General features: G+C 51.3%; 196 protein-coding genes, 1 tRNA gene, 1 other RNA gene, 3 pseudogenes and 1 CRISPR repeat array (2 of these 202 only partly in view). Of the genes and pseudogenes, 93 read left to right on the forward strand and 108 right to left on the reverse strand.

Going from position 1 to position 230,686, the window contains the following annotated elements; all coding sequences use genetic code 11:
• A protein-coding gene (locus IX84_RS16890) for an ABC transporter permease/substrate-binding protein (protein ID WP_044223421.1) crosses the window boundary here: on the reverse strand, positions 1 to 817 show its 5' portion. It extends 734 nt beyond the left edge of the window; the window shows 817 of its 1,551 coding nt (coding positions 1-817); the start codon lies at positions 815 to 817; its stop codon lies off the left edge, out of view.
• Positions 805 to 1,773, reverse strand: coding sequence for an ABC transporter ATP-binding protein (locus IX84_RS16895; RefSeq protein WP_044223424.1), 969 nt, complete (start codon positions 1,771 to 1,773; stop codon positions 805 to 807). The genes IX84_RS16890 and IX84_RS16895 overlap by 13 nt, the downstream gene beginning before the upstream one ends.
• Positions 1,774 to 1,979: 206 nt before the next feature.
• Between IX84_RS16895 and IX84_RS16900 the strand changes: the two genes are divergently transcribed.
• The 3 genes from IX84_RS16900 to IX84_RS16910 all read left to right on the forward strand — a co-directional run bounded on the left by IX84_RS16900 (position 1,980) and on the right by IX84_RS16910 (position 4,632).
• The gene (locus IX84_RS16900) at positions 1,980 to 2,936 is read left to right on the forward strand and encodes a hypothetical protein (RefSeq protein WP_044223427.1); all 957 of its coding nucleotides are present in this window, start codon (positions 1,980 to 1,982) and stop codon (positions 2,934 to 2,936) included.
• The gene (locus IX84_RS16905; protein ID WP_044223429.1) at positions 2,929 to 3,624 is read left to right on the forward strand and encodes an ATP-binding cassette domain-containing protein; all 696 of its coding nucleotides are present in this window, start codon (positions 2,929 to 2,931) and stop codon (positions 3,622 to 3,624) included. Before IX84_RS16900 ends, IX84_RS16905 begins: the two co-directional genes overlap by 8 nt.
• Before the next feature lie 186 nt (positions 3,625 to 3,810).
• A complete protein-coding gene (locus tag IX84_RS16910) occupies positions 3,811 to 4,632 on the forward strand; it encodes a serine O-acetyltransferase (RefSeq protein WP_044223432.1) in 822 nt (273 codons plus the stop codon).
• An 11-nt stretch (positions 4,633 to 4,643) separates the two neighbouring features.
• Here the strand turns inward: IX84_RS16910 and IX84_RS16915 are convergent, their stop codons facing one another.
• From IX84_RS16915 to IX84_RS16925, 3 genes are all read right to left on the reverse strand, one after another.
• Positions 4,644 to 5,003, reverse strand: a complete 360-nt coding sequence (locus tag IX84_RS16915; protein ID WP_052516100.1) for a 2TM domain-containing protein — start codon at positions 5,001 to 5,003, stop codon at positions 4,644 to 4,646.
• Between the two features lie 123 nt (positions 5,004 to 5,126).
• Positions 5,127 to 5,477, reverse strand: a complete 351-nt coding sequence (locus IX84_RS16920; protein WP_052516102.1) for a hypothetical protein — start codon at positions 5,475 to 5,477, stop codon at positions 5,127 to 5,129.
• Positions 5,478 to 5,479: 2 nt separating this feature from the next.
• Positions 5,480 to 7,903: a penicillin acylase family protein gene (locus IX84_RS16925; RefSeq protein ID WP_044223434.1), complete on the reverse strand. Its 2,424-nt coding sequence runs from the start codon at positions 7,901 to 7,903 to the stop codon at positions 5,480 to 5,482.
• 33 nt (positions 7,904 to 7,936) lie between these two features.
• On the opposite strand from IX84_RS16925, the gene IX84_RS16930 reads away from it, so the two are divergent.
• Entirely contained in the window at positions 7,937 to 8,491 is a 555-nt protein-coding gene (locus IX84_RS16930; protein ID WP_044223436.1) for a hypothetical protein, read from the forward strand.
• On the opposite strand, the gene yaaA is transcribed toward IX84_RS16930, so the two are convergent.
• On the reverse strand, positions 8,488 to 9,258 hold the full coding sequence (gene yaaA, locus IX84_RS16935; protein ID WP_044223437.1) for a peroxide stress protein YaaA: 771 nt from the start codon (positions 9,256 to 9,258) through the stop codon (positions 8,488 to 8,490). The two genes, IX84_RS16930 and yaaA, sit on opposite strands and share 4 nt — an antisense overlap.
• A 477-nt stretch (positions 9,259 to 9,735) precedes the next feature.
• Positions 9,736 to 10,209 carry a DUF1573 domain-containing protein gene (locus tag IX84_RS16940; RefSeq protein WP_044223439.1) on the reverse strand — a complete coding sequence of 158 codons (474 nt, stop codon included), beginning with the start codon at positions 10,207 to 10,209 and terminating at the stop codon, positions 9,736 to 9,738.
• A gap of 299 nt (positions 10,210 to 10,508) precedes the next feature.
• On the opposite strand from IX84_RS16940, the gene IX84_RS16945 reads away from it, so the two are divergent.
• Entirely contained in the window at positions 10,509 to 12,914 is a 2,406-nt protein-coding gene (locus IX84_RS16945; RefSeq protein WP_081968807.1) for an alpha-ketoacid dehydrogenase subunit alpha/beta, read from the forward strand.
• Between the two features lie 85 nt (positions 12,915 to 12,999).
• On the opposite strand, the gene ggt is transcribed toward IX84_RS16945, so the two are convergent.
• Positions 13,000 to 14,709 (reverse strand): gamma-glutamyltransferase, encoded by a 1,710-nt coding sequence (ggt, locus tag IX84_RS16950; RefSeq protein WP_044223441.1) that lies wholly within the window; start codon positions 14,707 to 14,709, stop codon positions 13,000 to 13,002.
• A gap of 407 nt (positions 14,710 to 15,116) precedes the next feature.
• On the reverse strand, positions 15,117 to 15,923 hold the full coding sequence (locus tag IX84_RS16955) for a hypothetical protein (RefSeq protein ID WP_052516104.1): 807 nt from the start codon (positions 15,921 to 15,923) through the stop codon (positions 15,117 to 15,119).
• 142 nt (positions 15,924 to 16,065) lie between these two features.
• On the opposite strand from IX84_RS16955, the gene IX84_RS16960 reads away from it, so the two are divergent.
• From IX84_RS16960 to fsa, 6 genes are all read left to right on the forward strand, one after another.
• Positions 16,066 to 18,186 carry a heavy metal translocating P-type ATPase gene (locus tag IX84_RS16960; RefSeq protein WP_044223443.1) on the forward strand — a complete coding sequence of 707 codons (2,121 nt, stop codon included), beginning with the start codon at positions 16,066 to 16,068 and terminating at the stop codon, positions 18,184 to 18,186.
• 52 nt (positions 18,187 to 18,238) lie between these two features.
• Positions 18,239 to 19,171: a DUF4249 domain-containing protein gene (locus tag IX84_RS16965; protein WP_044223445.1), complete on the forward strand. Its 933-nt coding sequence runs from the start codon at positions 18,239 to 18,241 to the stop codon at positions 19,169 to 19,171.
• Positions 19,172 to 19,201: 30 nt separating this feature from the next.
• Complete coding sequence (locus IX84_RS16970; RefSeq protein ID WP_044223447.1) at positions 19,202 to 19,903, forward strand: NAD(P)H-binding protein; 702 nt, start codon at positions 19,202 to 19,204, stop codon at positions 19,901 to 19,903.
• 43 nt (positions 19,904 to 19,946) lie between these two features.
• The gene (locus IX84_RS16975) at positions 19,947 to 20,309 is read left to right on the forward strand and encodes a gliding motility protein GldC (RefSeq protein WP_044145359.1); all 363 of its coding nucleotides are present in this window, start codon (positions 19,947 to 19,949) and stop codon (positions 20,307 to 20,309) included.
• A gap of 59 nt (positions 20,310 to 20,368) precedes the next feature.
• Positions 20,369 to 20,463, forward strand: an RNA gene (ffs, locus tag IX84_RS31875) — signal recognition particle sRNA small type.
• A 99-nt stretch (positions 20,464 to 20,562) separates the two neighbouring features.
• A complete protein-coding gene (fsa, locus tag IX84_RS16980; protein ID WP_044223449.1) occupies positions 20,563 to 21,219 on the forward strand; it encodes a fructose-6-phosphate aldolase in 657 nt (218 codons plus the stop codon).
• Positions 21,220 to 21,221: 2 nt separating this feature from the next.
• Here the strand turns inward: fsa and IX84_RS34630 are convergent, their stop codons facing one another.
• Both IX84_RS34630 and IX84_RS16985 read right to left on the reverse strand, forming a co-directional pair.
• Positions 21,222 to 21,374, reverse strand: a complete 153-nt coding sequence (locus tag IX84_RS34630; RefSeq protein ID WP_394333435.1) for an ATP-binding protein — start codon at positions 21,372 to 21,374, stop codon at positions 21,222 to 21,224.
• A 24-nt stretch (positions 21,375 to 21,398) separates the two neighbouring features.
• On the reverse strand, positions 21,399 to 21,806 hold the full coding sequence (locus tag IX84_RS16985) for a sensor histidine kinase (protein ID WP_044223451.1): 408 nt from the start codon (positions 21,804 to 21,806) through the stop codon (positions 21,399 to 21,401).
• Positions 21,807 to 21,876: 70 nt separating this feature from the next.
• Here IX84_RS16985 and IX84_RS16990 point away from each other — a divergent pair, with 70 nt between their 5' ends.
• Entirely contained in the window at positions 21,877 to 22,749 is an 873-nt protein-coding gene (locus IX84_RS16990) for an IS5 family transposase (RefSeq protein WP_238578221.1), read from the forward strand.
• Positions 22,750 to 22,775: 26 nt separating this feature from the next.
• Here IX84_RS16990 and IX84_RS16995 read toward each other — a convergent pair whose 3' ends face one another.
• Positions 22,776 to 23,645 carry a nucleoside phosphorylase gene (locus IX84_RS16995; protein ID WP_044223453.1) on the reverse strand — a complete coding sequence of 290 codons (870 nt, stop codon included), beginning with the start codon at positions 23,643 to 23,645 and terminating at the stop codon, positions 22,776 to 22,778.
• Between the two features lie 22 nt (positions 23,646 to 23,667).
• On the opposite strand from IX84_RS16995, the gene IX84_RS17000 reads away from it, so the two are divergent.
• Positions 23,668 to 24,024: an arsenate reductase family protein gene (locus IX84_RS17000; protein ID WP_044223455.1), complete on the forward strand. Its 357-nt coding sequence runs from the start codon at positions 23,668 to 23,670 to the stop codon at positions 24,022 to 24,024.
• Here IX84_RS17000 and IX84_RS17005 read toward each other — a convergent pair.
• From IX84_RS17005 to IX84_RS17015, 3 genes are read right to left on the reverse strand one after another with little or no spacing between them, the layout of a single operon-like run.
• On the reverse strand, positions 24,017 to 24,838 hold the full coding sequence (locus IX84_RS17005; RefSeq protein ID WP_052516106.1) for a sensor histidine kinase: 822 nt from the start codon (positions 24,836 to 24,838) through the stop codon (positions 24,017 to 24,019). The two genes, IX84_RS17000 and IX84_RS17005, sit on opposite strands and share 8 nt — an antisense overlap.
• On the reverse strand, positions 24,832 to 25,410 hold the full coding sequence (locus tag IX84_RS17010) for a tetratricopeptide repeat protein (protein WP_044223457.1): 579 nt from the start codon (positions 25,408 to 25,410) through the stop codon (positions 24,832 to 24,834). Before IX84_RS17010 ends, IX84_RS17005 begins: the two co-directional genes overlap by 7 nt.
• Before the next feature lie 29 nt (positions 25,411 to 25,439).
• Complete coding sequence (locus IX84_RS17015) at positions 25,440 to 25,901, reverse strand: tetratricopeptide repeat protein (RefSeq protein ID WP_160213813.1); 462 nt, start codon at positions 25,899 to 25,901, stop codon at positions 25,440 to 25,442.
• A 218-nt stretch (positions 25,902 to 26,119) separates the two neighbouring features.
• Here IX84_RS17015 and hemF point away from each other — a divergent pair, with 218 nt between their 5' ends.
• Positions 26,120 to 27,028: an oxygen-dependent coproporphyrinogen oxidase gene (gene hemF / locus IX84_RS17020; RefSeq protein ID WP_044223462.1), complete on the forward strand. Its 909-nt coding sequence runs from the start codon at positions 26,120 to 26,122 to the stop codon at positions 27,026 to 27,028.
• Here hemF and IX84_RS17025 read toward each other — a convergent pair.
• On the reverse strand, positions 27,014 to 27,517 hold the full coding sequence (locus tag IX84_RS17025) for a hypothetical protein (RefSeq protein ID WP_076650659.1): 504 nt from the start codon (positions 27,515 to 27,517) through the stop codon (positions 27,014 to 27,016). The two genes, hemF and IX84_RS17025, sit on opposite strands and share 15 nt — an antisense overlap.
• Before the next feature lie 201 nt (positions 27,518 to 27,718).
• Positions 27,719 to 28,219, reverse strand: a complete 501-nt coding sequence (locus IX84_RS17030; protein WP_076650656.1) for a hypothetical protein — start codon at positions 28,217 to 28,219, stop codon at positions 27,719 to 27,721.
• Between the two features lie 17 nt (positions 28,220 to 28,236).
• Between IX84_RS17030 and IX84_RS17035 the strand changes: the two genes are divergently transcribed.
• From IX84_RS17035 to IX84_RS17045, 3 genes are read left to right on the forward strand one after another with little or no spacing between them, the layout of a single operon-like run.
• Complete coding sequence (locus tag IX84_RS17035; protein WP_052516108.1) at positions 28,237 to 29,244, forward strand: long-chain-fatty-acid--protein ligase; 1,008 nt, start codon at positions 28,237 to 28,239, stop codon at positions 29,242 to 29,244.
• Positions 29,245 to 29,280: 36 nt separating this feature from the next.
• Positions 29,281 to 30,342: a saccharopine dehydrogenase family protein gene (locus IX84_RS17040; RefSeq protein ID WP_044223467.1), complete on the forward strand. Its 1,062-nt coding sequence runs from the start codon at positions 29,281 to 29,283 to the stop codon at positions 30,340 to 30,342.
• 2 nt (positions 30,343 to 30,344) lie between these two features.
• Positions 30,345 to 30,875 (forward strand): dihydrofolate reductase family protein, encoded by a 531-nt coding sequence (locus tag IX84_RS17045; RefSeq protein WP_044223468.1) that lies wholly within the window; start codon positions 30,345 to 30,347, stop codon positions 30,873 to 30,875.
• Positions 30,876 to 30,889: 14 nt separating this feature from the next.
• Here the strand turns inward: IX84_RS17045 and moeB are convergent, their stop codons facing one another.
• The 3 genes from moeB to IX84_RS17060 form a co-directional block, all read right to left on the reverse strand.
• Entirely contained in the window at positions 30,890 to 32,011 is a 1,122-nt protein-coding gene (gene moeB / locus IX84_RS17050) for a molybdopterin-synthase adenylyltransferase MoeB (RefSeq protein ID WP_044223471.1), read from the reverse strand.
• Positions 32,012 to 32,158: 147 nt separating this feature from the next.
• Positions 32,159 to 33,223: a hypothetical protein gene (locus IX84_RS17055; RefSeq protein ID WP_044223474.1), complete on the reverse strand. Its 1,065-nt coding sequence runs from the start codon at positions 33,221 to 33,223 to the stop codon at positions 32,159 to 32,161.
• Positions 33,220 to 34,392 carry a lactonase family protein gene (locus IX84_RS17060; RefSeq protein WP_052516110.1) on the reverse strand — a complete coding sequence of 391 codons (1,173 nt, stop codon included), beginning with the start codon at positions 34,390 to 34,392 and terminating at the stop codon, positions 33,220 to 33,222. The genes IX84_RS17055 and IX84_RS17060 overlap by 4 nt, the downstream gene beginning before the upstream one ends.
• Before the next feature lie 38 nt (positions 34,393 to 34,430).
• Here IX84_RS17060 and IX84_RS17065 point away from each other — a divergent pair, with 38 nt between their 5' ends.
• The 3 genes from IX84_RS17065 to IX84_RS17075 all read left to right on the forward strand — a co-directional run bounded on the left by IX84_RS17065 (position 34,431) and on the right by IX84_RS17075 (position 37,298).
• Positions 34,431 to 35,378, forward strand: a complete 948-nt coding sequence (locus IX84_RS17065; protein WP_044223475.1) for an NAD(P)-dependent oxidoreductase — start codon at positions 34,431 to 34,433, stop codon at positions 35,376 to 35,378.
• Between the two features lie 85 nt (positions 35,379 to 35,463).
• Positions 35,464 to 36,012, forward strand: a complete 549-nt coding sequence (locus tag IX84_RS17070) for a heme NO-binding domain-containing protein (RefSeq protein ID WP_044223478.1) — start codon at positions 35,464 to 35,466, stop codon at positions 36,010 to 36,012.
• Between the two features lie 143 nt (positions 36,013 to 36,155).
• On the forward strand, positions 36,156 to 37,298 hold the full coding sequence (locus IX84_RS17075; RefSeq protein ID WP_052516112.1) for a sensor histidine kinase: 1,143 nt from the start codon (positions 36,156 to 36,158) through the stop codon (positions 37,296 to 37,298).
• A 9-nt stretch (positions 37,299 to 37,307) separates the two neighbouring features.
• On the opposite strand, the gene IX84_RS17080 is transcribed toward IX84_RS17075, so the two are convergent.
• Positions 37,308 to 37,787 carry a CAP domain-containing protein gene (locus IX84_RS17080; protein ID WP_052516114.1) on the reverse strand — a complete coding sequence of 160 codons (480 nt, stop codon included), beginning with the start codon at positions 37,785 to 37,787 and terminating at the stop codon, positions 37,308 to 37,310.
• Positions 37,788 to 37,936: 149 nt separating this feature from the next.
• Between IX84_RS17080 and IX84_RS17085 the strand changes: the two genes are divergently transcribed.
• Entirely contained in the window at positions 37,937 to 39,937 is a 2,001-nt protein-coding gene (locus IX84_RS17085) for a S8 family serine peptidase (RefSeq protein ID WP_052516116.1), read from the forward strand.
• A 15-nt stretch (positions 39,938 to 39,952) separates the two neighbouring features.
• Here the strand turns inward: IX84_RS17085 and IX84_RS17090 are convergent, their stop codons facing one another.
• The 6 genes from IX84_RS17090 to IX84_RS17115 all read right to left on the reverse strand — a co-directional run bounded on the left by IX84_RS17090 (position 39,953) and on the right by IX84_RS17115 (position 46,313).
• The gene (locus tag IX84_RS17090) at positions 39,953 to 41,320 is read right to left on the reverse strand and encodes a cytochrome-c peroxidase (protein WP_044223480.1); all 1,368 of its coding nucleotides are present in this window, start codon (positions 41,318 to 41,320) and stop codon (positions 39,953 to 39,955) included.
• 202 nt (positions 41,321 to 41,522) lie between these two features.
• Entirely contained in the window at positions 41,523 to 42,104 is a 582-nt protein-coding gene (locus tag IX84_RS17095) for a hypothetical protein (protein ID WP_202965263.1), read from the reverse strand.
• 89 nt (positions 42,105 to 42,193) lie between these two features.
• Entirely contained in the window at positions 42,194 to 42,541 is a 348-nt protein-coding gene (gene rplT / locus IX84_RS17100) for a 50S ribosomal protein L20 (protein WP_044223482.1), read from the reverse strand.
• Positions 42,542 to 42,631: 90 nt separating this feature from the next.
• The gene (rpmI, locus tag IX84_RS17105) at positions 42,632 to 42,826 is read right to left on the reverse strand and encodes a 50S ribosomal protein L35 (protein ID WP_072013667.1); all 195 of its coding nucleotides are present in this window, start codon (positions 42,824 to 42,826) and stop codon (positions 42,632 to 42,634) included.
• A 152-nt stretch (positions 42,827 to 42,978) separates the two neighbouring features.
• Positions 42,979 to 43,578, reverse strand: a complete 600-nt coding sequence (infC, locus tag IX84_RS17110; protein WP_044223486.1) for a translation initiation factor IF-3 — start codon at positions 43,576 to 43,578, stop codon at positions 42,979 to 42,981.
• A 185-nt stretch (positions 43,579 to 43,763) separates the two neighbouring features.
• A complete protein-coding gene (locus IX84_RS17115) occupies positions 43,764 to 46,313 on the reverse strand; it encodes an ATP-dependent Clp protease ATP-binding subunit (protein WP_044223489.1) in 2,550 nt (849 codons plus the stop codon).
• 463 nt (positions 46,314 to 46,776) lie between these two features.
• Here IX84_RS17115 and IX84_RS17120 point away from each other — a divergent pair, with 463 nt between their 5' ends.
• Both IX84_RS17120 and IX84_RS17125 read left to right on the forward strand, forming a co-directional pair.
• On the forward strand, positions 46,777 to 47,157 hold the full coding sequence (locus tag IX84_RS17120) for an STAS domain-containing protein (RefSeq protein WP_044223492.1): 381 nt from the start codon (positions 46,777 to 46,779) through the stop codon (positions 47,155 to 47,157).
• A gap of 71 nt (positions 47,158 to 47,228) precedes the next feature.
• Positions 47,229 to 48,158 (forward strand): ribonuclease Z, encoded by a 930-nt coding sequence (locus IX84_RS17125; protein ID WP_044223494.1) that lies wholly within the window; start codon positions 47,229 to 47,231, stop codon positions 48,156 to 48,158.
• Positions 48,159 to 48,250: 92 nt separating this feature from the next.
• Here the strand turns inward: IX84_RS17125 and IX84_RS17130 are convergent, their stop codons facing one another.
• On the reverse strand, positions 48,251 to 48,940 hold the full coding sequence (locus IX84_RS17130; protein ID WP_044223496.1) for a Crp/Fnr family transcriptional regulator: 690 nt from the start codon (positions 48,938 to 48,940) through the stop codon (positions 48,251 to 48,253).
• 611 nt (positions 48,941 to 49,551) lie between these two features.
• On the opposite strand from IX84_RS17130, the gene IX84_RS17135 reads away from it, so the two are divergent.
• The 5 genes from IX84_RS17135 (at position 49,552) to IX84_RS17155 (ending at position 58,088) form a co-directional block, all read left to right on the forward strand.
• Positions 49,552 to 51,435: a matrixin family metalloprotease gene (locus tag IX84_RS17135; RefSeq protein ID WP_081968810.1), complete on the forward strand. Its 1,884-nt coding sequence runs from the start codon at positions 49,552 to 49,554 to the stop codon at positions 51,433 to 51,435.
• A gap of 322 nt (positions 51,436 to 51,757) precedes the next feature.
• The gene (gene dinB / locus IX84_RS17140) at positions 51,758 to 52,879 is read left to right on the forward strand and encodes a DNA polymerase IV (protein ID WP_072013668.1); all 1,122 of its coding nucleotides are present in this window, start codon (positions 51,758 to 51,760) and stop codon (positions 52,877 to 52,879) included.
• Positions 52,860 to 53,555, forward strand: coding sequence for an HAD family hydrolase (locus tag IX84_RS17145; protein ID WP_044223503.1), 696 nt, complete (start codon positions 52,860 to 52,862; stop codon positions 53,553 to 53,555). The genes dinB and IX84_RS17145 overlap by 20 nt, the downstream gene beginning before the upstream one ends.
• Before the next feature lie 165 nt (positions 53,556 to 53,720).
• Positions 53,721 to 53,794: transfer RNA gene (locus IX84_RS17150), tRNA-Lys, on the forward strand.
• Positions 53,795 to 53,899: 105 nt separating this feature from the next.
• A CRISPR array of direct repeats spans positions 53,900 to 57,084; the repeat unit is 30 nt; unit sequence GTTTCAATTCCAATCTGGTGCGATTAAGCG.
• A 410-nt stretch (positions 57,085 to 57,494) separates the two neighbouring features.
• Entirely contained in the window at positions 57,495 to 58,088 is a 594-nt protein-coding gene (locus IX84_RS17155; protein ID WP_044223505.1) for a Uma2 family endonuclease, read from the forward strand.
• Between the two features lie 64 nt (positions 58,089 to 58,152).
• On the opposite strand, the gene cas2 is transcribed toward IX84_RS17155, so the two are convergent.
• The 8 genes from cas2 to cas6 form a co-directional block, all read right to left on the reverse strand.
• Positions 58,153 to 58,416, reverse strand: coding sequence for a CRISPR-associated endonuclease Cas2 (gene cas2, locus IX84_RS17160; protein ID WP_044223507.1), 264 nt, complete (start codon positions 58,414 to 58,416; stop codon positions 58,153 to 58,155).
• Positions 58,416 to 59,426 carry a type I-B CRISPR-associated endonuclease Cas1b gene (gene cas1b / locus IX84_RS17165; RefSeq protein WP_044223509.1) on the reverse strand — a complete coding sequence of 337 codons (1,011 nt, stop codon included), beginning with the start codon at positions 59,424 to 59,426 and terminating at the stop codon, positions 58,416 to 58,418. The genes cas2 and cas1b overlap by 1 nt, the downstream gene beginning before the upstream one ends.
• A gap of 11 nt (positions 59,427 to 59,437) precedes the next feature.
• On the reverse strand, positions 59,438 to 59,932 hold the full coding sequence (gene cas4 / locus IX84_RS17170; RefSeq protein ID WP_044223511.1) for a CRISPR-associated protein Cas4: 495 nt from the start codon (positions 59,930 to 59,932) through the stop codon (positions 59,438 to 59,440).
• Entirely contained in the window at positions 59,929 to 60,996 is a 1,068-nt protein-coding gene (locus IX84_RS17175) for a hypothetical protein (protein WP_044223513.1), read from the reverse strand. The genes cas4 and IX84_RS17175 overlap by 4 nt, the downstream gene beginning before the upstream one ends.
• A gap of 13 nt (positions 60,997 to 61,009) precedes the next feature.
• Positions 61,010 to 62,338 (reverse strand): hypothetical protein, encoded by a 1,329-nt coding sequence (locus IX84_RS17180; protein ID WP_044223515.1) that lies wholly within the window; start codon positions 62,336 to 62,338, stop codon positions 61,010 to 61,012.
• A gap of 3 nt (positions 62,339 to 62,341) precedes the next feature.
• Positions 62,342 to 64,615, reverse strand: coding sequence for a CRISPR-associated helicase/endonuclease Cas3 (locus IX84_RS17185; protein WP_044223873.1), 2,274 nt, complete (start codon positions 64,613 to 64,615; stop codon positions 62,342 to 62,344).
• The gene (locus tag IX84_RS17190) at positions 64,608 to 65,204 is read right to left on the reverse strand and encodes a hypothetical protein (RefSeq protein WP_044223517.1); all 597 of its coding nucleotides are present in this window, start codon (positions 65,202 to 65,204) and stop codon (positions 64,608 to 64,610) included. The genes IX84_RS17185 and IX84_RS17190 overlap by 8 nt, the downstream gene beginning before the upstream one ends.
• A 138-nt stretch (positions 65,205 to 65,342) precedes the next feature.
• Positions 65,343 to 66,008: a CRISPR-associated endoribonuclease Cas6 gene (cas6, locus tag IX84_RS17195; protein WP_044223519.1), complete on the reverse strand. Its 666-nt coding sequence runs from the start codon at positions 66,006 to 66,008 to the stop codon at positions 65,343 to 65,345.
• Positions 66,009 to 66,290: 282 nt separating this feature from the next.
• Here cas6 and IX84_RS17200 point away from each other — a divergent pair, with 282 nt between their 5' ends.
• Both IX84_RS17200 and IX84_RS17205 read left to right on the forward strand, forming a co-directional pair.
• The gene (locus tag IX84_RS17200; protein ID WP_044223522.1) at positions 66,291 to 66,581 is read left to right on the forward strand and encodes a DUF433 domain-containing protein; all 291 of its coding nucleotides are present in this window, start codon (positions 66,291 to 66,293) and stop codon (positions 66,579 to 66,581) included.
• Between the two features lie 12 nt (positions 66,582 to 66,593).
• Positions 66,594 to 66,923, forward strand: a complete 330-nt coding sequence (locus IX84_RS17205; protein WP_044223524.1) for a DUF5615 family PIN-like protein — start codon at positions 66,594 to 66,596, stop codon at positions 66,921 to 66,923.
• Positions 66,924 to 67,038: 115 nt separating this feature from the next.
• Here IX84_RS17205 and IX84_RS17210 read toward each other — a convergent pair whose 3' ends face one another.
• Together IX84_RS17210 and IX84_RS17215 are read right to left on the reverse strand one after the other, a co-directional pair.
• Positions 67,039 to 67,968: a helix-turn-helix transcriptional regulator gene (locus tag IX84_RS17210; RefSeq protein ID WP_160213815.1), complete on the reverse strand. Its 930-nt coding sequence runs from the start codon at positions 67,966 to 67,968 to the stop codon at positions 67,039 to 67,041.
• A gap of 690 nt (positions 67,969 to 68,658) precedes the next feature.
• Positions 68,659 to 69,708: a Smr/MutS family protein gene (locus IX84_RS17215; RefSeq protein WP_044223527.1), complete on the reverse strand. Its 1,050-nt coding sequence runs from the start codon at positions 69,706 to 69,708 to the stop codon at positions 68,659 to 68,661.
• A gap of 56 nt (positions 69,709 to 69,764) precedes the next feature.
• On the opposite strand from IX84_RS17215, the gene IX84_RS17220 reads away from it, so the two are divergent.
• The 6 genes from IX84_RS17220 to IX84_RS17245 all read left to right on the forward strand — a co-directional run bounded on the left by IX84_RS17220 (position 69,765) and on the right by IX84_RS17245 (position 78,995).
• Positions 69,765 to 70,418 (forward strand): class I SAM-dependent methyltransferase, encoded by a 654-nt coding sequence (locus IX84_RS17220; RefSeq protein WP_044223529.1) that lies wholly within the window; start codon positions 69,765 to 69,767, stop codon positions 70,416 to 70,418.
• 677 nt (positions 70,419 to 71,095) lie between these two features.
• Positions 71,096 to 73,597, forward strand: a complete 2,502-nt coding sequence (locus IX84_RS17225; protein ID WP_044223531.1) for a TonB-dependent receptor — start codon at positions 71,096 to 71,098, stop codon at positions 73,595 to 73,597.
• Positions 73,598 to 73,744: 147 nt separating this feature from the next.
• A complete protein-coding gene (locus tag IX84_RS17230) occupies positions 73,745 to 74,749 on the forward strand; it encodes a 3-oxoacyl-ACP synthase III family protein (RefSeq protein WP_044223533.1) in 1,005 nt (334 codons plus the stop codon).
• Positions 74,750 to 75,040: 291 nt separating this feature from the next.
• Positions 75,041 to 76,555 carry a class I adenylate-forming enzyme family protein gene (locus IX84_RS17235; protein WP_044223535.1) on the forward strand — a complete coding sequence of 505 codons (1,515 nt, stop codon included), beginning with the start codon at positions 75,041 to 75,043 and terminating at the stop codon, positions 76,553 to 76,555.
• A 123-nt stretch (positions 76,556 to 76,678) separates the two neighbouring features.
• Positions 76,679 to 77,797 (forward strand): dethiobiotin synthase, encoded by a 1,119-nt coding sequence (locus IX84_RS17240; RefSeq protein ID WP_044223537.1) that lies wholly within the window; start codon positions 76,679 to 76,681, stop codon positions 77,795 to 77,797.
• Between the two features lie 19 nt (positions 77,798 to 77,816).
• Entirely contained in the window at positions 77,817 to 78,995 is a 1,179-nt protein-coding gene (locus tag IX84_RS17245; RefSeq protein ID WP_044223538.1) for a class I SAM-dependent rRNA methyltransferase, read from the forward strand.
• Here IX84_RS17245 and IX84_RS17250 read toward each other — a convergent pair.
• On the reverse strand, positions 78,983 to 79,882 hold the full coding sequence (locus IX84_RS17250; RefSeq protein ID WP_044223541.1) for a LysR family transcriptional regulator: 900 nt from the start codon (positions 79,880 to 79,882) through the stop codon (positions 78,983 to 78,985). The two genes, IX84_RS17245 and IX84_RS17250, sit on opposite strands and share 13 nt — an antisense overlap.
• Before the next feature lie 139 nt (positions 79,883 to 80,021).
• On the opposite strand from IX84_RS17250, the gene IX84_RS17255 reads away from it, so the two are divergent.
• The 3 genes from IX84_RS17255 to IX84_RS17265 all read left to right on the forward strand — a co-directional run bounded on the left by IX84_RS17255 (position 80,022) and on the right by IX84_RS17265 (position 84,638).
• On the forward strand, positions 80,022 to 81,488 hold the full coding sequence (locus tag IX84_RS17255) for a proton-conducting transporter transmembrane domain-containing protein (protein ID WP_044223543.1): 1,467 nt from the start codon (positions 80,022 to 80,024) through the stop codon (positions 81,486 to 81,488).
• Between the two features lie 27 nt (positions 81,489 to 81,515).
• Complete coding sequence (locus IX84_RS17260; RefSeq protein WP_052516122.1) at positions 81,516 to 84,053, forward strand: DUF2309 domain-containing protein; 2,538 nt, start codon at positions 81,516 to 81,518, stop codon at positions 84,051 to 84,053.
• Positions 84,054 to 84,269: 216 nt separating this feature from the next.
• On the forward strand, positions 84,270 to 84,638 hold the full coding sequence (locus IX84_RS17265; RefSeq protein WP_044223545.1) for a hypothetical protein: 369 nt from the start codon (positions 84,270 to 84,272) through the stop codon (positions 84,636 to 84,638).
• Here the strand turns inward: IX84_RS17265 and IX84_RS17270 are convergent.
• The 3 genes from IX84_RS17270 to IX84_RS17280 all read right to left on the reverse strand — a co-directional run bounded on the left by IX84_RS17270 (position 84,635) and on the right by IX84_RS17280 (position 88,001).
• Complete coding sequence (locus IX84_RS17270) at positions 84,635 to 85,813, reverse strand: MFS transporter (protein ID WP_044223546.1); 1,179 nt, start codon at positions 85,811 to 85,813, stop codon at positions 84,635 to 84,637. The two genes, IX84_RS17265 and IX84_RS17270, sit on opposite strands and share 4 nt — an antisense overlap.
• Before the next feature lie 60 nt (positions 85,814 to 85,873).
• Complete coding sequence (locus IX84_RS17275) at positions 85,874 to 87,340, reverse strand: SLC13 family permease (protein WP_044223548.1); 1,467 nt, start codon at positions 87,338 to 87,340, stop codon at positions 85,874 to 85,876.
• A 184-nt stretch (positions 87,341 to 87,524) separates the two neighbouring features.
• A complete protein-coding gene (locus IX84_RS17280; RefSeq protein WP_044223550.1) occupies positions 87,525 to 88,001 on the reverse strand; it encodes a Dps family protein in 477 nt (158 codons plus the stop codon).
• 210 nt (positions 88,002 to 88,211) lie between these two features.
• Here IX84_RS17280 and IX84_RS17285 point away from each other — a divergent pair, with 210 nt between their 5' ends.
• The 3 genes from IX84_RS17285 (at position 88,212) to IX84_RS17295 (ending at position 90,371) form a co-directional block, all read left to right on the forward strand.
• Complete coding sequence (locus IX84_RS17285; RefSeq protein ID WP_044223552.1) at positions 88,212 to 89,084, forward strand: tetratricopeptide repeat protein; 873 nt, start codon at positions 88,212 to 88,214, stop codon at positions 89,082 to 89,084.
• A 52-nt stretch (positions 89,085 to 89,136) separates the two neighbouring features.
• On the forward strand, positions 89,137 to 89,706 hold the full coding sequence (locus IX84_RS17290) for a Uma2 family endonuclease (protein WP_044223554.1): 570 nt from the start codon (positions 89,137 to 89,139) through the stop codon (positions 89,704 to 89,706).
• Between the two features lie 89 nt (positions 89,707 to 89,795).
• Entirely contained in the window at positions 89,796 to 90,371 is a 576-nt protein-coding gene (locus IX84_RS17295; RefSeq protein ID WP_044223556.1) for a Uma2 family endonuclease, read from the forward strand.
• Positions 90,372 to 90,423: 52 nt separating this feature from the next.
• Here the strand turns inward: IX84_RS17295 and IX84_RS31150 are convergent, their stop codons facing one another.
• The 7 genes from IX84_RS31150 to IX84_RS31155 form a co-directional block, all read right to left on the reverse strand.
• The gene (locus tag IX84_RS31150; RefSeq protein ID WP_052516124.1) at positions 90,424 to 91,701 is read right to left on the reverse strand and encodes an acetolactate decarboxylase; all 1,278 of its coding nucleotides are present in this window, start codon (positions 91,699 to 91,701) and stop codon (positions 90,424 to 90,426) included.
• Between the two features lie 18 nt (positions 91,702 to 91,719).
• Positions 91,720 to 92,694, reverse strand: coding sequence for a permease (locus IX84_RS17305; protein WP_044223558.1), 975 nt, complete (start codon positions 92,692 to 92,694; stop codon positions 91,720 to 91,722).
• 3 nt (positions 92,695 to 92,697) lie between these two features.
• Positions 92,698 to 92,934 carry a thioredoxin family protein gene (locus tag IX84_RS17310; protein ID WP_044223560.1) on the reverse strand — a complete coding sequence of 79 codons (237 nt, stop codon included), beginning with the start codon at positions 92,932 to 92,934 and terminating at the stop codon, positions 92,698 to 92,700.
• A 57-nt stretch (positions 92,935 to 92,991) separates the two neighbouring features.
• Positions 92,992 to 93,300, reverse strand: a complete 309-nt coding sequence (locus tag IX84_RS17315; protein WP_044223563.1) for an ArsR/SmtB family transcription factor — start codon at positions 93,298 to 93,300, stop codon at positions 92,992 to 92,994.
• Between the two features lie 88 nt (positions 93,301 to 93,388).
• A complete protein-coding gene (locus IX84_RS34345) occupies positions 93,389 to 94,831 on the reverse strand; it encodes a monovalent cation:proton antiporter family protein (protein WP_202965264.1) in 1,443 nt (480 codons plus the stop codon).
• Positions 94,831 to 95,373: a cation:proton antiporter domain-containing protein gene (locus IX84_RS34350; protein WP_202965265.1), complete on the reverse strand. Its 543-nt coding sequence runs from the start codon at positions 95,371 to 95,373 to the stop codon at positions 94,831 to 94,833. The genes IX84_RS34345 and IX84_RS34350 overlap by 1 nt, the downstream gene beginning before the upstream one ends.
• A gap of 123 nt (positions 95,374 to 95,496) precedes the next feature.
• A complete protein-coding gene (locus IX84_RS31155) occupies positions 95,497 to 95,967 on the reverse strand; it encodes a Uma2 family endonuclease (protein WP_052516126.1) in 471 nt (156 codons plus the stop codon).
• Between the two features lie 146 nt (positions 95,968 to 96,113).
• On the opposite strand from IX84_RS31155, the gene IX84_RS17330 reads away from it, so the two are divergent.
• Positions 96,114 to 96,683 carry a Uma2 family endonuclease gene (locus IX84_RS17330; RefSeq protein ID WP_044223565.1) on the forward strand — a complete coding sequence of 190 codons (570 nt, stop codon included), beginning with the start codon at positions 96,114 to 96,116 and terminating at the stop codon, positions 96,681 to 96,683.
• Between the two features lie 159 nt (positions 96,684 to 96,842).
• Here the strand turns inward: IX84_RS17330 and arsB are convergent, their stop codons facing one another.
• From arsB to IX84_RS17350, 4 genes are all read right to left on the reverse strand, one after another.
• Positions 96,843 to 97,901: an ACR3 family arsenite efflux transporter gene (gene arsB / locus IX84_RS17335; protein ID WP_044223566.1), complete on the reverse strand. Its 1,059-nt coding sequence runs from the start codon at positions 97,899 to 97,901 to the stop codon at positions 96,843 to 96,845.
• The gene (locus IX84_RS17340) at positions 97,898 to 98,527 is read right to left on the reverse strand and encodes a low molecular weight phosphatase family protein (RefSeq protein ID WP_044223568.1); all 630 of its coding nucleotides are present in this window, start codon (positions 98,525 to 98,527) and stop codon (positions 97,898 to 97,900) included. The genes arsB and IX84_RS17340 overlap by 4 nt, the downstream gene beginning before the upstream one ends.
• A gap of 21 nt (positions 98,528 to 98,548) precedes the next feature.
• Positions 98,549 to 99,004 carry a DUF6428 family protein gene (locus IX84_RS17345; RefSeq protein WP_044223570.1) on the reverse strand — a complete coding sequence of 152 codons (456 nt, stop codon included), beginning with the start codon at positions 99,002 to 99,004 and terminating at the stop codon, positions 98,549 to 98,551.
• A gap of 97 nt (positions 99,005 to 99,101) precedes the next feature.
• Positions 99,102 to 99,428: an ArsR/SmtB family transcription factor gene (locus IX84_RS17350; protein ID WP_044223572.1), complete on the reverse strand. Its 327-nt coding sequence runs from the start codon at positions 99,426 to 99,428 to the stop codon at positions 99,102 to 99,104.
• Between the two features lie 281 nt (positions 99,429 to 99,709).
• Here IX84_RS17350 and IX84_RS17355 point away from each other — a divergent pair, with 281 nt between their 5' ends.
• Genes IX84_RS17355 through IX84_RS17365 form a run of 3 tightly spaced genes read left to right on the forward strand, consistent with a single transcriptional unit; the run spans position 99,710 to position 102,156 of the window.
• Complete coding sequence (locus tag IX84_RS17355) at positions 99,710 to 100,306, forward strand: hypothetical protein (protein WP_152605111.1); 597 nt, start codon at positions 99,710 to 99,712, stop codon at positions 100,304 to 100,306.
• 10 nt (positions 100,307 to 100,316) lie between these two features.
• The gene (locus IX84_RS17360; protein ID WP_044223575.1) at positions 100,317 to 100,868 is read left to right on the forward strand and encodes an RNA polymerase sigma factor; all 552 of its coding nucleotides are present in this window, start codon (positions 100,317 to 100,319) and stop codon (positions 100,866 to 100,868) included.
• A complete protein-coding gene (locus IX84_RS17365) occupies positions 100,855 to 102,156 on the forward strand; it encodes a hypothetical protein (RefSeq protein ID WP_044223578.1) in 1,302 nt (433 codons plus the stop codon). The genes IX84_RS17360 and IX84_RS17365 overlap by 14 nt, the downstream gene beginning before the upstream one ends.
• A gap of 84 nt (positions 102,157 to 102,240) precedes the next feature.
• Here IX84_RS17365 and IX84_RS17370 read toward each other — a convergent pair whose 3' ends face one another.
• The 3 genes from IX84_RS17370 to IX84_RS17380 all read right to left on the reverse strand — a co-directional run bounded on the left by IX84_RS17370 (position 102,241) and on the right by IX84_RS17380 (position 106,270).
• Positions 102,241 to 103,419, reverse strand: coding sequence for a serine hydrolase domain-containing protein (locus IX84_RS17370; protein WP_081968812.1), 1,179 nt, complete (start codon positions 103,417 to 103,419; stop codon positions 102,241 to 102,243).
• A 59-nt stretch (positions 103,420 to 103,478) separates the two neighbouring features.
• On the reverse strand, positions 103,479 to 104,717 hold the full coding sequence (locus IX84_RS17375) for a sterol desaturase family protein (RefSeq protein WP_044223581.1): 1,239 nt from the start codon (positions 104,715 to 104,717) through the stop codon (positions 103,479 to 103,481).
• A gap of 512 nt (positions 104,718 to 105,229) precedes the next feature.
• Complete coding sequence (locus IX84_RS17380; RefSeq protein ID WP_044223583.1) at positions 105,230 to 106,270, reverse strand: LacI family DNA-binding transcriptional regulator; 1,041 nt, start codon at positions 106,268 to 106,270, stop codon at positions 105,230 to 105,232.
• Between the two features lie 227 nt (positions 106,271 to 106,497).
• On the opposite strand from IX84_RS17380, the gene IX84_RS17385 reads away from it, so the two are divergent.
• The 7 genes from IX84_RS17385 (at position 106,498) to IX84_RS17415 (ending at position 118,178) form a co-directional block, all read left to right on the forward strand.
• Complete coding sequence (locus tag IX84_RS17385) at positions 106,498 to 109,332, forward strand: TonB-dependent receptor (protein WP_044223585.1); 2,835 nt, start codon at positions 106,498 to 106,500, stop codon at positions 109,330 to 109,332.
• A 92-nt stretch (positions 109,333 to 109,424) separates the two neighbouring features.
• The gene (locus IX84_RS17390; protein WP_044223587.1) at positions 109,425 to 110,939 is read left to right on the forward strand and encodes a T9SS type A sorting domain-containing protein; all 1,515 of its coding nucleotides are present in this window, start codon (positions 109,425 to 109,427) and stop codon (positions 110,937 to 110,939) included.
• 77 nt (positions 110,940 to 111,016) lie between these two features.
• Complete coding sequence (locus IX84_RS17395; protein WP_052516128.1) at positions 111,017 to 112,903, forward strand: glycoside hydrolase family 2 protein; 1,887 nt, start codon at positions 111,017 to 111,019, stop codon at positions 112,901 to 112,903.
• Positions 112,904 to 112,913: 10 nt separating this feature from the next.
• Entirely contained in the window at positions 112,914 to 114,362 is a 1,449-nt protein-coding gene (locus IX84_RS17400; protein WP_072013669.1) for a glycoside hydrolase family 28 protein, read from the forward strand.
• Positions 114,335 to 115,711: a glycoside hydrolase family 28 protein gene (locus IX84_RS31160; protein WP_081968813.1), complete on the forward strand. Its 1,377-nt coding sequence runs from the start codon at positions 114,335 to 114,337 to the stop codon at positions 115,709 to 115,711. Before IX84_RS17400 ends, IX84_RS31160 begins: the two co-directional genes overlap by 28 nt.
• Positions 115,712 to 115,743: 32 nt before the next feature.
• On the forward strand, positions 115,744 to 116,973 hold the full coding sequence (locus IX84_RS17410; RefSeq protein ID WP_052516133.1) for a beta-L-arabinofuranosidase domain-containing protein: 1,230 nt from the start codon (positions 115,744 to 115,746) through the stop codon (positions 116,971 to 116,973).
• Entirely contained in the window at positions 116,973 to 118,178 is a 1,206-nt protein-coding gene (locus tag IX84_RS17415) for a mandelate racemase/muconate lactonizing enzyme family protein (RefSeq protein ID WP_044223589.1), read from the forward strand. The genes IX84_RS17410 and IX84_RS17415 overlap by 1 nt, the downstream gene beginning before the upstream one ends.
• Positions 118,179 to 118,432: 254 nt before the next feature.
• Here IX84_RS17415 and IX84_RS17420 read toward each other — a convergent pair whose 3' ends face one another.
• Both IX84_RS17420 and IX84_RS17425 read right to left on the reverse strand, forming a co-directional pair.
• On the reverse strand, positions 118,433 to 118,876 hold the full coding sequence (locus IX84_RS17420; protein ID WP_044223591.1) for a hypothetical protein: 444 nt from the start codon (positions 118,874 to 118,876) through the stop codon (positions 118,433 to 118,435).
• A complete protein-coding gene (locus tag IX84_RS17425; protein ID WP_044223593.1) occupies positions 118,873 to 119,316 on the reverse strand; it encodes a hypothetical protein in 444 nt (147 codons plus the stop codon). Before IX84_RS17425 ends, IX84_RS17420 begins: the two co-directional genes overlap by 4 nt.
• Positions 119,317 to 119,404: 88 nt before the next feature.
• Between IX84_RS17425 and IX84_RS31165 the strand changes: the two genes are divergently transcribed.
• The 10 genes from IX84_RS31165 to IX84_RS17475 all read left to right on the forward strand — a co-directional run bounded on the left by IX84_RS31165 (position 119,405) and on the right by IX84_RS17475 (position 128,633).
• Positions 119,405 to 120,040: a DUF1826 domain-containing protein gene (locus tag IX84_RS31165; RefSeq protein ID WP_052516135.1), complete on the forward strand. Its 636-nt coding sequence runs from the start codon at positions 119,405 to 119,407 to the stop codon at positions 120,038 to 120,040.
• A gap of 171 nt (positions 120,041 to 120,211) precedes the next feature.
• On the forward strand, positions 120,212 to 121,405 hold the full coding sequence (locus tag IX84_RS17435; protein WP_044223595.1) for a GTP-binding protein: 1,194 nt from the start codon (positions 120,212 to 120,214) through the stop codon (positions 121,403 to 121,405).
• Between the two features lie 69 nt (positions 121,406 to 121,474).
• On the forward strand, positions 121,475 to 122,209 hold the full coding sequence (locus IX84_RS17440; RefSeq protein WP_044223597.1) for a cupin domain-containing protein: 735 nt from the start codon (positions 121,475 to 121,477) through the stop codon (positions 122,207 to 122,209).
• 4 nt (positions 122,210 to 122,213) lie between these two features.
• Positions 122,214 to 122,636: a MerC domain-containing protein gene (locus tag IX84_RS17445; protein ID WP_044223598.1), complete on the forward strand. Its 423-nt coding sequence runs from the start codon at positions 122,214 to 122,216 to the stop codon at positions 122,634 to 122,636.
• A gap of 7 nt (positions 122,637 to 122,643) precedes the next feature.
• A complete protein-coding gene (locus IX84_RS17450; RefSeq protein ID WP_152605113.1) occupies positions 122,644 to 123,201 on the forward strand; it encodes a hypothetical protein in 558 nt (185 codons plus the stop codon).
• On the forward strand, positions 123,179 to 124,054 hold the full coding sequence (locus tag IX84_RS17455; protein ID WP_044223600.1) for a DUF4625 domain-containing protein: 876 nt from the start codon (positions 123,179 to 123,181) through the stop codon (positions 124,052 to 124,054). The genes IX84_RS17450 and IX84_RS17455 overlap by 23 nt, the downstream gene beginning before the upstream one ends.
• Positions 124,054 to 125,022, forward strand: coding sequence for a CobW family GTP-binding protein (locus IX84_RS17460; protein ID WP_044223602.1), 969 nt, complete (start codon positions 124,054 to 124,056; stop codon positions 125,020 to 125,022). Before IX84_RS17455 ends, IX84_RS17460 begins: the two co-directional genes overlap by 1 nt.
• Positions 125,023 to 125,098: 76 nt before the next feature.
• Positions 125,099 to 125,797 (forward strand): ABC transporter ATP-binding protein, encoded by a 699-nt coding sequence (locus IX84_RS17465; protein WP_044223604.1) that lies wholly within the window; start codon positions 125,099 to 125,101, stop codon positions 125,795 to 125,797.
• A 3-nt stretch (positions 125,798 to 125,800) separates the two neighbouring features.
• Positions 125,801 to 127,210 carry an ABC transporter permease gene (locus IX84_RS17470; protein ID WP_044223606.1) on the forward strand — a complete coding sequence of 470 codons (1,410 nt, stop codon included), beginning with the start codon at positions 125,801 to 125,803 and terminating at the stop codon, positions 127,208 to 127,210.
• A 13-nt stretch (positions 127,211 to 127,223) separates the two neighbouring features.
• Positions 127,224 to 128,633 carry a hypothetical protein gene (locus tag IX84_RS17475; protein WP_044223608.1) on the forward strand — a complete coding sequence of 470 codons (1,410 nt, stop codon included), beginning with the start codon at positions 127,224 to 127,226 and terminating at the stop codon, positions 128,631 to 128,633.
• 446 nt (positions 128,634 to 129,079) lie between these two features.
• Here the strand turns inward: IX84_RS17475 and IX84_RS17480 are convergent, their stop codons facing one another.
• From IX84_RS17480 to IX84_RS17505, 6 genes are all read right to left on the reverse strand, one after another.
• Positions 129,080 to 129,349, reverse strand: a complete 270-nt coding sequence (locus IX84_RS17480; protein ID WP_152605114.1) for a hypothetical protein — start codon at positions 129,347 to 129,349, stop codon at positions 129,080 to 129,082.
• Positions 129,350 to 129,654: 305 nt separating this feature from the next.
• Positions 129,655 to 130,962, reverse strand: coding sequence for an IS1380 family transposase (locus tag IX84_RS17485; RefSeq protein WP_044223612.1), 1,308 nt, complete (start codon positions 130,960 to 130,962; stop codon positions 129,655 to 129,657).
• Positions 130,963 to 131,005: 43 nt separating this feature from the next.
• Positions 131,006 to 131,230 (reverse strand): hypothetical protein, encoded by a 225-nt coding sequence (locus IX84_RS17490; protein ID WP_044223614.1) that lies wholly within the window; start codon positions 131,228 to 131,230, stop codon positions 131,006 to 131,008.
• Between the two features lie 12 nt (positions 131,231 to 131,242).
• Positions 131,243 to 132,262 carry a hypothetical protein gene (locus IX84_RS17495; protein ID WP_044223616.1) on the reverse strand — a complete coding sequence of 340 codons (1,020 nt, stop codon included), beginning with the start codon at positions 132,260 to 132,262 and terminating at the stop codon, positions 131,243 to 131,245.
• Between the two features lie 3 nt (positions 132,263 to 132,265).
• Positions 132,266 to 134,251, reverse strand: a complete 1,986-nt coding sequence (locus IX84_RS17500; protein WP_044223618.1) for a TonB-dependent receptor plug domain-containing protein — start codon at positions 134,249 to 134,251, stop codon at positions 132,266 to 132,268.
• Positions 134,252 to 134,361: 110 nt separating this feature from the next.
• A complete protein-coding gene (locus IX84_RS17505; protein WP_044223620.1) occupies positions 134,362 to 134,700 on the reverse strand; it encodes a winged helix-turn-helix domain-containing protein in 339 nt (112 codons plus the stop codon).
• A gap of 93 nt (positions 134,701 to 134,793) precedes the next feature.
• Here IX84_RS17505 and IX84_RS17510 point away from each other — a divergent pair, with 93 nt between their 5' ends.
• The 7 genes from IX84_RS17510 (at position 134,794) to IX84_RS17540 (ending at position 142,024) form a co-directional block, all read left to right on the forward strand.
• The gene (locus IX84_RS17510; RefSeq protein ID WP_044223622.1) at positions 134,794 to 135,198 is read left to right on the forward strand and encodes a hypothetical protein; all 405 of its coding nucleotides are present in this window, start codon (positions 134,794 to 134,796) and stop codon (positions 135,196 to 135,198) included.
• Between the two features lie 156 nt (positions 135,199 to 135,354).
• Positions 135,355 to 135,708, forward strand: a complete 354-nt coding sequence (locus IX84_RS17515; protein ID WP_044223624.1) for a hypothetical protein — start codon at positions 135,355 to 135,357, stop codon at positions 135,706 to 135,708.
• 35 nt (positions 135,709 to 135,743) lie between these two features.
• A complete protein-coding gene (locus IX84_RS17520) occupies positions 135,744 to 136,151 on the forward strand; it encodes a hypothetical protein (protein ID WP_152605116.1) in 408 nt (135 codons plus the stop codon).
• Positions 136,148 to 136,792 (forward strand): SCO family protein, encoded by a 645-nt coding sequence (locus IX84_RS17525; protein ID WP_044223628.1) that lies wholly within the window; start codon positions 136,148 to 136,150, stop codon positions 136,790 to 136,792. Before IX84_RS17520 ends, IX84_RS17525 begins: the two co-directional genes overlap by 4 nt.
• 14 nt (positions 136,793 to 136,806) lie before the next feature.
• Positions 136,807 to 137,850 (forward strand): superoxide dismutase, encoded by a 1,044-nt coding sequence (locus tag IX84_RS34635; RefSeq protein ID WP_081968830.1) that lies wholly within the window; start codon positions 136,807 to 136,809, stop codon positions 137,848 to 137,850.
• Between the two features lie 194 nt (positions 137,851 to 138,044).
• On the forward strand, positions 138,045 to 140,303 hold the full coding sequence (locus IX84_RS17535) for a TonB-dependent receptor domain-containing protein (protein ID WP_044223630.1): 2,259 nt from the start codon (positions 138,045 to 138,047) through the stop codon (positions 140,301 to 140,303).
• Positions 140,304 to 140,464: 161 nt separating this feature from the next.
• The gene (locus IX84_RS17540) at positions 140,465 to 142,024 is read left to right on the forward strand and encodes an ATP-binding protein (protein WP_044223632.1); all 1,560 of its coding nucleotides are present in this window, start codon (positions 140,465 to 140,467) and stop codon (positions 142,022 to 142,024) included.
• 48 nt (positions 142,025 to 142,072) lie between these two features.
• On the opposite strand, the pseudogene IX84_RS32995 reads toward IX84_RS17540, so the two are convergent.
• From IX84_RS32995 to IX84_RS34640, 7 genes and pseudogenes are all read right to left on the reverse strand, one after another.
• Positions 142,073 to 142,466 (reverse strand): annotated as a pseudogene (locus IX84_RS32995) (ribosomal maturation YjgA family protein).
• A gap of 17 nt (positions 142,467 to 142,483) precedes the next feature.
• The gene (locus IX84_RS17550; RefSeq protein WP_044223634.1) at positions 142,484 to 143,632 is read right to left on the reverse strand and encodes a hypothetical protein; all 1,149 of its coding nucleotides are present in this window, start codon (positions 143,630 to 143,632) and stop codon (positions 142,484 to 142,486) included.
• A 109-nt stretch (positions 143,633 to 143,741) separates the two neighbouring features.
• A complete protein-coding gene (locus IX84_RS31170; RefSeq protein WP_052516139.1) occupies positions 143,742 to 144,428 on the reverse strand; it encodes a DUF4058 family protein in 687 nt (228 codons plus the stop codon).
• A 231-nt stretch (positions 144,429 to 144,659) separates the two neighbouring features.
• Positions 144,660 to 146,159 carry a T9SS type A sorting domain-containing protein gene (locus tag IX84_RS17560; RefSeq protein ID WP_044223636.1) on the reverse strand — a complete coding sequence of 500 codons (1,500 nt, stop codon included), beginning with the start codon at positions 146,157 to 146,159 and terminating at the stop codon, positions 144,660 to 144,662.
• 280 nt (positions 146,160 to 146,439) lie between these two features.
• Complete coding sequence (locus IX84_RS17565; RefSeq protein ID WP_044223637.1) at positions 146,440 to 147,225, reverse strand: nucleotidyl transferase AbiEii/AbiGii toxin family protein; 786 nt, start codon at positions 147,223 to 147,225, stop codon at positions 146,440 to 146,442.
• The gene (locus tag IX84_RS31175) at positions 147,222 to 147,827 is read right to left on the reverse strand and encodes a type IV toxin-antitoxin system AbiEi family antitoxin domain-containing protein (RefSeq protein ID WP_152605117.1); all 606 of its coding nucleotides are present in this window, start codon (positions 147,825 to 147,827) and stop codon (positions 147,222 to 147,224) included. Before IX84_RS31175 ends, IX84_RS17565 begins: the two co-directional genes overlap by 4 nt.
• A 102-nt stretch (positions 147,828 to 147,929) precedes the next feature.
• Positions 147,930 to 148,253: pseudogene (locus IX84_RS34640) on the reverse strand (DUF4143 domain-containing protein); the annotation flags it as partial.
• A gap of 378 nt (positions 148,254 to 148,631) precedes the next feature.
• Between IX84_RS34640 and IX84_RS17580 the strand changes: the two are divergent.
• Complete coding sequence (locus IX84_RS17580) at positions 148,632 to 150,332, forward strand: SEC-C metal-binding domain-containing protein (RefSeq protein WP_044223639.1); 1,701 nt, start codon at positions 148,632 to 148,634, stop codon at positions 150,330 to 150,332.
• 63 nt (positions 150,333 to 150,395) lie between these two features.
• Here the strand turns inward: IX84_RS17580 and IX84_RS33410 are convergent, their stop codons facing one another.
• The 10 genes from IX84_RS33410 to IX84_RS17630 all read right to left on the reverse strand — a co-directional run bounded on the left by IX84_RS33410 (position 150,396) and on the right by IX84_RS17630 (position 164,963).
• A complete protein-coding gene (locus tag IX84_RS33410) occupies positions 150,396 to 151,775 on the reverse strand; it encodes a T9SS type A sorting domain-containing protein (protein ID WP_044223640.1) in 1,380 nt (459 codons plus the stop codon).
• 809 nt (positions 151,776 to 152,584) lie between these two features.
• Positions 152,585 to 155,608 (reverse strand): T9SS type A sorting domain-containing protein, encoded by a 3,024-nt coding sequence (locus IX84_RS17590; protein WP_160213817.1) that lies wholly within the window; start codon positions 155,606 to 155,608, stop codon positions 152,585 to 152,587.
• A gap of 145 nt (positions 155,609 to 155,753) precedes the next feature.
• Positions 155,754 to 156,878 (reverse strand): IS701 family transposase, encoded by a 1,125-nt coding sequence (locus IX84_RS17595; protein WP_044215897.1) that lies wholly within the window; start codon positions 156,876 to 156,878, stop codon positions 155,754 to 155,756.
• A gap of 312 nt (positions 156,879 to 157,190) precedes the next feature.
• Entirely contained in the window at positions 157,191 to 157,517 is a 327-nt protein-coding gene (locus IX84_RS17600) for a DUF6686 family protein (RefSeq protein ID WP_044223642.1), read from the reverse strand.
• 22 nt (positions 157,518 to 157,539) lie between these two features.
• The gene (locus tag IX84_RS17605) at positions 157,540 to 159,630 is read right to left on the reverse strand and encodes a TonB-dependent receptor plug domain-containing protein (protein ID WP_160213819.1); all 2,091 of its coding nucleotides are present in this window, start codon (positions 159,628 to 159,630) and stop codon (positions 157,540 to 157,542) included.
• Between the two features lie 160 nt (positions 159,631 to 159,790).
• Positions 159,791 to 160,897, reverse strand: a complete 1,107-nt coding sequence (locus IX84_RS17610; protein WP_063978283.1) for a hemin-degrading factor — start codon at positions 160,895 to 160,897, stop codon at positions 159,791 to 159,793.
• Positions 160,894 to 161,721 carry a heme ABC transporter ATP-binding protein gene (locus IX84_RS17615; RefSeq protein ID WP_052516142.1) on the reverse strand — a complete coding sequence of 276 codons (828 nt, stop codon included), beginning with the start codon at positions 161,719 to 161,721 and terminating at the stop codon, positions 160,894 to 160,896. Before IX84_RS17615 ends, IX84_RS17610 begins: the two co-directional genes overlap by 4 nt.
• Positions 161,718 to 162,779 (reverse strand): FecCD family ABC transporter permease, encoded by a 1,062-nt coding sequence (locus tag IX84_RS17620; RefSeq protein ID WP_044223644.1) that lies wholly within the window; start codon positions 162,777 to 162,779, stop codon positions 161,718 to 161,720. The genes IX84_RS17615 and IX84_RS17620 overlap by 4 nt, the downstream gene beginning before the upstream one ends.
• A 7-nt stretch (positions 162,780 to 162,786) precedes the next feature.
• Positions 162,787 to 163,692 (reverse strand): heme/hemin ABC transporter substrate-binding protein, encoded by a 906-nt coding sequence (locus tag IX84_RS17625; RefSeq protein WP_044223645.1) that lies wholly within the window; start codon positions 163,690 to 163,692, stop codon positions 162,787 to 162,789.
• Entirely contained in the window at positions 163,689 to 164,963 is a 1,275-nt protein-coding gene (locus IX84_RS17630; RefSeq protein ID WP_044223646.1) for a T9SS type A sorting domain-containing protein, read from the reverse strand. The genes IX84_RS17625 and IX84_RS17630 overlap by 4 nt, the downstream gene beginning before the upstream one ends.
• 258 nt (positions 164,964 to 165,221) lie before the next feature.
• Between IX84_RS17630 and IX84_RS17635 the strand changes: the two genes are divergently transcribed.
• Together IX84_RS17635 and IX84_RS17640 are read left to right on the forward strand one after the other, a co-directional pair.
• On the forward strand, positions 165,222 to 166,550 hold the full coding sequence (locus tag IX84_RS17635) for a purple acid phosphatase family protein (RefSeq protein ID WP_052516144.1): 1,329 nt from the start codon (positions 165,222 to 165,224) through the stop codon (positions 166,548 to 166,550).
• Between the two features lie 104 nt (positions 166,551 to 166,654).
• The gene (locus IX84_RS17640) at positions 166,655 to 167,293 is read left to right on the forward strand and encodes a hypothetical protein (RefSeq protein WP_044223647.1); all 639 of its coding nucleotides are present in this window, start codon (positions 166,655 to 166,657) and stop codon (positions 167,291 to 167,293) included.
• Between the two features lie 77 nt (positions 167,294 to 167,370).
• Here the strand turns inward: IX84_RS17640 and IX84_RS17645 are convergent, their stop codons facing one another.
• The gene (locus IX84_RS17645) at positions 167,371 to 168,780 is read right to left on the reverse strand and encodes a hypothetical protein (protein ID WP_152605119.1); all 1,410 of its coding nucleotides are present in this window, start codon (positions 168,778 to 168,780) and stop codon (positions 167,371 to 167,373) included.
• Between the two features lie 115 nt (positions 168,781 to 168,895).
• On the opposite strand from IX84_RS17645, the gene IX84_RS17650 reads away from it, so the two are divergent.
• The 5 genes from IX84_RS17650 (at position 168,896) to IX84_RS17675 (ending at position 179,219) form a co-directional block, all read left to right on the forward strand.
• A complete protein-coding gene (locus tag IX84_RS17650; protein ID WP_044223650.1) occupies positions 168,896 to 173,170 on the forward strand; it encodes an FG-GAP repeat domain-containing protein in 4,275 nt (1,424 codons plus the stop codon).
• A gap of 85 nt (positions 173,171 to 173,255) precedes the next feature.
• The gene (locus IX84_RS17655) at positions 173,256 to 174,065 is read left to right on the forward strand and encodes an SDR family oxidoreductase (RefSeq protein ID WP_044223651.1); all 810 of its coding nucleotides are present in this window, start codon (positions 173,256 to 173,258) and stop codon (positions 174,063 to 174,065) included.
• A 111-nt stretch (positions 174,066 to 174,176) separates the two neighbouring features.
• Positions 174,177 to 176,912 carry an ATP-binding protein gene (locus IX84_RS31180; RefSeq protein ID WP_052516146.1) on the forward strand — a complete coding sequence of 912 codons (2,736 nt, stop codon included), beginning with the start codon at positions 174,177 to 174,179 and terminating at the stop codon, positions 176,910 to 176,912.
• A gap of 229 nt (positions 176,913 to 177,141) precedes the next feature.
• Positions 177,142 to 178,329 carry a T9SS type A sorting domain-containing protein gene (locus IX84_RS17665; protein ID WP_152605120.1) on the forward strand — a complete coding sequence of 396 codons (1,188 nt, stop codon included), beginning with the start codon at positions 177,142 to 177,144 and terminating at the stop codon, positions 178,327 to 178,329.
• 467 nt (positions 178,330 to 178,796) lie between these two features.
• Positions 178,797 to 179,219, forward strand: coding sequence for a GxxExxY protein (locus IX84_RS17675; RefSeq protein ID WP_044223656.1), 423 nt, complete (start codon positions 178,797 to 178,799; stop codon positions 179,217 to 179,219).
• A 1,254-nt stretch (positions 179,220 to 180,473) separates the two neighbouring features.
• Here the strand turns inward: IX84_RS17675 and IX84_RS17680 are convergent.
• A complete protein-coding gene (locus IX84_RS17680) occupies positions 180,474 to 180,707 on the reverse strand; it encodes a hypothetical protein (protein WP_044223658.1) in 234 nt (77 codons plus the stop codon).
• 76 nt (positions 180,708 to 180,783) lie between these two features.
• On the opposite strand from IX84_RS17680, the gene IX84_RS17685 reads away from it, so the two are divergent.
• Entirely contained in the window at positions 180,784 to 181,551 is a 768-nt protein-coding gene (locus IX84_RS17685; protein WP_052516149.1) for a polysaccharide deacetylase family protein, read from the forward strand.
• 3 nt (positions 181,552 to 181,554) lie between these two features.
• Positions 181,555 to 183,330, forward strand: a complete 1,776-nt coding sequence (locus IX84_RS17690) for a glycoside hydrolase family 9 protein (RefSeq protein ID WP_044223660.1) — start codon at positions 181,555 to 181,557, stop codon at positions 183,328 to 183,330.
• A gap of 6 nt (positions 183,331 to 183,336) precedes the next feature.
• On the opposite strand, the gene IX84_RS34355 is transcribed toward IX84_RS17690, so the two are convergent.
• The gene (locus IX84_RS34355) at positions 183,337 to 183,462 is read right to left on the reverse strand and encodes a hypothetical protein (protein WP_262501654.1); all 126 of its coding nucleotides are present in this window, start codon (positions 183,460 to 183,462) and stop codon (positions 183,337 to 183,339) included.
• A gap of 148 nt (positions 183,463 to 183,610) precedes the next feature.
• Between IX84_RS34355 and IX84_RS17695 the strand changes: the two genes are divergently transcribed.
• On the forward strand, positions 183,611 to 185,158 hold the full coding sequence (locus IX84_RS17695; RefSeq protein ID WP_052516151.1) for an arylsulfatase: 1,548 nt from the start codon (positions 183,611 to 183,613) through the stop codon (positions 185,156 to 185,158).
• 40 nt (positions 185,159 to 185,198) lie between these two features.
• Here IX84_RS17695 and IX84_RS17700 read toward each other — a convergent pair whose 3' ends face one another.
• The 10 genes from IX84_RS17700 to IX84_RS17740 form a co-directional block, all read right to left on the reverse strand.
• Positions 185,199 to 185,600 (reverse strand): type II toxin-antitoxin system VapC family toxin, encoded by a 402-nt coding sequence (locus IX84_RS17700; protein WP_044223662.1) that lies wholly within the window; start codon positions 185,598 to 185,600, stop codon positions 185,199 to 185,201.
• Positions 185,585 to 185,821 (reverse strand): hypothetical protein, encoded by a 237-nt coding sequence (locus IX84_RS17705; protein WP_044223665.1) that lies wholly within the window; start codon positions 185,819 to 185,821, stop codon positions 185,585 to 185,587. Before IX84_RS17705 ends, IX84_RS17700 begins: the two co-directional genes overlap by 16 nt.
• Before the next feature lie 199 nt (positions 185,822 to 186,020).
• Positions 186,021 to 186,197, reverse strand: coding sequence for a hypothetical protein (locus IX84_RS33755; RefSeq protein ID WP_173426312.1), 177 nt, complete (start codon positions 186,195 to 186,197; stop codon positions 186,021 to 186,023).
• Entirely contained in the window at positions 186,194 to 187,600 is a 1,407-nt protein-coding gene (locus IX84_RS17710) for a purine-cytosine permease family protein (RefSeq protein WP_044223667.1), read from the reverse strand. Before IX84_RS17710 ends, IX84_RS33755 begins: the two co-directional genes overlap by 4 nt.
• Before the next feature lie 5 nt (positions 187,601 to 187,605).
• The gene (locus IX84_RS17715) at positions 187,606 to 188,178 is read right to left on the reverse strand and encodes a LutC/YkgG family protein (RefSeq protein ID WP_081968818.1); all 573 of its coding nucleotides are present in this window, start codon (positions 188,176 to 188,178) and stop codon (positions 187,606 to 187,608) included.
• Positions 188,175 to 189,545: a lactate utilization protein B gene (locus IX84_RS17720; protein ID WP_044223669.1), complete on the reverse strand. Its 1,371-nt coding sequence runs from the start codon at positions 189,543 to 189,545 to the stop codon at positions 188,175 to 188,177. Before IX84_RS17720 ends, IX84_RS17715 begins: the two co-directional genes overlap by 4 nt.
• On the reverse strand, positions 189,542 to 190,279 hold the full coding sequence (locus tag IX84_RS17725) for a (Fe-S)-binding protein (RefSeq protein ID WP_044223671.1): 738 nt from the start codon (positions 190,277 to 190,279) through the stop codon (positions 189,542 to 189,544). The genes IX84_RS17720 and IX84_RS17725 overlap by 4 nt, the downstream gene beginning before the upstream one ends.
• Positions 190,276 to 191,655: an FGGY-family carbohydrate kinase gene (locus tag IX84_RS17730; protein WP_044223674.1), complete on the reverse strand. Its 1,380-nt coding sequence runs from the start codon at positions 191,653 to 191,655 to the stop codon at positions 190,276 to 190,278. The genes IX84_RS17725 and IX84_RS17730 overlap by 4 nt, the downstream gene beginning before the upstream one ends.
• A 9-nt stretch (positions 191,656 to 191,664) precedes the next feature.
• Complete coding sequence (locus IX84_RS17735; RefSeq protein ID WP_044223676.1) at positions 191,665 to 192,948, reverse strand: TIM barrel protein; 1,284 nt, start codon at positions 192,946 to 192,948, stop codon at positions 191,665 to 191,667.
• Positions 192,949 to 193,064: 116 nt separating this feature from the next.
• A complete protein-coding gene (locus IX84_RS17740) occupies positions 193,065 to 195,167 on the reverse strand; it encodes a bifunctional rhamnulose-1-phosphate aldolase/short-chain dehydrogenase (RefSeq protein WP_044223678.1) in 2,103 nt (700 codons plus the stop codon).
• Positions 195,168 to 195,891: 724 nt separating this feature from the next.
• Here IX84_RS17740 and IX84_RS17745 point away from each other — a divergent pair.
• The 4 genes from IX84_RS17745 to IX84_RS17760 all read left to right on the forward strand — a co-directional run bounded on the left by IX84_RS17745 (position 195,892) and on the right by IX84_RS17760 (position 200,389).
• A complete protein-coding gene (locus IX84_RS17745; protein WP_044223680.1) occupies positions 195,892 to 197,235 on the forward strand; it encodes a dihydroorotase in 1,344 nt (447 codons plus the stop codon).
• A gap of 184 nt (positions 197,236 to 197,419) precedes the next feature.
• The gene (locus tag IX84_RS17750) at positions 197,420 to 198,688 is read left to right on the forward strand and encodes an MgtC/SapB family protein (protein ID WP_044223682.1); all 1,269 of its coding nucleotides are present in this window, start codon (positions 197,420 to 197,422) and stop codon (positions 198,686 to 198,688) included.
• Between the two features lie 82 nt (positions 198,689 to 198,770).
• Positions 198,771 to 199,163 carry a hypothetical protein gene (locus IX84_RS17755; RefSeq protein ID WP_152605121.1) on the forward strand — a complete coding sequence of 131 codons (393 nt, stop codon included), beginning with the start codon at positions 198,771 to 198,773 and terminating at the stop codon, positions 199,161 to 199,163.
• A gap of 419 nt (positions 199,164 to 199,582) precedes the next feature.
• A complete protein-coding gene (locus IX84_RS17760; protein WP_394333436.1) occupies positions 199,583 to 200,389 on the forward strand; it encodes an HAEPLYID family protein in 807 nt (268 codons plus the stop codon).
• Positions 200,390 to 200,460: 71 nt separating this feature from the next.
• On the opposite strand, the gene IX84_RS17765 is transcribed toward IX84_RS17760, so the two are convergent.
• From IX84_RS17765 to IX84_RS17790, 8 genes and pseudogenes are all read right to left on the reverse strand, one after another.
• Positions 200,461 to 203,859, reverse strand: coding sequence for a DEAD/DEAH box helicase family protein (locus IX84_RS17765; RefSeq protein ID WP_044223687.1), 3,399 nt, complete (start codon positions 203,857 to 203,859; stop codon positions 200,461 to 200,463).
• Between the two features lie 348 nt (positions 203,860 to 204,207).
• A complete protein-coding gene (locus tag IX84_RS17770; protein WP_044223690.1) occupies positions 204,208 to 204,693 on the reverse strand; it encodes a DUF4411 family protein in 486 nt (161 codons plus the stop codon).
• A 6-nt stretch (positions 204,694 to 204,699) separates the two neighbouring features.
• A complete protein-coding gene (locus IX84_RS17775) occupies positions 204,700 to 205,860 on the reverse strand; it encodes an XRE family transcriptional regulator (RefSeq protein ID WP_044223692.1) in 1,161 nt (386 codons plus the stop codon).
• Between the two features lie 168 nt (positions 205,861 to 206,028).
• Complete coding sequence (locus tag IX84_RS32170; RefSeq protein WP_152605122.1) at positions 206,029 to 206,148, reverse strand: DUF433 domain-containing protein; 120 nt, start codon at positions 206,146 to 206,148, stop codon at positions 206,029 to 206,031.
• A 659-nt stretch (positions 206,149 to 206,807) separates the two neighbouring features.
• Positions 206,808 to 207,956: a restriction endonuclease subunit S gene (locus tag IX84_RS17780; RefSeq protein WP_052516153.1), complete on the reverse strand. Its 1,149-nt coding sequence runs from the start codon at positions 207,954 to 207,956 to the stop codon at positions 206,808 to 206,810.
• Positions 207,957 to 208,020: 64 nt separating this feature from the next.
• Positions 208,021 to 209,610 (reverse strand): type I restriction-modification system subunit M, encoded by a 1,590-nt coding sequence (locus IX84_RS17785; RefSeq protein WP_044223694.1) that lies wholly within the window; start codon positions 209,608 to 209,610, stop codon positions 208,021 to 208,023.
• Between the two features lie 127 nt (positions 209,611 to 209,737).
• Positions 209,738 to 209,833 (reverse strand): annotated as a pseudogene (locus IX84_RS34645) (PH domain-containing protein); the annotation flags it as partial.
• Positions 209,834 to 209,943: 110 nt separating this feature from the next.
• Complete coding sequence (locus IX84_RS17790) at positions 209,944 to 210,756, reverse strand: DUF6694 family lipoprotein (RefSeq protein ID WP_044223696.1); 813 nt, start codon at positions 210,754 to 210,756, stop codon at positions 209,944 to 209,946.
• Between the two features lie 106 nt (positions 210,757 to 210,862).
• Here IX84_RS17790 and IX84_RS17795 point away from each other — a divergent pair, with 106 nt between their 5' ends.
• Positions 210,863 to 211,915 (forward strand): helix-turn-helix transcriptional regulator, encoded by a 1,053-nt coding sequence (locus tag IX84_RS17795; RefSeq protein ID WP_044223698.1) that lies wholly within the window; start codon positions 210,863 to 210,865, stop codon positions 211,913 to 211,915.
• Positions 211,916 to 212,100: 185 nt separating this feature from the next.
• Positions 212,101 to 214,347: a hypothetical protein gene (locus tag IX84_RS17800; RefSeq protein WP_044223700.1), complete on the forward strand. Its 2,247-nt coding sequence runs from the start codon at positions 212,101 to 212,103 to the stop codon at positions 214,345 to 214,347.
• A gap of 417 nt (positions 214,348 to 214,764) precedes the next feature.
• On the opposite strand, the gene IX84_RS17805 is transcribed toward IX84_RS17800, so the two are convergent.
• A complete protein-coding gene (locus tag IX84_RS17805) occupies positions 214,765 to 215,175 on the reverse strand; it encodes a hypothetical protein (RefSeq protein ID WP_152605123.1) in 411 nt (136 codons plus the stop codon).
• 150 nt (positions 215,176 to 215,325) lie between these two features.
• Positions 215,326 to 216,582, reverse strand: coding sequence for a sialidase family protein (locus IX84_RS17810; RefSeq protein ID WP_052516155.1), 1,257 nt, complete (start codon positions 216,580 to 216,582; stop codon positions 215,326 to 215,328).
• Positions 216,583 to 217,566: 984 nt separating this feature from the next.
• Here IX84_RS17810 and IX84_RS17815 point away from each other — a divergent pair.
• Both IX84_RS17815 and IX84_RS17820 read left to right on the forward strand, forming a co-directional pair.
• On the forward strand, positions 217,567 to 219,966 hold the full coding sequence (locus tag IX84_RS17815; RefSeq protein ID WP_081968820.1) for an ATP-binding protein: 2,400 nt from the start codon (positions 217,567 to 217,569) through the stop codon (positions 219,964 to 219,966).
• A gap of 3 nt (positions 219,967 to 219,969) precedes the next feature.
• Positions 219,970 to 220,695 (forward strand): LytR/AlgR family response regulator transcription factor, encoded by a 726-nt coding sequence (locus IX84_RS17820; RefSeq protein WP_044223705.1) that lies wholly within the window; start codon positions 219,970 to 219,972, stop codon positions 220,693 to 220,695.
• A gap of 141 nt (positions 220,696 to 220,836) precedes the next feature.
• On the opposite strand, the gene IX84_RS17825 is transcribed toward IX84_RS17820, so the two are convergent.
• On the reverse strand, positions 220,837 to 221,193 hold the full coding sequence (locus tag IX84_RS17825) for a lipocalin-like domain-containing protein (RefSeq protein WP_044223707.1): 357 nt from the start codon (positions 221,191 to 221,193) through the stop codon (positions 220,837 to 220,839).
• Between the two features lie 320 nt (positions 221,194 to 221,513).
• Between IX84_RS17825 and IX84_RS17830 the strand changes: the two genes are divergently transcribed.
• The 4 genes from IX84_RS17830 to IX84_RS17845 all read left to right on the forward strand — a co-directional run bounded on the left by IX84_RS17830 (position 221,514) and on the right by IX84_RS17845 (position 225,249).
• On the forward strand, positions 221,514 to 221,858 hold the full coding sequence (locus tag IX84_RS17830) for a hypothetical protein (protein WP_044223709.1): 345 nt from the start codon (positions 221,514 to 221,516) through the stop codon (positions 221,856 to 221,858).
• Positions 221,859 to 222,038: 180 nt separating this feature from the next.
• On the forward strand, positions 222,039 to 222,278 hold the full coding sequence (locus IX84_RS17835; RefSeq protein WP_044223711.1) for a FeoA family protein: 240 nt from the start codon (positions 222,039 to 222,041) through the stop codon (positions 222,276 to 222,278).
• Positions 222,279 to 222,295: 17 nt separating this feature from the next.
• A complete protein-coding gene (feoB, locus tag IX84_RS17840) occupies positions 222,296 to 224,416 on the forward strand; it encodes a ferrous iron transport protein B (RefSeq protein WP_044223713.1) in 2,121 nt (706 codons plus the stop codon).
• Between the two features lie 83 nt (positions 224,417 to 224,499).
• Complete coding sequence (locus tag IX84_RS17845) at positions 224,500 to 225,249, forward strand: hypothetical protein (protein ID WP_052516157.1); 750 nt, start codon at positions 224,500 to 224,502, stop codon at positions 225,247 to 225,249.
• Between the two features lie 119 nt (positions 225,250 to 225,368).
• Here IX84_RS17845 and IX84_RS17850 read toward each other — a convergent pair whose 3' ends face one another.
• From IX84_RS17850 to IX84_RS17860, 3 genes are all read right to left on the reverse strand, one after another.
• Positions 225,369 to 228,575, reverse strand: a complete 3,207-nt coding sequence (locus tag IX84_RS17850) for an HYR domain-containing protein (protein ID WP_044223715.1) — start codon at positions 228,573 to 228,575, stop codon at positions 225,369 to 225,371.
• Between the two features lie 291 nt (positions 228,576 to 228,866).
• A complete protein-coding gene (locus IX84_RS17855; protein ID WP_152605124.1) occupies positions 228,867 to 229,604 on the reverse strand; it encodes a hypothetical protein in 738 nt (245 codons plus the stop codon).
• A protein-coding gene (locus IX84_RS17860; protein WP_044223718.1) for a porin family protein crosses the window boundary here: on the reverse strand, positions 229,592 to 230,686 show its 3' portion. The gene runs 204 nt beyond the window's last position; the window shows 1,095 of its 1,299 coding nt (coding positions 205-1,299); its start codon lies beyond the right edge, outside the window — the gene reads right to left on this strand; it ends in the stop codon at positions 229,592 to 229,594. Before IX84_RS17860 ends, IX84_RS17855 begins: the two co-directional genes overlap by 13 nt.

Consider the following 230,686-nt stretch of genomic DNA (forward strand, 5'->3'; position numbering starts at 1 on the left):
TTAAAGCATTGTTTAGGATGGTAGTTGTGAAATCCACGCCGTAAGTGTCCACCACCTTCTGATAGCCATCGGGGCGGCCCATGAATTCGGGTGGGAAACCGGCGCTCCAGCCCGGTGCATAAGCCTGCGGCCAGAAGTAGGCGGAAGAGAGCAACGGGATGATTAGCAGCAGGGGCTTGCCTGCTTTGGAAAGCTTGCGTGCGTTGGTGTTTTGCAGCAATGCGAGCAGTTGGTCAAAGATAATGGCGAGCAGGGCAGCGGGCAGTGCTCCGGCGAGGATCATCGTGGCGTTGTTGAGCGCGATGCCTCCAAAGATAAACTCCCCAAGCCCGCCGGCACCGATATAAGCAGCGAGGGTGGCTACCCCTACATTGATCACCGTTGCTGTTCGGAGCCCGGCAAAAATGACCGGAAGGGCAAGGGGCAGCTCCACCTGCCGCAGCAATTGCCCCTTTGAGAGCCCGATGCCCAGCGCCGCTTCCTTAACGGCAGCATCCACTTCGCTAATGCCTGTGTAAGTATTCCGCAAGATGGGCAGCAGGGCATAGAGGAACAAAGCAAAGATGGCGGGCTTGAGCCCAATGCCCAGAATTGGGATCAGAAAACCGAGCAACGCAATGCTTGGAATGGTCTGTAGTATCCCTGTAAAAGCCAGCACGCCACCGGATAGCCTGGGGCGTCGCGTGATGAATATGCCTGCGGGTATTGCAATAACGGCGGCCAGTAAAAGTGAGATAAAGGTAAGCCCGATGTGCTCAAGTACCTGCTCCATCACTTTTTCCTGATTATCGCTGAAGAAGGTAATTAGTTCGCCCATGACTGAAGGTTGTTTTTAAAGGCTTCGATAAGTAAGGGAAGCGTGAAATAGCGTTGCTGCCCCTGGTAGGTGGTCGAGCCAAGCGGATGTTTGCCCCGTGCTTTGGCAAGTCGGTAGATAGCTCTCAGGAGCGGCAGGGTGGGGGATAGGGGCAGTGCATTCCCTGGCAATGGCGGCGCTTCGGGCAGTTCGCTGAAGATATCCCGTAGTTTCGCCGACCGCAACTCGAGCTGTGCGGCTTTTTCCGCCACAAAGTCGGCCACAAACTCATTGGCGGGAGACTGCAACAGGGTTTCCGGTGGGGCGAGTTGCTGCACTTCGCCCCGGTTGAGCAGGCACACGAGGCTGCCCATTTCAAAGGCTTCTTCAATATCGTGGGTTACCATAATGGTGGTCTTGGAGCGCAGCTCCTCCAGCTCCATAAAGTCACGCCGGATTTGCTGCCGGGTCAGCGGGTCGAGGGCACCAAAGGGCTCGTCCATCAGCACGATGGGCGGATTGGCAGCCAGTGCCCGGGCAATACCTACCCGCTGCTGCTGCCCGCCGCTGAGCTCGTTCGGGTATTTTTGGGCAAAAGCGCCGGTATCCAGCCCCAGTTGCTCCAGCAAGGCACCGGTCCGGGCTTTGATTTTGCTGACTTCCCAGCCCAGCAACCTGGGCACTACGGCTATGTTCTCTGCCACGGTGTAGTGCGGGAACAGTCCCATATCCTGAATGACATAACCCATTTGACGCCGCAACTGCACTACCGGCTGCTGGCTGATGTCCTGCCCGTTTACCCAAACGTTGCCGGCACTTGGTGTGATGAGGCGGTTGAGCATTTTAAGGGTGGTGGTTTTGCCGCAGCCACTTGGGCCGATGAGGGCAAGGGTTTGGCCCTCTTGCAACTCAAAGGAAACCTCCCGGACGGCAGTAAAGTCACCAAAGCGGCGGGTCAGGCCCTGGGTTTTGATCATGGTTTTGTTGTTTTTAGGCTTAGCCTGGGGTTTGGATATTCGGGGTAGGCAACTTGAATGGAGGCTAAAATACAGGAACAGATGCAGAATGTTCATTATTTTAGGTGTCGTTCGGGCGTTTTGTCTTCAATCAGGGGGTGTTGGCAGAATGATGAGGAGAGAATACCCCTGATTTGGCTAATTTGAGCCTGGTCATAAATGAGCGCATGAGTTATTCCATTCACAGTTTCAAAGTCTATTTTCGTTTCCGGCTGCGGCAGCTCGGGCGTATACTGTATTCCGCAGGCTGGCCTGGTGTGATTGCCCTGCCGCTGCTGCTGGTCTTTGCGCTGCAGGGGATTGAAGCAATGGACGGGGCACCCGGGTGGTGTATCCCGTTAATTGCGTTGCTCTTGTCCATAAGCTGGCACTACAGGCGTAAAGACCACTTTTTCCTGGAGCGATCCGGGTTTCTGGTGGGCTGGGTCCTGGGGCTCGAATATGCTATGGTGAGTACTGTGGTGGTATTGCCTTTTCTGATTTACATAGGGAATTGGCTGATGTGGCCGGCCGCGGTTTTGTGTAGTCTTTCTTGTGGCTTCCTGCCCGTTCGGGCTTCCCGGGCGGCATTCAATCCAAAGTTGAACGTAAGCTGGTTGCCCGTTGCACTTTTTGAGTGGCGGAGCGCGCTGAAGCGTTACGGTGTTCTGTTTGCTCTGCTTTGGTTGCTAAGCCTGACAGCACCCTACGGTATGGCGGTCTTGCCGATCGTGTTGTTGCTTTGGGCCAGCTTAATCCCATCGGTTTTTGAATATCAGGAACCCCGGGAGGTAACGATAGCGGTCATCGTGAATGGAGTAGGCCTATGGCGGCACGGGCTTCGGCATTTTGCGCTGCAGTTGGTGGTTTTTGGGCCGGGCCTGGCTTTGCACCTGGTTTTTCATCTGCAATACTGGTACCTGGCATTCATTGGTTTAGGCTTTATTGCGCTGATGCTGGCTTTCTCCATTGCTTACAAATACGCCACCTGGCACCCGGGTCGGCAACGGGTCATGCAAAGCCTGCCAGTCACCCTGGCTTATTTTAGCCTGTTCTTTCCCCCCCTCCTGCCAGTGGTAGGCATTTACCTGCTGCGGTTTGTGAAAAGAGCGCGGCATCACTTCAAAATGGCATACGATGCTTAACATCAGCAACCTGACTGCCGGCTATGGCAATACGCTCATCCTGGACACGATCAATCTGAAAGCTGCGGCAGGTGAAGTACACGGTATATTGGGGGTCAACGGAGCCGGGAAAACCACTTTTTTTAAAGCCTTATGCCGTCTGGGCCCTGCATTTTCCGGGGAAGTCAGCTGGCAGGGAGCGCCTTTGTCGCCTGCCGGGATGGGGTACCTGCCCGCAGAGCCCTATTTCTATCCGTATCAGACTGGGCAGGAATACCTGGAGCTGTGCAGCCATCGCAACCCGGGCTTCCGAATCGATAAGTGGAACGGGCTTTTTCAGCTGCCACTGAAAGACCTGACCGAGACCTATTCCACCGGGATGCGAAAAAAGCTGGCATTGCTGGGTATTTTAGCGGGCGGCTATCAGGTTTTGCTGCTGGACGAGCCTTTCAGCGGGCTGGACCTCGAGAGTACGGAAATTCTGTATGAAATCTTGGAAGAGTTGAGGCGCAACGGCCTTTGCCTGCTGCTCAGCTCCCACATTATGGCTACAGTAAGGCAGGTGTGCGACCGGGCAAGCTATCTCAGCGAAGGGCAAATCCAGGAAACATTTGACAAAGACGACTTCCCCGCCCTGGAGCAGTTTGTCAAAACCAAGATACACGACCGTACCAAAGCAGCATGGGCAGAAATACGCAAGCCTTCGTAAAACTTTTCCGGTGTTCAACTTTTATGATTAGACATTAGTAGTGGGGCAAAAATAAAAATGCACAACTTTCAAAAAGCTTTTGCCCCAACATTACACAAAACCCGCCCTATGGTTGATTTTGTGCAATGTTAGAACAAAACTAGTTGTGTATTTTATTTTTCTGGAAGCCCTTATGAATAAATCATCATGAAAGAGCAACAGTTTATTCAGCAATTGTTCCACGCCCATCGCGATTCCCGCAAAATCCCTTCGCCTAGCGAGGTGTGCAGTTGGCTGGATGGGTTGCTTAGCGTTATGTTTCCGGAACTGTCCAACCGGCGCTACCGCAGCGAAAGGGAGGTTGGCCAGCATTATCAGCAACTGAAGCTGGAACTCTTTACCCTGCTTGAAAAGATTGAAGACCTGCTGCCTACGCGGGCGGAGGACCTTGAAGCTGCTTTCCTGGACGAGCTGCCCCGGAATTACGAGCTCCTTCAGATGGATGCGGATGCGATCATGGCAGGGGATCCGGCAGCCGTTAGCCGTACGGAGGTCATCCGGACTTACCCGGGCTTCCGTGCCATTGCGGTATTCCGGTTAGCCAATACTTTTCACCGGCTGGGGGTTCCTTTAATACCACGGATTCTTACCGAGCATGTGCATGGGGTAACAGGGATTGATATACATCCCGGTGCCACCGTTGGCGAGCGGTTCTGCATTGATCACGGCACAGGTATCGTTATCGGAGAGACGGTGGAAATTGGCAACAACGTGAAAATTTATCAGGGCGTAACACTGGGCGCATTGAGTGTCCGCAAAGAATATGCGAAAACCAAGCGCCACCCTACAATAGAAGATAACGTTGTGATTTACTCCGGCGCTACGATTTTAGGAGGGGAGACCATCATTGGCCACGACAGTGTGATTGGTGGTAATGTATGGATTACCCGTAGTGTAGCTCCCGGGTCAAGGGTCTACTACAAAAGCGTCGCTCAGCCGGAGGCAGAGCGCACGCCGGGCGGGATGTAGATTACTGTCATTTAGACCAAGTCTTCATCACGCCACTTTCTTTGAGGTTTTTTATCCAATTCCCGAAGCTCCAGGTGGTCTTCTTCATGGTAGCCACCTTCGAGCCGGCGCATTTCCTTTTCCATTTCCCGCTGTTCCCATTCTGCGGTTTCCCCCCGCATGCCTGGAAAGCCGAATACCTGATAGTAGTGGCTCATTAGCCCCACACCCCATCCCAGGAGTGGATAGATAAACCAAAAGTGGCTTGGTGAAGTGAAGATGTTCAACAAAAACAGGAAAATATTAACAATGAGAAAAGAGCCTAAGTGCTCGTAGAACTTCTTTTTTTCCTTAACCCTTTTGCGGGCCTGTTCGTAACTGCTGTTTTCCATTACGCTGTTTTAGCATTTCGATATTCAAGGTAACGATATGAACGCCACCGGTCAAGGTTATTCGACAGAATTAAGGTTTGGGACGCTATTCGCATGGGCTAAGCCGGTTGAAAAGCATGGCTATCAGGAGCCTGAATCTCCTCTGGCCAGGCTTCCGGTCCAGGCGCCAAGGGCGGCAAATATTGCGCCAAAAAGCCCGGTGATCAGTACGAGTAGTGGCCCGCCGATCCCACCAAAGAGCTCACCAATTCTTGCGCTTAAAATACCATCGTTCTGGGCATTAAGGACCGCAGCATAACCTCCCCACAGCAATAGCCCGCCGAGGAATCCGCCCAACAGGGCAGGGCGGGGGCGCAAACGGAAAATAAGGGCAATCAGGGCAGCAAGCACTGGCAGGCTCCACCAGGCCAGCAGCGCCTGGCCTACAGCGCCTCCTACGAGAATGGCTATTGTGGCTGATAATGTCTTTTGCATAGTTATTCAGCAGTTTTGAAGGTGAGTCGGTAAAGGGGCTTTACAGCGGGGTCATCAGGGCTGTCCAGCAGGTGCAGGCGGTTGTACTGCCCTTCCACCCAGGGCGTCACCATAGGATCATAAAAGGCACTGCCTGGATTGCCGGAAGGGCCGCCGGGGAATACGCCCCACGCATTGGGCTGCTCACCCAACTCTACTACCATACGCCAGGAAGGACCGTGGTCGGGCTTAATGGCATTGGGCGCATCTCCATAGCCTCCTACGTCCAGGTCTAATCTGGAAAAAGCAGGGATCATGGCCATGTGCCCGATGTCAGTTGACTTATGCTCTGCCCAGGAGACCGGTGGCTGTTCCAGTGCTTTTTTCAGTGCCATTAGGACGACCTCCTCGGCGGTTTCCACCTCCGGAGTAGACTGATGGTCAAAAATGGCATGGCCGGGTTGGGTGGCCAGTAGCTCAATGAACCGCCAGTCTTCAGGCTTAAGGACTTCCAGAGAGTCCTCCCATACGGTGAATTCATCAAAAGCTTGTGCGTAAGCGGCTTCAAACCAGTCCTCAAACAGGCTGGGTGCTTCCCCATCCTTCGTAAAATTATAGTCCCAGTTTCTCAACGTTTTGACCCGTTCGTGCGCTCCTAATTCGGAAGCCGTGCTGTCGAGTAATTGCAGCAGTACCGGCAGTGCATCCTCCGGTTTCAGGCTGCGGCTGTCCAGTTGGAGGGCTTTCATATCCTCCACGGTAATATTTTCCATCTCCGCCAGGCGACGGTTGATGTAGCGGCCCCGGTAATCGTCAAAGCCACCGCTGTAGTAGTATGGATAATCAGGTGCGGTTGACCGTTGGTTGGCGGAGGAGACAAAGCCCCGCTCGGGGTTGACTACCCGTGGCAGGTGCTCGTGGGGGATAAAGCCTTTCCAGCCTGAAGCCGAGCGGCTGCCGTCCTGTACGAAACGCCCCTGTTGGTCTTCTTTCAGAGGCAGTTTTCCATTTACGGTAATCGCAATATCATTGGCTTTGCTGGCGAAGACAAAGTTTTGGGCTGGGCTTTCCCACCCACGCAGGGCCATTTGATAGTCTGACAGCCCCTGCCCGCCCATCAGGCGCGTGAAAACACCGAGGGCGTAAAAAGGCTTTTCTGCCGGCTCATCGTGGGCCAGCCAGCGCATCGCCATATCATGATTGGGATGTTCCGGGTCATCGTAGGTGACCGGCCCCCAGACGGTGTAGCGGACGGTATCCCGCAGGGGTTCATCGCGCCCTTTGACCTGAATGACTTCCACGACTTCCCGCACAGGCTTTTCCTCCCCATCAATCCGGTAGGCTGTTTTCTCGGGGTTCGCCCAGTCGATCCGGTACCAGTCGAGCACATCGTGCCCTACATTGGTGACACCCCAAGCCATATTCTTATTAAATCCGATTATGATGCCAGGTACACCCGGGAAGGATACCCCATAGGCATTGTATTCCGGCGTTTGCATTTGTACTTCATACCACACAGCGGGCAGGCGGAGCTGCAGATGGGGGTCATTACATAGGATGGGGGCTCCGTTGGCTGTTTTTTCGGCGCTCACCGCCCAGTTGTTGCTGCCAATAAATGGCGAGGGGAGCTCGAAGGGCGTTCGGGTTGCACCGCTGCTCAGCATGCTGTCGCCGGTTGCGGAAGATGCCAGGGGTAACGGATTGAAATCCCACTGAACAACATCCGGAATAATGGGGGATTGCTTCGGGTTATGCTCAGGGTAAAGCACCTGAAAAAGGCTGTCGCCAAGCAGTAATCGCGCATTAGTAGCAGGAATGTCCTCGTGCCGGCTGCAAAGGGCTTCTGACATGGATTTGTAAAAAGCGGCGATGTGCAGTGGCGTCCATGGCTCCGGCGCATAACCCAGCAACTTGAATTCGATGGGATAGTCTGCCGGGCTAAGGCTATTGATATACGCATTGGCTCCCTCGCAGTAAGCGTTGATGATGGCAGCTTCCTCCGGAGAAGACATCCACTTTTTCAGCGCATTCTCAGCCCCCCACAGCAGCCCTTTGCGCCGCTGTAAACGATCGCGCTCCAGGGTACGCTCGCCCATCACTTCAGACAGGCGCCCGATGGTAGCCCGTACCGAAATATCCATCTGCCAGAGCCGGTCGCGGGCATGGATGTAGCCCTGTATGAAAGCAGCATCATCGTTGCTTTGCGCGAAGATGTGGGGCACGCCCCGCTCATCGAACAGGGCCTCACTTTGAGCGGAAAGCTGTGGGAATACGAGGTTTTCGTCCGGAAATTTATCGGCTCGCTCAGCATTTTGCCAAAACCCGGTAAAAGGGCTCAGGAATTGGCCTATTGCGGGCAGGGGAGACCCCAGGGGCTGGTGCAGGCTGGCCAGTATCGTCAGGCCGGTGGTCAGCAGCAGGGCAAAGAAAAACCTTATCTGTCGCATGTTGTTAGTTAGGGCAATTTAAAAAAGAAAGATATGAAAACTTCCTGGGCTGTCATTGGTCTTTTTTTCATTTGTCTGGCCTGTAGCCCCGATTCCACTGAGCGTCAAAAGGGTACAGGAGACCGCCGGTTTCGCACCACACCGCCATCCCTGCTGTATTTCAAAAATATGAGGAGCACACAGTATACCGTAGATGAACAGCCCAGGAGCCGCATTGAGCTGTACCGGCTCAGTAAATTTGAACCCATCACAAAACGTCCAGCCATCTATCCGGTTATCGCTAACAACTGGCTGGAGGATGAAGCATACCTTTTCCTGCAAACCAACGCCTGGGAAGCGGGCTTTCTGTCGCCTTTGACGATATCGCAGGATACCAGCTGGTCTTTAGAAGTCCTGCAACTGCAACCGCCCACGCCAGTGCAACAATATGAACTGGGACTGCGCCTCTACGAAAGCCTTAAGCGGGGCGAAACCTGGTATGCCGCTGCTGCGGATTCTACCTTCGCCCCGCTTTTTGAGGATGGGGATGAACGGTCGTATTTTCTGACTACAGTACGGGATTATCTTAAGCTGACCGATAACGATTAGCTTTCACGGGTAAACACAAAGTGCTGATCTTTGGACAATCGCGCATTAAAACTATAGCCGTCCATATCGAACGCTTTGAGGCCCTCAGGTGCGGTGATGCGGTTTTTGACGGCGTAGCGCGCCATCATACCACGCGCCTTCTTGGCGTAAAAGGCGATGATTTTATATTTCCCGTCCCGGTGTTCCTTGAAGTCAACCTGATAAAGCTTTCCCGCGAGGTCTTTGGGCTTCACAGCAGAGAAATACTCTTTGGAAGCGAGGTTGATGACGCTTTTGTCCTGCCCGTTGGCGTTCAGGTCAGCGTTGAGCAGTTCGGTAATGCGGTCGCCCCAGTATTCATAAAGGTTTTTGCCGCGTTCGTTTTGGAGCTTAGTGCCCATTTCAAGCCGGTAGGGCTGCATCAGGTCCAGTGGGCGGAGCACTCCGTAAAGCCCGGAGAGGATACGGATTTGTGTCTGAGCGAATTTGAGGTCTTCTTCGGAGAAATCCTCTGCGCCCAGCCCAACGTATACATCGCCCTTGAAAGCCAAAACAGACTGCTTGGCATTATTCAGGTCAAAGGGTGTCTCAAAGTCCTGATAGCGCTCCCGGTTAACAGTAGCCAGGTCTTCGCTGATTTTCATGAGGTCCATGAGCTCGGATTCTGATTTATCCTTTAGGATATCAATCAGAGGTTTACTGTCACTGAGAAGCCGGGGCTGATCGTGCAGTTCTGTTGAAGAATCACTGTAATCAAGGGTCTTAGCTGGTGAAAGTAGTAAAAGCATGTCTGATTTTTTATGTCACAAAGTTGCTGATTATTGTCTTGTCCTTATGTCTTAACTGCTCAATGAGTTAAATGAAAAAAGTGTGACACTATAAATGCTTCTCAATACGATGCAAATTCGTCACGAAAAAATACGATTTATTCCTGTTTCTTTTGTATATTGCATGTCGTAAATCGTATGTAGGATGTCACGAAACCAAATATATTAATTTGGCTATTATTAGAATTCATCCTATGTTTGTGGTACACACCTAAGAAGTAGTTTTTGTGTTTATTTGTTTGGGTTAGAGGCCCTTACTTCATTGCAAGTAAGGGTTTTTTTGTCCCCCTGTTCAAGGGTTGCATCAGAAATAACCCGATCAGGGCAAAAAGGTTTGAGTTAACATGCAGGCGCAAGTTTCACCTGCCATTCCAAAAGAAAAGCCCCGGACTGATTTTCAGTCCGGGGCTTTTTAGTAGACAGTAACGAATAGAACGATTACTGATTGTTGAACATATTGCCTTCATTGGCAGGTAAGCCAGCAGGCTCTTCCGGCTTCTTCACCACTTCGCCCTTAATGGTCAGCATCTGCTTCTCTTCACCGGCGTTGGTAGTCAGGGTTACGCGCTTGGTGAACTTACCGAGGCGGTTAGTATCGTAGCGGACCTTGATCTCATTCGTTTCGCCTGGTGCGATAGGCTCTTTTGGATATGTAGGCACTGTACAGCCACAGCTGCCTTTGGCATGCGTGATGATCAGAGGCTCTGTGCCCGTGTTGGTAAACTTAAATACACGGTAAGGGTCAGATCCCTGCTCAATCGTGCCGTAGTCTACAGTTTCAGTTTCAAAAGACATCTGAGGGCCTTCTGCAGCTTCTTCGGCAGCAACCGGAGTGGCTACAGCATCACTCTGACTAAATCCTACAGTAGCTACCAGGGCCAGCAGCGCTAATACGGAAAATACTTTCTTCATCACGTTATTCTTTTTTTGATAGATCACAAATAAATTGGATGCGACCCAAAAATACAGTTAATGCTGTCAATATAAAAGCTGAGCCGCTTACATTATGGTTAATGAGTTGTTAATCCACCCTTTAACAAACAGGGACGGGCCGCTTAAGTTGCGAACAATTACCGGCTTTCTTTGTCTTTTTAGGTAGTGGTTGTGCCAAATTTTTTGTATATTAGCATAGCTCAAACCAAGCCCTTTGAAATTAAATTTTGCAAAAGCGCAAAATAAACCAAATTATAACCAGTATAACTGATAAAAGTATGCTAGACCATTCCTTCACCCGTGAATCTGCTAACTCAGAAGACGGGCCATCCAGAGCATCAATTATCAAAGATTTTGAAATTTGCTGTATCAGCCGGGAAGCCAGCTTGTTAGCCCGCAAGGAGGTGCTGACCGGAAAAGCTAAGTTCGGCATTACCGGCGATGGCAAAGAGGTGCCTCAGGTGGCCATGGCCAAAGCGTTCCGCAAAGGCGACTGGCGCAGCGGTTATTACCGTGATCAGACCTTTATGTTCGCTCTTGGCCTGGCAACGGTGGAAGACTTTTTCGCCCAGCTCTATGCCGATCCTGAAAACGACCCTTTCTCTGGTGGCCGTCAGATGAACGGCCATTTCGGTACCCCTACCATTGATAATGAAGGCGAATGGCTCGACTTGCTTAATCACTTTAACGTTAGTGCAGATATCTCCAGCACGGCAGGGCAGATGGCCCGTGCCTTGGGGCTCGCCCTGGCTTCCAAACATTATCGGGTAAATGCAGAGATGCTAAGCGGGGGAGACTTTTCTCAGGATGGTAAGGAAATCAGCTTTGTGACTATCGGTGACGCTTCAACTTCTGAGGGCGTTTTCTGGGAAACGGTCAACGCTGCTGCCGTTCAACAGGTGCCGCTTGCGATATCCGTTTGGGATGATGGCTACGGTATTTCTGTTCCTATAGAGTACCAGACTGCTAAAGGGAGTATTTCCAAAGCACTTCAGGGGTTCCAAACTGAAGGCGAAGATACCGGTATGGACATCTACGTGGTCAAAGCCGGCAACTATCCGGAGTTGGTGGAAACCTACATGAAAGGTATCGCCAAAATGAGAGAGACCCACCGCCCGGCCCTGTTCCACATTACAGAAGTTACTCAGCCGCAGGGGCACTCCACTTCCGGTTCTCACGAACGCTACAAATCAAAAGAGCGCCTGCAGTGGGAAAAAGACCACGACCCCATCCTGCTAATGGAGCGATGGATGGTCAAAGAAGGCATCTTCACCGAAGAGGAAGCGAAGAAAATCCGTAAGGATGCCAAAGCTTATGCTAAAGAGAGTCGTGATAAAGCATGGAAAGCAGTAAATGCACCGACCAAAAAACGTATCAAAGACCTGAAATCGGTCTTCGGGCAAATCCCTGAGGATAATGGCCCCTGCGACGAGCTGAAGCAGGAGCTTGAACGGCTCATGCACCCTGTAGACGGAGAGGTCACGCAAGTTGCCCGACGGATGCTCTACCAGATTATGGGTGCCGGGCTGGAGGCGGAAGCTGGGCTTCGCAACTGGATTGAACAATCCTATCAGCTCGCCCATAAGCATTACCATGCCCACCTGTACAGTGACTCGCCTCAGGCTGCCCTGAATGTACCGGTGGTGCATAAAGCTTTCTCAGAAGACTCTGAAGTCAAAAACGGCTATGAAGTCCTTAATGCTTTCTTTGACAAAAAACTGGCGCAGTACCCGGAGCTTTGTGCTTTCGGTGAAGATGTCGGCGATATTGGCGATGTGAATCAGGGCTTCGCAGGCATGCAGCAGAAATATGGCAAAGGCCGGGTCTTCGATACCGGTATCCGGGAGTGGACCATCATGGGGCAGGCGGTTGGCATGGCGATGCGCGGCCTCCGCCCCATCGCAGAGATTCAGTACCTCGATTACCTGATTTACGGGCTGCAGCCACTAACGGATGACCTGGCAACGCTACGCTGGCGCAGCAATGGCCAGCAGAAAGCACCGGCTATCATCCGTACACGCGGGCACCGGCTGGAGGGGATCTGGCATGCTGGTTCGCCTATGGGTATGATTTTGAACGCCCTGCGTGGGATTTATGTCATTGTGCCCCGTGATATGGTACAGGCGGCCGGCTTCTACAACACCATCCTGCAATCTGATGACCCGGCTCTGGTCGTAGAGTGCCTCAACGGTTACCGTCTTAAAGAGCGCGTGCCGGACAATCTCGGTGAGTACACCATTCCGTTGGGTGTGCCGGAAGTGTTGCGTAAGGGCAAAGATGTGACGCTGGTGACTTACGGCTCCTGCGTTCGCGTAGCGCAGGCAGGGGTGCAGTTGTTGGAAGAACAGGGCATCTCTGTGGAATTAATAGATGCGCAGACCCTACTTCCCTTCGACCTCGAGCATATCATCCTGGAATCCCTGAAAAAGACCAACCGCATTATTTTTATGGATGAGGATGTGCCCGGTGGCGCTACGGCATTTATGATGCGGGAGGTGCTGGAAGTGCAGGGCGGCTATCGCTACCTTGATTCCGATCCGGTGACGCTTACCGCGCGTGCCCACCGCCCTCCTTATGGCTCTAATGGCGATTACTATACCAAGCCCAGTCCGGAGGATGTCTTTGAGCAGGTTTATAAAATGATGCACGAGGTGAACCCGGGGCATTTCCCGGGGAAACTGTAATTGGCCTCAATTCGAAACGTACAATGCCCGGGCTCCGGTTAAATTCCGGAGCCCGGGCATTATTTTTGAATCCTCGACACTTTTCTCAATACCCCTTTGCATCATCATCGGGGTTACGGAAATCGCCTACTGCATGGAGCGTACCATCCTTGTCTCTAAGGATAGCCTTGATCACTGCCATGCGCTCAATTTCCCGGAAGGTATGCCCCATGGCTTTGAGCTGTGCCATAGTGCTGTCGGGCAGGGCACCACGCTCCACCAGGATTTCATCAGGCAGGCATTGGTGGTGGAAACGGCCGGCATTAACCGACTCCTCTAAAGACATTCCAAAGTCAGTAACATTCGTGATGACTTGAAATACAGCTGTAATGATGGTGGAGCCGCCCGGTGCGCCCAGGACCATATACAATTGCCCGTCCCGCTCCACAATAGTGGGGGTCATGGAGCTGAGCATCCGCTTTTTGGGGGCAATGGCATTGGCTTCTGCGCCCACTAGCCCAAATTGATTGGGCACGCCGGGTTTGGCACTGAAGTCATCCATCTCATTGTTGAGAAAGAAGCCGCCGCCTCGTACCCACACCTTGGAGCCAAAGTTGGAATTGAGCGTAGTGGTGATGGATACCGCCCGGCCTTCTGCATCTACCACTGAGGTATGGGTGGTTTCAAAACTCTCTTTAAGCAGCTGGAAGTCTCCTGCAATGATATTGTCGCTTGGCGTAGCCTGTGCAGGGTCGAAGTTAGCCATCTGCCGGTCGAGATAAGCCCGGCTCATGAGGGAGTCCACAGGCACATCGTAGAAGTCGGTATCGCCCAGGTGGGCTGCCCGGTCGGCAAAGGCGCGGCGCTCTGCTTCTACCATAAGGTGGACGGCTTCAGCGCTATGGAAGGGCTTTTCGTGTAAATTGAAGGGTTCCACCATGTTTAGCATTTGCGAAAGCGCCACCCCACCGCTCGAAGCAGGAGGCATGCTAATGACGGTATAGCCCCGGTAATTGGCGCGGGTTGGTGTGCGCCAGGCAGGTTCATAGCGCTCCAGGTCCTCCAGGGTGAAGATACCGTTGCGGGACCGGGATTCCTGTACCATGGCTTCTGCTACCGGGCCTTCATAGAACCCCCGGGCGCCCAGTTGTTGAATTTTGCGCAGGGTGCGGGCCAGCACCGGTTGCCGGAGGAGGTACCAGGCTTCAAAGGTGTCGCGGATGAAGGGGTTGGGCCCTTCGTTATAGGTGCGGAAGGCTTCCTGGAAACTATTGAGGCGTTCCGCTTCGGCAGGGGAGATGGGGTAGCCTTCCTCTGCCAGACGGATGGCGGGTTCCAGCAGCGCCTCCCAGTCTTGCAGTGTGCTATACTTTTTAAAGGCCGCTTCCATACCCGCTACCGTACCCGGAATGCCCGCAGCCAGCGCATCATTGCGGCTAAGCCCTTCGATCACCTGCCCGGTGCTGTCAAGATACATATCCCGCTGAGCAGCCAAAGGGGCGCGCTCCCGGTAATCGAGCGCAGCGGTGTTGCCATCAGGCTGCCGGAGCACCATAAAGCCACCTCCGCCTAAGTTCCCTGCCCGCGGATAGGCAACAGCCATGGCAAATTGCACGGCAATGGCTGCATCGACTGCGTTTCCACCTTTTTTGAGAATGTCTATGCCGACTTGCGTGGTCAAGGGGTGGGGAGATACCACCGCGGCTTCATTTGCCAGGGCGGTTTTTTGTGCAGCGTAAGGTGGCGCCTTGGTTTCAGAGCCATTACAGCTCCAAAGCAGCACAAAAGCAAACAGGAGGAAAAGGTGGTTTTTCATTTTTGGCACGGTTGTTGGTATTAGTTAGATGTCATTGAAAAACGAAACTACATCAAAATACTAAAACACCGGAATATGGGTGCAGAATGCTGCGCCTGCGGTGGGAGAGCCAACTTCGAAAGGGATTATACAGGTGTAGCCCGTATCCGTCATCTTTAGAATGGTAAGGAGAGCAGTGTGGGGCAAGATCACCTGCTACACGGGCTGCACTTTTCCCTTTGGAGCGTCAAGAATGTTTGTTTGTTAGTAGCCAAAGGGCTACTGGTTTACTGGCTTTTGGGTGCTGCCGCACAGTGTGCGAGCAGCACTTTTTGTATTGAGGGGGTAACAAGAAAGGCAGCCCGCGGGTGCGGACTGCCTGTATAGTGATTATTTCGCTTTAAATAGGTAAGCGATGCGCTCAATATTTACTCTGCCGGGTCCTCCTGCAGGGTAAAGGTACGGGTAACCGGATTGAGCGGCGTATCTACTTTATTGCCTTCGGCATCAACGAGGGTCAGTGTGATGGTGTTCTCGCCCATTGGAAGACCTTCTACATAGTATGGCTGCCAGGTGTCGATCATATGGTCTTCGCCGTTGATAGTGGCTTTCACCATGTGGTCGGTACCGAAGCCTGGTACATTGACCGGGTAAAAGTCGAGCATGACCTTTTCGGTTTGGGCTTTGCCAGTGTACGTACCTTTAGGGCGGCTGTAGAACAGAATAGGTTCTGTAATATTATCGACCGCCATGAAACCATTGTTCTCAATCGTTACTTTCTTAGCAACATGTGCCTGATCTGTCTTGATACTCTCGTGGTAGGAGCGGGAAAGAAAAGCAAGCATGTAGTGGTCGCCGTCCTCGATTTCGTAGTCAAAGGAAGCCTCGTATTTGGCAGCATAGGGCTGATCATCGATAATCAGGTGGATGTGCTGGCCTTTAGCGCTGTTGGCGCACATTTTAGCGTCTGCGTCGGGTGTTTGTACACCGAGTTCGTACGTTTCTCCACTTATGGTGAAGTTGAATTTCCCGGCATCATAGGTAACACCCTCAATAGCCGCATCAGGATAGGCTTTTGACTCACTGAAAGGCGTAAGGGAATACCTGGTAGCAGGTTCTGAATCCACCGCAGTGGTGTCGGCTGTCGTTTCTTCTGTTTCGTTGGTGCTGCCGCCGCTCTGGCAGCCGGTGAAAAACAAGGCAAGCACAAATAACAGGCTTAGCGTTCTCATCATTAATCTGATTTTGGATTGATGTGTTAATAATACGAAGGTAGCTGTTCCAAATTAAACAACTGCTCCATACCTTTAACAAGTGTGAAAGGGCGGTCAAGGTTTAGCATCCTTTCTATATTCAGACAGAAAAGCAACCATCACTATGGCTAACGATATTGTAGAGTTGAAAGTAGAGGGCATGACGTGCAACAACTGCGCGGCAAGCCTGAATAAATTCCTGGAGCGTAAAGGCCTGGAAGAGGTGTATGTGAATTTCCAGACTAAGGAGGTACGCTACCGGGAGACAGCATCGGGCATCGACCGGGAGAAAGTCCGGCAAGGCATCCACAAACTGGGCTTTTCGGTGGTGGATGAGGACAGCGATGCCAAAGGGCCATGGTGGACGCTGGAGCGTAAATTGCTGGTTAGTGCCATCTTCACTTTCCCTCTGCTGATGTACCACTTCTTTATGATGGCGGGTGTGGAGTTGGTCATCATGGAAAATTACTGGTTTCAAATGGCCCTGTGCCTGCCACCTTTCGTGATCGGGTTCCTGCACTTCGGGCGCTCGGCCCTTAGCTCGCTTAAAGGAGGGGTGCCCAATATGGATGTGCTGATCTTTGTAGGCAGCACAGCCGCCTTCGTTTACAGCCTTGTGGGGACACTGCTCTGGGAAGCCAATTACATTTTTTATGAGACGAGCGCTACGATTGTTACCCTGGTGCTGGTGGGCAACTGGCTTGAAAAGCGAGCGGTGGAGCAGACTACGACTGCGATTGGGGAGCTGACGAAGCTACAGGTAGAGACCGCACGTAAGATCATGCCCTCCGGTGCGGTGGTCACGCTGAAGCGGGAAGAAGTCAAAGTGGGCGATACCCTGCTGGTGAACGAAGGCGATAAAGTGCCTCTGGATGGCCAAATCCTGGAAGGGGAAGCGGCTGTGGACGAGTCTATGCTGACGGGCGAAAGCCTGCCGGTGAACAAGTCGGCTGGTGATCAGGTCATCGGGGCCTCGGTGATCGTTGGCGGTTCTGTAAAAATGGAAGTGACGGCAGCAGGCCGGGACACGGTATTGAGCCAAATGATAGAACTGGTGAAAACCGCTCAACAGGACAAGCCGGATATACAGCGGCTGGCGGATAAAATCAGTGCTATTTTCGTGCCGGTGGTATTGAGCATTGCTCTTCTGACGCTTCTGCTTGGGCACTTCGTCTTTGGGCTGGCTTTCGGGCAGGCGCTGATGAATGCCATCGCTGTACTGGTGATTTCCTGCCCCTGCGCAATGGGACTGGCTACGCCTACAGCTGTAATGGTGGGCGTGGGCCGTTTGGCGAGGAATGGCATCCTGGTGAAAGGCGGGCAAACCCTGGAGGTTTTTTCCCGCGTCAAAAAAGTAGTCTTTGATAAAACCGGTACACTGACCACCGGGGATTTTCGTATCAGGCATATTGAGTACCATCAGCCGGATGAGGCTCAGGCAAACGCCCTGATTTACAAACTGGAACAGCATTCTTCTCACCCCATTGCACAGTCCCTGCTCCGGGAGATGGCGAGCCGGGTGAATGGCGTAGCGGTGGAGTTGCAGGAGGTAGAAGAGCTGAAAGGGCGTGGCCTGCAGGCACGGGACCAACACGGGCATACCATTCGCCTCGGCTCTGACCGGATGCTGCCACCGCAGGTCGCCGGCGAGCCGGGAGCCCTCTATCTGATCGAAAACGATACCCTGCTGGCGACTATTACTTTGGCGGATGATATTAAGGCGGATGCAGCGGAAACAGTGGCTTACCTGAAATCACAGGGCAAATCTGCGGTGCTTCTGAGTGGCGATCAGGAGGCGAAAGTCGCTGAAGTGGCAGGCTATCTTGGCATTGAGGAGTACTACGGTGCCCAGCTGCCGGAGCAAAAACTGGAACGCATTGCGGCTCTTTCTGCTCAGGGGCCTACTGCTATGGTTGGAGATGGCATCAATGATGCGCCGGCTTTGGCTAAGGCAACCGTTGGCGTCTCGCTAAGCAATGCTTCCCAGGTAGCGATCCAATCCGCACAGATCATCCTGCTGAACGGCAAGCTGGAGTACCTTCGCAAAGCCTTTGGTATTTCAGAGCATACGGTGCTGACCATCAAGCAGAATCTGTTTTGGGCTTTTGCCTACAATATTGTGGCCATCCCAATCGCCGCTATGGGCTTTCTCAACCCGATGTGGGGCGCACTGTTTATGGCATTTTCGGATGTGGTGGTAATTGGCAACTCCATCCGTTTGCGGTATAAGCGGATTAAATCTTAACAGCGAAAACTTACCCGGGCTACGGTTGTTCTGCCAGCAGAAACCAAGCTGCATGAATCGTATTTTCTTTTTTGTCCTGATAATGGGATGGCTCACGGTAAGCTGCGAGCAGGAATTCGTGCCTGCTTCTGTTGACCTGCCTCAGGAAATCGTAGTGGAGGGCTACATTGAAGCGGGTGCGGAATCACGCCCACCATTTGTGATTCTTTCGCGGTCCACTAATTTCTTTTCTGAATTTAGCGCCGAAGACTTCAATGATAATTTCGTAAGCGGGGCAGATGTACGCATTACTGATGGCCAGGATACCGTACAACTGGAAGAAATCTGCCTGAATGAGCTATCTCCTCTGGAAAAGCAACTGGCTGCCGATGCCTTTGGGCTTGCGGTGGACAGCCTCGGCTTCAACTTCTGTGTGTACATTGATATGAGTTTCTCCATGATTGGTGAGGAAGGAAAAACCTATACTTTGCTGGTGGATGCAGAGGGGCGGCAACTACGCGCGGTGACGAGCATTCCGGAACGGGTGCCGATCGACTCCCTGCGGTTCCGGCTTCCACCGGGTGAGCCCGTTGATACGCTGGCGCAGCTGTTGGGGTACCTGAAAGACCCTGCAGGCATGCCCAACTTTTACCGCTATCAGGTGGGCACCAATGGCGGCCCCATCATCAGTCCGGGGGCTTCTGTTACAGACGACCGGTTGTTTGATGGGGAAGTAGTGGAATTTCCGCTCTTTCGGCCTATTCCCAGAGGAAGTGTGGATATTGACCTGGAGACTTTTGGCTTCTATACGGTTGGTGATACCATCACTGTGAAGTGGATGACCATAGATAAAGCTCACTTTGATTTTTGGAATACCGTGGAGTTCAATACGGCTAATCAGGGGCCCTTTTCGAGCTATACCCTGATTGAGTCGAATGTAGAGGGTGGGCTCGGTATCTGGGGCGGCATTTCCGCTTCTTACTATACCTTACCTGTGGTATACTAGAACGGAAAAGTTCTTACTTTTACCGGATATATGGAAATCAGCAGACATCAGAAGACCGCATTGGTATTTGGAGGCTCCGGCCTGGTCGGCGGCTTTGTGCTCCGGCAGTTGATTGCGCACCCTGCCTACAAACGGGTGGTCAGCTTTGGCCGGCGCAAGCTCGATATTGAGGGCGAAGGGCTTGTGCAGCATGTCATTGATTTTGACAAAGCCACTGATTACCAGCACCTCATGGAGGGGCAGGATGTTTTCTCCTGCCTGGGGACAACTATGGCTAAGGCAGGCAGCAAAGAGGCATTCTACAAAGTAGACTTTACCTACGCTTACGAAACCGCAAAGGCAGCTGCAGCGGCAGGTGCCAATCAGTTGATGCTGGTTTCTTCCGTTGGGGCAGACCGCGATTCCCTGTTTTTCTATTCCCGCGTGAAAGGAGAGCTGGAAGCCGCCATCCGTGAGCTGCCCCTGTGGAGTATACATATCTTCGAGCCCTCATTACTGCTGGGGCCAAGGCAAGAGCAACGGCTGGCAGAGCAATTGGCGGTGCGCCTGACCCGGGGTGTTGCGCCTTTCATCCGAGGCAAGGTGGTAGGCAAATACCGTCCGGTAGAAGCCGAGGATGTGGCGAAGGCCATGATTGCTGTGGCGCAGGGGCTTCAGCCCGGTCAGATCGTTTATGATTCGGAAAGGATTTATGAAATCGCTAATGCAGGTAGGGGGTTAATCGAAGGCTAGTCGCCCTCAGATATTTAAGAATGAAAAACCAGATAAAAATAACATGGCAGACGAAGTTAAGAAGTGGTCAGAAATAAAAATTAATGTAGGGCTGGATGCTGAAAATATGCCCATCGACATACAATGGGCATCGGTAGACGGGCCTGACGGGCCGGAGCTGCAGTCCGCAAAAGCCTTTCTGTTGTCTATTTTTGACCGGGAGACGAAAGATACCCTTCGGATTGATTTGTGGACCAAGCAGATGCAAGTGATTGAAATGGACCGCTTCATGTTCCAAACCCTGAGGGCACTGGCGGATACCTACTACAAAGCTACACAGAATGCCGAGTTAGCTGCTGATATGCAGCGCTTTGTGCAATACTTCGGTGAGAAGACGGAGATTATTCCAAAAGGAGGGCAAAAATAATTACAACGCCGGGGGCAGAGTTTTGGAATTCCGAAAGGAACCCCTTACCTTTGCCGTCCGGCGAGCGCACACGACCAGCTCCCGCTGAACTCCCCCAGGGCGGAAACGCAGCAAGGGTAGGTAGGTTGAGCGGTGCGATGTGTTGCTCGCCTTATTTTTTTCTCCTTCCAGATGGCTCACCAAACTATTGCGGATACCACAGGTTTTATCTCTGAAACCTATTCTGAAAATACTGTAAAAACCAACCTGAAATATGAAGTTTTTTGTTGATACAGCCAGCCTTGATCAAATTAAGGAAGCCAATGAATTAGGTATACTGGACGGTGTAACCACCAATCCTTCCCTGATGGCCAAAGAGGGCATTACCGGTCAGGACAACATCTACGCCCATTACCAGAAAATCTGTGAAATTGTGGACGGCGATGTGAGTGCTGAGGTGATCTCCACCGATTTCGAGGGCATCATCAAAGAGGGAGAAGCGCTTTCCAAACTGGCACCGAATATCGTGGTGAAAGTACCGATGATTAAGGACGGCGTAAAAGCCCTAAGCTACTTCCGTGACAATGGCATTCGCACCAACTGCACGCTGGTCTTTTCTGCTGGTCAGGCGATCCTGGCTGCCAAAGCAGGCGCGACTTATCTGTCCCCATTCATCGGCCGTATTGATGACATCAGCTGGGACGGTATCGCTCTCATTGAGCAAATTGCTGAAATTTATGCCATTCAGGGCTACGAAACAGAAATCCTGGCAGCTTCCATCCGTAATGCCAAGCATATTGTGGACGCTGCCCGTGCCGGAGCGGATGTCTTTACCTGCCCGCTCGATGCCGCTATGGGCTTGCTGAAGCACCCACTAACGGACATTGGCCTGGAGAAGTTTCTGGCCGATCATAAGAAAGGCAACGGCTAACCTTACTGTACAGGAATACAGAGGGTAAATGTACTACCCATGCCCGGGGCGCTCTTTACACGGAGCGCCCCGTTCATTTGTTGGGCCAGCTTTTGAGATAAGGGCAACCCAATGCCCGGGTTTTGGCTTTCTTGCAGGGGCTTACAGATGTCCAACTGCAGGCTGATCCGGCTCGGTCGTCAGTGATTGATGCCCGACTGTGTTTTCTCTTTCGGCCATCGAATGGTAAACACGCTCCCTTTATTTTCTTCACTCTGCAGGGTTATCGTGCCCCCGATATAGTCTGTCAGGCGCCGTACGATAGCCAGCCCTAATCCTGTGCCCTGATAAGTGCCGCGGTCGTGCATACGGAAAAACATGTTGAAAATCTTCTCCTGGAATTCAGTTGGGATACCTATGCCGTTATCCTCTACACTAATCCAGTAATGTTGGTCTTTTTCGCCTTGCCGGATAGTGATGAGCGGGATAGCTGCCGTATTGTATTTCACACCGTTTTCTACGAGGTTTTTAATGAGGATATCGATCACCAGTGCAGGCCCCCGGCAGGTTCCGGAACTGAAGAGCTTTACGTTTTTTTCAATGTGCATATGAAGTTGTCTAAAAAAGAATCGTGGTGAAATCGAGATGGTTTGCACAAAAAGTTGCAAAAGGAGATATTTGGAAATCTCTAAACTTTTCCAAACTCCTTTCGCAACTATGTACGTAAAATTAACCAAGAAATTCATCACACACAATTTGATGCCCTATTTGAGCACAACAAATCTAGGGCGCAAGCCAAAAGTTAAGCTTTGGAAAATGGTCAAAGCAATAATATACCGCCTAAAAACAGGTACACAATGGCGAGAGTTACCCCTGCGCCAGTTTTTTGGATTTGCCATAAAATCCTATAAAACAGTGTTTTATCATTACAATAAATGGGCTAAAGATGGTTCTTGGCATCGCTTATGGACGGCATTATTGAAAGCAAATAAAGCTGCCTTGGATATGTCCACCGTAGCTTTAGACGGTAGCCAGACCCGAGCTAGAATGGGTGGTGAGGCAGTGGGGTATCAAAGCCGGAAATCTGCAAAAACAACAAACATGCTGTTTTTGACTGACTCCAACGGAATCCCGTTAGCGATGTCAAAACCCGTATCAGGTAATCATCATGACCTCTATGAAATTAACAAGGCATTCAAAAATATCTGCGAAATTTTAGAGCAGGCCGATATCGACCCAAGAGGTTTGGTAATGAATGCAGATGCTGGTTTTGACAGCAGGAGCTTTAGAGAGTACTGTGATGGGCTGGAAATCCTTGCCAACATAGACATCAACAAAAGGAATGCAAAAAACACTGATTATGAATACCTTGTAGACCCTGAGTTGTATAAGGAAAGGTTTGCTGTTGAGCGGACCAACGCTTGGATTGATGGCTTCAAATCTCTTTTAGTCCGGTACGAGACATCTGCTAGAAATTGGATGAGTGCTCATTTCCTAGCCTTTTCAATCATTTTGTTGAGAAAAACTAAACTCCATACAAATCATTTTTAGACAACTTCGATTTTAAAGTACGTTCGCTATTCAAGCTGTTGCAATACAAATTTAATCAATTTTCCGACAGACTTTTTCGGGTCCGGGCTGAACTGCCCAGCGGGGCGGTTTGCCAGGATAACGTTGGTGGACAGTGCCTGGTGGCCCAGCATGCGGCAAAGCCCGTAAATAGCAGCGGTTTCCATCTCAAAATTGGTGATTGGCGTTTTGCCAAAGTAAAAGTGGCCGAGCTGCTCCATCCGTTCGGTATTGAAGCGGGGCTGTAGCCGGAGCTGCCTGCCTTGAGGCCCATAGAAGCCAGCTGCGGTTAGTGTAATACCATGGTGCATGCCCTGCCCAACTGTCTCCAGTAGGGCTTTGCTGCCCGCGCAAACGTAAAAGGGCAGGTCCATCTTCTCTTTGAGGAAAGCCCGGAGTTCGTCCTCCAGCTCCGCCTCAGCCAGATTTTGCTGGTACTGGTAAAAGGAAAGCATATTGTCGAGCCCGATGCCATAGGCTGAAGCCACAAAACTGTCCACCGGCAGGTCTGCCCGCAGGGAGCCGGAAGTGCCGATCCGGATGATATTCAGTGCCGTATGTTCGGCTTTTGGAGCACGGGTTTCGAAATCAATATTCACCAGTGCGTCGAGCTCATTAATGACGATATCAATATTGTCGGGGCCGATACCGGTGGAAAGCACGGATAGCTCCGTCTGCCCGATCCGGCCGGTATGGCAAACGAACTCCCGTTTTTCCTTTTTCACCCGTACCTCGTCAAAGTATTGAGAGACCCGGGCTACCCGGCCGGGGTTGCCCACTGTAATGATGGTAGGGGCAATATCCTCAGGGCGGAGGTTGAGGTGGTAAATGCTGCCATCGGCATTAAGAATGAGTTCGGCATTGGAAATGCGTTGCATCGTTTATCTTTGCTAAAAAAAGATGAAGAAAATTTATCACTTGTCCACTTGCAAAACCTGTCAGCGCATCATCGGAGAACTGAATGGCGGAGAGGGCTTTGTCTTGCAAGATATCAAAACCGAGCCAATAACCGAAGCACAGCTACAGGAGATGTATGACATGGCGGGTTCTTATGAAGCTTTGTTTACCCGGCGTTCCCGCAAATACCGGGCTATGGGGCTGCACGAGCAGGAGCTGGGGGAAGCCGATTACAAGCGGCTGATCCTTGAGGAATATACCTTCCTCAAACGGCCGGTAGTTGTGGTAGAGGACGAGATATTTATCGGCAACAGCAAAAGCGTGGTGGCTGCCGCTGCGGAAAAAGCTGGTATCAATTAGCAAACTCAATGGAGAAAATAGTGCCGCCGCCCGGGCGGTCGCTAATTTCGATGGTTGCACCGAGACTGCCGGCGAGCCGCTGAACGATAGCCAGGCCAAGACCTGTGCCCTCGTACTGAGACCGGCCGTGCAACCGGTAGAACATATCAAAAACCTTGGGCTTGAATTCATCCGGTATGCCAATACCATTATCGATGACGAATAAGCGGGGCTTCTCAGTTTTCAGTGCCTGCCGCACAATGATCATGGGCGATTCGTGCTCGTTGTACTTGAGCCCGTTCTCGACCAGGTTTTTGAGTATGATATAGAAGTGGTGGGGCGTACCTTCTATGAAAGTCAGGTTTTCGCTGTAGAGTTTAGCGTTTTTAGCTTCGAGTTGGGGCTGCAGGGCTTCCTGTACCTGTACCATGATCTCGTTGAGATTAACTCTTGATAAGGCAGTTTGATTCTGACCTCCGCGCACCTGTGCATAGGCCAGCACATCCTGAATCAGGGTATGCATCTGCCGGGCACTGCGTTTAATATGGCTGAAAAAATCCCTGGCGTCATCATGGCCCGCCCAGAGTGCCTTCTTTCGCTCCAGCAGCGTAGTAAAGCTGATGATATTGCGAAGGGGCTCTTTCAAATCATGGGAAGCAATGTAGGTGAACCTTTCCAGTTCCTGGTTGGACTGCTCCAGTTCGTGGTTAGCCTTTTGCAGTTCCTGGGTTTGCAGTTCTACCTGTAGCTCCAGCTGTTGGCTAAACCGGCGGCGATGCCACAATAAAAACAGGGTGGTGAAGAGCAGGAGCACCAGTGTAAATACGGTTAGCAATGCCAGGCGCTGCTGATTGACGACTTTTGCTCGGCTTGTTCCTTTTCCAGCGCAAGGATTTCGTTGGCACGGTTTTTCTGAGCGACTTCGTAGTTGACTTCTAAGCGGGTTAGCTCCTGTTGTTTGAGGGTATTGGACAGGCTGTCTTTATAAAACAGGACAGAACCCTGCTCCGACAATGCCTGCCGGTACTGACCGGTTTCCCGGTAATACCTGGCCTTAAGTTCGTGCAGCAACAATTGGTCACCCAGTGCCAATGCGCTCCCGGTTGGAATACGCCCGAGAGCTTCCCTGGCTTTGGGGTACAGTTTATTGTCAAGGTACAACTCACCAAGCTCCATGATCGCATAGTAGGCACCAAATGGATAGTTGTTTTCATCACAGAGGCTAATGACCTTTTGCAATACGTTTTCACTGTGTTCCGTACGCTTGGCATCGCGATGTATGATGGCAATATTGATGAGCGTATGTACTTCGGTAGTCAGGTCTTTATATTCCCGGCATATATTGAGAGCCTTGTTGAAGAGCAGCAGCGCGGAATCCAGTTGTGTGGTATCCTCCATCTTGATCATACCTTCTGTGAAGTAGGCTTCAAGAAGGATCAGGGGGCATCAGACACTTGTGCTTCTGCGATAGCCTGGGCCATATATTTTTCACAAGCCGCTTTATCTCCGCTGTTGTAATAGAGCAGAGCGATGTTGTTGAGGGTGTACACCCGCCCCAGCGTGTCATTCGTAGTGTAGTCCAGGGATTTATGAAACCGGCTGAGTGCCTGTTGGGCATCTCCGGCATCCATATCCACCAGGGCGAGGTTGTTGTAAGCGTTGGCGAGATTCGTACTATCATTGATCGCGAGTGCCAGGTTGAGTGCTTGTTCCGTTTTTCGGATGGATTCAGCCAGGTTGCCCTGAGCAGAGGCTGCCGACCCCTGCAGGATGTAAGCCCGTGCAATGACCGAAGTGTCTTTTTGTACAATGCCCTCTGCCTCTGCTAATTCGGCATAGTACCTTGACGAGTCAAACTGATAAACACTATAGGCATAGCTGATATCGTTAAGCAGCATACCCCGGTTTTTGGGGGGAGGCTGCGTATGTAGTAAGCTTTTCAGGCTGTCAACCGGTGCATCGTATTGACCGAAACCGGGCATTGCCATCAACATCAAAGGGAGGACCAGGAAAAGGCATTGACAATGCCTTGACAATATGTATAGGTGCGCCTTGAGCAAAGGGATGTATTTTGTGCAATTGTTGAGTACGAGCCACTAAAATAAGAAAATTCATCATGTATACTGATAAACAGGAAATCATTTCATTTTTCAAGTCGCTGCAGGATAGTATTTGTCAGCAGTTGGAAGCGGCAGATGGCGGAGGGAAGTTTCAGGAGGATGCCTGGGAACGCCCCGGTGGCGGTGGTGGGCGCACACGTATCCTTCAGGGACAGCGCATCGCTAAGGGAGGCGTCAATTTCTCCGCAGTGCACGGGGAAATGCCGGAGCGGGTTACCCATGCGCTGGGGGTGGAGCCTGGCCGTTTTCTGGCCACCGGCGTAAGTATCGTGCAGCACCCGGTCAGCCCGATGGTGCCCATCATACATATGAATGTCCGTTACTTTGAGATGGAAAACGGGCTGTATTGGTTTGGAGGAGGCATTGATCTGACGCCACATTATATTAATAAAAAGGATGCCCGGTATTTCCACGAACAGCTAAAGGCCGTTTGCGACCGGCACCATCCCGAATTTTACCCCCGGTTTAAAAAGTGGGCGGATGACTATTTCTACCTGAAACACCGTAAAGAAACGCGGGGTGTGGGGGGCATTTTCTTTGACCGGCTGAATGAGGAAAGCGAAGGGCTGTCAAAAGAGGCCATTTTTTCCTTTGTGAAAGAGGTGGGGGAGATTTTTGCTCCTGCCTACAGTGAGTTGATCACACGGAATCAGGATAAGCCCTACGGAGAACGGGAACTGAGCTGGCAGGCCCTGCGCCGGGGCCGCTACGTGGAGTTCAACCTGGTCTGGGACAAAGGCACCAAATTCGGGCTCGATACCGATGGGCGTACCGAATCCATTCTCATGAGCCTGCCACCAGTAGCTCATTGGGAATACAGCCACCAACCGGAACCGGGAGGCCCGGAGCAACAAACGCTAGGCATGCTTAAAAAGAATATCGACTGGCTGTCAGTTGCAGATTAGCGTGACCATCTCCGTCTGTACCACATTACTTAGGTTGCCTGCCCGGTCCTGAATCTGTACCTGGTAAGAGAAGGTATCTGAAGGCACTCCCGGGATCGGGCCAGAGCAGCCCTGCTCGCCTTCCACAAGGCAGCATAGCTGTGACACCTGGTTGGGAAAACGCAGAATGATTTCACCGGAAATGCCGTTGCCTACGCCTTCTTCCGGAATAACCGGTAATTTTCGGATTTCCGGGAAGTCGGGCGTCCGGCTGTCCGTTATGAAAATATCAATGGCAGAGTCATCATTGCCCAGGTCGCCATCACCATCAGTGAAGCCCAGACGAAGGACCAGGGTGTCAAAAGGGGCATTGGCTCCTCCCTGGGGGAAAGTAAGTTTGTTAAAACCAATATACTCAAGTTCAGGCTCTACGGGGTAGTCTGGTGGTTGGACACAGCTGAATGCAGCGAAACCTAAACCTAGAAGCAATACCAAAGCAGTCGTTTTCATTTGAAAAAATTTTCTGTTGAAACTCATTTGAGTTTTGAAAGCTGGGCGTATGGCAAAAGCTGGGAACTACATCCGAGCCCATTGCCCGTAATATTAAGCTTTTTGCCAAATAATAACCTAACAATACAATCAAGGAGGAGTTGGGTGAAATTTGGCTCAGGGTCAAAATTGATTGGCTTTTTGAACAGTGCCTATTAATCACTACTCGCATAGGATAGTGACGGTTTCAGTCTGTACGACATTACTTAAGTTGCCTGCCCGGTCCCGAATTTGTACCTCGTAAGAGAAAGTCTCTGAAGGTACACCTTCGATCGGCCCAGCGCATGCTTCCTCCCCCTCAAGGCAGCAAATTTGGTCTATCTTGTTGGGAAAGCGCAGAATAATTTCACCGGAGATGCCATTGCCCACGCCTTCTTCCGGGATAACCGGCAGTTTGCGGATTTCCTGGAAGCCGGGCGTCCGGCTGTCCGTTATGAAAATATCAATAGCGGAGTCATCATTACCCAGGTCGCCATCGCCATCGGTGAAACCCAAACGGAGAACGAGGGTGTCATTGAGGGCATTAGGTCCGCCCTGTAGTATAGTAAGTTTGTTAAAACCAATATATTCAATCTCTGGTTCTATGGGATAGTCTTTTGGTTTTACACAGCTGAATAGCGCCAGGCCAAGACCAAGAATCATTACAAGGGATGTCGTTTTCATCGGAAAAATTTCAACTGTTGAATTATAAAAAAGAACATGCAGCGCTGAAAGAGCGCATCGGGCACGTCACTGCCCCTGATTTTGGACCCTTAGCACTGGAGGTGTTCAGGTTTCAGGCGGCGTGTAATCCACTCTACCAACGCTACCTGGAGCTGCTTGGGCAACCGCCGGAAAAAGTTCAACGCCTTTCTGATATCCCCTTCCTGCCGATCTCGCTGCTTAAAAGCTATACCATTCAAACCGGTGATTGGCAACCGGAGGCAATCTTCAGTAGCAGCGGCACAACCGGAGCTATTTCCAGCAAACACCTGCTGCGCAGCAAGGCTTTTTATCAGCAAAGTGCCCGCCGGGGCTTTGAAACTTTCTACGGAAGCCTCAACGACTACTGTGTACTGGCATTGCTACCCTCTTATCTGGAACGCAGTGGCTCCTCCCTGGTTTTTATGGTGGAAGATTTTATTCGCCAATCCGGGCATCCGCACAGTGGATTCTTTTTGTATAACACCGGTGAGCTGCTAAGGATTTTGCAAAAGTGCCAAAAAAGCCAGCAGCCGACCTTACTAATTGGCGTAAGCTTCGCCTTGCTCGACCTGGCAGAAGCCCACCCCACGGATTTATCCGGCATCACCATCATGGAAACCGGGGGCATGAAAGGCCGCCGCCGGGAGCTCACCCGGGAGGAACTGCATGCTCAGCTCAGGCAGGCCTTTCAGGTGGAGCAAATTCATTCCGAATATGGAATGACAGAACTCCTGTCTCAGGCCTATTCCACCGGCAACGGGCTTTTTCGGGCCTCCCCAACGATGCAGGTGCGCACCCGTGAAATCACCGACCCCTTTGCGCAGCCTTCTACCGGCAGGACCGGAGCCCTGAATATTATCGACCTGGCCAATCTGGATACCATCAGTTTCATCGCCACGGATGACCTCGGGCGCGTCTACGAAGATGGCAGCTTTGAAGTCCTCGGCCGCCTTGATGCCAGCGATGTGCGGGGCTGCAACCTGATGGTAGCAGATTTGAAATAGAATTCCCTATCTTGCCTCTTCACAAAAAGTCAATTGATGCAACAACAGTGGATGATCTACGGTGCGAATGGCTATACCGGTGAGCTGATCGCACGCCATGCCAAAGACTGCGGCTTAACCCCAATTCTGGCAGGCCGGACGGAATCCAAGGTGCAACCCCTGGCGGAAGAACTCGGGCTGGAATACCGGATTTTTTCGCTGGACGATGCCGAAAACATAGCGAAACAGCTGGAAGGCTGCGGTTTGGTCCTGCACGCTGCCGGCCCGTTTATCCATACCGCACGCCCTATGATGGAAGCCTGCCTGCGCAGCCGCACCCATTACCTGGATATTACCGGAGAAATCCCGGTGTTTGAAACGGGCGCAGCTCTGGGCGAAAAGGCCTCAAGAGCGGAAATCATGATGATGCCAGGCACCGGCTTCGACGTGGTACCTACCGATTGCATGGCGGTTTTCCTCAAAGAACTACTCCCGGATGCCACCCATCTGCAACTGGCGTTTGCTTCTCAGGGCACCCGCTTTTCCCGGGGTACGGCCCTGACGATGGCGGAAAATCTGGGACAAAGCAGCGCCGTTCGGCAGAATGGCAAAATCACGAAAGTCCCCCTTGGGCACAAAGCGATGACGGTGGAATTTGCCGATGACTTTAAGCGTTTCGTGATGACCATCCCATGGGGTGACGTCTCCACGGCTTACTATTCCTCCGGCATCCCGAATATTGAAACCTACACTGCGGTGCACCCCAAAACGTACCGCTATGTCAAATTGCAGAAGTACTTCGGCTGGTTCCTGCGCCTGCCATTTGTCAAAGCGCGTGCCCGTAAGCGGGTGCTAAGCAGCCCCGCCGGGCCTTCTGCCGAGCAGCGCAAAAACGGTCGCAGCCTCGTTTGGGGCCGGGTAACGAATGCCAAAGGTGAAACCCGGACCGCGCGTTCCGTCATGCCGGAAGGGTACACCCTCACCGCCCTGACCAGTGTTATGATCGTCGAGCGGATACTCAAAGGGCAGGCCAAGCCCGGATTCCAAACCCCGGCCAAAGCCTACGGTGCCGACTTGCTATTGGAAGTGGAAGGTGCCGTCCGGGAATTAATCAGTTGACCATGCGCAAAATAAAACTGTTCATCGCCCTTAGCCTCGATGGCTATATCGCCGGTCCTGGTGATGACCTGAGCTTTCTGTCCCGCTTCGAAGGGGAAGACTTTGGGCATGCCGAATTTTCTGAGTCGGTCGATACCTACCTCGTTGGGCGGCGGACGTATGATGTGGTTATGAAAATTGCGGGGAACTTCCCTGCTGCTGAGCAATACCCGCATTGCTACGTCGTCACCCGGCAGGAGATTCCGGCTCAGCCCGGCATCATTTTTCACAAAGGAGAGGTGGTGGAACTGGCCCGGGAGCTCAAAGCCAGGCCTGGCAAGGACATTTACTGCGACGGCGGTGCTCAAATCATCAAAGCTCTGATGAAGGAGCAGTTGGTGGATGAATTTACCCTGTTCCTGATGCCCATTTTCCTGGGAGAGGGGATTCCCCTATTCCCAGGTGACATTCCGGAGACGATGGTGGAACTCCTCGATTCAAAGTCCTACAGCAATGGAGCAGTCCGGTTGTGGTACCGGCTCAAAGCGGACTGACAGGCTTGGAAACATCAATAAGTTGTCATTTGCGGATCGATGGCTTCGGCCCAGGCCAGAATCCCGCCTTCCAAATTATAAAGGTCTTGAAAGCCGGCCTCCTGCAATTGCCTCACCGCACGTGCCGACCGCTGTCCGCTCCGGCAATGCAGGACTAAAGGCGTTTCCTTTGAAAGCTCGCTGCTACGTGCGGGAAGTTCAGCCATTGGTATGAGGCGCCCGCCCAGATTGGCGATTTCGTACTCGTAGGGCTCCCGAACGTCTATCAGTTGGTGAGGCTTGCCCTGCTTACGCCATTCCGCCAAATCCTTTACAGTGATAGACGGCATTGGCTTTGCAGGAGCAGGATTGCAAAACTGATCGTAATCAATTAATTGCCCGATGTGCACTTCCGGATGCTTTACAATTTTAATCGTCCGGGACAGAAGGGTAGCCGCATCAAAAAGATAGAGTTTGCCATCCAACGGCTCCCCAATCTGTGCCAGCACTTTGATGGCTTCATTGGCCTGCATGCTGCCGATAATGCCGGGCAGTACACCCAGTACGCCTCCTTCGGCACAATTGGGCACTAGCTCGGGCGGAGGAGGTGTGGGGAAAATATCCCGGTAGTTGGGGCCACGGCTGCCATCTTCCCGTAGCAGGTTGAAGACCGAAACCTGCCCTTCAAACCGGTAGATGCTGCCGTACACCAGCGGCTTGCCTTCCAGCACACAGGCATCGTTGCTCAGGTAGCGGGTGGGGAAGTTGTCGGTACCGTCGATGACCAGGTCGGCCTGACGGATCAGCTCGCGGGCGTTCTCCCTGGAAAAAGGGGCAACAATTGCGCTGATCTCAATTTGCGGGTTCAGCCTGCGCAGGTGGTTAGCTGCAGCTTCCGCCTTGGGGTGCCCCAGATCTGATTCTGTGAAAAGAACCTGCCGCTGCAAGTTGCTCATTTCCACCCGGTCAAAATCAACGATGGTCAGGTGCCCAACGCCAGCTGCTGCCAGATACAACAGTACCGGACTGCCCAGCCCGCCTGCTCCGATCACCAGCACCCGGCTTTGCTTTAACCGTACCTGTCCCTTCGGGCCAAACCCCGGAATCGCAAGGTGGCGGGCGTAACGTTTCACTTCAGTTGCATTTAACCCATCCATGACGCAACAGAATTAGCTCGTTTTGAAATAAATACAGAATTAATCGGATAGAAATTTTTATTATTCAATATAAATTGGGATTTTTGACATATATAATCGGTTTTTGGGATAGCCTCTCTCCTCTGAGATTCAAAGGAGGGAGGTTTTTTAGTTTCCGGGCTTTAACAGAATGCTTTGTTTGAAGTCTTTCTCGAGCAACAGCTGAATGTTAGTCAAGACCACTTCTCCCATCGTGCGGCAATCCTCAAAGCGTTTATTTTTGTGGTGGTGCGCCAGCCCATCTGCCAATTCCCTGGTTTTCTCCGGTGTCGAAATCTCATCCTTCATCATAACGTCCATCAACGCCTTGAATTGTTTTTGTGACGTCTTGACCCGTCCTGCGATCAGGCTGCGCTCTTCCAGCTGATACTGCTTGACGGTTTCCGCAGTCATGTGCTGCATGCCCAGGTAGATGATGGGGTCGTTTTCCCGGAAATACTGCGGCAGGTAAAACCCCTTTCTTCCCTCAAAAGACTGCTGATCAAAGTCAATTGGGCGCATGCGGTACTGAGAGCCTTCAATATCCGGCGTGATGGCAATGACGTAGTTGTAAGCCCGCATATCTCCCAGCAACCTTACAAAGCAACGCTCATTAAACTTAATGAATTCCTTGGCAATACGGATTTGATTGAAGGTAGTGTCGTCCAGGTTGTGCTTCATGAAATCATCTCCGGGGATACCGGCCACGTGCTCTTCAATTAGCGTGGCCCCGTCTATCAGGTAGGTGACGTGATTGGGCGAAAGCAGCCACTCCAGTTCCAGCCCATACACCCGGGAAGCATCCGCTTTTTTAATGTAAAAATGGTCGTAGTTGTCATTCAGCCGGTTGATGATGCGTACCCGGAAGGGCTTGGTATTCCCAAAGGTGCAGAAGTCGATACGGGCTACCGTCAGGTGATCGAGTACTTCCACGTCCCCATCAGTTTTGAGCAGGGCGTAGATCAGCTTCATGGCCTGGTTGACGTCCTCGAAGTCGGACTGAGAGTAATAGACCGTTTCCCAAAGCGTATCGTTGCCTTCCTGATCAAGCAGGGGGATGGAGGACTCATAGCGCAGGAGGTCGTCGTACTGCATGGGCAGATCGGCCGTGCGGTTGTTTTTCCTCAGGTAGTTCATGAAGGAGCGCTTGACGCTAATCATGACCTTCTTTCTGGAAGGGATATTACCTTTCATAGTTCAACAGATTTTATGCAAACGGGTGTGGGGCAGTCGATCACTGCCTGCCGGATGAGCTGTCCGGACGCCGGGTCGCGGTCAAAAATGACGATATTGTCGCTGTTCTGATTGGCAACAAACAGCTGACTCCCATCTTCTGAGATCATAAAATTGCGGGGGAAGTCGCCCTGTGTAGGCACCCAGCCCAAGTGCTCCAACTGTCCGTTTTCGGCCTGAATACGGTAAATAGCCAGGCTGTTGTGCCCGCGGTTGGAAGCGTAAAGGTGGTGGCCATCCGGGCTGACGTGGATGTCGGCACAGGCACTGAAATCCGAGAAGTCATCAGGCAGTGTTGCCAGTGTTTGGATGGGGGACAAAGCGCCGGTGGTTTTTTCCATTTGGAATACGTCCACCGTGTTGTTGATTTCATTAATCAGGTAGGTTACCGGCAGGGTAGGGTGAAAAGCCAAATGCCGGGGGCCGGCTCCGGGAGCAGTCTGTACAAACTGCTGATCTGTTGGCTGGAGCAGCCCTTTCGCTGTTAGCCTGAAGCTCATCACCCGGTCGGTGCCTTTATCCGCGATATACACCCAGGGGCCTTTGGGAGCCTGTATGATACAATGCGGATGAGAAGCTTCCTGCTGCTCGTGCGGGCCGGATCCGGTAAAGGTCTGCTGATCGGTTGCTTCGCCCAGGCTGCCATCCTTGTTACGTGGGTAAACGGCGACTGTTCCACCTACATAGTTCGCTGCCATCACAAACTGGCCATCGTTGCTGATGCTGACATAGCAGGGCGCAAAACCGTAGGAAGGCTGCCGGTTAAGGAAAGTGAGCCCGCCTTCCGGGCCTATTTTGTAGCTGTAAATGTAGCCACTGCTGTCGGCTCCTCCGGGCACCAGTTCGCTGGCGGCGTAGAGCATGCGTGCGGCGGTATCGATCGTCAGGTAGGAAGGGTTCTCAATGCCAGTTGTGGTGTGAGCACGGGCAAAAAGGCTGTCTCCGGCCGGAGCGAGGGTGTAAATCCCGGCTGCTTTGCCATTCACATGCCCCAGCTTTTGAGTGTAGGTGCCAATCATCAGCATGTTGGCAGGGGGGGCTTTAGTAGCGGAGGACTGATCAGACGATTCCTTCATGGTGCAAGCGTTGATTCCTAAAATCAGTACGAGTAGAAAGTATACCTTTGTCATGTTTTTCGTTTGCACTCAATCTAAAGCTTTTTTTACAAATGCCGACCGGTCTCATTATCTGTTTGGACAAACCGCACCCTTATTTACCTGATCAGCTTAGCAAGGCGGGCTATGAAGTGCGTGCTGCTTATACGGAACCTTTTGAAAGCCTTCGGGAAGATTTGCAAAGGGCCACGGGGCTTATCCTTAGAAGCCGGTTTACGCTGGACCGCGCTTTTTTGGATGCCTGCCCTAATTTGCGGTTCATCGCCCGCATGGGCATTGGGCTGGAGCATGTGGATGTGGCTTACGCCGAAAGCCGGGGCATTGCCGTGCTAAACTCACCGGAGGGCAGCCGGGATACTGTAGCAGAACAAACCATGGGCATGATGCTGGGGCTGCTCAACCATATCAATAAAGCGCACCAGGAAATACAGCAGGGCATTTGGGACCGCAAAAGCAATCAGAGCTTTGAGCTGCGGCATCGTACAGTTGGCATTATTGGTTATGGCAATATTGGATCGGCTGTGGCTCAGCGCCTGTCGGGTTTCGGATGCCGGGTGATCGCTTACGATAAGTTCAAACGCGGATTCGGAAATCACAAGGTAGAAGAAGTTAGCCTGGCGCAGTTGCAAAGGGAGGCTGACATCGTTACCGTGCACATTCCCTACGATGCAGATAACCACTACTTTATTGATGAAAAGCTGCTCACGGGTTTCGCCAAGCCATTCTATCTGCTCAACACTGCCCGCGGGCTAATCCTGGATACGGCAGCCCTGGTCAGGCAGTTGCAATCCGGTAAAGTACTGGGCGCTGCGCTCGATGTACTGGAGTACGAAGAGCAGGCTTTCAATGTTCTGGAGCTGAGTACCCTGCCCGCTCCCTTTCAATATCTGCGGCAGGCTCCAAATGTAATCCTCACCCCTCATACAGCAGGGCTTTCCCATGAGGTGATGGAAGCCCATGCGAAGGTGCTGGTGGCAAAAATTGAAGAGCTGCCAATCTGATTAATCTGCCAGAGCTACACCATCGGGTAGCTGATTATGCGCTCGATTTTCGGCATTCTGATATATTTTACCTTTTTTTATGTGTATGTATGGACTGGTAAACAAGGTAATAAAGGATGCGATTTTTCAGCGTTACGGGGAAACTGCCTGGCAGGCGATTTGTAAAAGGATAAAACTGGAAGATGACATCTTCGTCAATCTAGAGCCTTACCCAGATGAGCTAACCCACCGTATGGTTGCTGAGGCAGCAAGTTACACCGGGCAATCTATACCTGATATGCTGATGGAATTTGGACGCCACTGGATAGAATACAACGCAGTACATGGATATGGTGATATGTTGAAACTCGCGGGCAAAGATCTGTATACCTTCCTGTCTAACCTGGACCATATGCATGCCGGCATGAGCCACGTTTTCCCGGAGCTTCGGCCTCCTTCTTTTCGATGTGAGCGCCTGGGAGAAAACCAATTAAAGCTTTATTATCGAAGCGAGCGGCAAGGGTTACAGGCTTTTGTTGTAGGTATGGTTCAGGGGTTGGGGGAATATTTTGATACACCTTTGGAAGTAAAGCATACAGGCCCCTGTGAGAAAGAATCGATCTGTGAAGAGTTTATTATTGACATTAAAGTGTAAAAAAATGATTAGTAAAGGTTTATATCATGTCGCCGGAGAACATCTACTTTGACGTTTTGCTATCATGAGTGAAATGGTCCCGGTGCACCGGCGGTGTGTTGGAGAAGTTTTTTTAGGAGTTGTTAATCAGGTCTTGAGGTGAAATGGTCGCAAGCATAAAGTTTTTAAATCGTTTTTTCCCTTTTTTCTTTGCATTGGATGAGCACAACACTCTCGTCAATATTGGCAACAGCCTGGCTAAAGTCCTCAACTGGAATGGTACCCCCCTGCCTATAAGTGATGTACTGCAGTTGCGTTTCCCATATGAGGTGGATTTGTCTCATGAGGCGTTTTATGATTTGATTGGCGCGGTAATCATATTTGATATTAAAGATAAAAAATCTCAGATCAAAGGGGAGTTTATCACCTTTAGAGGGGATGACCGAACTCTCATTTTTATGGGCAGTTTACTGCTGAACCCTGATGAAAATATGGATGAGCTACAGCTCAGCCTCGCAGATTTTCCCTCTAATGATAACAGTTCGAACCTTTTATTTTCGCTAAAGGCGCAACGGGCTGCGTTGGAGGAGGTCACCGGGCTGACCCGCCAACTCAAAGAGCAGCAGGCCGAAATGAGAAAAGTGAACCAGGAACTGATGCAGTACACGCACGCTGTTTCTCACGACCTCAAAACACCCTTGCGCAATATTATGAGCTTCATGCAACTGTTGCTCCGGAGCCTTGGGCCTTTATCAGGGCCTCAGCAAGAGTACGTAGACTTCATTATGCAGGCAGCCCAGAGGATGGAGCAACTGATTAAGGACTTATCCACTGATGCAAGCATAAGGGAGCTGCCCGCCAAATTTCAGGATGTGAATATGCAACACCTGATAGAAGATGTGGAACGGGGGCTGCGCAGCGAAATTACAGCCGTCAACGGCAGGGTTATATTTTCCGAATTGCCTGTTATCAAAGGAGACTACAGCCGCTTGTATCAGCTCTTTAGCAATTTCATCCAAAATAGCCTGAAGTACCGCTCCGGTCAGGATCCTGTGATTCGGGAGGAGGCCCGGCAGGAGGAGACCTCCTGGGTGTTCAGTGTCGCTGATAATGGTATAGGTATGGATCAGGTATTTCTACCCAAAATCTTTAAACCTTTTATTCGTTTGCACAACCATGCAGATATTGAGGGGTCAGGGCTTGGATTGTCGATTTGCCATAGGATTGTGGAGCAGCACGGCGGCTCCATTCGTTTGGATAGCGAACCAGGAAAAGGAACGGTTTTTTACATTCAATTGCCCCGATAAGCAGAGGGGTTACTCCTGCCCCAGCACCTGTACCCAATAACCACCGTAAACAGCAGCACCCATCTGCCTGAAGTCTGCCGACATCATATTCCTGCAATGGGGAGGGCTTTCCTGCCAGCCGGCCACTACGGCAGCTGCATCCGGATAGTTATAGGCAATATTTTCACCGATATTCTTCCAGGCAAAACCTGCATCCCGGGCGCGGGTGCTGACATTGCTGTCATCAGACCCCTGATGGCTGAAAAAGCCCTGCTGCGCCATATCTTTAGCATGCCGTTGGGAAGCTTGTTGCAAACGGTTGTCCCAGCTCAGGGGAGGCGCCGGTGGCATACGCTTCAGGCCACAGCGGCAGCCCCGGGTCCGCAGGTCATTGACGGCTTCAAGCATGGCTTGCGCAGTACCGGGGGCGGTGGCAGGCTCCACAGGAGCATCTAAAGTGGAGCAGTGCAATGCCAAAATAGCGGTAAGCAAAAGAAGTGTTGTCTTCATTTAATAAAAATTTGATATGGCCCTTTTGATCATCTGAGTTGAAAAAACGTATTATTGTACGTACCGGGGGCGCTGCATGCCTGTTTTTAGCAAATGCTCCCCCAATGGCAAAACGCTCAGTACGCTAAACATCCAATAAAAAACACACTATGACCCTCGATTATTATCTGTACCGTGGCTCGGAGCGCATAAAACTGGAACGATCGGCTCATTTTTTTACGGCTATCCTGCCGGATGCTCCCGCCCGGGCCGTATTGGCCGCTCAGCCGGGGCTTCGTCAGACCAAGCAAGTGTTGGGCAATGTATACAAAATAGAAACAGAGGAAGGCCAACTCGATCAGCTCATGGAGCATTTGCGTACGCATAGTGCCTGCCCCTTGATTTGCCACCACGCCTACTGCCCGGAGGGTGATGCGGCTACCCGTTATTATTTGACGGACCAGCTGATCCTTAAATTCAGGGAAGTACTCAGCACAGCGGAAAAAGAGGCCGTGTTGCAACAATATGGGCTTCGTTTTCTGAAAAGCTACGACAACAATCAGGAAGCCTGCCTGGTACAGGTGACGCATGCTGCCCGCAAAAACCCGCTCAAAGTGAGTAACGAACTGGCAGAAGATGGCCGCCTGGAATATGCTGAACCAAACCTAATCAACCGCTTCGCCCCACAGTATGAGCCTTCAGACCCGCTTTTTGCAGAGCAGTGGCACTTACAGGCGCGAGCTGGCCTTGAGCTGGTTGCTGAGGCCGGCGTGGATTGTACTGCAGCCTGGAGGATCAGCCGGGGGGACCGAGCGGTTACGGTTGCTGTAATTGATGATGGTTTTGACCTCTCGCATCCTGATTTGTCAGGCATAGGAAAAGTAGTGGGTGCTCGTGACTACTCAGGGCGGGATAGTTATCCGGGGCCGGAGCGGGCAAGTGGGGACTTCCACGGTACGCCCTGTGCCGGTGTAGCCATAGGGGAAGAAAATGGTACGGGGATTGTTGGCGCAGCTCCGGGGTGCAGCTTTCTGCCCATTCGGTTTCCGCTGAGTGCCGATGACAATATGCTTTTCGATATTTTTGACTACGCCGGGCGCAATGCCCATATCCTATCCTGTAGCTGGGGGCCAGTGCCTGTGTACGCACCTCTGAGTACGCTTTTGAGTAATCAGATGGAACGCCTGCACCGCAATGGAGGACCAGATGGACGCGGGTGCCTGGTCTTTTTTGCGGCAGGCAATTACAATGCGCCAATCCGGGATATGAATAATACCGGATTTACCTGGCGCCACCCCTCCCAGGGGTTGAAGACTACTACCGGGCCCATTGTGAATGGTTATGCTGCCCATCCTGATGTAGTGGCAGTGGCGGCTTCGACCAGCCTGGCCCGCAAATCCGCTTATTCCAACTGGGGCGAAGGCATAACCGTTGCCGCTCCCAGTGACAACTGGAACCCGCTCAATCAGCAGGAACGACTGCCGGGCAGAGGGATTTGGACAACGGACAACGAGGATACAGGGCTTGGTTTTGCCCCGGGGAGCCGCTATACGGGTAATTTTGGGGGGACCTCCAGTGCCTGTCCCCTGGCAGCAGGCGTGGCCGCGCTTGTCAAATCTGTAAATCCTAAGCTTTCAGCTTCTGAACTACTCGAGCTTCTGAAAAACACAACAGACAAAATAACAGACCAGAATCCGGACCCCATTCTTGGTAATCTGAAAGGGAGCTACGATGCCAGCGGGTATTCCGAATGGTTTGGCTACGGAAAGGTTAATGCTGCGAGGGCCGTACGGCAAGCCGCTCCGGTAAATGATCCTGTCCCTGATGAGCCCGAAGTGCCGGAGGCTGAGAGTCAGGCTGTTCAAATTGTCGCTGCATTAATCAACCCCAGAGGCCCGGAGTCCGGCGCTGAAAAGCTAATGCTGGTCAACTTGTCTGATCAGCCGGTAGCGTTAGGCGGTTGGAGTATTGAAGACCAGAACGGCAATACCGATCGGTTGGCGGCTTACACACTTCAGGCGGGCAGCGTTGTGCGAGTGGGCTTGGGACGTGTCCGGTTGCTGAATACCGGAGGCCGCATCATTCTGAAGAATGCCGGAGGGCAACTGGTACACCGGGTAGATTATGACCGATCGGATACGGAAAAAGAAGGGTGGTGGGTTAAGTTTTAATGCAAAAGCCGGGATTTAGTAACAACCCAGGTCTTCCTGAGACATTGGGTCTGCATTAGGGAAGCACTGCCCTGTTGGCAGTGTTTCAGGTACGTAACGGTCCAGGTTGGGGTCATAGAGGGCATTCTCAACAAAGGCAATCAGCGCATCAATCTCCTGATCGGTCAGCCCCAACGGTACAAAGCCTTCCGACAGCTGTCCGGCAGGGACTGTAGACTTTTGTGGGACGCCCTTATTTTTGTATTCGATTACTTCCCGGATCGACCGTAAAGTTCCCCCATGCCCGTAGAATGGGGAGTCTTTGAGGTTGTATAACTGAGGCACCTTGAATTTGTACATATCCTCTGCCCGGTTGGTAAAGCCGCCCCGGCCGAGGTGCTCCGGAGCATTTACAGAGGTCAGTAATACCTCCTCCGGGCAATCCATCAAGTCGCCCAGCCCAATACCGTGAAATTCCATGCTGTTGAGCGCCGGGCCGGTATGGCAATTGCCACACTGTGCTTTGCCGAAGAAAACGAGTGCACCTTCTTTTTCTAATGCGTTCATCGCATCGATGTCTCCGCGCAGCCATCGCTGAAAGGGCGCTTCATTGGGCAGCAGGGTTCGTTCGTAAGCGGCAATAGCCAGACCGGCAGCGACCCGGTTGTAGCGTTCAGCTACGGGGCGCTCCGGGAAGGCCGCATCAAATAAGGCCTTATAATTCGACAGGTCGGATACATCTGAGGTGTCCTCCAGTTGGCGATGCACGGAAAGCCCTGCAATAGCCTGAGTTTCCACACCATGAAAACCAAGGTGGTTTAATGCTTTAGGAGTGCCTGCCGTCCATGCATATTCGGTGTTGGCATTGATGCCCTTGGCACCAAACTGCCCGTTCCAAAGCATGGCTATCTGGTAGGCCGAGTTTAAAGTCGTTGGGCTACGGATGGGCTGAACATCCACGTTGAGGACATTATACGCTTCACTTTTGTCCCGGGATTCCCCATTAAAGCCAAAGCCTTCTCCGCCTTCACCAATGCCCTGATGCCGTCCGGCCTGAAATCCGGCGGAAGCGAAATGGCAGGAGGCGCAGGAGTAAGTGCCCAGGCCTGCGATGTCCCGGGGGTTGCGGGCAATGCCGGTTTCGTGGTAGAGAAATTTACCCAATTCTACTTTAGCTTCAGTAAGCGGGTTGGCCGGATCCTGCGGGATTTGATTGTAATCATCTGCTGAAGGCAGTTGAAAAAAAGCTAAACCTCCGGACTTAGAAACATCTTTCAGCGTTTCGGTGAGTTCCTGATCTATTGATGGAGCCTCATCAATCGGATTGTCTTTTTTGCACGAGCTGAAAGTCAGGAAGACGGTACATGCGACTATCAGTGTTTTGTGCATCTTAGTGCTTAGCATATTGGTGCATAGATTTTAATATAGTCCTGTGCTCATGGGGAGGGTGAGAGGACTGGCACTGAACCCAAAATAACGGAGAAAAAAGTTACTAAAAGATGGGGAGATATCAAGATTAAAAATAATACATTTCCGAAGTGAAAGCAAGTAAAGTTAGCTGCTTTGCAAAGAATAAGCAGCGTGATTTGACACTGCGGTAACAGAACTACTGGTAGACAGCTGCGTCTTCGAGTATGTAGTTCAGATAATACAAATCATCGTCATTCAGCCTTAGTTTACCAAGGAAGGTCATCCGGTCATCCGTGGTAAATTTCCTTTTTTCATCCGGGCGAAGTTTGATATCCATGACCGACTCAGGCCCGGCACCACCGCAGAAAAAACAGCTACTGTAGGGTAAGGCGCTCAGGACCAGAATGGTTTCATCGCCTGTTTCTTCCAGTGGAATGATATAGCCTTCAATTAGAACTTCACGCCCTTCAATGGCCTGCAGCTGAGCACCGAAGGTAGGGTAGGGGACATAGGCTTGCACTTCATCGCTATACTCATCGGTAAAAACGACATCGGACAGCATTTCCCAGGTCAGGCGGAGCACACCATCTTCGTACTCAAAGTGGCTTGTGTCCACGGCAATACCGCTAACGGCTTTTTGCGGAGGCAGCGAATCGGTGCGGAGGCTATCGGTTTCGACATTTACCGGGTCATCTGCTAAGGTACTGTTATTGCTTTCGGAGGCGCAGCCTGTGAGGAGGGCGGCGGCAATTGCAATGGTCAGGAGCTTGTTTATCATAGCGCAATACTTAAAAGTTGGGTCAAAATAAGGAAAGGGAAGCAACCCGCAAGGTTACTTCCCTCTTCATTGCTCCGGCTTGGGAGACGTTATTTTTTAACGGAGTCAACCACAGCTTTGAATGCATCCGGGTGGTGCATTGCGAGGTCAGCGAGGACTTTGCGGTTAAGCTCGACGTTGTTTTCTGATAGTTGGTGGATCAAGCGGGAATAAGAAATCCCGTTTTGACGCGCTGCAGCATTGATACGTGCAATCCAAAGGCGGCGAAATGCGCGCTTTTTGGCTTTGCGGTCGCGGTAGGCATAGACCAGACCTTTTTCTACAGCGTTTTTAGCTACAGTGTAGACTTTGCTGCGGGCACCGAAGTAACCCCGCGCCATTTTTAAGATTTTCTTGCGCCGTTTGCGGGAAGCAACGGCATTCACTGAACGTGGCATAGTTTGGATTTTTTAGTACAACGCAGAGGTGCCATCTACCAAATGGGCGACGCTTTCGTCCTGCGTTCTCGTTAAAAAATTAGAAATGAATTACATGCAAAGCAGACGCTTCACGCGGTCTTCGTTGTGCTCGTGTACAACTGTGGAGTCACGCAGGCGGAGTTTCGCTTTTTTGCTTTTGTTGCGCATCATGTGCGAAGTCTTTGCCTGGTACCGCTTGATCTTGCCAGAGCCAGTGCGCTTGAAACGCTTCTTGGCACTGGAGTGAGTCTTCATCTTTGGCATTGCTAATAGCTTTAATATTGAAATAGTCCTTGAAAAGGGAATGCAAAGGTAAGAAAAATAAACCCTACTGCTAAACAAATTTCAATTGTTTATGAAAAAGTTTAGCAGTAAAGTTATGGTATTGCGGGTAAAGACCGGATTGAGTAGCCGGTCTACTTCTTCTTGCTTTTTTTCGGCGAAATCATTACGATCATTCTACGCCCTTCCATTTTAGGCAGTGCCTCGGCAGTGCCATAGTCTTCGAGCTCTTTGAGGAATCGAAGGAGCAGAAGTTCGCCACGTTCCTTAAAGACAATAGTACGGCCCCGGAAGTGTACATAAGCTTTTACTTTAGCACCATCTTCAAGGAATCCTTTGGCATGGCGGACCTTGAAATCAAAGTCATGATCATCGGTATTGGGGCCGAATCGGATTTCCTTGATCACCGTTTTGGCGGCTTTTGCCTTGATTTCTTTCTCCTTTTTCTTTTTCTCGTAAAGAAACTTGTTGAAGTCGATAATCTTGACGACCGGCGGCTTTGCATTCGGAGAAATTTCAACCAGATCAAGCTCCACTTTTCGTGCCCAGTCTTTTGCTGCACGGGTAGGGTAGACGGTGCCTGCCTCCAGTTGCTGGCCCACAGCTTCGCCAATCTCTTCAACGTTTTCGCCTACAAGCCGGATTTCAGGTACGCGAATGTGTTCGTTGATTCTAAACTCGGGTTTGTTGTCAGTACGGGTATTAAAACCTCTTCTACCAGATCTCTTTGCCAATAGATTCTTTTTTTGTTAAAAAATAAAAAGTGCATTGTGGTTTTGACACCAGCACTACTAACTTAATTAAAATATTCAAAAAAAAGTTCAGCAAAATCCAGATTTACACCCGGAGTAAGCTTGAAACACAAAAAGCAGCCCAATTGACTACTGTCAAAAGGGCTGCTTTTATATTTTAATGCTGTTTATGCATCCGTATTCACTTCTTTGCTCAGTGTGATCTTGAGCCCGGTTTCATCATCGTTCATCACCGCTTCGAGGGTCGAGCCCGCGTCCGGGTTAGAATTGAGGATGAACTCCGCAAGCGGGTCCTCGATATACTTTTGAATGGCCCGGTGCAGCGGACGTGCGCCAAATTGAGGGTCGTACCCTTTTTCGGCTACAAACTTCTTTGCATCTTCGGACAAGATCAAAGTATAATCCATATTTTCAAGACGCTTGTGAAGGTCTTTCAATGTGATATCGATAATCTTAAAGATATCGTCCTGATCCAGGCTGTTGAAGATCACTACATCGTCCACACGGTTGAGGAACTCCGGAGAGAAGGTGCGCTTGAGTGCATTTTGAATCACACCCTTCGCGTTATCATCTGCGGCGCTCTGACGTGCCTGAGTGGCAAAGCCAACCCCCTGGCCGAAATCCTTCAACTGACGTACGCCAACGTTGGAGGTCATAATGATCAAGGTGTTTTTGAAGTCAACCTTACGGCCCAGACCGTCAGTCAGCTGACCATCATCAAGCACCTGCAGCAAAATATTGTAGACATCAGGGTGTGCCTTTTCGATCTCATCCAGCAGGATAACAGAGTAAGGCTTGCGGCGGACTTTCTCAGTCAGTTGGCCACCTTCCTCGTATCCAACATAGCCGGGAGGCGCACCGATAAGCCGGCTCACAGAGAATTTCTCCATGTACTCGCTCATATCAAGCCGCACCAGAGCATCTTCAGAATCAAAGATGTAACGGGCGAGCGACTTAGCAAGCTCCGTCTTACCCACACCGGTAGGCCCGAGGAAAATGAAGGACCCAATCGGCTTGGTAGGGTCTTTCAGTCCAACGCGGTTACGCTGAATAGCCCGGGTGATCTTAGTAATAGCCTCGTTCTGCCCAATGATTACGTTCTGAAGGTCATTGTCCATGCCTACCAGCTTCTTGCTTTCGCTTTGGGCAACTCTCCGGACCGGAATACCGGTCATCATGGAAACCACTTCGGCAATATCTTCTTCGCTAACGGGATAGCGCTTGGTCTTGACCTCCTCTTCCCATTGAATCTTGGCAAATTCCAGCTGACGGACGAGCTTGGACTCCTTATCCCGGAGGTCCGCAGCTTTTTCGTACTGCTGGTTTTTTACAGCCTGATTCTTCTGATCCTTGAGCTCTTCAATTTTCTTTTCCAGTTCTTCGATATGCTCAGGAACGTGGATATTCTTGAGATGCACCCGTGCGCCTACCTCATCGAGTACGTCAATCGCCTTATCAGGCAAGAAGCGGTCGCTGATGTAGCGGTCGCTGAGCTTGACACAAGCTTCGATTGCATCCTGAGAGTAATTCACATTATGGAATTCCTCGTATTTCGGACGGATGTTGTCCAAAATATTCACCGCTTCCTCAGCGGAAGGCGGATCGACGATGACTTTCTGAAAACGGCGGTCAAGTGCACCGTCTTTTTCAATATGCTGACGGTACTCGTCCAGAGTGGAAGCACCAATACACTGCAATTCGCCACGCGCCAGAGCAGGCTTGAAAATATTGGAAGCATCCAGGCTGCCGGTTGCCCCGCCCGCACCTACGATGGTATGGATTTCATCAATGAACAGGATAACGTCCCTTGACTTCTCCAACTCATTCATGATGGCTTTCATCCGTTCCTCAAACTGGCCACGGTACTTGGTACCCGCAACGAGCGCTGCAAGGTCCAGCATTACAATCCGCTTATTGAACAGGGTACGGCTGACTTTCTTCTGCATGATGCGAAGGGCGAGGCCTTCCACGATAGCCGTTTTACCAACACCAGGCTCACCAATCAGAATTGGGTTGTTCTTTTTCCGACGGCTCAGGATTTGAGATACCCGCTCGATTTCGTTTTCACGACCGATAATGGGATCCAGTTTGTCCTCTTCAGCCAGCTTGGTGATATCGCGGCCGAAATTGTCCAGTACCGGCGTGCGGGATTTTGAAGTCCCCTTACGCTGTTGGTAGCGGCCGCTGCCCTGCCCTTCATCATCCTCATAGGGATCATCCTGATCAGATGGGGTCTGAGCAAAAGGCTCGGCTGAACTTGTGAAGTCCTGTTCCTGACGGACATATTCCAGTTCTGCTTTGTAGATGTCGTAATCTACGTCAAACTGATTCAGTATTTTGGAAGCAGGGTTATCTTTATGCTTGAGGATGGAGAGCAGCAAATGTTCCGGGCTGATTTCATCGCTTTTAAGCATTTTAGCTTCCAGGAAAGTCACTTTCAGGACCTTCTCAGCTTGCTTGTTAAGTGGTAGATTGCCCACGTTGAGCGCAGTCTGCCCGCTGGGGATCCGCTGCACGGACTCTTCCACATTTTGCTGAAGCTCAGAAGGGTTGACATCCAGTGAATCCAATACCTTGAGCGCAAGGCTGTCTTGTTCAGCCATTATGCCCAATAGCAGATGCTCGGTTCCAATAAAGTCATGACCCAGGCGTATCGCTGCGTCCCGGCTTCTGGAAATGACCTGCTTTACTTTTGGAGAAAAACGTTTATTGTTCATATTTCTTTCTTCTCTTAGCCTGTTGGGTTACCCAAACAATATTAAAACTAATTATTCAAGAATACAAAAGAAGGGACTCTTTAGTTTCTTCTGTTTCTCAAGCTTAACAACGCACTAACATTTTAGTGAAATGGAATTTGGGCAAATAGGTTTTTGTAATTGGTTGAAATGGGGAGCGGTATATTAAAAGTCCGCCGAAAACACTACTCCTGAAAGATAGAGAAAATAATGCCAATCTTAAAAACCTGCCATTATTTCCTGTATTGACCGATGACCGGCTGGTTTGGCAGGCTTTTCCCTCTTTACTTCTGCGAACAGAACACTAAAAACGGGCTCAGTGTTTAGGGTGTATGCTACCTAATGCCTGCAAGACAGGTAAAATATGCCGGACAAGCTAGGTAGACTGCCGCTTAATTGATATTTTTGCGTTCGCCCATAATCAAAACGACAACCATAACACTATATGGAGTATAAAATAAAGACCGAAGAACGTTATACCGTCTTCACATTGCAGGAAGAAAATTTCAACTCCCTTATCGCTCCGGATGTCAAGTCTGAGCTTGTACTATTGGCTGATAAGGATGTGAAAAACCTGATTATGGACCTTTCTGAGGTCAAGTACGTTGATTCTTCCGGCCTCAGTGCTATTCTTACCGCTGACCGTCTCTGGAAGAAGATCGGATCGTTTGTGCTTGCCGGTGCCGGACAGCCAGCTGTCAAAAAGCTCATGGAGATTTCCCGACTGGATACCATCCTTATTATGGTACCCACTGTATCAGAAGCGATAGATTATATCTTTATGGAGGACATTGAGCGGGAGCTGAATGGTGATGACAGTGAATAAATAACTGGCAAAGGTTTTAAACTTAAAGAGGCACAGCTGAACTATTTTGGCTGTGCCTTTTTTGTATCGGTATGCGATTTGATTTAACCATTCTTGGCTGCAGTGGGGCTGTGCCTGCCTACAGGCGGTACCCAACCATGCAACTGCTCAATGTACAGGAACAGTTGTTTATGATTGATTGCGGAGAAGGGGCGCAGATGCGCTTTAGTGACTTCAGCGTGAAATGGGGCAAACTAAGCCATATATTCATTTCCCACCACCACGGGGACCATGTGCTGGGGCTGCCCGGGCTACTGAGTTCCATGGGGCTCAATCATCGTACCTCTCCACTGACTGTTTTTGGCCCGCCAAAGGTTGGTGCGTTCCTGGAGCAGGCATGCTCTTTTTCTGAGCAGTTGTCTTTTCCTGTGCACTTCGAATCTGTGGACCCCGATCGCAATGCCCTGGTGTATGAAAGCAGGCATCTTCGGGTTTATAGCCTGCCGCTGCGCCACAGTGTGCCGGCTACCGGTTACCTTTTTCAGGAAAAGGAACGCCCCCGTAGCATGCGGGGCGAGCTGATTGAAAAATACCAGATTCCTTATCAGGCTATTCCCGGTATCAGAAACGGAGATGACTTTGTTTCATCAGTTCATGGCGTAATCCCCAATGGTGCATTGACTATTGCGCCCCCTGCACCCCGTTCTTTTGCATTCTGCTCCGATACTGCTTATCAGCCTTCGCTGACTGACTATATATATGGTGTGGATTTGCTGTACCATGAGGCTACTTTCCTGCAACAACATGAGGCACAAGCTAAAGAAACAGGCCATTCAACTGTGAAAGACGCTGCGCGGACCGCGTTGGAGGCCAATGCAGGCACCCTGTTGCTGGGGCACTATTCTACCCGCTACCCTGTGTTGGACCGTATATTGCAGGAAGCCGTGTCTGTCTTCCCGAATACGATTCTGGGATCAGACGGGCTTATTGTACCATTAACGACCCGGCCCGGGACCGGTTAGTAAATGCAAATAGCCTCTGCTGATTCTGTATTTTGGCAGATCAGGCATTTCTGGCTCAATTCACTGTGCGCTCTCTACCAATTGGCAGTTTGTTAGGAAAGCCGGCCGAGATCTCTGATTAAGATGGTGCGCCGGTTAAAGTAGATCAGGTTCGCTTTGCGAAGGTCATTCATGACTGAAGTAACGGTCTGTCGGGACGTTCCGGTGATATTGGCAATATCCTGCTGAGTCAGGGCATGCTTGATCAGCGTTTCGTAACCTACCCGCTTACCTTGCTTCCGGGCTGACTCCTTCAGGAATTCAATGATGCGCTCGCGGGCATCTTTAAAGATCAGGGATTCCAGCCGCTGTTCCACATTCTGAAGGCGGTTGCCGATAAAATTGAGCACACGCATTGATAGCTTAGGGTCCCGCCGCATCACATGTTGCAGCTGAATCATCTGGATTTTCAGAATTTGCGTATCCTTTTTGATGGCCACTGCAAAGTCTTTTCTTTTAAGTTCGCCTGCAAGGCAAAGCTCCCCAAACATACTCATAGGGTGGAGGACGTGCTTGATGATTTCCCGCCCGTCAGAGGAGTACCGTCCGATTTTCACTACCCCCTTGATCAGGAAGAGTAAACAATCAGACCGTTCGCCAGACTGGTAAATTGTATCATGTTTTTTGAATTTGGTAAATTCGGCACGGGCGGCGAGATACTCGAGCTCGTTTGCCTCTACGCCTTCGAAAAGCGGAAACAATTGTAGGAGCTCGGCGGTGTCTTTAGATTGAGATTTCTGCATCGGATGAAATGTTTTGGTGTTTTTGACACTACAAATATGAATCTAATACACCGGGGAAAAAACTACATAATTGCAACTTTGTTTGGGAGATAATGTCTATTGGAAATCTTTAAAGTGTTGAATAGTAGTGTTTTGTGATTTTGTTTTTGTTGTTATTGTTAGGGCGTGGCCGTTTTTTGTGCTGCTCTGAAAGCTTTTCTTTTAAGTATTGAGGTGACAGAAAAACCGGTCTGGGGTATCATAATAGCTGTTGACGGCAAAAAATATATTTTTTCAGCCCTGTAGGATAAAAAAATATACAATTAGAAAAAATAAATACGAATATTTTACGGTTAATCATCCGTGGTATTAATGTCACAAATTATATAATGAGGCATTGAGTTGATTTGCGTAAGCCACTATATTTACAGTAGCACAAAAACTAAAGCCCAAATCAGCTAACATTTTAGAAGTCGCATTCATCTTGGCTGCTCCCCCCACTGCTTAATGGCAGGAATGACTTGTTAAAGCTGAAATTAAACACTACACACTCGAAATGTGACAGTGTAATCTGTCATATAAATGCTCGTTCAACACTAAGGAGAGTTTTTTGGTCATTAAATACCCAAACAATGCAAAAACTGTCCTGCTTAATTACACTATGTTCTATCTTATTGGTTTCTAATTCAAGTCTCGCACAGTGTTCGCTCGTAACGGCTGCTTTCGAGGATTTGCTTGCACTTGGGACCACGATTGTGGAAGCCCGGGTAAAAAGCACTGCTTCCTTTTGGGGTAGTGCAGGAGAAATGATTTACACACGGTATGAGCTTGAGGTTTACCAGGTATTCAAAGGGAATGCCGGTCGTTCCGTCGATCTGATTGCACTCGGCGGTGTCGTAGGTGATGTAGCTGTGAAGGTTGCCCCTGCCACTGAGCTTCAGGTAGGCGACGCGGGAATTTTCGCCCTCAAGCCCTCCGTCTACAGCTTGCCCCGAGCTTACCGGCAGGCCATGCAATCGGTGGTGCCACAAGGCGCTTTGGTCACTTATGATCCAACTGCTGAAGAGGCCTATTTTATGAATGGGAAGGTTATGTCACGGGCGGCTGTGTACGAAGCAGTTGCGTCGGTAACAGGTACTCCCCCTGTGCGCGTCAGGGCGTTTCCGGCCCCGGTGTTAAACCGAAGTACGATGCCCCAGATCGATTCCATCACGCCCGAGTGGGTAGCAGCTGGTGTCGGTGATATTATAACCATTCATGGTGAAAACTTTGGCGAAGGGACGGGTACAATATTCTTCCGGGATGCAGACCGGGGCGGTCAGGGGTATACCGCCGCGCTTCCATGGCATATTGTATCCTGGACAACAACAGCGATTGAAATCAAGGTTCCCCATAAAGCCGGGTCTGGCACTCCCTTAATCCTTACAAGTTCCGGTGGCATTGGATTTAGCCCGTTTTCTGTCAATATTACCTATGCCTATAATAATGTGATGAGCTCCGGGGCATTCCATGAGCCCAAGCTTATCGACCACAACAGCCGGGATGACGGAGGGTACCTGTTTACCCTCAGTAACAATACGAATCACAATGGCGTATCCCTGGCAGAAGTGGAAGGCGCAATCGAAGCCCTCAACGCCGCTGCCGGTGCCTGGCAGGATTCAATAGGGCTACCAATCTACATAGGTGATGATTGCCCAATGGTCTCTGCAACGGTCAACGGCAGTTCCAACGATGGTCAGAATATCATAAGCTTTGACCATGACGAGTGGGATATCCGGGAGCAGCTGGGAGAACAGGTGCTCGCTGCCACCATTTCCCGCTATGCCCGTTGCGGCGATTCTGAATGGGAGCTTACCGACGTAGATATGGTCATCCGGCGGGGGGCGCACCATAATGAAACAGATGATGTGGTCTGGTCCTTCAGCGGTACTCCTGCTGCCGATGAGCTGGATTTCCAGTCAGTGGTGCTGCATGAACTGGGGCATGCGCTTCAGCTGCAACATGTAGTCAATCCGGATGGTGTTATGCACTACGCTGCTACCTTTGGTGCTGCTAACCATGAACTGGGCTTTGAAGATGACATAGCCGGTGGTTTACATGCGATGATGGAAGGCCGGGCGTACAACCCTCCGGCAATTTCCTGCTTCCCGCTAGAGCATTTCGACCGTCAGCGGCGGTTAGGGAAGTACAATCCCAGCCACTCTTGTGCACCAGCAGGTGATGAACTCACAATAGAGGGGCTGCAATCTGGGCGCCCCCATTACGGCCTGGAAGTATTTCCAAATCCCAAACCCAAAGATACCCCTCTGCAACTATCTATTTATATGGAAGCGTCAGGTGAAGTGTCGCTTCTGCTCTTCAGTAATAACGGTCAACTGATCGCACAGCGCCAAGCGCAGCTTGCCCAAGGCAGGCACACCCTGGAGTGGCCTTTACCTGACGTACCTTCCGGATTTTACCAACTGTTGGTGCAGCACAACCACGGTCGCACGCCAGTGAAAATCGTGATACCTTAAAAATTAGCTTTAAGCAGGCAATTTTTGCGCTCCCCGCACCCTTGTTGGTGGCGGGGAGTTTTGCTTTTTGGGCACCGCTGCGTAGGTATGGCAAATTGCACAAAACAGGAAGTGACCACCGGCTACCAATACCAGGGGGCAACCCTCTGCACTTAAGCGCGATAGCTGCTGGGGTAGAGCTTCCTGCTCTGCTCCAGCTTATCCACGAATGCTACCAGGCTATTCAAGTAGTGCAATTTGTTACGCACACCAACGCTACCGGCCGTCTGCCTGATCTGAAGTTTTTCCGTAATTTTAGCCGGAGGCCGATTATCTTACACACATGGAGTCTAGCCGGAAAATCATTCATATCGACATGGATGCCTTTTATGCATCGGTAGAGCAGCGCGACCGCCCCGAGCTGAAGGGTAAGCCTGTGGCGGTGGGAGGCTCCAGCCTTCGGGGCGTGGTCGCTTCTGCCAGCTATGAAGCGCGCAAGTACGGCGTTCGTTCGGCTATGCCCAGTGTTACTGCAAAGCGCTTGTGCCCCGACCTGGTTTTTGTCAAATCGCGCTTTGATGTCTATCGCGCTGTTTCTCAGCAGATCCGAGCTATTTTTGAAGACTATACGGAGCTGGTGGAGCCTTTGTCGCTCGATGAAGCCTATCTTGATGTCACAGAGCCACTGCGGGGCCCAAGGTCTGCTACGCTGATTGCCGGGGAGATCCGCAAGCGTATTGAGGCAGAGACGGGTCTGACGGCATCGGCAGGCATATCGTTTAACAAGTTTCTGGCGAAGGTGGCGAGCGACATCAACAAGCCGAACGGGATGAAGGTCATCCCACCGGAAGAAGCCCTGGCGTTTTTGGAAGAACTGGATATTGAAGCCTTCCATGGCATCGGCAAAGTGACGGCCACGAAAATGCGGCGCATGGGCATCTTCAAGGGGCGGGATTTGAAAGCCCTTTCGGAAATCGAAATGGTGCAGCGGTTCGGGAAAGTAGGGCGGCATTACTACCGCATCGTCCGCGCAGAGGACCACCGCCCGGTCAACCCCAACCGCATCCGCAAATCCATTGGTGCGGAGCGTACCTTTAAGGAAAACCTGACCAAGGTAGCGGATATGGAAGAAAAGCTGGCTTACCTCTGTCAGGTGGTGCATCAGTACATGGAGAAAAGCGACAACTTTGGGCGTACTGTGACGTTAAAAGCCAAAACGCCGGACTTCAAAATCCTGACCCGCAGCCGCACTTTCAACCGCGAAGTGAGAAAAGAGGCCACCCTGCTGCGCACCGTGCGGGAGCTCTTGCTGGAGCACCTGGAGGAAATAGGCCAGGTGAGGTTGCTCGGCGTTGCAGTGTCTAACCTCTCCAAAGAGCAGGAAAGCCTGGGCATTCAGCTGGAGCTGGATTTCCCGGGTGCGAAAGGGAGTGCAAACGAAACAAATGGAACTGATCATCTTTGATGTTGACGGCACCCTGGTCTACTCTGATAAACGGGACAGCCGTGTCTTTGCCCAAACCTACGAATCGGTCTACCAAAAACCTTTTCCCAGCATCGACTGGCGCCAATTTCCTCATGTAACCGACAATATCATCTTCGGCACGGTCATTCGGCAGCATTTTCAACGGACACCATCTACAGAAGAAACCGCAGATTTCCAAGCCATATATATGGATGCGCTGCGCAGGGAAAGGCAAAAACAGCCTGAGCATTTCCGGGAAGTGCCCGGAGCCAGGCAAGCCATCAGGCAGCTGCAGCAAACCGACCGGCTGATCGGTATAGGTACCGGTGGCTGGAAAACGCCGGCCCACATCAAGCTCTCGCACGTAGGCATTACGGTGGAAGACCGGCTCTTCAGCGGCGGAGACAACAAGCCCAACCGGGAAGCCATCCTGGAGGAAACCATCGCTGCTGCGGAAGACCTGAATGGCGGCGCACTGTCGAGGATCGTCTACCTGGGGGATGCCGAATGGGACGTTGCCACCACGCGGAACCTTCAGATTGACTTCGTTGGCGTACGCCATCTTGGCGATTTGGATACCCTCCACGCTATCGGGGCAGAGACCGTTATTCAGGATTACACCTGTTATGCCACTTTTGAGGCCGCGCTGCAGGCTGCCCGCCCACCGAAAAAATAAGTCAGATTGGAAACTATTTTGCCCAAGTTCCTGTTTTTCAATCGTCTGTGTAGCAGGGGGGCGAAAAGGATGAAAAAAATAAAATTTCTCCTTTGTTTTTTCCGCCAAACTGCCCTATATTTGCAACGCCTTACGAAAAAGGCACCGCAACATAGCCAATTTTAGGAACCCGTAGCTCAGTTGGCTAGAGCACTTGACTTTTAATCAAGGGGTCCTGGGTTCGAGCCCCAGCGGGTTCACAACGAAAGCCTTCAGCATAACGCTGAGGGCTTTTTTTATGCCCCAAACCGATATGGTGTGATTGAGGGATTTTTCAGTGTGTTCGGTGTTTTCCGTGATACCCGGTTTCCATTCCAATCTGGTGCGATTAAGCGGGCGTAATAAACGGAACTAACCTTCGCCTGTATATGTTTCCATTCCAATCTGGTGCGATTAAGCGGAAAAAGCCCAGTCCCTGACCATGCCTAATATTCTTAGTTTCAATTCCAATCTGGTGCGATTAAGCGCTTTAGCCTAATCGTAAAAGAATTACGCGGGAACATGTTTCAATTCCAATCTGGTGCGATTAAGCGTACGCATGACTATAGAGTTTTAAAAGTTAGGACCTTGTTTCAATTCCAATCTGGTGCGATTAAGCGTACAGGTACTTTTGTATCAGTAGGATTTATTACTTTGTTTCAATTCCAATCTGGTGCGATTAAGCGCCGAAGCGAAGGGTGATTGTCAAATTTTGGATTATGTTTCAATTCCAATCTGGTGCGATTAAGCGTGGTAATTGACAATAGCGACAAACCTGTTTTGCACGTTTCAATTCCAATCTGGTGCGATTAAGCGTTAGATAGGCTTTTTGCAACCTCTAGCGCGAAAAAGGTTTCAATTCCAATCTGGTGCGATTAAGCGCTGCCGTTACAGCCCCTGCAATGACATTCATAGCCGTTTCAATTCCAATCTGGTGCGATTAAGCGGGTTGATAGCACTTTTTCTAGATGACAACTTTATCAGTTTCAATTCCAATCTGGTGCGATTAAGCGCCTCGCATATTGCGCAATGCACGGGCGAAGAGCTAGTTTCAATTCCAATCTGGTGCGATTAAGCGGGGCAAAATGACTTACCGCAAGTACACGGACAACAAGTTTCAATTCCAATCTGGTGCGATTAAGCGTCGGCGAGATGCTGAATGTTGCCCGCCTGTTCAACAGTTTCAATTCCAATCTGGTGCGATTAAGCGTGTGGCAGGATGCGATTGGGCACTATCTGTACAAAGGTTTCAATTCCAATCTGGTGCGATTAAGCGCTTTCGTTATCATCTGCAAACCTGCTCCATTTCTCGGTTTCAATTCCAATCTGGTGCGATTAAGCGGTGCTGGGGAGCTTGCGTATCAAGGGCATACTTACCAGTTTCAATTCCAATCTGGTGCGATTAAGCGGAAGGAAAAGGTATTGTTGTTATGGCAACAAAAGAGTTTCAATTCCAATCTGGTGCGATTAAGCGACAAGCAGCGCAGGCGGCTTTGCAGGCAGAGATCAGTTTCAATTCCAATCTGGTGCGATTAAGCGGGGGGCTATAGACTTACTAGAAAATGAAATCGACGGTTTCAATTCCAATCTGGTGCGATTAAGCGGGCTAAGAACGAGGTCGAGTATATGATCAAAACCCGTTTCAATTCCAATCTGGTGCGATTAAGCGAGTAAGCGGCACCCCGAAAGCGACAAAAGTAATCGGGTTTCAATTCCAATCTGGTGCGATTAAGCGCGCACCTGGCAAAAGCATGTTATTCCGCCTGCCTAGTTTCAATTCCAATCTGGTGCGATTAAGCGAAAATACCTGAAGTAATTACTACCATTATCTTTAACGTTTCAATTCCAATCTGGTGCGATTAAGCGACGTGCTTTCCTGGAGCAGCGCAAGGCCATCTACCAGTTTCAATTCCAATCTGGTGCGATTAAGCGCTACTTTAATGCCAGCCGTAGACAGTCTACCGTCCAGTTTCAATTCCAATCTGGTGCGATTAAGCGCCGCGTGGAATCCGACCTGCAGAACGGCAAAAGCTGTTTCAATTCCAATCTGGTGCGATTAAGCGGAGATCGGGCCGGGCGAAAGCCGCCGCCTGGATTTTAGTTTCAATTCCAATCTGGTGCGATTAAGCGCTCCCCGAGCGCCCCTACTTCCCGCTTTCGCAAATGAGTTTCAATTCCAATCTGGTGCGATTAAGCGGTGCTGGGTTGGACCGGCGCGGGTGGCTACTTCACGGGTTTCAATTCCAATCTGGTGCGATTAAGCGTATCTCTAAGGCGGAGGACCTGCCGGAATACTCAGGTTTCAATTCCAATCTGGTGCGATTAAGCGCGAGATTACAACCGTACAGGCGGGCGAGGTTTTCCAGTTTCAATTCCAATCTGGTGCGATTAAGCGGCAGCGAGTGGGTGGGAATCGGACACCGGGAACCAGGTTTCAATTCCAATCTGGTGCGATTAAGCGTCCCATCAGGCGCGGCGGCTTATGCGCTATATGAGTTTCAATTCCAATCTGGTGCGATTAAGCGTGCTTTTAAGCTCGAGCCACCCTCCTTTAGGGTGTAGTTTCAATTCCAATCTGGTGCGATTAAGCGACGCAGACGGCAAAGAGCTGCTGTACAAGGTGGACAGTTTCAATTCCAATCTGGTGCGATTAAGCGGAAACCGTGGAAGAACCGGCGGAAGATGTAACCGAGTTTCAATTCCAATCTGGTGCGATTAAGCGCTTTCTGGATATTTGAGCAATATCTACAATGCTAAGTTTCAATTCCAATCTGGTGCGATTAAGCGTTGATAGCAGTAAGGCTGGAAGAACTGGAAAGAATAAGTTTCAATTCCAATCTGGTGCGATTAAGCGTCGTGTACTTTACATTTATACGGCCGGGGGAGCTGGTTTCAATTCCAATCTGGTGCGATTAAGCGCCGCCCACTGACGACGTAGCGGGCAGCCAGACCAAGTTTCAATTCCAATCTGGTGCGATTAAGCGTTTACTGCTTCGGACTTCATCACTTGCCTGTATGAGTTTCAATTCCAATCTGGTGCGATTAAGCGGAGATAAACGCCTGGATTGCCTCCATGAACCAATACGTTTCAATTCCAATCTGGTGCGATTAAGCGTCAGGGCAATGGCTCCCTTCATGCTCTTTTCGCCTAGTTTCAATTCCAATCTGGTGCGATTAAGCGTGGCACTCAGCCGGGCATTCTCAAAAACTTTGCCCAGTTTCAATTCCAATCTGGTGCGATTAAGCGGCTTCCACCTGACTGCCGAGCTCCTTTTTGTTTACGAGTTTCAATTCCAATCTGGTGCGATTAAGCGCGGCAGTGTTGACCTTTCGACCTATCTGGATAATAGTTTCAATTCCAATCTGGTGCGATTAAGCGTGATTGAGCTGGTCGGAGAAATTAATGCCGATTACCGTTTCAATTCCAATCTGGTGCGATTAAGCGTCGCCCTCATCAGGAGTGCCCAGATACGAGCTGGAAGTTTCAATTCCAATCTGGTGCGATTAAGCGGCCGGTAAAGCCTATGTGTAAGTAACTAAAGATTAACCAATTGTCAAAGAACATTGAGCCTTTTTAGCTCCGGTTTTTCGTCGGCCGCCGGTAAGCTGATTTTGCCGCGAGGTCGACGACTGGCTTAACACATTGATGACCAGTATTTTGAGTATTTCAATGGGTCCGCGTTTTATACCGTTTGTGTTTTCGGCCGGCAGGTCGACGCACGCTCCAAACACCGGCTGACCTCCTTTTGCTTCAGCCCGGTCACCCGTTTGTCGGTCTGGCACCCACTAAAGATAAGGATACTTCCGGAAGATTCTACCCTGATGAAGATGGTGTTCTGAATCCTTCACTAACAGCCCCGACAGACAACAATAAAGTTGAACTATTGGCCATTTCTCTGTATTTTAACTAAAAGCATTGGCATGATTACCAGCATCGATCAATTGGACCTGTCCAAAAAATACACTTATGCCGACTATCTCAGCTGGCAACTGGAAGATAGGGTCGAACTTATTCGTGGAAAGGTCGTGCAAATGGTATATACACCAGGTACTTCCCATCAAACGGCCTCCATTAATCTGCAAGGAGTTATCGGCAGCTATCTGAAAGACAAAAATTGTAAGCTGTTTAGCGCCCCGTTTGATGTACGTCTGCCTTTGCCGGAAGCAGATCAACAACATCGATCGGAAACTGTTGTGCAGCCCGACCTCTGCATCATTTGCGACCTCGGTAAAATCGATGATCACGGCTGCAATAGTGCACCCGATTGGATCATCGAAATCCTTTCCCAAAGCACCGCCCATAAAGACCTCAACGAAAAGTTTGAGCTGTACCGCCACGCCGGCGTACAGGAGTACTGGGTGGTGCACCCGGCTGAAGGTACAGTGCTCCCTTACTGGCTGGACGCTGACGGGCAGTATGCCTTGCCGCGCTCCACCCCGTACACCGTGGGGGATAAGGTGCCGGTGGGGCTTTTCCCTGGGGTTGAGGTGGAGTTGGGGGCGGTGTTTGGGTGAGCAGATGCTCACACTGGTATTTCAAAGAGCATTGAACACAGATCAAAATCGGGGTTTCTCCATCCTACAAAAACTGGTCAATCTCATTTTTCTCCAGCCCGATTACCTGTTTGTCCAGCCAACGCTCGTTCCTACTGCTAAAGATAATGATACTGTCGTAAGATTCATCCATAATCTGCCAGGCTTCAAAGATTAACTCCTTGAGCTTGAGCTCGCTGATGGCGCCTTCAAAGACAGAGTTCTGAATCCAGTTGAGGTAGCGGCGGCACAGCTTCAGCATTTTGCCGACCCGCTTTTGATGAACATCGTAGACCAGGATTACGTACATTACCACCAGATTTTGAAGGGTTCAAACTGAGGCTCCATTTTGAGCAAGTGCTTTGCTAGTTTGTAGCAGTCTAGGCGGAGTAAGTGCCGGTAGCTGACCTTGCGCTCCAGTTTCCGGTGCTGTATCGTCTGTTGCAGGCGTTCTTCCCAGGCTTGTACCACCTTTTTCCGGCCAGCTGGCGATAGAAAGCAGGCATTGTCTACCCAATCGAAGTGTTCGGGGCGGATTTCCCTGCGGTTGCATAATCGGAAGATTAGTCGGTCTACAAGAATAGGCTTGAAAATTTCGGAAATATCCAAGGCCAGGCTGAAACGGCGGGTGCCCGGTTCGTGCAAATAACTCAGGGTAGGGTTGAGCTGTGAATTGTAGATGGCATCAAGGCATACAGTATAGCAAAGTGAATTGCCAAAACTAATCAGTGCGTTGAGCTCGTCTGCCGGTGGCCGCTTGCGCCTTCCCTTCCACTCAAAAGTATCAATGATGCTTCCAAAGGATTGGTAGTACGTTTGCCGGGCATTGCCTTCCAATCCCATCAAATGCCCTACATTCTTTGCATTTGGCAACTCTGCTTTCAGTTGCTCGACCTGCATTATAATGTCGCTGAGCTCCCGGCCGCGGTTTCCATAATACCTTAAGTTTTTGAGGATATTAAACATACTGGCTTCTACGAAGGCCTTTGCTATGCCCAGGCGCTGCGAAGTCTCACGGTAGGCATCAGCCTGAGCTATTAGAAGCTGGCCAGCGAGTAAATGTTCTTTGGGGGCAAAGCTTCCGGTGTAATGCTGGTAGTAATCAAAGAAGTGAACCGGGATATGATTGCGCCCCAAAAAATTGTACAAGGCACTATTGGTATCCAAACTGCCGAAAATATAAAGCGCACTAACGCCTTCTACCGGTAGGTACCTTGGCTTCAGGTCCGATCGTTCCTCGGTTGGCTGAGGTTCAAACTTCAGGGTATTCTCGCGCCGGCTCATGCGCCCGGGATTGAACAGGTAATACGCTTTCTTCATAGCTATACGGTTTATACAAAACAAAAGTCCCGGTACGCACAATTTTGGCAGTAGGCTTTTTTGACCAAAGCCGGGCAGTGATCTTGTTTCACAATCCGTTCGATTTCAGCTTCCCAGCCCTGAATATCTTGCCGGATTTCATCGGTAAGCGTTACTGTTCTGCTACGCCGTTGTTTTGGATATTCAAGTATACCCTGTACGCCATCAATACCTGCTTTTTCCAATAGATACAGGTAGTACTGGACTTGCGCCACATGGGCGTGCTCCAGTTTAGGGCTTTTCTTGACTTCCCGCACCAACTTTTCGCGTGGGTCGAAGTGGTCAATTTTCAGGAACCCCAGGTTGAGCTCCCGCCAGCGGGAAGCACGGTGGGCGTAAGACTGCTTTCCAATAAGCTTGCCTTCGCCCACCGCAGCGCTGTTGTCCTCCTGCCGCATGCCCCGGTGGTGCAGCCACAGCTTTCGGTGGCAAAGGTGGTAGTAGGTGATGTGGGACGCGGAGATCATGAGGTTTGCATGATTCCCTTCTGCAACTCTTGCAAAATGTGTTGCTCTGCATTATTCATGGCATTACCGTCTACAACCACTTCGCTAACAAAACCTTTTACTGCTGGAGCTAAAAACAACTCAACACCGTCAATAGAATCATCAATTACTGGTGCTGCCTTGTAAGGCTGCGTTGCGTCTTCCACAATATCCGCGCGGATAGCATTGATGATACTGTTTGCGTTGTTGCTAACAGCCAGAGCTAATGTCCCCTGCGGGCTAAAAGTACGGCTCTGATTACTCGTTATACGCCAGTTGACAATTGCTTTGGCTAAAGCTTTAAGAATCTGACTTTGCCGTTCTGCAGGGGCGTATAAGCGCTCTCCAACTTCCCTCCATCCCTCTTCTTTCAGCTCGGCTATTTGCTCTTCAGTAATTTCCGGATCATACTGGTTAGTAGAAACGGAGAAAAGCGTAGTTAAGTCAACAGCTATATCAAAGACAAACAATCCATTTGCTCGGGGACCTAATTTGAGCCAGTTACGCATGGGAAGCGTTTTATCAGCTTCAGTTAAATACGCTTTTATTTCTTCCGGGCTGAGTTCATTGCCTTTTTCATCTGTAACCCTCACCTTATGATAGCCAGGTTGATCGCTACGGTCAAATGTGCCGCTTTCAGAATCTTCCAATCGAGCCAGGGACGGATGTAATGGCCTCATGGCTGAGATAGAAAGAGGGCTTCTTCTTTTTACAGCGGTAGCACCTTTTTGGGCGCGCATCCATCCACCTATAAGTTGATCGGCATATTTTGGGTCGCAAGGGTTCCAAGGCTCTTTTTGGTCAGATTGTTTGACTTCGCCTGCTTTAGCTTTTTTTAGCTGGTAGTTGAACGTGATAGGGGCACGTCGTTCCCCATCCATGGATTCTACCATAGCATCAAGTATAGAGCGTTTCACTTGTTGGCCACTTGAGTAGGGCTGGGGTTTGTTTGTCAATGCATCCCAATAGTGCTTTTGCCCGTCACTAACGCCAAAGACAGTATGTTCAACTTGGCGCAATCCTCGGATATAAATGAATCTAGACATAGTGATTAATTTTTTAAAGTTTATTGTATGCATGCTTAAAGCGTACAAGCGTGATGAATAGCGGGACATTAGTTGCTGGCATCCGCATCAGTTCGTGTACCGTTTTCTCAAAAACGCCTTTCTGCTCAGCAGCAGGAGATTGTTTAAATTCTTCTTCTGTAATAAGGTCAGTCAGTGCGGTTATAAATTGCTTCTTACCGCCTGCTTCTAAGACTTTCGCAACAGCTTGCGAAAGGACTTTTTTACCTCTGGATGAGGGCCCTACCTTAGACAGGACTTCAGCCAGCTCTTGTGCAGTCAAGAGTAACTCTTCGTTCTTAAGCATAGCAATGATCCATGTTTGATATATTCTGAAATTGATGATAGTATTTTCACTGAACTTGATAGACTTTGGACTTTGATCTCTGGTAGTCATATATTTCCGGAGGTCTTTGGGCTCTACTGCCCTTAATCCGATAGCTCCCATTCGGCAAGCCTGAAAAAAGCTTAGTTCAGTGTCGTATAGCGCTTCTAAGCTTTTTCTTTCCCTGGTGAAATCCTCTGCGCCGAAGAGTTTCTCGTACAGCGTTGATAACTTTTGTATCTCACCTAGCTTGATCGGCACGAAACCGATGGACTTATTAGTCTGCCCAAACGAATAGATGTAGGTCATGATATCCGGCTTTTCCGCAACCCTTATCAAGGCGAAAAGAACACTAATCCAAGAGGGTGTAACAAAGGCGCTTACCCCATCCTTTTCATTCATTGCATTTGGAGGTGGAAACCCTGCTAATCTGTCTTTTTCAACTTTTCGGCTAGCATTATGTATCAACCACCATGCATTCCAACTGTCAATTTGGTGTGGCGCAAGAGTATCATAATCGTTTAAAAACTTTCTGTAATAGCTCCAGCCCGCTACAATTAAATCAAGAACAGCAGGCGTTTTTAAAAGTAGAGAAACCCCTCCTTTGACTCCAATACCTGCGGCCATCCCCAGCCAGGAGTAGTAGGCATCATCGGTATGAAAACCAATATCTATTTGACTAATTTGGCTTGCGGTAGCGGAGGAAAGATCCCGGCTGAATCCGCCCATAAAAAGGTGCCCTTCCCGCCCCTCCAGCACTTCCACATCTTCATGAAAAGCAGATAGCGCTGCCTGCCTGACTTCTGTCGTAAGCGGCCTTTTCTTTTTCTGCTTGTAAGCTTGGTCAAATCTAGAGTTGTTAACCCACATCAAGTAGCGTTCACTATCAAAAAACAACGGAAAGAACTCTTCGTTAAAGTACGTTTTGACAGTGACCTCTCTCCCTGTACGTTCTTTCCAGCGGCTAAAAATCAATTTTCCGATTTCTGCTGTATACATAGACTAAAGGATTTGTGCGTTAGGAGATACTTGCTTTTCTGCGATGAGCCCTCTTCGGTCCTTTTCATCAAACTTATAGCGCTCATCCGGAAGAATTAATGGATAGCTTCCTGACTGCTCGATAGCCAATTTGTTATATCTGTTGAAGTTTCCAGGTACAGGTATCTCGTAAAGTGGCTTTTTATCATGTCGGGCATATCGGTACTCTTCTACTTCACTGGCTAAAACACAGCACTGCCCTTCAATACCCAGGGCTTCAATGATTACACCCCTGGGGCGGTGCTCCAACTTTTTCATTCTGCAGTGGTCGCCCTCTATAAACTGGTAATCATTGGAAGTGGGGATGGGGGCGCTTTCAGGATAGACTTCATCCAGAAGAGACTGTGTCATTTTCTCTTTAAATACATCTCCGTCCGGTAAAACCTCATAAGAGCGTTTAACGACTTCTATATCATAAGGCAAAACCTCCCTGGGTTTTTCAGAAGGAGCAAGGACATGAATAGGTCTTAATTTCCGCTCACTTTTTGGTTTCCTTTTTCTATTGACTCTCCCGAAGCGCTGAATCAAAGCATCAAGAGGTGCTGCTTCTGTAATCATGCGGTCATAAGAGATATCCAGGCTAACTTCTACAACCTGTGTAGCCACCGCAATCGCTGCCTGGGTTCCGAAGCTGGGGTCTTGTAATTCGATTACCTCTTTTTCAAGTTTTGCTCGGTCCTTTCGCCGATATCGGCTATGAATTAGGACTATAGGTATATTGCTGTGTTTTTGTCGTAGTGATTCGTAGATTTCTTGTGCCCTTTTTACTTGGTTTGCAACTATCAATATGCGCTCCCCTTCGGCAATAGCAAGGTCAATGATTGAATCCATGCCAGCACGATCTATGGGGCTACCTTCATGACTTTTATAAATGACATGACGGTCAAAATCCTCAAGTATATGCTCATCTAGCTCTACTTGATATACAGAATCTGAACCTCCAAGTATAGTTAATAATCGATGAGCGAGGGCCGTAGGTAGAGTAGCAGTTCCGATATGCACACTGCATTCCAGCACAATCAATCGCTGCACTATTTCAAGTACCATCCGTTGTGCTTTATCACTAAAGGTATGGACCTCGTCTAGAATCACATCTTGTCCACGCACATCCAAAGCTATGCTTTCATGACCTGGCGTGCCAAAAACCAAGGCAGACAATTGGTGTGGCGTCATCACCTTAATAGAAGCTCCAGGATGATGCTGCATGTCAACATCTTCAGATGCTTCTTCTGCAATCCTTTTTCCTGCTGGTTCGGTTTCGAGACTGACTTTTGAAGCGGCATGCACTCTCCTTATATCTTCTTCTGGGAAGTCGTCCTTAAACCGCTTATACATCGCATTAATAGAAGCCTGGAAAGGTAAAGTGTAAAAAATACGACCCTTACACCTTCGAACAAGAAAGTCGGTTTTACCTGCTCCCGTGGGTGCTGTGACCAGTGTATGCTTTTTGGCAACATCTACCTTTACCTGTGAAAGCGGGTACAAATAGGCACGTTCACTCTTTGTCCGCTGTTCATAAGGTTTTGTGTCCGGCACCTTGAATAGTTTAAGGGTCTTCTTTGTCGTTTCATTCTGGAAACCGCTGGCAAAATGGTCAGCAGTCATGAGCAAGCCGCGATGCGGCGACCAATCATTTGGCATGCTTTCCACATAATCTATAGCGTATTTTAAAGCATCTGATGCTTCTTCTTCAGAAATTTCAATTTTAGGCAAGCCAAATGTTGAAGCGACCTCAATTGCAGCGGGTGCCCATTCCTCATAGTAGTTCAAGTGTGTTTCGAGTATCATTGATGGATCTCCAGCTTCTTCTTCCAACAGGTCAAGCAAACCTCTGCCGGATTTGTCTCCAACGATAGACTTGTGATGAGCTACAACCATTTCGATTAGCGCCGGCCACTCCTTTTTTGGGAAAAGCGGCAAAAATGCCAAAGAGGAGTATTCATGCCGATGCGTAGGTACTTTATCCAGGTCCCTCCACCTTAGCTCTTTTCTAATTGCTTCGCTTCCTGCCAGCTTTTTGAGCCATCCTTCTCTGTGCTCTTTGGGTTTGTCAAGAAGCATCGCTTGAAATACCGGATGCCCCTTGCCCAAGTCATGTAGGATAGCACCTTTTATCGCCAATTCCTGATCAAATGAATAGGCTTTTGCGAAAGCCTCTATGGCTTGAACTACATGCAAAGTATGCTCCTCCAGGAACAACAAGCCTCTATCTGCACTTTTTGCCAGAAGATTACGCATAGTCGTGAAATTGAGAAGCATCACCAATTATTTCAAGTCGACCGTACATAGGAACGGCTTGATGATACCGATTGTACCCAACCAAAAAGGCTTCATCAAGGTGTTCGCCGAACTGTAGCTCAAAGCCTACTAATTCCTCAAATTCAGCCTCAGGCATCGACTGTAGATCAGTAGGATATACCAAGTCTTCATTTCTGCAGAGACATAGGTGCTGCTGGGCCGCGATCTCCGCATCAGGTAGTGACTCAAAAGCCAAGTACAGTATAGGGTTCAAGAGCACACTGCGGAAAAGAATGCCCTGCTGCCGTCTCATTTTAACTTTTGCTTTTTGACCCTTTATCTTTTTTGTCTCGTAATCCGCCCCTTGAATAACTTCCATTTGCCTTGCCAATCCATTATAGGCAAGCCTGTGGCGTTTGATCTTGAATATACCTTGTTCTGAGAGCAATTCCGGGAAAAGCTTTTTCTCCATTCCTTCAACTATACTGGGTGTAAGGAATTGCTGCGAAAATGTCTCTCCATCCCGAACCGCCGTCCAAGGCTTAATAAACCCAAATGGGCCGGTATACTTCACGACGTGATAATCCATAAATCAATTTTGTGAAACTAAATGCCTATGTAAATCTGTTGCTTACCAAGAGTGCAAGTTGCTATGGTTTCTCAAACCCGCACCTTGCGGAGGATGCCAGTATTGGCACGGTTGCGTAGGAATTTGCACCCATTATCTTCACCGCAGCGCCCCAAACCCAATCCCCGTAGAATGCCCGGCCCCCACATCCCAGGCAAAGCGCACCGCTTCCGGGTCGCCCTCCACAATGACCGGGCAGAAGGTGCCAATCAGGTCAATCTTATTGAAGGTGATCTTCTTGGTCTTCGGATTTTGGTATTCCGGGTCAAATGCTACGGTGGCGTTGCTAGCCAAGCCGGCCCGTTCAAGCTTTTTTTGAAGGGTAGCAGTCATCAGGGCATTCGCATCTTCATCGCCGGGGAAGACAAACTGTTGCCCATTATCTTCTTCCCGCCGTTTTTTGATGAATATCGGGCTTTGGGCGATAAATCGCTGCCGCTCTCCAAAGTCGGGCGTGGTACGCATCCTTACTTCCTCTACTCGCATCCCCCACTGTATCTTCTCATCCTTGAACAAACCTGACACAGCGCTTTTGTGCAGGCCTTCGAGTGGAGAGCTGATAAAGAACTCCGCACCATTTCGAAAGTCATAGCCTTTTTTATCCCGGCGCATCTTCCCACCGTATAGCCAGGAAAGGGAATACAATGAAATCTCATCGTGCAGCTCGTTCTCTCCAAGCCACTTGTGAAAAGCGCCTACCAATGCCCTCTGGTAATTGAAGGGTACAATCTCTGTATTCGGTGTTAACTTCAAGTATATTCTCATAAGCCATCATTTTTATCATCATACACAGCGGCAAAGCTACAGCCACCCCTGGGGCAGCTATCACCCCAGCTAAATATTTTTCCTTAGAAATGTGCTATCGGTAAGTACAGATGAAGCGTCAGGAACGCTACTGTAGCATTATTGTACGGTGAATATACGACATTGTTTCAAACGAAAGACACAATTGAGGCGGCTAAAATCTCAACAAGCTCCAAGCCGAACTGCTGCCCCTGCTTTCATTTTTGCTCATTTTATCGTAGATTACCGGATAAACGATTAGACATGGCAGCAACCGTTTTAACAGATAGAATCGTCCGCACAGATGATATTTGCGGTGGTCAAGCTAGAATTGAGGGCACCAGGATACGAATACGCGATATTGTAAACTGGATAGAATTGCAAGGGCAAAGCGCTGACGAAATAGCAGCTGCATATGAGCTTGAGCTTGCCGATATCTACATGGCAATGGCATATTACCACGCGAATATAGAAGCGCTCCAAGAGCAATGGAAGCAACTAGACGCTGAAGTAGCAGACCTGATGCGGTTCACCCCATCCAAAATCAAAAAATAAAGTCTTTACTTCGTGTCAGACATACGCTTCTATCTGGATGAGCATATCGCGGGTGCCGTCGCTAAAGGCCTTAAAAGCCGCGGAATTGAGGCCCTAACCTGCATCGAAGCCGGCATGCGCACCGCATCAGACATCGCTCATATTGAGTTTGCCTACATCAACAAGTATGTTATAGTCACTTGCGACAACGATTTCCTGCGCTTGCACTCAGAAGGTAAACCGCATGCAGGTATAGCATTCGCAACACGCCCATTTGCAATAGGGGAATTCATCAGAAAATTGCAAGTCCTTCATCAATCTCTTCGCATGAAAGACATGGAAAACCATATAGAATTTCTCTGATCTAATTCTCAAAAGACCACTTGAGCACATCCACTGTCCTAAGTAACAGAAAGTGCACCACTCCTAAAAAACTCACCCCTCACCCCTAACCCCCTCACCCCTAACCCCCTCACCCCTAAAACCGCATCCGCTCCCGCTCCCGTTCCAAATGCCGCTTCAGGCCCTCCGGTGCAATCACCTCAATGACCTGATGGTGGAAGCCCAGGATGAAATTACTCAGCCCATAGAATTTATGGTTGACCCGGCATTGGAAGTCGAAGACGTTGTCCTGCTCCGCATCTTCCTGAATGTAAGCTTTGGTCAGGGGGTAGCGCTCCACCAGCTCATTGTAGGCTCCTACTTTTAGCCTAAGGTGCACAAGCACTTGCCGATCATCGACAATACGGAACGGATCAGTGGCCAGCACCTTGTGCCCCTCCTCGTGCATCCAGTGTGTATCCGTCATCCGAATACGCCTGATGCGGGAGATACGGAAGTGGCGCGTATCCTCCTTATCAAGGTCGAAGGCCTGTACGGTATCATCTTCTATCCGGGTATGAAAGGGTTCCACCCGGCGGTCAGACACCACATTGCTATTGGAGGAGCGGTAGCCAAGGAGTACCACCTGTATTTTCTGCTCCTGCGCTTGCTGCAGCAGCTGAAATTTGGTCAGGTAAGGCCGCCGCCAATGTTCCGGCCCTGGGGTGCTCACCGACCTGGGGGTATCTGCTGCCCCAGGGTAATCCTGGCGGTTCCCAAAAATACTGGAAAGTCGCTTTTGAAGCTGCGTAATTTTTTCGGAGGGGCTGTCCAGGTGATTGAGTGCCCTAAGCAACAGCAACTGCTCCGACTCATTAAGTTGCAGCAGGGCTTTCAGGTCTTCAAAGGGTTTATCTGCCGCGAAAGCATAGCGGTAGTTGGAGTCATAATCAAGATCAAACCCGGTATTCCGGATCGCTTCAAAATCGTTTTTTATGGTGTCGGCAGAGACCCCGTAAAGGTCCGCTAATTCCCGTTTTGTGTATCGGTACGGTTGCTCCTGAACCGCACGGAGGACTTTTAGCAATCTGCTTTTTGTACTATATTCATGACCTTTTGATGCCATTGTAATACCATTTTGATGTCAATAGATTTCGTGGCAACTAAAGTAGTTAAAATGAAAATAAACCGGGCAGCCGTTGTTTAAGGGCTTAAATTAAGCTGCCATAAATACGCTGCAAGCGGACCGGTCGAAATAGGATATGATATGTTGCTTTTGCCGCAAGACAGGCGCAGGAGGTTAGCTAATCAGCAAGACCTCCGTCTGTTATGAAGTTCGTACTGTTCCCGGCGGGTTCATAACGAAAGCCTTCAGCATATTGCCCGGTTACCGGCTGAATTGATTAGGCGGAATGGGGTTGGTGTGGATGGGGGGACCACGGAACACGCGGAATACGCGGAAAACATGGGAGCCACAGAAAAAGGTTTTTGGGGTTTGGTCTGGTGCAATTAAGCGGCGCATCCGTGTATTCGGTGAATTCCGTGGTATCTAATCTGGTGTGGATGAGCGGCGCTTCTAAATACGCGGGCGTCTGTTCTTTCCGCAATGAATGCCATTTTCACAGGGTTTAGAGTTTTACCCAATAAAGATAAGGCTCTCGGAGTTCATTTGCAGGAATGGCTGTAGTCTTTAGCAGCAGAAAGGGTTTGGTAAGGAGCCTGATAGCAAAGAAATCCGTTTTCTCCAAAAGCACGGCACATCCCCAATGCCTACCCATCAAAAAATAACCTCCGTAGCCCCGTACCCATACCGGTGGTGGTACTCATTGCGAAAAGAGCGGACCTCCGGCATCTGAATAAGCCGGCTCGCAATCGAATCCCGCAGCTTGCCTTTGCCGATACCGTGGATGATGAACACCCGCTCCACCCCCAATCGGATGGCCTTGCGCATATACTGGTCGAAGTGGAACAGCTGTATGCGCAAGATTTCAGCATTGCTCAGCTTTTTGAAGTCGCTGCGGAGCTCTTCGATGTGGAGGTCGATTTCCGGGATGAACTCCGCCATTTCCAATACCTCGTGGGGCATACGGGTGCGGATGTCCTGCCACTCGGGTTTTGGGCGGTAATTTTTGCGGGTGTAATCCCGGAGGTCTTCGGCTTCTTCTTTTGGTGGCTGCTGATCAGCATCTGGCTCGAAGACCAGGAACAGGTGGACTTTCCGGTTGAGCAGAGGAGCTGTTTTGGTCCGCTTGAAGAACTGCTTGGGCCGTATGCGCAGGGTTTTCTCCATTTTCGGGCCGGTGCCGGAGGTGGTCAGGCGCCAGCAGGAGACGACCGCAGTAGGGGTGTCATTCAACTGGTCAAAGTGCAGCTGCCCCACCGGGACATAGGACGTGCGGTCGATCTTATGGTTCTCGCGCTGAACCACACGCCCGTCAAGCTGTAGCTCGAAGGTGAAAAGGTAGTCGCTCCGGGTGTCGTTGAGCAGGTAGATATTGTACTGCCGCACCTGTCCGTCGGGTTCCGGCAGCGGGTCAAAAGCCAGTTGGATGCCTTTGCTCTTGATGATCAGGTACTGGCTTTCAATCGGCGGGCGCTCCGGAGGCGTTTCCACCTTGTCCTGCTTGCCCGGCACAAATTTCGCCTTCACCGGTGGCTTATTGGATGGTGTCGGGTCCGGCCGGGAGAGGTCCTCCAGAAAGACCGGGATTTCGTCCCCGTCATCAAGGCGTACCTTCGCCATGCCCTCCTCATGGAGGAGTTCTGTGACAACCCCGTTTTCACGCAAGTGGACCAAACGCACCCGCGTACCCACTGATACGAGCATGGCTTTTTTGATTTTGATTACCTTTGAACGCTCACAAAGTACGACGCTCACCGGTCATGGCAAAAAAACAACATTTTAATTTAAGGTGGAAGATCGCGCAATGGGCGGAAATCCGTTGGTGGAAGCGCTATTTGTCGGAAAAAATGCCGGAAGATTACCTGGCGCAGAAAGCCGCTTACTGGCAGCGGGTAATGAAAGAGCTGGGCATTGCCGTGCCGCCGGGCAGTACGGTGCTCGATGCTGGTTGTGGGCCGGCGGGCATTTTTATGGTGCTCGATGGGGCAGCCGTCACCGCTGTAGACCCTCTTTTGGAACGTTATCAGGCACTGCCGCATTTTCAGCCTGCACGGTATACCGGTGCCACCTTTCGGCAAATGGCGCTGGAGGACCTCTCGGAGGAGGCGATGTACGACTACGTTTTCTGCCTCAACGTCATTAATCACGTTGCAGATATGCCATTAGCCCTGCTACGGTTGCGGCAAGCGCTCAAGCCTGATGGAACCTGCTGGCTTTCCGTAGACGCACACCACTATCCGATATTGCAACCGGTTTTTGCTGCAATTCCCGGAGATGTGCTGCACCCACATCAACACACCCTGCCTCAGTACGAAACACAGGTGAAAAGAGCAGGCTTCAGCATCTTACGCAGACAACTCCTAAAGCCCGGCGGCTTATTCGATTACTGGGTCTTTGAGCTGAAAAAAGCTTAGACTGTGTTGGGATTTCACCCTTTGGGCTGCATTTGCCAAATTTTATCCTGCACTTCGTTGCTCTTCAGTCGCTTAGCTCAGGCTAGGCTCCCTCATCGCGCCTTGTTCAGAATAAAATTTGACTTCATTCGCTCCAAAAGCGAATTCCCAACGCAGTCTTAACAATCCGGGCATTTCTTGCACCGCTTCCCTTTCTTGTACTTTTTACAGCACTTTTTCTTCTTCTTCGCCTCCACAATGGGGAGTGGAAATGGCATACGTACTGCAGTTGGATCGGCATCAGTCCGGTTGGTCGATCTTCTGGTCATGGCTTTTGCTTGTTGATAGAATGAATCGTTAGTTTTATTTAGACAAATTTAAAATAAGCTGGTTCTAAAATGGAATGACGAATGTCACCTTTTTTGTCATGGGAGTGCCATAAAAAATAACTGCAAGTCAGGGCATGGATTTTAAGATTGTTAAGTCTTGTAAAATAGGAGTTTAGGGGTGTTTTATTGGTGGGTTAAGTTGTAAGTCAAGCCATGATGAATATCAACGGTACTTGGTATGGAAGCCCCAATCCCTAATTTTGACTATCCGAATTTTAATTGGCAATAGTTTTTCTGCGTAGCCTAAAATTTTAGCTAAGGCGTCGCTATTGCCTGATTGTTCTAACCGAAAGAGAAAAGACCATGTTTATGAAACGACTGTTTACCCTTGCAGTCCTGGTATTGCTATGCCTGTCGGCATGGGCGCAAACCGGGCAAATTTTCGGTGTAGTCACCGATGACCTTACCAATGAGCCGCTGATCGGCGCCAATATTTTGATTGAGGGATCCTCTGTCGGGACGTCCACAGATGAAGATGGGCGTTACCTCGTCAACGTCAAACCGGGGACTTATACGATTGTGGTATCTTATGTGAGTTATCAGCCTTCCAAAGCCACTGTGCGTGTAGCGGAAGGCGGGCAGGTGGAGCAGGATTTCGCCATGACTGCCGGTGGGATTATCGGTAGCGAGGTGGTGGTGTCTGGTTCCAAGCGCCCTGAAAAGCTGGTGGAAAGCCCGGCGACGATCGAAACCATCTTCGCCCGGCAAATCCAGGAATATGCGGGTAACCCTGCGGAACTGATTGCCCGTCAGAAGGGGGTGGATTACTTCCGGGCAGGTATTGCCACTCCGGCCTTCAACATCCGGGGCTTCAACTCTAACTTTAACGCTAAGAACCTTCAGGTGACTGATGGGCGGTACTCCACGCTGATTGCTACCGGCCTGCCTTTTGGCCCGCTGAACACCACCATCAAAGAAGATATTGAGCGGGTGGAGGTCGTGCTAGGCCCCAATGCGACCATGTATGGCCCCAATGCCCACAATGGATTGCTCAATATTGTGACCAAGGACCCCCGTACCTCCGAGGGGACGACGATCACGCTTAATGGAGGCGTCAGCGGCGATGGCGACCCGCTCTACTCAGTGCGCCTGCGGCACGCCAACAAAGTGAATGACAAGTTTGCCTACAAAATAATGGGCGAGTACTCCGCCGCTACGGAATTCGAATGGGCGGACTCTATTTTCATCGACCGGCTCGACGCCAAGGGCAATTTACGCGGCACACCGGAGTATGAAGGCCCCGATGGCATTGCCGAAGGGTATGAAGAGCTGGAGCTTGACCGGGGCATTGACTTCACGAGACTGGAAGGCGCCCTGTATTATACGCCGACAAACGATCTTGAATTCATTTTTAACACTGGCTACAGCAACAGCAATTACCTTTCCCCAACCAACGTGGGCCGGAATCAGATCATCGACTGGCAGGTTTACTTTGCGCAAGCCCGGGTGAATTACAAGAATTTCTTCGCCCAGTTTTACTACACCGGCAGTAGCACCGACGATACGTATTCTATTGACGACCGCACCAAGCGTTATTACACGGGTATTGACCTGGCAGGCCTGAGTGACGAAGAGGCCCGTGGGGACTACTCTTACGAAACGGGGGCGCTTTTTCAGGATGCCTCCAGCCGTTCCAATGCGGAGATTCAGTACAACGAAAATTTTGGTGGACTGGAGCTGATTGCCGGTGCGCAGTGGCAACAAGACCGCGCCAATTCCAACGGCACCTACCTCATTGAGAATGAGTTTAATCCGTTTTGGGATGGCGATAATATCGTCGTCAATCAGTACGGTGCCTATGCGCACCTGACCTACAACTTCGGTGGCGGGTTTAAAGCAATTGGCGCCGCCCGCTATGATTACCACGATGTGTACGAGGCCAACTTTGTACCGAAATTCGGCCTGCTGAAAATTGGAGATTATGGCAGCTGGCGCCTGACTTACGGGCAGGGCATTGCCGCCCCTACTATTCTCAATATGTTCGGTGACCTGTTCAGCGGTTTGATCCTGGGCAATGCAGATGGCTTCACCCTGGCTGACGGCACAATGGTGCCTAAGCAAACCGTGGAACGCCTGCAGACGATCGAACTGGGCTACCGCGGCCAGGTGATCCCCAATAAGCTGTTTATTGATGCGAATGCTTATTACAATATTTCCGAAGACTTCCTGAGCCCGGTCACTGTAGTTGGAGTGACAACGGCCCGTGGCGATCAGCCTATTGAGGATGTGCAGTCTGGTTTTGGTGCCTATGGCGGCTTGGTAGCGACTTACATCAACTTTGGCCTGGTCAACACCTATGGTGCAGACCTTTCAGCTACCTACTACTTCACGCCGGAATTCAGCATGACCGCCAACTACTCCTACTTTGACTGGAGTGTGGATGAGGACAACGCGGAGAATGACTTCAATGGCGATGGCGTGGTGAACTTCCTGGATATTCTGGTGAACGCACCGACGAACAAAGGCGGCATCGGGCTGGATTATTCCGATGAAAAATTCTCTGCCGGGCTTTATGCCCGCTGGGTGGAAGCGTTTGACTACTTCTCCAGCTTCCAGATTGCGTCCAGGTCTTATCCCGACCTTACCTATCGTGGCCGCCCGATCATTGAAGATGCCCGCAGTGCCGATACTTACAACTACGGCCCACTTGGCGGATTTGTGACCTTTGACTTAAACCTTGGTTACCGCTTTAATGACCGTTATCAGGTGAATTTATCAGCGGTTAACCTTTTCAATCAGGAGCTGCGTGAATTCACGGCAGCTGCGCCAACCCGCGGTATTTACACGCTTGAATTCCGGATCAACCTCTAATCAGGCAGTCCGAAAACACCAAGAGGGCATGTTCGTAAAAAAGGCCTTGACTTTACGGGCATGCCCTTTCTTTTTGGCCTCCAATGGAAAAAACGGACGGCAAATACTACATTAGCTTTTTATTCGAAATCAAAACCAATTCAGCGCATGCGCAATGCTTACATCTGCTCTGTGGGAGCCTATGCACCGGAGCAGGTCATACCGAATAGTTATTTCAATGAAACCTTGGGAGAAGACGTCGACACCTGGTTGCGGGAGAACGTTGCCATTTACGAACGTCGCTGGTGTACCGAGGAAGAAAGTACCGCCGATCTCAGTGAAAAAGCCGCTCTTCAGGCGCTGGAGCGTGCCGGGCTGCAACCGGAGGATATTGACCTGATCATTATCTCCACGGATACGCCGGAGTTTATTTCCCCTTCGACCTCCTCTGTGGTGCAGGACCGCCTGGGTGCGAAAAATGCCGGGACCTTCGACATCAATACCGCCTGTGCGGGCTTTGTAACGGCCATGGACATAGGCTCCAAATACATCCGCTCCGATGAGCAGTACAATCATGTGCTCGTGATCGGGGCGTACGCGATGAGCAAATACCTGAATAAAGCCGACAAAAAGACGGTCACGCTCTTTGCGGATGGGGCTGGGGCTGTGGTGCTGAAAGCCGGTGGGGACACCTCAAAGGGCGTGCTGGCCACCGAGCTGATCACCGAAGGGCAGTACAACGAATGGATGGGCATCTACGGTGGTGCGGCCAGGCAGCCGGTGACGCATGAGATGATCGAACAGCACGGGCACCAACTGCAGTTTGTCCGTAAATTCCCCAAGGAGCTCAATCCTGAAATCTGGTCTAAAATGGCCAATGGGCTGAGCCACCGCATTGGGGTCAGCAATGAAGAGATCGATCACTTCTTTATCACTCAGATCAACATCCACAGTATCTGGGAGACGATGGACCGCCTGGGGCAGCCCCGGGAAAAAGCCCATACCGTGATGCATTATTATGGCTACACCGGCTCGGCCTGCATTCCGATGGCGTTTAACAAGGCTTACGAAGAAGGCAAGCTCAAAGCCGGGCAGCTGGCCTACTTCATTGGCTCGGGCGGCGGGCTGGCTTTTGCCAGTGCGGCGGTGCGCTTTGGGGAGGAGCTGGAATAGGGGGGCACGCAGCGAGTGCGGAGAGTGGCACGCAAAGGACGCGGAGATAGGGGTTCACGCGAAGGGCGCGGAGAGTGGCACGCAAAGGACGCGGGGATAGGGGTTCACGCAGAGAGGGGGTTACGCAAAGAGCGCGGAGAGTGGCCTAACTCGATGCCTGCTGCAAATGCAACCGATGGCAGGGCTGTGACTCCAGAATTTGCCCCTTTGCGGTCTTTGCGTGAAAACCCAACAAAGAATTATTTTACCGGTATAAAATAGCGTTTAGTATAGTACGAAACCCTAACCACCATGCAACCACAAACGATACCACAACAAGACTGGACCGCCCGGTGGGCGCTCTACAGCCCGGAAAAAGTAGCCGTCAGGGAAGCGGAAACCGGGCGTACTTTGACCTACGGGCAGCTCGACCGGCTTAGTGATGCCCTCTGTACCCATTTACAGCAGCAGTATGGCGTGCAAACCGGCGACCGCATCGCATTGCTGGCCGAAAATAACCTGGAATACATTGCCCTGTTTGCCGCGATGCAGCGCATGGGCTTTGTGCTCGTCCCGCTGAATTACCGCCTGGCATCAGCTGAGCTCGACTACCTGCTGAAAGATGCGGCGCCCAAGCTGGTGATCTGTGAAGACAAATTCGAAGCAACCCTCAAAGCCGGTGAGGTGCTGGCAAAAGTGCCCCACTACCTGCCCTGGGCAACTTTGGAATCCTTTTGTGAAGCTCAGAAAGACGAAGCGCAGCCTCCTTTCCCCCTGCAAGCGGTAGGGGAGGACCACCCGGCCTTCATCCTTTACACTTCCGGCACTACCGGTTTCCCTAAAGGCGCTATTTACAGCCACAAGATGCTCTTTTGGAACAGCATCAATACGGCTATGAGCCTCATCGTCAATACGGAAAGCCGTACGGTTAACGTCATGCCGCCCTTCCACACGGGTGGATGGAATGTACTGACCACGCCCTTCCTGCATCATGGCGCCTACACGGTGCTCATGCGCAAGTTCGACCCGGAGCGGGTGCTGCAGCTTTTGCAGGAGGAACGGGCAACGCTTTTCATGGGCGTCCCCACCATCCTGAAAATGATGGCAGATGCACCGGGCTTTGAAGCCGCGCAATTTCCCGACCTGTACTACCTGATCGTAGGTGGAGAGCCTATGCCAATCCCGCTTATTGAGCAGTGGGATGCAAAAGGTGTACCGGTACGGCAGGGCTACGGCATGACCGAAGTAGGCCCCAATTTATTCTCCCTGCATCAGGCCGATGCCATCCGAAAGAAAGGCTCGATTGGGCGGCCCAACTTTTACGTACAAACCCGGATTGTGGATGCACAAGGGCAGGACGTTGCACCCGGTACGCCCGGCGAACTCTGGCTAAAAGGGCCGATGGTCACCCCGGGTTACTGGCAAAATGAAGCCGCGACCCAAAAGGCGGTCACAGATGGCTGGTTCCACACCGGCGATATGGTAAGGGCGGACGAAGGGCACTACTTCTTTGTGGTGGACCGCATCAAGAACATGTATATCTCCGGAGGGGAAAATGTGTATCCGGCAGAGGTGGAGCGGGTATTACAGGCTCACCCGTCAGTAGCCGAAGCCGCTGTAATTGGTGTGCCGGATGAAAAATGGGGGGAGGCCGGCCGGGCTTTCGTTGTACTGCATGCCACAGGCAAAGCCGGGGAGGCAGAAATCCTGCGTGCCTATTGCAAAGCGCACCTGGCCAAATTCAAAGTGCCACGGGATATCGTCTTTTTGGATGAACTGCCCAAAAACGATACCGGTAAAATCAACCGGGCCGCGCTGAAGGGATAACAGGGGGCGCAGGACGTGGCATTTGAGAGGCAAGAGCGTGGTCTTTACCGCAGCGCAGTTGCGAAAACTCCCTTTTCAGATGAGAAAAAATCCCTACCTTAACCGCTCTCAAACAAAGCGCCTATGAAAAATATCTATGTCGCTGCGACCGGGCAGCATATTGGAAAGACCACGTCCACACTGGGCATTGTAGCTAATTTGCAAAAAATGGGCTACAGTACCGGTTATTGCAAGCCGGTCGGACAGCAGCACCTCACAGTCAATGGGAAGACAGCCGATAAAGATGCGGTCCTCTTTTCCCAGGTAATTGGCTTCGAGCTTATGCCGGAGTACCACAGCCCGGTCATTCTCGGGCGGGGCGCTACCAAAGCTTATCTGGCTAATCCGGAAGATTTCAATTATCCACAGGCCATCCACGCAGCGGCTAGCAAGCTGGAGCCTGATTTTGATATTATGGTTTATGAAGGGACCGGCCACCCGGGCGTGGGCGGCGTGGTGGACCTCTCCAACGCTGATGTGGCCAAAATGCTCGATGCTGCCGTGGTCATGGTGGTGGAAGGAGGCATTGGGCGTACCATTGACCGCCTGATTATGAGCATGGCGCTGTTCCGGGAGCAAAACCTCCCGCTGATTGGCGTGATTGTCAACAAGGTCATCCCGGAAAAGCACGATGAAGTCACGCAGTTCGTAGGCAAGAAGCTGGAGCGGATGGGTATCCCCTTGCTCGGGGTCGTCCCTTTTGATAAGACCTTGTTGTTTCCCATCATGGAAACGGTTAACGAAGTCGTTGGCGGCCGGGTGGTCTTCAACGGGCACCGCCTCAATAACCGGGTGGAGGACATCATGGCAGGCTCATTGGTTGACCTCAATGAATTCAGTGCTTTTCGGAATATTCTTCTGGTGGTGAGCCACAAGCGCCTGAACGAGGCCATCGAAAAGGTCAAGCAAATTGCCAAGGTGAAAAACCTAAAGCGCACCCCACTGTCCGGTGTAATCGTGACCGGCGATGGCAAGCAGGCCAACTGGTACAAGCCTGAAGAAATGGAGCACCCCTACTTCATTAAAAATGAGATTCCAGTCATCACGACACAGCTTGATACTTATGGTTCAGTGGTCAAGGTGAGCCGCATCGAGGTAAAGATCAATACCCGTACGCCCTGGAAAATCAAACGGGCCATTACTTTGATCCGCGAGCATGTGAATTTTGACCTGATGATTGAGGAACTGCAGAAATTGAGTTGATCTTGCCTACCTTTGCGGCATGAAGCAAGTAGTAATTCGGAAAAAGAAAGCGGCAGCTCTGCGCCGCCGCCACCCCTGGGTTTTTAGCGGAGCCATCAAAAGCACACCGGAAGGCGTTCAGGATGGCGACCTTGTGCAGGTGGTTGGGGAAGACGGGGAAGTTTTTGGTGCCGGGCACTTCCAGCACGGCAGCATCATGGTACGCATGATCGTTTTTGGGGACACTGCGCCCGATCAGGCTTTCTGGAATCAACGCCTGCAAAAGGCGTATGATTACCGGTCCACGCTGGGGCTTACGCAGCGGGATGACCTCAATGCCTACCGGCTCATTCATGCGGAGGGCGATGGGCTGCCCGGGCTGATTATCGACTATTATGCAGGTACCGCAGTGGTGCAATGCCACTCTATTGGCATGCACCGGGCGATAGAGCAGATTGTTAATGCCCTGCGCCACGCGATGGGAACTCAGCTCAGCGCTATTTACGATAAGAGTGCCGAGACCCTGCCCCGTAACTACAGCGAGAATATAAAGAATGCTTACGTTTGGGGTGAAGGAGCTCCTAATGAGGTCTTAGAGTACGGCCATACTTTTCAGGTCGACTGGGAAACGGGGCAAAAAACCGGTTTCTTCCTGGATCAGCGGGAAAACCGGCAACTGCTGGCACAGTATGCACCAGGTAAGAAAGTACTCAACACCTTTTGCTATACCGGAGGCTTTTCCATCTACGCGTTGCAGGCTGGTGCCCGGCAGGTGGAATCCGTAGATGTTTCTCAAACTGCTATGGCGCTGACCGACCGCAATGTGAAACTGGGGAACTTCGAAGCGGGGCGTCACCAAAGCCACACTCAGGATGTCATGGCTTTCCTTAAAGAAGCGCCCGCAGACTACGATATTGTGATTGTAGACCCGCCGGCTTTCGCCAAAAATATCAAAAAGCGACACAATGCCGTGCAGGGGTACAAACGCCTGAATGCACTGGCCCTTCAAAAAGTAAAGCCGGGCGGATTACTCTTCACCTTTTCCTGTTCCCAGGTGGTAGACAGAGCCTTGTTCAGCAATACCATCGTAGCGGCTGCCCACGAAGCCGGCCTTAGTGCCCGGATTATGCATCAGCTTTCGCAGCCGGCCGACCACCCGGTGGGGATTTTCCATCCGGAAGGGGAGTACCTCAAAGGATTGGTGCTTTATGTGGACTGATTCAGCCCCAACCGGTGATCGAAACTGTCGATGATGCGGTCGCGCAGGTACTGTGCCACTTTCGCCTGAATGCCGGAGCGGAAGAGTGAAATCTGGGTAGCAGATAGTTTCGGCAGGCCTGTTTTTACCATCACACAATCTTCCGGTACCAGGCTTTGTGGCAATGCCGCCAGTCCCAGCCCTGCCCGTATAGCCAGTAATTTGCTGCTGTAGCTCTCGCTCACATAAGCCAGGTCAATTGAAAACTGCTCCGCGTTCAGTTGGTGCAGTACCTGTCGCCGGTAGACACAAGGCTCGGGGGAGACAATCACGGGGACGTGCTTAGCAAACTGCCAGGCATTGCACTCTTCCTCGCTTCTGCCCACCCATACGAGCGGGTCGTACCAGGTCTTCACGATGCGGTCGGGGTAAGCCACATTGAGCTGCTCATGCTTGAGGATAACCAGCTCGTACTCGTTCGCTTTGAAGTTCTTGTATAGATTTTCGGTCAGGTCGCACTCCACAGAGAGCTGAATGCGCGGGTACTGTTCCCGAAACCGTGCCAATATAGGAAGCAGATAGTGGATGGCCAGATCCTCCGGAATACCCAGGCGCACCCGCCCTTCAATTTCCTCACTGTAAAGCTCCTCTCTAAGCTGTTGTTCCACGCGCAGCATCTCCATCCCATGCCGGTAGACCACCTCGCCAGCTTCCGTCATTTGGAGCTGCCTGCCCTGTTTTCTGACCAGTTGCTGCCCCGCCAAATGTTCTAATTTTTTGATTTGCTGACTGATTGCAGACTGTGTGCGCCCCAGTTCATTGGCCGCCAGGCTATACCCCTGCTGATCGATAACGGTAATAAAAGTTCGAATCAGGGGTAGGTCCAGGTATAAAATTTTGTGATCCATGGCAGAACTTTACTTTACGGAAGTAAGGAATTATCCAAAGCAAAGTTATTAGTTTTTCTAATAGCTAAGATCAAGATTTTTAATTTTATTCATAGCTTGGCTCCTTATAACTTGCAGCCCGAAATCAATCCATATCAAAATGATTTTAATCGGACTGCTTACTTTATCATTACTTGGGCTCCTTAACCCTCTGCCTAAAGCGGAGCGCCTGAGCACCTTCCTTACCGGGGCAGGGTTTTTGCTTAGTCTGTTTGCACTGTTCGCACCAGCCTTGCTAACAGATGGGTTGGGGCTGGTCTTTTCTCCCACACATACCTTATTATCAGCAGTTGTCTGCTTCATAAGCCTTGCGATTCAGGCTTACGGGTTGCGGCATTTCGGTGGCCATCGTAGTCAGCGGGAAGTTTTCCGTTACCTGATGGCGCTCACCCTGTCGCTGGTCTTTTTCAGTGCAGCCGACCACCTGTTGGTTATGGCAGCCGGGCTGCTGGTGAGCAATGGGTTACTTGCCCGCCTCATCGGTTTTCAGCTGGAATGGAAAGCGGCTGCAGCCTCAGCCCGTGATGCCCTACTGCATCTGGGAGGCGGCGCATTGATCTTGCTGGCGGCAGCCGGTTTGGTCTGCTATACACAGGGGCACTGGTCGCTGGAGCGCCTTTCCCTTTCTGTAGAAGCTACGCCCTGGATTCCGGTCATCGGCGGGCTTGTTTTATTGTCTGCCCTTGCTCAGTCCGCTATCTGGCCTTTCCATCGCTGGCTCATCGCTTCTGCTAATGCCCCTACGCCAGTATCTGCTTTTATGCACGCCGGTTTGGTGAATGGAGGAGCGGTCGTCCTGTATAAATTGTACCCGGTATGGAGCACCCTGGCCTGGAGCGCCACACTTCTGGTGGTACTGGGCGGGCTGACCGCAATCGCCGGCACCCTCTGGATGCTGGTGCAAAGCGATGTGAAACGCACCCTCACCTGTTCCACGATGGGGCAGATGGGTTTTATGATCATGCAGTGTGGCATGGGGCTCTTCCCGGCCGCCATTGCGCACATGATCTGGCACGGATTTTTTAAAGCCTCTTTATTTCTCAGTGCGGGCTCAACGGTAAAAGCCGCCCGCAATAAAAGCCTCAGTTTGTATGGCCCCAAAGCCCTGCCCGTTTTCATCTTCGGACTGGTAATGGGTGGCTTGGGGGCCTTTATCTTTTGGATGTATACAGGGGCTACCGGAGGACTGGGCAGCACTTATGTACTCCTGCTGCTGTTCTGCGGCATCACCTGTGCCCATGCCGTTATGACGATTGCGGAGCCTTCGCCCACTGCTGGCCGATTGGTACTGGCGGCGGTCCTCGGGCTCTTGGGTTCAATGGTATACGGGCTGTCTGTCTGGGCGGTCGAATCGCAGCTGGCGCACTTTACTGCCCCTGCCCTCAATGGGCTGCACCTTGGCATTGGCCTTTTCTTCGTGCTTGGCTGGCTGCTCATGATCTTCCGGGACTACCTGCCTGATCCGGTCGGTGATGGCTGGATTACCCGGATTTATGTCTGGGCGCTGCGTTCCAGTCAGCCGCTGCGTAATACATTGAATGTGCGCCGAAGCACCTACCGGCTGTAATCCTAAACCCCGATAAATACTAAAGACATGACACTTACCGAGACTTTCACTCAGCAATATATCGATCAGGGCTTGCACACATTGCAACAGCACCTGGATCAACTCAGCGCCCTTATTGCCCCGACCTGGCCCCTCGCGCATGCGGTAGCCTGCAATCCACTTCAGGGGTTGGAGCGCCTGCCTTTTGGGAAAGCGGTACGCCGCGGGCAGGAGCTGTTTGATGCCAATACTTTACCCGCGTTTTGGCAAATCCGCAATGCGGTAAAAGATGGGGAAGTACAGGAAAATGAAATGGTTCACGCGGTTAGCAGAGCATTAGAAACCCTGCCGGCTACCTTGCCTTTTGGCAAAAGCGCTGTCAACCTGGAAGCGATGCTTACCGCTATGGTACAGGAACTGGATGAGCGCACTATGCAGCAACCTGTTGATGCGCTATTGTCGGAAACCCTCACCGAAATGGGGCAGCAGCGCCCCTGGCAGCCCACGCTGGAGCCGGTCAACAAGGAAATGATCACCTGGCTGGGCGCTTTCCTCGACGAAGGGCAGGCAGCCTGGCCGATGCCTTTCCGTGAGCGGGGCTTTTACCGGTCAGTGAAGATGCTGTTGCTGCATCAGGGCGAGCAAACGAACTTCATCAAGCGGTTGCCGGAAGCCACCGGGCCTGCACTGCTGATGTTGCTGCGCCATTTGGGCATTGAAGCAGCGGAGCAACGCGACTTCCTGCGCGACCACCTGATGGCGCTGCCGGGCTGGGCTTCTTACATCCGCTGGCGGAGTGAACAAACAGATTATACGCCTCAGCAGCGGCATCCTGTTGATTTGGAAGAGTACCTGGCGGTCCGCCTGTTGGTTGCAGCTGTACAAGTGCCGGATGGGTCAATGGATGCCCCCGCACCTGCCAAAGAATGGGCGATGCTCCACCACTGGGCAGCAGCACAAATAAATCCCGCTCTGGGTACAACAGCAGCAGAATGGGCGCCTCTGCTCAAAGCGCTGCGGGAAGCCTACTACCTGATGCGCCTGTCCCTATTGGAGTCCTGGGAACAGTCCTTCCGCAGCCGAATGACGGCCGACCTGCAGTCGCAACTTAAAGCCCCGGCGGTCGAGGATCGCCCGGAGGCGCAGCTGGCTTTCTGTATTGATGTGCGGTCCGAGCCCTTCCGCCGGCAATTGGAAAGCTGCGGTGCCTATGAAACATTTGGTTTTGCAGGCTTCTTTGGCTTGCCGATTGCTTACCAGACAGTACTGGGCAAGCGGGTGAAATCGCTCCCTGTACTGTTGCAGCCTGCGCATGAGCTGAAAGAAGTGGCAGGTACTTGTTGTGCTCACGATCTGGAAAAGCACCAAAGCGGGCTTAAGCTCCTTAAGGAACTCAAGCAGGCTTATAAATCACTGAAATACAATATTGCCACACCCTTTGCGGCGGTGGAAGCCCTGGGCTTGCCTGCCGGGCTGATCACGATTGGGCGTAGCCTGATCCCCGGCCCCTTATCCCGGTTGCGCCGTATGGGCCGCCGCTGGTTCCGCCCGGAAGTGGACCTGCTGCCCGATGTAGCGCAGGTTGGCAATTGGGGTATACCAATGGAGCAGCAGGTGACCTACGCCGGCAACGCCCTGCGCATGATGGGGCTGACCCGGAACTTTGCGCCTCTCGTTGTCCTTTGCGGGCACGGTAGCCAAACGGAGAACAATCCCTATGCCGCCGCACTCGATTGTGGTGCCTGCGGGGGCAGCCACGGTGGGCCCAATGCAGCCGCTATGGCGAGCATTCTCAATCAGGAAGCAGTACGGGAAGCGCTGGCAGAAGAGGGGATTGCAATACCAGAAGACACCCTCTTTGTAGGGGCTCAGCACAATACGACGACTGATGCCGTTCAACTCATCAATCTGCCGGAACTGGATACAGAAAAGCAGGCGCAGGTTGCCACTTTACAAGCGGGCCTGGCTAAAGCTCAGCAGCGCAACCTGGAAGTCCGCTCAACCCAGTTTGGCTTAACCAATAGCAAAGGTATGCTGCGCCGCAGTGCCGACTGGTCGGAAGTACGCCCGGAGTGGGGCCTTGCTGGTAATGCGGGCTTCGTCGTGGCACCCCGTCACATGACCGCCAACCTCGACCTCAAGGGGCGTTGCTTTCTGCACTCCTATGACTGGTCGCAGGATTCGGATAGCAAGAGCCTGGAGGTCATCCTCACTGCTCCCCTCGTCGTGGCGCAATGGATCAACAGTCAGTACTTCTTCTCCACAGTGGATAACACGGCCTTCGGTAGCGGCAGCAAAGTCACGCACAACGTCGTCGGTAAAATCGGTATCATGCAGGGCAATGGCTCTGATTTGATGCACGGCCTGCCCTGGCAGTCGGTGATGAAAAACGATGAGGAGTTGTACCATAAGCCGCTGCGCCTTACCGCCTTTGTAGTTGCCCCCAAAGCTGCCGTACAGCAACTGGTGGAGAAGCACGAGGTACTGCAGAAGCTGTTCTACAATGAATGGGTATTCCTGAAGGTACTTGATCCGGAGACGGGCGTAACCTGGGGCTTGGAAGCGGATGGTAGTTGGGTAAGCTAAGATTGGTTTAGTCGGTTTCGAAGGCTTTATGTAAAGCTTACCATTGAACCCCTGACTGGCAGTAGTAGCTGGTCAGGGGTTTTTTCATCCTTTGTGCTCGGTTTTGCCTGTCAAATACGATGTGGCAGGGAAGCGAAAAAAAAATTCATATCTTTCAAAAAGTATTGAAAGTTATGAATAAGGTGGTTATCTTTGATGTAACCAAAACCACCAAACATGAAAAGGACCCTAATGACCGTCGATGCGTTAATGCAGTTTCTGCTAATGGTTAGTTGTTTGATTTATCCATTTACCCTCTTTGCCGCCTTTTTTCTGGGTATCTGGCAATTAAGCAGTAGCCTGCTGAAAGGCCTGATTATGCAGAGCTGGATTCATATTCAATATTTTCTTGCCGCTGCCATGTATTGTGTGCTCCTCATTGCTGCCGCAAAATTCGGGGACCAGCTTTGGTTGTCGGAGTGGTCAGGCGAAATGTATCTTTGGATAGTCCTTGCCGTACCTCCTCTGATCGGCGCAGTATGGTACTTTCTGCGGAGCATACAGGATCTGGTAAGTCTTAATGAGGCGCCATCGGAATGGGTTTAAGCCAACCGGAATAACCTGCGCGTAGCTGTAAGCCCCAGTGCCGGGCCTAAGAAAAGTATCCAAAGGCTGCTAGATATGCCCCAGTATTGGCTCAGAAAAGTCAGGCCCTGAATGCTGAAAATGGTCACTGCAAAACCAATGCTGTTGACAATGGTCAGGGCGGAACCGCGGGATTCGGGCGGTGCATTTCGGGCTACAAGCGTTGAGAACTGTGGGGAATCGCCAACTACCGCGAAGCCCCAAAGGAAAAGCAGGGCCGTGAAAGCCCATCCCGGCAGCTGAAAGAGCAGGGGAGAGGCCAGGCAGAGGAGCCCGGAGATCAGCAGCATGGCGTAAGCTACCTTGGCGCTGCCAGTGCGCAGTGACCAATACCCACCCAGGATACAGCCAAGTGCGCCCATACCAATGACCCCAAAGGCAACAAGAGCCGTTGAAGCAGGGAGAAGCTCCGGAAACCTGGCAAGCAAGATAACCGGGACAAACGCCCAAAATGCATACAGTTCCCACATGTGCCCGAAGTAGCCCAGGGCTGCCGCCCGGAAATCCGGGATGCGAAAGATGGCAAAGATGGCAGCCGGCTTAAAAGCGGTACCAGATCGCAGGTAGGGGCCGTCAGGGATCAGCCACCAAATTAACAGCCCACCCATTACCGCCAGGAAAGAAGTGCCCTGCATGACGCGCTGCCAGGGCACTTCCGCAGCGGTAAAGCGCAGCAAATGCGGAAAAGCGGTACCCAACACCAACGCGCCAACCAGATATCCCAATGCTTTGCCCAGGTCGGCTGCGTACCAGTCAGCGGCTATTTTCATGCCTACCGGATAAATCCCAGCCAGGAATAAGCCCGTAAGAAAACGTAGCGCCAGAATACTGGCATAACCTTCTGTCACCACCCCAATGCCCAGGTTGAACAAAGCGCCCAGCATCGCGGAGAACAGGAAGACCCGTGAGGGAGAAAAACGGTCTGCCAGCATTAGGATGGCGTAAAGCAGTGTGCCAGCGATAAAGCCAAGTTGCACCGCAGAGGTCAGCCCGCCGAGCGCGCCACCGGGCAGCCCGTATGCCATCTGCAGATCCGGGAGGACTGCGTTGCCTGCAAACCACAGGGAAGTGCCGGTGAACTGGGCGAAGATGATAACGGGCAGGGTGTATTGGGGCGGGGTCAGCTGATTTGTCATTGGGCAAAGCATTACCAGGATTCGTTATGAAGTTTGGTTTCAAAAAACCTTTGGGAGCAATTATTTGAGCTCGTCTGGAAATACAAACGGATCGAAGCCCCACGCGTAGGGCAAAAGCAGGTAAACCATCAGGCTGAGCAGAAGGATAGAGATTAAATTCAGCCATATGCCTGTTTTGACCATATCCGGTATTTTGAGGTATCCCGAGCCAAAAACGATCGCATTGGGTGGGGTGGCAACCGGCAGCATAAACGCGCAGGAAGCCGCCAGGGTCGCGCCCACCATCAGTACGTAGGGGTGCACGCCGATGGCCATGGCCAGAGGAGCCAGTATGGGAAGGAGCATGGCAGTGGTGGCCAGATTGGAGGTGATTTCGGTCAGGAAGTTGACGGCAGCCACCAGGATAAGCAGCAGTAGAAAAAGCGGTAGCCCTTCAAGCAAAGACAATTGCCCCCCGATCCATCCTGCAAGCCCTGTGGTTTTGAACCCTTCCGCCAGAGCGAGCCCACCCCCGAATAGCAGCAATACGCCCCAGGGCAGCCTGACGGCTTCGGCCCATTCCACCAAAGGGCGCTTGTGAGCCTTACCAGCCGGTAAAATAAAGAGGGTGGTAGCCGCCATGATCGCAATTATTGTATCGTCCAGAGCAGGTAAGAATTGATTCAGAAGGAAAGAGCGGGTAATCCAGGCTACTGCGGTAAGCATGAAAACCCCCAGGACCAGTTTTTCCTCATACGAGACAGGGCCGAGCTGATTCATCTGCCGTTGTATTTCCTGTTTGCCGCCCGGGAAAGACTTTTGTTCAAAAGAGGCGGCAAAATGAGTGAGGTAGTACCAACAAATGATCAGCATGATGATGGAAATAGGCAGCCCGATAAGTATCCATTGGGAAAAGGTGATCTCTATGCCATAAATCTCCTGTACAATCCCTGCCAGGACCAGGTTGGGCGGTGTGCCAATCAGGGTAGCTACGCCTCCAATGGAAGCGCTGTAGGCAATGGCCAGCATAAGTATCTTGCCAAAGATTCGGTTTTCATCCGCCCGGGTATTGGGGTTATCTTTAAGCTGTGTGACAACAGCGAGCCCGATAGGCAGCATCATGACGGCTGTAGCGGTATTGGAAATCCACATGGATAGGAAAGCAGTAGCAACCATAAAGCCCAGGATGATACTTCTGACATTCGTGCCGATATAGCGGATAATATGAAGGGCTATGCGCCGGTGCAGGTTCCACCGCTCGATAGCAATCGCCAGGATAAACCCGCCGGCGTACAGGAAGATGTACCGGTGCCCAAAGGAAGCGGTAGTGGCTTTTAGGTCCAGTGCGCCGGTGAGTGGAAAAAGTACGATGGGCAGCAGAGCGGTAGCGGCAATAGGGATTACCTCCAGTATCCACCAGGTGGCAATCCACAGGGTAGAGGCAAGAACCGCATTGGCTTCGCGGCTCAACCCTTCCGGATGGGCAAAAATCAGGGTGGTGACAAAAAGTAAAGGGCCTAGCAGGAGCCCAAGTTGCTGTTTTTTCATAGGGTTTTATACTTTACCGGAGTAGCAACTGCAGGTAGCCCCGGGCAGATTTCGCTAAGGTAACCCGAAAAGGGGAGTTGCCAGCATTGCTTTCCAGGGTAAATACCGGTGTATAAAACAGCAGCACCGTAATCTTCGCCAAGGAAGATTACGGTGCCATCCATATCAGAGTCTGTCGATTCTGTTATCCCAGATAAGCCGAATACATCCAAACCAGTTTTTCCTGTTCGCGGATGTAGTCGCTCATGAGGGCATTGGTGCCTTCGTCTCCGGATTCACCGGCCAGCTCCAGCAGCTCCCGCTCCAGTGGCAGGAGGACTTCGTAGCCTTTGAGGATTTCTTTCACGGCTTCCACACCGTCCGAGATGTTTTTGGCCTGACGGATAGCCGAAATTTGGGTGTAGTCTTCATAGGTATGCAAAGGGGTGAATCCCAGGGTAAGGATACGCTCTGCGATTTCATCAATCTTAATCAGGGAGTCATTGTATAGCTCTTCAAATTTCAGGTGGAGCTCAAAAAACTTATTGCCTTTGATGTTCCAGTGAAAGCCACGGGCGTTCATGTAAAAAAGCTGGTAGTTAGCCAGCAGGGTGTTGAGTTTGTTGGATAGTACTTGCGATTGTTCCTGATCGAGGCCGATGCGGCTTAAGGTATTGGTCATGTTGACTTTTTTGTGATGAATTAACGGTTATCAGCGGTCGAGCACGTCATAGCTTAGCCGCTGTTGATGTCTACAAATTGCAATTTTTGAGCATGGAAGTCAGTGCGTTATATCACTGACCGGGGAGTTTTGAACGCCTTTTTGGAGGCACTTCGGGCATTGTGTACATTTATACCTAAATTGTTGGGCTATCAACGAAAACCAAGTACCATGAGCCAACAAGACCTGCCGGAAGAACTCAAAAACATGCTGCTCAACGATGAGCTAAAGGAAGTGATTGACCGGCTTCGGGCGCACCTGCCGGAACTCAGGGGGCAGGTCACCGAAGAAGAGCTGCTGCAATACGCCGCCCGTCTGAATGCCGTGGAGCGGGAGTGGAAGCTGGGTATCATCACAGCAGAGCGCTACGGGATTGAGAAGAATCAACTTCGGCAGATTCTCATTCAAACCATTACTCAGCTCAGGAAAGCAGGGGATGCCCCGGTACCAGAACCTGCTCAGTCTCCGGATGGGCCGGTACAGTTGCTGGAAAAAGGCAGCCAACAGCATCAGGATGGGGAATACCAACAGGCGGTAGTTACGCTTCAGCAGGCGATAGCCCACCCGGGGATTCAAAAAGGGGATTTGGCGCAAGCCTATGCTGTACTCGGCAATACTTACAATCAGCTCGGCTACTATCATGAAGCCATTGATGCCCATCAGCAGGCACTGGAAATCCGGCCGGATACGGCCTCTTACTGGACCAATCTTGGCATCTGTTACCGGCTGACCGGGCAGTATGATAAAGCTGCTTCCTGCTACGAGAAAGCCATAAGCCTCGACCCGGGCTATGCAGAAACCTACACCAGTCTTGGGGCGCTCCATCTGACCCACACGATGCAGTTTGAGCAAGCCGTTCACTATCTCGAAAAGGCTATAGCGCTTGACCCTGGCCAGGCCATCGCCTACGCCAATATGGCGATCGCTAAAGCTTCCCTGGGGTTCTTCGATGAAGCGGATGCGCTACTGCGGCAAGCTGTAATGAAGGGCTACCGCAATGCGAAGAATGCCCGGCAGATGATTGATAATTTGCGGGCGTTGTAGGGTGCCTTGCATTCCAGTCCTGATTTCTGTATTTTGCAACAAAGACCAAACTATGACTTCCCGGACCACAGAAATAACCGATACCCACCGCTTCTCCGCAGAAGCCTACCATCGTATGGGGGAGGCCGGCGTTTTCGGGGAGCAGCGTGTCGAACTGCTCTATGGCAAAATTGTGGATATGAGCCCGATAAAAAGTAATCATGCAGGTACGGTGAATGAATTGATCCGTCACTTATCCTTGCATCTTCAGCACGAAGCGTATGTGTTTACTGCACAAAACCCAATTCATCTGGACGATTATTCTGAGCCTGAACCAGATATTAGTATTCTACAATACCGGTCAGACCTTTACAAGCGTTCTCATCCAACAGCTGAGGAGACAGTTGTTCTTATCGAAGTTGCTGACAGCAGCCTGGAAAAAGACCGGGACATCAAGCTGCCCCTTTACGCCAGCCATGGCATTCCAGAGGTTTGGATCGTCAACCTGCAGGATAAGCAGATAGAGCGTTACTGCAGCCCTGGCCCAAAGGGCTATACCGATATCCATATCTTCCTGCCGGGTGATGAAATAGCTACGGATTTTATGAAAGCGGTGGAGGTTTCGGCCGTGTTGGATGTTTAGGCTTTTTGGCAAGATTAGCAGGCTCTGTTCCACTTGCTCCTTTTCCCGAAAATCCGTACTTTAATTTAAGCTACAATAAAAAATAACCAATGGCAGAGGCAACCACCGTACTATCCCCATCCGCCTACCTGGAGTGGGAAGCAGAACAGGAAGAACGCCATGAATACGAAAATGGAAAACTGATTGCTATGGGCGGAAGTAGTAAAGAACACAATAAAATCACCTCTAACCTGCATGGGCTTATTTGGATGTATCTCAGGGGTGCAACAGGTACAATGAGTATCTATCAAGCGGATATGCGGGTGCAATCGCCACTTTCTGATAAATATTATTACCCGGATCTCGTGCTCACGGAAGGAGAAGAGCATTATCTGGAAAATGCCCCTGACACCCTGCTCAATCCCCTCCTGTTAATCGAAGTGCTATCCGATTCCACAGCAGCCCGTGACCGCGGTCCTAAATTCGAAGCTTACCGAGCTATCAACAGCCTGCGGGAGTATGTACTGGTCGCACAGGACCAATGCCAGATAGAGGGTTTCTACCGGAACGATGCGGGCGAGTGGATCATCCGGGAGCCGGTGGCTGGGCAGGATAATGCCTTTTCCTTCATCACACTGGATTTGGAGCTGAAGCTGGGAGAGGTGTATCAGGGGGTGGAGGTGTAGGTTTGATTTCAAGTCTCCTCTGTAGTCAGAACCTTATCTCTTTTCTTCGACTTTATTTATTCAGCACATCCGTTTTGATAAAATCATTGTGCAGTACTGGTTGCCAATCGAAGTCTGGTAGTGGAGTGACTTCGAAGAGTTGCTCCGGGGGCGTGAGCAGGATAAAGTCTGTAAACCTATCTTCCAGTCGTTTAAGCGCTAACAAATCACCATCTGATAACTTCCGTTGCTCGGCGAGCGCCGACAGGCGGATGATTTCAGCGGGCTTCACGCCAGGTTTCAGATGAATGCCCAGCGTTTGGCCATTGTCTGTACGCTGAACGATGAACAGGTAAGGTATGTCCCGGGTGGTATAGAAGGTGTTGAAGGGATAGCGTGCTCCAGTCATGTACGTGGCAGCATCCACAAGACAGGGCGCCGGCTTACTGACTGTCCGGAGGCTGGTGCGGTCAATGACGGAATCGGGGAAGAGTTCGCAGAGGGCTGTTTTTAATCCGACGAAACCAACTGCTAATCCATCGCAGCGGTGCCCATGGAAACGGGTGAGATCTTCGAGGCTTACCAATTGATGATGCCGCAATTTTCCTTTGGAAAAGTCGGTATCGACCACGCTCAACGGTGCCCGGTTACCTGTGGCCGGCAGGTACACGGTGTAGCGGCCGTGGTGCTGTAGCCCATCGAGGTGTCCGGTGGTACTGCGGTCGGCTGCCAGGAAGTGCGGATGGATAAACTGGTCTTTGTGGGTGAATACCCCTTGATGATTACGGGAAAAGAAGCCTACAATATCGCCTGCTGCCTGCTCCAAAGTAAAGCGCCGTTTGGCACGGTCATGAGCAGCGTGGCTGTGTTGCTTTTCTGTCTTGTCCCGCATGATAATGTGGTAATCCACCTGGTCCCATTGACCGGATAAGCGGAAGGGGAACGCTTCCTCTGCCCCATAACCATGGGCTTGCCCCAAACTGTCGATCAGCGCTTCCAGTGCTTTTGGCCCGTCAATGTGGCGGTCCATCTCGTAGGCAGCCCAACGTGGGACGTAGGCGTACACCAGGAATGGCGCCCGTATACCGGGACTGACCTGAGTTATGATGCCAGAGGGGGTAGCAGTTGCGGTAAACGCTTGCCCATCGAATACGGTGATTTCGCCCTGCAGGTCTTCTACTGGCCCCAGTGCGAAAAGGTGGGGATGCTCTAAAAGCGTATCGAGTCGAACATGGGGCGAAAGATCGGTGCCCATCATCACATTACGGGCGGCCCCAGCGGTAAAGACCTGCTGAGCCTGTGCCGAAAAGGTGATTACAGTTGCAAAAAAGAATACGAGAAACCAACGCATAGGTTAAATTAGAGTTGTCTAAAGAATAAGGTTGAATAATAGCCCTGATAAGATGATAAAGGTGGTCACCACCCCGAAAAAGATCAGGATCAGTTTCATGGTCATCACTTTTTTGAGCAGGGTGGCTTCCGGCAGGGAAAGCCCGATTGTGCCCATCATGAAGGCTATCGCCGTGCCTAAGGGTATCCCTTTGGCCACGAAGACCTGAATAACGGGTACAATACCGGCAGCATTTGCGTACATAGGCACAGCAAGAATGACAGCCAATGGTACCGTCCACCATTGCCCTCCGCCCAGGTATTGCTCAAAGAAGCCTTCCGGGACATAACCATGCATAGCTGCACCGATCCCAATACCAACAATAACATAAAGCAAAACGCCCCGCACGATGCTCAGGGCCTCCTGTGTGATGCCAGGCAGTCGCTGCCGGAAAGTCTGCCCGTCTTCTTCGAAATCTCCCGTCATCACCGGCTGCTCTGCCATTTTTTGCACCCAGTCACTGAGGTAGCGTTCTACGCCCAGCCTTCCGAGTACCCATCCACCGACCGCTCCCAGCAAAATACCGGAGCCGGCGTAAATCAGTGTGGTTTCGAGCCCAAACATGCCCAGGAATAACGCCAGGGCAACTTCATTGACCAAGGGAGAGGTGATGAGAAAGGCAAAGGTGACGCCAATCGGTATGCCACCCCTTACAAACCCGATGAACAGAGGGACAGACGAACAGGAGCAAAACGGTGTCACCGCTCCAAAAATGGAGGCTAACAGGTACTCTAGTCCGAACAGCCGGTTGCGCTGCAAAAAGCTGCGCAGCCGCTCTACCGGGAAGTAGGCATTCACAATGCCCATGATGAAAGTGATGAAGAAGAGCAGCAGCAGGATTTTGACGGTATCGTACACGAAAAATTGCAGGGCCGCACCCAGATGGGTATCCGGTGCTAGCCCCAGCAGGCCAAAAATCAGCTGATCTGCCAGCCATTCTATCCAGGTGAACATAGGTTAAGCTTTTAGCAATGCTTCTAATTCGGCAGCATTGGGCACACGGCCTTTGATCTGCACTACCTCGTCGATTACTACCGCAGGTGTGCTTAGGATGTTGTACTGCATGATATCCTGAATGTCTTCCACTTTTTGAATGTCAGCATCAGCGCCCAGATCAGCTACTGCTTTGCGGACGACAGCTTCAGTTTGTTTGCACTTGGGACAGCCGGTACCCAAAATTTTGATGGTTTTCATGTTTTTTATTGTTTATAGTTTATCGTCGATTGGCGATAAATGGAGGTAAAAAAAGTTTTATTCTTCAAAGAAATGGGTGAAAAGCAGTTTGGCTTTCCGCCAATTCTCCTTGTTGATGCAGTACTTCACCCGTGGCGGATTGATCTCGCCCTGTATCAGTCCTGCATTTTTAAGCTCCCGCAGATGCTGGGAAATGGTGGACTGTGCCGCGGGAATAACTTCAACCAGGTCACCGGTAAAGCAGCAGGCCTGAGAATCCAGTAATTGCAGGATTTGCAGCCGGGTAGGGTGCCCTAATGCCTTGGCAAACCGGGCCAGCTCCTGGTTGGCATTTTCAGAAATGGGCTGCTCTGCTAGTACTTTCATGCTCTTTAATTCGTTTCATCGTAAAACTACGATAAACGATAGACTTTTGCAAGGACTGAAGCGGAAAAACACTGAATGTATTAATTTTTTACTCGATCACCTTTCTAAACTGATCGATACTCTCCTGTTTACCAGTTACATACAGAATATCCCGTTGCAACAGGATTTCATCCGGCCCGCTATTGGTAATGAGCTTGTCTTTTCGGGATAACCCAAGGATGTTAATACCATATTGGTTCCTTACGTCAAGTTCACTTAACGTTTTACCTACGATCCGCCGGTTGTCTGTCCGTACCTTCAGGCAGGTAATATCAAATTCCGGGTATTTGCCGGGGCGGAAGGTCCGGGGGATACTTTTCTTATTCTGAAAAAGACCGTAGTTATTCGAGCGGGTAATCTCGGCAAAGTGCCCGATATCGTCCTCCGGGATGAGGAAGTAATGAAGGGTACGGGAGAAGATTTCGATTGAAGTCTCAAATTCTTCGGGTATAACATCATCTGCGCCCAGGGCGATGAGCTCGGGGATTTCCTTGACGAAGCGTGTCCTGACGATAAGGTGTACAGACTGGCTGACCATCCGGATATTTTGGACGACCACTTTTGTTCCCGCGGGATCTGAAATCGCGATAACGACAACTCGGGCTTTAGGGATATTCACCGCCTCCATGATATGGTCCTGCCGGGCGTCTCCATAGAGTATGGGTACGCCTTTTTTCTGTTCTGCTTTGACGGTTTCCGCGTTCATTTCCACAGCTACGTAGGGAATATCGCTGAATTCGGCTGCCCTCGCCAGGTTGCTTCCATTTATGCCGTAGCCGATGATAACCAGGTGGTTGTGGAGTTGGTCTGTGGCTACGGAATGATCCTGCTCCTTTGAAGCCACCATCTTTCTGTCCCATGCCTCAATCGGGCGGAACTTCATCACGCCAAAGGCGATGCGCTCAGAGAAAATGATGACGAATGGCGTTAGCAGCATGGAGACGATGGAGACGGCCAGGAAGTACTGATTGGTTTCGGGGTCCAGCAAGTCATATTGAATACCCACTTTTGAAAGGATAAAGGCAAATTCGCCAACCTGGAATAGCGCTAAGCCCGTAAGCAGAAAAGTCCGGGGTGGATATTTCAGCACTGCTATCGCCAAAGCAGCGATGATAGACTTGATGAAAAATACGGCAACTACAATCAGCATTACGATACCGATATTGGCCAAGAAGAACTGCAGATCGAGCAACATGCCAACGGAGATGAAAAAGAAACTCGTAAACAGCTCCCGGAAAGGCAGGATGACGCTTGTGGCTTGATGACTGTACTCGGACTCCGAGATGACCAGGCCGGCCAGAAAAGCCCCCAGCGCCAGTGAAAGGCCGGCTTCTGCGGTCAGGAAAGCCACCGCAAAACAGATGGTGATTGTGGTAATCAGGAATAGTTCCTGACTGTCCGTTTTCGCAATACCGTGCATCAGCCGGGGGACCAGGTAGCGGGCGCTCAAAATCGTAATCAGGATGACCACGGCGGTCTTGAGCAGAAGCATCAGGATACTTCCAGTGACATCGCCCCCTGACCGGCAATAATTGGAGTGAACAGCATCATTGGCACCACGATGATATCCTGGAAGATGAGGATAGCAAGGGCATTCCGACCCTGTGGAGCCGACATTTCGTTGCGGTCCTGCAGCACTTTTAGAACAATAGCAGTGCTGGAAAGCGAGAACAGAAAACCGACGAAAAGCGATTCTTCCCAGCTATTGCCTAAAAAGTAGTACCCGGAGCCTGCCACCAGTACCGTGAGTCCAACCTGTAAGGAACCTCCAATGAAAACGGTATTTTTAATGGATGCCAGATGCTTGATGGACAATTCCATACCGATGACAAAGAGCAGCAGGATGACCCCAATCTCCGAAATAAGCTCAATCTGCTCGGATTCGCTCACCAGCCCCAACCCATGCGGCCCGATCAGGATGCCGGTCACCAAAAAGCCCAGGATGGAAGGCAGCCGAATGCGCTGCAGTGCGTACACGACAATTGCCGAGAAGCCCATGAAGATGAGCAAGTCTTGCAATAAGGGAAAATGCATGGCCGTTGGATTTTTGGGTGAGGGTTAGGTCGGTATTCAGGCAATTAAGTGTACGAAGCGGGATTTGGTTTGCGGGGAGCGCGGGCTTCTTCTAAAAAATATTAACGCTTAGCGTAATGGTTTTTATTCAAATACTTCAACCAGCGGCAGTTCAATATCCAGTACCTCGTCTTTGAGCGTTTCTTCGGGGCGGTATATCTCGTAGGTATCCTTACCGGAAAAAACATAAACATTGCCCAGTTCCAAAAATACGACCCATACCGAGCGCACGCCATGATCAAAGTATTGGCCTGCCTTAATGGTCAGTTTTCCTAAAGGCTGGGTAGGCGAGCTGATTTCAATTGCACAGAGTGGTGGCTCCAGCGTCTTGGTCTGATCATTGCGCAGGTCGAGTGGTTTTTTAGGATAAATGCAGAGGTCGGGGACAGAGAGCCAGTCGTCGAGTTGCAGGCTCAGTTCGGAGAGTATATGATATTTACCTTTGTAATTAACGCCCAGCTCCCGGGCAAGGCTCGCTTGTAACAGTCCGTGGTTAAATGAGGGCAAAGGCTTTTGGCGTTCGACTTGGTACTCACTTAGGCTTACCTCCGGCATGAAAGATGTGTTTTTCGTAAAAATACGGAAATGGGGGAATAATGTCAACGCTTTAGTATCAAGTGCCGTGGTGTTGTTATGCCCATTCCCCTGGCCGCCCTTGCATCCCGATGCAAATTTCTGTATTTTGCTCTAAACTAGCATCCATGACCATTCAAGTTGCCAAAATAACCGACACCCACTGCTTCTCTGTAGCAGACTATCACCGCATGGCGGAGGCCGGGGTTTTCGAGGAGCAGCGCGTAGAGTTGCTCTATGGAAAAATTGTAGATATGAGCCCTATTAAAAGCAATCATGCTGGTTCGGTCAACCAATTGATCCGGTATTTTTCTATGCATCTTCCGAAGGATGACTTTCTGTTTACTGCGCAAAACCCTATTCATCTAGATGACTACTCGGAGCCTGAACCAGACTTAAGTGTATTAAAATACCGTGCGGATCTGTATGCTCGCTCTCATCCTAGGCCCGATGAAGTAGTCTTGCTCGTAGAAGTAGCGGACACCAGCCTCGAAAAAGACCGGGATATCAAGCTCCCTCTTTACGCCAGCCACGCTATCCCGGAGGTTTGGATTGTCAACCTTAAGGATACGCAGATCGAGCGCTACCGCAGCCCTGGCCCCAAGGGGTATACCGATATCCATATTTTCCTGCCGGGCGATGAGATCGCTACCGATTTTATGGAGGCGGTGGAGGTTTCGGCGGTGTTGAGTGTGTAAGGCTGTTTTCCTGGTGTAAAGGCCTTTCCGACTTAGGGCTTTCCTAATAGAATGGTTTTGCAAAAAAAGTGGTAATAGCAAAAGACACAACAATACTACCCTCAACCGATTAATTAAAAATGGGAAGCAGAGCAGGAGGAACGCCGTAACCCTTGCGGCTTAAGCGCTGTAATACTTGCTTCTCAGCCAAAACGCCACATTCACCAGCACAATTAAAGCCGGCACTTCGACCAGCGGCCCGATCACCCCGGCAAAAGCCTGACCGGAATTCAGCCCGAAGACCGCGATCGCTACAGCAATCGCCAGCTCAAAGTTATTCCCCGCTGCCGTAAAGGCGACCGCAGCGTTGCGGGGGTAGTCCGCGCCCAGCCATTTCCCCACAAAAAAGCTGATGAGGAAAATCAGGGCGAAGTAAATCAGCAATGGAATTGCAATGCGGACTACGTCCATCGGTATTTCCACGATCAGTTCGCCCTTGAGGCTGAACATGACTACAATCGTAAACAGCAGGGCGATGAGGGTTATGGGGGAAATCACGGGCACAAATTGGTGTTGGTACCATTCTTCTCCTTTGGCCCGTACCAGCAGCACCCGGCTCAGCAGCCCCGCCAGGAAGGGGATGCCCAGGTAGATGGCTGCGCTTTCCGCTACAGTGGCGATGGAGATATTCACAATCGCCCCTTCAAAGCCCAATACCGGAGGCAAAACCGTAATGAACAGCCAGGCGTAGAAGCTGTAAAAGAAGACCTGGAAAATGCTGTTCAATGCAACCAGCCCGGCCCCATATTCCCGGCTGCCTTCCGCCAGGTCATTCCACACAATCACCATCGCAATGCAGCGCGCCAGCCCGATGAGGATGAGCCCGGTCATATACTCCGGATAGTCGCGTAGAAAAACAATAGCCAGCACAAACATGAGGATTGGTCCCACAATCCAGTTGAGGAACAAGGACAAACCCAGGATCTTCACATTACGGAAGACCTGCGGCAGCATGCGGTAGTTGACCTTTGCCAAGGGCGGGTACATCATCAAAATGAGGCCGATGGCGATTGGGATATTGGTGCTGCCCCGGGAAAAGGAATTGACCAAATCGGCTGTACCAGGCAAAAAGTAGCCTAACCCGACACCCACTGCCATGGCCAGGAAAATCCAAAGCGTCAGGTAGCGGTCAAGGAAGGAAAGGCTTTTACGGGGCTTGGTGGTGCTTTTTGAAGTCATGCGGATTTCATTTTTTGAGCTGCCAATTGCATAGCGTACAGGGTTTCCCGTCCAATCTGCCGGACGCGCTCGTCGTATCGGGCCGTTTCCTCCGGTGTGCCATCGGCAACCTTAGGGTCATCGTAGGTTAGCGGCAGACGGAAAGCTGCTCCCGGGATAAACGGGCAATTCTCGTCGGCATCGGAGCAGGTCATAATGGCCGCAAATCCGGATTGAGGATTGACCGGCGCATCAAAAGTCTTGGAGTAGCAGATCAGTGGGGCCTGCGTTTCCGCGAAAGCAACCTGATAATGCGGATTCTCCCCGCCGGGGCTGTCAATTTTGAAGCCAGTCCGTTGCAGCGCCGCCACCGCCCTTGGGTTGAAAGCTGTGGCCTCTGTGCCGCCTGAGTAAGTCTCTACGCCCGGGATACCCAAGTACGCTGCTCCGGCGGCCGCCCAAATCTGAGCGATATGGCTGCGGCGGGAATTGTGGGTGCAAATGAAATTTAGTTTCACCGGCGCCTTTTTTGACTGGACCAGATAATCAGCAAGTTGTTGTAGCAGCGCTTTCCGTTCGTCCGGTATTTGTTGAGCTTCCTGCAACAGCGATTCGGCGTAAGCATTCAGTTTTGGTAATAAACCCATGGTCGTCTTCAATTTTGAATTTTAGCAGCAGCCACTGCCCGGTGCACAATCCGATGTATTTACGGCCAATGGTAAAGCCTCCATGCTTATCCCGCACTTTTCCTTTGCCAGGCAGTCGGTCTGCTTTGGCATCAGCACAAATTTTCTCTGTTTGAAATCCAGCCCATACCGGCCGATGGTGTCGGTTTGGTATTCAATTTCCACCTCCGGGTTTTGAGCCTGGAGCAGGGGAGTGGCCATATCGATAATGCCGATCAGCTTATCCGGGCTTAACCGATGGTCGTAGTCCTCGGCCACCCAAATTTGCAGGCTGGCGTGCGCTTCTGTGCGGGTAGTGCCACCGCAGTCAACAAAGTGCTTGGTGGTCAGCCCCATCTCTGTGATGTGAAAATGCAGCGGTACGACCTGCCCGTTAGGCTGCTGGAAAATCAGTTGGTCAACGGATTGAAGGTGTGTTTTAAGTTCAGAAACGGTCATAGTGAAAAGGGATTAGTGATTTAAAGATAACTTTATTGCAATATTGCAATATTAATTTTCAGGGTTATTTAATCATCCTGCAAAACGGGTACTTGTTTCAACAGCACTGCTCACCCGGCTCCATACCCAGCAGCCCGCCCAGCATCTGACGGATTTCGCGCCAGCGGTGGGCATTGATGCAGTAGTTCATACTTGAGCCTTCGATGGTGCCCTTTATGATGCCGACTTTTTTCAGCTCCGACAAGTGGCGGGAGATGGTAGGCTGGGAGAGGGGCAGTACGTCCATCAGGTCATTGCCAATGCAGGCGTTGATTTCCAGCAGGTGCTGCACGATGGCAACACGCGCCGGGTGGCCCAGCACTTTGGCAACGGTGGCCAGCTCGATTTGCGCTTGTGTGTAGCCCTCAGTTTTGGTAAGCCCCATAGTGTTTCAATTTTTTAATATTGCAATATTGCTATGTAAAAATCATTTTTCAAAATATATGCCCAACTTTCTTGTACAGGCAGTGGTGAAATACTGATTTTCCCGCAACAAAAGAGCTGGAATTCCATTTTGCCCTTTAAAGTTCACGGAATTGGTTAATGCCGTAATTGTTTAATAGTCAGTGCCTTTATAGCTCCGGCTTAAAAAGAATTCAAAAAAAGTAGAGTACGGTTGCAACGTTTCCATCACCACATCACAATAGATAAGCAAAAACAATGATCATGCAACGAATTACAATCTGTTTTTGCTTAGTCGCATTTTTTACGCTGACCAACTGCGAGCGGGAAAATTTCAATGAAACCATTGATATCCCCGAGGAGGTTACGCCCGCCGAGGTGGAATTCCAACAAGGCTTTGCCCTGAAAGCGCAGGAAGAAGATGTTTTTGTTTCCGAGGGGGGCGCCCGGCGATTTATAGGGGCAAATAACTTCACGTCTTATGCTTTAACTTCTGGCACGATAATATGTAATGGGGGGGCTTCCTATACAGCAAGCACCGGAGGCAATGGTGCCAATTTCTTTATTTTAGATTTTCACGTTTTCGAGGGTGAGGAATACGTCACTCAGGTGGGTATTACTGTGGAGGTCGATGGGCAACCTATGGTGTTATTCAGTCTGGTCTCTCCTGGTACTGGTTGTGAGTACCAAAATGCAGAGTTATCGATTACGGAAATTACCGAGACGGAAATCACTGGGACCTTTACTGGTGACTTTTTCAGAATAGACGGGCCTTTAGGCAATGATTTGCCATGTAGTGGGTATGTTTATGTCGGTGAGTATACGGCTTCCTTCAGCATGCCCTACGAAGACTGCGAATAAGGAGCGCCCCATGAATACCGACAGCCTCATCAAAAAATGCCTGAAAGGCAATGCCCGGGCGCAGCAGCTGCTTTACGAGCAATACCTGCCGTACATACTGACAATTGTCCGGCGATTTGGTGTGGAGCAGGCTGAACAGAGCGACTTGATTCAGGATATCTTCGTTGCGGTATTCCAGGGGCTGGAACGATTTGACCCCAATAAAGGGGATTTACACCATTGGATTCGGGGATTAGCGATTCATAAAACTATTGCTTTCCAACGCAAACAACAGCGGCTTCGGGCAGAGGAGTTCATGATTTCCGAACAAGCTGCCCGCACGACGACCATTGACCTATCGCACTACGATGCGGAGTATCTGCTTGAACTAATTGCCAAATTGCCGGCAGGCGCCCGCACGGTGTTCAACCTTTATGTGGTGGACGGGTACAGCCACGAGGAGATCGGTAAGATGCTGGACATTAGCCCGGTAGGGTCGCGGTCGCAATTATCACGCGCCAAAAAACTATTAAGAGAAGCATTGGAAGCACAAAAAATAAAGGGTCATTATGGAAACATTTGATCAACGAGGCGGGCTCAACGATAAGCTGGGCCGGCATAAATCAACAGATATTCCAGCCAACCTTAGCTGGGAACAAATGGGGCCAAACATCAGGGCAGGTCTGGAGCAGAAAAAACGCCGGCGACTGCTTTTCTGGTGGTGGCTGCCGGTTGGTACATTAGTGATGCTGGTTATCGGCTACTTTAGCCTGTTTGGTGGTACAACTGAGCTGGGCTATTTCCCGGTGCCCGGCTATTTAGCGGGCGAAAATTCAGCTATAGCTGAAACTGCGACGAAGGTGCCGGAGGAAATGCCGGTAGCCAAAGATATGGGTACTCTCTCCCCAATGAATAACCCGAAAGTTAAAGCCGATACAAATATACCGGTTGCTTCACCGGGAAGCACTGAGATAAAGGCCACAGAGCCATCCAAGTCACAGGCAGCCTCAACAACAAGCGGCCCTTCGAACGAAATCAAAGATAGTGGGGTGGCCTCAACTGAAAAAATACGGAATAACTTGTCCGAACCAGAGCTGTTAAGTCAAATTGAAGTGTTACCCCCGCAAGCGGTAATCAGCCTCGATTCAACTACCCCATATCCGGAAGTGCAGAAAATGCAGGCTGTTCGCGACCCCTGGATTGTGGAAGCCGGGATGGGGGTTGCCTTCAATCTGAACCCGGATATTTACAGTGCGAAATTGCCCAATACCACCATCGACCCACTAAGCGGGCTTGCTGCAAGCCTCCGGATAGGGTACGCACTTCCGCAAAGGCCTTATACGCTTTGGGCCGGCATCGATCTGGAAGAACTGGTGCAGCGGGAGCGTTTGCAGGAAGCTTTCCCAGTCCAGCTATACCAACCCAATACCGTGGATACCATTTTCCGGAATACCATCACCGGAGAAGAATTTACTTCCACCACTGACTCCATACCCGGCATCCGGCGGGTCAATATACAGCAGCACAGTACCTTCCGCTCCTGGTTGATACCTGTACTGATTGGCAGAACCTGGTCTGCCGGAGGCTGGCGGCTGGAAGGCAGGGCAGGTATAGACCTCGGCCTATCCTCCTGGCAGTCGGGCGGCTACCTAACCGATGGTTATGAACTGGTAAATACCAACACCCAATACCAGGCAGGATGGGCGGTACGCCTGGAGGGGCAAGTGCTTTTGCCGCCTGTACGGTTTGGTCGCTTGTTTGTCCGGGGCGGCTACCGCCGTTCGCTGAGTCAGCAGGAAGGGCTGGTGCAGAGCCGTCTTTTCCGCCCGGAAGCTATGGGTTTGACGATGGGATGGCGGGTGGAGTGGTAGTTAAGCGGTTGGCAAGAAAGTTTCCATCTTACTACCGTAGCAACCCCTTTCCGGGTAGTCAGGCTGTAACAGGCAACAACTTGTTTACTTTGTAGGCTGAGTAGCAGTCACTATCAATAGTTTGTCCGCAATCTGCGCGAAAAAATCCCGCCAAAGATTCGTGGAATATGCTTTTTTATGTTCCCCAAAGCGGAGGATGAGCAGGTTCTTTTCCGGTACGACGTATATGAACTGGCCCATTAGGCCGCTGGCATAGTAAGCCCGGTTGCAGCCTATGCCTACTGTGGTAAATCCACAGTGGTAGAGTCCTGTCTCTGGGTGTTCGAGCCCGATTATGAAGTCTATCCACTGAGGGGGCAGTAATTGGCGGCCTTGCCAGTTGCCATCGTTGAGCCAAAGGCGGCCTAGCTTGGCAAAGTCAATGGCTTGGGCCTGGAGGCAGCAAAATGTCCGTTCTATGGCTTGTTCGTCCCGGCGGTCTAGCGACCAGGAGCCTGGGGCTTCCATGCCGAGGGGGTGCCAGAGTTGCGCTTCGAGGTAATCAGAAAGCGTTTGGGGAGTCCCATCGGGCTTTTGGGGCAAGACGGCTTCCAGCATCAGGCCGAGCAATTGGGTGTTGGCGCTGGAGTATTGGAAATGCTCTCCGGGTGGGTACGCCAGCTTGCGGCGGTTCATGCGGCGACGCAGATTCCTGCCGTAATAAAACTGGATTTGGTCACAACCAAGGTTGATGAGTTTGGTAGTAAACTGGATGCCTGAGGTGTGCTGTAGGAGCTGCTGCACGGTCACCTGTCCGATGGTTTGGCCGCGCCATTGGGGCAGTACTTCGCCTACAGTCTGTTCAAGGCCGCGCAGGTGCCCCTGCTTGATAGACCGCCCCACAAGGGTCGCTATGATGGCTTTACTGACTGAAAAAGTGGTCACAAGATGATCGCTGGCAAGGCCATTGGGGTAGCGCTCGTAAAGCACGGTATCGTTACGGATGATAAGAAAAGCCTCGGTATTAAACATTTTCACAAAATCATTGAGCAGCAGGTGATTGTAGACCAACTGGTAGGTGACGCTCAGTTGCTGGCCAAGGTCCTCTGCTTCCTTGTTCCTGAAAAAATGGAACGCCTCGGCAGGGGCGCTGAACCGGCGCTGTGGGTCGTGGCGATAGTCGTCTGTGTCTGGTATGTTAAACCATATTGCCCGGAGAATACCGCAGGAGGAACAAACGCAAAGGCATAGCAATAGCATTAGTGGAAAGGCGAGACGTTCCATTTTGGAGGTTTTAGGTTGAAATAGGTCTGTTTAGAAAAAGCAGCGTGCAAAAACAACAATTACGCCATCGCGGTTTCCTTTGCTTCTGCTCGTGCCATTTTCATCGATAGCCAGAGGATACTGCCACCGCACCAGAGTGCCGTGAAGATAACGGTCCAGCCCGTCCATTCGATCATATTATGGCGCTCCAGGACAGATAGAAAGAGTACGGACATGGTGACGAGGCGGAAGGCTTCAAGAGATTTTGCCCAGGGCTTGGATTGTAGAATGCCGCCCCAGGCTATGATCATCACGAAAATAGCCAGGCTCATGATCAATCGCTCCCACCCGTTAAATGGAAAGCCCTGATTGATGGTGAAAAACATAAAGAGCAGCCCCGCAGCTAACTGCAAGAGCAGGTATCCGCTGCTTTCTGTCATGGGCGAGCTTTGGTATTTTACCTGTTCTGCGAGGGTATAGCCCTGGCGGGGAAGGTGCTCGCCAACTCCCGGTGGTCTCCAGCCAGTGGGCATGAACCACAATCGGATCTTGTCCCACCAGTTTGGCGCAGCCACGGCGTCTTCCCAGAGCTGTTTCCAGTATTGAAGGTTGATGGCAATGGGGTCCCAGGTTCGGGGTGGGTGCGTCACGCCATAGCAGATTTCCTCGTCTTCCTCTTCGAAAGTACCGAACCATTTGTCCCAGATGATAAGGAATTCCGAGAAATTCTTGTCGATATACTGCGTATTTACTCCGTGGTGCACCCGGTGGTGTGAAGGCGTGACAAACCACTTCTCAAACCACCCCATTCGTTTAATGAGCCGGGTATGGTGCCAATAGGCCAAAAACAAGTGCACTGCCGCCATGCTGTACACCAGTTCTGGCGAAAAGCCCATGAGCACAAGTATCCAGTCAAAGAATAAAAACTGGAACAGCCGTTGGGTGAAGCTTGCCCGGATGCCTACACTTAAATTCATCTCTTCGCTGGAATGGTGCGGCCCGTGTGCAGCCCAAAAAATGTTGATGCTGTGCCCCGTTCTGTGGAACCAATAAAAAATAAAATCCTGTAAAATGAGCAGCAGGATGAGGTTGTACCATTTGGCTTCAATCTGCCACGGGGCAAACTGATACAGCCAGTTGTAAAAATTATAGACAAACAGCGCCACGGCTAAATTGATGCACTGATTGCCGATCCCTGTAGCCAGGTTGGCTACTGTATCCTGAAAGTTATAGTATCCGTTTTTTTGTTTTAGACAAACTAGAATCTCGGCGATGAGGAGGATAAGCACGAGGGGCGTGATGAATGCGTAGACGTTCATTGTTCAGTAAGGTTGATGTTGGAAAAAAGGTCTAGGTGTTTTACCATTTAATACGGCTACAAAGTAGGCGATCCTGAGAGGGGAGCAGAAAGGTATTTCACCATCTACATATATTTTTTTATGCCACATCAATAAAAATATTCCTGCGATGCCGCCAAATGCTGGGTATTTCGCAGATTTTCATTTCCAATTGACTTTTCAACCTAAAAAATAGGAATAACCGGAGGGTGAGTATTCAGCAGCGCAGCAGCTTCCGTGGGTGTTTGATGCCCATACGGCCTGTAAAGCAGGAGTCGACTTCAACTTGTCTTCCTGGCGTTCGGGCGGTTGTTTGTTCGGGGTGGCTACCGCCGTTCCCTGAGTCAGCAGGAAGGGTTGGTGCAGGGTCGTCTTTTCCGCCCGGAAGCTATAGGTTTGACGATGGGGTGGCGGGTGGAGTGGTTTTTGAGGCTAGGTCTTCCCATACTTTTCAGGTTGATTTGTGATGTGCGAGACCCTGCCAACTTCCTTGCTCAACTATTGGATTCCATTGAACTTGAATCGGCTTTCAGAGAGGAACCCCGAACGATAAGCTTTGGGCTCAAGATGATTTTCTTGGAGACAAATTCATCAGGACATTCTACTTGTTCAAGAAAAGTGCTGGCGGCAATTTCGCCCATTTTCTTGCTTAGTTGGTCAACAGTAGTCAATCCAGGATCGACAAACGAAGTGAAGGTTTCATTCATGAAGCCAATTAATGCTACGTCTTCCGGAATCCGCTTCCCTTTTTCCTTTAGCACTTGCATGGCTCCTATGGCGGCATAGTCACTGGCTGCGAAAACGGCATCAGGAGGACTTTTCAACCGTAATAAGGTATTCATTCCTGCTCTGCCATCCTCAATTTTAACATTACTGTAGTGCAGCAAGGCCTCGTCAAAAGCAATCCTATGGTCTTGAAGCGCATCTTTATATCCACGAAAGCGCTGCTGATAGATGTCCAGCTTCTGTTGTCCGGCAAAGTGGGCGATTCGGCTGCACCCCTGTGCAATGAGGTGAGCTGTGGCTTCGTAGGCGCCCCGGTAGTCATCAATACGCACAATACTGGTATGATTTAGATCTGCGACGCGATCAAACAGGACTAATGGAATGCCATTATCTGTGAGTTTTCTAAAATGACTATAGTCTGAGGTCTCTCGGGAAATAGAAGCGATAACCCCATCTACCTGCGCTCTTAGCAAAGCCTCAATATTGGACCGCTCCATTTTTTCCTGATCGTTAGACTGCGTGATCATTACGTTGTATTCAGATGCTGTAGCGACTTGCTCTATGCTGCGGATGACAGATGAGAAAAAGCTGCGGTCAGTAGTAGGCACCACTATTCCGAGCATATTGGTTTTTCCACTACGGAGTGCAGCCGCGATGCTATTCTGCCGGTAATTCAAGCGGGTCGCCACTTCCCGAACGGCCTTTTTTGTACGGGCGCTTATGCGTGGGTGGTTACTCAGTGCCCGGGATACAGTGGATGGTGTGATGTTGAGCTCTGATGCTATATCGTAAATGGTTGTTTTGGACATGCAGTACAATATTATAGTAAAACGATTCAATCGGTTGCATTCTGTCGGAGTTGGTTTGGCGAATTTAGAATAAACTGTGCTGTTTTTTCAACAAATAGCAAATAAAATTGAGTTATTTCAAGATATACCCTATATTTGATGCGCAATCGATTGCATTATTGTGCATGTTTTCTGAAATTTTAAATCCAGGAACTTCCACCTGATTAAGAAAGAAAAGCCCATTCTATATGTTCCAATCAAAGCGCTTGCACTTTATATGCTTTTTTCTTCTCGGAGCCTTACCTATGCTTTGTGGGCAGAACGCTCAGGTTGAGGCTGTTCTGACTGATTCACTGACCGGACAGCCGTTAGAATTTGCCAGTTGGCAACTGAAAGAGACGAGATTTAGTGGTACTACAGGCCTGGAAGGTACATTCCGTATACTTGATCTGCCCGCAGGTAAGTATACCCTGTTGCTTAACTACCTTGGCTATCGGCCCAAAAACTATAATATCCAGGTACAGCCCGGTGAACAAAAATCATTGGAGCTCACAATGGTGCAAGAGGCATTTGAAATGGACGAAGTAGTGGTATCCGCCCAGCTCGAAGGGCAGCGTGCAGCTATACAGAAGCAAATTAATGCCAATTCTATTGTGAATATTGTTTCCAAAGACCGTATACAAGACATACCGGACCAAAATGCTGCGGAAACCGTGGGGCGTATCCCCGGCGTAAGCCTGCAGCGGGAAGGTGGTGAAGCCACCAAGGTGAGCATCCGCGGCTTATCGCCTCGGTATAACTCCATTACGATCAACGGAGAGCGCATTCCGGCCACCGATGGCAACGACCGCTCCGTTGATCTCAGCATGGTCTCCACGGATGCACTGGACGGCATTGAGGTCTATAAATCGATTACGCCCGATCAGGACGGGGATGCCGTAGGCGGCACGGTCAACTTTCTTATCAAGCGCGCCAAACGCGGGCTTAGGGGCAATTTTAGAGGCAGTACCGGGTACAACCAACAGCAAGACGAGTTTGGACAGTATCGGGGCAACCTCAGTTTGAGCAACCGGTACTTTGACAATAAGCTGGGGGTAATTGTCACCGGAAATTATCAGCGCGCCAATCGAAGCTCAGATATATTGACCGGTAGTTATGTCACTATTGGTGAGGACACCACCGGTGCTGCCATTGTCAATGTGGAGGATGTTAACCTGGCTGATAATATTGAAATTCGCAAGCGCTACGGTGGTAGCCTGACACTGGATTACGAGCTTGAACGGGGAGCTATCAGTATCTGCAGTTTTGTTGGTGTTTTAGATCAAGACCAGGACCGCTTTCGCACCCGCTATCGCCCGGAGGCTTCCCGAAAGGAATACGATTATCGCAGGCGAATTATCAATCAATTCACCTGGAATAATACTTTAACGGGTACCTATCAGCTGCCGCTTTGGAAGTCTGAACTCTCCTACGGTGCTTCCTATGCCTTGACAGAGCGCAATACCCCTACGGATAATACAGCGCGTTTCCGGGAAACCGGTGCATTCACCGGGCAAGTGGATGAATCCAGTTTGGAATCAGTCGTAGCAGCAGCTAAAAATGATTTTGAACGGACGTTCTTTCAGCAGGATCGGCTGGATACCGAAGACATTTCCACACGAAAGTACACCGGTAATGTAGACTGGAAAATCCCTTTCCAGAATGGCAGTGATTCGTTCAGCGGCTTTCTTAAGATGGGGGCTAAGGTGAGGCTGCAATCTAGGAACCGGGAGAGTTTCCGGCTTTGGTCTGCCTTTGGTGCTATTGATGAAATTGCCGAGACTTACCCTGAGCGGTTTCAATTGAATAGTGACGACCGGATAACCATAGCAGAATTTACAGGTACCCATGACGAAGGGGTGTTTTTGCAAAACCGGTTCCCCTTTGGGCTGGGGCCAACGTTGGATGCAGAAAAATTGCAGGCATTCACCAATACCTACAAAGATGAGTTTTACTCGGAAGATGAGCGGCAGCGCCTGCAAAACTACGATGCGGATGAAGACATCAGAGCCGCTTACCTAATGAGTAAACTGACCTTCTTTGAGCGGCTCACTATCATTCCAGGAGTAAGGGTAGAAAATACTCAAACCCGCTTTGAAGGCTTATTCGGTCGCTCTTTTGAGCTGGAAGGTCAGGTCCTCATTAGTTCTCAGGACACTGTTGGCCGGCAAAATTATACCGAGTTCCTGCCTATGGTGCAGGCTAAGTATCAAGTCAAGCCCTGGATGGATGTGCGCCTGGCGGCTACGCGTACTTTGGCGAGGCCAAATTTCTTCGACCTGGTACCCTGGCAGCAGATTGATGACATCAACGGTATCGTGCAGCGCGGTAATGCGAATTTGGAACATACCACGGCCTGGAATTACGATGCCTTCTTTTCTTTCTATAACAAGTATGGATTGTTCACGGTGGGTGGGTTTCACAAGCGCCTGCAAAATGTCGACTATACCAGGGTTACCCGAGACCTTGACCCCGCCTCCACGACAACCGGATACCGCTTAATTACCCAAGAGAACCTGCCTGCTGAGGTAACGGTATTTGGAGCGGAGTTTGACTTACAGGCCAACTTGACTTTTTTGCCCAAACCATTCAACGGCATTGTACTGAGCGCGAATTATACCTTTATCAATTCCGAAACCTTATTCCCACAGCTGAAAGTGATCGATGGCGAGCCTCCGTTTTTCATACCAACTGTAGTGGATACTTTCCGGCAGGGTGTTTTGCCAGATCAGCCCGATAATGTGCTCAATCTTTCATTAGGGTATGAGGTGGGCGGCTTTTCTGCCCGGGTTTCTGTAGTCCGGCAAGGCACAACGCTACAGTTTGTAGGAGACCGGGTTGAGCTTGACGGCTTCTTCCGTGCGTTTAGCCGCTGGGATTTGGCCGTTAAGCAAAAGCTAAAGAACGGCATTAGCCTCTTCCTGAACTTCAACAATATTACCAATACACCGGAATTTGTCTTTCTGGCAGCAGACCAAAGATTCCCAATTGAGGAAGAATACTTCGGCTGGACGGCTGACCTGGGGATGAGTTATAAATTTTAGCCTTATCCATGCTGGACTGGGGTGCATGCGATAACAGCTCCTTTTAAAAAGCATACAATGATCTGATTCCTTTTTTGAAAAACATTTTAACTATGAAAAATTTCAACATTACTATTTTTATTACCGCACTGTTATGCATGCTTGTCAGCATGACTTACGCGCAGACGATCATACAGGTAGCGCCTGGACTGGGTACGCTTAACGAAGCCATTGACAGCTACATCGCTGATAATGGCGCTACCAGTATGGATGTTATCTTTGAGTTGGAAGATGGAGGGTTCTATATCCTTACTTCCACGATTGAAAACGAAGATCCACTGCGTATTGAAGCGGAGGCTGATGCCGCTGTCAGGCCCGTAATCAGGCCTAATGTGCCAGGAGGAGGAGACCCTTTCCGTGCTTTCCGTGCACGCAATGACATTACCTTACGAGGGCTATTCATTACCAACAAGGACGCTATTGGCGGAGCCGACTCCCAAATTTTGCGGGTCAGTGAGGATGGTGCGCGTGTCGTCATTGACAATTGCCATCTCGACTTTGCTCCTCAGTCTGCCATCAGACTAGACAACACCGATAACAAACTTTACATCACCAATAGTATCATCAGTAATATTGTTAACCTCTCTAACCCTGGCAACGGCCGTGGCATTGATGACCGGGGCAACGATATTGATACGATCTGGGTGGAAAATACGACTTTCTACAACCTCTCAGCACGTATGCTGCGCGATGACGGAGGTGTGGTGAATTATGCCAAATTTAACCACGTTACAGGTGTCAACCTGGGAGACCGCACCGTCGATTTGGGGGAGTTTGTGGAGGCTGAGATCACCAATAACCTGTTTGTCAACTCTGGCTTCCTTGGGTTCAACGAACCAGGAGCCAGTTCGCTGCAGGTAGATTCTTCAGATTTGGTTCAAAGCGCTCTGATCTCCAATATTAATTTCTACGTTGATCCTGCCCTGCAGACCCTGTATGACCAACTCAATGTGGATGCAGAACCGGGAGATAGTGTTTATGTAAGAAATGGCCTCAATGCGGATGCGACAGCTATTGCTGCTTCCGGTGGTACACTGGAAACCATCACGGACCTGGCGGTGACTTTCAACAATGGTCCCGCTACCCCTCTGGACTATGTCGAATCCTTCTACGAAGACCCAGACAATGCTTTGCCCCTGGATGACGGCAACGGCGGCGTAGATCCGGATAACGCCGGCCAGCTGCCCTTTGACTTCGGTTACTCCACAGATTCGGAGTTGTTTGAGGCCGGCAACGACGGTTTGCCCTTAGGCGACCTGAACTGGCATGACCTGACTTCTTCTACCTTTGACCCAGCTATAGCCAAAGAGGTGCAACTAACTGTCTTCCCCAATCCGGTGCAGGAGCGAATGACCTTCCAATTTGAGCTGCCGGAAGCACAGCCTGTGCGCCTGGTCATCTTCAATCAGTTGGGCCAGCCTGCGGCGGTAGTGCTTGACAACCAACTGGGAGCTGGTGAGCATCAATTACAATACAACGCTGAGCTCCTGCCAACGGGTACTTACTTCTATCGGTTAGAGCTGGGTGACCGTTTCGCCAGCGGCCGTTTCATCCGTGCTTCAAAATAAACTCTTTCCGTACGGCCTCAGCACTTGTGGCTATAAGAGGCCGTACGGCATTACTTAACAGATTGCCAATTTGGGGTATGTCAAACCTGAATAATAATCTTATTTACCGCTTCGGGACAGTGGCTTTACTTTGGGCGATTAGCTTCATGGCCTATGGGCAAAAGCCCGCACCGCTGCTACAGAATGCTTACCATCGCCCCTCGGTAAGCCTAAACGGTCAGTGGCACTACATCGTTGACCCTTACGAAACAGGCTACCGCAACCACCGGCGCTGGGAGCCCTTCGATGAGTTTGTGAATACCAAAGCTTCGGCGGCGCCCTATTGGGCTAATGCCAAAAAAACGGCACCTTCCCAGCGCATCGAATATGATTTTGAGCGCTCACCAACCCTAGAGGTGCCGGGCGATTGGAACCATCAGCAGGATGAGCTGCTGTACTACGAAGGCACACTCTGGTACGAAAGGGACTTTTCAATTGAGCTACAGCCCGGGCAACGCTACTTCCTGTACTTCGGTGCTGTCAATTACCGGGCTGACGTTTACCTCAACGGGCAAAAAGCCGGCTATCACGAAGGGGGCTACTCGCCTTTCAATTTTGAGGTGACGGAGCTGCTCAAGAGCGGCTTAAACGAAATTGTGGTCAGAGTAGACAACCGCCGCTCGGCAGGCCGTGTGCCGGGGTTGACCACTGACTGGTGGAACTACGGCGGTATAACCCGGGAGGTCAAAATCATCCCTGTGCCAGACGTTTTTATTCAGGATTACATGCTGCAACTCGACCCGGAACAGCCGGCAATAGCCCGGGGTTACGTGCAACTCAATGAGGCAAAACCGGGGCAAACCGTAACTATCTCTATTCCCGAGGCCAAGCTTTCCCGAACCTTTACTACGGATACCGCCGGCCGGGCAGCTATAGTACTGTCGGCAGAGGGCCTGAAGCGTTGGTACCCGGAGCGCCCAAAGCGGTACGAAGTGGTTTTGCAAAGTGGACGTGACACCCTGCTGGACCAGATTGGATTTCGCACCATTCAGGCTTCCGGGCAAGACCTGCTGCTCAATGGGCAACCGATTTTCCTGCGCGGCATCTCCTTGCACGAAGAGAACCCGATGCGAGGAGGGCGCGCTTACAGCCGGGAAGACATGGCGCTTTTATTTGGCTGGGCCAGGGAGCTCAACTGCAACATGCTGCGGCTGGCACACTACCCGCACAACGAGCACGCCGCCCGCCTGGCTGACGAGCTGGGCCTGCTCCTTTGGGAGGAAGTGCCCGTCTACTGGGGCATCAATTACACCAACCCGGAGACTTATGCACAGGCAGAGCAGCAAATGCAAAGCCTGGTACAACGGGACAAGAACCGCGCCAGCGTGATCATTTGGTCGGTGGCCAATGAAACGCCACGCGAAGACCCTGACCGGCTCAGTTTCCTGAAATCAATGGCCGGGGCAGTGCGTCAGCTCGATACCACCCGCCTGGTTTCTGCCGCCCTTGACCGTACGGAAGACAAGCAGGAAAAGCGGGTCACCGTCACGGATCCCTTTGCAGCCTATTCTGATATGGTCAGCGTCAATGAGTACATCGGCTGGTACGGCAGTACGCCCGAGCGTATCCCACAGATGCGCTGGGACCTGAGCAGCCACGACAAACCTTTCTTTATCAGTGAATTTGGTGCCGGTGCCCTTTACAATTATCGTGGCGCTCGTGAAGAAATCTGGACGGAAGACTACCAAGCCTGGATGTATGAAGAGACGCTGCAGATGCTCGACGAAATCCCTTCCCTGCGCGGCATGACGCCCTGGATATTGGTCGATTTCCGTTCCCCCCGCCGTAACCTGCCCAATATTCAGGACGGCTGGAACCGGAAGGGGCTGATTTCGGAAGGGGGATTTAAGAAGGAGGCCTTTTACATACTCCGGGATTATTACGCCAAAAAAGCAGCGCAGTATCGCTATGATATCAAAAACTGACAACAGCAGCATGAGCAGATACACCTGGCTCCTGCTTGCTCTATTAGTAGGCTGTAGCGCCCCTGCAAGCGATGAAAACGGCTTCAACCGGCAGGAAGCGGAAGCAAGAGCACAGGCCGCCTGGGAAGAATTGCCCGCCCGTCTGGCAAAAATCAAAGCACCGGTATTTCCGGAGGCAGCCTTTTCCATTCTCGACTTTGGTGCCCAAGCGGATACGACATTTGACAGCCGGCCGGCAATCGTGGCGGCTATAAACGAGGCGGCTGAGGTCGGAGGCGGCCGGGTGGTAATTCCCAACGGCACTTTTCAGTGCAAAGGGCCGCTCCACCTGAAAAGCGGTGTGGCGCTGGAGCTTTCCCCAAATGCGGTGCTGCGGTTCAGCGACCGCCCTGAAGACTACCTGCCTGCAGTCAAAGTACGCTGGGAGGGCACTGTTTGCTGGAACTGGTCGCCGCTCATTTATGCCTATCAGCAGGAAAACATCGGCATCATTGGGGAGGGGCTGATTGAAGGGAATGGAAAACAGTGGTCTACGGATTGGCGGAAGCAGCAAAAACCGGACAAAAAGCGCCTGCGGCAAATGGGTAATGACGTTATTCCCGATGAAGAACGGGTATTCGCCAATGGCTTCCTGGACCTTGACGGGGACGGGGAAGACGATGGTTACGGAGACGGGCAGCCCCACTACCTCCGCCCAAGCCTGATCCTGTTTTACGATTGCGACAATATCCTGCTTGAGGGCTTCACCGCGCAGAATAGCCCGTTTTGGACCATCCACCTGCCTTTTTGCCAGAATGTCACTGTCCGGCAACTCAACATTTACGGCGAGGTGCTCAACGATGATGGTATTGACCCTGATAGCAGCGTGGATGTGCTGATCGAAGACTGTTACATCGAAACCCACGATGATGCGATCGCCATCAAGGCGGGGCGGGATCAGGATGCCTGGGAACGCGGCCCTTCCCGGAATATTATTATCAGGAATTGTGTGCTCAACTCCGGTGTCAATGCCTTCGCTGTAGGCTCCGAAATGTCGGGTGGGGTTGAGGAGGTCTTTATTGAAGATTGTCAGCTGAAAGCGGGCCAGCACGCCCTGAATTTTAAGACCAACCTGGACCGGGGCGGTGCCGTACAAAACGTATTCATTCGCCGTATACAAGCGGACAGCCTGGAGAAGGCCCTCTTCATTTTCCGGATGGATTACCATGGCTACCGGGGCAATCAGTACCCAACTCGATTCAATGACTTTTACGTGAACGACCTGCAATGCAATTACGTGGGAGGTAACGCTCTGCAAATCGTTGGCGTAGAAGAGCAGCCCATCGAAAGAATCTGGCTAAAAGATATTCAAGTGGAAGAAGCTGGTCAGCCGGCGCGTATAGAGCAGGCGCGAGACATCGTTTATGAAAACATTCAAATCAACGAACAAAAATGGACCTACGACAGCTCTGCGGAATAATGCTCCTGTGGGCTGTGGGCAATGTATCAGCCCATGCACAAACCTTCAATGTAGCAGATTATGGCGCCGTTGCGGATGGAGCCTCCTACAGCACAGCAGCCATACAAGCCGCGCTGGACGACTGCCACGATAAGGGCGGTGGGACGGTGCTGATTCCCACTGGGACTTACCTTACGGGGAGTATCCGAGTGTACTCCCATACCCGCTTGCAGCTCGCACCCGGTGCCACCCTGCTGGGCAGCAAGCGCCTGGAGGATTACGATGAGGAGCACCCCCATCTCATCTGGGGCGATAGCATAGAGCGCTTTCGGCTAAGCGGCGACGGGGTGATAGACGGGCAGGGCGAAAGCTTCTTTGACCGCTCCGGACGGTCCTGGAAGGCTGAGAAAGGGGCACGACCGGCCCCCTGGATTCTGATCACCAACAGCAAGGATATCCAAGTGGAGGGCGTCGAGCTAGTCCATTCACCCGCTCATGTGCTGGTTTTTCAGAAGTGCAAAAATGTGGTGGTGCGGGGCGTGAGCATCCGCAATGATATACGCAGCCCCAATACGGATGGCATTGACATCAAAGGTTGCCGCCAAGTACTGATCAGCGACTGCTTTATCTCTACCGGAGATGACGCCATATGCCTGAAGTCGGCGCAAGACACAGTCGAGCAGGTCGTGGTCTCGGACTGCATCCTCATCAGTGATGACGCGGCCGTCAAGTTTGGGACCGGATCCCGGTACCCCATACGAAACTGCCAGTTTTCCAATATCAATATTAGCGGCACCCGCTACGGCATCGCCTTTTTTATGACGCAGGGGGGGATATTTGAACACTGCCAGTTTTCCGGCATCCTGATCGAAACGGGCAGTCGGCACAAAACCGAATACCCTATATACATGGATATCGACAAGCGGTCGGTAGAGCAGGCCCTGGGCAGGATCCGGGATATCGACTTCTCCAACGTAAAAATCATCACCCGCGGCAACATACTAATCGGCGGGCAAGCAGGCCACCCTGTCAGCGGCATTCGTTTCAATGGGGTCACGATGGCGCTGACCGAGCTGACAGACCTCAGGGCGGTGTCCAAAAAGCCACGGGGGAACAAATCTTTTCTCACGCTGCCTGGAATGGAGGATTTCTCGGCTGTGCCTGCTCATTTTACGCTTGGCTACGTGAAAGATGTCAAATTGGAGGACATCCGTATCAGCCATCAATTTGGCGAAAGCCCTTACCAACGGCACTTTTTCCACTTTCAGGAAGCCGAAGCCATCCAATTGTCTGGCCTGCAGTTGCCACCGGAGATGCGCGGGCGAAAAAAGATTCATCAGAAAGGTGAGGTTTCGCTAACTATTGAATGAAATTGAATACTAATCGATATAACCCAATTCCAATGCCAAGAGCTTACCCTTTTTTCGTTTGTTTATGCTTCAGCTTAACCACCCTGGGGCAACAACCCGCTGCCGAAGCCATAAAAACAGCTTTGCAGGAGGGCGGGCACTACGCCGGCCAGGTGCTGCTCGATGAAGAAGGCTGGTCGCGCTGCGATTACGACTGGATGGATGGAAAGTGGCACGCTTACGAGACGGCCTGGCACACCGGTCAGGTCATTAATGGGCTGCTGTACGCCTACGAAATCACGCAGGATAGCAGTTTGCTTGCCACCGCCCGGCATGCTGGCAATTGGTGGGTTACCCTAACCATCGAGGATGATCCCCGCTTAAAGGGATACCTGCGGGCTGTACACGGAGACGAGGTTGGTGCACTGATTAACTTCACAACCATTGCGGACGGGACCCCCGGCCTGTTCAGGCTCTCGCGGCTTACTGGTGATCCGCGTTATGCCGAGGTCGCAACCCGGGCCGGCCAATGGGCGCTCGATCACCTCTATTTGGAAGAAGAAGGCCTCATTTACGACTTGGTAGATGCCCAGACGGGTGAGATATGGACGGATAAATCGCCTTTCTACGAAGGGGAGCTTACCGTGCATCAGGTAGCCCGCCCGAATAACGAAGGTTTCCTGTTCAAAGATATGTACGAATTCACGGGCGAGGAGCGCTATCGTGAAGCTTTTATCAACCTATGCAACAGCTTGGTCGAGAAGCAGCACGACAATGGCTTTTGGATGGACTACCACCCTAATAGCATTGAGAAAGGCCGGATACACCCCCGTTCCAACATCTGGTACGCGGAGTCCTTGATTGCAGGGTACGAACTGACGGGAGACCGCCGCTATTTAGAAGCGGCTTATCGTACGGGAAAAGCGGTGGTTGACTGGCAGCAAAAGGACGGGGTGATTTACTACCGCAACTATACCGAGCCCGAACGCATGAACCGAAGCTCCATCTGCGGGTCTGCAGTTTCATTCGCGGGCATCCTCTGGCTCGAGCTGCGGGAGCATGGCTACCAAGAGGAATTCGAAAAGCCCATTCAGGAGGCGGCACGCTGGGTGATGCAAAACCGCTTTGCCGCTGATCATCCAGATCCAAATCTGCGGGGGGCATTTTTAGAAACGAGACGCCGCCATAAGGATGGCCGCACCCTCATTCGGGTCAGGGATATCGCCACTTCATTCGGCCTGCGTTTTTTGGCCATTTATTACCAAACTTACTACGGAGCATAATGATGAACCGAAAAGACTTCCTGCGTTTTTTGGGGCTGGGTGCAATAGGCAGTATCCTCCCACAGACAGCAACCGCGCAATTGCCTGCAAAGCCAGACGATGTGCGCATTACAGATGTAGCGTGTTACCGTTTTAAGAAAGCCAACTTCGTCAAAGTAAGTACGAATACAGGTATAAACGGCTGGGGGGAGAGCGACGGCAGCAACCGCGATTTCACCTACCTCTATATCGAAAAGGAACTCAAACAATACATTCTGGGCAAAAACCCGTTCGATAGTGAAGCTATCTGGATGGAGGCTTATTTAAAAGGGTTGGAAACGGGCATGAGCGGTTTGCACCCGGGATCGCTGGCCGGCATTGATAACGCGATATGGGATTTAAAAGGGAAAATACTGGGCCTGCCTGTCCACCAACTCTTGGGCGGTAACGGAAAGCAAAAGATACGAGTCTACGGCAGCTACGGCCGCGACAAAGGCGGGTACGACTACCGCAGCCCGCAGGAGATGGCTCGCATTGCTGCCGATTTTGTGGAACAAGGCTATAAAGCCGTAAAAGCCCGCCTGCAAATCCGGCAGGAGAATGTGAACCCTTACCCCGATGACACCTTTGAATGCGTAAAGGTCATACGGCAGGCCATTGGGGATGATATCCGCCTGTTTATCGACTTCAACAACGGCTACACGCCCGCCGAGGCAACGGTGATGGGCAGGAAACTCTATGAGCACTTTAATATTGCCGCTTTGGAAGAGCCCGTGTTCCAGCAAGACTACGCAGGCCTCCGGCAGGTAGTGGAAAGCCTGGAGATACCCGTTATGGCTGGCGAACACGAATATAGCTCTTGGATGGTTAAAGAATTGCTGGAAGAAACCGGCGTAGAGTTTGTCAACATTGATTTGATCAAATGCGGCGGGATCACCGATTGCAAAAAAGCTGCTGCGATTGCCCATGCATATGGCAAGCAGGTGATGGTGCACAATGCCAAGCCTACCTTAGCTACTGCTGCCAGTTTGCAGCTGCTGGCCTCCATCCCGAATGGCGCCCGGTTTCAGGAGTACGCAGGCAAGCGCGAGAAAGAGGGGTATGGCAATTTGCTCGGGCTTTTCGATAATTATTTCCGCTTTGAGGATGGCTATCTGGAAGTGCCGCAGGAGCCTGGGCTAGGCCTTATTGTCAATGAAAAGGCCATGGAGGCAGAACGCAAGTAAAGGAGTCTTTATTTCAGAAAGTCGTTCAACCCAACGCTGTCTTTCGTGAATACGGGGATTACGTGCCTGTTGACGATTTTATTATTTCATATGAGACACACCATTCGTGTGAAACTCAAGTGAAAGGACTAACCTTTATTGCCAAAACAGACCGGAAGCCTGGTAAAGAAAACGTTTTTTTGGGAATAGGCTTCCGGTTTTAAGGCAAAGTGCGGTAGGTAGGGATGAAGCTTTCGTTTTTAAAAGTCCCAAGCCTACGGCTTTAGCAATGTTTCTGCCTCTTCCTTCAGCACCAAAATACTGTCCAAACTCTCCCGCTGAATATTCAGCATGTGGTCCGGGGTGGCTTCCGGCATCTTTTTACCGTGGGTGTGGTCGTGATCATGGTCGTGGTCATGATGATGAGCGTGTTCATGGCCCGGCACTTCAATCCGTTCCTCTTTCCACTGCGCGTAGCGCTGCTGCAGCTTGCTTACCGATTGCAGGAAGGACTGCTCCGCCTCCGTTAGTGCCCGCCCCTGAACGCTCATTTGATTGTGGCGCTGTTCCAGGCTGTCGAGCAGCGGGCGCAGGGCTTCCTCGCTTTGCAAAGCTTTTTCGTGCAGGCTGGCAGCCTCCTCAAGCTTAGGGTCAGTTGGCTCGCCGGATGCGCAAGCGGTCAAAGTCAGGAGTAGAAAGAAAAATAGGGTACTTCTCATGGCTCGTAAGGTTCTGCGTTTTTCAAAATGTAATTGCAATGGTCTATGTCGTTGACATTTAATGTCAATTTGCCCTTAAAGGTAAGTTGCTCATCCATGCGGAAACGCCGTACGGCTTCAGGTTTAAGTTGCAGCTCCACCACTGACTCCGGCCCGGCTGCCCCGCAAAAGTAGCAGGAAGATAATGGATAACGGGACAATATGAAAAACATCTTTTGCTCATTGAACGGGATAAAATAGCCCGAAAGTATGACCTCCTTTCCTTGGTAAGCCTCTACCTCTTTGCTGAATTTGGGCTTCATGTAGTAAGCCCCCAAATCTTCAATGTAGTCAGTCCTGAACTTCACCTTTGACAACAGTTTCCAGTCGATAGTTTCCTGTGCATTCGCCAAAAAGGCGGTTAGGCAAATCAGCAGTGTAAAGCAGTAGCGATTTAGCATGCTCTTGTTCTTTTATGCAACATCGTTGCAAATATGGGAATTGATTTTTACTTTTGCAACAACGTTGCATTAATTAAACCTATTGTCCATGCTCAATGAAACCGTGTCAATTACAGGCTGCCTGCAGAGCGAAAACCGTGCTGAATTGCAGTCTATCCATCAACCGGAATACCAGGCTGGCATCTGGCGCAGGGCGCTCCCTGCAGCACTGAGCGAAGCTTCACTTGAGCTGCTGAACAGCAGTTGGGAGAGCTTCCGTTTCTCGGGGCCGGTGGAAGAGCTTCCGGCACAATTGGAACAGGCTGGCATCCACCCCTTGCTTAAAGCAGAGGTGCTGAGTCAGGCTACCTGGTTTGCTGAATTGATGGAGAATCAGCCTTTGTGGCTCTTCTTCGGAAAAGTGCAGAAAGACATGTGCCGCCGCTTTCACACCGACATCAATACCCTGCGGTTGCTGTGCACCTATTATGGCCCAGGAACCCTATGGGTACGCCCCGATGCGATTGACCACCAGAAAGCGGCAAAGGGGACAAACGAAGAAATGGTCAAAGACCCCGATGGGGTGTTTCAGGCGGGTACCGGCGAGGTTTTACTGATCAAAGGGGCGCTGCATGAGCAAAGCCAATACGGGGCAGCCCTCCACCGCAGCCCGGCTGTGCAGCAATCCGGGGAGTCCCGCTTACTGCTGCGTATCGACACCGGAGGAGCATTTAACTTTTCTTAGACTGTGTTGGGAATTCGCTTTTGGAGCGAATGAAGTCAAATTTTATTCTGAACAAGGCGCGATGATGGAGCCTAGCCTGAGCTAAGCGACTGAAGAGCAACGAAGTGCAGGATAAAATTTGGCAAATGCAGCCCAAAGGGTGAAATCCCAACACAGTCTTAAAAACGGATTATGCAAAAATTACCAGTTACAGTTCTCAGCGGCTTCCTGGGCGCAGGCAAAACGACCCTGCTCAATCATGTCCTCCACAACAAGGAAGGGCTAAAAGTCGCGGTGATCGTCAATGATATGAGCGAAGTAAACGTGGACGCCCGCCTGGTAGAGGAGGGCAATACCCTCTCCCGCACCGAGGAGAAACTGGTGGAGATGAGCAACGGCTGCATCTGCTGCACCCTTCGGGAAGACCTGATTGAGGAGGTCGCCAAGCTGGCACAGGAGGGGCGGTTTGATTATTTGCTGATTGAAAGCACGGGGATTTCTGAGCCGCTGCCCGTCGCACAGACCTTCTTCTTCGATAGTGAAGAGCTAAAGGTCAATTTGTCAGAAGTTAGTGAGCTGGATACGTTGGTTACCGTGGTGGATGCTTTCAACTTCCATCGGGACTTTGGCAGTGTAGATACCATATTCTCCAGCGAACTCAATGATGACCCAGCTGATCAGCGCACCATCGTTAATCTTTTGGTTGACCAGCTTGAATTTGCCAATGTCATTTTGCTCAACAAGACGGATTTGGTAACGGAAGAGCAGGCGCAGGAACTCGAGGCGCTCATCCGCAAGTTCAATGCGGATGCCAAAATTATCCGCACGCAGCACAGTAAAGTCGCCCCCTCAGAAATCCTGAATACCAAGCTTTTTGATTACGAGCGCACCAGCCAATCTGCCGGCTGGATCAAAGAACTGTACGAGGAACATACCCCTGAAACCGAAGAGTATGGGATCTCCTCTTTCGTCTTCCGGGAGCGCCGCCCCTTCCACCCGGAGCGCTTCTGGCAATACCTCAACCGCGACTGGCCCGCCACGGTCGTGCGGAGCAAAGGCTTGTTCTGGATCGCCTCCCGCCCGGATGACGCCATGAACTGGAGTCAGGCCGGGGGCTCACTGCGCGCTGAAAAGGCCGGGGTATGGTGGTCGAGCATGCCCTACAGCCAACGGATCAACCACCCCGTTTTTGTAGAGAATAAGGAATTTATCGAAAGCCGCTGGGATGCAGACTGGGGCGACCGTAAAACGGAGCTGGTGCTGATTGGGCAGGACATGGAGGAGCAGCAAATCCGCTCGGCGCTCTCCGAATGCCTGCTGACGGATGAAGAGGTAAAGGATTGGGAAAGGGGGAAGGCATTTGTAGATAACTGGCCGGTCTGGTAGATGATAAAGCTCATTGATTTGCAACCCTGTTGCACTTATATTCCGGGCATTCATCAAAACTTAACACGTATGAAAATCAAGCTATTTATTGCAGCCTCCTTTCTGGTCTTCCTTTGGAGCTGCCAATCATCTGGAACAGACAATCAACAGGAACAAACAGCAACAGACTCGCTGGCCCAGGCAGCGGATACAGAGCTGCCAAGCCGAATGGCGACCACCGTTCTTGAAAACCCTTACATCCGGGTCAAGGAAATGACGCTTTCCCCGGGTGCTGATCAGCCCCTGCACGAAGGTGGTCCACGGGTGGTGTACTCGCTGACCGATTACAAAATGAGCTGGCGGGAAGGCGAAGGCGAACCTGCCGAGAAGTCCTGGTCGACCGGCGATGTCCACTGGCACGATGCGGGTACCCATGCCGTCACAAATACCGGGCAAAGTGAGGCTGTGTTCCTTGTAGCCATGAGGACGGATGAAGCATTGCCCGCCTGCGACGAAGAAAAGGCTTTGGATAATGACGTGAATAAAGTAAGCCCGGACAAGGCCGAAGTCCTTTTTGAAAACGAGCAGGTTAAAGTCACCAAAGTCACGCTGGAAGCCGGGGCGGAAATCCCCGAGCACTCGGGGGCTAACCGGGTCATTTATGCCCTCAGCGACTACCGCATCAACTTCGCTTCCGACAAAGAAGGTACAGGGGAGCATAGCTTTGAGGCCGGGCAAGCCCACTGGCACGAGGCTTGTACGCACAGCCTGTCCAATACGGGCAGTACGACGGCAGTATTTTTAGTCATCGCATTCAAAAATTAGGAATATGGTATTCTCGATTAGAAGAATAGATTCGGATGTAGTTGGAGCCTGGGCCAGTGGGTTATGTGCAGTGCACTGTGCGGCAACGCCCTTGCTGTTTGCAGCTCATGCCACAGCCCACGCCGGCGGGGAGCACTTGCGCGAGTCAGGAGCACTGCCCTGGTATTGGGCAGGCCTGGACTGGGCTTTTCTAGCCTTAGCTTTTGTCGCGGTTTTCTTTGCTTCTAAGCGAGCTACCACCTCCTGGATAAAGTGGGGGATGTGGGGGGCACTGTCGGTCATTGCCGCTGTGATTGTCTCAGAGACGTTTGAGCTGCATCTGGTGAGCCATGCCTTTATGTATGTAGGGGCTTTTGCGCTGATTGGGCTTCATGTGTATAATCACCGGCAGTGTCAAGCCTGTAGTTTGGAAGGTCAAACTGAATAAGTTGATTATGGCTCCTAGAATATATTTGTCATTGCTTTTGCTCATTGCTTTTGCCTCTTGTTCGGACGCTCTAGACCAAACTAGAGCGGTAGGGGAGTCTTCCGTGGCGAGCGGGGTAGAGGCATTGCCGACCGTTGCACAAGTTAGCTTGGACAGCAGTGCCTATCAGTGGGAAAATGGCCACATATTGCTCACTTGGAGGATGCTAAGCAATGTACAATTCGAACTGGAGTATAATGAAGATTTGGAGGCTGAAATCCCAATGCCTCTTTTTGGCGAATCAGTGAAGAAGCTGAACGGCAAGCCAGTTCAGGTCAAGGGTTATGTCATTCCAATTAGCGAGTTAAACGGCCCATTTACCATACTGTCCGCCCTGCCTTACAAACAATGCTTTTTTTGTGGAGGCGCGGGGCCTGAAACAGTCATGGATATTTTTCTGCAAGAAGGAGAAAGCCGCCACTTCAGTATGGATGAAACCACAACCTTCCGGGGACGTCTAAGGCTGAACAGCGATGATTTTGATTACCTAAACTATATTCTGGATGATGCGGAAGTCGTGGATTGAAAAATTGTTACTGATTTCAATTTTAGCAGGCACTTTGACCCTGCTGTGGAGCTGTGATCCGGCTGTTGTTGATGTAACGCCCCCAAGCGTACGTTTGCTGGAACATCAGCCAGCTTCTGCCTCGGCTATGATCTGCGGGCAACAAGAGGACACCGTGTTTCAGCTAAAGGGAGGGGATACCCTGTATTTTCGCATCGAATTTGATGACGATGTCGCCCTTTCGGAATACAAAGTTGATATCCACCACAATTTCGACTGCCACGGTCACGGAGGAGGGGCTGCACCCGGATTCTCTCCGCCCACTCAGGAAGGGCTAACCCAAGACTGGTCAGTGCTGGAAACTTATCCTTTACAGGGTAGCAAAGATCAGGTTGAGCGTTGGCTGGTGGTCCCGGAATCGGTCACTGCTGGTAATTACCATTATCATATTCAGGTATTGGATGAGGCCGGGAACGATAGCCCGTTCACGACATTCTACAGCCTGCAATTGCAAAACCCTGCAGATACGCAAGCCCCGTCTATACGGGTTGACACCCCTGCAAGTTCCAGCTTTTCCGCCTCCAAAGGCGAGACCATTCGCTTTTCAGGCCAGGTGTCCGACGATTTACCGCTTTCGCAGGGCGGTAATGGCCTGCTTTTTGTGACGTATACAGACCTCCGTTCCGGCAATACCTTTACCACTTCGGTGGTAGAACCTTTTACTGCTGATATGGATAAGGATTACTTTTTCGACGCAGCACTCAACATTCCATCTACTTTGGTCGCCGGTGATTTCCTCTTTACCGTACGTGCTCATGATGGCGTACGGAATGTAGCCAAGCCTGTAGAATTTCAAGTAAAAGTTACAGACTAATGCGTACTCCAGTTACCATAATAACCGGTTTTTTGGGAGCTGGAAAGACCAGTCTGCTCAATCATCTCATTGGGCAGCACCCGGATACCCGCTTTGCGATCATTGAAAATGAGTTTGGGGAAATTGGCATCGACAACGATCTTGTGATACAAGACAGCAGCGGCGATGGCATCTTTGAGTTGTCCAACGGTTGCATCTGCTGCGAACTGAACGATGAGCTGCTGAAGACACTCGGCCGTCTAGTCAGATCGGGCAAAACTTTTGATCATCTGCTGATTGAAACGACCGGCATGGCTGAACCGGATGGCGTAGCCGCTACCTTTATGGCAGATGTAGCAGTACAGGAGTACTTTAGGCTGGATGCTGTAGTTTGCGTTGCGGATGCAGGCCAAATTGAAGATATGCTGGAAGAACGGGAAGAAGCCCGGCGACAGCTTGCTTTTGCGGATGTGGTGGTACTGAACAAGCAAGGCTCCGTCAGCCCGGCTTACCTGGAAAAAGTCCAAAGTTTTTTGGCTCAATCCAACCCTTTTGCAGAAATCTACCGTGCCGATTATGGCAAAGTATCTTCTACCATAATGCAGCAAGGAGCCTACGAGTCGGAAGCCGCCCGGCAGAAATTGATACGTGCAGTACAAGAAGCGGCAACCCATGGCCATCACCATCACCACGAGGGAGTAGAAGCCCACAGCTTCACGCTTACCAAGCCTTTGGATATGCTGAAGTTTGTCCACTGGTCGAAGTTCCTGCTCCTGATGTACGGTAAAAACATCTACCGTATCAAGGGGATACTGCATTTTCAGGCCGAACCCCAGCCGGTAATTTTCCAATCTGTCCGCACGCAGTTCGCATTCGACCGTTTAGAGGCCTGGCCAGATGGCGCAGCCCCAAACAGCCGTATCGTATTCATCGCCAACAACGTTAAGCGGCAGGTGCTGGAAAAGGGGCTTAATAGCTTACGTGCATAGGCAGGTAGTTAATGGGGGTGTGATGATTCCACTCCCCATCAACTGCCAGTATTTCAAACGCTAAAAACCTATTACAATGATACAAGCCTTCAACCTCAGCAAATCCTTCAACGGGCAGCCTGCCCTGCGGCAATTAAACCTGTCTGTAGCACCGGGTGAAATTTATGCCCTCCTTGGTGCCAACGGTGCTGGCAAAACCACCACCATCAACCTGTTCCTTCACTTTCTGGAGCCCGATGAGGGGGAAGCCCGCATCGATGGAATGCCGGTGGCGGAAGACCCGTGGACTGCACGTGCCCGCATTGCTTATATCCCGGAGAACATACAGCTTTACCCACACCTGAGCGGCATAGAAAATCTGGCCTATTTCTCAGCGCTGTCCGGGCAGAAGTATACCACCGCAGCCTTAGAACGATTTTTGACGCAGGCCGGTCTAGAGCCGGAGGCTCACCGGAAGCAAGCCCGCAACTACTCCAAAGGCATGCGGCAGAAAACCGGTATTGCCATTGCCTTGGCCAAAGAAGCCAAAGCGATGCTGCTCGACGAGCCTACCTCCGGGCTGGATCCCAAGGCCAGTAATGAATTTGCCCGGCTGCTGACGCAGCTCAGCGAGCAGGGCATGGCGGTACTGATGGCTACCCACGACCTGTTCCGGGCTAAAGAGACAGCCACCCGGATTGGAATTATGCGGTCGGGCCAGCTGCTGCAGGAATTACAGCCCTCTGAAATTGGCCACACCGATTTGGAATCCCTTTACCTCCAACAAATGTCCTAACTCATGGTACGACTGATTCTTAGTAATGAGTTAAAAGGGAGCCTGCGCGACCGCCGGGTACAATTGCTGGCGGGTTTTACTGCCTTGCTCTTGCTGCTTTCTGCCTGGTCAGGCCAGGGGACTTACACGCATCTGGCCGATGCCCGTGAGCAGGCTGCTGCAAAAGCAGAGGCGGAATGGGACAGCCTGGGCGCCTACAACCCCCATAGTGCTGCTCACTTTGGCACCTACGCCTACCGCCCGCTCGGGCTACTCCGCATGCTGGATGCCGGCGTACAGCCCTTTACCGGTGATGTACTGAAGGTGGAAGGCCACGTTGCCAATGAAGCCCTCTACGCGGAAGCTTCCCGCAGCTCTTCCCTGATGCGGTTCAGCGCTTTTCAGCCCGCTTTGGTCTTGCAGGCTATTGTGCCTCTGCTGCTGATCTTTCTGGCTTTTGGCAGCATCGCCCGGGAGCGGGAAACCGGCACACTAAAAATGCTGGTGCTTCAGGGCGCATCCTTCCGGCAATTGATGGCCGGCAAAGCCTTGGCTTACTGGATCATTAGCCTGGGCTTGTTGCTGGTAACGGTATTGATCATGGCTATGCTCTACGGCGGGCAAATGGCGTGGGATACCTTTGCGCTGTTCATGCTCGCCTATGCGCTGTATTACCTGCTGGCCGCTCTGCTCTCGGTTTATGTTTCCGCCAGAGCAAGGCGGAGCAGCGGCGCATTGGCGGTATTACTTGGTGGCTGGCTGCTTTGGGTCTTTATCTTACCCAAATTGGCGGCACAACTGGGCCAAAGCCTGTACCCCCTGCCAAGCCGTATTGTCTTTGAAGAGCAGATGCGGGAAGACCGCAAAAAAGGGCTGGATGGGCACAACCCTTCCGACGAGCGCCGCAAGGCACTGGAGGAAAAGGTGTTGGCAGAATACGAAGTAGACTCCATAGAACAATTGCCCATCAATTTTGACGGCATCGTCATGCAGGCGGATGAGGAGTACGGCAATCAGGTGTGGGATAAGCACTTCGGCGATTATTACCAGACTGTACAGCAGCAAAACAAGGTCATTCAGTGGGTCTCTGCTCTGGCGCCCTTCCTGGCTGTGCGCAACCTGAGCATGGCACTGGCCGGCACAAGCCTGTACGATCACCTCCACTTCCAGCAGTCGGTAGAAGATTACCGGCGGGGCTGGGTCAAAGCGCTGAATGACGAACACGCCTACGGGGGCTCAAAAACCGGCGAATGGGGCTGGAAAGCAGAAGCCGCGTTTTTTCAATCCATGGAGGACTATACCTACGAGCGCCCCGGGCTCAGCTGGTCGCTTGCCAACCGCTGGCCGGAGATCGTCGTGCTTTTGGCCTGGCTGTTGGTGGCCGTAGGCTTAGTCGCCTTTTCCCGAAACCTATCTGTATTAGACCAGAACTAAAACCCTCGGACCTATGAATATCAAAGGTATTTTGACCATGGAATGGGTGCAGCTGCGGCGTTCTCCAATGCGCTGGTCGGCTATTATCTTCTACCTCGCACTGGGGGCTTATGCCGTTTTTTCCGGTCAGCAATACGTACAAAAGTGGGCTGTTGCAATAGATAAAGTGGAGTCGGAAGAAAGAGAGATGGCAGAACAAGCCCTGGCGTGGTATGCAGAGGGTGTCAAAGGGCCGGAAGACCGTGAATGGGTGGATATACAACAGCCCCTCTGGGCTTCCTGGTATACCGGCAGTTACCTCTGCAAAACCCCAGCTCCTTTGGCAGTGGTGAGCCTTGGCGTTTCAGACACGCGGCCCAATTACGCCCGCATTACCCGCTTCAGCAGCCCTTTCGATACACGCAACAAACCCGAGCTGATCAATCCGGAGCAGCTGATGGCGGGGCATTTCGACCTGGCCTTTGTGCTGGTCTTCCTCAGCCCCTTGCTGTTGCTGCTACTGAGTTTCGACATCCTGGGCTACGAGCGGGACGAAGGCATGTTGCCGCTAATACGCCTGCAAGCCGGTAGCCTGGCTGGCTGGGCAGGTCTCCGTGTGGGTTTTCAATGGAGCCTTGCATTCGCTGCAACGGCGGTTTTGTGGCTAATGGCAGCCTGGGCAGCCGGCAGCTGGGGGCTGTCGCTTTGGCTCGGATTGTTGCTGAGCGGGTTGTACCTGCTGTTCTGGAGCGGGATAATATTGCTTGTCCTGTCCATGCGGCAAGGCCTTTCTTTCAACGCCCTCACCCTCGCCGTTTTATGGATGGTGGTCAGCATTTTACTGCCGGCTGCCGCCAATTTGTGGGGGCAGGCGCAGTACCCGCATGATTACAGCACCGAGATAACGGATGCACAGCGGGCAGACCGCTACGCCCTTTACGATAAGGAGGCGGAAGAACTGGAACCCCAGCTTTTTGAGGTCTTTCCGGAAGCCCGCCACAGTGCCTACGTGCAGGATACCGTGCGCGACCCCCTCATTGACCGCCACTACTACGATGCGGCCGGGCTCTTGCTCAACGAAGCAGCAGCGGCGGAGGCGGTTGCCACCGAAGCGGGGCGGGAGCGCCTGGCACGGCAGTCGGCCTTGTACAATCCGGCCTATGCCATGCAGATGGGGCTGGATGCAGTTGCCGGCAATAGCTCGGCTGCTTATCTGGCTTTCAATGCGGACATCAGTGCAGCTGTAAAGGCTAAGGTGGGACAGCTATTGGCGTTCGCTTTGGCAAAAGAACCGATGGATGCCGAAAAATTCCAGGTACTCCGTCAGACGGTAGGTTCTAATCCGAACTATGCCAGGCAGATACCGGGCAGAAGCTGGCTGGTGCTGTTGCTGTACACGGTGCTTATTGGTGGGATTGGTGTTTGGCGGTTGCGGAAAGGATAAGTTTCAAAATATTGATTTTAAAATACATAAGCATGTATTTGATAGTTAAAGTTAGCCAGTGATTTTTGAGCCTGTATCGTCTAATGCAAATTGTATTTCATAACGGCCATTTTTGTGGTGTCAAAATCAGTATCAAATTTGTTCCCGGCAGGACTCCGATCGGTGTAACAATCCCTTGACAAACTCTTTCATCCTTGTGCTTGCCAGTGTAAAGCTATGCCTATTTTTATTATTAAGATGTACAGAATAGCCCTTATATCGATATTATGCCTCCTTGCCGTCGTGATTTCAATCAGACTCATGAATACCGATCATCAGGTTAAAGGAAGTTGCCCTCATTCATGGTAAGCAAGGGGCAGGAAGAAGGAATAAGCCTCGCTAACTTTTGGCGTATTTACAGGGGGCTTCCGGCAGTTGGCAGCCGTGTTGAACGTGGGCTTGTAGCCCTATGCAGGCAAGGCTTCCCCCATCCTGATATGCCTGTACTCCTCGATACCAAGGTAATGGGCTACTTTTTCTACCATGTGCTCCCGGACTACGAGCAGCAGCCTTCCGGAAGCGGCGCCGCTTTTGTAATGCTGAGCGAGCTTGGTAACCGCCGGCTCTAGCCCATCGCCCGCGACTTCGAGCTTGCCGACTTCGTCAACGACCACCCAGTCGTAATTTTGGCGGCTATCCTCCAGCAAGGTTTGCCGGGCCATTTGCATCGCGCCCATGCCAAAATTGAATTTACAGATGCTGACCATTTGATCAGCGGGGGTGTGCTCTGCTTCCGTTTCGCTAACCCGGATTATTCACGGCATGGAGTTGAAATTAAATTTTAACTCCATGCCGCGCTGATTTTATCAAAACTACTCCTTGGCTCCCGGTTGGAATAGAATTAAATTTTCCTTCGCCAAGAATTTTTTCTCATTTTGCCGGAAAAAAGCCGAAAATGATGAGCCAAGGGCATAGCCTTCCCTCCAGGGCTTGCCCCCTGTAGAAAAAACCCCCTCCTTGTTGACACCTGGCTGGCGAGCCACTAACACTGCATCATCACTTCTCGGAACAGGTTCTGTTGGGAAAAGGCTCGCGAAAAACGAATGTGTATCCTGCGAACCGTTTCATGAACCTGGGCAGCTACTTTTAGCAGATATAGCCGGATAGACTGTACCGACCAGGCCCAGGCTTTGGCATGAGCCGTTTTCCGGATCAGTCCCCGTAAATTGCGCAACAACTCATAAGCCAGGCACGACAGCATTAGCCGGAAGAAGTTGGCACTGAAACGATGGCAACTGAGCCGGTCTGAAAAACACATGTTCTTCACTTCCTTGATCCGGTTTTCAGAGGCCTCTCCGCGTTGCACATAAAAATCTTTGTATAGCTCTTCGGCATCGTCGTCGGCAAAGTTGCTAACGATAAAACGCAGATTCATGCCTTTGCCCGTCGATTCAATTTTGGCATATACTTGCTGAGGGTTATCCCAGGAATCAGCCTGGTAACTGAAGGGCCCTACAAACTTTTGATGCCGGGCCCCCTTTTGCCCATAGTGCTTATTGACCCAGTCATAAGATTTCCGGACCGCCGCTTTCAGGCGGGGGTTAGATGTAAGGCCAATGCAAAAATCAAGGTCTTGCTCCTCCACTACCTCATAAAAACCAGGGCAGGAAAAGCCGCCATCAGCCCGGACGATGATTTGAATATCCCCAAAGCGCTGGCGGATTTTCCTGGCGATTACCCGCAAAAACCTGTCATTCCATTTATTGGAGTGTACGTTGCCGGGGCGCAATACCGGCAGGATGATTTGCCCCGTTTCCCCATCTATATAAAACAGCTCATTGAGCATCCACTGCCAGTAGTAGCCGTGAAACAAACTGCCCTGCTGATCTCCATGGGTAGGGTCGTCGGTACAATCCACATCAATGATCACATACTCTTTATCAGTGGGCAAACTAGCCACATACCGGTCAACCCACCACTCAGCCAGCCGGTACACGGCGCCCATGTTCAGGCTGTTTTCCAGGCGGCTCAGCGTTGGTTGAGAACACAAGCCGTTATCCATTAGAGCTTTCAGCAAGGGGTCTTCCTTGAGGTAATCTACATCATTACAATCTTCGTAACCGCAAGCCAGCAGCATTACCCGTTGCATTATCAGCTCTTCAACACTGTAAGTGATCAGCTCAGGGTCGCGCCGGTCGGGGACCTGCTCACTGAACGCTTTGATCAATTTTGATCTTCTCGCCAGTTTGTACAGAAGGCTAAAGCCTCCATCTGAGCTGGTTTCCTGGCCCGAAAAATCGAAGGTGTATTGTTTTTTATTCTGATAAAAAGCCGTATTTTTATTACTCATTTTTGGGTATGGAGTTTTTATATTTTTTGAAGCCTAAGCAACTCTAATATAAGAACTTATACCCTTTTTTTATGCCTTGCCGTGAATAATCCGGGCTAATCTGATAAGGATGCAACTGACGGTCGCGCAGGGTATACAGACGGCGTAGTCCGTCTATATCTGGTGCAAGTATCCCTCCAATATTGTTGCGGTTGGCCGCCCAGTTCATCAGTTCGGTGGTTTTGCCGGTATTGACCGGTGCAGAGAAAATTACAATTTTAGATTGCATAGTTCAAGGATTTTAGTAATTCAAGGTATAAGCAATGGTACGGATCAGCAGGGCTCTCCACCGTGCCAATCCTTGCAGGGCGCGGGTCTCTTTCCAGGCTGTTTTTATGAGTTGCCGGAAAGCCGGCAGCATGTCCATGGCCTCCTGTACTTCTTTTTCGTAGCTCTTTGCCTGCTTTCGCAGAAACCGCCGAACTAGCCACATCACGGCGGGGCTGAGCAGAAAGTACCAGATTCCGATAATGGTAAAGGTACGGACGATTAGCCAAATGGGCGACCATTGCGACTGTGCGGCGGGCACCAGGTAATAGGTGGAAGTCATAAATAGCAGCAGGCCAACAACAGACCAGGCCCAAGGTTTTTTCCAGGCAGGCTTGCGTTCTTTGGCTGGCAAATCCGAAAGCACCTCTATTGTTGCCGGCAGGCTAGTCTGTTGCGCTTCCTTTTCGGCTTCTTTGGGCAGCCAGCCGGCCACCCAGCCCACTGCTAAACCTACCAGCGCATAGACACCTACATATAGCCCAATTAGCCAGGTGCTACCCGCTGCGCTGCCCTGCCCCAATAGTTGCATTTTGCGCAAAATGTAGTCTATGAATAAGTCAATGGACTCCCATAGAGGCATGCCAAACAACAGAGTCGTGATGAGCAGTTTTTGCAAAGCCGCTTCCACAAGAGCCAGGAAGCCGAGTAGAAAGGCAGCAAGCCGGAAGGAGGGCAGTGTGCTGAAGAGCAGTGCTCCCAGCATGCCCTGAAAGCTTACGGCGACATAGGCTGGCAGAGGGGCATGCGGGCTCACAACGGCTTTGATAATGAGGACGACCAACAGTGCTTTTGGGATATCCCGCGCGGGCTTTTCTGACCAATAGGCGATCAATGCAATCAGCAGTACTGCACTGCCGCCTACAAAAATGCCGGTAAACGGGCTGCGGAACAGGTGCAGCAGCCCGCCTAAAGCGGCCTCATTGAGCGCCCATAAGGCGGTTAGGCGCAGCAAAGCTTTGGATCGCTGATTATGATTAGAAGTGGTTGGCATGGCCTAGGGGTTTTGGGCAATCAGGGTCAAAAAGAAATTACGGCCCGCTTCAGGGAACCCTTCTACCAGTTCATAATGGTTATCCAGCAAGTTGTTAATTCCACCCTGTAGTCTGAGCCAGGGCCTAATCGTGGCTTCCGCACTTGTATTTACTAAAGTGAAGGCATCGGCAGTCACTCCATAACTCTGACTGAAGCGGCGGTCATTGTATTCGGCGCTGAGCAATACCTCCAGCGGAGACAAGGGCTTGAAGGTGCCGTAGACGAAAACCTTGTGGGGCGGCACATTAGTGAAGCGAATGTCCGGCCGGTCTAGGTTTTCCTGTTCTATGTAGCTGTAATTGGCCCCCAAGCCCAGGTATTCCGCAGCCTGGTAGGCGAGGGATAGCTCCGCGCCTCTGAAACGGGATGAGCCGGTATTTTGCAATTGGAACAGCCCGCCCTGTACATTGTCTACTTGTTGGATTGTATTGGAGAGGTTGGACTGATACAAATTAGCCTCAAGGCTAAGGCGGCCGTCTTTCAACAGCCGTGCCTGATACGATACTTCGAGGTGCAAAGCGGCTTCTGCTTCCAGCTCGGGGTTGGGCAGTGCGCGCCCCAAGCGGTAAGAGTAGCGGTCCTTGATTGTAGCAAAACGCGTTTTCCGGGCAGCTGTGAGTCTAAGGGTTTGCCCCTTACTGAGGTCGTACCACAAACCAGCCTGTAGGTTTAAGGCCGCATTATCATTAGGCTCAAAAGACACAATCCGGTTTTCATCGACCAGATAATCTTCCGCAGCTATACTACTGCGCAGGTTGTAACTCATGCCCGAGCTGAGCCGCAATCGTGAATTCAGGGATAGCTGATCCTCCAGGGCAATGGAGAAGGTATTATCTGCCATGCGCCGCTGCGGCTCGCCAAGGTTGTTCTCCCGGTGGGTGTCATGTTTGAAGTATACTGCGGCCTGCAATTCGTGGCTCGGGGAGAACTGTGTGCTGAACCGGGCGTTGCCGCCATAAGCGTAGTCATCGTAAAAGCTTTGGAAAGCAAAAGGCCGCTCCTGAGTGGTATACGTGGCGTCATCGTAGCTGAACAGCGCATTTTCGAAACGGTCGTAATAAAGGCGCACACTCACCGAGCTTGACTGCCCGATTTGTGTATTGGACAGGAAATACAAGCTCTCCTTGTTCCAGAAAGGCCAGTCCCAAAACCGGATACGGACATTAGGGTCGGTACCGGTGTAGGGTGGGTTGCCTTTTACCCCTTCCTGCCGGACATAGCCAAGCGCATATTCATCGGTGTCATTAGGCCGGAAGCCGGCTTTTAAGTTGATCTTGAAATCTGAACGCCCGGCTTTTTCCCGGTTACCGCCGTCTTCTGTTTCTACCGGTTCAAAATCAGCAGATAAAGGGAAAGTAACCTGCTCCAGGTAGCTCAAATTGCCTTGCAGGTACCATTGCCCAAAGTTGCTTCCCACATTGGCACTTAAGCGCTGGCCCTCACCGCTAAATATCCCCAGACGGGCATCGTATTCCAGCTTTTTATCCGGCTTTCGGCTAACGAGATTAATCGCGCCACCCATAGTATTTGGCCCGTAAAGCACAGAGGAAAAGCCTTTGTCGACCCGCACCGAAGATAGGTCTGCAGTGGTAAAACGGGCGAGGTCCACGTACCCGTCGTAGGGTACATATACCGGCACGCCGTCTATGAAAACCGGCACCTGCCTAAGATCGAAGCCTCGGATGTACACCACCGATTCGTTTCGGGGGCCCACATTGGCTAAAGTGACCCCAGGAAGCAGGTTTAAAGCGGTTGAGGCTTGCAAGCGGTTAAATTGTTCCATACGCGCCACGGATATGGTATGGAATGTATCATTCATGCGGTTCGCTTTGACCAGCACCTCGCCCAGTTCAAACGTGGAGGAGGTTAGGCTTGGCAGGCTGTCGGCTGTTTGCCCGGCAAGCAATACCGACTCAAGGAGAAAAAGGAGTAGGGTTGAGTATCGCATAAGCTACAGTTTTCGAGCTGCATTTAAATACAGTTCGATGCAAATATATGCGATATGAATTGAAATGCAAGTCGAAAATAGCTGTAAAAAATTCAAGCTGCCAGTAATGATTAGAACCGGCTCTGTTCGGTTTCAAGCAGCTGCTGTACTTGGTTCCTTACTTGTTGGTAGTGCTCAATGATCTGCAGACCGTACTTGCTGATAGCAGCGCCCCCTTTAGACGCCCCCCCTTTCCAGGTCAGGATGGCTTCTTCTTTGCCTAGCCGGTTAATTTCGCGCACCAGGTTCATAGCTTTCCGGTAGGATAGCCCCATATCGCGGGCAGCTTCAGCGATAGAGCCGGTCTGCTGAATACGCTGCATAAGCTCAATACGGCCCGGGCCTAGAAAGTCTTCCCCATCGCGCTGAACAATAATACGGATTTTAATACTTGTTTTTGCCTTACTCATGTAGTGATGTGATCTTATCGCAAAGCTAAGCAATTCAGTATAACAAAGCTTTGACGAACTATTCCTTACCAGCGCTTGCCAGTTTAACAAGCTATGCCTATTTTTACAATCAAGATGTACAGAATAGCCCTCATATCGATATTATGCCTCCTTGCCGTCGTGCCCGCACTTCGGCTGAGCATCATTTACGGCTGTTATGAACTCAACAAAGAGCACATCACAAATACCTATTGCGTCAATATCGATGAGCCTGTACTGATGTGCAGCGGCAAATGCTATGTCAATGACATCATTGCAGAGTCTTCTGCGGATGACGGGGCTCAAGCTCCCCTGCCCGTGGCAGATGACCTGCGGCCAATTACACCTTTCTTTCCCGAAGGCTTCTGCTGCGCTGCAATAATTGCAGTACGGGACGGGCAGCCTTTGCCTGCTATCTTCACCGAAAATCTTCACCACCGGCTCTACGCAGCCTCAATCTTCAAGCCTCCCCGAGCCTGACCTTACCGTCACTCCTGAATTTTTATTGGTTTCGCTGAACCGCTCACGGCAGCAGGCAGATGTCCTGTAATGCATAGTATCCCTATTGTAAACATTGATATTGTTGTCAAGGAAGGTTTGTGCAGTCTGTGGTGAAGCGGTAAAAACTAAAACACAATGGGTTTTATCAATTACTTGATGGAGCTGCCGCTCCTCACACAAGCGGGTATTGCGGTGAGCATCATACTCGAATTATTGCTTTTGTACCAGGCCATTCGAATGTATAGCGTAGCCCGCCGTTATCGGTATGCCATGCTCAATCAGCCTTACCCTGAGCCGGCCCGGGCAGTATGGGCTCAGCACTTGTACAGCCGGCTGGGCAAAGCGGTTTACGCGGTTCTGGGTTTCCCGCTGTCCTTTCTTTTCGGGCACCGAAATTTTGACCGTTTTCAGCTTGCGGCATTGTATGCCTTCATTGGCTTGGCAAGCTTGGCTGTCTATTTTTTTATACAACTAAATGTCATAGGGTAAGCCGTATCAACCTTTTGGCATTCAAACTGAATAATATGCGTACAACATTCCAAATGATGTGGGGCATCATGCTCCTGTCGATGCTCGCTGCCTGCGCAAAAGCGCCTCAGCAAGAAGGCAGCAGCCTTTCCGATGACTGGTCAGCGATGATGGCCGTGCACGACGAGGTCATGCCCAAAATGAGCAACATCGCCCGCCTTAAAAAACAGCTGAAAGGAGATACCACCGCCCGCTCAATGGTATTGGAGCTAACTAAAGCTGAAGATGCAATGTGGGAATGGATGCACAACCTCCGGCATGAGTCTGATGTGATGAAAATGCCGGAGCCGAAAGCAAAAGCCTACGTGGCCAAAGAGCTTCAGCGCATCGAGGCTGTAAAAGCGCTGATGCTGAAAAGTATAGCAGAGGCAGAAGCTTATCAACCCTCAACAATAGTACAATGAACCAATTGCGCCTTTTCATACTACTTGTGACCGGGCCCTTCCTGTCTGCCTGTGAAGGCGGGCAGGAGGGCCCTCTTCCTGTCTTGGGCAATAAATACACGGTAGGAGGAGACACCGTTTTTCACGAGATCGCCGATTTCCGTTTTGTCAATCAGGACAGTCAATGGGTGACAAATGCGACTTTTCAGGACAAGGTCTACCTGGCAGACTTCTTCTTTACTTCCTGCCCCACTATTTGCCCCAAGGTGAAAAAGCAGATGCTCCGGCTGTATAATAAGTACGAGCAGGACTCCCGGGTCTTACTGCTTTCACACTCCATAGACGTCAGAAGGGATACCGTGGGGCATCTCAAGCGGTACGCTTCTAATCTGGGTGTAAAAACAGAAAAATGGCACTTTGTCACGGGGTTGCATGATGAAATCTACGAGATGGCGGATGATTACTTTAGCACGGCTAAGGTCGACGCTGAAGCGCCTGGCGGCTTTGACCACAGCGGCCTAATCATTCTCGTGGATGCCAACCGGCACGTCCGGGCTTACTGCGATGGGACCGACGCTGCATCTGTCGGTCAATTTATGGAGTATATTGACAAACTGCTCAGGGAAGAGTATGCCCCTGCCCTTGATCCTATTGTAAACTAAAAAACATGATTACCATGCATAAAAGAACATTTCTCAAACAAAGCGGGCTGTTAGCCGGTGCCGCGATTCTTTTCCCCTCAGGTTGGGCAAGCCTTGTCGCCCAGACCAAGCTGTTCTCATCTGATGACCCATTTAAGCTCCCTGAATTAGGGTATGCCTATGATGCACTTGAGCCTTACATCGATGCCCGCACAATGGAAATACACCATGCCAGGCACCACGCAGGCTATGTCCGCAAGCTTAACACAGCAGTAAAGGGGACTCCGTACGCAGAACTGCCCCTCCGGCAGTTGATGCGGCGGTTGGCTCCATCCGATACTGCCTTGCGTAATAACGGTGGAGGGCATTACAATCACAGTTTATTTTGGAAAATCCTGGCCCCTTCAGCAGATACCGTACCCTCTCCCAATTTAAAGGAGGCCATTCAAAAGCACTTTGGCAGCATGGAAGGCCTGAAAGAAACCATGCTGAAGGCTGCAAAAACGCGTTTTGGCTCCGGTTGGGCCTGGCTGGCTGCTGATGCGGAAGGCCGGCTATTTGTTACCTCCACCGCCAATCAGGACAACCCCATGATGAGGCAGGTAGCCGATCAGCCCGGCTATCCCATCCTGGGTATTGACGTATGGGAGCATGCCTACTATCTGAAATACCAGAATAGGCGCGGCGATTACCTGGAGGCCGTTTGGAATGCTGTCAATTGGGAAGCTGTCAGCAAGCAATATGGTATTTCAAGCCACCCTTTTATCGTTTGGGAGACGCTGGATGAATTCCACAATATCATGGCCGCAACTTTTCACCCTCTGGAGGAAGGTGATTTACAGCCCATCAAATCCCGGTCTGGTGAATTGGCAGCAGAGGCGAAGCGACTAGCCAAAGGCCATATACCTGCAAGATTTGATGAGACAGGTGTCCAAGACAACCTAAAGGCACTGCGCAAGGACAGTGCCGCATTGCATAAGCTGGTTAAAAATGGCGGCAGCGATGAAGCCATCACCAAAGGCCTCAATGCGCTGCACGAGGTATTCCATCGCATCGTAGGCGCTTGCATGGAGGAATAATTCTTAGGCCATGTTGGGATTTTGGCCTTTTAGTCGAAAATGATTCATTTTTTGCTTAGGCGAGGCGCAGGTTCGGGATCATAGCAGCGCTATGAAGCTCGGTTCTGTAACGAAGTATTAGCAAAAAAGGGACATTTGCAGACCAATGACTAAAGTCCCAAAATGATCTTAAAAAGCAAAAAAAACAACACAACATGAAAATTCAAAATAAATTCGTTTTACTGCTGGCAGCTAGTTTCATGCTCAGTGTCAGCGTGTACGCTCAGTCAACCGAGACGATCCGCTTTCTGGACGAAGACACTTATCAGCCCATTACCGGGCTAACTTTTGAGTACGGGCAGCAGTCGGGCACTTCTGATGAAAACGGAGCCATCACTTTTACACTGCGGGAGGGAGAGACCATGTACCTGTCCCACCTCGGCTACGGCCGTTGGGAATTATCGCCTGTTGCTGTGCAGGAGATGGCTAAGGCTGGTGCGTACTACCGGCGCAGCGAATCGCAACAGCTCTACCCGGTTACCGTCATTGCGGTGCGCCCCGGGCAGCAGCCTGCTGATGAGGTAGACCTGGGCTATCAGGACTATATGCAGCACGACGCAGCAGCCATACTATCGCAAACAGCAGGTATGAGCAGCATCCAAAAAGCCGGCAACTATGGCTTCGACCCGGTACTACGGGGTTTCAAGTACGATCAACTAAATGTGGTACTCAACGGTGCCCAGAGTGCTACCGCTGCCTGCCCCAATCGCATGGACCCGCCTACCAGCCAAATGGCGCCCAATATGATGGACCGCATCGAGGTGCTCAAAGGGCCTCATGCTTTAAGGTACGGCACTGGCTTTGGTGCGACCATCAATTTTGTGCCCACCAACCTCCGCTTTACCGAGGAGGCAGATATTTACGGGCGGTTTTCCTCAGGTTATGAGGGGAATGGTGAAGTGCTCCGGGGCGAAAGCCAGGTCGGGTTTTCCGGGAAGCGCTACGACCTTGGGCTGTTTGCCGCCTGGTCGCAGGGCAATGACTACACCGCCGGAGATGGCTCTACGGTGCAGGCGGATTTCCGCCGGGGCAGCTTCGGCGCTAATCTGGGACTGAAGCTTGCCGACAATCAGCAATTGCGGATTTCGAGCCTGTACAATATCGCCCGGGATGCTGACTTTCCGGCCCTGCCCATGGATCTGCGCGAAGACGATACATGGATGTTCAATGCCCGCCATGATATCCGCTTTGAGGATGGTGCCCTACAGTCCTGGAACACCACCGTATTCGGCTCGTTCGTGGATCACCTGATGGACAATCTCCTCAAACCGCTTGACCCCAGAATGCTGAATGCGGAGACTGCGGCTACGACCTATAACTACGGCGGCCGTACTGAGGGGCTATGGCAGTTGAAAAATGGCAGGCTGTATACCGGTGCTGACCTGCGGGTGGAAGGTGCTTCCGGCATCCGGGTGCGCGAATTCCTGATGGGGCCAAATGCAGGGCGGACTTTCGAAGACGATGCCTGGCAGGATGGCCAAATCGCCAAAGCAGGCCTGTTTGGAGAATACCAGCAGCGGCTGGGCGCCTACCAATTGGTACTCTCTACCCGGCTGGAGCTGAATACCGCTTCAGTTGAAGAGGCCAGCCCGGAATTTACGGAAGTGTACACCGATACAGAGACGACGCAGTTCAACCCCAGCTTTAGCCTTGGGGTCAGCCGGCAAATCAGCGGGGAGGCAAAAATGGGCTTATTCCTCGGGCGGGCACAGCGCAGCGGCAGCCTTACCGAGCGCTTCATCAACTACTTCCCCGTAGGAATAGACCCCTTCGAAATGCTGGGCAACCCGCAGCTTTCGCCAGAGGTCAACTACCAGGCTGACCTGACCTTCGAGTGGCGCACGGAAGCTACGGCCCTTGAGGTCGATGTGTTTGCCGGGTATTTGCAGGATTATATTTCCTCCGTTATTGACCCCACGCTTTCCCCTCGGCTGCCTATGAGCCCGGGTGTACGGCAATTCATCAACATCGAAGAGGCCTTTAAAACGGGCTTTGAAGCCAACTGGACACAGCAGCTAGTGGCAGGGCTTCAGCACCAGATGTCCATTGCTTACACTTATGCGCAGGATATGGAACGGGACGAGCCGCTGCCCGAGATTGCGCCGCTGGATTTCCGCTATGCGCTTCAGGGCGCTTATTTCGGGGAGAAACTACATCCAGAAGTCTCTTTCCGGTATGTGCTGGAGCAAAACCGCATATCCACGGAGTTTGGAGAAACGGTAACCCCTGCGTTTTCTTTGATTGACCTCAAGCTGGCTTATCAGTTCACAGAGGCTTTCCGACTGAGCGCTGGTGTTAACAACCTGCTGGACGAAGCCTACTATGAGCACCTCAACCGGTCGGTACGGGGCACAAATGTGCCTATCCTTGCCCGTGGGCGTAATATTTATGCTTCATTGAATATTGTATTTTAGAGCGTTAGCTAATGGAGCAGCCGCTGTGCATTGTAGCAGCTGCTCCCCCTGGCTTATGGAAAGAGAAATCACCTATTGCTCCTTTCTCGATAAAACTGTACTACATTACAAGTAGTCCTGCATTTCCCAATGATTAAGCACTTTTCCGTATCTTTACAGGTATGAAAAAGTACCCGATCGGCATACAAGATTTCCGCAAGCTGAGAGAAGGTGGTCACCTCTATGTGGACAAAACAGAATCGATATTTCATTTGATTACGGAAGGTCAGTACTACTTCCTCTCCCGTCCCCGGCGGTTCGGGAAGTCCCTGCTGGTCTCCACCCTAAAGTGTCTGTTCCTTGGGGAACGGGAATTGTTTGATGGGCTATGGGTAGCAAACCGGTACGACTTTGAGCCCCACCCGGTGCTGCATTTTTCTTTTAGCGCTTTAGGGTATAAGGATATCGGGCTGGAAAGAGGCCTGCATCAGGCGCTCAATAATAAAGCGGAGGAAGCCGGGTTTTCCCTGACTCAGGAAGGCATCGGCCCGCGCTTTCAGGAATTGATCAAACGCCTGGCGGAAAATGGGCAAAAAGTAGTGCTGCTCATTGACGAATACGATAAACCGCTGGTGGATTATATCGATCAGCAAGAGCAGGCAGCGGTCAATCGTGATATATTGAAGAACTTCTTTTCAGTGATTAAAGATGCTGACCCGTTCTTACGCTTTTTTTTGATCACCGGGGTTTCCAAGTTTAGCAAAGTTTCTCTCTTTTCTGACCTGAACCACCTACAAGATATCACACTGGTGGAACGGTTCGAATCCATTGCGGGCTACACCCAAAAGGAATTGGAAACTTCTTTTGAATCGGACATTGAGCAATTAGCACAAAAGATAGGGAAGTCAACCACCGCGCTGCGGGAAGACATCAGAGTTTGGTACAACGGCTACAGTTGGGGAACGGAGACACGCCTGTACAATCCGTTTTCTATCCTCAACCTCTTTTCTGCTCAGCGCTTCGCCAACTATTGGTGGGAAACGGGCACACCTACTTTCCTAATCAAAAAACTGAGGACGGAATTTCAATACAACCTAAACGATCTGGTAGCTGGTCAGGTTATGTTCGAAAGCTTCACTATCAACGATTTGAATTGGCTGGCGCTGCTTTTTCAAACCGGCTACCTGACCATTCGGGATTACGACCCGGAGACCGGTCTGTACACCCTCGGTTACCCCAACCGGGAAGTCAGGGACACCATGCAGCAACACCTGCTGGCCGCCTTTCGGGAAACGACCAAAACGGATAGCCTACCCTTGCTGGTCAATATCAAAACCGCACTGGAACAAGGCGACTTAGAGCGCCTAATCGAACTCACCGATATCCTTTTTTCCACCATCCCTCATCAGATATTTCAGGAAAAACAGGAAGCCTTCTTTCACGCCATCCTGCACCTGAGCTTTTCGGGCATCGGCCTTTTCGTACAGTCGGAAGTCAGCACAGCCAAAGGGCGGGTGGACACGGTAGTCCATACTAAGGACTGCATTTATGTCATGGAATTCAAGCTGGACGGCTCCGCACAGTCCGCCCTGGAGCAGATTCGCGAAAAGCGATACGGCAGCCCCTTCCTGGACCGGGGCAAAGAAGTCATCGCCCTGGGCGTTAGTTTCAGCTCGGTAGAGCGGGCTGTCGCCGAATGGGAGGCCATAGCGTATTTATCTTTGTTAGGGCTGCTTGAATAATGAAATTTAAAGAGGGTTTGATATTGCCTAACCAATATTATTCCTCATTCAAGCTCCGTTTCTCTTGTTCCCTATATATTCCAAACCACACCCCGTCATCCCGCCTATTGCATAACTGACCAAATCACTCCACAAAAACCCAAAGCCCAGGATTAATCCTCCCAGCCTTGTCTGTCTGATTGCATCGATCCATTCCGCATGGTACAGCTGGCTGAATTCAATCAAAAAACAAGTGAGTATACTGATCAACGCGACCCTCTTCGAACTCATTTGCGGAAACAGGAAGCCGATAGTCCAGAAAATCATCAAGGCATAAAGAACGTCCCCTAAGTAGGGATAGATTAGCTCCGGGATAAAACGAGCCCTTGATGCGAGCCCAAGACCGATCGATCGTACAGATGACGAATAAAAGGTAAAGTATCCGATTTCGCTGAATCGGCAGGGAGTATACCATCGGTTTTAATTGCAATTACTGACAATCATCAATCCCTTTTGGCTGTAGATACAGAACCGGCTCCTGTCCAAATCAAAATTGATGCCTTGAAGGCAATGACCGATAGCATCTAGCTTTGAATCTTTGACGATTTTAATGTCATCGATGGTTAAGGTTTCTCCTGCGCGGGTTAAATCAATTTTTTGAATTCCTCTGCATCCACTAAAGGTGGTCGCTATATATAAAACCCCATTCTTTAATTCCGCATCACTGTACGAGGGAGCCATTAAGTCTACCAACTTCCATTGGCGCTCGCTTTCAAATTCAAAATCCTCTTTGTTTACGTAATTGTGCCATGTGGATGAACCGTAATCCCATTCAAGTATATCGGGAAAGCTTATTCCATTTTTTAAAACTGCAACCAATCGATCATCTTCAGTAGTTGTCCATATATAAGATTCATGGTGGCCAGCATTTAGTCCTGAATTAGAAGTATCAAAGATATTGATGATTTCACCAGCGCTGTTGTAATGGTATACCGCATCCGTGTTACCTCTGTTAAAAGCAATGATCTCGTTGTTTTTGAGCACTTTAAATGTTGATATTAATTCTTCCTGGTCTACTGTAATTTGTACAACACTATCCATGGACACCACCTTGTAAATGTGGCTCGCCGTCACCATTGACAGTTCCGGGCTGCTATGGAATCCAGTGAAGAATAGGCTGTTGTCTACTGTTTGCTCTAAGCTGCTGCAAGCGTATTCCGATATTTTTTGAAAGGAATCTGTGTCATCGCCCTCCACTGAGAAAATGCCAGACCAGGTACAGAAATGTAGGCTGTTCTCCTGTCTGTTCATTTCTGCAACATGCGGAGTCTCGGCTAGCAATTTTGTAGTCCCCAGGGGTATGGAATAGGCTTTTATCTGATGATCAAAATTTGTGTAGTAAACAACATCTCCGACCACCTCTAAGAACCGCACGGACTCGTCGTTTTGAATAAAATCTATAAGCCGGTATTCATCACAATCAAATCCATTTTCGGTCACAATATGGGCTTCCGGTAATTCATCCAGAATTACGATCAGCTCCTCGTTTTCATCATCAATATTGAGGTCACAGGCCATTAATAGAAGAGAAAGGAGTAAACACAGTGAGATGCACTTCTTTAAATTCATAATAAAAGGGTTTAGATTGAGGTTGTGTTTTGAAAAAATCAGAATGACCAACTGCCAAACTTATTACTAATCGTATTCATCTGGAAACAACTTGTGATGTCGTACTGTACTATCTCAACCGCCTCCCCAGCCCACTCTTCGCCAAATATTCCTGCAGGATATACTCCAACGGCAACGGCACATCCGCATCGGGCTCAAGCAAGGGCACGGGAATGGCAGGCAATGCTTCCCCCAAGGCAGCTGCCCAGACGTTAGCGAGGCTGCTTCCGGCACGTTGTACAGCCATCACATAATCGGCTTGATCCACCCGATCGTCCCGCCAGCGGCGCTTGCCCTGTGTCAGTAAATCAATTTCCACCAGGTGAATACCCTTTTCGGCAAGCTGCTCCTGCTTACGGCGGAAATCCTCGTAGCCGTCCCCCATTTTATTGGCAGGAGAAAGGATTTCAATGGTCGTGACCAAACTTTCATCTTTGTCCCGTATGGCTACATACCGTTGGGGGTGGCCTAAAACCTCTACGGAGAAAGAAGGTGGTTGCACCACTATGGCATCCGCATAGGGCGCTTCAGGCGATTCGGCCCGGTCAATACTGGCATCCGGGCGGTACTGCTTAGTAGCGCCGGATTCATCCGTCATAGACAGCCCGCGTTCCACAGAAATAGTGTAGCGCTCGGGAAGGCGTGGCGCCAGCCAATACCGGATATCCACGCATAATGAGGCGTACAGATCAGGGAAGTACCTGGGCTGCTCGAGGGTGGGGTGCATGCCGGTATGTTGTTTTTCATGCTTTGCCATCGTTTAAATATACCGTTTGCCAGGCAGATAGTCAAGCAGCTGGTGGTCTAAACACGGCTTTTCCGAAGATCGAAGGTGTTCATAATACAGGAATAAGACGTGAAGAACATTGCGGAAACTAGAAACCGGGTGATCATCGGCGATGCCGTCCTGTACGCTTATGCCATCCCAAAAAAGCAACAGCCCCCGCTGTGTAACGTAGGCTGTTGATGAAACTCTACTTAATCAAGGCTACATTTTGATAATGCGGCGAACCATGCCTCGGGTGCCATCGGAATGGTAAACCACAAGGGTATATCCACCTGGCGTCATCTGTCGCATATCAATCACTTCCAGCGCATTGGCTTCCTCAACCTTAATTTCACGCACAAGCTTACCATTGGCATCATTGAGGTGAATGGTCAAATCTGAACCAATCATCCAGTCGGCTACGGGCACATAGAGCTGATCGGAAACCGGATTAGGGTAGGGGACTTTCTCCAACAGGGTGGGGCATGGCTCTACCTGGAATGCTGCCCCGGCGACGTCCAGAGCGGCACAAATATCACCCCCGCCCTGAATGAGCAGGTTGTTGACATCCACGCCGGTGGTTACGCCAAATTCTACGACGCTGAGGTCGAGTGTCGCCGGGTCGTACACAAGGGTATGAATGGTGAACAGCCCGGTCTCGGCCACGGTAAACTGGGGCGTATCGTTAACGTCCTGGATAACGAGGCCGTTGCCGGAAGTGAGGACGTAGAGGACTTCGAACCCGGCCGGTACATTCGGCGCGGTATCTTCTGACGCAATCAGCTCAGCTTCTCCGTCGAGGCAGTTGTCAGAATCAGCTACGAGCGTGCCTGCATTGGTCAGGCAGGCATCGCATCCCCCGAAGTTAAACTGTGTGCCTTCCACATTCAGAGAAGCACAAATGCTGCCGTTGCCTTGCAGCAGAAGGCTGTTGACCTCAAAACCGGTGGTGACGCCGATCTCCACAATACTCAAATCCAAGGTAGAAGGGTCGTAAACCAAGGGATGAATGCGGTAGTTTTTATCGGTGCTGACAACGAATTCAGGTGTATCATTGACACCTTCGATAAGCAGGTCGTTCCCTGAAGTCAGGACATAGATGATCTCGAAGCCAGCAGGGATGACCGCATCACCACTCGGAGCCGACTTAATTTCCGCGAGGTTGTTGTCAAAACAAACGCCGGCAGCATTTAGTGTTCCTGCTTCTGCATCGCAAGGGCAGGCACCAATGTGAAAACCAGCGCCCTGAGTATCCAATGCGCCACAGAGTACGCCTCCACCTTGTTCAAAGAACAGCACCAGTTCGGCCACCCGGAGATCGCCCAAACTGATATTGTTGGGATTGAAAGAAGACGGGCGGTACACCAGCGAATGAATGCTGTATTCTCCTGCTTCATCGATGGTAAACTGGGGTTGGTCATTGAGCGCAATAATGGTTCGATTGGCGCCACTGGCCAGCAGAAAGATTTGTTCAAAATGGTAGGGGATCACCGGTTCTGCAATTACCGTTGCTTCCAGGTTCAGCGTCCCGGCAATACAGCCGACTTCTACGGCTTCCACCTGTGCTGCTTCGGCCGGGCAATTGCTGGCGCTGTTTACGGATGGGTTAAGTTCCGAACCCAGCAAAGGGGTGGACAGTACACCCCAAAAAACGAATAGCCAGAGCAGTAAGCTCCGGCTTAGGGTCTTGTTCGGATTGGGAAAAAGTAATGGGTTGTTCATTATGGATTGATTTGGTAAAAAATGGTTACAGTTCAGCAAGCTGAGTAGATACCGAATCAACTTTGCGGTGAGCAACTTGTTGGCGGATCGCCATTTATAATGAAAAAGTGACAAGGATTGGTCAAATCTGAGGCCGGTACCGGGTGCGGTCAAGCCGAATCATTTGAAAGCATTTTCAAACTTGAGCGCTTGTTGTAGAAAGGTCTTCTATTGCCAATTTCCTGGAGCGCTCTATGGGGCTTTGGTATTCCATTTCCAGATCGTTCTTATGCCCAGGCTACTACAACTCCACCCGCACCCAAAACCCGGGAAACCCACGCACCAGCTCCAGACTTTCCGCCCGGAACAAAAAAGGCGCCACATCCCGCGCCAACTGCTCAAAGTCAAAAGAGGCAATATGCTCCGCTACCCGCAACCGCAGCTCAGCCGGCCCTGTAATCCCGAAACGGGTATCGAGATAACCATAATCGGGCGTATGCCCCTGTTCGAGCAGCCAGGTCAGGTCGTAAAAGTCGCGGCCTTTGGGGCGTTTGCGGCCCAGCACGGCGGCGATTTTTTGGCTGGCCAGCAGATCCGGCGGCGTTACGAAGATATCTGTATCCACGCCGAATTTTTGGATACGCACCAGCTCCCGCTGATAGCCGTAGTCCTGTTTTTCCGTATCCAGCTTGATGAAAATCCGTGCTTCCTTGTGCCCGCTCAGCCCGTAATCGTAGAGAATGCCCGGAAAGGTGACTTTGCAGTGGAAGGCATCCTTGTGGCTGAATTTTATGATGGTTTTGTAGCCCAGCAATTCCAACCCTTTTTGCACAGCGCGGCCAGTTTCCTCGAAGTCGGCTGCTGACAGCCCTACGTTGTCGAAGTCGAGGTCTTCGGAGAAGCGTTCGGTGCCATAAACCAAGTGCAGGCAGGTGCCGCCGAGAAAGGTGTAGGCGGAAGCGTGCTTGGACTCAAAAATGATTTTCAGGATTTCAAACTGAAGATATTCCCGAAGCATATCTTGCTTGAACCCCTGTTCCCTGATGTAGTCGGGAAAACATTTAACGATCTCACTCATCTCCATCATAAGCCATAGCATTTTTGTAAAGCAGCTATTTTTTTGCGCAGCGTTTTTGATTGTAAGATATTCAGGTAATGCTCCACAAGATCCCAGCGGTATTCTTCTTTTAGCACATCCTCGTCAAACCGCATTTCGTATAGCCAATCCTGATCAGAGAATAAGGGCTCCAAATAAGCTAAATCAATCATAGCTTTTTCCCGGTTTGCCACTTTATAGGGCTCTCCTGTCCACGTTACCCATTCATAACCGAAAAAGTAGGTGGGTTTGATTTGCTGATAGGTCATGCGCACCTTGTACTCAAAAGCAGCTGTCTTCTTTGTAGTTACAGAAGTGACTATCCTTACCACTTCAGGTATGACGTCCCAATATCGAAGTGCAGTGTAAGTAGATACGTAAGATGGTTCATAAATGTGGTTTGCAATTACAAAGTAATCGACCAGACTACTTGGACTGACATCAGTTTTGCAGTACACCCCATTCCGCACCTTCTCCACCTTCCCCTGATCCACCCAGCGCCGGAAGACATTCGGGTCATAGGAGCCATACTTTTTGCGCATGTAATCCGTAGTAATGAGGATCCGGTCTTTGGGCAGCTCGTATTTGGTCATTTCATTTCCTTTTTTCAGGTAACGGCTGAAAAAAAGAAATAGTTCCGGAAGGAGTGGAACACCGCGCAAGAGAAACTGGCCACCGGATATTTTCTTACGTCACTAGCCCTTTCGCCGCCATTTTAAATCTTGCCAATTGCGCAGCATCGTTTTACCTGCCAGCCGTTCCTCTTCGCCTTGATAAATCAGAGTAGTCCTGGTTGGCCGATCCCAATAGCTGGCTACCTTTTCCAGGGGTTTAGTCATTTCCGGACGGAAGCGGGTAGCTGCCTTAATTTCGTACAAACGAGCTTCGTCGCTCCGCTCGTAGAGCAAATCCACTTCACGCTGATCATTGTCACGGTAGTAATAAAAATTGGGCGTATGGCCTTGGTGCAGAAATGATTTGTGTGCATCGGCAATGACGAAGTTTTCAAAGATGGCCCCACGGTTTTGATTTAAGAGTTAGGATATAAAGCCTTCAGCAAGGTAGTTTTACCGGCCTGCCTTGGCCCTGTAAGGCTGACCACGGGGAACATCTTACTCATTGCAGTCAAATGAGACGTCAGCCGCCTGGGAATCAGTGTGTCCAAAACTCCAAATTTGCAGAAAACTTTATAAAAATGCAGTGCAATACAAATTTAGCAAAAAATATGCAAATTTGGAGTCTTGATTCGCATGGCTATGACTTTACAATCTTTTCTGGTAGGACATTAGGGTTTGCGCGTTGTTGCTGAAATCCATAGGAAGTCAAAAGAGAGAGCTATGATCTGCTAATCCGTACTCGTTTTGTAACTTTGCACCCGAATATATAACTCATACGCTATGCCAGGATACAAGACCCGCTTCACCTACGACCACCCCCTCATCCCTTATGCCGTGGAGCACGATGCCATGGAAGATGCTAGTGTCACTGAAGAAGAGGCAGAATTGATGAATGCCCTCTATCCGGAGGTCTTAGCAGGCAACCGAAATGCAATCAAGCCGTTGGAAGAACTCGTAAGGAGGTGCCCGCATTTACCGCGGGCCCAGAATCATCTCTACACGCTGTATATGATGCGTGGCAAGCGGCGTAAAGCCGGGCGCCTGCTCCGTGAGCTTCGCAAAAACCACCCCAACTACCTTTTTGGGATTACCAATGAATCAAACCTGCTGGTACAGGAAAAAAAGGACACGGCTGCCGCACGGCATTTGATGGGTGAGCGTTTGCTGCTTCAGGATCTGTACCCTGAACGCAAAGTTTTCCATGTTAGCGAAGTGATGAATTATTACCAATCTGCTGTCCTATTGTTGCTTGAGGAAGGAGATATTGAAGGCGCGGAAGAGCGGCATGGCATCCTTTTGGAAATAGACCCTGAGCATCCCATCACCGAAGGTGTTACCGAGTACATTTTGGGCAAAAAGGTGATGGTGAATATGCAGCGGATGAAGGAGGCGCAGCGCAACAAGCGAAAAGCGAAAACCCGCGCTACTGCCCCTTATCCTCAGGTAAAGGAAGCCCCGGTTTTTAACCACCCTGAAATAGAGGCTTTCTACCGCTATGATCTGGAAGCATTGCCCAAGGCAAACATAAGCGCCATAGCTGCACTGCCGAAAACTACACTAGTCCAGGATCTGAAATGGGTTTTGGAAGACGGCCTGCGGCGATACAAGTATTTTGAGCGGCAAAGCAGAAAATGGGAGGTATGGCAAGAGGATCAAGTCAGTTTCATGCCCCACGCCTTTCATTTCCTGGGGATATATGGCGACGAAGACTGCCTGCCGGTCGTGCTTGATGTTTTGCGCCAGGAGGAAGATTTCCTGGATTTTTGGTTTGGAGAAGAAGCAGAGTCCTTCATTTTCCCTTGCCTTTTCCGCATCGCCTCTGGCCAGCTGCCCCGATTGCAGCAATTTATGCAGGAAAGATATGTTTCCCCCTACTCTAAAATGATGGTGAGCGCTACCGTCGCTCAAATAGCCTGGCACAATATGGAGCGCTTGGCGGAAGTGAGCGCTTGGTTCGGAAGCATCTTCGAGCACTACAAGCTTAACATAGACGACAAAGCCCTCATTGATTCTGACCTCATAGCCTGGATGACAGCATCGGCCGGCGAACTCAGCCTGAAAGAACTGTTGCCAGTCATAGAACCGCTCTATCAGGAAGGGGCCGTATCGAAAGATGTGGTTGGCAAATGGGCGGAAATTATCGAGTTATTCGATACACCTCGCGATGAGGCCGACCTCAATCCATTGCCAAAAAATATCTCCGAGGCTTATGATGGCTCGTATTATGAGCGTAAAAAATTCCGGCAGCCCAGCCAGAAAGACAAAATGGAGCTGGAAAAAATGGCTCAGGATCCATACACTCGAAAAATGATGGAAATCCTAATGCAGTCCGGTGGCATGGTTCCTGAAAAAGAGCCGGCAGATAAACCTTTGTCTCCCCCGGTGCAATCCCCCTCAAAAAGCAAAACTAAGATAGGGCGCAATGAGCCATGCCCCTGCCAAAGTGGGCGAAAGTATAAGCATTGCTGTGGGAAAAAGTAAAGGGGTTAAAACGCCTGCTCTCCAAATTCACGCTCCGGCAGCTTTGATTTGCCAAGCGACCGGTTACAATACAGCTACCTTTACAATTTTCCAGTGTTTACCAGTGCTTACTTTGAGCCAGTAGATACCGGGACGCTCTATAAATAGCTGACTGCCGCTGATGACTCCGCTTTGTACGAGCCGCCCATCGACTGCGTACAGCTCGTAGGGTGCAGAAGGCGGAGCCCCTTCAATATTAATAAGACCGGAGGATGGGTTGGGAAAGATGTTGATCGCGCCCTGCGTGACTTCTGAGGTGGAAGTGATGACAAAAGTACTATCGCAAGAGTAGCCAACAAAGTTATATTGCAAGCTGTCATTTTCAAAGCAGCGAAGCTGAGTGACTTCCCGGACCGGGTCGCACAATCCATAGCCCAGGGGCAGACGTAGCCCACCCGATTGCTGCCCTATACCAGCGTATACGTTGGTAAGCAGGTCTCCTTCAATCGTGCCATTATTTTCTATGCGTAAATGTTGTACCGGCAGCGTATCCCCCATTACGGTTTCCTGCGTGACGCTATCCACTTCTATCATCGCAATTCCCCCTCCGCTGCTGCACTGACCAGTCCATTGCGTACCATACTGACTATTGACCGAAAAATCATAATTCAATTGGTACATTTCCAGATCAGCGTCCCAGAGGTAGACTAAGCTGCCCTCCTGCCGCAGGTACTGAAGATTGCCCGTTGAGCCTTCTTCTACTGCAAAAGCAGTCTGCCCGCCTACTGTTGCGGTATCCACAATTTCATAAGTTTCGAAGCTGACGCTCTTCGCCGGGCCTCCAGAAGCAGTCTCTACTTCGTAGGTCCAGCGGGTGCCGATATCAAATACAGGTAAAGCCGTGTTGGCACCGTCCAATACGATAACATCCTGGCATTCCTCACTAGCTAAGCAACCATTCGCATCTACTGCAAGCAGCCAAAGCCTGGATGACAGCTCCAAGTCCTGTATGGCACTAAGTTGGAAAGGGGAATACCTGGCGTGTCCGCAGGCAATGATTTGACCGGTAGGGGTCTCTATGACTTTGTTTAGCTTCCCCTGCCGGTAAAGACCAAATTCATCAACTGGTAGTGCATCTACATTGGGGTGTCGGTATATCTTGGTCCATTTTAATTCCCCACCGGGGCTGATACGGGCAATGAAGCCGTTGTGGCTATCGTCCGGATGCCAGCCACCGCCGGTTGCCTCGCCACAAAAAATAATATCACCATTAGCAGCCTCTATAAAGTCCAGTACATTGTACTTCCAATTGTTAGAAAACGGTTCTGACGGCAAGGGGGTACGCCATTCCACTTCTTCCATTTCAGGGTTCAATTTGTTGATCCAGCCGTTGTCTGAAGCCCAGATGTCCTCTGGATTGACTACAGAGAAATAGTAATAACTACCACTTTCAGAAACGTGCATGCTTGTGGGTTTGCCGACTGGACCTTCAAATTCAAACGAATCAAGCTTCTCTCCGTTTGGTAGCAGTTTTACAATTTGAGAGCCATATTCTCCCCCAGCGCCTTGATTGTCAAAATAGCTATTTAAATAAACTAAGTTTCCATCTGATGTGAATTGCAAGTCATCGCAATTATTACTGGTAACTCCTCTTCTGTATTTTCGATCCCAATTTGTTGTCAAATGACTTTTATCAACGCTTTGTATGAGCACTTGAGATCTTCCATCTGAAACTGTATTGCCGTATAAGTATACTGTATTGTTATTGCATATCATGCCATTACAAATCACAGTTTCGTTATTAGACGGACTTAGGACATCATATGTCTGTATATCTTGGAAGTGGGAATCAATTAAGTGTATTCTTGTTGGACGCCCTTGAAAAAGACCATGCGGATGCCCAATGAGTATGATAGTATCACCCATACTTGCAAGCCTGTTGCTTCCTTCAGGAAATAATGATGGATATAGACGAGATTGAATATGTTGCCCTGAAGGCAAAAAGGAAGACACGTAAGAGCATGACCTAAACACAGTATCGTAATCACAGAAATTTCCCGAAAGAAGCACAATGCTACTATCAACATATTTAAGGTCAATATATTCGTCTGTTATACCGCTTTCAAAGCTATGCAGTTGACTGTAGGTGTCCACGGATTGTGCAGCCACTATGCTAAAAGTGAAAATTGACAATAGAATGATAAAGAAACGCATATTACAAAGTTATATACGTGCAGCTCCAGAGTCGGAGCTGCACGTTTGTGGTTTACAATTTACTTAGCAAGCATCACTTTGCGGCGGTGCAGTATTTCTTTATTCTTGCTTATCGTGACGATATACAAGCCTTCCGCCCAGTCATTTGTCGGAATAGTGACATTGGCTTCTTGTATTCGGCTGTTGTGCACATTCTTGCCAAGAAGGTCTGTAACATTAAGCTGTGCTTCAGGGTAAGCACCCATCCTAATATTCAGCTGACCACTGAATGGGTTAGGAAAAACAGATAGTTCATCTTCAGTGGTCGCAGGAGTAGCTCTCCCCTCTAGTCCCAATCTGAACTCACTGTGATTGCGCAGGGGTAAATCCTCTGTAAGGACATCACCGGTTAGGGCATAGTACAATGATTTTGCATACCCGGCATAGCGATGCTCTTTATGAGCAATAAATTCAAGGCTGTCAAGTTCGGAAACAGTGGCTTGAAAACTTGGCCCTTCTGATAGCCTATCTAAGTTTAGGAGTTGTACTTTTATGAAGTCGGCAAGTGGCTCTTCGGTGGGGTTAATATTAGTTAAAAACGCCTCTGCGGCTTCCAGATCATCTTCGAAGATATAAGAGCTGAAAATAATTGTTGCTTCTTCATCAGCCTCTTCTCCAGAAAACAGAGAACGGGCATCAGAATAATCTTCATTTATGACGTACAACTCAAACAATTGACGTTTAGCACGCTTCAGGCATCTTTCATAGTCCTTGCGCTGCTCGTCATTGGGCAGCAAAAGACTAATCTCCGTATTCAAAAAAGAAATAGCTTCCTGTGTTGCAGCCATCGTTCTCTGTGGGCTGCAAAGCGTCTCTTCCTCTTCCGGAGGGGTAACTAAATCTGATCCGGCAATGGCACAAGCATCTGTGGGGTTCCCCAACTCAATAATCGACACATTGGGGTGAGCTTTAACAGCATCTTTGCAATCAATTACGTTATCAGCCGGCTCAACATATACAAAAGGATCAGGGTTGCCAGTGATGTCATACGTGCTGCTGCTAGGGTTGCCTAAGTGCGTAAAACAGTTATTTGCTGGTTGACTAAATCCTGCGCCTAAAAATGATATTGTTGCCCCATCCAGATATGTGTCAGCAAAGTAAGTATCAAAGCAATTTTCATGAAACCCTATGCCTTCAGAATCTTCTGCACTGTAAAGCCCCACAAAGTTACCATCAAATTTATTTCGGAAAACACGATTGACAGAATTGCCGCTATTGAGGCTTACGGAGCCAAAAGCCGCAGCAAAATCGTTGTTATGGATTTCATAAAAGTTATCCCCTTCCATCCAGGCGTCGTAGAGCCCCGTAGCAAAATTGTTATTCAGGATACTGTTTTCATCAATTGTGGTTCCCAGCGCCCGTACTCCGGTCTCTGCGCCATAAAACAGGTTGTCCCTTATCACGGAGCCTATACCTGCTGATACGTTTGCAAATAAAATATCATTTTCTCCGCTGTGAAATTCGTTGCCCTCAATAAGAAAAGAACCTGATTCTGTCACAATGCAGTTCATGGTAATATCATTAAAGACGTTACCACTCACCTCGACAAACTGACAATTCCAATTTGTGACACTCCATTTCCCCCCGTTTTGTACGCAGTTCCTGATGTAGCTGCCATTGGCAGACGGCTGAAAGGCGATGAACTCTACTATCCGGCGAGTATTATTAAAGGTGCTGTTCTCTGCTTGTAGAATACCGTTACCATGCTGAGCCATATCAGGCCATGGCAATGGAGGGAACATTGAAACTGCTGCACTACTTGTATTTTCAACAACTGAACCATTCTTTATGGAAACATCAAAGTCTGTATTGCCACCCGTTACCCGGATTCCTTGCCAGGTATCATCGCAACCATTGGTCAGCAACCCTCCATCAACAATTAGCTTAGCGTTTTTTTCTAAATCAATAGTGGATTCTTTTGACAAGTATACCTCTGAGGTAATCGTAAGCGTAGCATCACTAGACACAATTATGTCTCCATAAATACTGATAGGGCTGTCAAAAGTAGTATTTCCAGTGACTACTATATTACAAGTGCTTGCTGTGAGGTCTTCACAGGATACATAATCATGATGGTTAGTAGTCATCAACGTTCTGTGCATCCTATTCAACTGCGCTGGCGTAAGGTACTTTTTTGACATGGAGAAATTTGTACTCATCAAATTATCGCAACCCTGTGTATGAAATTGATTCATGATGGAATGCCCTAGTTCGTGATTAGCGGTGATAGGAACTCCGTCCAAATGCCATTGAGCAATTGTCTCATTGGGGATATTACTATACTCTGGAGAATAGATACCACCAAAATTGACCCTTGCGTAGTACTCAGTATAAAAATTCGCCATAATTATAAATTGGTCCTGATCAGAGTCATAAGGTGCCGCCAGCCTTGAGCATCCACTAAATATTGGAATATTGTCATTCCAGGGAGCGGCTATTGTCTCGTTGTTGTTTACCGCATCTTCTAAATAAGCTAAGTGCCCGCCATTTTCAACAAAGAAAAAATTGATTGCATCGGGATATTGCATATTAAATTCATCGATAACCTTTTTAAGCTCTGGCCAAGTACTGTTGTTGTTATTGTCTATATCCGCTGGGCAAAAATCAGCAAATGAGTAATCCGTCATTTGCTGAGCCCGTGCATAATAGTCCCATGCATCTGTATTTGCAATATAGTGGGTGTTTACATTGACTCTTATGTTTGAGTCATAGGGATAGCTTTCTCCCGGAGAGCAGTTGTCTGTATCTTCTACGCGTTCCCACCGGTCATTCATCCTCTTGACAATTTCATCAATGATGCTTATCGTGAATGGATCATTAGGAGGAAAAGTACCCGTTCCATCATCACGCGTTAAGAATACGAAATTACAATTTAAATACAAAGGTGTGGAGCAAGTCGTTTTTGAGAAAAATTGCACGTTATTTAGCTGGTTCAGGATTGCCGCATTACCAGGACCATCCATCGGGCAGCTAAAATCATGTTGCTGGGCAAAGGCCTGAAGCACGATAGCACTTAAAAACGCCGTGAAAAGTAAATTTTTCATTTGGAAAATATTTAGTGACTGACCTTTCGCACGCGAAAGGTTATGATAATTGAAAAAATTAGCAGTATTCAGGGTGCTTGGCACAGCAATCCCACTCAGTGCATGGCACTGAAAAAGCACTCGCATGAACAAGTTAATCAAAGCCTTACCCCAAAAGAGGGGTGGCTAGCCCGTTTGGCGGCCCAATTGCAGGGACATAGGCTTTGAGCCTTTGCACCTCTTGAAAAGCCGCCCTGAGGGCATTGACATAAATTTTGGTTTTTAGGGCAAAGTGGTTGGTCTGCTCTTTTGCAGACAGCAGTTCGAGTTTAGTCCAGGCAATCATGGCAGCAAAAACATGGTTGCACTGGGATGTCTCGTGCTTGGTGGGGGACTTTTCCAGCCCCACGTTTTGTTTGAGCGATTTGTGGAATACCTCCACTCCCCAGCGTGTCCCGTAGGTTGTGCAGATAGCTGGGCCGCTTAGCTCCAGATCGTTGGTGACCAGGTACAAGTCTCCAGTTGAGCCGTCTTGGTTTATAAAGACCTGTTTGACCAGCTGGACTTGGAAGTCCAGCCCTTTAAGGTAAACAGTAATGGCCTGGCCTGCTTGCAGTTCTAGCCCGTCGACTCGGTGGAACTTGCCTTCCAGTTTGTCTTCCATGGTAAGGGCAGCCTTGCGGTTGCTCTTTAAGGCACTGATAAAATGCTTGCCCAGCTCATAGTGCACGAACTCAAAGTTCTCCTTGGCAGCAAACCAAGTGTCCCAGACCACATAGCGGAAGGGCACGCGGTTGTATTTGACAAGTGCAAAAAGCTGGTCGCGCAGCATCTCGTTCTTGCTGCGGGGGCTGCGCTTCTTTACCTGCCCGCTTTTGGTATCCACGTATTCTTGCGACTTGCGCACGATCTCAAAAGCAACAGGCAGCTCTATGCCCTGTGGGCTCTGGTAAAGGAAATTCAGGATGTTGATCCCTTTGGTGTGCCCCGCTTTCGGCTTCTTGGAGTGGTCCCAGTGCCAAGTGACCACTTCATTCTCCGTAGAGTGCGGCTTCTCCTCGATCGTGTCATCTATCTTGATGACCGCGTCCGGGTGCTCCACTTTACGTACCAAAGGCTTTATGCAACGCCAATAGTCCTTTGCCGTGAAGGCTTCCTGCCCTAAAAAACGGCTGATCTTGTCATGGCTCAGTGCCTGATCGGTCAGCTCGGACAAGCCGGTGGCTGTCGCCATGCGAAACGATGCCAGCAGGTAGTCCGAATACAAGTCTAGTAACTTTGGGTCTTTCATCTTTCGCTCCTTTGAGCTGCAAGATAACTGCCCTGACATTATTAATCAATTTTCCAAATATTTCGCGTGCGAAAGGTCAGTTAGTGATAAAAAAAGAGCGATTATGGCAGATAGCGCAACTGGTACAACAACACGAATACATTTCTTTCACTTTGACTGAAGAGAAGCGCTGTTTTACAGAGCTATCTATTGATATTTTTGAGTTACGCTTACAAAAATAGCCCCCCCCCCCCGCAGAATTCCAAATATTTATGAATATTTTTTAACAAGCACCAATTGTTCATTCCCCTACTCTCTCATAGGCAGAGTCTATCACTCTCCCGCCATCAACTCCCGCACACGCATCTGCAACAGCGCCTCCGCAATCCCATCCCGAAAAACATTAAACTCACTTTCCGTAAATGTAAATTGTAAGTTAGCCTTGCCCGTATCCAGGATGATGCGGAACTGTCCGTCGTGAAACAAGCTGGAGTTGGGCGCAAACTCAATATGCAGCAGCCATTCCGCCCAGCGCTTGAATTCGGCTTGGCTGAAGCCCGCCAGCAGGTTGTTGAAGTGGACGCCCACCCGTTTACAGCCGGTACATTGCCCGACGCTCATGCTGCCGTTCATTAGCAGCACCTCGGTTTTACATTTCATACTGTTTTCTGTTTGTTTTACACTACCACCCCAAATCCACCATCATCCGCACAAACACATTCCGGCCCGGGCTCACCGGCGCGCTGCCGGTGCCACCGCTGTGCGCCCCGCCGCTCGCTGCGCCCTGTATGTTGGCCCGCCGTACATCGAGTAGGTTGCGGGCACCCAGCGTCAGGTCGATGCGCTCTTTCCAGAAGGATTTGGTGAGGGTAAAGTCTGCCATCGTAAAGCCATCTTGTATGCGCTGCCCGGCAATGGTGTTGCCCTCCGCATCCGTGGTGGGGAAGAAATTGACCTGCCGGTCATTGACGCGCACGAAAAGAGAAGCGCTCAAACCGGCCTTCAGCCAGCGGTAGGTGGCGCTGCCGCTGTACTCCATAGCGTAGGTGAACGCATCCAGCTCCGGCAAGTCCTCGCTCGCCGGGTTGTAGTAGCCGATAGTGGAGGCATTGGCAGACAGTTCCAGCCGGGGCGTGCTGTAGCTGAGGGAAAAGTTGATGCCCTGTGTTTTGTACACCGCCTGATTGAAATAGGCAAAGCGCAGGGTGGAGGTGTCAATAGCCGGGGCGATGCCTTCGTCGGTCTCGATGTACTCAAACAGCTCAATCTTGTCGCGGATGTCGTTGTAGAAGCCTTTGATTTTGCCCTTGAGGCGCCATTCGTCCCCGCGCTGCTCGTAGAATAGGCCCAACTGCAGATTGTCCGAGCGCTCCGCCCGCAGATTGGGGTTGCCGAGGATGAAGTGGTTGATATCGATAAATTCGAAAAACAACTCCTTCAAGTCCGGGCTGCGGAAGCCTTGGCTGTAGGAGCCGCGTAGGGCCCACTGCTCATTCAGCCGGTACTTCAGGTGGAAGGAAGGCACGAGCGGGGCTTCGTAGCGGGTATTGTAAGCGTAGCGCAGCCCGGCTTCTGCGGTCAGCGCTTCCCATGGCTGATAGCGCAGGCTGCCGAATGCCGCGTAGTCGCCAATTTGCGAAAAGCCTTCCCGGCTGCTCAGGCTGTCTTGTATGCGTTGGCCCGTCGCGTCATCGTACCGCAGGTCCACGCCTACCTGAAAATTCAGTGGGCTGTCGGCGTACTGACTGGCGAAGGTGGCGCGCAGCATGGCACCGGAGAAGCGGGCGGTGTCCTGCATGCCGGGTACTTCAAGCTGCTCGTTTTCCTCAAAATTAGTGCGCAGGGTGCGCTTGTAGCGGCGGAATTGGTTGTAGCCGGTGGTGGCTTGCAGGTAGTAGTTTTTCCCGACTTGCCCTTCGTAGGCCAGGCTGTGGTTGATGCGCCGGGTCAGGTAAAAGTCGTCAAAAGCGTAGGGCTTGAACTGTGGGCGGCGGATGTTGCCCAAGTTCTGCACTTCCTCATCGAAGAAGCTGCCGGTGTAAAACAGCTTGCGCTTGTCGTCCAGCCGGTAGCCGAGGTAGGCATCGGCAAACCACTGCTCCCTGGGGTTCCAGAGCACGGAGCGCAGGCTGTCGTTTTCACTAAAGCCGCCGAACACATCGTAGCCGCCGTTGAGGCGCAGGGTGATATCATCGGTCAGGCGGGCACCGAAGGCAGCAGCGTAGCGGTTCTCGCCCCGGGCTTCCACCTGACTCGTCAGATTCAGGTCGTAGCGGTCGAGCTGCGATTTTTTGGTGATCAGGTTGATGACGCCGCCCAGGGCATCCGTGCCGTAGCTGACCGACATCGGGCCTTCTACGATCTCCACCCGCTCGATGTTGTTGAGGTTGAGCTGACTCAGGTCGATATTGCCATCCTGTCGGCCGATCACGGGAACGCCGTCCACCATGATTTTAACATTCTGCCCGTCGATGCCCAGCAGGCTCATACTGCTGCCCAGTACCATATCCTGCCGGATGCGGATGTTGGCTTCCTGCTGCAGCAGCTGTTCCAGATTGGTAGCGCCCCGCTGCTCAATCACTTCCTCCCGTATGGTGATGACATCGTGCACGGCGTTGCGGCTGTCGGTAGGCGCGTACTGCGCCGTCACAATTACATCCTGCAACTGCAGCGCCCAAAGCGACGAATCGGGCGGCAGCGAAGCTTGACCATACAGCGGGGGGCAAGTACCAATCGTAATGAAGAAACAACAAACAAAAAATATCGTCCTCATGTGCTCTTGTAGGTTACTTCGCGATTGCTTGACCATCGAATATTATCCATTTGCTCTTCTTTTCTTCAGGTAAGTGTGACACCTACGGCGTCAATTAAAAGATGAAAGCTGTTTTTACGAATAGTCGACCCCATTGGGGTCGTACAATAGTAACTCAAACTTAAATAGTGGCTTCGACTCCAGCGGACCTGCCTGCCATGCGCAAGCAGGCAGGGTCGAACTTCTCATCTATAATCTCCCTCCAGCTTTCCAGCTCCGGAATGCCCGGCTTGCGCTTGCCAAAGAAGTACACGATGAGCTCACCCTGTGCATCGTACACTTCCAGGCCGGTAACGATGCCATCCTTGGTCGGCTTTTTCACCACCCAACTCTCCGCGATGCCCTCTAGGTTGAGGTGCAGGTTGAAGTCCGGGTCCATCACATTGAACCACTGCTCCATCGGGATCAGCTTTTTCACCGGCCCGGTGTGGATTTGGATGCAGCCGGGGCTGTTGACGAAGACCATAATCGGCACTTCGTTTTTTGCCGCCGCTTCCAGCACTTTAACCACTGCTTCGTTGGGCACCTTTTGGGTAAAGCCTTCCGGCGCCAGGCGCAGGGCCTGTGTCCGTTGCAGCTCGTACTTTTTCAGCAGGGGGAAGAAATCATGCGTGTCCTGCAGCTTGCGCCATTCTTCCTGAAAAGCGGCTGCGTCGATTTCTGAGTCCGGGATCACGTTAGGCGCCGCTACCGGGCTATGGTCTACGGTTGCAGGCGTACTTTGGTCTTCCGCCCGGTACTTGTTGACTAATGCCTCGTAGGCGGCTTGGTCCGACTTGTTGGTCAGGTATATTTTGTGGACTGCCGCTCCGCGTTGATTGAAAAACTGCAGGCTGTGCAGCACTTTGCCCCGGCCCGGCACTTCCACCGCATAGCCGTATTCCCATTCCCACATGAACAGCCGCAGGTCGATATCGGGATTGACTGCCACGCCCATCTTGCCGTCGTGCATAAAGGAGACGTTGTGGTATACGCCTTTACGTTCATGCACAACGTATTCATTGCGCGTAAGCGCCATCACATGGCCGAGGCTTTCCACCTCCTGCAGCAGGCTCTGCCAGCCCCCGCTGAGGCGCGTGGCGGTGCTGCCCAGTTGCAGCTCGAGCAATTCCATTTCGCTTACGCCCAGTGCCTCCGCTGCATTGCGGATGCGCAGTTTGGGCTGTTCTGACTTCAGCGCTTCATACCGCGCCTGTAATTCCGGATTAATGCTTGTTGTTGTCTTCATGGTATAGCTGTTTCTTCATTTTGAAAAAGATCCACCGCCGTAGGGCAGGTGAGAATATGTGGCAAGGCTTCTCCTGGCGTCCGCACCACCCGGGCTTTAAGCCCAAACCCCTGTGCAATCCCCTCGGGGGTGAGCACCGTTTCGGGTGGGCCGCTTTTCAGCAAATGCCCGCCGCGCAGCAGCACGACCCGGTCGGCGTACTGCATCGCCAGGTTGAGGTCGTGGAGGATCGTGAGTATGCCAAGGCCTGCCTCATCCGCCAGCTTTCGCAAAAGGCTGAGCAATTGCTGCTTTTGCGCAATATCCTGACTGGCGGTGGGCTCATCGAGCAGTAAAAAACGCTCACCGGACTCGCTCTCCCGGTGCACTTGCGCTAGTACCCGCGCCAGCTGCGCCCGCTGTTGTTCTCCACCGGAAAGCGTGCGGATGTCCCGGTCATCATACCCGCTCAGTCCCACCTGTTTGAGGCAAAGCCGGGCAATCTCCCGGGTGCGCCCGCCCGGTTCCTGCCCCTGATACGGATAGCGCCCCATTTCCACCAGGTCGATCACGGGCATGGAGAAGGGCAGTTGGACTGATTGGCTGAGCACAGCCCGGACTTTTGCCAACCCGGCAGCCGGCCAGTCTGCCAAAATTTTGCTGTTGATGCTTACCGCACCTTCATCCGGCGTAACCTCTCCCGCCACGGCTTTCAGCAGGGTCGATTTGCCGGCCCCGTTGGCACCGATGAGCGCTACGAGTTCTCCGGCACGTACCTGTACCCCTGCTTTCCGCAGAATCCAGCGGCCTGACTTCCGTACTCCGATGTGGTTTGCTTCGATCATAAGCTGCGTTTGGTTTTGAGCAATAGCCAGATAAAAAATGGCGCGCCGAGCAGAGCCGTCAGGATGCCAATTGGCAATTCAGCGGGTGCAATCAGGGTGCGGGCGGCGGTATCCGCCCAGACCATTAACAATCCGCCGAGCAGGGCGGAGCCTAACAGCAAACTGCGGTGGCGCGGCCCCTGTATCAGTCTTACCAGGTGAGGGACGACCAGCGCCACAAAGGCAATCACCCCGCTCACCGCCACGCAGGCACCCACGATAAGCGCCGCGCAGCCGATGACGATCCATTTGGTACGCTGCGTATTCACGCCGGTGTAGGCCGCTTCCCGCTCGCCCAGCAGCAGCAGGTCGAGTTGGCTCGACTGCCGCCAGAGGATAAAGGCAGGCAGGAGCACCAGCGGTACCAGCAGCGCGAGCATCTGCCAGTTGGCACCGCCCAGGCTGCCCAGTGTCCAGAAGGTGATATCGCGCAGCTCATCCTCGTCAGAGAAGTAGGTCATCAGCCCGGTAAGGGCACCGCCCAGGGCTGTGATGGCCACGCCCGCCAGCAGCATCGTCACTACGGAGGTGTAGCCCTTGCTGCTCGCCAGCCAGTAAACCAGGAAGGTGGTGAGGAGGCTGCCGGTGAAGGCCATTACTGTGACTGTTGCGTAACCCAGCCAGCTTCCAATCACGCCCAGAACGGAGGCGGAAAACAAAATGCCTGCTACCGCAAACACCATCGCCCCGCTCGTCACGCCAATCAGCGCCGGGTCGGCCAGCGGATTACGGAAGAGCCCCTGCACCGCTGCCCCGGCAATGGCGAGGCCGCCGCCCACGAATACACTCAGCAGGATGCGGGGCAGGCGGATGTCCCAGACCAGGTAAGTCAGCGTTTGTGGCAGCCCGGCTTCCAAACCCAGCAGGCGCTCGCCCAGCACCAGGCCGACCTGCTGTACCGGCAGGCTGTACGCCCCGATCAGCAGGGCGCATAGCGCAGAAATGGCCAGCAACAGCGTCAGCACGGGAGGCGACAGCAAACGGGAAAGGGAACGGTATTTGGGCAGGCTTTGTATCATGTTTTTTTTAATTCAGCGTGTAGGCATCCGGCAACGCTTGCAGCCGCCCGGATAAATCCGCGGCGGCACGGGCTGCTCTCGGCGTAAAGCCTAGCAGGTACAAGCCATCCATGCCAATGATATGACCTTGCTGCCCCGCCGGCGTTTGCGCCAGCCCGGGGATTTGCAACAGGCCTTCCACGCCGCCCAGGCTCTGCAGCCCGCTGTCGAACAGCAGCAATACCTCGGGCTGTGCCTCCATCAGGCCTTCTGCGGATAGGGCGCGGAAGCCTTCAAAGGACTGCACGGCGTTCTGTCCGCCCGCCAGTTCGATCATGGCGGAAGCAGCCGTGTTTTTCCCGGCTACCATCAGGCTGCCTTTGCCGCGGGCGTAGATGAAAAGTACTTTTGGGGTTTCTTCCATCGCCTGCCGGGCTTGCTGCAGCTTGGCTTTGTCGGCTTCGTAGGTTTGGCGCAGCCGCATCAGTTCCTCGTTCAGCCCCAGCTTTTCGCTGATCTGTTCAGCTTGCGCCAGGGGTTTGTCCAGCGTAAATGAACCGTCGAGCCAGAGCACCTCCACTCCGGCGGCTTCCAGTTGCTGCAGGGCGGCGGAGGCTTCATCTGTCCGTTCCGCCAGCACCAGGTCGGGCTGCAGGCTGAGCAGCGCCTCTACATTGAGCTGACGTACATGCCCGAGCTTTGGCAGCTGCGCTACCTGTGCCGCCGGATAGGTGCTCGTCACGTCAATGCCTACGATTTTATCGCCCTGCCCCAGCTCGTACAGCAATTCGGTGACGCTGCCGGAAAGAGAGACGAGGCGCTCATAGGAAGTCTCCTGTGTGGCTTGTTCGGTAGCGGACGGGGCGTTTTGACAAGCATTCAGGCTTAGCCCCAGGGTAAGTATACCCAGAAAATGGATTAGAAACCGGTTCATGGGGCTACGATTAAGGGTTGGGAGATCGGTGCCGTGCCGGGCGTTTGCACCTGCAGCCAGTAGGTGCCGGCGGGCAGGTGGCTTACCGGAATGCTTACCGTTTGAAAACCGGCAGGCTCTTCACTTACAGCCGACCAAACGGACTGTCCGGTGGCATTGAATACATTCAGCTGTACCGGGGCGGCTTGTTTTAGCGTCAGTGCGACGGTAGCTCTTTCCCGGGCAGGATTGGGGAAAACGCTCAGGTCTTCAAACAGGGGGTGATCAACCGTATTGACGATGCCCATATTGGTTTCCTGGAAGACGATATTGCCGGTGCTCGACCCTTCAAAGTCGACAAAGAAGAGCTTCCAGACTTCTCCATTAGCGGCCTTTACAAAATAGACGCGGTCGGCAGGCAGTGCCCAGGAAAAAGTGCCCAGATCAAAGTTCTTCCAGTCATGGCCGATGATGTCGAGGTCGGTGCTCAGGGAATCTTCGTACCCTTCAAAGGTAATGGTGGCAGGGTCAATGCCATCGACCTGAGCGACCTCCACGCCAGGACCGGAAAGGGTACCGGTGAGCAGATAGTTGAGGGTACTCCCTTCATTATCATCCAATGGGGTGGAGTAGCGGGTGAAAAGCAAGTCCCAGTCACCTGCCTTAGGGATAAAGTCCACCACAACATTACTGCTGAATGACCAGTATACTAAATCGTTATCCGGAAAGTCTGCTTTGTTAAGGGTATGCGACTGTTCATCGCTGCCGTTCAGATTCGCATAGCGGAAGTGGTAGGTAGTACCATCCAGGCTGATGATTTCCAGTTTTTTGAAAGTCTCATTGCGCAGTTTGAGCACAAAAAGGGCTTGTCCCTGCACAGACTGCGTAGCCGGATTATACTGCCCCCAGCCATAGTCCAGTGGATTGCCGGGGTCGCGCATTTGGTTGAAAGCACCTCCGTTAGTCCAGTTGGTTTCATCATTGAGGAGCCGTTCGCCCAGCTGCGTGAGGTCGATGTTGTCCGAAAATTCAGCACCGGGGATCAGGAATAGTTCCAGCTCCGTGCCTTCCAACCCAGCCGCTTCATTGAGGAAGATGCCCGCATCCTGCAGGCCTTGTGCAGTAAAGGCAATGTCCCAGGCATTGTGCTCGAGGCTGATGCTCTCTTGATTCCCAAATTTAAAATAAGTGGATAAGGTATAATTCGGCCCACAGGTGACTTCCCGAAACTGCTGTGCATTCAGGCTTGATGCAACGGCTATCAGGCCGAATAGGAGTAAAGGTATTCGCATGGCTTTTATTTAGACTAGATTTAAATAAGTTGATTTCTGCAAAGTAAAAGCATGGGCGGGAAGGGTTCAATACCGTTTGTTAGGCAAAATGCGGCATTGAAAATTTTAGGTAGAGGTTACCTAAAACAGGGTAATGAGCTAAGCAGCTTACCTAATTCCGGGTAGCAGGTAACCTGTCTACCAGCATGTGCAACCTCATTGCCAACGGGAACGGCAGGAGCATCCCACCTTTGCAAAGCGACAAAAACAAAAAGACTGATGAAGAAAGTAACACTCCTCGTTTGGGTATCGATGCTGCCCCTGTTGAGCCTTGCGCAGCCTCCGGAGAAGAACCTGCCCCCTGAGCATTTGCAAATTCGCTACGAGCCGCAGTGGTGGCCCGACCGTATCTTGCTCACGCCTGCTGCCGACCCTGCCACCTCAGTAACGGTCACCTGGCGTACCCGGGCGGAGGTGCGGACAGCTTTCGCTGAAATCGCGCTGGCAGACCCTTCTCCGGAGTTTGACGAGTATGAAAAGGATTATCAGGCAGCAACTGAGCTGTTGGTTTCCGAGTTTGCCCGGGCGGCCTATCATAAAGTTACCTTTAAGGATCTCGAACCCGCCACTTTATATGCTTACCGGGTAGGTGCCGGCGACTACTGGAGCGAGTGGGTGCAGTTCCGCACAGCCGCGGCGGGGCCGGAGCCTTTCACCTTTTTATATCTGGGCGATGCTCAAAACGATCTGCATGAGCATTGGTCAAGAGCGATACGTGCCGCCTACCGGGAAGCACCACAGGCGGATTGGGTACTGCACGCCGGAGACCTCATCAATCACAGCCAAAACGACTACGAGTGGGGCGAATGGTTTCAGGCGGGCGGCTTTATTCATCGTTCGATACCGGTGGTGGTGCCTCCGGGCAACCACGAATACATCAAAAATGCCGAAAAGCGCAAGGTAGGCATCTCCCCGTTTTGGGGCGCACAGTTCAACTTCCCGAATAACGGGCCGGAAGGGCTGGAAGACCAGTGCTTCTATGTGGACTATCAGGGCGCAAGGATTATCTCTATGGACTCAAATGCCGATTTTGAAAGACAAGCGGACTGGCTCGCTAACGTGCTCAAAGATAACCCCAACCGGTGGACGATCGTCACCTTTCATCATCCGGTCATTTCTCCTTCCGGTGACCGGCAGTGTGAGGAGGTACGGCAGCTTTGGAAACCGCTGCTCGATCAGTATCAGGTAGACCTCGTGCTGCAGGGGCATGATCATTCCTACGCCCGGGGTCAGGGGCTGATTACCGGTACCAATCCCTATGAGGATGATTCAAAGGTGGTTTATGTCGTCTCTGTGAGTGGCCCAAAGATGTATTCCATTACCGAGCAGCCGTGGATGGACCGGGCGGCTGAGAATACGCAGCTTTTTCAGGTAGTAGAGGTCATGGAGAAGGAAATCCGGTACCGGGCCTACACGGTAGATGGGATGCTGTACGATGGTTTTGTGATACATAAACGCCCTGGCAAAACCAATAAAGTTAAAGCCCTGAAGATCAGCTCGAAAAAAGGCCGGCGTTTCGAAAACACCCTCGCTAAGCCGGAAAGGTGATAAAAAAAGTTGAATTTTTTTATCGCTCCCTGAACCAATCAAAGTATGAGTTGTCTATAGAGTAGTTTTACTATTATTAACAAAAGCTAAACTAATTAAACGCAATGAAGTACACGTTTTTCACTTTCGCTATGCTGCTCTGCAGCCTGTTTGTTGTTAACGCACAAGATAACGCTCCCAAGACACTCTTTGATAATGGTGGCGGTAGCGCTGAGATCGGGTTTTACGTAGCGCCGGGCTATCAGCTCACGCAGGCTGCCGGTCAAACGGCGCACAGTTTTCAGGGCAGTGCCGGAGTGATTTTCAACAAGCGTTTTGCGCTGGGCGCGGCTTTCTATACGACCCTCAATGAGTTTACCCCTGAGATGGAAATGGACGACCGCCTTTACCTCGACCTGCGCTACGGTGGCGTGCGCGCGGAGTACATCCTCAACCCTGACAACCTCGTGCACTTTAGCTTTCCGCTGACGATTGGCGGTGGGGAAGCCTCTATGGACTACAAGAGAGACTTGGATTTCAGCGAGGATCCCTTTGGCGAGGACTACTTCTTTTTTATAGAGCCGGGCGTACAGGCTGAAGTTAACCTAATCAAAAATGCCCGCCTGTTTGCAGGTGCGTCTTACCGCTTTACTTCAGGTTTGGATTACGAGTACAGTAACCCGGGCAACGAGCTGGTCAACATTCAAAGCAGCGACATTAATGGGTTGGCCCTAAACCTGGGCATCCGTTTTGGTCTGTTCTAAGATAGAGTATTTAGTGAATGATAACGCCACCGGGTGCCCGATTATTTGGGTACCCGGTTTTTAATAGTAATACTACTTTATCTCTTTACTTTCTTACTAATCTGTCTTAGCATCCAGGGTTTTTCCCGGAAGTTTTTGGTAGTTTCCACCTCAGCAGCGAGCTCAAATATCTTGCTTAGGTCGCCGGGTATAAGGCCAAGCAACCGGCGGGTAAACTGAAGCAGCAGCAGATAGTGCTCCCTGTGATAGCCCACATCTTTATGCCGTTGCAGGTACACCCGCATACTTTCCAGCAGGCTGTCTACGGCATCCCACTCTTCCTGTTCGCAAAGTACCTTAAGTTGCAGGGTTTTGGTGCCCAGGTAAAGGAAAGGCTGGCGGGCCTCGATTTTTGCGCAGAGCTGCAGTACACGGTCGGTATCCCCAAGTTCGTAAGCCAGTTTTGCAGAAGTATACCAGGGCAAAGACTCCCGGAAAGCCGGTTTTAGTTTGTCCGAATGATTACCGATAAACGCCTCCACCCATTCATAATACTCAAGTTTAAGGGCCAGGGACACCATATTGCTGAAGGTGGATTCGGGAAGGTAACCATCTTCGAGCAGGTAACCTTCCTTCAGGCTTTCCTCATAGAGCTGCAGGGCTTCCTGTGCGAAGGCGGTGTCCCCGAAATTGAGGGCCCGGATGCAGTAGTTGATGGCCAGCAAATACAAATCCCGGATTTCCTGCCTGGGAAAGCCTTTTTTATACACCCTGATGTATTGCCGCAGCAGCTGGAAACTACGCTGTGCGCCCGTTACCACCACGGCCTGGTAGCAGGCATGGTAGAGTAGTACTGCCGGATGCTCCAACAGGCTGGGGCGTTTTTTAATTTCCGCTTCAATAGCAGGGATCATGCCGATTTTGTAAGTCTCCTGGTTGATGACCGAGCGGGCATGTGCCAGGCAAGTTTGCCTCAGCTTCTCCGCAAAGTAATAGGCATCGAGCAAATCAGTGGCCTGTTGCAGGTTGGTTGGCTTGGTACGGTCGTGGCTGTCGATAAAGTCGTACTGCTCCCGCTCCAGGTGGTAAGCGAAGTGCAGGCTGTCGGCAGCGTGGTTGTCCTGAGGTTTGTTCAGGCTTCGCGCCTTTTTCATACTGCGCTGAAAAAGTGGCTGCTGCTGTCGCTGCCGGAGTGCTTGCAGCAGGTGGGTGTAATGCGCCTGCTCATTCTGCTGAAAAGCCTGCCAGGCCAGGAACTGCTCGGCCAGTTTGTGAAAACGGCTAAGCAGCAGGTAGTAATCTTGTTTCCGGAAGGGCTGCCCGGGGCAGGCCGCTTTAAAAATGGCCCGGGCGTCCGGTGGTTCGGCCCGGTTTTGCCGCCAGTAATCCAGCAGCAGGGGCATCTCCTGCCTGCGGTTGAAGGCAGGGCTTTCCAGAAAAACATGGAACAACTGAATCTCTGAAGAACGGAAACTTTGCAAAAGCTGGAAGGCAACCGGGCGTTTCAATCTGTAGTTTTTATAGTTTAAAGAATTGAAAATCAATTGTAAAGATAATTTAAAGCTTGTATAAATAGTATAAATTGTTCTTGCAGCACCCTCTCAATACCTGCATTTTAGCAGCATGAAAAAGAATATCATGATGGTACGCTACACAAAAAGAGCCTTGCTGAGCCTGCTGGGCGGGATGATTTGCTGGAATTTGCACGCCCAACTGGAGCGGGAGAACGTGCAGGTCATAATGGACCGCTTCGACCTGATGGTGGTGAAAACCGGGGATATGGACGGTGACGGAGATGAGGATGTGGTAGCGACCTGTAATGGCTGGGACGGGCACATTGCAGTTTTTGAGAATCTGGACGGACAAGGCCACCTGTCCTGGCCGCGTTTGTACGGTGATTCGGCCTGGGCCGTCAGCCGCAACTTTCAGGGCGAGTTTGAGCTGGCAGATATGGATCAGGATGGCGATCTGGATGTCGTGGATGCCTACCGCGCACGGGAAACGGTACCGTATTGGGCCAACGATGGCTTGGGGCATCTGCAGCCGGGCAGTAATGAGCCTTACCATCACGGTCCTGTAAAGCCTTACGAGCGGTTAAAGGTCGGGGATATAGATGGCGATGGCTGGCCGGATGTAGTGATCGGGCTGGATGCTGATGTGGTATGGGTAAACCTTAGCGCTGGCAATGGTCAGGCTTTCGTACCCCAACTCGTCTACAGCGATGTTGTACATCATCCTTCCCTGGTGGACATGGAGCTGGCAGATGTAGATCAGGACGGTGACCTCGATATTTTAATGCTGGAAAATTATCACACCTCAGAAAGTACGGAACTGACCCTGCATGTTTTGGAATGGACAGGGGAGGCGTATAGCGCCCTATATCGGAGCTTTTTGGAGTCTGAACCCGACAAACATGCCTGGTTTGACTGTGATATGTCAGTCGTGGACGTCACAGGTAATGGCTTCCCCGATGCGGTCTATTCCCACACTGGTCACGGCGCCTACGACCGGGCGTATACGGCTTACCTTCAATTAGCAACCTGGGGGGAGGCCCAGATTTTTTGGCAAAGCGGAGAAACTTCTGGTATGATTGCCCACACGATGGCGGATGCAGACCAAGATGGGGACACGGACCTTATTGCCTATCAGCAAAATCTGGGCTATGTCTGGATGGAGCGTATGCCGAACGGTCAGCTTGGCTTCACCAATAACCTGATCGATGGCACGCCAACCGGGGTCAAACTGGTTTCGGCTGACCTCAACGGAGATGGTATAGCCGATCTGCTTACCTATGGCGACGATAATGACCTGTTGTCCGGTTCTGTTCCAATCTTTTGGAGAACGGGCTCCTTAAACAGCCAGGCTTCACCCGCTTTGCTCAACCGTACTACGTCGTTCCTGCGGGATATCCTGCCCTGGGATTGGGATTCAGATGGGCAAACCGATCTAATGTTTTGCGATGATACAGGCATCGCCTGGTTGCGTAACGAAGGTGCAGGTCAAAATTTTGAAACGCCGGTTTCACTGTGGGATGCTCCGGCCGGGCTTGGCTTTTTTGAGTTTGCTGCCTTCGATGGAGACGATTTGCCAGATGGTGTAGGAACCTTCTCCTCCGGTGCTGTGAATTGGTTGCCGGTGATTTGGAACAGCAGCACAGGGGATACCCTGTCTTTTCCACAGTTTGAACTCCGGCAGGGGCATCATTTTGATGTCGCTGATGCCGATGGGGATGGCGATCAGGATATCGTGCTGCTTACGCGCGAAAGCGGAGTGGTGCTGTTATGGAATGAATGGAGCAACGGAGGCAGCTTAACCCCTCAGGTGGTGCTCCCGGGCCAATTCGGGGCCGCTTATGCGTATTCCGGCATTCTGATGGATGATCTTGATCAGGATGAGGATGCAGACCTTGTACTCCGTCTCAATGATGGGACATTTTTTGCCCTCCAAGAGGGGGCGAGTGGTCAGTTTAGCGATTTGCAGGAAATCGGGGGCATGTTTGGCGTAGACCATTTGTTTGCCGGGGACTATGACATGGATGGGCGGCAGGATTTACGTGGGCGGTACGTTATTCAAGGCATTCAGGGGGTGCTGGGAATGGTGTCCTATGATACGGTTCAGCAGGCATTTACGCCCGCATTGGAGCGTGGCTATGCTGGAAACACTTACATAATCACTGAGGAAAGGCTCAACACAGACAGCTTGCCGGATTATGTGACCGGGGAAGGCTTCTCCTTTAATGTAGGGGCAACGGGTTTTATCTCCACCCCTTTCCTGCCATCGCCCTTTGATCATTACCTGCCCCCGGCTTTATATCAGAATGCCTGCCGGGCAGACCTAAATGGCGATGGCACCCCTGAATTGATCACCGGTAGTCAGGAGATTATGGCCTATCAGCCCAACTTTTCCAGTCAGCAACTGGTACAGGGGCAAATGGTCTGGGATACAGCCCTCACCTGTACTTTCAGTACGGATTGGCCAGGACTCCCCGATGGGCAACTGCTGCTGGAAGGACAGGACGGGCCTCAACAGGTGTTCACACCCACCGCCACGGGCTACTATGTCGGCTATCTCCCCAATGACACCACTGCCTATACGCTCGCTCCGGTATTGCCCAATGACTACTGGCAGGCTTGTCCGGCCGATACTATGCTGCAAGGAACCGGGCCGCACGAGGTAAATTTCGCCGTGTCACCAACCGTTTCCTGCCCCCTCATGGAACTGGATATGGCGCTAAGTCCGGTCCGGCAGTGCTTCCACTCCAATATAGTGCTGCATTATGATAACGCTGGCACGATATCTGCGGACTCTGTGGTGATTCAGCTGTTTTTTGATAGCAGGATGACACCGGTATCTGCCTCTGTGCCCTGGAGTATGCAAACCGATACGTCCCTGACTTTTGAGCTGGGCACTATTGAGGTGGAGGCAGAAGGTGAGGTAGTGGTTCAAATGGAGCCGAACTGCGAACAACTGATCCTTGGCGAGGTGCTCTGCTATCAGGCACGTATCAGCCCGGATACCTTATGCGCGCCTGGCTTGACCGATTGGGAAGGGGGCAATCTCCGGGCGACTTACCGCTGTGAGCAGGACAGCCTGAAGTGGAAAATCGAAAATACCGGCTTTGGCCCGGTGAGCATTCCTGTGCCTTACGAGCTCAACATCGTTAATGATGATATTGTGCTTTTGCAGAGTGGAGGGCTTGAAGTTTTGCCGGGGGAATCCATCTTGCTTGCTGCGCCTGCCGATTCCACCGCCTATCTGCTGGAAGCTGCGCAGCCGGAAGGGCACCCCTCACCCGAACCAATCCGACTTTTAGCACAAGGCTGCCTGGCGCCTCTGGATACCGGTCTGGTAACTGCCTTTCCCAACGACAACGGGAGTGTCTTTGAAGCAGAGCAGTGCCGTCCGGTCATAGGAGCTTATGACCCCAATGTAAAAGAAGCCTATCCCCGAGGGTTTGGCCCCGACCACCTCATCCCCGCAGAACAAGAACTGCAGTACACCATTCACTTTCAGAATGTAGGTACCGATATGGCCCGGAACGTGACCATTCGGGATACCCTCCCGGCAGAGCTTGACCTGAGCACTTTCCGGGCGGAGGGTGGTTCGCATGAGCATCAGTGGCATTTATTGCCGGATCGGATATTGGTGGTCGAATACCCGGAGATTTTGCTGCCCGACAGCACCAGCAATGAGCCGGAGAGCCATGGAGTTTTTGCCTTTTCCATTCAGCCTCTTGCCGGCATTCTTCCTGCTGCCCTCATTGAAAACCGGGTGGGCATTTATTTCGATTTCAACCCTCCCGTCATTACCAATACGGTAACTCATCAGATTGAAAAGCCGGTATTGGTTTCCGTGGTGTATGCCAGCCTTTGCCCGGGAGCGGTTTACCTGGGGCAGGCGCTATATGCAGATACCATTCTGGAAGAGCGCTTTGTGGCACCCTTACGAGATAGCGTGGTTTGGCATCATGTGGATGTATTGACCCTACAGGATACCACCGTGGTGGAAGTCGGGCTTGCAGAAGCAGGCTGGTGGGAAGGAGTACTTGTTCAAGGCGACACAGCTGTAACGGAGACCTATCTCAGCCATGCCGGTTGCGACAGCCTGGTGCGCTACGAAATAAGTATCCTCACCGGCCTGTCTGAATCAGTAGGGATTGGCGGGTGGTCTCTGGCGCCCAATCCCGCCCGGAGTTTTTGCACCTTGTCCGGCCCGGCAGTCCCGGCGGTAGTCCGTATCCTTACGGCTCAGGGACAGTGCCTGCAAACGCTGACTGTAGTGCGTTCTGACCGGGAGCGCCAATTGCCCCTACAGGTACTGCCACAGGGTTTTTACTGGGTGGAGGTGCGGCATAAAGAAGAAGTTGTCCGTTTGCCTTTGGTGGTGCTCAGGGAGTAGTAGGGCGCATAGTTTACAAATCTTCCTATTTTTGTCAACACAACAAGCTATCTTGTAAGTTGGGGTTGTAAGAAAAGGACCATTGATGGATTGGAAAAATAAAGTCGTTCTCATTACCGGGTCGAGTATTGGTATTGGGCGGGAGCTGGCCGCGCAATTACTGGACAAAGGGGCCTGTGTGGTGCTCAATGCCCGTAATGCCAGCCGTCTTTCGCAAACGCTGCAGGCTTTCCAGGAGCAGGGTTATCAGGGAATTGCAGCGGTGCCAGGGGATGTCTCCAATCCAGCAGACTGTGCCCGTTTGGTGGAAGCGGCCCAACAGCATTTCGGGCGACTTGATGTTGTGGTCAATAACGCAGGCATTTCTGCAGAAGGCGATGTAGGGGAGCTGTCCCCAGAGGTCTTCCGAAAGGTAACGGAAGTCAACTACCTGGGCAGTGTGTATGTGACACAGCAGTCTTTACCTCACCTTCGTGAAAGCCGGGGTACGGTTTTCTTTGTATCTAGCATTGCTGCTTTCCGGGGTATTCCGGGGCATGCGGTGTACAGTGCTTCCAAAGTTGCGCTCAAAACATTATCCGAAGCCCTCAGGGTGGAAGAGGAGCAGCATGGTGTTCATGTAGGCATTGCCTTTGTTGGGTTCACCGAAAACGATCCTCAAAAAGCCATTTATGATAAAGATGGAGTGCTTATACCGCAACCATCCCGCGATTTTGTCAAGCAGGAACCCGTTGGGGTAGTTGCTGCCCGTATCATCCGTATGATTGAAAGGCGCGAGGCCAGGCGCATTTTTACCCTGTTGGGAAAGCTGAATGGTTTTGCCAATCGTTTTATGCCAGTGGTGGCGGGGCGGATTCTGCGCCGTTCTTACCATCAGCGGAAGGAGATGGGCTGAGGTTCCTGTCTGGCTGAGCGATAAAGTAGGAATGGTTACCCCCGAAAACTGTATTTTTGCTTGATGTGTGCAAAAAAACGGAACGAGTTAGTTCCATTATTCCCCTTCCAGATGAAAGTTCTGGTTGTCCTTGCCGCTTTTGTAGCCTTCGGTGAGGGGCTGGCTGCGCAGGATATACCCGTTTTTCGCCTGCAAGATGCGCTGGAAGCAAAGGTGGAGCTGGAAGACACCCTGTACAGCTTCCCTGGTGGTGAGGAAGCGCTGGCATCCCTTCAGCCTTATTTGGATAATGGGCAGGATGTAGGGGCCGAAGGTTCCTGGTCTGCTATTCGATTGCTCAATGCCACAGATCATACGCTGCGTGGGGCCTTAAGTTTTTGTATGTACGCAGATGCCGTTCGCCTGTTTGTCATACAGGACAGCAGCCTGATCGATGAGCAGTTCAACAGCCGTTTCACAACTGGCAGGAGTGCCCGGCTACCTTCTTCTTATCAGTATTTGTGGCTCCATATTGATCCGGGGCAAACTCAAACCCTCTTTTTTCAGACCTACTTTCACGAAGAGACACCGGAGGGCCATTACCGTCATTTGTCCATTCATCCGGTATTGCCAACCGTGAATAGAATGATTGACCGGCTCTCCTGGCAGGCTTTTTACTCTGGTTTGCTGGTACTGCTTGCAATGCTTGGTGGGCTGATGGCCTGGATTTTCCGGGAACGGGTCTTTTTGTTCTATGCCGGTATGATGCTGAGTGCGGCCCTTTACTTTGCTGACCGGTACGGTCTTCTTGGGTTGTTGGGGGAATTTCCGAAGCCTACCGATCCTTTACCTGCGTTGGTCTATGCGCTTTCCGGGATCGTGGTTTTTACGGACCTTTTTGTAGCTGATTTTATTCAAATGCGGGAGCAAATGCCCCGGTATTATAAGGTGTACGCCTGGTTTTCCGGATGGACGGCGGTATCCCCCTACCTGCTTATTTTGATACTCAACGATTTACAGATGGCCAGGCAGATTACCGATACCTGCCTGGGGTTGTGGGCGCTGCTCTGCATCTGGCCGATTGCCCGTTTGGCATGGAAGGGGCAAAGCCCTGCCCGCACTTTGGTTTGGCCTTTTGGGATATTGTTTGGGGGAGGCATTCTCTTCTTACTGGGCAATTCGGATCTACTGCCTGGCAGCTTTGGGCTGCGGTACAGTTTTCAGATTGGGCTATTGCTCTTCTCGGGATTACTGTTTTTTACTTTATTTGAACGCGTTACGACTCTGCGCAAAAAGAAAGAACAGTTTGAAGAGCTTAATGCCCTGAAGACCCGGTTTTTCACCAATTTGTCCCATGAGTTCCGCACGCCACTGACGCTCATGATGGGGCCCTTACAACAGTTGCTGGAGGGGCAGCCGGAGCCAAAGGAGCGGCAGTTGCTGGAAATCGCTTTCCGGAATGCCAACAATCAGCTCCATCTGGTGAATGAGCTTCTGGAATTATCCAGGCTGGAGGCTGGAAAAATGAGTCTGAGGGCGAGTCAACAGGATGTGGTGCCTCTGGTACGCAGCCTGGTCTTTGCTTTTGAATCCCTGGCGCAGGACCGGCGAATCAACCTTTCCTTCAGAAGTGAACAGCCTTCGGTTCATTTGTACTACGAAGCGGGCAAACTGGAAAAAGTGGTCAATAATCTACTTTCCAATGCCTTAAAATTTACGCCTTCCGGGGGGAGGGTAGCGGTAAACCTGGCTCAGGCTGGTCAGGAATTGTGTATTAGTGTGGCGGATACAGGGCCCGGCATACCACAGGCGCAGCAGGGTAAAGTCTTTGACCGGTTTTTCCAGGTGTCAGCCTCCCCTGAGGTGGGCACCGGTGTGGGGCTGGCACTTAGCCGTGAACTTGTCCGGCTGCATCATGGCCGCATTGAGCTGGAAAGCCGGGAAGGGGAAGGGGCGGTTTTCCGGGTTTTCCTGCCGTTGGGAAGCAGGCATTTGCGGGCGGAAGAGCGGGTGGAAATTCCCGTGCAATCAGGCACTGCATTTGCGGCTCCGTTACCGGCAAGGGAAAAGGCGCACAATCCACGCGTTCCCACCTCCTCCCAAACGGAGGCTACCGTACTGCTGATCGAGGACAACGATGAAGTCCGGGCGTTTATCCGGCAGCGCCTGGACACAGCCTTTAAAATCATAGAAGCCAACGATGGGCAATCCGGCATTGAAAAAGCCCGGGAGCACATGCCTGACCTGATTGTGAGCGATGTGATGATGCCCCGCAAAAATGGTTATGAAGTGTGCGCTGCCTTAAAGGGGGATGTGCGCACGAGCCATATCCCCGTTATCCTGCTGACCGCTAAAGCCGAGCAGGAGGAAAAACTACAGGGGCTGCGCACCGGTGCGGACGATTACCTGGCCAAGCCCTTCGATGCCGAAGAGCTGCGGGTACGGATTCATAACCTTATACAGCTTCGGGCGCAGCTCCGGCAGCGCTTTGCCGCCGCTGTGGAACTTAAACCGGAGGAAGTCGCTGTCAATTCCATCGATCAGGAGTTTCTGGAAAAAGCGCTGGCCATTGTAGAGAGCCACATAGATGATGAGCAGTTCAGCGTAGAAGTCCTCGCCCGGGAAATTGGCATGAGCCGGCCTCAGCTCAACCGGAAACTTCGCGCACTGGTCAATCAGTCGACCAATCAATTCATTCAGTCCATCCGTCTGCAACGCGCGGCCGATTTGCTTAGGCAGCAGAGTGGGACCGTGGCCGAAATTGCCTTCCAAACCGGCTTTAGCAGCACGGCCTACTTCATCAAATGCTTCAAAGATAAATACGGGGAAACGCCCGGCAGTTTTTCGAAGAACCAGCCGAAAAGCTAGTATTCAAAAGGGTTTGATCGGTTTTTGATAGGATATGATCGGTTTTTGATACCTCTCCTCCTGCACTTTGCCTCACCTTTGTCTCATCAGTTTTTTGATTTTGGTAGCTACCTTATTTTACCCCAGTCGTTTGTCTGGGACTGCACAAAAAGACCTATTTGTTTACTCAAGGTGGGAGCTAGGACAAGTTACAAAAAACAATTGTCTTCTCACTAAAAAAACATTACCGATGAGACTAATTATTACAACATTTGCACTATTGTTTTTCGGTGCTTTGGCACACGCTCAGATCACCATTGAACGTCAGGATTTCACCCTGGAGGCGGGTATGCAGACGAAGGCCTGGTATTTGGACCATACAGGAGCATCTGTGCCAGAGATAGGCGAAGGCCAAGTCTGGGATTTTAGTGGTCTGTCGCTGGATGGGAGTTTTACAGCAGATTATGAAGAGCCTTCGAGCCCGCTATTTCCGCAGGCCAATATCACTGAGCCTTCATTCGCCACATTATTGGGCGGGCTGGGCGTACAGACCGGGCTCAACTACAATTCGATCGATGATAGTGGTTATGGTAGTTGGGGAAGTATTGGAGAGCAGGTTACCGTTCCCTTGGCTCCTGTTACGGGCATGGATACGGACAATCTTACCATCCTTGAATTGGTTATTCAGTATAATCAACGAAGGGATATCCTGAAATTTCCGCTTAATTACGGAGAGTCATGGACCCACTCAGAGACTTACAACATAGACTTTTTGGTGACTGTTGCGGGCTTCGGGCTGCAAAATGTACCTGCGGGGCAGACCATTCAGGACAGTGTTAGTTATGAGGTTGCCGGTTATGGCACCGTTATCCTGCCCAATCCGGAAGGGCCTGATCAGGAGCCGGTCAGTATCGAGGGGTTGTTGATTAAGCGGGACAGGGTTACAGTCAATAATTATACATTAGGCGGTCAGCCTGCTCCTCAACTGATGCTTGATGCATTCGGTCTCACACAGGGGGAAAGCCAAGTCACCACCCGTTATTTCATTTACGCTAAGGGACTGCCCCGTACGGCTGCCAATATCGGGGTGGACGCCAATGGCGAAATCACTTCCTTCACCATCTCAGATGACATTACTCAGTTGATCAGTTCTACCTCAGAGCCAACGGCGGAACCACTGCAGGCGAAAGCATTTCCCAATCCCATAGTTGCTGGGGAGGCGCTATCTGTGGAGTTACCCACCACCATCCAAAATGGCGCGCTGGAGCTTGTGGACGCTCTCGGACGTCAGGTCGCCATCTGGCCCGTAAGCGGGCTGCAGGGGCAAATTGTATCCTGTAACCTTCCTGCACACCTGCAGGCCGGGCTGTACGTATACCGCATAATGGAAAACAATCAAGAAGTAAGGGGAATCGGGAAGCTGAACGTCATACGATAAGTAAGCTTCCGAAAATGTCAAGGCTGCCTCATCCCGTTTGGGGTGGGGCAGTGCTTTTTTTAGCTTAGGCTTTTCCTGTTTCAATACTACTGATTGCCAGGCGGAACCGGTACCTTATTACTTCATTTCTTTTATTTTTATACGGCAGCAGAAATTTTTAAGAGGACACTCAATCGTGGTTTTGAGAGATTTTATCCAGCCGTCCGTCATGTTGCTATATTCTTGCAGGCTGCTGGCAGAATATAGGTATTGTTTGGAGGCTTGAGGCTCCCGGGTAAAGCCAGACTGGAAATAGGGGCGCATAGTGAGGGTGGCGTGGATTAGAAAACACATAGGCACATAGGGCACATAGTGGATGCTAACTTTGTACTTATGTCTTCTAAAGGAAGATTCAGAAGGATGTAGGGTGCATAGGTAAGATAGAGTTAAATGAAAAATGCGAATTCATTAACCATAAATCTGAGACTATGAAAAAGCAACTGACCAAAGATTATCTCGATAAATTGACTTATGAGGTGATCGGAGCAGCTATTGAAGTGCATCGGGAAATTGGGCCGGGCTTACTGGAAAGTGTTTATGAGGCTTGTATGGTGCATGAGCTGCAGCTAAGAGGTATTAAAGTGACTCAGCAACAGCAGGTTCCTGTAAACTATAAGGGTAAAATTGTGAAGGCGGATTTGAGGTGCGATCTGCTGGTGGAAGATTGCCTGGTGGTTGAGCTTAAGGCGGTGTTGGAGATGCTGCCCATATTCGAGGCTCAGGTGATGACCTACAGCAGGCTGCTTAAAGTGCCTAAGTCGTTACTCATTAACTTCACTTGTGAGAACATAGTCCGTCAGGGGCAGAAGACTTTTGTGAATGAATACTTTAGGTTGTTACCGGAGGAGTGAAAGTAGGGAGGTGAAAATATATTGGAGTGAGTTTTTGAAACACAAAGGCACATAGGGTCACATAGTGTGCGTCATTTTGAACTTATGTATTTATGCGTTAAGCACAGCGCCGAAGGCGCAAACTGTACAGCGATGATTGAAGAAAGTGTTATGGCAACACAAAGGCATATAGGGTCACATAGTGTGCGTCATTGTGAACTTACGTATCCTATGTGTTAAGCACGGCGCCGCAGTCGCAAACTGTACAGCGATGATTGAAGAAAGTGTTTTGAAACACAAAGGCACATAGGGCCACATAGTGTGCGTCATTGTGAACCTACGTATCGTATGTGCCTATGTGTTAAGCACGGCGCCGCAGTCGCAAACTGTACAGCGATGATTGAAGAAAGTGTTTTGAAACACAAAGGCACATAGGGCCACATAGTGTGCGTCATTGTGAACCTACGTATCCTATGTGCCTATGTGTTAAGCAGGGCGCCACAGGCGCAAACGGCACAGCGATGATTGAAGAAAGTGTTTTGAAACACAAAGGCACATAGGGTCACATAGTGTGCGTCATTGTGAACCTACGTATCCTATGTGCCTATGTGTTAAGCAGGGCGCCACAGGCGCAAACGGCACAGGGGTGATTGAAGAAAGTGTTTTTGAAACACATAGGCACATAGGGTCACATAGTGTGCGTCATTGTGAACTTATGTGTCCTATGTCCCTATGTGTTAAGCACGGCACCGCAGGCGCAAACGGCACAGCGATGATTGAAGAAAGTGTTTTTGAAACACAAAGGCACATAGGGTCACATAGTGTGCGTCATTGTGAACCTACGTATCCTATGTGCCTATGTGTTAAGCAGGGCGCCACAGGCGCAAACGGCACAGGGGTGATTGAAGAAAGTGTTTTTGAAACACATAGGCACATAGGGTCACATAGTGTGCGTCATTGTGAACTTATGTGTCCTATGTCCCTATGTGTTAAGCACGGCACCGCAGGCGCAAACGGCACAGGGGTGATTGAAGAAAGTGTTTTTGAAACACATAGGCACATAGGGTCACATAGTGTGCGTCATTGTGAACTTATGTGTCCTATGTCCCTATGTGTTAAGCACGGCACCGCAGGCGCAAACGGCACAGCGATGATTGAAGAAAGTGTTTTGAAAACCCAAAAGCAATGTTACGTAGGTTGCTCTTTGCTTCAAGCTTGTTGGGGACTTTGGTCCCGATAGCTATACGGGGCGACCTGACAGACGGGCTCAGGGCATCACTTGCCAATTGGCACCGTCCCGTACATCTTCCCCTGCCGCGTATTCTTGATCAGCCAGTTCAATCGCTTTCCCTGTCCGCCGGAGCTTCTCAAGCACATCCAAGCGCGAAGGCAGATCGCCTCCTCCCGCCGCCGCTCCCCGCACTCTTTGATCCAGCCGATTTTAAGGCGCTGGTAGAGTAGGGGGAAGGACTGGAAGTCGACCCAGATTTCGGTGATTTCGATGGGCATTCTGAATTGATTTGCCTTTAAGGTATTGCAAATCTTTGGATTCATTTATCTTGATGGGGTAAACGATGCATCAAAAATGGGGAAAGTTTTTTGTTTGGGCTTATTTGGGATTTGGGTAATGGTACTGAAGATAGGAGTGCAGGTGGCCAATGCCCAGTCGGTTGCCCTCACCCGTGGTGACACTACCCGGGCCCGGATTGCCCTCGTTTTTACCGGGCATGAATATGCCGATGGTGGCGACCACATACGGCAGGTACTACGCGAGCAGGAGGTGCCCGGCAGTTTCTTCTTTACAGGTATCTTTTATGAGCGGTACGCGCCATTGGTGCAGCTGCTCAAAGCTGATAGGCATTACCTCGGTGCGCATTCTGATCAACATTTGCTATATGCGCCCTGGTCGGCGCGGGACAGCCTGCTCGTGACCCGTGATAGCTTCCTCCGTGATCTGAATGCCAACTACGTCAAAATGGAAAAGCTGGGCATCGCCCGCCTGGAAGCGCCCTGGTTTCTGCCCCCCTACGAGTGGTACAACGACAGCATCGTGCAGTGGACAGCGGATGCCGGCCTGCAACTTATCAATATGACCTATGGCACCCTCTCGCATGCCGATTACACCACGTCGAATATGCCTAACTACCGGAGCAGTGCGCAGATTTTCCAAAGTATTCTGGACTATGAGGCAGCGCAGGCGAATGGGTTAAATGGCTTTTTATTGCTCCTCCACATTGGCACTAATCCGGACCGGGCTGACAAATTTTACCTACATTTGGAGGCGCTGATCGGTGAGCTGCGGGAGCGTGGCTACCGGTTGGTAACTTTGCAGGAACTCTTTCAAAACGACTGACCCATGTACCGACTTTTCCTCCTTTTGGCCGGGTGGTGCCTGTGCCTGGTTGCCTCTGCTCAGGATTATCATATCCGGATCAACCAAACGGGGTATCTGCCTTCGGAAACCAAGCAGGCGATTGTGTTTAGCCATAGTATGAAGACGCCCGTACTTCAGCTTATCGCGCAGCAGACCGGAGCGGTAATATCAGAGCTGGCTCCCGAGACCGTTGAAGCGGACGGATGGGGCACTTTCCCTTACTACTGGCAAGCCGATTTCACGAAAGTAGAAAAACCCGGCTGGTACTACCTCGCTACAGCAGACGGCAAGGCGCAGTCCGTACCTTTTCAAATTAGTGCGGAAGCTTACGGAAGCTACGCGGATACCCTGCTGATTTTTATGCGGCAGCAGCGGTGCGGTTACAACCCCCATCTGGATATGGTCTGCCATCAGCGCGACGGGCGGGCGATGTTCGGGCCCATGCCGGATTCCACTTTCGTAGATGTATCCGGCGGTTGGCACGATGCCGGTGATCAGCTGAAGTACCTCATCACCGGGAGCTACGCCACCGCGCACATGCTCAAAGCCTGGGAATTGTACCCGGAGGCTTTCGCCGATAAGGTAAATGCCCATGGGCAGCCCGGCCCGAACAACATCCCGGATGTGTTGGACGAAGCCCGCTGGGGCCTGGACTGGATACACAAGCTACACCCTGCACCCGATCAGCTGTTCCATCAGGTAGCGGACGACCGCGACCACCGGGGCTGGAAGATGCCCGATCAGGACAACTCCGACTACGGCTGGGGCGCCAATAGCTACCGGGTTGCCTATTTCGCCACGGGTGAGCCACAGGGGCTGCGGGAGTACAAAAGTCAGGCTACTGGCGTTGCCAACCTGGCGGGGCGGAGCGCGGCAGCTATGGCGATGGCAGCAAGGCTCTGGCCCAAGGTGTCAGCAGACAGTGCCTATTCCGACAAATGCGCTCAGGCCGCCCGGTCGCTCTACGCCCTGGGGCGGTCAAAAGAAGGCTTTCAGCAGGGTAATTCCTACGGAGCCCCTTACCGCTACAGCGAAGATACCTGGGCCGATGACATGGAGTGGGGGGCTGCTGAACTCTATCGCCTGACTGGCGAGAAAGCCTATTTGGAAGAAGCGAAAGCCTACGCCCGGCAGGCTGGTACCGTATCCTGGATGCCACTGGATACGGCGGCGCATTACCGGTATTACCCTTTCGTCAATATGGGGCACTATGCGCTTTACGACCTGGTGGATGAAGCCTTTCAGGATACGCTGGCGGGCTACTACCGTAGTGGCATAGAGCATACGCTGGAGCGGGCACAATCCAATGCCTATGGGGTAGGGGTGCCTTTCATCTGGTGCTCCAACAACCTGGTGACTGCCCTCATCACCCAAATCATCCTGTACGAAGACATGACAGGCGACTACCGCTACCACGACCTGCTCGTGCAGCAGCGCGACTGGCTGATGGGGCGGAACCCCTGGGGTACTTCCATGTTTACCAGTCTGCCTGCTCATGGAGAGTATCCCTTGGATGTGCACACAAGCGTTTGGGCGCTCACCCGGGAGGAAGTGCCCGGTGGGCTGCTGGACGGGCCGGTCTATGCAACGATTTTCGGATCACTGCGTGGACTGAAGCTCAACGAGCCGGATGAGTTTGCGGCTTTTCAAAACCCTTATGTCGTTTACCACGATGATATCGGGGATTATTCCACTAATGAGCCTACGATGGATGGCACGGCCGGGGCAATTTTGATGATGGCGTATTGGGGGCGGTAACCCTGATCAGTACCAGGTCGCTTCCTGCAGCTGATCAGGGTTGAAAATATCATCGGGCAGCTCCGGCTCTGTATCAATATCCCGGTACATTTCCGTTTGGATCAGCTGATCCGTCGATGTAAAAAACCACATGGCCTATGCAGCAAAATGCAGGGGCGGAAAGGACGAAAACAAAAGCCTTGTGGCTAATTTTTTCATGATCGGATGATTTTACCCAAAACTAGCCTGGCGCTGTTACTTTAGAGGGTAGATTCCTGCAAATCAAAAAGAGCCGTTTGTTATGCTCAAAGCCTGCCTGATTGGATTGACCCTTTTGCTGGGTGTGATACCTGTACTCGGTGCTCAAGATACCCTGACTCCCACTCCTCCCAACATCATCTACATCCTCGCTGACGACCTCGGCTACGGCGAGCTGGGCGCCTACGGGCAGGAAAAAATCGAAACCCCAAATATTGACGCTTTGGCCCGGGAGGGCATGCGTTTCACCGACCACTACAGCAGTGCGCCGGTTTGTGCGCCCGCGCGTTATATGCTGCTCACGGGACAGCATGCGGGCCATGCCTATATTCGCAATAACGATGAAGGCAAAGCCCGTGGCGATGTATGGAATTACCGGGCGATGCTCCGCGATTCCGTACTGGAAGGGCAACGGGCGATGCCTGCGGACACCCGGACTTTGGCCCACTACCTTAAAGCAGAGGGTTATGCGACCGGGATGGTGGGCAAATGGGGGCTGGGCAATCCCGGTTCAGTCAGTACACCCAACAAAATGGGGTTTGACTTCTTCTTCGGCTACAATTGTCAGCGGCAGGCGCATACTTACTATCCGGTGCATTTGTACAAAAATGAGTCGCGCGTATACCTGCGCAATGACACCGTGGCGCCACATACGCCTTTACCGCAAGGTGCCGATCCTTATGATGCAGCGAGTTACGCCCCTTATCAGCTTGCAGATTATGCACCGGATGTCATGTTTGAGGAAATGATGGGGTTTGTGCAGCAGCAGGATCAACCCTTCTTTTTGTACTGGGCAACGCCTATTCCGCACGTGGCCCTGCAGGCTCCGCAGCGTTGGGTGGACTACTATGTTGAAAAATTTGGCGATGAGGAGCCTTACACAGGCAAAGGCTATTTCCCCAGCCGCTACCCCCGTGCCACCTACGCTGCCATGATTTCTTACCTCGACGAAAATGTAGGGAAACTCGTAGCCCATCTGAAAGCCACCGGGCAGTACGACAACACCCTGATCGTCTTTACCTCTGACAACGGGCCGACCTTCGCCGGTGGTGCCGACCCGGTTTTCTTCGATAGTGCTGCGCCCTTTGAGGGTACGAAGGGCAGAGGCAAAGCCTATCTGTACGAGGGCGGCATCCGGGTGCCCATGATTGCCACTTGGCCCGGGCATATTCCGGCTGGCACTTCCACTGCGCATTCCTCTGCCCACTACGATTTTCTGGGTACGGTTGCTGATCTGCTGGGATTTGAAGTGGAAGGCGGGACCGATGGCATCAGCTTGCTGCCTACTCTGCTGCAACAAGGCACCCAAAAAGCGCACGACGCCCTCATCTGGGCATTCCCCGGTTACGGTGGACAAGCGGCGGTACGCATGGGTGACTGGAAGCTGCTGCGCCGGCACCTGATCGGTGAAGAGCCGGCCACGCTGGAGCTTTACCACCTCGGAAAAGACCCTGCTGAGCAGCAAAATATGGCTAAGGATTACCCTGAGGTCGTACAGCAGTTGGCGGAGCTGTTTGATCGGGCTTACCGCCCGAGTCATTTGGAAAAGCATCGGATTCCGGCCTTGGAGGATGGGCTTTTAAGGGAGTGAAATAATGAAATAAAAAAGTCAATATTTGTGGCGAGCTGGCTTATTTTTTCTTTTTGGATAGTATTTCCAGACCAGAAATGCGTGAAAAGTCTTTTTCGTTAAGGGTAGCGAGTTTTAAATTATGGGCTTTGGCAGTGGCACCAATGAATAGGTCTGGGAGGTCAATCAATTTACGTTGTCTTTTTAGATCATGAAAAATTTTGATGGCTTCTTTATTCGATTTATGATCAAATGGGATCACAAGAATTTGGTGGAAAAACTGATTCCAAAAGTCTTTTTGTTTCTGATTGCTTCCGCTCAGTATTTCAAACTCTGTGATTACAGAAACGGCAAAAGAAGAGTATCGGTTAGACAATTCGAAGAAGAAAGAGTTCTCTTTTTTGCTCTTTCTGAAGTAGTCAATTAATATTGATGAATCCAGGCAAATTACTTCATTCGCCATGCGTTGAAGTGTTTTCTGTTAGAGAGAAAAACCTGGAATTGATCTTCATCCATCACTGGCCCCTTCATCAGGAACTCCTGAAAATCAGTCATTCTATCTTCTATCGGATGATCTTCCGTGATTAGGGTCAGCTCATTTTTTAGCTTCCTGATCTGATTAGCGGGGAGTTGTTTAATAAGTTCTACAAGCTCCTGATAATCAATATTGAGCTTAAGTTCCATGTTCTATGCTTTATGTGTGCAACCTCTTTAAAAAAAAGAAAGTTCGTTTATGCAATTTCTGCCAGATGGTAGGGCTCGACCCATCAAGTCTATTCATTTGAATTCCTAATTTACTATTTCTAACTCAATAATGCCAGAAAAGCTTATAATGGAGCGTTGTTGTCATTCGGCAACCCGTTGATCCAAGGGAGATGAAACCTTAACCCCGCCTCCTCCGCATCCAAACCGGCCCGGCCGTGAACCAAAGTACCATACCCAGCGCCATGAGCTGCTTTTGCAACGGCGCCTCCATCTGATTCGCAAATACGAGCAGGGCAGGGATCAGCGTCAGCCCCAGCCCGGCAACGGCAATAATTGGGATTAGAAGGTTTTTCATGATAGTTTAGGTTGGAGTGAAGCATAAGGTTTGAGCAGGTAGCTGAAGCCGATGTACAGCAGCACAGCGATAAACCATCCGGGCAGCCCTAGGAAGAAAATTTCCACCCCGAAGTACTGATTAATCAGCAGGCAGGCGGTAAGGGTGATGCCCCAGGTGCCCGCTGCCGCCCAGTTGATGTTTTGCCCGGTAGCCAGGGCCCGCTCGCTTGTGAGCTTCAGGCGGGGGAAGAGGTGGTAATCGATGAAAATAATCGCGCCCATGGGCATCAGGATCAGGCCGTAGAGGGCGACAAAATCGAGCAGCTTCATCACCAACGCCGGAAAGCAGGCTGCGGTGGTCGTGACCAGCCCCACGATGATCGTCACCTTCCAGGTCTGGGATTTTGGGATAACCGCCTGTACCGCCAGCCCCGCTCGGTAAATGGTAGGATTGGCTGTGGTCCAGCCGGCGATAATCACACAAATGGCTCCAGTGAGGCCAACTGCGTAGTAGGCCACTGGTCCGGGCGCAAATTCCAGGCTGTTTTGGCTTTGCTGCAGAAACACAGCGTACAAAATGCCGGAAGCCAGCCATGCGATGTAGTGCCCCACGTACATGCCCGCTGCTGAAGTGAAGCCCGCTTTCCAACTGCGTGCATACCGGAAGATGGACATATCTGCCATACCGATGTGCATAGCCATATTGCAAAACCAGGCAAAGAACAGAATGTGCCAGAACGTAAATTTCGACTGCCCTTCCATGGGTATGCCTGTCCATATTTTTGTCTCCGCTACCGGCCAGAAATCACCGATACTGTTGACGCCCAGCTCAGGTAGCACCGCCAGTGCTGCAGCCAGGAAAACCAGGATCATCCAGGGGGCAGCGATATTGGCAAAACGGCTGACCTGCTCGTAACCCAGGGTAGCGATTAGGGTGGTGACAATGCCAACGGCCACTACGGTAATGACCCAGGACACACTGCCCGGCATCCAGTCGGTGAGCTGTGGCATGGGAATATCGAAGGGGATACCGACGGCAGTAGCAGCCACCGCAATCATAGAGCCAGCCAGGAAGCAGAACATCAGGGCATTGACGAGGTTATAAACGGTAGTCAGGCCTTTACCGCAGATTTTTTCCAACTTGTAGTACAGGGTAATCCGCTCCTTCACAGCAATAGGGGCGCAGAGGAATGCCCAGCTCAGCACCGCCAGTAAATTGCCCAGCAACAGCCCCCAGATCAGGTCGACTGCACTCGCCCCGTGGGCTACAAACAGCGGGCCGATCACAAATTCCGTACCCGCCGTATGCTCTCCGGCGTACATACCGAGGAAACTGCGGGTGGATTTTAGCTTGGAGGCGGGGATGGACTCCCGTTCGTACTCCTGAACGCTCTTTAGTTTAGCCGTAAATCGTTTTAGCATAAGTCTCAGATTAGGATAATGGTCAGGCTGCGGGCGCCCTGCGCACCGATGACCAGCGATTGTTCAATATCAGCAGTTTTGGAAGGGCCGGCGATGAAGACGCCAAAGCCCGTATCGTCAATCTTAATTTGAGCGTAGGCCTCGTGCATATTGCGGACGATGCGGTCTTCCGGCAGCACCAATACCAGGTGTTGGGCTATAAAAGGCAGCACCCGGTGTACACAGTCAGCTTCGGTGACCCAAACGGCTCCGTTTTCGGCTACGCCCAGCTGAGCTGGGATGACAGCGACATCTACACCGTTCAGGTCAGCAGGGGATGCCTGCTGTAAGTCAATATCACTTTGAATGGCTCGTAATGGGGTCGCAATACTGATGTCTTTGGGGTATATGGTCCGCACGGCTGTTGCCAGTCCTACGAAATCTTCGGCCCTTACTACCCGGCTACCCGACTGTGCTGCAACGCTCCCGAAAATCTCCCTTGTTGGTGGAGTTTCAGCTTCAAAAACCGGCACAACAGGTAGGGGGCAGGGGACAGGCTTGGCAGCTTGTATCGCTTTTAGAATATGGGCTTTGCTCATGATGCAGATCGGTTTTTGCGGTACCACTCCTGGAAACTTTCCTTGGGCGCTTCGGGCAGCTCTCTGGCCTTGCCCCAGGTATTTAGTGGGTTGTAAATCAGGGGGCGGGGCAGCCACCGGGTTACCCAGCGGGCAGACTTGCCTGCCATTTTATACCACCCGGGTCGGGAGAGGACTTTGCCTGCCATGACCATGCTCTGCTTTTTAGCTGTTGGCAGGTGGCCCTCTTCGGCGATGATTTGCCGCCATTTGTAAAGCTGTTCGTGTATGTCAATCTTGACCGGGCAGACATCGGAGCAGGAGCCGCAGAGCGTAGAGGCAAACGGCAGCCCGCTGTATTTCTTCAGGTCTATACCGGGCGTGAGAATAGACCCGATCGGCCCGGGCACGGTGGAGTCGTAGCTGTGCCCGCCGCTGCGCCGGTAGATGGGGCAGGTATTCATGCAGGCCCCGCAGCGGATGCACTTCAGGGAATTACGGAAGTCGGGGCGGCCCAACTGCGTGGTACGGCCATTGTCCACAATAACAATATGCATAGCGCCGCCTTCCTTGGCCTTGTGGTGGTGGGAGGTGAAAATCGTCGACGGCTGCCCCGTGGCACTGCGCGCCAGCAAACGCGTGAAGACCCCAAGGTGCTCCGCTTTGGGCAGGATTTTCTCAATGCCCATGCAGTGGATTTGCAGAGGGGCAAGGTGGGTGCCCATATCCGCATTGCCCTCATTGGTGCAGACCACAACCCCGCCGGTTTCGGCTATGGCAAAGTTGACACCTGTGATGGCGGCATCGGCTTGCAGAAAAGACTGCCGCAGGTGTTGCCGGGCGGCTTCGGTCAGGTATTGAGGGTCGGTCGCGCCTTTTTTGGTTTGTAATTTTTGATGAAAAAGCTCGCCCACCTCCTCCTTTTTCAAGTGGATGGCGGGCATCACAATGTGGCTGGGCGGCTCTTCCTTCAGTTGGATGATCCGCTCGCCCAGGTCAGTATCGATGACCTCCATATCCTGTTCCTCCAGATATTCGTTCAGCCCGCACTCTTCCGTCAGCATAGACTTACTTTTGACGATGCGGCGGGCGTTATGTTCCTGCAAAATGGAGTGCACGATTCGATTGTGCTCCGCAGCATCGGCTGCCCAATGCACCGTCACGCCATTTTCCTTTGCTTTGGCTTCAAACGCCTCCAGGTATTCATCGAGGTGGGACAGGGTGTGGTCCTTGATCTGAGACGCCAGCTCCCGCAACTGTTCCCATTCCGGAATGCCGTGGGCCGCTTTGTCCCGCTTGGAGCGTACAAACCAGAGCGATTCGTCGTGCCAGTTGGTACGGGCTTCGTCTTGGATAAAGGCGGCGGCTTTGGTTGCGTGTTCTTTCATGCTTTGGTGTTCAGAATTTCTGCAATATGCTTCACTTGGATGGGGCTGCCCTGCCGCCTCAGAAGGCCTTCGAGGTGCATCAGGCAGGACATATCGCCGGCGGTGATCACCTCCACGCCCGCCCGGGCATGATCGGCAATGCGGTCTTTGCCCATCTTAGCAGATATATCGGGCTCATTGATGGCAAAGGTGCCGCCGAAGCCACAGCACTCGTCTGCACGTTCCAGTTCGGCGATTTCCACGCCTTCCACCATGCTTAGCAAAGTGTGCAGAGCGGAAGGGGCATTGAGGTTTCTTTCACTGCCCGGTCCCAGCCGTAGCCCCCGTAGCCCATGGCAACTTTGGTGTAGCCCTACTTTTGCCGGGAAACAGGCGTCCAGGTGTTCCACTTTCAATACATCGAGCAGGAATTCCGACAGGTCCAGGGTACGCTTTCGCAAGTGCTGAACCGCGCCGGTTTGCTCAATGATGTCATAATGCTTGCGCACATGGTAGGCGCAGCTGCCCGAGGGCGTAACCACATAATCGTAACCGCTAAAGGTCTTTACATAATGCTCGTAAGTAGGAATGGCATCCCGTTCACAACCGGTATTGGCCATCGGTTGCCCGCAACAGGTCTGACCTTCCGGGAAATGTACGGTACAGCCCAGTTTTTCCAGCAGCTCCAGGGTCGCAATGCCCACCTGAGGGTAGAACTGATCAATGTAGCAGGGGATGAATAAAGCGATCTTCACGTCGTTATCGGCTTTTGTAGCTGTGGCGAAAAATGGTCGAGGATAAATTCCGGATCTACTACCCGGTTGTGTATGGCCATGGCGGCGCCCAGGGCAGAGCCCAAAGGCGACTCGGTTGTTGTTATGGAATACCCCGGCAGCGCTTCTGCGAGATACCTCAGGAAAATAGCATTATCCACAAACCCTCCGTCAATATACAACTTTCGGATATCCGATTGGCCCTGTGCCCGCTTCAGGCTTTGGCATTGGGCCTGTGCCAGCTCCCGCATCAGCTGATGATAGGCGGCCTCGTAGGAGCCGAAGCGAGAGAGGGGCGTTTCCATTGAATGTCGGGTTGCTTCTCCGGGGCGGCGGATGCTTTCCCATTGGAAAACCGGCTCGGTAAGGCTTTGCAGCTGTTGGTGAATCCCCGGGTCGAAGGCCACATTCCGGTGCGTTTCGTAGGGCTTGCCATAATGCTGTGCCAGCTTATGGGCCCAGATTTTGTACTCATTGCCTAAAAACAGGCGCGCTGCCCGTACCGGCATGCCATCCACCCGGAGGAAGTTCAGGCAGTCATTGGCCAGGTCGTCCTCGTCCGGCAATTGGGTGCTGAAAGCATTGAGGGCAATACTCCAGGTGCCAGTCGACAACAGCAGGAAAGGCTCCTCATTAGCTAGGATATAGGGCAGCAGGGCGGCTGAACTGTCGTGTATCCCAACACCGACCATCACCTCCTGTTCGCCGAAGCGTACAGCCGTGGCCGTGGTGGTTGGGCAGAGGGGGGGCATCAGGTGGTCCAGGTCTTCTTTGTAGACCCAGCGGTGGTAGTCTTTTTCTTTAAAGTGCCACAGTCCGGTATGGCAGCCAAGGCTCGTGTATTCGGTCAGCGCCTTTCCGGAAAAGAGGTAGGCACAGTACTGCGGAAAGTGCAGGGACCAGCGGATTCTGGCAAACTCCTCCGGCTTTTGATACTTCAGCCAGTACAGCTGCAGCCCGGAGTTGAGCATGCCCATCAGGGGAGAGGCGGTCTGTGCCTGCCAGGCTGCTGAGGGGCCGTACTGCTCCATGAATGGTTGCAGCATCCCTTCCGGCATAGGCTTGAGGTAGTTGTACAGTGGGGTGACTGGCTTTCCGCCTTCATCAATATGGACAAAGCTGGCCCCGTAGGTCGAGAAGTTGAGGCGGCGGATGTTGAAGCGGGGGTCAGCCAGGGCTTCTGCGAAGGTGTCCCTCATCCATTCGGTGAGGCGCTGCAGGTCATCGCAGGCGTCCCCGTCGTCATCTTTGGTTTCTTCAAAACGGGAATAGACGCGGTGGACCTCCCGGAATGCCGAATCAAAAAGGAAGAATTTTTTATTGGTCTTGCCGATGTCGAAAATTGCAGTGACGTCCATAGCAGTGGGTTAAAGTCCGGTAGCTATGGTATGCATGCCGCGCTGCTCAATCAGTTGCTCCCGTATGCCCAGCTCGCGGTAAGCCTGAATAGGGTAGAGGGCACCTCCATCCTGCCAGCGGGCCTCGCGTACCAGCGGGCGCACGTCAGTCCGGAAGGCATCCTGCAGGATTTCCTGGGCTTCCGTTACGTCCTGACGCGCCTGCGCATCTGCCAGCGCCTCCTGATCCACCAATAGTGCTTGTGCGTAGGCGATCCGGATCGCCTCCAGGCTTTGCAGGAGGTCTTCCAGCGGGTCTTTTAGGTTGTGGCTGGCATCGATCATCCAGGCCAGGGGCGGATTATTGGCAGTATTGTTGGCCATGCCATAGACCAATTCGTTGAAAATCAGGAACAGCTGATAAGGCTTGATGCTGCCCACTGTCAGGTCATCGTCCCCGTACTTGCTGTCGTTGAAGTGGAAGCCGCCCAGCTTGCCCTTCATCATCAGGGTGGCGACGATCTGCTCGATATTGGTATTGGGCAGGTGGTGACCGAGGTCGACCAGGGTATAGGCGTTTGGGCCGCAGCCTTCGGCCAGCATCAGGGAAGTGCCCCAGTCGGCGATCACTGTACTGTAAAAGTTGGGCTCGTAAGGCTTGTATTCGATAAACATGCGCCAGTCCTCCGGCATGTCCCGGTAGATGGCCTGCAGGCTGTCCTGCGTGCGTTGCAGGGCGCCCCTCAGGCTGTGCTGCCCGGGGAAGGAAGCGCCATCAGCCAGCCATACGGTGATGCTTTTGGAGCCCAGGGTTTGCCCTATGCGAATGACTTCCAGGTTGTGCTCAATGGCCTGCGCCCGTACTTCCGCGCTGTGGTGGCAAAGGGAGCCAAATTTATAACTCTGCGCCTGCCCGGGCTGATCCTGAAAGGTATTGGAGTTCACGGCATCAAAGGTTAACTCGTGAATAGCCGCCAGCTCGCGGATGGCGGCAGGATCTTCCGGTATATCCCAGGGGATGTGCAGGGAGATGGACCCGGCCGAGCGGCTAAGGGCGTGCAAAAGCCCCACGTCTGCTATTTTTTGCTCAAGGTTTGCCGGTTCGCCCCCGAAGGAAAATCGGCCAAAGCGGGTGCCGCCTGCCCCCAGGGCCCAGCTGGGGATGGCAATTTGCAAATCACTCAATTGCTGTAGCAAGGCTTTGGTATTCAGGCCCTTGCTTTCCATTTGTTGCCTGAGGATATCCCATGATCGATCATGTGTGTCCAGATAAGGGGCATTCTGTGCTGCCAGTTGTGTCGCTTCCAATTTCATCTTCCCTGCTTTGTCCGTTTGAAAAAGTGGGGAATGCACCTTGAAAACAGGTGCACTCCCACAGCCCTAGCCAAATAAAACCAAATTGTAACTCAAAATTCCTTTTTCCTCTTCCTTTATCGTGTGAAAGCCCCCGGCATCCCTCCATCCACATTTAGGGTATTTCCGGTACTTTTATCCAGAATACCCACAAAAGCAAACACGCCGTTGGCAATATCTTCCGGACGGATAATCTGCTTCAGCAGGTTGCGGTTGGCGTAGTGGGCAGGTAAGTCTTCCACCTTAATACCGTAGGCTTTGGCGCGGCCCTCTGCCCAGTCGCCTTCCCATATTTTACTGCCGACGATGACGCCATCGGGGTTGACCGTATTGACGCGGATGCCATCGGCGGCGAGTTCGGCCGCGGCGAGGCGGCTCATGTGCTGTTGTGCAGCTTTGGCAGTGCCGTAGGCGATGTTTTTGGGCCCGGAGACCAATCCGTTCTTGCTGGCGATGTTGATGATATCACCGCCAAAGCCTTGGGTTTTCATGACCTTCGCCCCGGCTTTGGTCAGGAGGAACTGTCCTTTGGCCAGTACATTTTGCAACAGGTCCCAGTCTGCAAGTTCTGTTTCTTCTATAGATTTGGAAATTGCCAGCCCGGCACTATGTACCACGATGTCTACCCCGCCAAAGGCCAGGCAGGCCTCGTAAAAGGCTTCCGTTACGGAATTGGCATCGGCTACATCACAGGTTGCGATAGCGGAAATATCCCGCCCGAAGGCCTGATTGGCTTCTTCCAAACGGTCTTTTTTCAGGTCAGTCAGCACTACATTGGCACCCTCAGCAGCCAGCTTCTCTGCAATGGCCCGGCCAATGCCACCTCCGCCTCCGGTGATGAGGGCTACCCGGCGGGAAAGGGGTTGTTCCGGCGGTTGCCGCTTTAGCTTATCCTCTTCAAGCAGCCAGTATTCGATATTGAAGGCTTCCTGACGGGGCAGTGCGGTGTAGGAGGAAATCGCCTCCGCTCCCCGCATTACATTGATGGCATTGATGTAGAATTCGCTGGCCACCCGGGCAGTCTGTTTGTTTTTGGCAAAAGTAAACATACCCACGCCCGGATAAAGAATGACGACCGGGTTGGGGTCGCGCATCGCAGGGCTGTCGGGGTGTTTGCAGCTTTCGTAGTATTCAGCGTAGTCTTTGCGGTACTGCTCAAAGGCCGGTTCCAGTTGCGTTTTGATGGCCTCCGGGTTGGAGAGGTCGGCATCTGATGGCATTTCCAGCACCAGCGGTTTGATCTTGGTACGCAGGAAGTGGTCGGGGCAGGAGGTGCCCAGCGGTGCCAGCTTGTCCAGGTCGTGGCTGTTGATGAATTGCAGCACCCGCTCATCATCGGTGAAGTGCCCGATCATACGCTTATGGCTGGAGCACATACCCCTGAGGATGGGCGCCATTTTTGCCGCCTGCTTTTTACGTCCGGCATCAGGAAGGCTTTCCATACGGGCACCGCCAAATACCGGGCGGTCTTTGCCTTCGCGCTCAGCGATGTAACGGGAGACCTGTTCAATAACTTCCAGGCTGTTCATGTAGCATTCGTAGGAGGTGTCCCCCCAGGTGAACAAGCCATGACTGCCGAGTACGATGCCCCGGATGCCGGGGTTTTCATTCAGGCATTTTTCCAGTTGCAGCCCGAGGTCAAACCCGGGGCGCTGCCAGGGCACCCAGCCCATGGTGTCCCCCCATATTTCTTTGGTGACGGCTTCACTGTCTTCCGCAGCAGCTACTGCGATCAGGGCATCGGGGTGCAGGTGGTCGATGTGTTTGAAAGGCAACAACCCGTGCAGAGGGGTATCAATAGACGGGGCCCGGCTATCGAGGTCGTACAGGCAGTGGTAAAACAGCCCGACCATCTCATCTTCATGCTCAATGCCCCGGTAAACGTTCTTTAAGTCACGCAGGCGGCTCGTATACAGACCGGCAATGCCTGAGCGGGTCAGGGTGCCAATATCACCACCGGAACCTTTTACCCACATCACCTCTACCTCTTCACCGGTCAGCGGGTCTTTTTCGATGGTTTTGCAGCTGGTATTGCCCCCTCCGAAGTTGGTGATCCGCAAGTCTGCACCAAGAATATTAGAGCGGTAGAGGAATAAGCCTACTTCGTCGCCTTCCAGCGCTGCGGCTTTTTGTTCATCCCACAGATAATCAACATGGGAGAATTGATCGGTGGCTGTCATGTTCAGGTTTTTTCTGTTTTCGATAAATGGATGATTTGAAAGTACGGTTGTAACGCCGTTGGGGTGTCCTGTGCTTTCCGGTAAGAATGGCACGGAGCGGCCCTGTTGCCTCCGCCTCCAATTTGCAGGAAAGGGACAATAGGCAAAGTACGGAATAACTAGATGCTACCCGCCAGCAGGTAATCACTTTCGGGTTGCCGGAGCGGTCATCGTCCTGGTAACCATTTCGAATACATTCGTTAAATATGGCTTCTGCCTGGCTTTTGGAAATGGTCGTTTGCGCCAACAGCCTTCTATCGGTTTTGCCTTGATTTTGCTGGTGGCAGGAGGGTATATCTGGTGGCAGATGTAGTTTTAAATTCTAAATTTTTATTTTACTCATTCAGAAATTTCTTAGGTTTTTAAAATTACTTAAAATACTGTGATCATTTTGGCCGGTAGCCCGGCGGGGCTTGGGTGCCGTTTCCGGAAAGGCAGGGGGGGCACAACAAATTGCACTTTTTGATTAGCCTGGCAGCATTTGCTGTTAGCCTACTTTGGTGCATTGCCCAAAAATCTTGGATAAGCTGGAGCAGAGCGGGAAACTCTACCCCAGCAACCTTTGTCATACACACCGGCAGGGGAGGGGTTTGTCCCAATGTTTAGTATTTTCGTAGCTTTAGGCGGCAGCCTCAAAAGCGGGTGCCAAAATTCAAAGATCATCGAACCGAACAAAACATAGACCATGAACCAGCGGATTTTAATCAAAGGCTCAACTATCGTAAACGAAGGAAAAACAGTTATTGCGGATGTACTCTTATCAGAGGGGCGCATTGCTAAAATAGGGAAGATAGAAGCAGAGCCGGACGATAAAGTCATCGACGGCACCGGCAAGCACCTCTTCCCGGGCATTATCGACGGACAGGTGCATTTCCGGGACCCGGGCGCAACCCACAAAGCTGATCTGCACACCGAAAGCAAGGCGGCGGTGGTCGGCGGCGTCACTTCCTTCATCGACATGCCCAACACCATCCCCAATACCCTGACGATGGAGCGCCTGAATGAGAAGTACGAGATCGCTTCCAAAAAGTCCCTGGCCAATTACTCCTTTTTCCTCGGCGTCAACGGCGACAACCTGGATGAAGTGATCAAAACCGATACCACCAAGCTGATGGGCGTTTCCGACGACGGGCTGTACTTCACCAAAAAGGGCAACCTGCTGGCGGACAACCCGGAGACGATGGAGAAGCTTTTCGCCAATTGCAAATCCATCATCGCTATCCACTCGGAGAAGGAGCAGATCGTGGAGCAAAACGAGGAAAAGTACCGGGAAATGTACGGCGATGACGTACCGGTGAAGTTCCACCCCATCATCCGCAGCACACAAGCCTGCTACGAAGCCACCGAGCGCGCCATCGGCCTGGCGGAGAAGCACGGTGCCCGCCTGCACATCCTGCACCTGACCACCGAGGCAGAAACCCACCTGTTCCGCAACGACATCCCGCTGGAAGAGAAGAAAATCACCACGGAAGTCTCCGTGCACCACCTCTGGTTCTCCGATGAGGACTACGAGCGGCTGGGCGTCCTAATCAAGTGGAACCCGGCCATCAAGACCAAAAAAGATAAGGAAGGCCTGCTGCAGGCCCTGCTCGACGACCGAATCGACCTCATAACCACCGACCACGCGCCCCATACCCTGGAAGAAAAGCAGAAGCCCTATTTCCAGTCTATGTCGGGAGCGCCTATGGTACAACATACCCTCAACTGCATGCTGGAGTTCCACCATCAGGGCAAGATTTCGCTGGAGAAAATCGCCGAGAAGATGTGCCACAACCCGGCCCGCCTCTACCGGATGTACAAGCGCGGCTACATCCGCGAAGGCTACTACGCCGACCTGACGCTAGTGGACCTGAACCAATCCTGGACGGTCGCTAAAGACAACATCCTGTACAAGTGCGGCTGGTCGCCTCTGGAAGGCACCACTTTCCACAATAAGGTCCTCAAGACTTTCGTCAATGGCAATCTGGTGTACGATGAGGGCAACTTTGCGGAAGATACTTTTGGGATGGCGATTGAGGTGGAGGCGTAAGGGCGGAGGGCATGATTCCTTTCCTTTCGGTGACACGAGGCGGCTAAATTGGGCTGTGTGAAAGCTTTTTTTCAAGTTTGCGCAGCAGCTGATAACGGATTGCATTCAAGAGTTTGACCTCCGTTTGAAACTATGGTGGTCAGAGCACCCTGGGCTATTGATACTCCCGGCAAAAAAAATGCGAATGGAACCACTGAATTTAGATATTGAACTGCTCCGGCAATTTCAATCCCTGCTAATCGTCCTGGGAATTGGGCTGTTACTAGGGCTTGAACGTGAGCAGGCTTATCAGCTAAAGGAAGGAAAGCACCTGTTTGCCGGTATCCGTACTTTTCCCATTGTCGCAGTATTAGGGTACCTTGGTGTTTTCATGGGAGCAGCCCTTTCTGTTTGGGCTTTTTTCGGGGTTCTGATGGGGGTATTCACAATTGTCGCCATTTCTTTCCTGCGGGCACAGTCTACTGTAAGCGGCACCACCACCGAGTTCTCCCTGATATTGGTATTTGTACTGGGAGGGATGGTACAATTAGGGCATGCCTATCTAAGTGTTGGTATCGCGATTGCGGTAACAGCCCTGCTTACGCTTAAAATCCGGCTCCACAATCTCGCCGGAGCACTTTCAAAGGAAGAGTTCCTGTCTATCCTTCAGTTTTTACTGGTTACCGCTCTGGTGTTGCCTCTGCTCCCGGATCAGAATATTGGACCTTATGGTTTTTTCAATGCCTACAAGACGGGACTGATCCTCTCCATCTTTCTAACTTTAAATTTTGCCGGCTATTTCCTGAGCCGGTTCTTTGCGGAACGTTCCACCTTTCTGACAGGCGTCCTGGGTGGGCTGGCTTCAAGTACAGCAACCGCCTGGTACTTCTCCCGCCGGGTGGGGGAAGGTAAAGGCAGCGGGAGCCGGGAAGCCGGGGCGGTTGTATTGGCATCCTCAATTATGTTTCCGCGCCTGCTGGTATGGCCCGCTTTGCTGAATTGGACGTTGTTCCTTGCACTGGCTCCCCCGATTTTGGCGCTGGGCCTGATTGGAGTGCTCATCAGTGCATACCTCTTCCGTACAGCACAGCAAGAAACGCTCTCCGCCCCCCCTGAACGGGGAAACCCCCTCAATTTTCGGGAAGCCGCGGTCTTTGCGCTGATCTATACTGCTATTCAGCTGGGCGTAGGTTATGCTTCTACTCACCTTGGCGATACCGGAGTGTACTGGGCTGCTGCTGTCTCCGGTTTTGCGGATGTGGATGCGATCACCGTATCTATGTCGGAGTACGGAAATGGACAGCAGCGCCTGGATGTGGCAGCTGTAGCCACGGTGCTGGCAGCGTTTTCCAATACACTGGTCAAGTATGGCTTTTGCTTAGCTTTTGGGAATAGCACGATGCGGAAAAAGTCAACATTAGGTTTTGGTGTGATGCTTGTGGCTGCTCTTGGGTATGCCTTTTGGATGTTGTGAAGAAAGTCGGAGGGTTGTTTATTTCCCGATCAGATAATATTACTGTCCGGATCCAGTTATCTTTGCGGCATCAATACATTCCATGATCATCAGAGAACTTAGAAATAGCAGGTTACTCAGAGGGCTAATCGTCTTTTTGACGGCTGTCTTCCTGAATGGGATGATAGACCCGCCTGACCTCTATTCTGATGCTGTGGCGGAAGACCTCTCTTATAATGAAATGGAGAGCGTACTGGAAGTTTTCGTGGAGCGTGTCCTGCAATACGAAGATTTTTTCAAAGAGTACGATGATGATGACGCGGGTAAATCGCTGTTGAAAAAGTATACCAGTCTTGATGTATTGCTGTTTTCCGATAGCCTGACCATGGCATTTCCTGACCAATGCACCTCTAACCAATGGGCTTTACTCAGGGTGCAGCCGCCCAAGGACATCTGGCAAACGCCCCCGACCCCTCCTCCGGACTTTCCTGCCTGAACTTCGCTGTAATATGCAGCAAAGTATACTTATTCCCATCACCTCGGTTCTGCTTTGCAGCAACTGAAGGCTTTTCAATTATACTCGGAACGGAGAGGTTTGGGCGTAAGGCACAAACCCGACGCACGAGTATATGCCGACACGAAGTCATGGTTGGTCCCAAACTACTTCGTCGTCGGTATATTGCTCCATTTGGTATAGCATAAGCTGGACAGCCTGTGCTATGCCCCAACTATACAATTATGAAATATTTGATAACTCAGGCGCTACTTAGGGCTTCTCGAAAAACAAAATGCACAACTGATTTTGTTCCAAGGTCGTGCAAAACCAGCCAAAGGACGGGTTTTGCACGATGTTGGGGCAAAAGCTTTCCGAAAGTTGTGCATTTTGTTTTTGCCCCACTACTTAGTGCATGCTGCCTGCCCGTACTACTTTTTGCACAAACCCCTGCTGAGCAGGACAGCCTTTACGTTCTCGAAGTGGAAAGCGGCGGCTTGCGCCCCAAAGTCCTGCACGCTGAGCCCCTCTACATCGATCTGATCAGAGACCTGGGCGCGCGCAAGGGCGAAAAGGAATGGAACGTAGGCTTAGGCCTGACCGATAATCAGGTTTTTGATACCTACGAAGCATTGGTGGAGTACGAATGGGCCCCGGTTGACCGGCTTGGGCTGGAAGTGGAATTGCCCTTCACCTTTCATTTTCCGATAGAGGAGGGGATGTCTGCGCCTGGCAGTCGCCTGAATAGCCTGAAAATGGCTGCCCAGTACACCTTTTTGGTCAGTGAGGAGCAAAGTACCTCTATGGCCCTGGGCTACATCCATGAATTCGAATTGCCGGAATTTTCGATGTACGGAAGCACGTCTATGCTCAAAGGGCACATTTTTAACCCCTTTTTGGTGATGGCTAAGCGGTGGGGGACGCACTACCACACCCTGCTGTATACCGGCCCGGTCCTGGAGGCGATCAATGGGATGGATATGCATCAATCCTGGCAAGCCAACTTCAACTTCCATTACATGATTACCGGCACCCGGAATTTCATTGGCGTGGAGTTCAATCAGGAATTTAAGCGAGGCGATTTCGATATGGTCATCCGCCCGCAGATGCGGGTTGGGCTGGCCGACAACTTGCTGGTCGGTATTGTAGCCGGCATCCCCGTAGAGCGGGAAAACCAGCGCCTGAGTACCTTTATCCGGCTGATTTATGAGCCGGGGCATAAGCATTAGGATTAATTGTGAAAGGGTAGGTGCGGGTTGCTCAGCAGTAACGGTGGCCTGCGCCTGCTCTTTTATACTGCTTACCCCGCCTCCGCATTCCGGTTGATCGCATCGATAATACGGATGATTTTCGCCCGCTCCGCATCATCATCAAAAATGCCGAAGATGCCCATGTCGTGCAGGTCGGTAAAGGGTGGTTGCATCAGCATCCGTTTTTGGATCGTGCCGTTGACCGCCAGGTAGTCGATCAGGCGGTTGAGGAAGGTCATTTGATCCGCGCGGAGTTGGCTTTGGTGGAGCAAATCTGCGAAGGCTTCCTTGGCAGCCCTGGTGTCGAGCCCCACGAGGCTGCGGATGAATGCGCCAAGGGGTTGATCGCCCAGTTCCTTTTCGAGGGCTTCCCGGGCCACCGGGTCGTCTTCAAAGAGCAGACGCTCCAGCTCCTGTAGCTCAGCTGCTGTGATCGGTTGATTGGTGCGGAGTTTTTGGATGGCAATGTGTTCCTTGTTTTCTCTGACATAGCGTTCCACGCGCTGCCGGTAGTTGTCCATGGATTCGATACCCCGCAGCACTTCTGCCGCCTCTGTTCCGTCGATCTGATCCTTAAAGTTCGTTTCGTAGACCTTCCGTTCCCGCCGGGGGATGATGTGCAGCAGCCCGCGCAGGGCTTTGCGTATGCTTTCCAGCTCCGGCAGCGTGGCTTCCTGTAAAAAGGCAGCATCCTGCGCCCGCTGAATGTGGGGCATGGCCTTTTGTATGGCAGGGATATTGTGCATGCCGGCCAGTTGACCGGCCAGGCGCTGTATTTTGCGCAGGTAGGGTTCCTGTGCCTCATCGCCACTGATGCGCAGGGCATAAAGCTCATGCATCAGCAGGTCAAAGCGTTTGGCGGCTTCGTCCGGGTCGTCCAGCTCAATGAGTGGGCCAAGGGAATCGGTGATGCGCTCTATCTCGCTGTTGCCCAGTTTATTCCATTGGGCGCGGTCACGCAGCGGGTCGATTTCGCCCAGCTTCATCTGTATGCGGAAGTGGTCCCGTTGCGCATAGAGGGCACTGACGGCACTATGGCAAAAGTCAAGTTGTTCCTGCCGGAAAGTGTCGGCAGGGTCCTGCTGTTTGATCAGCTGTGCCAGTTGCAAGCGGGCCTGGAAAATGCGGTGGGAAAGGCGCAGGGGTACATTAGTTTGCAGCCCGTCCGGATTGTGCTCAAAGAACTCCAGGTTGCCACAAAAGTCGAAAATGTAGAAAAACGCCTTGTCCTCACCGGGCGCAAACAAATCAGGACACAGGCGGGTACCTCGGCCCACCATCTGCCAGTACTTGGCGCGGGAGTAGACCGGCTTGAAAAAGACCAGATTGAGCAGCTCGGGGATGTCGATGCCGGTATCGAGCATATCCACCGAAACGGCAATTTGCGGGTACTTGTTGATGTCCGAGAGGTCTTCGATAAGCTGCTGCGCAAAGCGGTCGTAATTGTCGATCACCCGGCAAAATTTGCTGCCGTACTGTGGGTACAGTTTGTCAAACCGCTGCTCGATGAGCTTGGCGTGTTTGTGGTTCTTGGCGAAAATGATACTCTTGCCCATCTTGTCCCCACCGGCTACCCGTTGCCCCTTCTGCATGAGGTGGTCAATGACTTTATCAATGGTGTCATGGTTGTACAGCCAGCTGTTGATGGCGGAAGCGTCGATGTGCTCCGGGACTTCCCCGGCCTCATCCCGAAAAGTGGACTCGTATTCAGCCTGCTCTTCTTCGGAAAGGTCATTGTAGTGGATGCCCCGGCGGACAAATCCAAGGTTGACCTTTTCGCCCCGGGGCGGCACCAGATAGCCATCGCGGACGGCTTCCTCGATATCGTAGGAGAAGGTGGGGTTGCGCACTTCGCAGTCAAACAGCTCGTAGGTGTCTTTATCTGCCTGATCTTTGGGAGTAGCGGTCAGGCCCAGCAGCAGCGCGTCGAAGTACTCAAAGATGGCATTGTATTTCTGGTAAACCGAGCGGTGGGCCTCGTCCACGATAATGAGGTCGAAGTGGCCGGGCGTAAACAAACGGGCGTCTCCGCTGCGGGCACCATCTATACGGTTCATCATCGTAGGGTAGGTGGAGAAAACAAGACGGGTGTCCGTTTCTTCCTTTTCCTGCGTAAGGTCGATGGCGCTGAGGTGAGGCGTGTGCTGTTTGAAGGCTTTCTTCGCCTGTTTGACCAGCGCGCTGCGGTCGGCCAGGAAGAGTACCCGTTTGACCCAGTTGGCTTTGGAAAGCAGCTCTACGATTGCCGCCGCCGTCCGGGTTTTGCCCGCTCCGGTTGCCATCACGATCAGCGCAGAACGCTTGCCGCCCCGCAGTTGGCCATCGGCTTCCTTCGCAAAGGTTTCCATAACGCGCTGAATGCCTTCCATTTGATAATGGCGCCCGGCAATTTCGGTATTGGGCCTGAGTGTACGTATATCCTGCCGGCTTTGCCTGCGGTCTATAAGCAGTTGCAGTTCCTCCCGGGTCAGAAAACCGGAAATTGGGCGGGCACTGTAGAAGGTGTCATCCCAGATCCAGTTATCGTAGCCATTGGTGAAAAAAATGATGGGGCGTTGCCCGTGCATGCGCTCCAGGCAGTTGGCATAGAGCTCCGCCTGATGCTGCCCCTGATAGGCTTCTTTGCTCGTGCGCTTGGCCTCAATGACCGCCAGTGGCTTACCATTTTGGCCCCAGAGGACATAGTCGGCATTGCCCCGCCCTGTTTTGTTGACCGCCACGGGCAGGCCCTCCACCGGGTACTCCCGCACATTCGGTGCATCAATATCCCATCCGGCTTCCCGGAGCAGCACATCGATGAAGATTTCCCGGGTTTCCTTTTCGCTCATTGGCAGTGGCGGCAGCACGTTGCCCGCGGCTTTATTCTGGGATTTGACCGCCTGCAGGGCTTCCAGTTGCGCTTTCAGGCGGGCGGCTTCCTCTTCGGCCTGCAGCCGGCGGCGGCGTTCCTTTTGCAGCTCCTCCACCCGTTCCTCCACCTGCTGTTGCATGCGCTCCAACTGTGCCTTACTTTTCTCTGCCGTGCCTTTGGCGGGTATAAAGTGGTCTTCGAAGGTCGGTACCTCAGGCCGCTCTTCGCTGTACAGGCGGGCGCACCAGCCCAGGAAGCGGTGCAGGTACTTAAGCATCGCCAGCGCTTTGTAGGGCGAGGTTTTGCCGGTATGCACGGCATTATTACCCTCTTTGCGGATGATGTGCAGCTCTTTGTACATGCTCGGTGGCAAAATCTCCCGGAAGGTCCGCTCGTACATACGGGAGGAGAGGGCCGTATCATAAGGCGCTTCCAGCTCCCCGTCATTTTCGTACAGCCAGTTGACCATCAGCTCCAGTGTCAGGCGGCTGTAGAATACAGAGGTAACGGGCGCGGTGATGCCGTGGGCTTCGGCCTGCTGTGCGTTTTGGAATACTTCGGGCCAGCCCTCACGGAGGAATTGGAAGTTGGAGTCCATAGATGTCCTGCTGTTTAGAGACGGAAACAAAATAAGATAGACCGTTTGAGGTTTGGCGAAATTTTATAAGCAACTGAAAACTTGGAAGTTGCGTTAAAATATCGCCAAAGCCTAAAAAGAGAACGGTCTAACTTATTTCCGTCAGACTACTTAGTCGGGAATATAAGTAAAATTAATGGGTTGCAGAATAAAAGCCGGGAAAATGAAAGCTACGAGCGCAACTACATCAAAGGGAAGTATGGCGCCATACCATTTCTGGGTAACTTTGAGAACCTTTTTCCTGAACCTTTAGCGTTATCCGGTCATGAAAATGAAGGATAAAAAGGCGGAGCAGACTAATGCCTCAAGTCATAGTGTAAACCTGGCACCGAGCTCACTAAGCAGCTGATAGGTATCTAGCCATTCGACCTCAAAAGCCCTGCAGATATTTGGAATTTTCACCTTTTTGGAATTGGGTGGTACCAACTTTTCCATGGTTACTACTTTTGCATCTTGGGCGTATGCTTCTGCTATGATCCACGGATCGGCACCACTTAGGAAAAACTCTCCCAAAGCACGGTCATAATTCTGAAGTACATAGGTTGTTATTTCTGCAATCTTTTCCTGGGCATCTTTTGAGGGTGTGATAAATAGCCCAGACTTCTTTCTAGATTTTATCCAGTCTTGCAAGGGGCCTTCTCCCTGTATTTCATCAAACACTAAAGTTGAGCTGGCAATGATGCCTGCCTGAGTTTGCTGGTCGATCCACTCCCAAAATGCAGGAAATACATCCATGTTGTAGGGGCCATTTTGAGCTTGAATGAACACGTTAGCATCTAAAATATAATCTGGCATAATACATCAATGTATTTCAAGATGGTCTGCCACTTTTTTCAAGGTCTCGACCTTTACATTCAGCATACGCGCTGCGTCCCGGTAGAGCGTTTGCCCTTCCAGCGTAGCTGCAATAAGCGCAGAGGTGAGCAACTTGCTGTTTCTGGCGGGGAGGGTATTTTTAAAATTGCCCCCGCTGCTACGTTTTCGGTTCTTATACCAGCTGATGCGGGTAGCGTACGCTTGCTGAAATTCAGTACTACTGATCCTGCGCAGCTGCCGGGCACGAATAAGCAAGACCAAGTCGCTCACTTTATAATGCCGGTACCGTTGTAGGTTTTCTTCAAGGGAAAGATCAGATTGCCAGATGGATTGAAAGTCTTCAGCAGGAATCAACACTTCCGCCGCTACCTGATTACAGAAGCGTTCCAACTGATCAAAGTCGTTTTCTACGGCAGACTTAACTTCCACATTGGAAACGCCGGAAGCGCCTACCCAAAGATGTGCCAGTTCATGTACAAAAGTGAAGAGTTTAGCAGCTTCTGTATCATTACCGTTGATGAAAACGAGTGGTGCAACAGCGTCACTTAGTACGAAGCCCCGGAATTCTTCCACAGTTAGTTTGCGATGGTTATTGTTTTTTACCACGCCGCTGATTAGTATCAGTATGCCTGCTTCTTCGGCCTGCTGCACCAGTTTAGACAAAAAATCAGATTTACTGCGCGCTGATTTCCGAAGCTCTTCATCCAGGCCAAGTACTGCCTGAATATCTCTGGCTACGGTCTTTACATCCGACTCCACGGAGTATTTACCGATAAATTCCAAAGGGCTTGCCTGCCCGGTGTTTTGCAAATATTCTCTGTACCAATTTTGCTTCTGTAGGGAGTCATTCAGTACTTCTTTGAAGTCCAGGCTAAAAGTAGCTCGTGCCTCATTGCGTAATGTGCGTAGATCCGCAATAGGGGAGTTCTCTTCAGGGGGAGATGGCAAAAAAAGGTAAGGCAAAGGAACCCTCAGGCGTTCAGCCAGCTTTTGTGCCTGCCGGAAAGTGGGCTGTTCTTCCCCGGTTTCCCAAGCCGCAATTTTATCTTCCGCCAGCTGCAGGGCTTTAGACAGATCGGACAGCTGCAAACCTGCCCGTTCCCTCGCCCATCTGACCTGATTGCTGTTTATGCCTGCTTTTTCCATTGTATCATTCCTTAGAGCTTTACAATATACTCAAATTGTTGGTGAAAAGCTAAATAGAATCAACAGACTATGAGAAATTATAGCCCAAACCGTTTTCTTTAGGTAAATCAACACTTTGCTGAATATTCAAGATTCCGGTCAGCGGTCATCAAAAAATCGATACCTTCTTCATCTATCGCCTGCCTTCAGATAGTCAAACAGGTTTTTGACCGGCACCCGGGTGTGCGTAAATACCGGCTCCCCACTTTGGATGTCCGGCGCAATCGTAATGATCTGTGAAATATTCATGTGTTCCTGATTTGCTTTCAAGTTATGGCTTTACAGTCAATAATGCCAACAGCCGCTTTTCTTTGAACGTGCTGCACACTACTAGACATTTTTCAAAAGGGGTTGATTTTTTCAGCCTCCGCACGCCCCCTAGCCCCCTAAAGGCGGGAACTGCAGCCCGCAAAAATCAATCCCTTTTACTCATGAAATCCAGTTTGTCTAGTGGTTTGAACGTGCTGCCTAATTGCATGGTTCCGCCACCCTTTACCTTTCACCCCGCCCTAAATGGCTTTTCCATTTTACCCGCCTTCTCCTCAGGCTTCAGCAGGCAGCGCATTTCCACAAGGCCCGCATGGATACATTTCGCCTTTTACATTTTACCCCGCCCGAGCCCTGCCCCAATCGCACTTTTACATTTCGCCTTTTTTACATTTTACATTCTACATTTTACCATTCCCCCGCCCGAGCCCTGCCCCAATCGTTTCCTCCCTCGGGGGAGGTGCCCGCAGGGCGGAGGGGGACCCAAGTATTCTACATTTAGCCTTCTACATTTTACCCGCCTTCGCCTTCAGGCTTCGGCGGGCGGAGCATTCTACATTATATGGTTTTACCTTTCCCCCCGCCCCAATCGCACTTTTACCTTTCGCCTTTTTTACATTTTACATTCTACATTTTACATTTTACCTTTCAAACGTGCCCTGCAACACCCCACCAAACACCGCCTCCGCCGCCTCCAACTGCCGCTCCGCCAACCGCCGCTGTGCCTCGATGTTGGCCACCATGGCCGCAAAACGGGTTTGGAGGGGGAGGGGCGGGAGTGGGATTTGGAGTTTTTTTAGTACATCAGAACTAATATTATCAGCTGTCGTTCCTCTTACGGATTTCAAAATGTTAGGAGCTAATACCAAAAATAGGTAGAGTAGATAGTATGGATTTAGCTTTTCCTTACATACAAAAGCCTTCATATCCTGATTAAGTGTAACAGGGCAAATATTAATACCAACGGGTAATTGCTTTTTTAGAATCCCACTACGAACAACCATAAGGACCGAGTCTTTTGGGATAAGTTTTGTTGAACTATTTTTTATAGCTTCGTTGGTAATCTTGTCGATAGAGCTATCAATAAAAAGAGACTTCATGTCCTTTGGTGAGACCCACGGTATTTCGCCGGTATAGAACGACTTGTTCTTTTTGGAGGGTGTCCCGCCTCCAAGGATTTTTACGTGGTCTACTAACTCCACCACTTCCCACCCCCGCTCATTCCGCACCGGGTCCCCAAACACCTCCAAAAACACCGAGCGCCCCAGCTCCGCATACTCTTCCAGCAGCGCGCGGCTCTTTTGGCGCACCGCATCGGCCTTGTCCAGGCGGGCGGACAGGCGGCGCTGCTCGGAGAGGGGCGGGAGGGGGATTTGGAGGGATTTGAGTTTAGTGGCATTTACACCGGGTAAAGTTGCGCCATTTGAGCTTGTCAATATTTGGTTCCAGTAAATCTGAGATTGAAAGAAATAGGCAAGGAAGTTAGGATTTACTTTTTCTAAATTTGGTCTAACTCTGATTAAGTAAGATGCAAATATGCTTCTATCAGGGCATTCCTTAATTAAGTAACTTTTGCCAGTTGTTGCTCCTGTCCTTGCAAAGAGAAGATCACCAGAATTCAAGGCGTATTTTTCTACTTGATCACATTCTGCAAAGGGGACTTTTTCCCAGTCTACATCTCCATCTTGAATGTCTGTTATCCTCAAGAATTTATAGCCACTTGTGCCTGAAGAAGCGGTATGACCGTAGTTAATCTTCTCCGCCAAAGAGTCTAGGAGTTCCCATTTCATATTGCTGTTGTTTTGGTCCACAAATGTTCACGAATTTTTGGCACTAATGGGCGCAAATGCTGCCTCAGTCCAGCATGTTTTCCAGTTCCTGCATCAGCTGTGCGCGCTCGGCTTCCAGTTGGCGGATGCGGGCCAGCAGTTCCTGCGGCGGGTCGTAGTCCACAGCTTGGTACTCGATCTCCTTGTAGCGGTTGATGCTGAGGTCGTAGGCGTTGTCGCGTATCTCCTGCACGGGCACGTAGAAGGATTGGGCGGTGCGGGGGCGTTCGGCTTCGCCTTCGGCATTGCGCCAGCGGTGGAGGATGTCGGGGATGTTGTTCTCTTCGTGCTTTTGCACCCGGTACTCGATCACCTGCCCGTGGGGGTCGGTGAGGGTGGAGAGGTGCTCGTCTTTGGCCAGTTGCTCGGGCTGTTCGGGCATGCGCCGGCCCAGTTCGCCGCGCTTGTCGTCCAGGCTGTAGCCGTCGGCCTGCATATCGTAAAACCAGACCTGATCCGTACCGCCGGAATTGGTCTTGGTGAACAGCAGTATGGCGGTGCTCACCCCGGCGTAGGGCTTGAACACTCCGGAGGGCATGCTCACCACGCCCTGCAGTTGGTGCTCCTCCACAATGGCTTCCCGTATGGCCTTATGGGCGCGGCTCGAGCCAAAGAGCACCCCGTCGGGCACAATCACGGCGGCCCGCCCGCCCGGGCGCAGCATCCGCAGCATTAGGGCCAGGAAGAGCAGCTCGGTCTTTTTGGTCTTGGCCACCTTGAGCAGGCTGGGCTCCACAAAGTCGTAGTCGAGGCTGCCCTTGAAGGGCGGATTGGCCAGCATCAGGCTGTAGCGGTCGGTAATGCCGGCGTTCTCCTCGCTCAGGGCATCCACGTGCAGCAGGTTGGGGCGCTCAATGCCGTGCAGCATCAGGTTCATCGCCCCTATGCGCATCATGCTGCTGTCGAATTCCAGCCCGTTGAACATCGCGCTGTTGTAGTGGGCGCGGAAGTCCTTTTTGTAGAATTCGTCTTGGTGCTCCCGCCTCAGGTACTCATCGGCAGCCACGAGGAAACCGCAGGTGCCGGCCGAGGGGTCGCAAATGGTATCGGTAGGCGTGGGCAGGGTCATGTCCACCATCAGCTGTATGATGTGGCGGGGCGTGCGGAACTGCCCGTTTTGCCCGGCCGAGGCGATTTTGGACAGCAGGTACTCGTACAGGTCGCCCTTGGTATCGCGGTCGTCCATATCGAGCTTATCGATGAGCTGCACCGCCCGGTCGAGCAGGCGGGGCGTGGAGATCATAAACGTCGCCCCCTTCATGTGGTTGGCGAAAGCCGTATCCTCCGGGGCCAGCTGCTTCATATAGTCGAAGACATTGGTCTGCTCCCCATTGAGGGTGATGCCACGGGTGAAGCGGTCGATCATGGCCTCCGGGTCCAGGTTTTTGAAGCTGCTCCAGCGCAGGGGCGTGGCGGCTTCCGGGTAGATGGGGTCGGTGATCGGCATGTCGAGTTCGCTCGCCTGTTTTTCCTTGAGCAGCTGCTGTTGGTCGAGCCGCCGCAGGAAGAGCAGGTAGGTGATCTGCTCGATGACGGTGAGCGGGTTGGTGATGCCTCCGGTCCAGAAGGTTTCCCAGAGTTTGTCGACTTCGTTGCGGAGTTGTCCGGTGAGCATGCGCGGTGTTTTGGTTTGGGAGGGAAGATAGGGAATTTTGGGAAATGGGGGGGAGGATGAGGATGAGGCTGAGGCGTTTATTGGTGAAAATGAAGACATCGCGCAGGAGCTGAAACCCGATGTCAAAGTTTTCCCCTTCAATGAGGAGGTCGCCGTATTTGGTTTCGAGGTCTTCCGGTTTGGCGGTGCCGGCATTGCCTAATAACTTATTGAGGAGTCCCATAGGGTAGAGATTTTGGTTTGGCACCTGAATGGCACTACTAAATTAAGCATAAAGTAGCTGCCAGCCAACCGCCGGCAGCCATAGAAAATTGCGTGTTACATACGCAAAGATTACTGTTGGAATTCGGGGTAGTTTTCCAGAAGGGTATGGAGCCGTTCCGCCTCTTCTGCTCCGAACTCCAGGGTGGAATATAGGGCTTCCCCATCTGGGCCGTCAATTTGGAGGACTTCCACCGTAAGTATCGCATCCTTGGGCGCATTTACCGTACCCCAGTCGGAGAACTGATTGGGCGCCAGGTTCCAGGTCGTACTTTCTCCCGGCTCCAGCCCACCGGCTATTTGGTAGTTGAAGTCATCTGTAAGCCAGGGCACAGATCGGTTAGGGCTCGCCAGTGTACCTTTAAAGTATGCCCGGGATATGGCAGATGAAGTGCCATTTTTTACGGTAAGCTCGATGATGGGTTCCGGGGAGCCGAAGTAGTCTTTGCGTTTGTAAAATTTAGATTGTGTTACTTCAAAACCCTGTAATTGTTCCTTTTGCGTTTCGGCATCCTGCTTTTTTTGGTAGAGTTCTTCGATCTCCAATCGGGCCTGTTCTTTCTTTTTGCGTTCCTGTTCCGCTTTAATGGCTTCACCTTTGGCAATGACTTCGCTGGCAGTGAGCCCATCCAAAGCCTCGGTGTAGTCCTCGAGTATTTTTTCCGCGCCTTTTTCTCCTTGCAGGAGGTCAGCAAAACTGAAGCCATCCATAGCCATGAGTTGCAGGGCTTCTTCAAAGGCCGCTTTGTCTTCATCAGAAAGCCCTTCCTTCATTTTTTTGACAGAAGCCTGAAAGTTTTCCTCGCTGGAACCATCAATAGAAGGGGTACAGGAGACGATCATCAGCAGCGCAAACAGCGCAAAAACAGAGTGAATGATACGCATGTCTTTTTGTTTTTCCACAAACCTACCCCGGCCCTGCGTACTGTAGGTACGCGGGATGCAATGGTCTGCGAAAAAAGTGTTAAGTTATCGACCCAAATAAGAATATATGGCAACCAATCGGCACGCAATGATCCGCTACCGGACAATCGACCGGTGCCTGAGCCGCCGCAATAAGCGCTACTGGACCTGGCAAGAGCTGGCACAAGCCTGTGGGGAGGAACTGCGGGAGTACGAAGGCGAAGACCGCGCCGCTCCATCGAGAGATACCATCAAAAAGGATATTCGAAATATGCGAAGTGGCATGCTCGGATACCGGGCCCCCATCCAATGGTACCCGAGGGAGGCGGGCTATGCGTACAGCGACCCGGGCTTTTCCATCACACAAATGCCCCTGAGCACGGCTGATGTGGAAGCCCTGCGGGAGGCTATGAGTTTGTTGCGGCAGTTCCGGGGCTTTCCACAGGTACAGGGGGTAGAGCAGGTAGTTGCGAAAGTCTCGGAGGCCCTGCGGGTCCGGCCGGCCTCGGAGCGCACCGTGCTGCAGTTGGAGGACAATATGGTGGGGCTTGGACTGGAATGGCTTGATCTGCTGTACCGCGCCTGCCGCGATCAGCGCTGCCTTTTGCTCGACTATCACCCGTTTAAGGTGCCGGAAGGGTATAAGTTTCGCCGTATCGTCAGCCCGCACCTGGTCAAGGAGTATAACAACCGCTGGTTTTTGTTTGCCCACGACCATGAGGCGCACTGCATCCGGACCTATGCTTTTGACCGTATCCGGCAGGCAGAGGTTTACCTGCTCGCTGATTTTGTTGAAAATCCGGGTTTTCAGCCACAGCAATTCTTTGAGGCGGTCATTGGTGTGTCTGTCCCTACCGGCCGGCAACCGGAGCCTGTACTGCTCAAGGCGACTCCGGAGCGGGCTCGTTACATTGAGACCAAGCCGCTCCACCCGTCACAGCATGTGCATGAACAGGCTGCTGATGGAAGCGTGATCTTTGCTTACTACCTCGTGCATAATGTAGAGCTGGAAAATCAGCTTTTGTCCTTTGGGGAAACGGTGGAGGTGCTTTCCCCACTGTCCCTGCGTAAGGCGATTACCCTTAGGGTACAGGCACTCTGCCGCCTTTATGCTGTAATTTGGGCAGACAAAACAAGATAATGAAACAAAAAAGATAAAATTCCGTACTAACTTCATGTTGCAGGTCCGCGAAGTACTACAATGGGGTTTGTGGCTTATCTGTCTTTTCCTTTTACCTTGAGCGCTGCTATTGAATTAGCATCTATCCCGCTGGTTTCAAAAGCGCAGTTGGGACTGATACGAAATTTCCATAAAGTTAGACATTTATGCACATCCAAATCGCCAAATCAGGAGGAGCTGGTATTCGTTATTTCGATAACCATACAGTTCTGGAAATTCCACTTGAGATTTCCACGCTCAGAGAGGATCCTTCCTATTATCTGAAGCGGATGGTGATCCATTTCGGTAAGAAAGCGGAGTCAGTCGATATCCCCGCTCAGCTAATGGATGAAGACCGCTCGAGTAGCGGCACGGGACAAGTACTGGATCCGGGCATTCGGCGTACGTATCGCCTGCAGTGCGATCTTCCCCTTCAATATGCAGATCATGTGGGGATTCGGGCACTCAAGTCATTTTCCTTTGTAATCAAACCTGAAGAGGGCCAGGATTTAGAATATGCCTTTAGTTATCAATTTCCTGCCATTGATTACCTGGGTAAGGCTCATAATGGGCAGCGAAAATTACGGTTTAAGAAACAAACCCTGAAAAAGACAGAGTCCAATGGGTGGGCGATTGGTTTCATATCAGCTATCGCAGTGATGACATTGATGGGTCGGCACTGGCTTAACGCTTCACAGGGTATGAATGGAAGCGGAGCCTTTTTTTCCTGGATGCAATATGCTGCAGAAGGTATAGTAGCAGCGGGTATGGGGTTTTTAGGCGTAAGCCTGGCGAAGGTCTGGAAGTTAGCTTCTTTGTCCAATTGGTTTAATACCAAGGATATATGGTTTGCCCCTACCCTGTATATTGCCCCCAAGACCTGGCATTTTATCCGAAATGGAAGGGTCGCAGCAGGGGCTATGACACTGTGTGGTCTGGTCATGGCAGGCGTATATCAGTATTATCCCGTCACTTTGGAGTTGCCCAAATCTTTACAGCAAGAAGAGATTGGGGTGACTTTGATACATAACGATGGTAGGCAATGGGAAGCCACAGACCGCTCAAAGTGCTTCTTCCGGGATCTACCTGATTACGCTCTGGGAGACACCAACGGCAAAGGACAGTATGTACCGGTCAGGAGATTTGTTCTGGGCAGCAAAGGTCCCATGAGTGAAAATAATGTTTCCGGTACGGGCTTTTCCGAACTCACCCGGCAGCTTAATGGATTGCTGAGTAATAATGTAGGCTATGCCATGTATGATTACCATTCGATTGAGAAGACGAAGCAACGAATTGACGGCAGTGATGACTTAAAGCAGCTGTTGCCCAAACTAATTTGGAAAAGGGGGAAATTGATAGAAGATCCTAATAGCATCAACCTGATGCATATCTGCGATACCCCAAAGCAGAGTCTGGTTCAGCTTTATAAAGAACAAATCTGGACGGAGACCATGGACTCCTGGAAGGCTATTTTAGAAGGTAAGCCTGGTGCAGGCCGCTGTGGTTTGGATCAGGAAATAGATGCTGTCAACCAGTTCCTTCGGTCAGCATTAGAGGAGCCTGCTTTGTTTAATGAGGGGGATACGACCATGGTAAATCGGGCAGCCGCCCTTTACGATGACTTTTTTAGGAGTGATAAGCTTGACTTAGAGAGCGAAGCCCGCAATTCAGGGCCGGATAGCAGAAAGCGCTATTACCAGCTGGAGATCAGAAACTACCTTTTCATGGCGTCTGTTGTGAATAAGAAGGGAAAGACCGACCTCGTGAGGTCTGCCTTATTCTCAGACGTAACAGAAGAAGATTTCCCGGAACTGGTTTTTGGTGCTATGGTTGAGGTTTGCAAAGAAGGGCTCAATTACAAATATCTTGATGAACTGTTAGAATTATACGCTTATTGTCTTAAGAAAGAGCTGTTAACTACTGATGCCCGTAAGGAAGGGCTTCGGAGGTTGGGGGCGCTTAACTATTATGATTACCATGAAGTAAGGTCGAAGAGATCCCGTGATATTTTCTATGAAGTATTGAAAGCAATCAGAAACGATAAGATCTTTCAGAGTTATATCGGCACCCCCGAAAGAGATTTTCTCTTAGGAATATTGGAAGCATCCCTGAAAGAGGGTGCGAATAGCATGGACAGGTTTTGCGCAGCCGTACGTTTTATCGCAGACAGGAGCGAGAAAAACGGAAGGGTTAATGAGCCTTCCTTTAATTTTAATGAAGGGGCGAGAGCCGCATTTACAAGGGTTCTCCATGCGCACCAGCTTCCATATGAGCAATTTAGTTGCATTGGTGGTACTATTGAGGACCCGGTTTCATTTGGTCCCAGAGTGGGGGAATACGAAAAATCGCACATAGATACTCTACCGAAAGAAACCAGTCAGCAGGTGCATTCTTACACTGAACACGATCAGTAACAGTACCTATGATTCTTAGAACTATTAATGCTCTGGAGGGGGCATTAACAAAGGAGAAAAAACCGGCGATCAGTGTTACCCGATACATGCAGCAAGGATTTGGCAGAGGAATTTAACTGAGTGCTGGGTAGAATCAGCTGTTCTGCGACTTTTGCAATATTGCTGAGTGAGAACAGCAGTCAGGTGTAACATCTGATCGACCGGATTGACCAAACTAGGGCAAATAGGTGTAAATATACTCGGAACGGAGAGGTTTGGGCGTAAGGCACAAACCCGACGCACGAGTATATGCCGACACGAAGTCATGTTTGGTCCCAAACTACTTCGTCGTCGGTATAGCTTAGCAGCGAAAAATGAATGGAAAACTGAAATTGCTTGATAAACAAACGTTATTGAACTTATGGAAATGTAGTGCTTTTATATTTGGTTAGGGGGCAGCTTTAAATACAAAAACAGTGCCATTGCTGTAATGATAGTAGTTTTGATCAGGAAGTCAGCGTCGAGCCATTTCGAAGAGGAAGATACCTCCGTTTCGGAGTCTTCCTCAGCAAAGGGACAACCAGCTACTCCGCTGCGCGAGCTATTGGTATAGAGCATTTTTTTATCAGCCACTTTTCCCTCCTGACCTGGCATGGGAATATCTGAGTTGCCCAACGGGACAAAAACGGAGTCTCCCGCATATTTGACGTAGGTGAACTGACTTTGGGAGATTGCCCATTTGTTAGCAGAGGTTTTTCCGATAAACCCAAATAGACAAAAAACCAGGGTTAGACCGCTGATAAGGTAGACAGACAATTTAGAAGTAGATTTAAATCGTACTAATTTCATTGTCTTTGAATTGTTAATTGATTAGGAGTAGGAAGCTTTAGCATTTGATATAACAAAAATAATAATCTTCCCATGTTGGATTTGGAATTTGTGATCAACGCTGTCTCTGGAGTGACTAACAGGTGTTTTTTTGTGAGTAGCTGGTTTTAACTAATGAGGCACTAGTGTTTCCATATTCATTCGTACGCTCAAAATATAAGGCGCTTCCCCTTCCGCCCAGTGCCCGTAGGTAGTCGCCACGATGGTACCATCCGGCAGGCATTCCAGCGCAGGATAAGCACAGTCACTGCCTTTGGTATTGTCCTTCAGCCGGATGCGGTATTGCCCCTCCCGGCCTTCCACGAGATCTTCGTAGGTGCCTATCCAGGCGACCCAGTCGCCGGTGGTGGGGCTGGCAGGACCGGCCTGAGCTTTCAGTTGAGCCGTATCGCAATCCTGGCATTCGGCTTTCAGTGCCTGATAACGCCAGTAAGCGGGGGCCATATCGCGGAAGGAGATCAGTAAGCGCCCGTCGGGGGTATAGATGGCCTGATGCCGGTCGCCGTTGAGGCTGTTGGGCAGGGCGCGGGGGCGGGTCCAGGTTTGGCCTTCGTCATTGGAGAACATAATCTGGCTGTTCATCCGGCGGCTGTTTTCCCGCAGCAGCATAGCAATTTGCCGGCCATCCGGCGAGCGGATAAGTCCGGGCTCGCAGAGATGGAGGAAACGGGATTGCAGCATGGCTTCCGGCTCCGTCCAGGTCAGCCCGCCATCGTAGGAAAAGGTTTTGTAGAGGGTGAATTCGGCCTGATTGTTGGCCCTTTCAACCGCAGGCTCGCCGGCTCTGCCGCGGTGGCTGAAGTAGCGCCCGTCGTCGTGGAAGACGGCCATATAGTGCCCTTTGCCGGAACGCAGTGGGACCAGGTCGCCCATGACTACAATACCGCCCCAGTTGCCCAGCGGTTGCAGTTCGGTCCAGGTGCTGCCCTGATCTTCGGAGTAAGCCATTCGGGCGGGGTAGAGACCGGAAAAGAGCAGCAGCCGTTGGGTGCCATCGGGCCCTTCGGCGGGGTAAAGGGTGGGCACTTCCAGCGAACTTTCCCAGCTTGCGGGCACGGGCAGGCGCTCGCTCCAGGTTTGGCCACCGTCATTGCTGCGCTTGAGTACGATAGGCCCGCGGCCATGCCCTTTGGGATAGGTGCAGTAGAGGGTTTGCCCGTCTTCCAGGAGTACCGTGGTTGGATGCCCAAGGTACACACCGGGCTCCCGGTCTACGGTTACCTGCCGGCTACTCATTGTATCCAGGTCGATAAAAGGGAGGCTATGGTAGTCCAAAGAGAAGCCGCTGAGGTCGATGCCCTTGTTGATGATTTGTGCATTGGATAGCAACGGTAAGCAAACCGCACTAAGGAAAAGAAACCGGAACATATGCTTTTTCCCGGAAAGATACAAAACGGTTTTTATTGCCTGGCGAAAACCATCGTTTCCGGGTTGCCTGCCTGCTAAGAAAAAATATTGTCAATTGGATATCTATTTGTGACGGGTTTATAACACTATGTTTGAATTTGCATTGTTTGTATGTCACGAAAAAAGAATTGCCGGGGATTTGTTAACTGCAGAAACATTCATATTGACTTTTTCGGGGTTTTTCGATGTCTCAACACTTACAACACTCTGCTAAGTTTAGTTCCTTAGGTCAAAAAATCCGGTGATCAGGCATACCTGATGGAGAGCTATGATGGGAAGTATGGATTGTTATTGGGGTTATCGGTACATAGCTTAGCAAAGTAATGGGAGAATTGCACCATTTTCAGGTGCCTGACCAACCGGATCATGTAGCTTAAATTGAATCGCTCGCTACGTCGCAAAAAATGAGAAACTCATTTTTGTAAAACAAATCGAAACCTATGGAAATAGTTAATGCTGCTTTTACTACGGACTTAAAACATAGAACACTTCTTCGTATATATTATAATTTTATGTTTAGTGCCCAATCCTTTTTGTTATGATTGCTCCGGCAATTTATAATTAACCTGAGGGCAAGCAGCAGCATTGTGATGTATGCACTGTTATTGGTGACGAAAATTCGGATTTTTGTGATAAAGAAGAATGTAGAATTGGCACTTTGGAAGCAAATGAGTATCTTTCTAGTAGTAAAATCCCGAGGTAAAAATCAACTCTTTTTTAGACCAGCGGTTCTACAAATCATCAGTTGTGGTATTTCGTTTGCTTTGTAAATAGTCAGTGAAAATGAGAAACAGTACGGTCTGTGTTTACTGAAGAGTAGCCAGAACAGAAAACGTGCTGGTTTCTTTCTCAAAGTAGTGAATTCCCTTCCTGTTTCTTAATTTCACAGCTCTGGCAGGACTGTCTACGAGCTTAAATAAAGGACGCCCGCAGAAACTAAACAATATGCACCAGTTACTAACTACGGTACTTCTGCTACTGATGGTCTTCCCAATCAGTAGCCAAAACACTTCAAACACATTCAGGGATAGCCTATATAACGTGATTGAACGAGCGGGTAGCCCGGAAGCTAAAATCGACCTGTACAAAACAGCGATAGACCAGAAGCTGCAAACCGATCAGGCGCTGGCGCGTGAGTACATCGAAGCACTCCGGCAACTGGCCACTGCCGTTAAAGATACCGCTACTATCGGTTATGTCTGTGAGAAAGAGGCCAGTTTGTCCTATCTGAGCGGCGATCATCAGCAGGCAAGCCAAGGCTTTGAGGAGGCCTGCCGATATTATGAAAGGGCAGGCTTGTATGACCTTTCCATCATGGCGTGCACTAAAAGTGGTGTGATGCTCAGCCTGATGGGCAAACAGGTCGAAGCCAAGGCTGTTTATCAGGAACAATTGGGAGCAGCCCGGGCAAAAAACCTAAAGCCTCAGCAGGCTTACATTAACAATCAGCTGGGTACCCTTTATCATTATCAGGGGACTTCGGATTCTGCGATTGTCTACTATGACATTAGTGCGAAAATGTATAGCGAGCTGAAAGACACGACAAACCTGCTGCGCCCGCTATTCAACAAAGCCGTGCTGTTGAAAAGAAGCAATCCTGAAGAGAGCCTGGCTACCTACAAGCGCGTATATAGCATTCGGGAAAGGCAGGGAGCTATACCGGAAATGATTACAACGCTTCAGGCGATTGCAGATCTACAGGAGAACAATAGCGAATTGGTTAGTGCTTTTCAAAGTTACGAGCAAGCTTACCGCTTGTGTAAAGCCTACGGCTATAAGACCGCTTTGCCGAATATTCTCACAGGCCTGGCGAGTCTCAAAATGGATCAGTACGCTCATAATGAAGCCTTATCCTACGCTGAAGAAGCAGTCGGTACTGCGAAAGAGTCCGGGCAGGTGGAAGGACTGCTCAATGCTTTGTCGATTCAAGCCTCTGCCTGGTATTACTTCGGGGATAAAGAGCAGGCGCTGAAGGTGCTCGAGGAAGTGCTAAGCACTGCGGCAAGTAATGGTTTTCTGGGATTCACGGTACAGGCTTTGATCAAGCGCGCCCTTATTCTTACGGAAATGGGGCGGGCCGTAGAGGCTGGTCTGGCCCTACAGGAGGCAGCGTCTCAAATAGACAGTGGAATAGGAAAGGAGCACTTGCTTTTTTTCAAAGATACCAAAGCCCGTTGGGCACTTCGCACCGAGCAATATGAAGAAGCGTCAACGCTGGCCCGCGAATCTTATCAGGCTTTTTTGAATGTCAAGCGCTACGGGGATGCGTTGGGTGCCTTGAACGTGCTGCTGGAAGCCTACGAAGGCAATAAGCAATACACTCAGGCAGTAGCCCTGTTCGGGGACTACCGCTGGCTGTCCGATACGGTTAATCAAATCCGAAGTATTACGGACTTGAAGGTGCAAAACCAGGAGTTCGAATTTGAGCTGGAGAAACAGGAACTTGAAGCAGAGCAAATAAAACGGGAAGCGGTGCTCAAAGCAGAGTCAAGCCGTAACCTTGCGATCGCCCTGGCCACCGCATTGCTCGGGATAACAGGCGTGGTTTTTGCCTTCTACACCCGGCGGCAGCGGCAAATTATTGAGCAGCAGCGGGACGATTTGCAAGTGCTCAACCAAACGAAAGATCAGCTTTTTTCTATCCTTGGCCACGACCTGCGAGTACCGGCAATGGGCTTCCGGGGTATTGCCAGGAAGGTGAACTACCTGTTGGGAGAGCAGAACTACGAGGGGCTGCAGAAATTTGGGCGCAAAATAGAGGAGGACGCGAGTCAGCTCCTGCATCTCGTGGAAAATTTGCTGCACTGGTCGCTCAACCAGCAAAAGGGCCGGAAATACCGCCCGGTGGATATTTACCTCAGGCAGGCTGTACAGGATACCCTGGCTTTCTTCATCATTCGGGCGAGTGCCAAAGGTATTACCCTTGAGGATAGCCAACTGCAGGATTTGCGCTGTCATTGCGACCGGGACATGTTGGGCGTCATCCTCCGCAACCTGCTGGACAACGCTATCAAGTTTACGCCCGAAGGCGGGCGGGTCAGGGTATGGACGGAGCAGGCTGACCCTATGCATGCCTTGCTCTGTGTGGCAGACACCGGGCCTGGATTGCCCGCAGCCATCATAGCGCAAATAGAAGCAGGGGAGGGCTTGAAAACCTCCACACCGGGTACTGCACAGGAAAAAGGCTTTGGGCTGGGGCTGCAGCTTGTTTTTTCCCTGGCCGAGGTCAATAAAACTCCGGTGGGCTGGCGCAAAGGCGAGGGGGGCGGAGCGCAGTTTACGGTTCAGATTCCGTTGGCAGAGGCTAAAGGGAGCAGTTCATTTGCACAGCGTCAATACTTATAATTTATGGGAGGCAAACCGGTTGAAATCCTCATTGTTGAAGATAATTACTCTTTCGCCCTGGAGCTGGAGATGTTACTTAAGGAGTTGGGATACCACAATATCTCCCATCTGGAAAATGGGGAGAAGGCTCTACAGCGGATATTGACGTTGCCCCCTGATCTGATTATACTGGATATGCACCTAAAGGGAAAACTGTTAGGGATAGATGTTGCAGAGGCAGTTGCGCACCTTTCTATCCCCATACTATTTATTTCCGTTGCCGGTGAGGCTTTATACAACAGAACACAGCAGTTGCCTAACAGCATTGGCTATCTGGTAAAGCCTGTACATCCCATAACGCTAAGGTCTGCCATTGAACTTGCACTTTCCGGACTGGAGAAGGACAGCCTAAAGGTGGCAAAGAGGGAAATTACTTCACCTTTTATTCTCCTCAAACAGGAGCAGACCTACTACAAAGTGGGACTGACAGATATCGTCTACGCTCAGTCTGATGGTAATTATGTCTGGGTTTATACGCTATCCGAGCGTTTCTTTATCCGCTCCACATTTAAGGAGTTTCTCGCTACGCTGCCGCCCCGGGATTTCCTGCAGGTGCACCGGCAGTATGTGATTGGGCTCCGGCACTTCCGGTCTGCTAATTTCGTAGACGCTATTGTTCATGTTGGGGCCTTTGATGTGCCGTTGGGGAAACAGTATCGGGAAAGCCTTAATGCTTTTCTGGGGATTTAGGTCTCTTGGGCGGCTGTCGGGCGAAAGCGCTCAGAAAATCCTTTTTGTAAGTGTAAAGCAAAGCAGCCAATCTTTATCAGAAAGGAACAGTAAAAAGTCAGATCTGCCTCTTACACGTTGTACACTGGCTCACGGCATAGCTTACTCTTTTACCAGCACTAATTCCTCCGGCGTACCGGCCCGGTTCATATTCATCCGGAGCGTATCTGCGCCTGAAACGGCAACTTCTACCATTTTCTCAGCCTGACCCTCAGCATGCGTGTACAGCTTATTGCCTTCCACGCGGTAGGTCCCCGCTTCTTCCTGTGTGCCAAAAGCGCCAGTATAAGTACCGGTGGGCTCAAATGTAAACGTAACCTGATTGGCGTTGCGGCCGGATGTCTCCCCGTTTACGATCCAGCTGACACCCTGCCACGTACCGGTGATTTGGGCATCGCTGCCACTATCTGTGCAGGCAAAGAGGAAAAATAGCGGCAAAAGCAAGGGCAGGTATTTCATAAAGGATGGATGTAGGGTTGAGTGAATGATTTAAGATGCAGTAAGTTAACAAAAAACCGCGAGATCCAACCGTCTCCTCAACAGCTCCGAAGCTGGCAGCTGGCTTCAGCTTAAAGCCTCGGCAGGCTGGCGTAAACCCTGGCAGCCTGAGCATGCAGGGCATTCGGTACCCTACCTCCCTACCATTCGGTATTTTTTGGTTAATCTTACTATCTGGACGTAGTCTAAATAAAACTTTTGCCATTTTCGCGTTGTCAGTAAGGAAAGCATGATTGCGATAGCAGGCGAATACTTGCTGCCAATAAAACTTATGAAAGGCTATGGACAAAGAAAAAGGAATAGGGTACAGTGCACTGATCAATGACTTCATTGAGGCGCAATACGAGGAGGAACGGCTCGCAGCGCTACCGGACCGCCCGGAAGACCTGATGCCTGAATTCACCACCGTTCATACCGAAGTGGTGGAACGGGATGGGTTGTTTATCGTGAATCTGGTCTACGTTAGCATTGAAGACCCTACTGTGCTGCTTCGGGTGCCGGTACGGGTGTGCCGCAACCGCAAGATTGCCGAGATCATCGCCTCTTACAAATGCCGTTTGTGCGCCTGTGATCAGTGTATCCCTCTGAAAGTATCGATGGAAGATTTCGGGTTTGCACAGAATTAAGTGGCTTGAGGTACTAGTGACCAAAAAGAGAGAGAAAGTACCTAGTATTAGGTATAAAAAACACCCCGATTAGGTATTTTTGACCTTCAAGTGATAATAATCACTTCCTGTGCTGATCTCGCCCTTTAATTTGGTGTTACTTTTGTGTTTTATTATTTGGATTAAATAAAAAGAAAGGGCGTGGTAGCAACAGTAGGGCAGCAAAACGAACTCAACCAAGCCAAGCCTGGCTTAAAGGGCGAAGTCTCTCATTTTTCCAATGAGCGCATCGGCAGTAAGTTAATGGCGATGGGGGTTTTGCCGGGCAGCCGGATCGAATACATCCGTAAAGCGCCCTTTGGCGGTGGTTGCTACGTTAAAGTTGATAATGTTTTGCTGGGGCTACGTAAGGCAGAGGCAGCGAGTATTGTGTTGAAGTAATCAGGTATCCCTTTCCAATGACAAAGACGTTCACTATCGCCCTGTTGGGAAACCCCAACTGCGGCAAATCATCACTCTTTAATCAGCTTACCGGACTGCGGCAGAAAGTGGGCAACTTTCCAGGCGTTACCGTCGATAAGAAAGTCGGAAAGCTTGTGCTCGGGAACAGGCAGGAGGTCAGTATCATTGACTTCCCGGGCACCTATAGCTTTTACCCCACATCCATCGACGAGCGTATTGTCGTACAGTCTCTTTCCAATCCTAACGACGAGAATTACCCGGATGCCGTGGTATACGTGGCGGATGTGACGAAGCTGGAGAAACATTTGTTGCTGCTCACTCAACTACGGGATCTTGGGCTGCCGCTTGTACTGGCACTGAATATGTCTGATGTAGCTGAGCAACAGGGGCTGGAAGTATCCACTGAACTGCTGCGCAAAGGCCTGGGCGTCCCTGTGGTGATGCTCAGTGGGCGGACCGGTGCAGGAGTGGACGATTTAAAGCGCCTGCTTGAAGAAATGATTGCGAAGCCAGGCTCGTATAAGGCTTCCTCCCCCTTCTTCAGCATGAGCGGACAGGAAAAAGCATTGGCCGATGCTGCCAGAGCCATAGTGCCGGGCGCTAATACCTATCAGGGGCTTCTGATCGCTCATCATTATGAGTGGCTGCCCTTTTTGTCGGAAGCCCAACGGGCTTTGCTGAAGGATACAAGCGAAGAACATGGGTTTGTATCCCTTAGCTCACAGGTTGGGGAAACGATGCAGCGCTTCGACCGCTTTACGCCGGTGGTCAAGTCGGCACTTAAGTCCGGCGATAGCGAGGAAAAGGGTATCACTGAGCGCCTGGATGCCGTACTGACGCATCGTTTTTTCGGCCCGCTCATCTTTTTCGGGCTAATGCTGCTGGTGTTTCAGGCTATCTTCGCATGGGCAGGTACGCCTATGGAGTGGATTGAGACCTTTTTTACCTTTGTGGGCGATCAGGTGCGGGAAATTCTGCCTGCGGGCTGGTTTACTGATTTGTTGACGGACGGCATCATTGCCGGGCTGGGAGGGGTCCTGGTTTTTATCCCACAGATCACTATACTGTTTTTGCTCATTGCCATACTGGAAGAAGTGGGCTACATGGCCCGGGCTGCTTTCATGTTTGATCAGGTCATGCAATCCTTTGGGCTGAACGGCCGGAGTATCGTTGCCTTGGTATCGGGTGGGGCCTGCGCCATTCCTGCCATCATGAGTACCCGCACGATTGGCAACTGGAAGGAACGGCTGATTACGATTCTGGTGACGCCGTTTATCAGTTGCTCGGCCCGGATTCCGGTCTACACGGTGCTGGTCGGGTTTGTAGTACCCCCCAGGACGGTGCTCGGCATTTTCAATATGCAGGGGCTGGCATTTATGGGCTTGTACCTGCTCGGCATCGTAAGCGCCCTGGGGGCGGCCTATATATTCAAGCTCATCCTGAAGACCCGCGAACAGAGCTTTCTTATGCTCGAACTGCCTGAATACCGGGTGCCTGTGGTCCGTAATGTGGGACTGACGGTTTGGGAAAAGGTGCAGTCCTTTGTGGTGGAAGCCGGGAAAATTATTCTGGGCGTTTCTATCATCCTCTGGTTCCTGGCCAGCTATGGGCCTCCGGGCGAAATGGCTGCTGCCGAAACGGAAGCCCTGTCTGCTGCCGAACAGCTTCAGCTCGATGAAACCGAAACAGACAACCTGGTGGCTTCCCGCAAAATCGAAGCTTCCTTTGCCGGGCATATTGGCAAAGCCGTGGAACCCGTCATCCGGCCATTGGGCTATGACTGGAAAATCGGCATTGCACTCATCACTTCATTTGCAGCCCGTGAAGTCTTTGTGGGCACTATGGCCACTATCTACAGTATCGGGTCGGCCGATGATGAATTTACGGTCCGGGAACGGATGGCGCAGGAACGGAACCCTCTGACGGGCGAGCCGGTCTATAACCTCGCCACGGCACTGTCTCTGCTGCTGTTTTACGTTTTCGCCATGCAGTGTATGAGTACGGTGGCGGTCGTAAAGCGGGAGACCAAAAGCTGGAAATGGCCGGCGATTCAGTTTGCCTTTATGACCGGGCTGGCCTACCTGAGCGCTTTGCTGGCCTATCAGTTGTTAAGCTAGAGCGAAATTGCCGGGTATCCATAGCAGTGGAAGTTGCTCCGTTGGGCGCTTATCCTTAACTTGCCACCCTAAATCCACTTCCTATGAAATACCTGTTTACTCTTGCTTTCCTGTGCAGCGCTTTTTTTGTACTGGCGCAGGACACCACTGCCCAATCCGTGGAAATTTACTCCACCAATGGCGGTGAATTCATTTTCTCTTTTGCTGATGTAGATGTGAACGATGCAGATGCCTCAGGCATCCTTCGCTTTTCTGCCTTTTTTCATGTTGGCCAAAAGTGGCACTTTGATTTCGGGAATAACTTCGGTTTGTTTACCGGCTACGGTATTCGAAATATCGGCTTTATCACTGAAAATGATGGCATCAGCATCGCAGAATTTGCCAACGCAATAGAACCCGGCGACGACGTGAAAGTCAAGCGGCGGGCTTATTCGCTGGGCGTACCCGTAGCGTTTAAAATTGGCAACTTCGACCGGAACACTTTCGTGTACGGAGGGGCTGAGGTTGATTTTCTGTTCAACTACAAAGAGAAACTGTTTATTGATGACGATAAGGAGGAAAAATTCAATGAGTGGTTCAGTGACCGTACCAACCTGCTCATGCCTTCTGTTTTTGGCGGCATGCAGTTCCCGGGTGGGGTCAATTTGCAGTTCAAGTATTACCTGACCAACTTTCTGAATCAGGATTATACGGAGCGCGTAGATGGTGTAAATGTAATGCCTTACCAGGATGTCGATAGCCGCCTGTTTTATCTGTCTGTTTCCTTCAATATTGGGCGCGACAGCAACTTGTTTTCGAAAGAGGAACCGGTTCAGCGGCGGACTTCGTTTTAACGCCTGTTTCGTGATCGAAAAGAAATTTGGAGCCTGGCACCTGGGCTTCGATCAAAAAAAAGAAAAGCCCGGCAAGCATTTAGCCTGCCGGGCTTAATTCGTTTCAGGGTAACCTGAATTTACGGCCGGTTAGCTTTTACAAACCGAATCACTTGCCGCTGCCCGTTTTCCAGTCGGGCTTCCATGAGATAAGTGCCGGGCCTGAGCTGGCTGATATCCCAACGGGCTGTGGTTTTGGAGGATTCTTGCTCCTGGGTCTGCATGGCCTGGCCCAGCGCATTGTAGAGCTGATAAGTAACCGGGAGGTCTTCCCGGGTTTCCAGTTCGATGAACAGCTCTTCGCTGGCAGGATTAGGATAGGCCTGCATGCTCAGCTGCCCCTCAGGGTTTTCCATACTAATGCCTTGTGGTGTATGGCCCCCATTCAGGAATATAGGATTGGTGACCGTTGAGACGTGGCTGACCACGGCTTCTGCTGTTCCGTTGGGATCAGTCGTGTAAACGGCAACGCCCACGCCAATACAGTTATTCATCGGCAGATATACCTGATGGATCAGCTGCCAGTTGGTACCATACTGGCTGAAGTAGCCCCTGATCCAGTTGCCCTGACGTACCAGCCGCAGCCAGTATGGGAAAGGCTTGTACAAGAGAATACTGTTGGCATTGCCACCGGTTTGATAGCGGGTATGCCACCGCAGGAGGCTAGTGAGATTGGAGAAAACACCTGCCATTTTCGACCCCGGATTGCCGGATTCCCGCATCATGAGCCCCACGTAGCCATTGTCCACATCTTCTACCTTGAACTGCATGCCACTGTTTCCGCAGAGTGGTTGGTACATGTAGCCCATGTTGTCAAAATTGTTGTCCGGAGTAGTCCGTCCGGTGCTCGTCAGGGTATAGTCCCCGTCTTCAGGGGCAGGTTTGGAGCAGGGATCGAAAGCATAGGTATTGCTTGAGTTGCCGATACTGCCGGTAGACCACTGTGGGGGGAGGGCATTGCTCACGTCCACATACACGGAAGCCGTGCAGTCATCGGTGTTGCCAGATTGGTCACTGATGGTAACCGGAAATTCAAAGGTCATAAACTTATCATCACAATCGAATACTGTGGCCGGGAAGTCGACTTCCGTAATGAAACAATTATCAAAACTGTTTATCGCATCAAAGACATCTGACTCCTGCAGGGTGTAAAATCCGTCCCACTGTATCTCAACGGTTGAATTCAGACATACCGCGACTGGTGGAATATCGTCAATAACAGTAACTGTAGCTTCGCATTGGTCCGTGTTGTCGCTATCATCTGTAACGGTCAGGGTCACAGTATTATCATCCAGGTCATCACAGTCAAAGTCAACCTTATCTAATGAAACGCTCTTTATGCCACAATTGTCAGATGATCCGTCATTGACCTGCGCTGTAGTAATAGAGCCCTCTCCGTCACTATTTAGGTAGACTTCCACATCCTGGCACAATGCAACCGGATCTTCAGTATCATTTACCGTGATGGTGAAAGAGCAGTCACTTTTCAGGTTGGAGTTATCGGTAGCGGTAGCCGTGACGGTTGTGGTGCCCACCGGGAAAAAGGTGCCGCTGCTTTGGCTGTAGGTGACAGAGGCGATGCCGCAGAAATCGGAGGCAGTGGCAGCCACGTAGTTGACGATAGCACCGCAGTCTCCCGTATCATTGCTAAGTACAAGATTGGAAGGGCAGGAGATCGATGGAGGAGTAATATCATCCTCACAGGTAACGGTAAGCAAAAAGTAACCCTCATCCCCGCCAAAGCCATCAACGTAGATCCAGTAATCTGTTCCGGCGGCGGTGCAAAAGGTAGCTTCAGAAGTAGATCCTGAGCCTCCATCATCGTCACCTGCTTCGCAAATTAAGGCTCCACAGTTGCCGCTGTAAATATTAATCTGGGTATCGAAAGCAGACCCTGCTGTACTAACCGTAACAATTTGGCCATTCCCGCTGAAACGATACCATACCCCTTCATTGGGTGTCCCGCCTCCTGTACATGCCATAGGGGCATCATTTTCAGTGGCATTAATTGTATTGCCAGAGTAGTTGCGGCCGCACTCCACCGGGATGGCGTTGGCGCAAAGGTCATTGTCCGGGACCACGCAGTCAGACAGGCAGCCACGGGAGTCAATATGGGATTGGATATTATTGGTATTGTCTGCTGTAAACTCAGTGGCCGCACAAACAATGAATGCAGACATGATGGTGACGTTTTCAGTAGCAAGGCTATGCAAGCCATTCCAAAGGTGCCCGATTTCATGTGCACTCAGCGAGGAAAGACAACTCAGAGCCGGATTAAAATCCTCACATACGTTGTACCTGTCCCCGGTGCAGACCACACCAAGCCCGTCTGCCCGGCCAATTAGTCCGAATTCCGGTTCGGCTTCAGACCCCCTGAAGACATTCCGCGCTACCCACAACTGGCCGATATCATGCGTTGCGAAGTTCCCGGCTGTATTCCCCCATGTTGCAAAATCAGGCAGCAGGATATCCATAAAGGCACTCCCAGACCAGGGGTCAGCACCGGAAGAAGCAGGAATGACCATATCTACAATAACATAGTCGATATTAAAAGGTGTGTAAAGCCCTTCCATGATATTCGTAATATCGAGGATATGGTTTTGGACAGCATTGACAGAACCAAACTTGGTGACCATATCAAACGCGCCCGCCAAAGCCAGCTCCACTTCCTTCACACAGGGGTCCATCATTCTGGTGGGGGAATCGGTAGGCGTTTCCTTTTTCGGAGCATGCTCACGGGCCTCTGACATCCCACAGTGCAGCTCAGGGTCCTTAAGCACATCACTGGCTTGGTAAACTACATAATGGGCTGGGTTAGCACCCTTCAAAAAAACAGACAAAGGTTCAATATAGTATTCGGCATCCCGGGACTTTAATACCCCCCGGATGTAGCTTTCGTGGATGCTCATCCTGACCATGCCAGCATCCTGTGATGTGAACCGCCCTTTGAATATGGCATTTTGGGGAGGTGTCTGGTACGTTATCCCCCGCTCTGTCAGTACCTTGTATTTAAATCCAGGCTTGAACAAAGGTGCAGGATGGAGCTGTACGTTCCAGTTGTGCGCATTTCCGAGTTGTAATGCTACATGCAGGCCGCCTTTCGTTTCCCGGTTTACGACCATTGGAGAAATGTCCAAGCGGAAAACCTCATAGTTTGAAAAGGTACGTTCAAGTGCATCAGTTTCCAGTGAAACCGGAGTCCCCTCAATCTGAAGGGGGCTCCCTTTGTCCTGCGCATAAAGATTTGGCAAGATTAGCAACAGCAAAAAAGTGAATTGAATTCTCATGTTTTCGGGTTTGTAGGTGAATAGAAATATACCCCTGCCCGGTGTGGACAGGATACAATATCAGGATGCTGTAGGGGGGATAAGCAAACAAACAGACATCAACGGGTCGGTACAGACCGGTTAAAACTTAAGAATGATGAACCTGGAAACGGTTTGAAGAAAGGGTAAGTCTGGGTAGAGAAGAAGGACAGTCCTTATAACTAAATATAAAAGTACATTTATTTTGAGATCTTTTCAAACTTCTTTCGGGATAGGTGCGTGAATGTGTTGCAGATCAGTACATAGTTTCGGTTAGGGCTTCGGGATAAAAATCCGTCCCTGTCCGGTTATTGCTCCGCCTTCGTTTAGCCCAAGCTGATGTCCCAACGGGGCGCTAAACTCAACCGTTACCTGATAGCCGGTATCTCCGAAACCAGACTGTATATCGGAAACAACCTGGAGGATTTTTAAATACCCACTCGCGCTTTCCGTCGCAGTCGTCACCAGCCCCCGGTCAGCCCGGTCGACGGCAGTGGGGTGGTTTTTAAAATACCCTATCTCCACCATACCCGGCGCTTGACCTAGGGATAGCGTTTGCCCGGGCTGCAGCAGATCTTCCAGCTCAAGGGTGAGAGAAGAGGAGGCATCCGGTGCGGGTAGGTAAAAACAGAATCCCACCCCCCGGTAACTGGCCGAACCGTAAAACTGATCGGCGTTGTTGAAGACCGCTTCGTCTTGAAAATTGGTGTCGATAAGGGTGCTGTCATTGAAGAAAACAGAATAGACTTCTGTGGTTGCGCCGCTTTCGATAACCTGGAATTCATTGCGGCCCTCGGGGGTATCCGGGTCGAGGTCGGCATATAGCTCGATGTGTTCAGTGGTGGCTACGGCACCGGAAAGGGTAAGTGTGGCGTCAATAAAGTAAGCGGAGGTCGCAAAGCCGGGCTCACCGGGCGCGAAGTCCTGTAGCGCTGTATCATCACTGCTACAGGCAAAAAGGAAGCACAAACTGCCCCACAACCCATATTTTAGATCACTTACCAATGCCATTTGAGTGCAAATTGTAAACTGGTATTATTGTAAATTTCGTTGTTTTGGTAGTAGGGCTCCGGGGTCAGGTCGCGCAGCCCCTGCTGCCATCTGAGATCTACTGACCAGTGACTGGCAATACGGTAATCAAGCCCGGCAATTAGACCAAGGTCCCACCGCTCAAACCGCGCCGCATTCACCGGAGCCGCTCCTGCTGCTCCTGCTAAGGTGAAATCAGCAGTGTTTTCCAGGCTGTTCCTGTTACTTTCATCATTCCAGCTGCCTACCGGTTGGTCTGTACTGCGCAGGTAGGCCACTTGCATTCCTCCCATCACCCTTAACCGCTTCCCAATTTGATACTGCAACGTTACCGGTACTTCCAGGAAATGCACCCGGGTAATTGACCGGTGGTAAGGGGAAATGCTGGCAAAGGCAGGCAGATAGATGGTATCTCCACGTGGCGGTGAAATGCCCAGCCCGCTGCCGTTGTTTTCCGAACGCCGCTTGTACTGCAGGCCGGCTTCCAATACCCATTTCCGGTTAAGCCTGAATTGAGCAAATCCACCAAGCAGCGCATTGGTTTGCAGGGACTGATAATCGGCTCCCGCTTTTAGCCCAAAGCTCCATCTGTGCAGCTTGGCTGGATTAATTTCCGGCATATCCGCCACTGCCTGCTGCCCCATTAGTGTATCCGGAGGCAATGTAGGGACAGGTGCTATTGCTGCAAAAACCCGTTCATCATCGCTTGTGGAAATGGTGTCGGGGGCTTCCGGATTAGGGATGATGTCGTTGACTGGGATTTGGGTGATCGTATCTAACGGATTGTTGGAAAGGTCCGTAAGAGGTGCCGGCATACGGCGCACAGGGGCAGGGGCAGTTCTGCTTTCGGTTTGCGCAGTACGGGAAGGGGGCATAGGAGGTGCTGGTACCGGTGCCGGGCTATTCACCGTTTCCTCCTGAATCGATGCTGCCGTTGCTACCGTATGCTTCGCATTGGAAGCATGGGACAGGCTCGGCAGAGGAACTGGCATGGAAGACAATAGCACCTGGCTATTGGTACGGAACGCCAGCCGCTGCCCTTGTAGAGCACTAAGCCAGACTCC

The sequence above is a fragment of the Phaeodactylibacter xiamenensis genome, from assembly GCF_000759025.1.
Classification (GTDB): domain Bacteria; phylum Bacteroidota; class Bacteroidia; order Chitinophagales; family Saprospiraceae; genus Phaeodactylibacter; species Phaeodactylibacter xiamenensis.

Coding starts and splice junctions, on each gene's coding strand:
- IX84_RS16895 (WP_044223424.1), bottom strand. CDS start 1,773: ATGATCAAAACCCAGGGCCTGACCCGCCGCTTTGGTGACTTTACTGCC.
- IX84_RS16900 (WP_044223427.1), top strand. CDS start 1,980: ATGAGTTATTCCATTCACAGTTTCAAAGTCTATTTTCGTTTCCGGCTG.
- IX84_RS16905 (WP_044223429.1), top strand. CDS start 2,929: ATGCTTAACATCAGCAACCTGACTGCCGGCTATGGCAATACGCTCATC.
- IX84_RS16910 (WP_044223432.1), top strand. CDS start 3,811: ATGAAAGAGCAACAGTTTATTCAGCAATTGTTCCACGCCCATCGCGAT.
- IX84_RS16915 (WP_052516100.1), bottom strand. CDS start 5,003: ATGGAAAACAGCAGTTACGAACAGGCCCGCAAAAGGGTTAAGGAAAAA.
- IX84_RS16920 (WP_052516102.1), bottom strand. CDS start 5,477: ATGCAAAAGACATTATCAGCCACAATAGCCATTCTCGTAGGAGGCGCT.
- IX84_RS16925 (WP_044223434.1), bottom strand. CDS start 7,903: ATGCGACAGATAAGGTTTTTCTTTGCCCTGCTGCTGACCACCGGCCTG.
- IX84_RS16930 (WP_044223436.1), top strand. CDS start 7,937: ATGAAAACTTCCTGGGCTGTCATTGGTCTTTTTTTCATTTGTCTGGCC.
- yaaA (WP_044223437.1), bottom strand. CDS start 9,258: ATGCTTTTACTACTTTCACCAGCTAAGACCCTTGATTACAGTGATTCT.
- IX84_RS16940 (WP_044223439.1), bottom strand. CDS start 10,209: ATGAAGAAAGTATTTTCCGTATTAGCGCTGCTGGCCCTGGTAGCTACT.
- IX84_RS16945 (WP_081968807.1), top strand. CDS start 10,509: ATGCTAGACCATTCCTTCACCCGTGAATCTGCTAACTCAGAAGACGGG.
- ggt (WP_044223441.1), bottom strand. CDS start 14,709: ATGAAAAACCACCTTTTCCTCCTGTTTGCTTTTGTGCTGCTTTGGAGC.
- IX84_RS16955 (WP_052516104.1), bottom strand. CDS start 15,923: ATGATGAGAACGCTAAGCCTGTTATTTGTGCTTGCCTTGTTTTTCACC.
- IX84_RS16960 (WP_044223443.1), top strand. CDS start 16,066: ATGGCTAACGATATTGTAGAGTTGAAAGTAGAGGGCATGACGTGCAAC.
- IX84_RS16965 (WP_044223445.1), top strand. CDS start 18,239: ATGAATCGTATTTTCTTTTTTGTCCTGATAATGGGATGGCTCACGGTA.
- IX84_RS16970 (WP_044223447.1), top strand. CDS start 19,202: ATGGAAATCAGCAGACATCAGAAGACCGCATTGGTATTTGGAGGCTCC.
- IX84_RS16975 (WP_044145359.1), top strand. CDS start 19,947: ATGGCAGACGAAGTTAAGAAGTGGTCAGAAATAAAAATTAATGTAGGG.
- fsa (WP_044223449.1), top strand. CDS start 20,563: ATGAAGTTTTTTGTTGATACAGCCAGCCTTGATCAAATTAAGGAAGCC.
- IX84_RS16985 (WP_044223451.1), bottom strand. CDS start 21,806: ATGCACATTGAAAAAAACGTAAAGCTCTTCAGTTCCGGAACCTGCCGG.
- IX84_RS16995 (WP_044223453.1), bottom strand. CDS start 23,645: ATGCAACGCATTTCCAATGCCGAACTCATTCTTAATGCCGATGGCAGC.
- IX84_RS17000 (WP_044223455.1), top strand. CDS start 23,668: ATGAAGAAAATTTATCACTTGTCCACTTGCAAAACCTGTCAGCGCATC.
- IX84_RS17010 (WP_044223457.1), bottom strand. CDS start 25,410: ATGATCAAGATGGAGGATACCACACAACTGGATTCCGCGCTGCTGCTC.
- IX84_RS17015 (WP_160213813.1), bottom strand. CDS start 25,901: ATGCTGCTTAACGATATCAGCTATGCCTATAGTGTTTATCAGTTTGAC.
- hemF (WP_044223462.1), top strand. CDS start 26,120: ATGTATACTGATAAACAGGAAATCATTTCATTTTTCAAGTCGCTGCAG.
- IX84_RS17025 (WP_076650659.1), bottom strand. CDS start 27,517: ATGAAAACGACTGCTTTGGTATTGCTTCTAGGTTTAGGTTTCGCTGCA.
- IX84_RS17030 (WP_076650656.1), bottom strand. CDS start 28,219: ATGAAAACGACATCCCTTGTAATGATTCTTGGTCTTGGCCTGGCGCTA.
- IX84_RS17040 (WP_044223467.1), top strand. CDS start 29,281: ATGCAACAACAGTGGATGATCTACGGTGCGAATGGCTATACCGGTGAG.
- IX84_RS17045 (WP_044223468.1), top strand. CDS start 30,345: ATGCGCAAAATAAAACTGTTCATCGCCCTTAGCCTCGATGGCTATATC.
- moeB (WP_044223471.1), bottom strand. CDS start 32,011: ATGGATGGGTTAAATGCAACTGAAGTGAAACGTTACGCCCGCCACCTT.
- IX84_RS17055 (WP_044223474.1), bottom strand. CDS start 33,223: ATGAAAGGTAATATCCCTTCCAGAAAGAAGGTCATGATTAGCGTCAAG.
- IX84_RS17060 (WP_052516110.1), bottom strand. CDS start 34,392: ATGACAAAGGTATACTTTCTACTCGTACTGATTTTAGGAATCAACGCT.
- IX84_RS17065 (WP_044223475.1), top strand. CDS start 34,431: ATGCCGACCGGTCTCATTATCTGTTTGGACAAACCGCACCCTTATTTA.
- IX84_RS17070 (WP_044223478.1), top strand. CDS start 35,464: ATGTATGGACTGGTAAACAAGGTAATAAAGGATGCGATTTTTCAGCGT.
- IX84_RS17075 (WP_052516112.1), top strand. CDS start 36,156: ATGGTCGCAAGCATAAAGTTTTTAAATCGTTTTTTCCCTTTTTTCTTT.
- IX84_RS17080 (WP_052516114.1), bottom strand. CDS start 37,787: ATGAAGACAACACTTCTTTTGCTTACCGCTATTTTGGCATTGCACTGC.
- IX84_RS17085 (WP_052516116.1), top strand. CDS start 37,937: ATGACCCTCGATTATTATCTGTACCGTGGCTCGGAGCGCATAAAACTG.
- IX84_RS17090 (WP_044223480.1), bottom strand. CDS start 41,320: ATGCTAAGCACTAAGATGCACAAAACACTGATAGTCGCATGTACCGTC.
- IX84_RS17095 (WP_202965263.1), bottom strand. CDS start 42,104: ATGATAAACAAGCTCCTGACCATTGCAATTGCCGCCGCCCTCCTCACA.
- rplT (WP_044223482.1), bottom strand. CDS start 42,541: ATGCCACGTTCAGTGAATGCCGTTGCTTCCCGCAAACGGCGCAAGAAA.
- rpmI (WP_072013667.1), bottom strand. CDS start 42,826: ATGCCAAAGATGAAGACTCACTCCAGTGCCAAGAAGCGTTTCAAGCGC.
- IX84_RS17115 (WP_044223489.1), bottom strand. CDS start 46,313: ATGAACAATAAACGTTTTTCTCCAAAAGTAAAGCAGGTCATTTCCAGA.
- IX84_RS17120 (WP_044223492.1), top strand. CDS start 46,777: ATGGAGTATAAAATAAAGACCGAAGAACGTTATACCGTCTTCACATTG.
- IX84_RS17125 (WP_044223494.1), top strand. CDS start 47,229: ATGCGATTTGATTTAACCATTCTTGGCTGCAGTGGGGCTGTGCCTGCC.
- IX84_RS17130 (WP_044223496.1), bottom strand. CDS start 48,940: ATGCAGAAATCTCAATCTAAAGACACCGCCGAGCTCCTACAATTGTTT.
- IX84_RS17135 (WP_081968810.1), top strand. CDS start 49,552: ATGCAAAAACTGTCCTGCTTAATTACACTATGTTCTATCTTATTGGTT.
- dinB (WP_072013668.1), top strand. CDS start 51,758: ATGGAGTCTAGCCGGAAAATCATTCATATCGACATGGATGCCTTTTAT.
- IX84_RS17145 (WP_044223503.1), top strand. CDS start 52,860: ATGGAACTGATCATCTTTGATGTTGACGGCACCCTGGTCTACTCTGAT.
- IX84_RS17155 (WP_044223505.1), top strand. CDS start 57,495: ATGATTACCAGCATCGATCAATTGGACCTGTCCAAAAAATACACTTAT.
- cas2 (WP_044223507.1), bottom strand. CDS start 58,416: ATGTACGTAATCCTGGTCTACGATGTTCATCAAAAGCGGGTCGGCAAA.
- cas1b (WP_044223509.1), bottom strand. CDS start 59,426: ATGAAGAAAGCGTATTACCTGTTCAATCCCGGGCGCATGAGCCGGCGC.
- cas4 (WP_044223511.1), bottom strand. CDS start 59,932: ATGATCTCCGCGTCCCACATCACCTACTACCACCTTTGCCACCGAAAG.
- IX84_RS17175 (WP_044223513.1), bottom strand. CDS start 60,996: ATGTCTAGATTCATTTATATCCGAGGATTGCGCCAAGTTGAACATACT.
- IX84_RS17180 (WP_044223515.1), bottom strand. CDS start 62,338: ATGTATACAGCAGAAATCGGAAAATTGATTTTTAGCCGCTGGAAAGAA.
- IX84_RS17185 (WP_044223873.1), bottom strand. CDS start 64,615: ATGCGTAATCTTCTGGCAAAAAGTGCAGATAGAGGCTTGTTGTTCCTG.
- IX84_RS17190 (WP_044223517.1), bottom strand. CDS start 65,204: ATGGATTATCACGTCGTGAAGTATACCGGCCCATTTGGGTTTATTAAG.
- cas6 (WP_044223519.1), bottom strand. CDS start 66,008: ATGAGAATATACTTGAAGTTAACACCGAATACAGAGATTGTACCCTTC.
- IX84_RS17200 (WP_044223522.1), top strand. CDS start 66,291: ATGGCAGCAACCGTTTTAACAGATAGAATCGTCCGCACAGATGATATT.
- IX84_RS17215 (WP_044223527.1), bottom strand. CDS start 69,708: ATGCTCGTATCAGTGGGTACGCGGGTGCGTTTGGTCCACTTGCGTGAA.
- IX84_RS17220 (WP_044223529.1), top strand. CDS start 69,765: ATGGCAAAAAAACAACATTTTAATTTAAGGTGGAAGATCGCGCAATGG.
- IX84_RS17225 (WP_044223531.1), top strand. CDS start 71,096: ATGAAACGACTGTTTACCCTTGCAGTCCTGGTATTGCTATGCCTGTCG.
- IX84_RS17230 (WP_044223533.1), top strand. CDS start 73,745: ATGCGCAATGCTTACATCTGCTCTGTGGGAGCCTATGCACCGGAGCAG.
- IX84_RS17235 (WP_044223535.1), top strand. CDS start 75,041: ATGCAACCACAAACGATACCACAACAAGACTGGACCGCCCGGTGGGCG.
- IX84_RS17240 (WP_044223537.1), top strand. CDS start 76,679: ATGAAAAATATCTATGTCGCTGCGACCGGGCAGCATATTGGAAAGACC.
- IX84_RS17245 (WP_044223538.1), top strand. CDS start 77,817: ATGAAGCAAGTAGTAATTCGGAAAAAGAAAGCGGCAGCTCTGCGCCGC.
- IX84_RS17250 (WP_044223541.1), bottom strand. CDS start 79,882: ATGGATCACAAAATTTTATACCTGGACCTACCCCTGATTCGAACTTTT.
- IX84_RS17255 (WP_044223543.1), top strand. CDS start 80,022: ATGATTTTAATCGGACTGCTTACTTTATCATTACTTGGGCTCCTTAAC.
- IX84_RS17260 (WP_052516122.1), top strand. CDS start 81,516: ATGACACTTACCGAGACTTTCACTCAGCAATATATCGATCAGGGCTTG.
- IX84_RS17265 (WP_044223545.1), top strand. CDS start 84,270: ATGAAAAGGACCCTAATGACCGTCGATGCGTTAATGCAGTTTCTGCTA.
- IX84_RS17270 (WP_044223546.1), bottom strand. CDS start 85,813: ATGACAAATCAGCTGACCCCGCCCCAATACACCCTGCCCGTTATCATC.
- IX84_RS17275 (WP_044223548.1), bottom strand. CDS start 87,340: ATGAAAAAACAGCAACTTGGGCTCCTGCTAGGCCCTTTACTTTTTGTC.
- IX84_RS17280 (WP_044223550.1), bottom strand. CDS start 88,001: ATGACCAATACCTTAAGCCGCATCGGCCTCGATCAGGAACAATCGCAA.
- IX84_RS17285 (WP_044223552.1), top strand. CDS start 88,212: ATGAGCCAACAAGACCTGCCGGAAGAACTCAAAAACATGCTGCTCAAC.
- IX84_RS17290 (WP_044223554.1), top strand. CDS start 89,137: ATGACTTCCCGGACCACAGAAATAACCGATACCCACCGCTTCTCCGCA.
- IX84_RS17295 (WP_044223556.1), top strand. CDS start 89,796: ATGGCAGAGGCAACCACCGTACTATCCCCATCCGCCTACCTGGAGTGG.
- IX84_RS31150 (WP_052516124.1), bottom strand. CDS start 91,701: ATGCGTTGGTTTCTCGTATTCTTTTTTGCAACTGTAATCACCTTTTCG.
- IX84_RS17305 (WP_044223558.1), bottom strand. CDS start 92,694: ATGTTCACCTGGATAGAATGGCTGGCAGATCAGCTGATTTTTGGCCTG.
- IX84_RS17310 (WP_044223560.1), bottom strand. CDS start 92,934: ATGAAAACCATCAAAATTTTGGGTACCGGCTGTCCCAAGTGCAAACAA.
- IX84_RS17315 (WP_044223563.1), bottom strand. CDS start 93,300: ATGAAAGTACTAGCAGAGCAGCCCATTTCTGAAAATGCCAACCAGGAG.
- IX84_RS34345 (WP_202965264.1), bottom strand. CDS start 94,831: ATGCTTCTGCTCAAGACCGCCGTGGTCATCCTGATTACGATTTTGAGC.
- IX84_RS34350 (WP_202965265.1), bottom strand. CDS start 95,373: ATGCATTTTCCCTTATTGCAAGACTTGCTCATCTTCATGGGCTTCTCG.
- IX84_RS31155 (WP_052516126.1), bottom strand. CDS start 95,967: ATGCCGGAGGTAAGCCTAAGTGAGTACCAAGTCGAACGCCAAAAGCCT.
- IX84_RS17330 (WP_044223565.1), top strand. CDS start 96,114: ATGACCATTCAAGTTGCCAAAATAACCGACACCCACTGCTTCTCTGTA.
- arsB (WP_044223566.1), bottom strand. CDS start 97,901: ATGACTTCAAAAAGCACCACCAAGCCCCGTAAAAGCCTTTCCTTCCTT.
- IX84_RS17340 (WP_044223568.1), bottom strand. CDS start 98,527: ATGGGTTTATTACCAAAACTGAATGCTTACGCCGAATCGCTGTTGCAG.
- IX84_RS17345 (WP_044223570.1), bottom strand. CDS start 99,004: ATGACCGTTTCTGAACTTAAAACACACCTTCAATCCGTTGACCAACTG.
- IX84_RS17350 (WP_044223572.1), bottom strand. CDS start 99,428: ATGGGGCTTACCAAAACTGAGGGCTACACACAAGCGCAAATCGAGCTG.
- IX84_RS17355 (WP_152605111.1), top strand. CDS start 99,710: ATGCAACGAATTACAATCTGTTTTTGCTTAGTCGCATTTTTTACGCTG.
- IX84_RS17360 (WP_044223575.1), top strand. CDS start 100,317: ATGAATACCGACAGCCTCATCAAAAAATGCCTGAAAGGCAATGCCCGG.
- IX84_RS17365 (WP_044223578.1), top strand. CDS start 100,855: ATGGAAACATTTGATCAACGAGGCGGGCTCAACGATAAGCTGGGCCGG.
- IX84_RS17370 (WP_081968812.1), bottom strand. CDS start 103,419: ATGGAACGTCTCGCCTTTCCACTAATGCTATTGCTATGCCTTTGCGTT.
- IX84_RS17375 (WP_044223581.1), bottom strand. CDS start 104,717: ATGAACGTCTACGCATTCATCACGCCCCTCGTGCTTATCCTCCTCATC.
- IX84_RS17380 (WP_044223583.1), bottom strand. CDS start 106,270: ATGTCCAAAACAACCATTTACGATATAGCATCAGAGCTCAACATCACA.
- IX84_RS17385 (WP_044223585.1), top strand. CDS start 106,498: ATGTTCCAATCAAAGCGCTTGCACTTTATATGCTTTTTTCTTCTCGGA.
- IX84_RS17390 (WP_044223587.1), top strand. CDS start 109,425: ATGAAAAATTTCAACATTACTATTTTTATTACCGCACTGTTATGCATG.
- IX84_RS17395 (WP_052516128.1), top strand. CDS start 111,017: ATGTCAAACCTGAATAATAATCTTATTTACCGCTTCGGGACAGTGGCT.
- IX84_RS17400 (WP_072013669.1), top strand. CDS start 112,914: ATGAGCAGATACACCTGGCTCCTGCTTGCTCTATTAGTAGGCTGTAGC.
- IX84_RS31160 (WP_081968813.1), top strand. CDS start 114,335: ATGGACCTACGACAGCTCTGCGGAATAATGCTCCTGTGGGCTGTGGGC.
- IX84_RS17410 (WP_052516133.1), top strand. CDS start 115,744: ATGCCAAGAGCTTACCCTTTTTTCGTTTGTTTATGCTTCAGCTTAACC.
- IX84_RS17415 (WP_044223589.1), top strand. CDS start 116,973: ATGATGAACCGAAAAGACTTCCTGCGTTTTTTGGGGCTGGGTGCAATA.
- IX84_RS17420 (WP_044223591.1), bottom strand. CDS start 118,876: ATGAGAAGTACCCTATTTTTCTTTCTACTCCTGACTTTGACCGCTTGC.
- IX84_RS17425 (WP_044223593.1), bottom strand. CDS start 119,316: ATGCTAAATCGCTACTGCTTTACACTGCTGATTTGCCTAACCGCCTTT.
- IX84_RS31165 (WP_052516135.1), top strand. CDS start 119,405: ATGCTCAATGAAACCGTGTCAATTACAGGCTGCCTGCAGAGCGAAAAC.
- IX84_RS17435 (WP_044223595.1), top strand. CDS start 120,212: ATGCAAAAATTACCAGTTACAGTTCTCAGCGGCTTCCTGGGCGCAGGC.
- IX84_RS17440 (WP_044223597.1), top strand. CDS start 121,475: ATGAAAATCAAGCTATTTATTGCAGCCTCCTTTCTGGTCTTCCTTTGG.
- IX84_RS17445 (WP_044223598.1), top strand. CDS start 122,214: ATGGTATTCTCGATTAGAAGAATAGATTCGGATGTAGTTGGAGCCTGG.
- IX84_RS17450 (WP_152605113.1), top strand. CDS start 122,644: ATGGCTCCTAGAATATATTTGTCATTGCTTTTGCTCATTGCTTTTGCC.
- IX84_RS17455 (WP_044223600.1), top strand. CDS start 123,179: ATGATGCGGAAGTCGTGGATTGAAAAATTGTTACTGATTTCAATTTTA.
- IX84_RS17460 (WP_044223602.1), top strand. CDS start 124,054: ATGCGTACTCCAGTTACCATAATAACCGGTTTTTTGGGAGCTGGAAAG.
- IX84_RS17465 (WP_044223604.1), top strand. CDS start 125,099: ATGATACAAGCCTTCAACCTCAGCAAATCCTTCAACGGGCAGCCTGCC.
- IX84_RS17470 (WP_044223606.1), top strand. CDS start 125,801: ATGGTACGACTGATTCTTAGTAATGAGTTAAAAGGGAGCCTGCGCGAC.
- IX84_RS17475 (WP_044223608.1), top strand. CDS start 127,224: ATGAATATCAAAGGTATTTTGACCATGGAATGGGTGCAGCTGCGGCGT.
- IX84_RS17480 (WP_152605114.1), bottom strand. CDS start 129,349: ATGGGCGCGATGCAAATGGCCCGGCAAACCTTGCTGGAGGATAGCCGC.
- IX84_RS17485 (WP_044223612.1), bottom strand. CDS start 130,962: ATGAGTAATAAAAATACGGCTTTTTATCAGAATAAAAAACAATACACC.
- IX84_RS17490 (WP_044223614.1), bottom strand. CDS start 131,230: ATGCAATCTAAAATTGTAATTTTCTCTGCACCGGTCAATACCGGCAAA.
- IX84_RS17495 (WP_044223616.1), bottom strand. CDS start 132,262: ATGCCAACCACTTCTAATCATAATCAGCGATCCAAAGCTTTGCTGCGC.
- IX84_RS17500 (WP_044223618.1), bottom strand. CDS start 134,251: ATGCGATACTCAACCCTACTCCTTTTTCTCCTTGAGTCGGTATTGCTT.
- IX84_RS17505 (WP_044223620.1), bottom strand. CDS start 134,700: ATGAGTAAGGCAAAAACAAGTATTAAAATCCGTATTATTGTTCAGCGC.
- IX84_RS17510 (WP_044223622.1), top strand. CDS start 134,794: ATGCCTATTTTTACAATCAAGATGTACAGAATAGCCCTCATATCGATA.
- IX84_RS17515 (WP_044223624.1), top strand. CDS start 135,355: ATGGGTTTTATCAATTACTTGATGGAGCTGCCGCTCCTCACACAAGCG.
- IX84_RS17520 (WP_152605116.1), top strand. CDS start 135,744: ATGCGTACAACATTCCAAATGATGTGGGGCATCATGCTCCTGTCGATG.
- IX84_RS17525 (WP_044223628.1), top strand. CDS start 136,148: ATGAACCAATTGCGCCTTTTCATACTACTTGTGACCGGGCCCTTCCTG.
- IX84_RS34635 (WP_081968830.1), top strand. CDS start 136,807: ATGCATAAAAGAACATTTCTCAAACAAAGCGGGCTGTTAGCCGGTGCC.
- IX84_RS17535 (WP_044223630.1), top strand. CDS start 138,045: ATGAAAATTCAAAATAAATTCGTTTTACTGCTGGCAGCTAGTTTCATG.
- IX84_RS17540 (WP_044223632.1), top strand. CDS start 140,465: ATGAAAAAGTACCCGATCGGCATACAAGATTTCCGCAAGCTGAGAGAA.
- IX84_RS17550 (WP_044223634.1), bottom strand. CDS start 143,632: ATGAATTTAAAGAAGTGCATCTCACTGTGTTTACTCCTTTCTCTTCTA.
- IX84_RS31170 (WP_052516139.1), bottom strand. CDS start 144,428: ATGGCAAAGCATGAAAAACAACATACCGGCATGCACCCCACCCTCGAG.
- IX84_RS17560 (WP_044223636.1), bottom strand. CDS start 146,159: ATGAACAACCCATTACTTTTTCCCAATCCGAACAAGACCCTAAGCCGG.
- IX84_RS17565 (WP_044223637.1), bottom strand. CDS start 147,225: ATGATGGAGATGAGTGAGATCGTTAAATGTTTTCCCGACTACATCAGG.
- IX84_RS31175 (WP_152605117.1), bottom strand. CDS start 147,827: ATGACCAAATACGAGCTGCCCAAAGACCGGATCCTCATTACTACGGAT.
- IX84_RS17580 (WP_044223639.1), top strand. CDS start 148,632: ATGCCAGGATACAAGACCCGCTTCACCTACGACCACCCCCTCATCCCT.
- IX84_RS33410 (WP_044223640.1), bottom strand. CDS start 151,775: ATGCACGTTTCTGAAAGTGGTAGTTATTACTATTTCTCTGTAGTCAAT.
- IX84_RS17590 (WP_160213817.1), bottom strand. CDS start 155,608: ATGAAAAATTTACTTTTCACGGCGTTTTTAAGTGCTATCGTGCTTCAG.
- IX84_RS17595 (WP_044215897.1), bottom strand. CDS start 156,878: ATGAAAGACCCAAAGTTACTAGACTTGTATTCGGACTACCTGCTGGCA.
- IX84_RS17600 (WP_044223642.1), bottom strand. CDS start 157,517: ATGAAATGTAAAACCGAGGTGCTGCTAATGAACGGCAGCATGAGCGTC.
- IX84_RS17605 (WP_160213819.1), bottom strand. CDS start 159,630: ATGAGGACGATATTTTTTGTTTGTTGTTTCTTCATTACGATTGGTACT.
- IX84_RS17610 (WP_063978283.1), bottom strand. CDS start 160,897: ATGAAGACAACAACAAGCATTAATCCGGAATTACAGGCGCGGTATGAA.
- IX84_RS17615 (WP_052516142.1), bottom strand. CDS start 161,721: ATGATCGAAGCAAACCACATCGGAGTACGGAAGTCAGGCCGCTGGATT.
- IX84_RS17620 (WP_044223644.1), bottom strand. CDS start 162,779: ATGATACAAAGCCTGCCCAAATACCGTTCCCTTTCCCGTTTGCTGTCG.
- IX84_RS17625 (WP_044223645.1), bottom strand. CDS start 163,692: ATGAACCGGTTTCTAATCCATTTTCTGGGTATACTTACCCTGGGGCTA.
- IX84_RS17630 (WP_044223646.1), bottom strand. CDS start 164,963: ATGCGAATACCTTTACTCCTATTCGGCCTGATAGCCGTTGCATCAAGC.
- IX84_RS17635 (WP_052516144.1), top strand. CDS start 165,222: ATGAAGAAAGTAACACTCCTCGTTTGGGTATCGATGCTGCCCCTGTTG.
- IX84_RS17640 (WP_044223647.1), top strand. CDS start 166,655: ATGAAGTACACGTTTTTCACTTTCGCTATGCTGCTCTGCAGCCTGTTT.
- IX84_RS17650 (WP_044223650.1), top strand. CDS start 168,896: ATGAAAAAGAATATCATGATGGTACGCTACACAAAAAGAGCCTTGCTG.
- IX84_RS17655 (WP_044223651.1), top strand. CDS start 173,256: ATGGATTGGAAAAATAAAGTCGTTCTCATTACCGGGTCGAGTATTGGT.
- IX84_RS31180 (WP_052516146.1), top strand. CDS start 174,177: ATGAAAGTTCTGGTTGTCCTTGCCGCTTTTGTAGCCTTCGGTGAGGGG.
- IX84_RS17665 (WP_152605120.1), top strand. CDS start 177,142: ATGAGACTAATTATTACAACATTTGCACTATTGTTTTTCGGTGCTTTG.
- IX84_RS17675 (WP_044223656.1), top strand. CDS start 178,797: ATGAAAAAGCAACTGACCAAAGATTATCTCGATAAATTGACTTATGAG.
- IX84_RS17680 (WP_044223658.1), bottom strand. CDS start 180,707: ATGCCCATCGAAATCACCGAAATCTGGGTCGACTTCCAGTCCTTCCCC.
- IX84_RS17685 (WP_052516149.1), top strand. CDS start 180,784: ATGGGGAAAGTTTTTTGTTTGGGCTTATTTGGGATTTGGGTAATGGTA.
- IX84_RS17690 (WP_044223660.1), top strand. CDS start 181,555: ATGTACCGACTTTTCCTCCTTTTGGCCGGGTGGTGCCTGTGCCTGGTT.
- IX84_RS34355 (WP_262501654.1), bottom strand. CDS start 183,462: ATGTGGTTTTTTACATCGACGGATCAGCTGATCCAAACGGAAATGTAC.
- IX84_RS17695 (WP_052516151.1), top strand. CDS start 183,611: ATGCTCAAAGCCTGCCTGATTGGATTGACCCTTTTGCTGGGTGTGATA.
- IX84_RS17700 (WP_044223662.1), bottom strand. CDS start 185,600: ATGGCGAATGAAGTAATTTGCCTGGATTCATCAATATTAATTGACTAC.
- IX84_RS17705 (WP_044223665.1), bottom strand. CDS start 185,821: ATGGAACTTAAGCTCAATATTGATTATCAGGAGCTTGTAGAACTTATT.
- IX84_RS33755 (WP_173426312.1), bottom strand. CDS start 186,197: ATGAAAAACCTTCTAATCCCAATTATTGCCGTTGCCGGGCTGGGGCTG.
- IX84_RS17710 (WP_044223667.1), bottom strand. CDS start 187,600: ATGCTAAAACGATTTACGGCTAAACTAAAGAGCGTTCAGGAGTACGAA.
- IX84_RS17715 (WP_081968818.1), bottom strand. CDS start 188,178: ATGAGCAAAGCCCATATTCTAAAAGCGATACAAGCTGCCAAGCCTGTC.
- IX84_RS17720 (WP_044223669.1), bottom strand. CDS start 189,545: ATGAAAGAACACGCAACCAAAGCCGCCGCCTTTATCCAAGACGAAGCC.
- IX84_RS17730 (WP_044223674.1), bottom strand. CDS start 191,655: ATGGACGTCACTGCAATTTTCGACATCGGCAAGACCAATAAAAAATTC.
- IX84_RS17735 (WP_044223676.1), bottom strand. CDS start 192,948: ATGAAATTGGAAGCGACACAACTGGCAGCACAGAATGCCCCTTATCTG.
- IX84_RS17740 (WP_044223678.1), bottom strand. CDS start 195,167: ATGACAGCCACCGATCAATTCTCCCATGTTGATTATCTGTGGGATGAA.
- IX84_RS17745 (WP_044223680.1), top strand. CDS start 195,892: ATGAACCAGCGGATTTTAATCAAAGGCTCAACTATCGTAAACGAAGGA.
- IX84_RS17750 (WP_044223682.1), top strand. CDS start 197,420: ATGGAACCACTGAATTTAGATATTGAACTGCTCCGGCAATTTCAATCC.
- IX84_RS17755 (WP_152605121.1), top strand. CDS start 198,771: ATGATCATCAGAGAACTTAGAAATAGCAGGTTACTCAGAGGGCTAATC.
- IX84_RS17765 (WP_044223687.1), bottom strand. CDS start 203,859: ATGGACTCCAACTTCCAATTCCTCCGTGAGGGCTGGCCCGAAGTATTC.
- IX84_RS17770 (WP_044223690.1), bottom strand. CDS start 204,693: ATGCCAGATTATATTTTAGATGCTAACGTGTTCATTCAAGCTCAAAAT.
- IX84_RS17775 (WP_044223692.1), bottom strand. CDS start 205,860: ATGGAAAAAGCAGGCATAAACAGCAATCAGGTCAGATGGGCGAGGGAA.
- IX84_RS32170 (WP_152605122.1), bottom strand. CDS start 206,148: ATGAATATTTCACAGATCATTACGATTGCGCCGGACATCCAAAGTGGG.
- IX84_RS17780 (WP_052516153.1), bottom strand. CDS start 207,956: ATGAAATGGGAACTCCTAGACTCTTTGGCGGAGAAGATTAACTACGGT.
- IX84_RS17785 (WP_044223694.1), bottom strand. CDS start 209,610: ATGCTCACCGGACAACTCCGCAACGAAGTCGACAAACTCTGGGAAACC.
- IX84_RS17790 (WP_044223696.1), bottom strand. CDS start 210,756: ATGCGTATCATTCACTCTGTTTTTGCGCTGTTTGCGCTGCTGATGATC.
- IX84_RS17795 (WP_044223698.1), top strand. CDS start 210,863: ATGGCAACCAATCGGCACGCAATGATCCGCTACCGGACAATCGACCGG.
- IX84_RS17800 (WP_044223700.1), top strand. CDS start 212,101: ATGCACATCCAAATCGCCAAATCAGGAGGAGCTGGTATTCGTTATTTC.
- IX84_RS17805 (WP_152605123.1), bottom strand. CDS start 215,175: ATGAAATTAGTACGATTTAAATCTACTTCTAAATTGTCTGTCTACCTT.
- IX84_RS17810 (WP_052516155.1), bottom strand. CDS start 216,582: ATGTTCCGGTTTCTTTTCCTTAGTGCGGTTTGCTTACCGTTGCTATCC.
- IX84_RS17815 (WP_081968820.1), top strand. CDS start 217,567: ATGCACCAGTTACTAACTACGGTACTTCTGCTACTGATGGTCTTCCCA.
- IX84_RS17820 (WP_044223705.1), top strand. CDS start 219,970: ATGGGAGGCAAACCGGTTGAAATCCTCATTGTTGAAGATAATTACTCT.
- IX84_RS17825 (WP_044223707.1), bottom strand. CDS start 221,193: ATGAAATACCTGCCCTTGCTTTTGCCGCTATTTTTCCTCTTTGCCTGC.
- IX84_RS17830 (WP_044223709.1), top strand. CDS start 221,514: ATGGACAAAGAAAAAGGAATAGGGTACAGTGCACTGATCAATGACTTC.
- feoB (WP_044223713.1), top strand. CDS start 222,296: ATGACAAAGACGTTCACTATCGCCCTGTTGGGAAACCCCAACTGCGGC.
- IX84_RS17845 (WP_052516157.1), top strand. CDS start 224,500: ATGAAATACCTGTTTACTCTTGCTTTCCTGTGCAGCGCTTTTTTTGTA.
- IX84_RS17850 (WP_044223715.1), bottom strand. CDS start 228,575: ATGAGAATTCAATTCACTTTTTTGCTGTTGCTAATCTTGCCAAATCTT.
- IX84_RS17855 (WP_152605124.1), bottom strand. CDS start 229,604: ATGGCATTGGTAAGTGATCTAAAATATGGGTTGTGGGGCAGTTTGTGC.